This window comes from Bacteroidota bacterium (assembly GCA_016711505.1).
Taxonomy (GTDB): Bacteria; Bacteroidota; Bacteroidia; order AKYH767-A; family 2013-40CM-41-45; genus JADKIH01.
The window spans coordinates 1-230,686 of sequence record JADJSV010000020.1 but is presented as its reverse complement, the minus strand read 5'-3'; the positions used below and the strand labels follow the sequence as shown (position 1 = coordinate 230,686).

Here is a 230,686-nt window from a genome sequence, read left to right as displayed (position 1 = left end):
ATGTCTGTCTCACCTGCATCGACAATATGTATCGGACAAAATATACAGATCGGTGCAACAGTAACCGGCGGAAATTCTCCATACTTGTATAGCTGGTCGAATGGTGCTACTACAGATTCCATTTCAGTAAGCCCTGCTTCTACTACACTATATTCTGTTTCAGTAACTGATGCAAGTGGATGTACTGCAGCTACACAGAACATAAACATCAATGTTAATCCACCGTTGAGTATAAATGCAACTGCTCCGGCAACAATTTGCGAAGGGGATTCAGTGAATTTATCTTCGCTGGCTACAGGTGGAAATGGAAATTACTCTTATTCATGGAACAATGGCGAGTTCATTACATCGAATGCCATTGCATATCCGACTACGGATATGACATATACTGTAGTTGTAACTGACAATTGCGGAACACCTTCAGCAAGTGCGCAGGTAAATATTATTGTAAGTCCAACTCCTACGGTTGATTTTGGTCCGGGAAATCTTCGTGGATGTTCACCATTCACTGTAAACTTCGAAGATCTGTCAACCACTCTAGCAGGTTCAATGTACTTATGGAATTTTGGAGATGGCAATACATCTTTACTTGAAGACCCTGAACATGTCTTTACTGAAGCCGGAAATTACGATGTGTCACTGCTAGTAACCAATTCATTCGGTTGTACAAGCTCTCTCCTTATCGACAACATGATCAATGTTCATGAATCACCGATTGCATCATTTGTCTCACAACCTACTACTACAACTACACTTGAACCGGACATTCAGTTTACCAATAACTCCATTGGTGCAGATCAGTACATCTGGAATTTCGGAGACGGTTCACCACTTGGATATGATGAAGAGCCTTTACATACTTACTCCGATACAGGTATTTTTGAAATTACACTTATCACGATAAGTAATGCCGGTTGCGTAGATACAATTAAAGGATTTGTAGAAGTTGAAAGTGATTTTACTATTTATATACCAAATGCCTTTACTCCTAATGACGATGCAATCAATGATCATTTCAATGCATACGGTATCGGCTGGGCAGATTACAATCTCTACATCCTCGATCGTTGGGGACTGAACATTTATCATTCAACCAATCCTGATAAACCATGGGACGGTACTCATCAATCGAATGGTGGAGAATGCCAGGCCGATGTTTACGTTTACAAAATTCAGGTGCATGATACGAAAGGGAAATTGCATTCGTTTGTGGGGCATGTTTCGTTGGTGAGGTAGGATTGCAAACTTTTTAAAGGAATTTAAATTTGAAAGGAATTACAAGTAATTTTTTTCAACACAAGATCACTAAGTTTTTGTCACAAGAGCACATGGCTGATCCTTGATGGATGGAATGTGCAAACTGTACGACGCTAGGCGGAATGTTGAGCGGAAATTAAGAACACAATTTCATCCACGTAAATTGTCAAGCGACATTCCTGCCGGGGTATGTTGTACAACTGTTGTTTGATAACAATGATATTGGAATTGTTGACTTTCTAAACACATTATATGAAAATAAAAGCAGTAACATTTTTCCTCTCAACAACTGTATTTGCTTAACCCCGGCAGGAATGTCGCTTGACCGATTACTTAACTGAAAGATCTTCTAATTCCGCTCAACATTCCGCCTAGCGTGTTACATATTAATGACATATTATTATTACACTCAAATTAAATCCGCATAAAAACACCATCATATATTGGTTGTCAAAAATGATTTCAGGATTTAGTTTTGCTTCATGTCACATGCATTTCAAATTCACAAACAAGACGCAGCTTATTTTTTAACTTCTACGGCAGTTGAATGGGTAGATGCCTTTATGAGAAGTCAACATAAACAAATTTTATGCGACAGTCTTAATTACTGCGTTGATGTAAAAGGGTTAGAAATATTCTCTTACGTTATCATGTCAAGTCATATGCACATGATTGCAAGAGCAAAAGAAGGAAACTTGAGCGATATTATCCGCGATTTTAAAAAATTCACTGGTGCAATGTTGATAAGAGATTTTCGAACATCCAATGATAGTCGAAATGCATGGATGCTTGACTTGTTTAAAAAAGGCGGTGAAAAACAAAAGAAAAAATCCACAATGCAACTTTGGCAATATAATAATCATGCGAAGGAAGTTTACAGTCCGAAGTATACTTTGTCAAAAATACAGTACATTCATAATAATCCTGTTGAAGCAGGAATTGTAACAAGAGCTGAAGATTATTTGTGGAGCAGTGCGCAAGATTATTCAGGGCAAAAAGGGCCTGTGAAGGTTTCAGTTATTAATTTGCATAATTTGTTTTAGCATACATTTTGATTTCTTTTTGCAATTTACAAACTTTATACTTGATACCCCGGCAGGAATGTCGCTTGGGCAGTTACTAAATTAAAAGTGTGTTCTTAATTTCCGCTCAACATTCCGCCTAGCGTGTCATTGCTTTAAGGCGGTGTGTTTAGGTACCCGCTCAACATTCCGCCTAGCGTGTTGGACATTTACAAATTGTATAAGGCATCTCCGCTCCTATAAGCGAAATGTTCAATATAATTATAAATGCAAATCAAATTTCCAACTCCATCAAATTCACCCATTGACAATTGTAAATCGTATGACGCTAGGCGGAATGTTGAGCGGATGCTAGCGACACGATTTGATGTTAGTAATCACTCAAGCGACATTCCTGCCGGGCATGAAGTACTGCATTTGTTAGAATACCAATGCAATCACATTTGGTAAATTTCAAAGATCAAAATTTAAGTCGAAATTCAAATTTCATTTCCACTCTTAACAACTTATTTACTTTACCCCAGCAGGAATGTCGCTTGAGAATTTACTAAATTGAAAGTGTGTCCTTAATTTCCGCTCAACATTCCGCCTAGCATCTTCCAGTTTACAACTTTTGAATTTTTAGGGTTGACGACTAAACTAATTAATAATAATTCAGCTAAAAAATTGGTAAAAAAGAAGGGGTTTAATGTTCGAAAAACAAATTAAACCCCTTAAACATTTTTTAATCCTTTTCAGTAAATCAATTCCCCAACTCCGACATAAATTTGATTCGCATTAGGCGAATATCTTCAAGCGTATAATCGTTCTCACCCAAAGCTTTCAGTCCTACTTCGGCTGAATCTGTTTCGGCTGTCTTGAAGTAGTCGAACACTTCTGCCTGACGTTCTTCGTCGATGATCTCGTTGATGAAATAATTAATGTCGATGCGGGTGCCGGAACCGACGATGCTTTCGATCTCTGTTAAGAGTTCGGCCATCTTTAAGCCTTTGGCTTTGCAAATATCGTTAAGAGATATTTTTCTGTCGATGTTCTGGATGAGGTACACTTTCAATACGCTTTTGTTCACGATTGATTTTACTACCAGGTCCATCGGACGGTCGATATCGTTTTCTTCTACATACTTTTCAATCAACTCAAGAAAGGGCTTTCCGAATTTTACAGCTTTCCCTGTTCCTACTCCGGTGATGTTCTTCATCTCATCCATTGTGATTGGATACTGAATAGCCATCTCTTCCAATGAAGGATCCTGGAATACTACGAACGGTGGAACATTTCTTTGCTTGGCAATTTTTTTACGAAGGTCTTTCAGTGCCGCGAATAATTCAGGATCTGCAGCTGCTGTGCCGCCGCCACCGAATTCATCGTCATCATCACTTTCTGTGTTCTCATAGTCGTTGTCTTCAACAACCATGATCTTCGTCGGGTTCTTTAAAAATTCTTTACCCGCATCAGTTACTTTAAGTGTACCGTATGTTTCAATGTCTTTCGACAAAAATCCGGCAAGTATTGATTGACGGACAATTGCTGTCCAGAAACGTTTACTTTTTTCTTCACCATCACCAAAGATCTCAAGCTGATCATGCTGATGCAACTTAATTGCATTCTCTGCATTTCCAGTGATAAGATTTACGATGTGTTCCATTGCAAATTTTTCTTTCACAGCTAACACTGCTTCAAGAACCATTTCAACTTCTTCTTTTCCATCGAAACTTTTCTTCGGATTGTTGCAGTTATCACATTCGCCACAATTATCTTCAGTATAAAATTCTCCGAAATAACTTAACAAAACTCTCCGGCGACAAACAGAAGTTTCTGCATAACCGACAGTCTCAAGCAAAAGTTGTTTACCAACCTCCTGCTCTGCTACCGGTTTACCTTTCATGAATTTTTCCAGCTTCTCAATATCTTTGTAGCTGTAGAATGTCACACATCTTCCTTCACGACCATCTCTTCCGGCGCGACCGGTTTCCTGGTAATAGCCTTCAAGACTTTTCGGTATATCGTGATGAATTACAAAACGGACATCCGGTTTATCAATTCCCATTCCGAAAGCGATCGTTGCAACAATGACATCGATCTCTTCCATCAGAAATTTATCTTGTGTATCGGCACGAACTGAAGCTTCCAGTCCTGCGTGATAAGGCAAAGCACGAACACCATTCACTGCTAAAGTAGAAGCGATCTCTTCGACCTTCTTTCTGCTTAAGCAATAAACAATTCCTGATTTGCCCTGATGCTGACGAATGAATTTAATGATCTCTTTTGCTACATCAACCTTGGGACGAACTTCATAATTCAAATTGGGACGATTGAACGATGCTTTGTAAACATCTGCATCCATCATTCCAAGATTCTTTTGAATATCGAGCTGAACTTTCGGTGTAGCAGTTGCCGTCAATGCAATGATCGGAACTTTACCAATAGCTTCAATGATCGGACGAAGGCGACGATATTCAGGACGGAAGTCGTGACCCCATTCTGAAATACAATGCGCTTCATCGATTGCGAAAAAAGAAATATTCACTCCACGCATGAACTCTACGTTCTCATCCTTGGTAAGTGATTCAGGAGCTACGTATAATAACTTCGTTTTTCCTGATTTAAGATCTTTCTTAACTGTTGCTATCTCTGCTTTATTGAGAGATGAATTTAAAAAGTGAGCGACCCCTTCTTCGTTACTGAATCCACGCATTGCATCGACCTGATTTTTCATCAAGGCGATCAATGGAGACACAATAACAGCTGTCCCCTCCATAATTAACGCCGGCAACTGATAACACATCGACTTGCCACCACCGGTGGGCATGATAACGAATGTATCTTTGCCTGCTAATACTGATTGGATAATTGCTTCCTGCTCTCCCTTGAATTTGTCGAAGCCAAAGTACTTCTGCAAATAACTTTTCAAGGGTTTCTCTGCCACTAACATTACAATTGTTTGGTTTTTAAGGTAATATAATAAAATAAACTATTTATTTCCCGTGTTTATGGAATAAAAATAAATAATTTTGCCGAATAACTACCTGAAAAACGTCTTAATCTTAAAAAAAGTTTATTCTATTGAAAAAATCATCACATATTAAGAAGCTGGCTATGAGCACGCTGGACATAGAAGCAGAGTCAATTAGCCATCTTAAAAAATTTATCAACGACCAGTTTGTCGATACAGTACGGTTTCTCACGTCAATCAAGGGAAGAATTGTTGTAACTGGTATTGGCAAAAGCGCCATAATCGCTCAGAAGATCGTAGCGACTTTCAATTCTACCGGCTCCCCTTCTATCTTTATGCATGCTGCAGATGCCATTCATGGCGACCTGGGCATTATACAGAAGAATGATGCTATCATCTGCATCTCGAAATCGGGTGATACTCCGGAGATCAAAGTATTGGTTCCTTTATTAAGAAACTGGGGAAACAAACTGATAGCTATTGTTGGGAATACTGATTCTTATCTGGGGAAAAATTGCGACTATGTACTGAACACATTTGTTGCTAAAGAAGCCTGTCCGAATAATCTTGCTCCAACAAGTAGTTCAGCAGCACAACTTGCAATGGGCGATGCACTTGCAGTTTGTTTGCTCGATGAAAAAGGATTTACAAGTAAAGACTTTGCAAAATATCATCCGGGCGGTGCTTTAGGAAAAAAACTTTATCTGAAAGTTAAAGATATCTATCCCTCTAATGCTGCTCCGAAAGTCAATATCAACGAAGACATCAGAAAAGTGATCGTTGAAATTTCTTCCAATCGCTTAGGTGCTGTTGCTGTCCTGAACAAAAACAAACTAGTTGGAATTATTACCGATGGTGATATCAGAAGAATGTTGCTCGACAATAAAGAGATCACAGGCATCACTGCTAAATCGATCATGAATGCTAAACCAAAACTTACGCATAAAGATGAAATGGCTGTGAATGCACTCCAGTTAATGAAGCAGCATAACATTTCGCAATTGATTGTTGTTGAAAAAGAGAAATATGTGGGGATGATACATTTGCATGATTTGATACGGGAAGGAATACTTTAAAAAAGCTATCTTTACCGCCCAATGGCATTATTTTCTTCTTCAAACAGTCAAACCGGCGAGATGTCTTTTTTAGGACATCTTGAAGCCTTAAGGTGGCACATATTCAGATCTGCAGTTACAGTGATGGTGCTGGCCGTGGTCTTCTTTTTTTTCAAAGAGTTTCTTTTTGATGATGTGCTGCTGGCACCGAAGCATCCTGACTTTCTTACTTACAGAGTACTGTGTGCGCTTTCTCATCGTGTAGGTTTAGGTGAAGATCTTTGTATCACTGTACTTCCATTCTCATTAATAAGTACTGATCTTTCTGCACAATTCACTACACACATGTGGGTAGCATTCATTGCAGGCTTTGTAGTCAGCTTTCCTTATATCATCTGGGAACTCTGGCGCTTTATTAAGCCTGCGTTGACTACAACTGAAAGAAAATTTGCAAGTGGAATCGTATTTTACACTTCATTTCTTTTTTTAACAGGAATACTATTCGGCTATTATGTAATCACTCCAATGACTGTAAATTTTCTTGGAAGTTATCAGGTCAGTGCCGAGGTTAGCAATACGATCACTCTCGATTCATTCATCTCAACAGTCACAACGATGACACTGATCGCCGGAATTGTTTTCGAACTTCCTATGCTGGTTTATTTTCTTACGAGGATAGGAATATTGACGCCAAAATTCATGCGTGAATACAGACGACATGCAACAGTTGTCATTCTTATTCTAGCCGCTGTCATCACCCCGACTTCCGATGTTACCACTCTTATGCTGGTTGCAATACCTTTATATTTTCTCTATGAGATCAGTATATTTGTAAGTGCATATGTCATTCGTGGAAAAAAAACTACTGCTTAAATTAAACGTCAATGGAAAATCAAGTTCAGGAATTCAATAACTACCGTGAAAAAATGAATGAGCGGATATTATCGCAAGACAATCTTGTGCTGAAACGTTTATTCAATCTTGATACAAACACGTATGCTGATGGTGCGCTGAATGTAAAGACCAAAGAAATGCTGGGATTAGTTGCATCTATGGTTCTCCGTTGCGATGATTGTATAAAATATCATCTTGGAAAATGCAAGGATGAAGGAGTTTCTACTGAAGAAGTATTTGAAATATTTGCTGTAGCGAATATTGTTGGTGGGACGATTGTTATTCCCCATTTGCGGAGAGCGGTGGAGTATTGGGACTCTTTGTAACTAATAACTAATAATGAATAATGGATGATTTCGGAATGCGGAATGCGGATTTCGGATTGATGAGGCTGGTACGAATTACGAATCTCGAATTACGAATTACGAATTACGAAAAATTAAAAACGAAGATTGACCAATGAAGTTAAGGGCAGAACAACTTGTAAAACGATACAAACAACGGACGGTTGTGAACAATGTTTCTATTGAGGTTTCTCAGGGGGAAATTGTGGGGTTGTTGGGACCGAATGGTGCGGGAAAGACAACTTCTTTTTATATGATCGTGGGATTGATCAAACCGAATGAAGGTGAAATTTTTCTGGAGAATGAAAAGATCACTGATCTGCCAATGTATAAGCGGGCACAACGTGGAATCGGTTATCTGGCGCAGGAAGCTAGTGTATTCAGAAAACTTAGTGTAGAAGATAATATCAAAGCTGTTCTTGAACTTACAAACCTCAGTAAGGAAGAACAGGCAAAAAAATTAGAGTCATTGTTGAATGAATTCGGACTACAAAAGATCCGGGCAAGTCGTGGTGATCTTTTATCAGGTGGCGAAAGAAGAAGAACTGAAATTGCCAGAGCACTTGCAGTTGATCCGAAATTTATTTTGCTGGATGAACCATTTGCCGGAGTAGATCCTATCGCTGTTGAAGACATTCAGGCAATAGTCTCGCATCTGAAAGAAAGAAATATCGGAGTATTAATAACTGATCATAATGTTCATGAAACTTTAACCATTGTTGATCGCGCTTACCTCCTCTTCGAAGGAAAAATTCTCAAAGCCGGAACTGCTGAAGAGCTTGCAGGCGACGAGCAGGTTCGGAAGGTTTATCTGGGGCAGAATTTTGAACTTAGGAAGCCGTGAGTGTTGAGATGTAAGTAACCCGGCATGTTTAATTTAGGGGCAATACCTCAATCAAAAAGGTCAAAGGTCAAGGGTCAAAGGTCAGTACTGTCGTGCTAACCTTTGACCCTTGACCTTTGACCAAAAATTTATTTCTTGTAGTCTATTTGAAATTTGTAAGCTTTGCTAATCACTACTTAATCCGTGAATTTCTAACAACGGGTTACTTACTAATTACTGCTTACCAATTCATATGTAAAATTTTCCATAATCGGATTACTCAATAACTTTTTACATGCCTCTTCTACTTTCACATTTGCTTCTTCTTTAGTAGCTGCTTCAATCTCGAGGGTGATATGCTTTCCGATTCTTACGTTTTCTATTTCAGATAAGCCCATGTTTTTTAGTCCGTGTGAAACTGCTTTTCCTTGTGGATCTAACAATGCTTTCAATGGCATAACATTGATCTCTGCTGTAAATTTCATATCAATTAATTTTTTTCGGTTATTAAGTTTTTGATCAGCGACAAAAGTACATATAAGATAATAATTATTGGAATCGCTGCTAAATTAAATATAGCAATAAGTATGGCTGACAACAGGATCAAAATGTATTGAAACTGATTTGATTTCCAGTCAAGCTTTTTGAATTTTAATGAAAACAAAGGCAATTCTGCAACAAGCAAATATGAAAGTAATGCAGTCAAAACAAGAATGAAAGCATGATTGAGAATTAAGCTGTCAAACCTTCCCGGATATTGAATCAGGATCAGAGGAAGTGAAATAACTATCATTGTACATGCAGGAGTTGGAAGTCCGATGAAGGAAACTGATTGCCGCGTATCCAGATTGAATTTTGCCAGACGAATGGCAGAAAATACAGTAAGTATGAAGGGCAAAAACTGGACAACCCGCCGGATATTCGGATCACTAAAAGCTGAAGTGAGATCCGACATCTGTAGTAATTTAAAAAGAATTGCTCCGGGAATAAATCCGAAAGTCACCATATCAGCAAGCGAATCGATCTGTTTTCCGAAATCAGGATTTGATCCGACTCTTCTTGCAATCATTCCATCGAGCAGATCAAAAAAAGCGGCTAGTAATACAAAGTAGGCTGCCATGTCAAGCCTGTTTCGAAAGATCATTACGGCAGCGATGCAACCCGAAAACAGGTTCAGACAAGTAAGGAAATTGGGAATTTGTTTTTTCATTATTTTTCTCTTGCTGCAGCTTTGAACCTTTTGATTTTAGTGAAACCTGAATTAGCTTTTTACGAGATCATTCACCCATTAAATTCTGTCTTTCACAAATTAAAGATTTGAATCTGATCAGGCGAAGTCTCCTTACGTGATCATTCACAAAACAGGATCTGTAAGATTTGTTCCAAAAGTAGTTTTTCCTGATGAAATATCAACTTTTCTGCATTTGAAAGTTATCGAATTTAGCCGAATTTAAAGGTTTTTAGTTAACAATACAGTACCATTCGAAAGCAAAATGTCTGTATGAAAAGCATTGAAATGCCCGTCACTATTGGTGTTAATGACATTCGGGCAATAAACATTTCCTTCAATTCGGGAGTATAATCTATTGTTCAAAAAATAATAACCGTTCGCCAAAATGTCAAAGTCAGTAAGAGCGAAAATGCTAATTTTACCACTATAGTTCTCTCTGAATAATTACAATATAGAAATGGTTTCTACGTTTGTCGTGCTGAACCATAAATACCAACCTATGAAATTATTAAACCTTGTTTTTTCTGCTTCAATTCTCACATGCGTAGCATTTCCTGCCTTTTCACAGGCACCAAAATACAGCAACGAATTTCTTTCAATTGGCGTTGGCGGTCGCGGAATGGGAATGGCCGGAGCAGTTGCGGCAAGTTCTGATGATGCGACTTCAGCATACTGGAATCCCGCAGGACTGAATGGTTTTGAATCAGATCTGCAGATCTCTGCAATGCATTCTGAACTTTTCGCAGGTATTGCCAAATTTGATTACGCTACCCTTGCTACTCATATCGATGATAAACGGACAATTGGTTTTACAATTATTCGTTTTGGTACTGATGACATTCCAAATACATTAGACCTTGTCGACGCATCCGGATTTATCGACTATTCACGGATCACCAGTTTCTCAATTGCTGATTACAGCTTCATATTTTCTTATGCAAAAAAATCTTCCATCCCGGGTTTAAATTTTGGTGGAAATGCAAAGATCATTCATCGCAAGGTTGGTGATTTCGGAAAAGCATGGGGATTCGGATTCGATCTTGGCGCTCAGTACAAAAAAGACAAATGGTTGTTTGGTGTTCAGGCAAAAGATGTGACCTCAACTTTCAATGCATGGAGTTACAACACAGAATTACTCGAAGCAACTTATATTGCAACCGGTAACGAAATTCCTAAAAACACAACAGAAGTTACTTTACCTAAGTTGATCTTAGGTGCGGGTTATAAATGGGATCTTTCAAAAAAAATCTCTGCCTTAGTTGAACTGGATGCTGATCTTACTTTCGATGGAAAAAGAAACGTATTGATCGGTGCTGATCCGCTTAGTGTAGATCCACATTTCGGATTTGAATTAGGCTATAGTAATTTTATTTTCCTCAGAGGCGGTGTTCAGAATATTCAAAAGGTTAAAAATTTTGATGACACACAAAGCACGATCCTGCAACCTAACATTGGACTAGGAATCAAGATCGGAAAACTTACTATTGACTACGCTCTTGCAAATTTAACATCAACTGAATTTCTCCCATCTAATATTTTCTCACTTAAGTTAGATATCAATAAACACAATACTCCGAAATAAATAACTAATGAAAAAACTTTTACTACTATTAAACTTACTTTTCATTTCTATACTTGGCAATGCACAAGGGCCATATGAAAATGACTGGATAAGATATAATCAGGAGTACTATAAAATAAAAATTGCTCAGGAAGGTATTTACCGTATTGGATTAAGCACTTTAACTCAAGCAGGTTTTTCTGCAGCTTCACTTGATCCAAGGAAAATACAACTTTTTCATAACGGACAGGAAGTCGCTATTTATCTCGAAGGAGAAAACGACGGAAGTTTTGATGCCGCTGACTTTATAGAATTCTATGGAACAAAAAATGATGGTAGTCTGGACACTAAACTTTATGCTGATCCGCTTTCACAGCCTGCAATAGAGTTCAGTATTGCCAATGATACATCTGTTTATTTTTTAACCTACAATCCGACAGCAAATGGCTTACGCCTTTCGCTTGTAAATGATAATAATTATTCTTCCTATACTCCATCTGATTATTTTATCAGAGAAGTTTATAAAGGCGGAATTGACGTACCTAATTGGGGAACATATTTTGGATACAACCGCGGCCGAAATCAGGAATCTATTGAGTACACTGAAAGCGAAGGTTGGGGAGCTGTATTCGGTAACTTTTCAGCAGGAAATTATCCGATCACATTTTCTGTACCTACAGCAAACATCTATTCTTCCGGTCCAGACATTCATGTTACCACTACTGTAGGTGGTGTAAACAATCTCGAACATAACTTTACACTGACCTATCAGGGGAATAATTATGCTGATACAGTTTATTATGCTCAGACGCTTCGAAGGTTAGAATTTTCCCATCCTGCAACGACATTTACTTCGCCTACAACAGATTTTACATACAGTGTAAGTACAACACCTGCCACGGTTACTGATTACAGTATGATGTACAGTCTGTATGTCAAATATCCTCACACATGGAATCTTGAAGGAAGTTCGTCTTTTAAATTACAGATTCCGGACGCATCAGGTCAGGCAATGACAAGAGCAGACATAACCAATTTTAACGGTGGTACCTCTCCTATTCTTTATGATCTGACAAACAACAAAAGGATTTTAGTAAATCAGTCAGGCCCAACTTATCAGACTTTAATAGGTAACAATGGATCTTCAACTCCGAAAGTTTGTTATCTGACAAATTCAAGTCTTATTGGTTATCCTTCTGTTTCAAAAATATCATACATTCAGAATAATCTTGGATACTTCAATGATTATAATTCAATGGCTGTTGATTCAGCATTTCTGATCATCACTAACAGAGGTCTATGGAATCAGGCAAGAACTTATGAAGCACATCGTGACCTGACCGAAAACAACCGAGCGCTTTTAATTGATGTTGCAGAATTATATGATCAATTTGCTTATGGTATAAATAATCATCCGCTTGGAATAAAGAATTTTTCAAGATGGTTACTTGATACATGGACAGTTGCTCCACCGGCACACATGTTCATTTTGGGTAAATCAATATCTTCAGCTGACTTCAGAATGGATCAAGCACAGCAATCTCTGTGTCTTGTGGCTTCATATGGAGTTCCACCATCTGATATGTTATTTACTGCTGGAATAAATGGTTCGATCTGGGCTCCAAAAATTCCTATTGGAAGAATCAGTGCTGTTGATGGTACAGAGATCTTAAATTACCTCGACAAAGTTATTGAATACGAAGCTGCGCAAGCGGGACCTCCGCAGCCATGGATGAAAGAAATTTTACATTTTGGAGGTGGTAATAATATTCCGCAACAAAATCAATTGGCAGGTTATCTGAGCAGCTATGAGCAAATTATGGAAGACAGTGCGTATGGCGGTCACGTAACAACGTATTTAAAAGATTCTCCGGATCCGATAATTGTTAACTTATCTACGAGTCTTCAGCAACAGATTGACACCGGTGTTTCAATAATGACATTTTTTGGTCATGCTTCCGGTGCAGGATTTGATAACAGTACAGATGAACCTACTGCATATTCAAACCGTGGAAGATATCCTGTCATAATTGCTAACTCATGTTTCGCAGGAGATTTTCATACTTACAGAAAAAGTGTGAGTGAAAAATTTGTATTAGAACCACAAAAAGCTGCAATTGCATTTCTTGCCAGTGTTGGACAAGGAGTGCCAAATTTCCTTGACCCTTATTCACGTGCTCTATTTGAAAATACTTCTCACAGACATTACGGTTCAACTATTGGTCAGTTGGTAGTGCATACAATTAAAGATCTTGAACCATTCGGTAGCGAAGGCTACAAGATCGTATCGCAGGAAATGTCATTACAAGGTGATCCTTCATTACGATTTAATTCATTTCAAAAACCGGATTATTCAGTCATAGAACCGGACATTAATTTTACTCCATTAAATATTTCTACTGATATTGATTCTTTCGGAATAACCATTTCGACGAGAAATTTAGGAAAAGCTGTTGCTGATTCATTTATTGTAAAAGTGACAAGAACATTTCCTGACAATGTTGATTCGGTCTACACTTTCAATATTGGAAATTGTTATTACTCAAGTACGATCAATTTTAATGTTGCTACCGGCGGATTTGCTGCTGCAGGATTGAATCGGATTACAGTCCATATTGACCAACCTGATTCAGTTGATGAATACGACAATTTATTCAACAACACAGCAACGACACAATTCTTTATTACATCAAAAGATATTGTCCCGGTGTATCCACCGAAGTATGCAATTCATCCATTCAATACCGTTACATTAAAAGGAAGCACTTCTAACCCATTTGCTCCTATGAATGCATACAAATTTGAAATTGATACTATCGATCTTGATATTAAGGATGCAACACCAGGTGCGCAAACCAGTCCAATGTACCGATTCACTACTGTGACGGATAGTGGCGGTGTGATAGCATGGTCACCGCAAGGATATACACTGCAAGACAGTGCCGTATATTTCTGGCGTGTTGCAAATGATTCGATCCAATATGATACAGCTACTTTTAAATGGCAGCAAAGTTCGTTTCAATACATAAGTGGAAAAACAGGTTGGTCGCAATCCCATTTTGATCAGTTCAAAGAAGATAAATTTACAAATATCACTTACGACCATTCCTCGCGCACGATGGATTACGTGTTTAATAATTTCTCATTAAGAGTTACAACAGTCGGACAACCCAATGCCAGTAATTTTAATACTGTTGGTTACTACTTTAATAATTCTCCGCAAGAGTATGACGGATGCCAGGTAACTCCAGCTGTAATGGTTGCCATACTTGACTCAATCTCGCTTCAACCAATTACAACATGCGGAAATAATTTTGGTCAGGCCAATCAATTTATTCCGAATCCGATTACACCTTGTGGTTCAGGGAATGTTGTAGGTACGATTCCCGGTTGTAACAGAACCAGACCTGAAAATTATTTCATCTACAGATATAGTTCACCTTCTCAAATGGCTAGTTTCGATAGCCTGATGAATGCTGTGCCAAATGGAAATTACATTTTATTGTACTCGTGGTTCACAGATAATTACTCAGCGGTTGATCCTTTATTTTATAATGCCATAACCTCATTAGGATTCAATACAGGATCGCTTCCTGACAATACACCATATGCTTATTTTTTGCAAAAAGGATTTCCGTCAACGAAGATTGAAGTTCATTCAGGGAACCCAACTGATTCAATTGAACTTACTACAGTATTGACTTCACACTGGAACAGAGGTTCTATCACCTCCACTACACTCGGACCTTCTACTAATTGGGAAAGTCTTCACTGGAATCAACGTCCAAAAGAATCACAACCATTCGAAGATTCCATTTCTGTTTCAATCTACGGATTGAATGCAGGATTGAATGTATGGGATCTTTTAAAATCCGGAATTCAATATCAGTCCGGAAAAGACACAACATTAAACTGGATAGACGCAACGATTTATCCTTACATCAGACTGGAAACATTTACTCAGGATGATTCACTAAAAACTCCGGCCCAACTTACTTATTGGAGAGTCTATCATACAGAGGTTCCTGAATGTGCATTGAATGCGAATTACGTTTATGATTTTCATAATAACCCATTGACTGAAGGTGATACAATAAGGTTGTCATTTGGCATAGAAAATCTAAGCAACATCAGTATGGACAATCTGCCTGTCAAATTTTACATGTATGATAAAAGCAGAACTCTTCATTCTTTCCCTAATATATTTCTGGATTCTTTACGGTCGAATCAACAACTCGTTGCCAACTTAGTAATTGATACAACCTTTGGCTATTCAGGAAACAATAGTTTGTGGATCGATGTGAATCCATTTGGAACAGATCATTTACCGGAAAAATATCATTTCAATAATGTTGCTGAGATAAAGTTCAAAGTAGAGCGCGACAATATCAATCCGATCCTGGATATTACATTCGATGGTATTCATATTCTGAATGGAGATGTTGTTTCAGGTAAGCCTGAAATAGTCGTTCAACTCCACGATGAGAATAAATTTCTTGCATTGAATGATTCGACTAAATTCAAATTAAGCCTGACCACTCCTAATTCGAGTACGCCGCTTAATCTATCTTTCAGTTCGCCGATATATGGTGATGTACTTCGTTTTACTCCTGCTGTACTTCCAAAAAATAGTTGTAAAGTTAACTGGAGTCCAACTCTGGCTGATGATGGAATCTACACGATCGATGTTTCTGCAACAGATAAAAGTCTGAACGCTTCCGGAAAATATAATTACAAGATCCAGTTCGAAGTGATCAACAAATCAACGATCACAGAAGTATTGAATTATCCGAACCCATTCTCTACTGCTACCCGGTTTGTATTTACGCTTACAGGTAATGAAATTCCTACTCACATGAAAATTCAGATCATGACCATCTCCGGAAAAATTGTTCGCGAGATCATGCTGAATGAACTTGGAAATATTCACGTCGGAAGAAATATTACTGAATACGCATGGGACGGAAAAGATGAATTCGGAGATCAACTTGCAAACGGACTTTACCTCTATCGTGTTGTGACAAACCTCAACGGAATGTCAATCGAAAAACGCGAAACAGAAGCTGATAAGTACTTTAAAAAAGGCTGGGGAAAAATGTATTTGATGAGGTAATTGTTCAAAGTTCAAAGTTCAAGGTTCAAGGTTCAAAGTTCAAAGTTGGCTTCGTAGGTGACTACGAAGCCAACTTTGAACCTTGAACTTTGACCTTTGAACCCTTACTTAAGATTATGATACACCGCCTGCACATCATCATCCTCTTCAAACTTATCAATTAGTGCAAGGATCTCATCTTGTTGTGCTTCTTCTAATTCAACAGTGGTAGTTGGGATTCTTTCCAGAGCGGCTTTCTTTACGTTGATGTGTTTATCTTCCAGAGCTTTTGCCATTTTACCAAAATCTTCATAGGCAGTGTAGATCACAAATTCATCTTCGTCTTTTTCAAGACTATCAAGTCCGAAATCTATTAGCTCAAGTTCAAGGTCATCGGAATTCAATTTATCATCTTTCACAAGTCTGAAAACGCCTTTACGCTGGAACATGAAATCAAGAGAACCTGTTTTGCCCAGCTGACCGTTTCCGCGGTTAAAGTACATGCGCACGTTTGCAACGGTACGAGTCGTATTATCGGAGGCAGTTTCCACTAGAATTGCAACACCATGCGGGCCATATCCCTCATAAACGGTTTCATCATAATGCCCTTCGTCCTTTGAAGAAGCTCTTTTGATGGCACCATCGATCCGGTCCTTCGGCATATTTAAACCCTTGGCATTCAGGATGGCAGAACGTAAACGAGGATTATATTCCGGTTCAGGACCACCGGCCTTTACTGCTATAGCTATTTCGCGGCCTACTTTTGTGAAAGCTTTGGCCATTTTGTCGTATCGAGAAAACATCTTGTGCTTCCTCTTCTCAAATGCACGTCCCATAAGGTTGTTTTAGAAGAATGCAAACGTAAGAATTTTGTTCTAAAAGCCAAGTGGTTTAGGGTAAGAAACCGTTCAATTCAAAACACAATAAAACAGGTTAAAGGTCAAAGGTCAAGGGTCAAAAAAGATAAAGGGTCAAAAGTTACGCAGACACGCGTGACCTTTGACCCTTGACCTTTGACCTATTAAAAGCACTACACTCGTACTAAAAATAAAGCGGCATCAGTTCTTTTCATCCTCATCCATTTCCCGCTCGCTATTGGCCTTGGCCTGAACTTCACTTCCCGGTTTACCGATTACTTTGTAGATTCCATCACCGCGAAGGATTGAAGCGTAGAGATGAATTTGTAAATACCTCGATCGCTTTTTTCACTTCCTGGTCGTTTTTAAAGTTGGATTCAAGACGGCCTTTTTGGAAATAGTAGCGCGCTGAAATTTCTGATTCCAGAATTTGTTTGATCTCATCATCGTGATTCAACAGATCCTTGGATTTATAATCTTTCATTTTATTTTCAAGAGCAGTGAATTCACTTTTCATTACATCATAATGCTCTTCTTTGATCGCAGTTTTTTTTCAACTCTTCTATTCTTCTTTCTGTTTTATCTGTGTAGTCGTATTTTTTTTCACTCAGAAAAGAAACGAACTCCTGGTATTCAGTTGGAGAAAGAGTGAAATCTTTTGCAGCAGCAATTGAACTGTGCTCACGAGCATACTTATTTGCATAATCGAAGATCAGATAATTTGAAAATAATGCTATTGCCAGAGGACTATAGTAATCCGCATCTGTGTAGATGTCAGGGAAAATTCCGCTGCCATCAAAAACAGAACGACCATTTTTAGTTTTGAATTCCGTGATCAGTGAATCTGAAAATTTCGAAACACTTCCGTCATTGTTACGATGTGTATAATCAAGTGCCTGAATACATCTTCCGCTGGGAGTATAATATTTAGCAATAGTAACCTTTAGCAATGTATTGTAAGAAAGATTATACGTCTGCTGTACAAGTCCTTTTCCAAACGAACGTTGTCCGATTATGACACCTCTGTCCAATTCCTGAATAGAACCGGTTACGATCTCAGAAGCAGAAGCAGAACCGCGGTCAACCAATACTGCCAATGGAATTTCAGTATCGACTGCAGTCTTACTTGCAAAATAATCGATATTCATATCCTTCACTTTTCCCTTCTGAGAAACGATCTTTTGATTCTTATCTACAAAAAGATTTACAATGTCAACTGCTTCTCTGAGCAATCCTCCACCATTACCCCGCAGATCGAGGATAACGTTTGTCATTTTGGGATTCTGCTTGAGGGTTACTAATGCATCTCTAACCTCAGCAGCAGAATTTTCAAGAAACTGTGAAAGTTTTATGTAACCGGTATTCTCGCCTACCATTCCAAAATACGGAACGTTCTTGAACTTGATCTCATCGCGTACAATTGTTTTCTCAATTGGTTCGGCAACACCATCACGCTTAAAAACAATTTTTACAGAAGTCCCCTTCTGCCCTTTCATATATTCTGTTATATTATCAACTGTCCGGTTGGTAGCAGTATTTCCATTTACCGAAATAATTTTATCGCCTATACGAACATCATTTTTCTGCGCCGGAAATCCGTCATAAACTTCGCTGATCTCTATTTCTCCATTTCTCTGATGGACCAATGCACCAATTCCGCCATACTCTGCAGAGATGTGAGTCATCTTGTAATCTTCTATCTCACTTTCGGGAATGTAAACAGTATACGGATCCAATGTGCTTAGCATTGCATCGATGCCTTTCTTCATTAGTTCTCCGGGCTGAATGCTGTCGACATAATAAATATTTACATCACGAAAAAGTGTTGTGTAGATGTCGAGATTTTTTCCGACTTCAAAATAATAATCTTCTACAAAACTATATGACAGAAATGACCCGCCGGCAATGGCAGAAACGATCAGAAATTTTTTCCGGCGACCGATCCAGGCCTTTAATTTACTTAACATGTTTGTTTGATTTGAACCCGCTAACTTCCGGGATTGATTTATACATTAAATAACGCTAAAAAGTTATTCCTATTTTAACCTGCACTCCGTATTTTTTCAACTATGAAACAACAGTTATAAATACTATTTTCAAAGGTAATTCATCTTCATTTCCATACCAATTCAATTAACCATTCTATAACAAAAACAGCAACAATTACAGCCGCCAGTACAAGAATCAGCGGTCCGGAACTTAATTTAGGAGGTTTTTCTTCATTGTCCATGCTTACCGTAACATTGCCCCTTTTTGCGAATACCATGGATGGATGATATAACTCAATCTACCTGAACTGATAGCAGCATCTGTCTGAAGTAATTTTTCAACCTCCTCCTGAGTAGGAACATTGAATACAAAAACTCCACGCCAGTCGCCATCATCCATAAATGGCCCTGCCAGATCTAACTTACCTTCTTCATAGAGCTTGCCGATATTTTTCATATGAGCCGCCTGAATTTGACTGGCAGTAGTAGAATCCTGCGTTCGGTTTGGTCCTTTTGTCAGTATAACCAAAAAATACTGTTTCATTTTCGATTCAGCATCTTTCTCCTGAGCAAATGCCGGGAGACTTAAGCATAGAATTGCAAATAAGAGAAGTTTCTTCATCTTGCTTTAAACTGATTGTTAATTATTCTTAAATGTCCAAGGTGATGCTTTCCATGCCAGGCATACAATGCAGTAGCAGTATATAATTTGAATTCCTTCTGGCTTTCAGGATGAAAATATGTTCTTTCAAAATCATTAGATGAAGAACTCAATGTAATTCTTGATCTGATCTGATGTAGGTATTCCCGGATCAGCAAATTTACCTATCGGGTATTTCAATTCAATTAGATTGTCATGGATCATATATAGGGATTTATTTACTTACGAAGATATTATTTACTTTGCACTCAGAACAAATTAAACTATGAAAAATTTATCACTTTCGACGGCGCTTTTCTTGATTATTACCGTCCTGACATCCTGCCACATTGAAAAAAAAGCAGATACGATCCTTTATAATGGAAAAATTTATACTGTTGACAATGGATTTTCAGTTGTCGAAGCAATTGCTATTAAAAACGGGAAAATTGTTGCAATTGGCTCGACTGCTGATTTATTAGAAGAGTATACGACAAAAGAAAAAATAGACCTTGATGGCAAAGCGGTTTATCCGGGATTTATTGATGCACATTGTCATTTTTACGGTTACGGAACTGATCTTTTAAAATGCGATCTCTATGGAACAAATTCATTTGATGAAATTATTGTCAGGATGCAGGAATATTCTGCAACGAATAAATTTTCATGGGAATTAGGTCGTGGTTGGGATCAAAACGATTGGGAAGTAAAAGAATATCCGACAAATGAAAAGCTCGACAGTTTGTTTCCTGACAAACCTGTTTTTCTAATGCGCATTGATGGTCATGCTGCTCTTTGTAACTCAGCTGCATTAAAACTAGCCGGAATAACTATTGATTCAAAAGTAACAGGAGGTGAATATCTACAGGCTAACGGAAAACTTACCGGACTATTGATCGATAATGCCATTGAACAAGTGAGAAATAAAATTCCGCCTTTCTCAGATCAGCTCATTGAGGAATCAATTATGAAAGCTCAGGAGAATTGTTTTGCCGTAGGACTAACTACGGTTGACGATGCCGGTCTTGGAAAAGACACCATCATTGCATTGCACAATATGCAAAAATCAGGAAAGCTGAAAATGCGGATCTATGCAATGATCTCAAATGACCCTGCTTCCATCAAACATTTCATTGAGCATGGTCCATACAAAAGTGACAGAATGAATGTGAGGTCAATTAAAATATATGCAGATGGTGCACTTGGGTCTCGTGGAGCATGTATGAAGCAGGAATACTCAGATCAGAAAGGTCATTATGGTTTTATGCTTTATTCAGAAAAGTATATGTCTGATCTAGCTGATGAAGCTCTCGAAAATGGGTTTCAAATTTGCACACATGCAATTGGTGATTCAGCAAATAAAGTTGTACTGAATATTTACAAAGACCATCTGAGCCCTGAGAATAATAAAAGATGGCGGATAGAACATTGTCAGATCGTTGATGAGAAGGACAGAAAACTATTTGCTTCCAGTAATATCATTCCTTCTGTTCAGCCTACGCATGCAACAAGCGATATGTATTGGGTAGAAGAAAGAATTGGAAAAGAAAGAATGCCATATGCGTATGCTTACAAATCATTGAAAGATGAAGCGATGGGTATGATGGCCTTTGGTACAGACTTCCCTGTAGAAGCAATAAATCCATTGAATACATTTTATGCTGCCGTTTACAGACGCGATCTGAAAGATTTTCCTGACGGCGGATTTTTGTTTGAAGAAAGAATAAAAAGAAAAGATGCTCTCAGAGCCATGACGATCATGGCGGCCTACGCTAATTTCGAAGAAGAAGAAAAAGTATCACTTGAGGAAGGCAAATTTGCAGACCTTGTGATCCTTGATCAGGATATCATGAAGATTGATGAGAAAGAAATACCAAATACTAAAGTCGTTGCTACTTATTTAAACGGCGAAAAAGTATTTGGCAAATAATCAGTCTTTATTCGTTATGAGGTTTTTTACAACACTCCGGAAGTCGCTTGAAGGCTTTCGGATCGGCTTTAACTGAATCCGCATTGTAACCGATTTTCGCAACTTCGTTTCTGATCTTATCCGCATCAATTTTTTTTGAATCATATACAACCGAAAGCTGATGAGTTTTCAAATCAAGCGACGAGCTGATAATTCCTTTCACAAAAGATAGATCGCGCTCAATGGTCTCTTTACAAGTTTCACAAACGGCTGATGTTTTTATACTGAGAGAATCAGTTTGAGCTTTTACATTTGTCGAAATGATAAAAGCAAGTAGTATAAGGAGTTTTTTCATTTTTTATTCTATTTTTATTTTTCTTCAATTATTCTCCGCAGCCTTGACAATTATCCTGAATGCTGCCAAGCGCCACTTTTCACTTTTCACTTTTCACTTTTCACTTTTAAAAAACTATCGTATAGAAAACCTCAATCCTAAATAAACTCTTCTCCCTGCAATCGGTCCCCAGATATTTGTTGCATCAAATTTATCACCAAAAGGATCAGTTGAGTTTATAATTGGAACTTTCTGTCTAAAATCCAATAAATTCTCTGCACCACCATAGATCTCAAATCTTTTGAATTCTTTTGTTGCCTGGAAATTCATTGTAAAGAAATCCGGAGAGCGGGTATCTCTGTTTCCATTCTCAGGTAAGTAAACAAATTGTAATGCTTTCTGTCCTTCGTAAACAAGTGTGTAGTTAAACTTCCAATGGCGCTGTTTTAATTCATAAGACAAATTCATAAGGCCCCTGCTTCTGGTAACTAAAGGTACTTCACGTAATACACCTCTGTAAGTAGATCTGACATCATCAAATTTATATGCAAGACGAAGTTCAAGATTCTCTATTAATTCTGCTGTGAATGCTCCCTGAAGACTATTGCTATAAGATTCTCCTTCCAGATTATAAAAACTGATCTGTGTTGAATCCGAATAGACATCCATCACAAGTTGCTGTGAAAAGTCTGTCCGGTAAGCATCGAATGAAAACGAATAATCTTTTTCGTTCATTACAAACTTCTGTGTAAAATTTAAGCCATAATTCCATGCTCTTTCAGCTTTGGTTTTATCATTCAGGACAATGGTCCTGGAGGTTGCCAGAATTGAAATATGATCAGCAATAAAATATGGTCTACGGTAGCTGCTTCCTGCGCTGAGTCGTAGTACAGAATTATCAGTGAAATTATATTTCAAGTGGATACGGGGAGTAAGCACCCAGTCATCTTCAAAATGATAATCTTCCTTGCTCCAAGAATCATGGTGAATTTATTGAGAGTACTGTAAGTATACTCAAAGAAGACGCCCGGAATATTTTCTATGATCTCAAAATTATCACCCAAATAAAACTGATTCACTTCATTCATCTTATAGGTGAATCCAACTTTATACTGATGTTTTTCTTTTATAAAATAATTCTGAAATATTCCCTGATAAAAGAAAGACCGGTTAGTTGCATCGTAAGTCTTTAAACCAAAATTAGAATTCATGTCATGATAAACGAACTGGGCAATATTTCCAATGCTCATCTGAGGTCGCTTAGGATAAACAATTCCTAATTTTGCATAAGCCTCGCCCCGCTTGGTATCTACTTTAGTTAGGTACAGTTGTCCAGGATTTACAACATGAACATGACTTTCAGTTGCATCGAGTTGTCCACCGTTGAGATAATCTGCCAGGAATTTCACTCCTACTTGCATTTCAACTCTTCGTCCGACTTGCAATTGCCATCTGTTATACAAGTTGATCTGCTTGCCTTTTGGCATATCCATAAATCCATCGTCATTCATGTCATCAGCAGTATTCATATAGCGGCCATGTGCTAATAACATTGTGCTTACTTTTGAACTTACTTTTTTCTTGTAAAAAGTATTTATCTCCATTGCTGCTTTTTCATCGGAGAATAAATTGAGATAGAATTTCGGTGTGGATTTTTCTAAAGGTTTTTTGAATTCCACGTTTATCAATCCTGTTGTTGATTCATAGCCATTCAAAACTGAACCACTTCCTTTTGTAAGCTGAATGGATTCCATCCATGGACCGGGAATGAAAGTTAGTCCATATATTCCTGCTATACTTTGCATGTTTGGAATATTCTCAGTTAAAAGCTGGGAATAGATTCCGGATAAACCCAGGAGTTGTATTTCTTTTGCTCCTGTAACTGCGTCTTTATATGCAACATTGATAGTGGGATTGGTTTCAAATGCTTCAGACAAATTGCAACATGCTGCTTTGAGTAATTCACCTTCCGTTATTTTTTGAGTGTTGATCGGTTGCATTGTTGAGATCATCAAATCTTCCCGTTTTGCACTTATTTCAACTTCCTTTAATTCTTTATTCTTAGAAAGAGAAATCGTTTTAAAACTGATATCTGTAATTAACAGTGTATCCGGTTTAAATCCAATCATGCTCACAACCATTTTGAATGGAAGATTAGCATGCACGTCTATTACAAAATTTCCGGCTGAATCTGTAACAGTGCCTGCATTTAAGCCCGGAAAATAAATTCCTGCTCCGGCAACCGGAAGTTTCTTCTCTCCTGCTTCACTAACATTGCCTCGTATGAGGTTGTGGGCAGTCACATTATTTGCGTATGAAAACAGAAGAAAAACAAATACAATTATTTTGAATTTCATTTTTTTATAAATTAAATTTTATATAATCTGATTTCCTGAATGAAAACACGAAGTTTTTCAGTAAAATCATTAAACAATAAAAAATTAAAAAATGGACAATCTCAAATCAAGAGCTGACGAAATTCAATAGAAAAATCCTGTACTAATAAAGGCGGAGAATGATCAATTTGTTTTACTGAATGTTCATTCGTATTAAAACTAAAATTGATCAGCGATGTTTCGGATATGAAAAGATCCGGAGTTATTTGGTCATCCGCCGGAAGTGAAACTACACTTAACTTATGATACTGATAATCTACATTACAACACTTTCTTTCAATATTGCAGGAATTTACTGACTTCTTTTTTTTGCTACAACATTTATGATTATCAGAAAATGTAACTTCTGTTTTCTTAGAACCCATGCAAGTATGGATCATTACAAATACCCCACTGCATGAAACCAGCAACAGCATTGCAATAAATACCACGAAGGATTTTTTCAGAAATTTCATTTCACCAAAGTTACTACTAATTTCAGAAGAACTCCAAGAAAAATGGGAATGAACTTACACAGTTATGCAGTAAAAAGGTAATAAATTCAAGGAAAATCATATTAGCCTAAAAGCACAGGTACATTTTTCACTGAATAATCATCTTTCCAACCTTAAATCGGTTGTCCTTGGTTTGAATCCGATAGACATAGAATCCTTGAGGGAATTGGAGAACTTCATTCAAACTGTTCTCAAAGTCTTTACGGTAAATTAATTTCCCTGTCATATCATATAACCAGAAAGTATTTTCAGATCGGTCAGAATGAACACTGATAGTTTCTCCGGAATGTAAAATGGAAGGGTACAAATAAATATTTTCATCGGATATCACCTGATCAACACTAATGCAAATATCAAAGATTACCTGTGCAGTATCGCTGCTTGTGCATCCATTGGTATCGGTTACGAAAACAAAAACTTCCTGTGTATCTATACCGATGCCATGTGAAATTAAGAAGATCGATTGGGAAACAGTTCCCATACTCCATAAATAATTATTGAAACCCGGACCTGCATCGAGAACATAGATATCATCGTTACATACCGTTGTATCCGGACCTATCGTAACGAAAGGACTTGGCAGAATGGTTATAGAAATAGTATCTGTGTTCTTCTGACAACCATACTGATTAATATAGCTTACAAAATAATTTCCTGCTGTATTCACTGTTAACAATGAAGTTGTATCTCCAGTTGACCATAAGAAATTACTACCAGGTTCAGTTGAAAGCTCTACTTCGCCACCCTGACAAAAAGCCGGAGGTCCATTAGAATTGACCAAAGCAGGAATATTATCAAATGCAACAGGTTTAGGATCAGAATAATTTACACAACCATTTACATCAGTAACACTGACCAAAAAGACTCCATCGTAGGTAGCATAAAAAACTGAATCAACTTCGCCATTTATCACATACCAATTAAAATCATCGGCACCATACCATTGTAACAAAGTTGTTGAATCAACATCAACCGAAATTCTTAAACTATCACCCGCACAAACATAATCGATAGAAGGTGAAACAAGAATTGGAACAGGCGGATTAGAATAAATTGAATCTATAAAAACTATGTCAGTGTCAGCAGTACAATAGTTTGTTGCAATCAGCATATACTTTCCATTTCCGGTAGGTTTATAGTTTTCAGAAGTTGCTCCCGGAATAAGTGTATCATTCAAGTACCATTGATATTGTATTGTAAAATCAGCCTGGAATGAGTTCAAGAGTTCCGCTGACTCACATATACCCATGGTATCAGATCCGATAGAAACTTGTGGCGTTTCTGCAAAAAAACAAGAATAAATATTTGTTTCAGTAACATTTCCTGACGTATCGGTAAGAGTAGCAAAGAAACTTCCGGTAGTTCTTACTGAGATCTGAGGAAGAGTATCACCGCAAGACCAGCTAATACGCACAGACGGATCCGGTAATGGATTTATGGTAAGAGTAAGTGAATCTCCTTCACAAAAATATCTTCCTGTTCCGGAAATGGTATATTCAGATGGAGTATTTCCCAAAGAATCAACAATGGCAAAATAGATCCTGTTAGGTCCGTAACCTGTTGTTGTTCCAAGTATAGCAAAATTACTATCAGGCGTTTGTTCCAGATGTAAAGCAGTTTCATTAAGAGTGGATCCCATTTGTTTACTCGAAATACTATCGCCATTGGCATCGCAACGAATAAAAACAATATCATGCTGATTTAACAAGATCAGATCTGGCACTGTAGCTATAACAGCATAACCACCATCAACGGTCTGCATTGCCTGAACTGTGTTTTCATTCAAAGCAGAACCAAATTCACTCGTCCAGTTAACTTCACCATTTGCATCCAGTTTGATGAGAAAAATATCTGTTTGTCCGCTGTTGTCATGATTCCCTGCTACAATACACCCGCCGTCATTTGTCGGAGAAATTGATACTGTCTGTATTTGAAAATCATAAAGTGAATCTATTTGCAGATTTCCACTTGCATCAAATTTACGAATGTTTGATACCTGAAATTGTAACTGCGGACCATAAACGTACATGTCATAATACCCGAGTGAGAAAAAATCATCTGTCGCACTTTTTATCATGCTGTGATTATTTACCAGCGATCCATCATAACCAACGAATTCAGTCCATCGTGGAGAAAGATCCTGATTCAACCGGTAGATACTATAGTAATTTGTAGAGATAAAACCATCTGTGTAAATTGTAATTGCAGCAGACGAGTCATCAGTCTTCACAATGCCTACTCCACTTGTTCCCCATCCATCCAATGGTGGATAAGTCTGAGAACCCAGAAAATTACCCATTGAATCGAGCAGTAAAACTTCGGCAAGTGCAGTATAAAAAATACCTGCGTGTGTACCTACAATAGCAATGTTTCCATTATCAAGAACAGTAAGTCCATATGTATAGGCACTGAATGCATCTGAATATTGCTTCTCCCAAACCTTTTGACCTCTCTTATCAATCTTTAAGATATAATATCCACGGGTATTGTAAGTTGTATCAAGTGCAGTACCTGCAATAATATACCCATTTGAAACAGATTGGAAATACACACCTTCCCGGTCATTCCGTTCGCCGTATGCTTTCTCATAATATTGAGCGTGCAAAAAATCGCTACTGCTGCATGATATCAAAAAAAGTATAAATAGTAGTTTTTTCAGCACTTGTGGAGAAAGTTATTGGCAAAGTTAGTTCTTTTCAAGTAAAATCACATTAATTTTGGGTTGGAAAATCGTTAAGAAAAGGTCATTTTTACCGTGTTTTGAGAGTAAAAGTTAATTTTCTTTCCGGAAGAAGTGAAAAAGTGTGCCTCAGTATTCAAGGTTTTTCATAGTGGAAAGTGTGAATCAGGTCAAAGGTCAAGGGTCAAAGGTAATGGTGCTAATTCACCTTTTAACCTTTGACCCTTGACCTTTGACCTAATTTCGTCTGACAGCGGACAAATCAAAAACAGTATTTATTCTCCGTCAACAATTTTGCTGCTATTAATCTGCGGGAGTCGCGAACATTTAGTGGTGCTACTTTTGCAAATCGTTTTAATCCCATTAAGATCATTCTTTGCTCATCGCCTTCTGCGAAAGAAGCAATAGCATCTTTTCCTGATTTGTTGATCTTATCTGATGCATCGTTGATATAAACCCGCATCATTTCGATTTGTTCTTTGCAGGCATCTGCTCCTTTAATGCCTACTAATTTTTCAACGCGTAACTGGATCGATTCACAAACATATAATTCGATCATCATATCAGCGATATTCATGAGGACTTCCTGTTCTTTTGCAAGTTCCATCATAAGTTTCTGAACTGCTGCACCGGCAACAAGAAGAACGGCTTTTTTGAAATTAGCGATATATTTTTTTTCTTCTTCGAAAAGCTCTCCGGTACCTGAACCAAAATCAGGTATTGACATTAATTCATTCGCAACTGCTGTTGCAGGACCCAGCAGATCGAGCTCACCTTTCATTGCACGCTTGAGCATCATATCTACGATGAGCATTCTGTTGATCTCATTGGTTCCTTCAAAGATCCTGTTGATCCTTGAATCACGATACGAACGGTCCATAGGTCCTTCTGAACTGTAACCCATTCCTCCATAAACCTGAACACCTTCATCCACTACATAATCCAAAACTTCACTACCATGAACTTTTAAAATGGCGGCTTCAACAGCAAATTGTTCAACGCCTTTTAACTTGGCGCGACCTTCTTCCATACCACCTGCGATCAGATCATTAATTGCATCTTCGATATTTTGTGAGCATCGAAAAATTGCAGATTCACATGCAAAGATCCGGATTGCCTGCTCAGCCAGTTTAAAACGGATAGCTCCATACTTAGCAATTGGTCGCCCAAATTGCTGACGTTCGTTTGCATATCCGATTGCAAGGGTACTTACACGTTTTGATCCGCCTATAGCAGCACCGGCAAGTTTCACCCTTCCGAGATTCAGAATATTTACAGCGATCTTAAATCCATTTCCTCTCTCACTCAACATATTTTCAACAGGAACTACGCAATCATTGAAAAATACCTGACGAGTACTGCTCCCTTTGATTCCCATTTTATGTTCTTCAGGATTCAGGGTGATACCAGGGAATTTTTTCTCAACAATAAATGCAGAAAGATTTTCATCTGAATCAATTTTTGCAAAGACAATATACACATCTGCAAAACCACCATTGGTGATCCACATTTTTTGTCCGTTGATAATATAATTTTTTCCATCCGCAGATAACACAGCTTTCGTTTTTCCTGAATTGGCATCTGAACCACTACTTGGCTCTGTCAGACAATAAGCAGCCTTCCATTCTCCGCTGGATAACTTCGGAATGTATTTACTTTTTTGTGCTTCATTTCCATAATACAAAATTGGCAATGTGCCGATTCCGGTATGAGCAGCATAAGCAACAGAAAAAGAATGACCGGCACCTAAAACTTCTGTAGCCAACATTCCTGTTGTAAAATCTTTTCCGAATCCGCCATATTGCTCAGGGATAGAAATACCAAGCAAACCAAGTTCTCCTGCTTTGTCGAGAATAGATTGCATCAATCCTTCCTCCTGCGCATCAATTCGATCAAGATTAGGATAAACTTCCGCTTCCAAAAAATCCTGACAAGTTTGAGCAATCATCAATTGTTCTTCAGTCCACTGCTCAGGAATGAAAACATCACCCGCTAATGTTTCCTTGATAAGGAATTCTCCACCTTTTGTCGATTTTTTTGTATCTAACATTTGTATTCTTTTATAGATTTTTCAGTAATATTATAATAACTCGTAAATGCCTGCAGCACCCTGTCCGGTCCCAACACACATTGTGACCAAACCATATTTCTGCTTTCTACGTCGCATCTCATTAAAAAGTTGAACAGATAATTTCGCACCGCTGCATCCCAATGGATGTCCGAGGGCGATTGCTCCACCATTTACATTGACGATCGACTGGTCAATTTCCAGTGTACGCATTACTGCAAGCGATTGCGATGCAAATGCTTCATTCAATTCGATCAGCTGAATGTCTTTCAATTTCATTCCTGCGTGTTTAAGCACTTTAGGAATTGCCTCTATCGGTCCGATGCCCATTACCCGTGGCTCTACTCCTGCCACAGCATAATCTACAAGACGTGCAATTGGTTTAACATTCAATTGCTTCAACATTCTTTCACTGACGATTATGACAAATGCAGCTCCATCTGAAGTCTGCGAAGAATTCCCGGCTGTAACAGATCCCCTTGCATCAAACACAGGTTTAAGTGTTGCCATTTTTTCAAGAGTAGAATCTCCGCGTGGACCTTCATCAGTATCAACTATAAATTCACGGACTTTTCGTTTTTCTTTTTCATCAAGATAAATCTCCTGAACATTGAAGGGCACTATTTCATCTTTGAATTTTCCATCTTTGATAGCAGCAACTGCTTTCATATTAGATTCCAATCCGAACTTATCCTGATCTTCTCTTGAGACTTTATATTCTTTTGCAACTGCTTCAGCAGTCAGGCCCATTCCCCAATAATAATCCGGCTTCTCCTGAACATATTTTAGGTTAGGAACAATTTTCCATCCGCCAAAAGGTATAGGTGACATGCATTCAACACCGCCTGCAATAATACAATCAGCCATGCCGGCATGGATCTTTGCAGAAGCAATTGCAATTGTTTCTAATCCTGATGCACAATATCTGTTCACAGTCATTCCGGGAACCTTAACTGTATCAAGTCCCATCAATGAGATCATTCTTCCGATATTCAATCCTTGCTCAGCTTCCGGTGTTGCATTCCCTACGATCACATCATCAATTTGTTCTTTATCGAGTTGAGGTACGACTGTTAGCAGATGTTTAATAACTGCTACAGCCAGATCATCCGGTCTGGTATTTTTGAAAACGCCTTTAGGAGCTTTACCTACTGCTGTTCGATGAGCGGCAATTATATATGCATTCATTTCAAATTTCCTTTACAAATTTAATTACTTCTTCTTTGGATCAACCGGTTTAGGAGGTGTATTTCCCGGAGGTGGTGTACCCGGTTTAGCTCCGGGAATTCCGCCCTTCTTATCAGCAGCCTTCTTTTCCGCAGCCTTCTTTTCCTCATCAGCTTTCTTCTTTGCTGCTTCAAGTTCTTCTACATTCACCCCATCCTTATAAGTCGCTTGTCCGACGACAACACCTTTACGACTATAGGATTTCCACACACCATCCTTCTTTCCATTTTTATATGCACCATCCTGACGAATTGAACCGTCTTCAAAATATTTTGTCCATTTGCCATCTTTCTTTCCATCTTTATAAGCTCCTTCGAGCTGAACCTGTCCGGAGAAAAAATACTTTGTATAAACACCATCTTTTACACCCGCTAAATATTCTGTTTCTTCACGAGGCTTGTCGTAGCTGTAAAATTTTCTTTCAATGCCTTCTTTTACATCGTTGACGAAATCAATTTCTGCGATCTTATCTCCGAAAGTATTGAAGAACATCCATTGTCCTTGTTTGCGGCCGATCTCATCAGTTTTATTACGGTGTTTTTCTTTTCCCGGCGCATATTTTGGTTTCTCTTCCGAACCTTGTGAAAAGAGCAAAACCGGAAACAGCGCAAGCAGTAAAAACACTTGTGTCTTTCGGTTGATGAATAACTTATAAATTGCGTGTATCATATTATTGATGATTGTTAATTTCTTAATGGTTTACCGGAGGTTAATATACTTTGTATTCTCTCGAGTGTTTTCTTTTCTCCGCACAATGATAAAAATGCTTCCCGTTCCAGATCGAGGAGGTATTGTTCAGAAACATAACTGTAAGCAGACAGATCTCCGCCACACAAAACATATGCAAGTTTTCGTGAGATCTTCTGGTCGTGTTCCGAAATGAAATTTCCGGATTGCATTGAATTGGCACCTGCATAAAACATTGCAAGACCATTTTTACCAAGAACCTTTACATCTTTTCTTTGAACCGGTTTGGTGTAGCCGTCAACCGACATTTCTATTACAGCTCGTTTTGCTTCTGAAATTACACGCGATGGATTGAGTACAACCTCATCGTGTCCGGGCTTCAGGATCTTAAGATCGAAAGCTTCCCATGCACTGGTAGATACTTTTGCCATTGCAATGCTCATGTAGAAATCTTTCATCACCAACTCATCGATCGTACCTTCTACGTAAGCGTCACTAGCACGAACGGCAAATTCTTTACTTCCACCACCGCCGGGAATAAGTCCGACACCAAATTCAACCATTCCGATATAGGTTTCAGCTGAAGCCACTACCTTATCAGCATGTAACGACATTTCGCAACCCCCGCCTAAAGTGAGAGCATGTGGTGCAACCACAACAGGAATACTACTATAGCGAACACGCATGTTCATATTCTGAAATGCACGGATAGCCATATCGATTTCGTCAAACTCTTGTTCAACAGCAAGCATAAAAACCATTCCGAGATTAGCACCTGCAGAAAAATTCTGTCCTTCATTGGCAATCACTAATCCGCGGAAATCCTTTTCTGCAGTTTCAATTGCTGTGTTCATTCCCTGAATAATTTCACCACCGATCGTATTCATCTTTGTATGAAATTCAAGATTCAATACGCCATCACCAATATCCGTTAGTGTACTTCCTTGATTTTTCCATACTATCTTTTCACGATTCGCATCCAGCAAAATAAAATTCTCTGAACCCGGTTTTACTTTATAGGTTCCGTCAATTGAGTAATAATATTGTTGTCCGTTTTTATACTGATAGAAATTTTTATTTCCTTTTGATACAAACTCTTTCACCCAAGCTGCAGGTTTGTGACCTAACTGCTCCATTAATGTTACAACCTCTGCAACACCAAGAATATCCCAGATCTGAAACGGACCGGTTTCCCAGCCGAAGCCTGCACAAATTGCGTCATCAATTTTATAAAGTTCATCCGAAATTTCCGGAATTCTATTTGAGATGTATGCAAAGAGAGAACAAAAAGATTCACGATAAAACTCACCGGCTTTATCTTTTCCTTTAAATAAAATTTTAATTCTCTCTTTAAAACTATCTATCGTTTTCGTCTGCTCAAGTGTGGCAAACTTTACTTTTGATTTAGGGACATATTCAAACGTTTTAAGATCCAGTGTAAGAATCTCACTTTTACCGTTTGCTCCTTTAACTTTTTTATAAAAACCCTGATTAGTTTTATCTCCGAACCACTTTTGTTCAACCATTTTCTGGACAAACGCAGGTAATTTAAATGCAGCCCGTGCCTCATCATCAGGACAACGTTCATAAACATCATTGGCGACTTTCACCATCGTATCTAATCCAACAACATCCGTTGTCCGGAAAGTCGCAGATTTCGGTCGGCCCAGAACAGGTCCGGTAAGTTTGTCGATCTCATCTACTGTCAGTCCCATTTTTTCTACCAGATGCAATAGCGACAATATAGAGTAAACTCCTATCCTGTTTGCGATGAAAGCCGGTGTATCCTTACAGATCACAGTCGATTTACCAAGGAATACATCCCCGTAATTTTCAAGGAATGCAATTACTTCGGGATCTGTTTCTGCTGTTGGGATGATCTCCAATAATCTCAAATAGCGTGGCGGATTAAAAAAGTGTGTCCCGCAAAAATGCTTTCTGAAATCATCACTTCTTCCTTCAGCCATCAGATGAATTGGAATTCCTGATGTGTTTGAAGTGATCAGAGTTCCGGGCTTTCTGTATTTTTCAACTTCAGAAAAAACAGATTTTTTAATATCAATATTTTCAATCACCACTTCAATGATCCAGTCACTTGAGGCAATGTCTTTCATGTTATCTGTAAAATTTCCTGTGCGAATCCTTGAGGCAAAAGATTTTTTATAGATGGGAGATGGATTTGCTTTTAGAGTAGACTGAAGTGCCGTATTGACAATCCTGTTTTTTACAAGTGAAGAATCAAGAGCCAAACCTTTTTTCTTTTCTTCTTCATTCAATTCCTTTGGTGCGATATCGAGTAAAAGTACTTCTGTTCCAATGTTTGCAAAATGGCAAGCGATTCTGCTACCCATTATTCCACTTCCCAGAACTGTAACTTTTTTAATATTTCTTTTCATAAAGTTGTTGTCGGACAAATTATTTTACTCTGAGTACATTTTTTCAACCAAAGAAGAATACTTCTCATTAATTATCTTCCTCTTCAGTTTCAGGGTTGCAGTAAGTTCTCCACTATCTACTGTCCATTCGTTAGGTAGTAAAGAGAATTTTTTTATCTGTTCAGCCTGACCGAAATCTGCATTATAGATTTCGACTTCCTTTTGAATTCTTTCTATTACTTCGGGTTTCCGAATCAGATCCTGATTATCAGAATAAGAGATATTATGTATCTCGCACCATTTTTTCAAATGTGCGAAATCAGGAACGATCAATGCAGATGGAAATTTTCTATTTTCACCAAGTACCATGATCTGTTCAATGAATTGCGACTCTTTAAATTTATTTTCCAAAGCCTGCGGTGCAACATATTTTCCGCCTGATGTTTTGAAAATTTCTTTTTTACGATCTGTAATTTTTAAATAATGATCTTCAATGAAGCACCCGATATCACCGGTATGAAACCAACCATCGGCATCTATAACTTCTGCTGTCAGATCCGGACGATTAAAATATCCTTTCATCACATTCGGGCCTTTACATAGGATTTCACCGTCTTCTGCAATCATTACTTTTACACCTTTTATTACCGGACCAACAGTTCCGAAGGCACTACCTCTATGTTCAAGATTATTGACAGCAATTACCGGTGAAGTTTCTGTCAGACCGTATCCTTCTAAAACGTTTATTCCGGCTGACCAGAAAACTCTTGCCAGTCGTGGTTGCAAGGCGGCACCACCACTAACGATCACTCTTACATTTCCTCCAAGCGCTTCACGCCATTTTGAAAAAATCAATTTATTGGCAAGTTTCAGTTGCAGTTCATACCAGGCACCATTTTTTCCATCCTTCTCATATCTCAATCCAAGATCGAGTGCCCAGAAAAATAGTTTGTGTTTTATTCCTGTAAGTTCTTTTCCTTTGTTTACGATCTTATCAAAAACTTTTTCAAGCAATCGAGGAACCGTAGAAAATACATGTGGCTTCAATTCTTTCAGATTATCACCGATCTTTTCAATACTTTCTGCATAGTAGATCGACACACCGATATACATGTAGAGGTAAGTCAACATCCGTTCATAACTATGGCATAGAGGCAAGAAACTCAATGCGCGATCGCCGGGGCCAACGGGGCACAAGTGTTCGCTGGATAATATATTACTGACGATATTATCGTGCGTCAGCATTACACCTTTAGGAGTTCCTGTTGTGCCACTGGTATACAAAATAGTTGCAACATCACCTGGCTCTGCTACACTCATCATTTCATTCACATCAATTCCTGAACTTTTTCCTTTTGAAATAATATCGTTAATGTTAGGAATGTCTGGAATTGAATCGATGGTATAAATTTCAACCAACGTCGGAATTTTTGAACGGACAGCATTTACTTTATCGTATAAAGACCGGTCTCCTGCAATTACTAATCTCGCTTTACAATCGTTGAGTATGAATGCAATTTCAGGTTCAGATAATGTAGTATAGATCGGAACATTTACGATTCCTGCCTGAAGCATGCCAATGTCCATGATATTCCACTCAGGACGATTAGCAGAGATCATTGCAACAGCATCACCTCTCTTGATACCTAATTCAGTAAGACCTTTTGAAATCTGGTTTGCTTGTTCAATGAAGTCGTCTGTTGACCAGGCCTTCCAGGCACCATCTATTTTGCCTAATAAAGATTCACTTGTTGCGAACTTTTCTTTCTGACGTCGTGGAATGTCAAATATTCGGGTAACGTTGACCATGTGTTATAATCAATACAAAATCGGAGACCTTATTTTTGGGTCCCGATTGAGATGCTCTGATGTGTGCCAAAGTATAGTTTTTAGCCGTTCCTGAGCTAAAAATCTATTTTTTTTATTCAGCGTTTGTTAACAATTTCGACTGTAAAAGCTACATTTCAATCAGGACTTTTACCAACAAATAAACTTAGGTTTGTAAATTAAATTGTCTAAAAGAAATGAATTTCAAAAACAACCTTACAGAGGCACTAAATATCCGTTTTCCATTAGTGATGGCGCCTATGTTTTTAGTGACTACAGTACCAATGGTAAAAGAAGCGGTTTCAGCAGGAATTTTAGGTTGTTTCCCGTCATTGAATTTCAGAAATGAAGGTGAATTGGAAGGGGTACTAGACGATTTGAACAATTTCATGGCCGGCAGATCGGGGCAACAAGGAAATTATGGTGTAAATATCATAGTACAAAAAGCAAATCCATGGTCTCAAAAGCATCTGGCAATCTGCCTTTCGAAGAAAGTTCCCGTTTTCATCACCTCTCTTGGCAATCCGGAGGAAACAATTAAAGGTGCACATGCATATGGCGGAAAAGTCTTCTGTGATGTGACTAATCTGATCCATGCAAAAAAATGTGCTGATCTGGGATGCGATGGATTTGTTGCCGTCGGACAAGGAGCCGGAGGACATGCAGGACCTTATCCTGTTAGCATGCTAATCCAGGCTCTGCGAAAAGAATTTCCTAACGTACCAATTCTTGCAGCAGGAGGAATAGCAAATGGTTCAACTTTGTTCAGTGCAATTGCTGCAGGTGCTGCAGTAGGTTACAGTGGAACCCGTTTCATAGCTAGTACAGAAGCAACTGTTTCAAAAGAATACAAAGAGGCGATCATTAATTCACATATGGAAGACATTGTGCTCACGGAAAGAATCAGCGGGACACCTTGTACTATCATAAATACTGATTTCGCCAAAAAGCTTGGAACGAAACAAAACTGGTTTGAAAAATGGATGAGTAATAATCCACGGACCAAAAAGTTTTTTAAGATGATCATCCAGCGACGTGGATTTAACTGGCTTGAAGATGCCGTTAAGCCGGGTAATTACAATAATCTTTGGTGTGCAGGTCAAACGGTAGAACTTGTCAAGAAAATTCAGCCAATAAAAGAAATCGTGAGCGAGATCGAGAAAGAATTTTATGAAGCTTATTTAAAAGTTCAGAATCAAATTTCAAATTGACAATTAATCATCTGATATGAAAATTCAAAAGCTGATGTTAAAGGCTGAAAGCTCTGCTTTTAGCAGGAGAATTCTGCAGTTCGTTCTTAGTTATTCTATTCCTTTTAATCGCCCACATGGATTCAGAATACTTGAGGTTTTCAAAGATGGCTTTCACATTCAACTTCCCTATTGGAGAATCAACAGGAATCACATTAATGGAATTCATGCATGTGCACTTGCAACTTTATCCGAATTTGTTTCCGGATTGACTTTAATAAAAGTTATTGGAAGAGATGATCTGAGAATAATTATGAAAGAAATGAAGATGACATATCATTTTCAGGCAAAGAAAAATGTATCTGTTATCCTGCACCTTACTCCACAAATGCTGGAACAAAATGTTTTCACTCCATTAAAAACTCAGGACTCTGTATTTTATTTAATGAAAGTTGATGTTTACGACACAGACAAAAACCACATCTGTACCGGTGAGATCAACTGGCAGTTGAAGAAGTGGAATAAAGTACGGACGGCTTGAATGAAGAAGTGGAATGAAGTGGAATGAAGTGAAATGAAGTGAAGTGAAGTGAAATGAAGTAAAATGAAGTGAAATGAAGTGGAATGAAGTGGAATGAAGTGGAATGAAGTGAAAAGAAGAAAGTGAAAAGTGAAAAGTGAAAAGTGAAAAGTAAAAGTGAAAATAAATATGATCAAGCAACCCTTCTTTAAAAATAAAATATTTTTTCATTACTCACTATTAGTTATTAGTTATTAGTTATTAGTTATTAGTTATTAGTTAAAAAAGTGTTCAAAGGCTTCACATACAGTTTCACAATCTTACTTCTGCTGTTGCTGGTGATATTATCATTTAACGCGCGTTTTGCTGCGGATGATTATTATTTTTTGTTTCTGGAAAAATCGGCTGGGGCAATTGGTGGAATGATATTTCAGTATACTGATTTCAGTGGACGCTGGCTGAGTCATTTTGTAAGTCTGATGTTATTAAAACTCTCAGGTTTCAAATACTTTCTTGCGGGATTTTTCATTTTAACATTTGCTACATTGTATTTAATCCTCTCCTCTCTTTTTTACAAAATTTACAATTGGTATGATGTTGACGAAAATGATTTTAACAGCGACTTCCCACCATTACTCATTATCGCTTCGCTTGTCTTATGTGCATTTTCCGTCGGCGAAAACTGGTTTTGGTTTATAAGTGTCACGACATATGTGTGGAGTATTATCTTCGGATTGATCCTCGTCAACCTATATCTGAACAATAAAAAAAGATTTTACACACCTGCATTGCTTATCTTCTCTTCTCTGTATATCGGAAGTGCTTCCGAATCATTTGCTGTCCTGATGATTTTGTTTTCTCTTCTGTTTGTAACTTTCAAGATCCGTTCAGAGGGAATTGAAGTGTTCAAAGCCAGCTCAAAAAACAGAAGTTTGTTATTGATGATGATTCTGATCTTTGCCTCTTTTTTAATTTCTACCCTTTCACCGGGAACTTTTCATAGAAATGCACTATTACCATCCTTGTCACTTTTTCAAAAATGTGAAATTCTGTTTCGTTCTTTTGGAAAGATCTTAATTCAGTATATCCCTTCGAAAATACATTTATTTGTTATTTTTGGATTACCATGGATTGCCTTTGGATTCTACATTCAGGAAATGTTACAGAACAAGACATATGCCATCATTAGAAATATTTTCGTCATTCTTCTATTAACATTTGCTGCAATTTTTATCTGCCTGTTCCCAACAGTTTTCATACTTGGTGAGACTGGTCCGGCAAGAGCTTTGTTGATCATAACTTTAGTTCTAACGATCTCTTTTGCCATTTTATTCACTCTGACAGGTATGTTGTTCAAAAAGGAATCTCACATATTAAAAATTTCATCTATAGCTTTCTTCTTTTCAATAATCTATCTTTTTTATGAAAACATTAAGCAATACCGCGTTACAAAAGTGTTTGCAGAAACATACGATGAAAGGATTGCAAGAATCGTTGAACTGAATAATGAAAATTTCACCGGTATAGCTGAATTTTCTCCACTACCCGCTCCGGGCATGAACTATCATGCTGAATTTTCAACTGATACATTGTATTATGTAAATCAACATTGGAAAAAAGGTCTGCAATTAAAATATAATGTCGTACTTGCGCACTGATCAAATGAAAATTCAATATTAAAATCATGATCCGAATCTTAAAAGCGATCTGGGGTATTTATGGCCTGATCATATTTGTTATCACTCTGTTCATTGCTATAATTTGCTACTTCGCTATCTTCACTTTTGCAAACAAGTCAAAAGCAGCAGGAATCGCACATAAATATGTATCAAGAAACTGGGCAAGAACGCTTTTTATCTTTTTTGGTATCCGCCTGAAAATAAAAAACAAACATCTTCTGAAAAAGGAAGAAACTTATGTTTTTATTGCAAATCATTTATCGCAACTGGATATTCCGGCTGATGCTATTGCAACTGACCATGTGTTTAAATATCTTGCAAAAGAAGAATTGACGAAAATTCCGTTAATGGGATATATTATTCGAAATCTATATATTTCAGTTAACAGAAAAGATAAATATGCCCGCGCAAAAAGTATGGAGAATATGCAGAAAAATATCCGCGAAGGAATTTCAGTTTTTATTTTCCCTGAAGGAACGAGAAATAAAAGTTCCGAACCATTATTGGATTTCAGAGATGGCGCTTTTCGTCTTGCTATAGAATCGCAGGTTCCAATTGCTGCACTTACACTTTTGAATACAGGCAAATTACTTTCTCCAATGCGCCCAATTGAATTATCTCCTGGTGTTCTACATTGCGTATGGTCGGAGCCTATTTCAACAAAAGGAATGACACAGGATGATATACCGGCATTGAAAGAGAAAGTTATTTCAGAAATGAAAAAACATCTTAAAGGAAATATCTAAAGGTGATTCAACAATTCAATTTCGCAATTGATTTTTTCCTTTAGCTTCTTTTATAAGCTTGATATACTCCCGCACCTTCGGTTCACGACGTCTTTTCCATGTATCTAAAATTTTTAATGCATCATCGTATCGTTGCAATTTATAGAGGACAGCAACTTCGTTATAAATAGCATCATAAAAAAGCGGGTTGATAGCAAGAGCTTCTTCAAATAAATTAATTGCAGTTTCATTTTCATTTTTCATTGCAGTTGTAGTTGCAAGATTATTTATTACATGAAGATGGAATGGATTTTCGGCATACGCCAGTTTAAAATCTTTGTGTGCTGACTCCAGATCTCCCAGTGAATAATGAGCAATCCCACTATACCAGTTCATTGGTGTTGTAGTCGGATCTAAACTGTAATATTTACTCCTGCCTTTATTTATTTCACGAACTACCGTCCCCCATTGCTGATTTTCGCGTGCTTGTAAAGCTTTTGCCAGATGTTGTTCTGCCTGAAAGCGCTCAGTCCATGCCCAAAGATTATATGTGCTGATTAAAATTAAAACCAATGTAATACCTACGATTATTTTTCTTGAACCATATTCCTTTTTATCAGAATTACCAATCGAAGCAAATGCAAGTAAGAAACACATCATTATTGAAGGCTCTATCCTGTCTTTCGGAAAATTGAAAAAGGAAATTATTGCAAAGGTTATTAATGAAGTTAAGACTGCAAACTCAAAATAATCAACTTTGTCTTTACACAGAAACAATCTTTTTATCAGTAGAAAAATTCCGGCAACGATCATTCCTGCATATCCAATAAAGCCAAGCAATCCCGATTCACAATAGATTCCCAAATAATCGTTGAGTGGTTCAGTCGTAAAGATTTCGCCATTCTGATTAAATCCATATGATTCAAAATTTATCTTCCAGTTTCCGGCTCCCACTCCAAAAAAACCTGAGTCTTTGATCATTTGCCCTGAGATCTTCCATACTTTAATACGTCCGCCGGCGCTGCCTTTATCGAATTCGAACACTGACAATATTCGTTCCTTTATTGCTCCGTCAGATTGCCGGTTTAACTTGACGGCAATAGTTCCAATCAGAACTAAAGAAACCAGCAGAACAATTTTAGATTTTCCTGAAATTGCGATTTTAAATCCCTGGTTCAATTTCAATAAAAGAAACAAAAGACCTGAAAAGAACATTGCCGCAGAAGCAGCAACATATACAGATCTTGTAAATAGTAACATAATTGCTATAAGTGAAAAAAAGACTTAAAACGACAGCCAGGATTCTCCATGCATTCTTTAGCAACATACATCCACAAAAAACAAAAGGTAAACAAAGTCCAAGATACTCTGCAAACAAATTCCTGTTATTCATTAATGCCGATACTTTCGTCATTCCTCTGCTGGTCAGGCTACAATTATATTCATAGTATTGGTAGACACCGATCATCAACAACAAAGAGACCAGTGATAAAACTACTTTTAGAAACAATTCTTTCTCAAAGAGATTTTCTCTGCTTAAAAACACTGTGAACCCGATGTAAACAGAAAAGTATAAAAATACTTTCTGGACTTCAATCAAAAACTCAGTTTGATTGAGAGCATTCATTCCTGAAATAAGGGTTGAAACTAACCAGATCAGAAACAATATCGAGACAGGATTAACTATAGAAATTGCAAATTGACTTCCTCTTTTGACCTGGGCCAGAAACCATATTGCAGCCACAAGAAACCACAGTGTAGAAAATAAGAAGCGGGGAATAAGTGCACTATCGATGATCGAATCCGAATAGATCAATGCACAACCAAAAAGAGGAAGAATTAAAAATAAAATGTTGGGCAGAATCAACTTCTTCATTGGCCAAATATAATGGAATTGTATGTATATTCGAAGAATATTGCAACTGTCAGAATTTAAAGTATGACTTTTTATTAACAGCAAACATCTTACATCTTAATTATCCTGGCATTTTATATTTTGAATTCAGGATGCAATTCAAAAGATGAAAAATCAATTCTAAAACCTTCCGGAAGATTTGTTATTGCCAATGGACATAAATTATGGATAGAATCTTTTGGAAACGGAAAGCCTTTGTTTCTTATTATGGTGGACCGGGTTCATCGCATGCAGATATGCATAGTTATGATGGATTGAGTGATTCATCCACGCTGATCTTTATCGACTTTTTCGGAAGAGGAAAATCTGATACTGCATATTCACCAATTGAATATTCTATTGAAGGCGATGTTTGACATCTGGAAAGCTATCCGCAAAACGCTTGGATATGAAAAAATAAATGTGTTAGGTCATTCTTACGGAAGTCTGGTTGCACAATTATATGCAATAAAATTTCCGCAACATGTCGAACAACTTATTATCGTCAGCGGTTTATATAGCGGAAAAATGTGGCAGGAAACTAATGATGAATACAATTACATATTTTCAAATCAAATGCCTGAAGTCTGGGACGCTGTTCTGGCTTTAAGAGAAAAAGGATATCGTTCATCGGATAAAATACATTATGAATTATATGAAAAGTTTCCATTGAATTTTGTTCATGGTTATTGCACTGACAATACATTTGATCTTCCTGACAGTTGCCAAGTGAGCTTTAACCATCGAGTATATTATCAGATAGTTGGCGCAGATGGCGATTTCACACTTAGTGGTGATGCTGCAACTTATGATGTCACAAAAGAATTAATAAATCTTCCTATGCCAATATTGATAATGACGGGAAGGTATGACCGAATGTGCAATCCAAAATTAACTCTTGAATATAAAAAATTCTGCCCACAAGCAAAATTTATAATGTTTGAAAACTCCGGGCATAATCCGCAGATCGATGAAAGAAATTTACTACTGAGAGAAATTAATGCTTTCCTTGAAAATTAAATGAACTTGATTATTTTCAAGGTTGTAAAATTTTCTTACAGCAACTCAATTTCTATCATTTCATGCATATAAATATTCAGGTTTTAATCTTTTCCATATTTACTTCATAGAGATAACTCTTTTGGTTCTTACACCTGCATTATCAATCACAGAAATGAAATAAATTCCTGAAGGCAGATGTGCAGAATCAAAAATTAGTTCATGTATCCCTTGTACTTGTTGTCCTTCGAAAAGACACTGAATTACTTTGCCCTGATAATTTATCAGGTTCACTTTTACAGTTGTTGATTGATTCAGTTCGTAAGATATTTTTGTTTTTGAAGTAATTGGATTTGGATAAACTGAAATCGTTGGCTGGTCTGAGCTTAGTTCATCAACACCAACACCAATTGTAGTAATTGAAGTATTTGTAGCAATTGGTGCATTATGATCAAAATAAATATATGCTGTATTCAGAATTCTATCTTGAACAGTCAACGTAGTTAGTGCATTTATTGTGTAACTAATAAGTCCATGGCTGCCGGGTTCATTAGAATTACTATCCGGTAAATTTATATTATCGAACCGGAATTCTACTACTCGTCCGGGATAAATGATCATTCGGTAATTAGCACTTGCACCGATTATCTGAATTGAAGAGAGATCAACGTTTTGACTAATTGTGTCGAGAATGCTAATATTAAATGCAACATCATTTCCTGTATTTTGAAATTCAATAGTGTACTTCAAAGAAATTCCGTTTGGAATTAAGGCCGGTGATAAGTTTTCAGGTGAAACTGATTTTATATTCGGGTCAAAAGGACCTCTCACTTCTTGATTTGCAAAATCTACATTTCTACCCGGAGTATAATCAGGTCCGACACTACCGACTATCCATGCATTCAGATTTAAATTTGTTCCAATGGGCAAGCTTGGCGGAATTGAATAATAGAGTCTTATTTCATTGAATTGCAAAAAATTCAATCCCGTAAAATTCCAGATCATTGTATCGCCCGATAATGAGAATCCCGGATCAGAAACTGAATCCAAAACCATTCCCGGTGCAGGAAGAAATTTAACCTGTCCATCTTCAGAGATTGGACCATGATTGATATAGTTTATCCGAATGACATCACTTACACCCACACGTACAAAGTGATTTGCAGAAATGTTGATGTTCAGATCATGAAATAAGGAATCGATCTGGACAGCAAAGTCGCGATTTGTCAAGCTTGCACCAGTCCCTGGAAAATTGATTGTGTAATCTGCCGGAACCGAATTCAAGTATGGAAGAAGATTTTCTACACTTAAATTAAACGTACCACTAGGTAAATAACCGGAAAAATCTCCAGATGAGTCACTGATTTCATTATATGGACTAATATTCAATATTGCATTATTATAAGGAACGTCTGAACTATCAAATACTCCGTTGAAGTTTAAATCAAGAAATACTTTGCCAGAAAATGAATTACTACCATTAATGTTAACAGCATTATAATAAATTAATGTATCATCTATCTGATTATAGTAAACAAGGTCATATAATCCTATCGGTGCACTAACTGGAATATTAAAATGTTCCTTCAATATAAAATTACCATCAGGATTAGTTTTAAATGGATTAATAATAGTTGAAGATTGACGTAAAAAAGTTGATTCTGTTGGGGAGCCTTGTTCAAAATGAGTACTTGAACCTGAAATATTTAATTGAAAATTATTTTGACCCTGAAAAGTAGTATTCGGAAGAGCATTGCTTAACGAAGGTGAAGCATTGATTTCAAATGATTGGGTTGGGGAAAAAGCCGAACTGACCGATGTAACATAATTCCTACACTTAACATGCCCATAAGTTTTACCGCTTGGTAAATTTCCTTGTGTATCCCATTCAGTCCATCTATAATATTGGTTAGTGTAATAATAGATATTTGAAAAAATTGAGTCAGTACTAAGCTCAAAATAATAATCGACTGAGCCTGGAGATCCATCCCACTCTAGAGAGAAATTTGTATTTGTTATTACCTGATTGTCTAATGGAAAATTTAGAACAGGAATTTGAGGTATTGGCTGATATAATATCCAAAAAACATTTGGAAATGTTTGTAACACTCCTGCTGAATCAGTGAAGGATAATGTATAAGACCCGGGAGTTGTACTTACGGTTGTCTGGCCATTCATACGAATGACATCTGATGGATCACAATATGCCGAAACATTAATTGTTGATGGACCTGATAAGGTAATACTAAATGAATGATAATATCCCCAAAGACTTACGCCTGTAGTTGTAGCCAGAGTACTAAAATATGTTCCTCGATAAACAGTATCGGTTTCAAGTGTTATCGTTTGTGCCTCTGCTCCTTTACAATAAGTTACTAAAATCAGTAAAAACAGGTAAAATTTAAGCTTCATAAGAATGTGGGGTTAATTTCGATAAATCTATGAAATTCAGAATTAATAGCCAAAATATAAAATCGCAGACAAAAATCAATATCTAAACCATTCATCTACATTCTTGTTACCTTTGTAATTCTAATTGAATTTTATGTATCGCAATACCCAACACTGGATCAAAACACTTGAAGAAAAAGGTGAATTGGTTCGTATCAAAGAATTTGTAAACCCTGAACTGGAGATCACAGAAATTACAGACAGGATCTCTAAGCAATATGGTCCGGCGCTGTTATTTGAAAACAACGGAACAGATTTTCCTGTTCTCATTAATTCAATGGGAACTGAACAGAGGATGGCCTGGGCTTTAGGAGTTGAAAAACTTGATGATGTTGCTGCGGAAATCGAAACATTAATTAAACAACTTACTACTCCTAAAGATAGCATTTTAGATAAATTGAAAATGCTTCCAACTCTTGGATCAATTGCTTCATGGATGCCCAAAATTATAAGTGGTAAAGGCGAATGTCAGGAAGTGGTCATGAAAGATCCGGACATTACTAAATTTCCTGTTCTGAAATGCTGGCCTGAAGATGGTGGACCGTTCGTTACTCTTCCTGTTATTCATACTAAAGATCCATTAACGGGTTTGCGAAATGTCGGACTTTACAGAATGCAGGTTTTCGATCCGAAGATGACAGGAATGCACTGGCATCGTCACAAAGTAAGTGCCCGCCATTTTAATGAATACAAAAAGCTTGGCCAGAAAATGCCTGTTGCAATTGCACTGGGCGGAGATCCTGTTTATGCTTACTCTGCCACTGCCCCACTTCCTGATGGCGTTGATGAATATATGCTTGCCGGATTTATCCGCAAGAAAAAAGTTGAATTGGTTCAATGCCTGACTCAGGATGTACAGGTTCCTGCAGATGCCGACATTATTATCGAAGGCTATGTTGACCCAAGCGAAGATTATATTCTTGAAGGCCCGTTTGGAGATCATACAGGTTATTATTCTTTAGCCGATATGTATCCGCGCTTTCATATCACTTGTATCACTCACAGAAAGAATGCTGTTTATCCTGCGACAATTGTTGGTATACCACCACAGGAAGATGCATGGATAGGAAAAGCAACAGAACGGATATTTCTTGTGCCCATAAAAATGACAATGGTTCCGGAAATTGTTGATATGGTATTACCTGTTGAAGGTGTGTTTCATAATTTAGTTATTGTGAAGATCAATAAAGATTATCCGGGACAAGCAAGCAAAGTAATGCACAGTCTTTGGGGAGCCGGACAAATGATGTTCACAAAAATGATGGTTGTTGTTGATGGCGATGTAAATATTCACAACAGCAGTGAAGTTGCAAAATATGTAAGTGAGAATTTTGATCCTGCGCACGACATTCACTTTACTCAAGGACCTGTGGATGTTCTTGACCATAGCTGTTCTGTAATGGCCTTTGGGGGAAAAATCGGAATTGACGGTACCAAGAAAACTCATGAAGAACTTTCAGGACGAATTTCATTCGGTTCAGTTAGCAACAAGACCCCTGACCAATCAGAAATTCAAAATGAATTTCCTGAAATAAAAGCTATCAACTATCAGGTTCTTAAACTCGGGATTTCAATTCTCTTCTTATCGATTGAAAAGAACAGAAAGAATCATGTCAAAGAAATTTCTAAAAAATTGTTTGCCAGAAAAGATTTTTCGGAAATAAAAGTTATTGTTTTTCTCGAGCACACATTCGACATTTCAGATACTGCTGATGCCGTATGGAGATTTGCAAATAATGTTGATCCAAAACGCGATCACATTTTAGTTGAAGATGAATCCGGTGTTTCGCATTTATCAATGGATGGGACAAGAAAGACAAAAGAGTTCGATGGGTTTCAACGTGACTGGCCAAATATCCTGGCATCCGATGACCGAACAATTGAACGTATCGACGAGATCTGGGATAAACTCGGACTTGGAAAATTCATTGAGTCGCCTTCGAAAAAATACAGAGAACATCTTTACGAAGGTGGTGCTGTGGCAAAGTGAGTTATTTTTTATATGGATTATGTGAAGTTCTGACAACAAGTTTGAAATCGTCGATCCAGAATTTTTCACCGGCAGGGTTGTGAAAATAGGCAGTTAATTTATCTCCCTTCTTCGCGCTTCGTGGAAATTCACCACAAATTAAAATCGAATACCACTTACCCGGTTCATGGCAATAATCAGTTAAACCCGCACCATGGAATTGATATGAATGTGTTGAATCATCGAATGCTAAATTAATCGAAGCTTGTTCAGGCAATTTGTCAAAATATACTTTCGCAGAAAAAATTGCATACCGATCAGCGGACTCGGGAATTTCTTCAACAGGTGTTTTTACTGAAGTACTAAATGTTTTTGTACTATCCATCCATTCAGAATATTTTCCTGAGAATGCATGTTCATCTGTCTCATGGATTGGCATAAACGTATCGCCATCATAATCATTAATAAAAGTATAAATAACAGAGTCCGTTTTTATTTCCTCACCTGACTTTGAAAATAAATAGGAAGTAGCGTTGAAATAAATTTTCTTCTGAATAAGTTTTGGATATTTCGAACGAATGACCTCAAGGATCTCATACGGATGATAGCTGTTCGTCCAGGAATAACCAAATTCATCGGAAGTGCTGGAATCTACGATCTGAAATAACCGCCCATAATCTTTTGGACTTTCTAATTTGAAAATTATCTGCCGGGGTTTTGAGGCAAGTTTAGAATAATAATAATTGAAATATTGCGGATTGATCACATTAACGACAACAGGTACATCCGGCGGAAATGAATTTACATCTTCTGCAATTTCTTTGAAAACTCCGAAATGATTTTTTGAATAAAATCCGGAAGCTATAAGACTATACATTCCCGTAAATAGAAAAAATAAGATCACCGGTAACTGATACTTCAGTAAGAATCGCGGCGTAAATGAAAATATAAAAAAGAAAATGAATGGCAATACAAATAACAGTGTTGAAAACTGAATGACCGGATGTCCGAGCACTGAATACAGGTATGCAAGCAGGAAGACAAACATAAACCAGATCACAGATAATATTCTCCAGCGGGTTATGTTTGGCGAATGAATTGGGAAGATTGCTCCTAAGATCAACCAGACTACAACAACGACAATAAATAATTTTGAATTGTTGAATACAACATAGAAGAAATCCCACAAAAATGTTTTTTCAGGCGGAGCCAACCAGCCACCGATATCTCCCGTCTTCATCTGTTCTTTGAAAATTCCCAGCTCCGGAATGAAAGATAGTAAAGCAATTGTACCTCCTAAAAGATACAATTTCAAAAGATCCTTTTTCACAAAAAACATTCCACTTAAGCCAAGTATTGCAGCAAAAGCAAAACTGAAGTAATGATTATGAATACAAAGTATGGAACCAATCAACCAGATCCACCAAAATTTCATTTTCCCTTTACCACTTTCATTGAAAAGAAAAAATGTCCAGCCATAAGTTGCGAGCAGGCAAAAGAACATTCCTGTGCTATACATTCTTGCAATCTGAGTGTACTGAATGACAAGCGAACTGGTAGTGAAAGTGATAATTGTTAACAGTCCGATAAATTCATTCGCCCACTTTTTACAAATGAAATACAACAAAATTGTTGAACCAAATGCACACAAAACAAAAGGGATCCGCAATAAAAATGCATCATCACCAAATAACTTCATCCAGTAAAATATGTACGTTTGAATGCCGGCAGGATGATAGTCGATATACACGCCCTTTGTGATCATTTCGGAAAATGTATCATAGCGCGATCGTGTTATCGCACTCAATTCATCATTGGATAATGAAAGATCTTTCAGGTTAATGAAATGGAGTACAAAAGAAATTGCCAGAATAAATATCAGCAACCGATCATTTCTTTTTTTAATATCCATTTCCAGATCTCTTATTTTGCACGTTGACGGATGGCTTCATAAAGCATCACTCCACAAGCAACTGAAACATTTAACGACGAAATTGTTCCTGCCAATGGAATACGTGATAATTCTTCTGCAGATTTTATCAACTCATTGCTTACACCATCTTCTTCTGAACCCATAATGATCGCCAGTGGTCCGCTGAAATCTGATTTAAAATAATCTTCACTCCCTTTTTCACTTGCAGCGACAACACGAATTCCACTTTCCTGCAAATAGGCAACTGTTTGCTTTAAATGGTTCTCGCGACATACAGGAATTTTGCTCAATGCTCCTGCAGAGGTCTTGATGGCATCAGCAGTAACCTGAGCCGCTCCCCTACCGGGAATTACGATTGCATGTACTCCGGAACATTCTGCAGTACGCGCAATCGCTCCGAAATTCCGTACATCCGTTATCCTGTCGAGAATTAAAATTAATGGAACCTGACCTTTCTCAAAAACGAATGGAACGATGTCTGTTAATTTATGATAAGTGATCGAAGAAATGTAACATACAACATCCTGATGATTATTACGTGTGATGCGATGCAATTTTTCTATAGGAACTTCTGTATAGGTAATATTCTTTTCCTTTAAAAGTTCTTTCAACTCTCCCATCAACTCACCTTTTGCTCCACGGCAAATAAACATTCTGTCGATTTCTTTTCCGGCATGAATTGCTTCCATTACCGGACGAATTCCATAGATCAATTGCGTGTCTTCTTTTGGCTCTGGGCGACGGGAACGAAAACTACCTTTGTTATTGTTGTTGTACATACTTTTTTCTGATACTAATTAAAACTATTGAATGCCCTGCCTTGACGCCATGTTTCGACAGCGCGATACCAGTTACTTTCATATATCGGCGCTCTCGACAAGGTCATATCATTGGGTGTAAATGGATTATTCACTTTTGTAAAAAAGAAATTTAATGCTAATGCACTGTTTGGAGTTCCGTAGATCCATGTTTCTGATTCAGCACCCAGATAAAGAGTGGTAGGTGATCCAAAGATCACATAGATCATCCCTCTGTCTGTTCTCCAACCCTCAGTATAAGATGTAAAAAATTTGTTTGCATCTTGTACCCTGCCATAATATTTACGGATCAAAGCACGGGTTTTTTCTTCAGAACCTCCACGCGACAGCCAGAAATTATCAACCGCTGTTTTCATGTTCGTGGATTTTTGCATTTCCTCAAATTCTTTTTTAGATGTAAGATACCTCAGTGATTCTAAGAGTTGCTGTTGTTTTGAAACATTCGGATAACCTGATTCAAAGCGAAAGATTGTTCCGCCTTCTTTAATGGTTGTATCTGATTGCAAATGATAAAATCCTTCCTCAGGAAGATTTACTAAAGTCGAATCATTTACACTGATTTGAAATACACTGTCAGGTGTATAATCAAATTCAGTTTTTATGTCAAAAGAAAAAGGTGGCGCAGGAAGTAAGAATTGACGTTTATAATGCTTACACCATAAAGTCCGGATACCCGGATCTTTATAATGGATCATAAAACTATCTGATTGGTTAAAATAATTCTTCAGAATTATATTTCCCGCCTTATCAGTAAAAGCAAAGTCGTTTCTGGAAATTGTACTGTTAATTTCCAAAGGAACAAAGTAATCTTCATATGCTCCTTTATTGAGATCATAAATCACTATCCGAAGTTTTAATTCTCCATTTTGTTTAACAGGAACTTTCATCGATAAAACCTGCTGAATCGATTTATCAAGAATGTCGAAAGAAAACACTGAAGATATGCTGTCGAGCACTTTCGTATTGTCATACGAGCGCACAACTTCTGCTATGATCTTTACAAATGACTTATAGCCATTATCAGGTTGTCGCACATAAAGAAATTCTTCGGGAAGTACTTTCGTATAAAGGATCAACATAGAATCCTTCTGATTCCAGACTGAAAATTCAGGATGATAAACATTATCATTTGGCTTGTAAAAAGAAGCCAGATTGGTATTGCTTAAATCTCTCGTTGTAAAACAACCTGAGAACACTAATACAAGTATGAAAGCCGGTATAAGTCTGCCCATCGTTATTCTTCTTCTACACTTTCCTGTGCCTTTTCCAAAATAGAAGGTGGAAGATCCTTTGTTGATTTCGCCCCAAGTTTTTTCAGGTCTTCTACCCGCTTAACAAGATTTCCTGAGCCTGAAGATAATTTATTCATTGCATCTTCGTATGACTTCTTTGCACCATTCATCTTTGTACCGACTTCAATCAGATCGTCTACGAAGTTTTTAAACTTATCATACAATGCACCACCTTGTCTGGCAATTTCAATTGCGTTTCTTGTTTGTCGCTCCTGCTTCCAGATAGATGAAATTGTTTTCATCGTCGCAAGTAATGTCGATGGACTTACGATCACAATTTTTCTGTCCCATGCAAAAGTGAACAACTCATTATCTGCCTGAACTGCCAGACCAAATGAGGATTCTATTGGCATAAACAAAAGAACAAAATCAGGAGTGTTTATTCCAATTGATGTCTGATAATTTTTTTCACTCAGACCTTTAATATGCGAACGAACTGAAAGTATATGATCGCGTAAATATTTCTCACGGTCTTCATCTGTACTTGCATTTACCATTGCATCATAAGCAACCAGACTTACTTTTGAATCGATAACAATATGTTTGTTGTCGGGCAGATTAATAATTATATCGGGTTGAATGCGACGTCCTTCTTCGTTTGTAGTATTATACTGAACTTCGTATTCACAACCTTTAACCAATCCTGAGCGTTCCAGAATTCTTTCAAGAATTGCTTCACCCCAATTGCCTTGCGTTTTTGTGTCCCCTTTCAGTGCCCGCGCTAAATTATTTGCTTCATCAGAGATCTGCTTATTTAATTCAATCAGATTTTTGATCTCACCCTTTAATGTATGTCTTTCCGCAGATTCAATTTTATAAGACTGCTCTACTTTCTGTTCAAAGTCTTTTATTTTTTCTCTGAGTGGTGTCAGAATAACATCCAGATTTGTTCTGTTCTGCTCTACAAATTTGAGACTCTTTTCTTCAAGGATCTTAGAAGAAAGATTTTCAAATTCCATTGTAAATTTCTTCTGCAGGTTTTCAACATCTGCTTTCTGATTCTCCAGTTTATCGAGATAGTTGTTAACCATTTCTTGTTTTGTCGCCAGACTTGAACTCAAAGCAATGATTTGATCTCTTTCCTTTTTCAGGATATCGTCTGAATTTTTTTGCTGAAGAATCATTTGCTGAATTCTGTCAGTCAGCACACTCTTTTCTCTTTCAAGTTCAGTAATTTTGAATTGAAGCTCCTTCTCTACTGCATTTGGCTTGTTCTTCACAAAAAAGTAAGCAATGACTGCTCCAAGTAGCAATCCAACAATTAAAAATACAATCTCCATACAATGAGGCCTTTAAAATGGTATTGAAGCAGAACTTATCCGCTTGATGTTTGTAAATTTACAAATAAATTCTTGCCAAAAACGTTAGAATCCGGGTCTGCTAATGAAAAATTATTTCCTCGTCTGGATGTTCCTCCTGACCACTCCATTTCGCTTATTTTCTGCTGAATACATCTTAAACCTACATCCTGAATCCTGGAACATTAATCAGAAAGGTTATCATATCAGTGAGGTCCGGGACGGCCGAAATGATAAGTCAACAGGAACGGTAATGGTCACAGGAAAGATAATGACTGCCGGTTTTAAAAAATCACTGACAAGTGATCTATTGGATCTCGTTCAACACTCAGTAACCTTTGACTCAACCACAATTCCGGTCATATTGGAATTAAAGAAATTCAGATTAGATGTCAAAGGAAGTCCGGCAAAACATCAGGATGTGCTTGATTTCTCCATCCGTTTTTACAGAGAAATTGATGGTGATATTTTTGAATTGTTTCAACTCAACGGTAAACCCACAATGAATGTTCTGGGAAATATTCCGGAAGTAGCAGAAAAAAATATTCTTACTGCCATGAAGCAATCTTTACTGAATTTTGACCAATGGATGAAAGAGAATATCAATATTCCTCCTATGGCAAATAAAGTTGTGGTGGAATTTTTGCACAATATCAGATTAAAACCTGATATAGGTGACACGCTTATCTGGAGCGAAGGATATCAGTTAGCATGGACGGATTTTCTGGGACCTGTTAAAGCATCTGATTTTGCGGCTGAAAGTAATTGTATGTTTTATTACAAAGCCAGACCTGAAATTCAAAATGGAACTTTAACGCTCTACATAAATTTTGATGCTTGTTTTATAAAAAGAAGTTCATGGGTAAAAGAGGGTGGTGAGAGAGATTCGCTGTTGTTGCACGAACAATACCATTTCAACATCTGTGAAATGTACGCCCGAAGATTCCGGAAACAATTAATGCAAACAACTTTAAGTCCTATGAAAATCGAACAACAGGTAAAAGCACTTTTCGATGAAGTATGGGCTGCATATGTTCAGGCACAAAACGAATACGACGAACAAACCCAACATGGTTTAGTGAATACTGAACAGAATAGATGGATGCGGGAAGTGGATGCTGAATTGTTGCAGTAAGTAAAATAGTTTAAGGCTCAAAGTTCAAGGTTCAAAGTTGGCCTTGTAGTCACCTACGAAGCCAACTTTGAACTTTGAACTTTGAACTTTGAACTTTGAACTTTGAAACCTAGACTAAAATACAATCACCATATACCCCTTCTGCTCCAATGGCGCAGTTGGGACATTATTGAACAGCGCACTTTCAGCGGCTTGTTTGGCTTTTGTTTTCAGGTACTCACTGTTAGTAGTTGAACCTGGTGCACCCGGAATGGCTTTCATCACATGACCATATTTGTCAATAGTAACATCAACAACTACTGTTCCTTTTTCCTGAGTTAAATTGTCAACACGCGGAGCTTTTGAAACAATTCTGTCTGCAACTTTATAACGAACCATATACGAACCTGACATGATCTGTTTCTCTCCTATTTCTTTCTGGAGTGCAGCAGTTGATTCTCCACCGGCTGATTCACCGACTTCACCAAATGTGATCGAATAGATCTCGTCAGTTTTAATTTTCATTAAGTTTCCTTTGTATAGAAAGTTAACCACACCGTTTGCAAGGGATTCAACCTTGCCATTCATTTTCTCGCCAGACTTCATGGCAATTATCTGTTGTGCATTTACCTGAATTCCACAAGCAATCAAGGCAATCAAAATTATCTTTTTCATTTCTTTACGATGGTTTTATACAAAATTAGAAACCCTGAAGCATAATATGCGCTGGCATATCTGAATACCATCATACAATTTCAATACCTTTCAAAACCATTACAAATTCATAATGAAGCAAAAAAAATATCAGCTGCTGATTTTTATCTTCATACTGGCCACTAAATTCACCATTGCCACAAGTCTGCAGGAAATAATTCCGAACGGCTATGAAGTCAGAGATAGTGTTTCCGGTAATCTGAATAATGACCAATTTACAGACATGATTCTCGTTCTTAAACAAAAGAATGAAGACAGCCTCGCTGCAATCAGTGATACAACAATCAAACGTGAAACAATAATTCTCTACGGAACAGCAAGCGGCTATTCAGTTATTGCCAGAAGTATGAATGCTGTTTATTGTGTTATTTGTGGTGGAGTTATGGGTGATCCATTTGTTGGTATCAGCATTGATAATGAGAGTTTCAGTATTTCACATTATGGTGGCGCCGTAATGAGATGGGGACGCGTCTCTACATTTTCTAAAAACACAAATGGAACGTGGGTTCTTGCAAAAGATGAAAATGAAAATTTCAGCGCTGTGAATCCTGAATTACCAAACGATAGTACTATAACAACACCTGAAGATTTTGGTGTTATCACTTTTGAACAATTCGACATAAATAAAGAATGAAATCCAAGCAAACAACACTAGCAGTATTTTTCTTACTAATTTCAGCAACGCTTTTTGGACAAGGTGAGTTTTCTGTCAAAAAAGAATTCCGGGCTGATTGCAACGGTACAAACAAGGTATTGCAATCTACTGAAGAATACGATCAGGCTCAGAAAATAAAATCATCGACACAACCAAAAAGAAAAACTGAGTTTGTGTATGATTCGAATGGAAATTTAATTTCAAAAATTCATAGAGATCTCAGCGGAAAGTTACTTCGATACAATAAGATCTACTACAATGAAAACAATGAATATTCAATCGACACTCTTTTCAGCGGCGATAGTACAGCTTCAATGATCTTTAAAAGACGACATTCGAAGAAAGCGAACGAAGATATTATTACATGGGACAACCTTGTGCAAAAAGGGTCCACAGTTATACAGACTATTAAACTCGATGAGCAAAAAAATGAAATTGAAAATACTGTTTGTACATCTTCCTCAGAATGCACTATTTCAAAAAACACGTATTCAGAATCAAAGTTAATGAAATCTGAAATCTTCCGTCGCGAAGAAATGAACCGAAAGCCTGTTTTGATCGAAACACAGATTTTTGAATATGACTCGTCAAACAGACTTTCGAAAATTACTTTTACAAATGAAATAGATAGAATGTGTGACCATACACTTATTTACAATTACGAATAACATTTTAATTGATAAAAGGAATTCATCATATTGCAATTATTGTTTCCGACTATGAACGGTCGAAGAAGTTTTATACGGAAATTTTAGAATTAAAGATTGTATCTGAAAATTTCAGAAAGGAAAGAAATTCATATAAACTTGACCTCAGTGTGAATGGCGAATACAAGATTGAATTATTTTCCTTCCCTTCTCCTCCGCCAAGAGTCAGTCAGCCGGAGGCAACCGGACTAAGACATCTTGCATTTTCAGTGAACGACCTTGAAAGTACAATTACAAGATTGAATAAATTTGGAATCGTTACAGAACCTATCAGAACTGATGAATTTACGGGGAATCGGTTTACTTTTTTTGCCGATCCTGATGGGTTGCCGATTGAACTTTATGAATTAAAATGAAAAAGATCAATACAAGAACTCAATCTTCGAAGTAAAATGAAAAAGTTCAACACAAGAACACAAGATCACAATAAGAGCACGGAATTTAACACATTATAATTCCGTGCTCTTATTGTGATCTTATGATCTTGTGTTTTATTTTACGCTCTTCAACTTTCTGATTAGAAATTATTTAAGATTCTGGCAATAATTCCTGCTACAAATCGTCTCACAAATTGATACCTTTGCACGATCTATGAAATTATTACTTTCCTATCTTAAAAATTACAAGAAATTCGTCCTTTTAGCATTAGTTCTGGCGGCAATCAACCAGTGTTTTTCGTTAATGGACCCTGTTATTGCAGGAAAAATGATTGATAAATTCGGTGTTGGTTATAAAAATTATGCCAACGATTCAGACCGGTTTATACATGAGATCCTCTATTATCTTGCTGCCTTAGTTGGTGTAGCAATGGTTTCCAGAATAGCGAAAAACTTTCAGGACTACTTTGTAAATGTAGTTGTTCAGCGGACCGGAGCAGACATGTATAAAGATGGTATCAGTCATTCTCTTGAACTTCCATATCATGTTTTTGAAGATCAACGCAGTGGTGAAACACTGGGCAAACTTCAAAAAGTCAGGAGCGATTCTGAAAAATTTATTGTGTCTTTTATAAGTCTCGTGTTTCAGATCCTCGTCGGATTGGTATTCGTGATCACCTACTCTTTTACTGTGCATTGGTTAGTAGCTCCTGTATTTTTAGTTACAGTTCCTGTTCTTGCCATGATAAGTAGCGCCCTTAGTAAAAACATCAAGAAAGTCAGTAAAGAAATTTTAAAAGAGACTACCTCACTTGCAGGATCAACGACAGAATCATTACGGAATATTGAACTTGTAAAAAGTCTTGGCCTGGCCGGACAGGAAATTGAACGTCTCAACTCTACGACAGGAAAGATCCTGAAACTTGAATTAAAAAAAGTGCGTTTCGTCCGGAGTCTATCATTCATTCAAGGTACGGCTGTTAATTTACTTCGAACTGCATTCGTGTTCTTATTGTATTGGCTTGTCTTCGGGGAAAATATCACTCTCGGACAATTAATGACTTTAACATTTTTCAGCTTTTTTATTTTTGGTCCGCTACAGGAATTGGGAAATGCAATTGCAATCTATCGCGAAGCGCAGGCATCTTTACAAAATTTCGAAGACATCTTAAATACGCCATTAGAACCTCGTCCGGAAAATCCTGTGAGTATTGGAAAACTGGAAGAACTGCGATTTGATAATGTTTCATTCAGACATCAGACCTCTAAACAATTTGCAGTGGAGAATATCAATTTCACTGTTCGTAAAGGTGAAAGCATTGCATTTGTTGGTCCATCCGGTTCAGGTAAAACGACTTTGGTAAAATTACTTGTTGGCTTATACCTTCCTGAAGACGGGACGATCTTTTATAATAATGTTGCCGGAACTTCAATCGAAAAAGATGAATTGCGTGAACAGATCGGATTGGTAACTCAGGATTCACAATTGTTCAGCGGATCGATTCGTGAGAACTTACTTTTCGTAAACCCGAAAGCAACTGATGAAGAATGTCTGGCCGTTTTGAATAAAGCAGCATGTCAGAGTTTAATGCAACGCGCAACCAATGGTCTCGACAGTGTGATCGGTGAAGGCGGTGTAAAAGTTTCCGGTGGAGAAAAGCAGCGATTATCCATCGCTCGCGCCCTGCTTCGTCAGCCGAACTTGCTGGTATTCGATGAAGCTACCTCCGCACTCGATTCTATTACTGAAGAAGAGATCACAGGAACGATTCGTCGGTTGTCAGATCACAACGATCATATAACGATAATGATCGCTCACCGTTTAAGTACGATAATGCATGCCAATAAAATTTTCGTTCTTGAAAAAGGATCGATCGTGGAATCGGGAAGTCATGACGAATTACTTTCTTCCAAAGGTCTTTACTATGCAATGTGGAGGCAACAAATCGGAGAAAGAAAGCGTACAGATACTGTATCTGCGAATGGCAATGGAAATGCCGTTCACGCTTAATTTCAAATGAAACTATGCTTGATGATTTAAGCCGGCAATTGCGTCAGCGACTTGTGCTCCCTTTACCCGGAACAGAAGCGCATTATAAAATGGCCAATGCTGAACGAAGAGTCAATAGCAGCCGGATCAAAATTCCGGATAACCATCGTAAAGGTGCTGTCCTCATTTTGCTTTATGAAGATGAAAACAAGATTTGTTTCCCGCTGATCATCCGTCCGGAATACAATGGCGTCCACAGCGGACAAGTTGCTTTGCCAGGAGGCGGATTCGATCTTGAAGATGAAACGCTTCAGAACACAGCTTTAAGAGAAGCCCAGGAAGAAATCGGTATTTTCAAAAATGATGTTGTCATACTCGGCGCACTTTCACCACTCTATATTCCCCCAAGTAATTTTTTAGTTCACCCTTATATCGGCATGCTCAGCTACCGTCCGCATTTCGTTCCCGACGAAACAGAAGTAGCCGGCATCATTGAAACTGACTTAGAGTCGGTGATGGATGAAACTCTCGTCGGTGAAAAGGTTATTAAACTGAGTAATGGAATGGAAATAACTACACCTTTTTTTGATATACAAAAGCAGACGGTCTGGGGCGCGACGGCGATGATCTTGAGTGAGGTGAAGTCGGTGCTTTATGAGATTGGGTATTGAAATTCGAGGTTCGTAATTCGAGGTTATTAATTAGTGCTTCGCCTTTGAAACCTGCTTATCGCTCAGCTACATCGCCAAAAATCCCAAATCGAATTCCGAAATCCGCAATCATTTCCCGCCCCTAAAGCATTCCGAAATATGATCATCCACCATCCCTGCAGCCTGCATATAAGAATAACAAATAGTTGAACCAACGAACTTAAAACCTCTGGCATAGAGGTCTTTACTCATTTCATCTGATTCGTTTGTTTTTGCGGGAACTTGTTTTGGGGAAGTGAATTTGTTCTTTATAGTTTTTCCCTTTGTGAACTGCCAGATGTATTTGTCAAAAGATCCAAACTCTTTTTGGATGGCCAGGAATGCCTTGGCATTTGAAACGGTTGCAACCACTTTCAGTCGGTTCCGGATAATTCCGGGATCAAGTAATAGCTTTTCGATCTTAGCCTCTTTGTATTTCGAGATCTTAATTGCATCAAAATTATCAAAGGCCTTACGAAAATTCTCGCGCTTGTTCAGGATCGTACTCCAACTCAGACCGGCCTGGAATGAATCCAGAACAATGTATTCGAAATGCAAAGCATCATCATGAACCGGTGTGCCCCATTCCTCATCATGATATTGCATCATCAAAGGCGATGACAAGCACCATGGACAACGAGTCAGTTCTTTTGCTTTAGCCATAAATTCCGGTTAAACAGGAGTCTGCGATGCTTTCAGGGCTTTGTCTTTCATTCCTTCATAAGTAACTGAACCCGGACGCTCCAATGGATGTCCAAGTGCACGATCCCAAAGTAATGATGCCATAACTCCAAGTGAACGACTAACTCCGAAAAGAACAGTATAGAAATCAAATTCTTCCATTCCGTAATGAATCAAAAGTGCTCCACTGTGAGCATCCACATTCGGCCAAGGATTCTTTATTTTCTTTATGCCTGATAAAATTTCAGGAACAACTTCATATACCATTTTCACGATCTGACAATTTTCATCATCAGGCATATATTTCTGTGCAAACTCCATTTGTGCAAGGAAGCGCGGATCAGTCTTACGAAGAACAGCGTGTCCATATCCCGGAACTACTTTACCTTCTTCGATGGTCTTCATTACATAATCTTTCAATTGCTCTCTGGTTGGTTTTGCACCATCGTAATAATTACGAAGATCCATTATCCACCGAACTACCTCCTGATTTGCCAGTCCATGTAAAGGACCTGCAAGACCATTCATACCTGCAGCAAATGCCAGGTAAGGATCACTTAAAGCCGATCCAACAAGGTGAGTTGCGTGAGCAGAAACGTTTCCGCCCTCATGATCGCAATGAAGCGTCAGATATAAACGCATCATACGTTTCATATCATAATCATCATAACCCAGCATGTGCGCAAAGTTTGCAGCCCAATCCAGTTTGTGATCCGGTTCTATGTGAACATTGTTTTTGTAAATCCGTCTGTAAATATAAGCTGCTACCCTTGGAAGACGAGCGATCAGATTCATTACATCTTCGTAACAAGCTTCCCAGTAATCCTTTTTATTTAAGCCTTTCCGGTATGCTGCAGCAAATACAGATTCTGTCTGAAGTGCCATGATAGCAATACTGAACTGTGTCATCGGATGAGTAGTCAAGGGAAGTGCATCCAAGGTATCGAAAACATGTTTAGGAACATTGCTCCGACGTGCCCAGGCATTACTGACATTTACCACATCATCATCTGTCGGCATTTCACCAATCAGCATCAGATAAAAAATTCCTTCAGGAAGTGGTTCTGTATCTCCGTGCGCTTTAGGAAGTTTCTCACGAAGTTCAGGAATACTGTATCCACGAAAACGAATTCCTTCATCCGGATCCAGCTTACTGGTTTCAGTAACCATTCCTATCATTCCTTTCATACCACTATACACTTGTTCAATAGAATATTGACCAATGATATAGTGACCATTGTTTTTAATGAAGTCTTTTGTTTCAACTGCCATAGGCAAAGCCACTCTGGCAAAAGCATCTTTTATTTTATCCGTTTTCACTTATGAATGATTATTGTATCTGTTTCTACTAAAGGCCCGACTAACGCCCGATTGCCTTTTCTAAATTCTCTTTTTTCTTTCCGCCTTCGATATTTATTTCAGGTAATACCAAAACGACACTGATGATAAATCCAAGAAGTAATAAGATCCAAACTAATGTTGTCAGCTTTTTCTTTGTCTCAGACCTTTGAAAAAAAGGCTTCTTCTTTTTTACTTTAACACGCTTTCTCAACCTGCCTGAACGAGGCGAGATCGAGTATTCTCCTGAAGCAATTTTATCTAAAGTATCCTGATCCATTTAACAACTCCCTGAAAAGAAGGTTTATTTGCTTACAAATTTAAAATCTTTTCCGCCAAATCTAGCATTTGACCCTAAAGCTTCCTCAATTCTTAATAATTGATTGTATTTAGCGATCCGGTCTGACCTACTGGCTGATCCCGTCTTGATCTGACCGGTATTCAGAGCAACTGCCAGGTCGGCTATGGTTACATCTTCCGTCTCTCCGCTCCTATGGCTCATTACAGCTGTATAACTGTTATTTTGAGCCATTGTAACTGCATTTATAGTTTCAGTCAAAGTTCCGATCTGGTTCACTTTTACTAATATTGAATTGGCTACTTTATCCTGAATTCCTTTGCTTAATCTTTTCACATTGGTCACGAAAAGATCGTCACCAACCAATTGAATTTTCGATCCGACTGCATCTGTCAGTCGCTTCCATCCATCCCAGTCATCTTCTGCTAATCCGTCTTCAATTGAAATGATCGGATATTTCTTCACCCAATCTGCCCAATAAGCTGCCATCTCTGCCGGAGTCAGTTTATCACCTGTAGATTTTTTGAAGATATACTTTCCTTCCTTGGCATCAAAGAATTCCGAAGCCGCTGCATCCATTGCAATGTAAATATCTTTTCCGGGTGTATAACCTGCTTCACCGATTGCATCAAGTACCGATTGAATTGCTTCTTCATTCGATTTCATATTCGGAGCAAAACCACCTTCATCGCCAACGTTTGTTGACAAACCTTTTTTCTTCAATACTGCTTTCAGGTGATGAAACACTTCCGTTCCCATTCTCAATGATTCGGAAAAAGAAGATGCACCCACAGGCATTACCATAAACTCCTGAAAGTCGATGCTATTGTCTGCATGCGAACCACCATTGAGAATATTCATCATAGGCACAGGAAGCATGTTTGCATTTACACCGCCAACATATCTGTATAGAGGTTGTCCGGTTTCAATTGCAGCAGCTTTTGCAGCAGCAAGACTAACTCCTAAGATTGCATTTGCACCTATGCTCGATTTGTTTTCAGTCCCGTCAAGCTCGATCATTCTTGCATCGATCACACCTTGTTCAGAAACAGGAAAACCTTTCAGCTCATCATTCAAAAGCTTGTTGACATTGTGAACAGCTTTCAACACTCCTTTTCCAAGATAGTTTTTCTTGTCGCCATCTCTTAATTCCACTGCTTCATGAATTCCGGTTGAAGCTCCACTTGGCACTGCAGCTCTGCCTACAACTCCGGCATCTGTAATGACATCAACTTCAATTGTCGGATTTCCTCTGGAATCCAGGATCTGACGGGCATGTATGTTTTCTATATAACTCATAAGGCTGTTCAAAAATGCATTGCAAAATTAAAAAAATACCTTACTAATGGAAATAAAAACGACCGTTATTTTAATGTCCTTTCATAGAAGGAGATTTGAAAATAGTGATCAGAGATCAGAAGGTGCTGAGTCAAGCGGATTTCTATTGAATGTCAGCTTTTTAAGGATAAAACTCACTTAGTTGTTTGCAATTATACTTCGTTTAATTATTTAAAAAAAAATCGTAAGAATAACTAAATTCGCCACGTGGATAAACTCTTCGCTGTAACTAATTTTTTGAAATACCGGATCAAAGGCGGTACTGCTCACGATATTCACTCGCCTTTCGTATTTGATCTGCTCAACAATGTTATTCGTGACCAGACTCCGTACTATTGTTTCGGACCAATTGAAGAATTACGACTTAAGCTTCTTGAAGACGACCGCTTAGTTTCAGTTACTGACTTGGGTGCCGGAAGCAGTAAAAGTTCATCAGCAAAAAGAGTCAGTGACATAGCGAAAAATTCCTTGCAGGAAAAAAAAATATTCTCAGCTTATTTTCCGGCTTGTCAATTTTTCAAATGCAAAAAACATTATTGAGCTCGGAACATCCTTAGGTATCACTACACTCTATATTTCAAACGCTGCGAAAAACGGAAAAGTTATTTCTCTTGAAGGCTCAACAGAAATTGCAGATCTTGCAAAAGTGAATTTCCAAAAAATGCGTAGTACGAATATTGAAATTGTAACCGGAAATTTCGATACGACCCTTTCCGGTGTTCTGAACAAAATGCAAAAGGTGGATCTGGTCTATTTCGATGGCAATCACCGGATGCAACCAACACTAGAGTATTTCAATTTGTGCCTTCAGAAAAAAACTCCTGATACAGTTTTCATTTTCGACGACATCTACTGGAGTCGTGAAATGAAATCTGCATGGGATACGATCATCCAAAACAAAGAAGTTACCATCAGCATCGATCTGTTCAAACTGGGAATTGTATTTTTCAGAAGCGGGATTCCGAAACAGCATTTTCAGTTGAAGTTTTAATGGTGTTAAACAAAGGGCAAACAGTTTATTTGGAGTTTTATCCCGTGATTGTTTTCCTTTGAACGCTAACCAACTTACACTAGTCAGAGATCGATCCAAAGCCTCAGCGAGACGACTTGCGAATTGTTGTAGGCGAATTACACAAAATTAAATTGAATAAAATTTTTATTCGAAATCTTTTTTATTTCATTTCAAAAGACCCGTCTTCATCCACAGGTCGCCCCGATGGGGCTAATCGTTTCTTTCATTCTGCGTCTACAAACATGTCGCCCCTCTGGGGCTTTCAGTATTTCAATTCAAATGGATTACAATGCTTGACCTTAATTAGATGGAGTGGGTATAAATATGGAAACGGCCTAAAGCCCCAGCGGGGCGACCTGTTTATAGCAACAAATTAGGAATAGACCCAAGCCCCAGCGGGGCGACCTGTTTGTAGCAACAAATTAGGAATAGACCCAAGCCCCAGCGGGGCGACCTGTGAATTGCTGTAACGTTGAATTACACATAATTAAAATGAATGAAATTTGTTCACCATTAAAAGGATATCGCACGTTGAAAGTAACAATATCGAAATTCTCTTCGTGCTCGTAAATACACGCTTGACCTTTGACAAAATAACATTTTTGTAACAATATACTTCTTACTTTAGCCTCACCATATCCACTCATTTATGACATCTAAAGCCCTTCTTGAACTTAAAGGCATTGCTAAAAAATATACGATCGGAACTGAAAATGTGAATGCCTTGCGGTCAATCGATCTGTCTATTTTCAAAGGCGAGTATGTAGCTTTGATGGGCCCTTCAGGTTCCGGGAAATCTACTTTGATGAATATAATCGGATGCCTCGATACACCGTCTGCCGGAACATATTACCTGAATGGCAATGAAGTCAGCACGATGTCGGATAACGATCTGGCAGAAATCAGAAATAAAGAAATTGGTTTCATCTTTCAGACTTTCAATCTTGTTCCAAGAAGCAATGCTTTGGATAATGTTGCACTTCCGCTTGTCTATGCCGGCATTTCTAAAGCCGACAGAAATGAAAGAGCAACCAAGGCATTAACGGATGTAGGTTTGCAGGACAGAATGACTCATAAACCAAATGAACTCAGTGGAGGTCAAAGACAACGTGTTGCAGTTGCCAGAGCGTTGGTAAATAATCCTTCTATCATCCTTGCCGATGAGCCAACCGGAAATCTTGATTCTAAGACTTCAGAAGAGATTATGAATTTGTTTGAAGATATTCACAAAAATGGAAATACAATTATTGTTGTAACTCACGAAGAAGATATTGCCCGACATGCTCATCGTATTGTCCGGATAAAAGACGGCATGATCGAATCAGATATGCAGAATGATGTTTTGTAAAAGAAGATGTAAAAATCAGCTAAGCCAATATGAAGATCTATACAAAAAAAGGTGATGAAGGAATGACTTCACTCATTGGCGGAACAAGAGTTTCAAAAGCTTCACTTCGTATCGATGCATATGGAACTGTCGACGAACTGAATTCATATATCGGATGGGTCAGAGATCTTTCCGGTGAAATTGCAGATAAGAATTTATTGATCGATATTCAGGACAGACTATTTACAATTGGCTCTCATCTGGCGGCTGATCCGGAAAAATCTAAAATGAAATTGCCGGAACTTCGCGAAGAAAATATTACAGAACTTGAAAAAGCAATGGATGAAATGGAAAGTCAGCTGCCGGAAATGAAATCATTTGTTCTTCCCGGCGGACATCAAGCTGTTTCCTGTACACATGTTGCCCGTTGTGTTTGCCGCCGGGCTGAGCGACTTACTGTTCTTTTAAATTCTGATGTTCCAGTTAATCCTCTTATTATAAAATATCTGAACCGTTTATCCGACTACCTATTTGTATTATCCCGCTTTCTGACCATGAAATTAGGGGCTGAAGAGACGCCCTGGAAGGCCAAAGTCTGAGGAGTCGGGATATTTAATTCCCAAATCCCGTTTATTCCGGAACTTCTATTCATGAACTCCTCTGAATCAAGCATTTCCGCATTTAAGTATGATTTTTTCTTACTTAAAATATTACTCTAGGATTTGAAGTATATTTTTATACTTTTGCCACCCAATAAAAAAAGATTAAACAAACTTATAATTTCATATGTACTGGACCCTTGAATTAGCACAACACCTGGAAGATGCTCCATGGCCTGCGACTAAAGACGAGTTAATTGATTACGGAATCCGTTCCGGCGCTCCTCTTGAAGTAATCGAGAACCTTCAGGAACTTGAAGACGAAGGCGAAGCCTATGAAAGTATCGAAGAGATCTGGCCGGATTATCCGACGAAAGATGATTTCTTTTTTAATGAAGACGAATATTGAATTCTAATTAGAAAATTAGAAGAAAAAATATGGGACTGCAAGTTGCAGTCCTTTTTTTATGCCGGAAACTTTAAAGAGACTTTAAAACTTTTTCAATATTCTTTAACACGACAAAACAATTTTCTTAATTTTAAATTCTCCCAAAATAAAATTCAAATGAAGTCCACTCTACTCTGCTTGCTTATAATTTTATTAAAACTGAATTCATACAGCCAATCCATTTTCCAGACTGCATACGGAAATAACGATATCGAAAAAATTATTTCCGTTGTTAAAGACAGCAATTACTACTATGTGGTTGCGCAATGTACTACACTTTCCAGTTTTGACAAGGACATTAGTTTCTTCTGTATCGATAATGATGGTGGATTGTTATGGTCGGTAATTCTTGGTACAAATAAAAATGACTATGCAAGTAGTCTGGTCAGAACTTCTGATGGTGGTTTTGCAATTTCAGGAGAAACATTCGGTGGATTTATTGATTCTACAACGAGCGACCTTTTTCTGATCAAGACAGACGATCAGGGATTTCCAATCCTGGCCGAAACTTATGGCGGACCTGGAAATGAAACCGGCGGTGGTTTGTTGGAAGATGTGAATGGAAACTTTTATATGTCAGGTACTACTACAAGTTACGGCAATGCTTTAGAATCTGCATTGATAATTAAAACAGATGCAATGGGAAATCAGCTCTGGACAAATGTAAATAGTTCGATGGAATCGAATTGGCTTCCCGATCTCTTGCAAAAACCAAATGGAGATCTGCTAGCATCGGGATTTTGTTTTAATACAAGTAACCCGCTTAATAAAAATTATGTTGTAAGTATTGACCACATGAACGGAAATCTTTTGCAAGCTTCACGTTCAGGAAATTCTAATAATTGTGTTATTGCGGGGATGACATTGACAAGTGATGGTGGTTATGCAACATGTGGACTCGAATTTTTCGATATGGGAACTTTCAATATGAATGTCTGCAAGTATGATTCTGCAGGAAACAGAATGTGGAACAATATCTATGGTACAAATCAGGATGATGCATATTCAATTACTGAAGCTGATAATGGTGACCTGATCATTGCCGGAAAAACAAATGTCGGTACAGTAGTGAGTCCGAGTTATAAAAGTACTTTATTAAGACTTGACAGCGCGGGAAATATTATCAGCGCTAAAACTTACGGTTATAGTGCAACTACTTCTGAAAGCAATTTTGTAATTAACGGAATAAATAATTCAATTCTATCTGCAGGAATAATTCACGAACCGGGTTTGGGTTCGAATGCTCACATCATTAAAACTGATGCTGCAGGAAATTCAGGATGTTTTGAAAATACATATTCACCGGCTTTAAGTGTTTTATCATTCAGCGATAGTGCCGGAGCCGACTGGCAATTAGTGAACATGACTCAGTTTTCTATCAACCCATTCTGGCAGTCATTATCAAATCAATTTACATTGTATTGCTACAGCACGGAACTCTCAGATATTTCAGTGAAATCACCTATGGTATTTCCAAATCCTGGTACAGGAATTTTCAGAATAGAAACTCAAATTTCAGGCAATCATTTCATTGAGATCTTTGATGCTATCGGACAAAAAGTCATGCAAAAATACTTTGGTGAGGACTTTGTTAATGTCGATCTGTCGAATTATTTGCCGGGGGTTTATTACTTCAGGGTTGATAATTCTGCAGGCGGAAAAATTATTTTGAATTATTGATAAATACCTACAAGATGTTACAAGTTTCAGGTTATAGGTTATAGGTTACAGGTTGTAGGTACCAACCTGAAACCTGTAACCTGAAACCAATAAAAAATTTATCATCCCAACTACCAATTTACCCTAATATAATAGACTAACTAACAGCAATTTAGAACTACTTCATAATCTCTTAAATTTACCGTACTTTTACGGGCTCATTATCTGAAAAAATATGATTGGAATACTTAATAAGGCGATTACCAGCATCTTCGGTAAGAAAAGCGACCGGGATCTGAAAGAAATAACTCCCCTGATCACCAAAATTTTAGCTGAATACGCACAACTTGAAAATCTTTCTCATGATGATTTGCGCGAAAAGTCTAACGAATTCCGCAAAATTATCGATGAACGTTTAGCCGAAAACCGCACGGAAATTTCTGATCTTGAAAAAGAAGCTGAAGGAAATCCGGATATGGAACTTTCTAAAAAAGAAGACATCTATCGTCAGGTTGATCAGCTGAAAAAAGAAGGAAAAAAAATTACTGAAGAAGTTCTTCTCGAACTTTTACCAAAAGCTTTTGCAGTAATGAAAGAAACGGCTCGCCGTTTTACTAATAACGAATCGATAACTGTAACTGCATTTCAACACGACAGAGATCTTGCTACTAAACGTGACAATGTAAAAATTGAAGGCGATAAAGCAATCTGGAAAAATACATGGACAGCTGCAGGTACACCCGTAACATGGAACATGATCCATTACGATGTACAGTTAATTGGTGGTAGTGTTCTTCATTCAGGAAAAATTTCTGAGATGGCTACCGGTGAAGGAAAAACACTCGTGGCAACATTACCGATCTATCTGAATGCATTGGCCGGACAAGGTGTACACGTTGTAACTGTCAACGATTATCTTGCGAAACGTGACTCTGAATGGAACGGACCGATCTTCGAATTTTTAGGACTTACAGTTGATTGTATCGATAAACATGATCCCAATTCTGATGAACGCCGTAAAGCATATTTAGCAGACATCACTTACGGAACCAATAATGAATTTGGTTTCGATTATCTGCGTGATAATATGGCACGGGCTGCAGAAGACATGGTTCAGCGCGGACATCATTATGCAATTGTCGATGAGGTCGATTCAGTTTTGATCGATGATGCCCGGACTCCGCTTATCATTTCCGGTCCGACTCCAAAAGGTGATCACCACGAATTTGATATTTATAAACCAAAAGTTGAATTGCTCGTTAAAGCTCAACGTGATTATGTGAATTCGATCATTTCGGATGCACGTAAATTAATTGCAGAGAAAAAAGACAAAGAAGCCGGACTTCCTCTCTTCCGTGCACATCGTGGTTTACCAAAAAATAAAGCGCTGATCAAATTACTCGGCGAACAAGGTGTTGCCGGTATGATGCGCAGCACTGAGAACTTTTATCTGCAGGATCAGCAAAAAGAAATGCATAAAGCAGATGAGCCATTGTTTTTTACTATTGATGAAAAAAATAACAGTATTGAACTTACAGAAAAAGGTGTTGAATTAATTTCATCTTCAAGCGAAGACAAAAATTTCTTCATCATGCCTGATGTCGGTTCTATGATGGCAGAAATTGAAAGAAACAGTGACACTCCGGAAGAAAGAATTGCGCGTAAAGATGAATTGTTGCGCGACTACTCTATAAAATCAGAACGGATTCATACCGTAAATCAATTATTAAAAGCTTATACTCTCTTTGATAAAGATGTTGAATACATTATCACAGATGGAAAAGTAAAGATCGTCGATGAACAGACAGGTCGTGTGATGGAAGGCCGCCGGTATTCTGACGGATTACATCAGGCTATTGAAGCGAAAGAAAATGTAAAGATCGAAGCTTCTACTCAAACGTATGCAACGATCACTTTGCAGAATTACTTCCGGATGTATCACAAGCTTGCCGGTATGACGGGTACAGCTGAAACCGAAGCACAGGAACTCTGGTCGATCTACAAACTTGAAGTTGTTTCTATTCCAACTAACAGAGCGATCGTAAGAAAAGATCACGAAGACAAGGTTTATAAAACAAAGCGTGAAAAATACAATGCTGTAATCGAAGAGATCGAAGCATTAGTGAAAGCAGGTCGTCCGGTATTGGTTGGTACGACTAGCGTTGAAACTTCGGAATTATTAAGCCGGATGTTGAAACTTCGTAACATCAAACACAACGTACTGAATGCAAAACTTCACCAGCGTGAAGCGCAGATCGTACAGGAAGCCGGTTATGCAGGAACCGTTACGATTGCCACTAACATGGCCGGTCGTGGTACCGATATCAAACTTGGTGAAGGTGTAAAAGAAGCCGGTGGACTTGCCATCGTCGGTACAGAGAAACATGAATCACGCCGTGTCGATCGTCAGTTAAGAGGTCGTGCCGGTCGTCAGGGTGATCCGGGATCTTCGCAATTTTATGTTTCACTGGAAGATGATCTGATGCGTATGTTCGGTTCTGAACGGATCATGAAACTCATGGACCGTATGGGAATTGAAGAAGGTGAAGTGATCCAGCATAGTATGATCACCTCTTCTATCGAAAGAGCACAACGTAAAGTTGAAGAAAACAATTTCGGAACACGTAAACGTTTGATCGAATACGATGATGTAATGAATTCTCAGCGTGAAGTGATCTATACAAAACGTCGTCACGCAATTTTCGGTGAACGTCTGAGTATTGACATCAACAACATGCTTTACGATACGGTTGAAAGTTTAGTTAACACTTATCATGAAGAACAGGATTACGATTCATTGAAGCTGGATCTGATCAGGATTCTATCCATTGAACTTCCGGTTACCAAAGAAGAATTCGCAGCTAAAAAACCGGATGATACAATAGAAAAAACATTTGCAGAAGCCCAACGTTTCTACAAACACAAATCGCAGGTGTTAATTGAAAGGATGTTGCCTTTCATTAACGAAGTAAATACAAACCAAGGCGAAACGATAAAGAATATTGTAATACCATTCAGCGATGGACTGCGTTCAATTCAGGTAATTGCCAATCTTAAAAAATCCTTTGAATCGAACGGTCGTGAAGTTGTTGCATCATTTGAAAAACTGATCATTGCAGCACTGATTGATGACGCATGGAAAGAACATCTTCGTGAAATGGATGATTTGAAACAATCCGTTCAGAACGCTGTGTACGAACAAAAAGATCCGTTACTCATTTACAAGTTTGAATCATTCAAACTGGTCAAAGAAATGATGGACCGCACGAATAAAGAGATTGTTGCCTTCCTATTCAAAGGAGTGATTCCGCAACAAGATCCAAATCAAGTGAAAGAAGCAAAACTTCCACCGAAACCGGATAACAGAAATCTAAGTGCCAACAAAGCAGACACTACAACATCAACAGCTCCTCGTCCAAGTGGAATGCCACCCGGTGCAATGCCACAAGGCGGACCACCGCCACCAAAAATTCAACCCGTTCGCGTAGAACAAAAGATCAATAGAAATGATCCTTGTCCTTGTGGTAGTGGTAAGAAGTATAAGAGTTGTCATGGGGCGAATGCTGTTTAGTTAATGAAAAATAAATAATGAATAATGAGCGGGTAACTTTCAAGTTGCCCGTTTTTTTTTGCCCTATTTTATCTGTTAAAAACCTGAAACCTACATCCAACCCACATGCTCTACAAACTCCCATTGTTCATTATTATCTATTAATTATTAATTTTTATACATTGCGTTATGGAAAAAACACTGACGCTCGACGAAATACAATCCTTCAAGGGAAAATATCCAAAGCAACTCTGGTATCTGTTCTTCTCGGAAATGTGGGAACGGTTTTGTTTTTATGGGATGCGGGGAATGCTTACCGTTTTTATGGTCAGCGAATTGTTCATGAAAGAAGATCAGGCGAATCTTCAATATGGTGCTACACAGGCTTTCGTTTATGCTTTTACTTTTGTCGGCGGATTATTTGCCGATAAAATTCTTGGCTTCAGGAAATCATTGTTCTGGGGTGGTTTACTGATGATCACCGGAAGTTGTATTCTTGCAACAGATCCGAAAGAGTTTTTCTTTATTGGATTAAGTTTTACAATTATCGGTACCGGATTTTTCAAACCAAACATTTCTACAATGGTTGGTGCACTTTATAAAACAAATGATAGCCGCCGCGATGCAGGATTTTCATTGTTCTATTCAGGTATAAATATAGGAGCTTTGCTTGGCGGATATGCATGCGTTACAATAGGTAAAACATATTCATGGAATCTGGCATTCGGTCTGGCAGCAATCGTGATGACCTTAAGTCTGATCACCTTTCTCTACACAAAAAACAGTTTAGGACCGATCGGTTTGTCACCACTCAAGCCTGCGGCAGATGGTAAAACCAAAAAATGGTATGAGTACCTGGTTTATATTGGTTCACTGGCTGTTATTCCTGTTATCATGATCATGGTGTCAAAGACACAGTACACTGACTGGTTCATGTACACAATCGGACCATTGACCTTATTTTATATTTTCTACGAAATGTCAAAACTGACTTCAGCAGAAAAAAAGAAAATGATGGCAGCTTTGGTATTTATTGTTTTCTCAATTTTCTTCTGGGCATTCTTCGAGCAAAGTGGCGGGTCATTGAATTTGTTTGCTACAAATAATCTTAAAGATAATATCGCCGGAATAAAGCTTGATCCGAATGGAGTGAACAATTCGGCTAACTCTCTTTTTGTGATAATCTTCGCTCCTATTCTTGGTCTGCTCTGGATCTGGTTAAGTAAACGAAATAAAGAACCCAACACAGTTGTAAAATTCGGACTGGGCTTCCTTTTCTTAGCACTTGCATTCTATACTTTCTATTCAACAAGATTTTTTGCCGATGAAAATGGAATGACTTCACTAGGTGTATTCACATTTGCATATTTCATAATTACATTTGGTGAATTATGTTTGTCACCGATCGGATTATCCATCATGACAAAACTTGCTCCTATAAAATTACAAGGTGTCATGATGGGAATGTGGTTTCTGGCAAGCGCCTATGGTCAATATGCTGCCGGAATACTCGGCGCAGGTATGACCAGCCCAAATGAAAATGCATCGCTCACAGATAAACTTATCTCCTATACAAACGGATATCAACAGTTGGCAATTTATGCACTTGATTGCTGGTGTTGTATTACTGGCGATTTCGCCGGGGGTTAGAAGTTGATGCAGGAAGTAAAATAACGAAAAGTGAAAAGTGAAAAGTGAAAAGTGAAAGTGAAAAGTGAAAGGTGAAAAGTGAAAAGTGAAAAACGGCGATCTAGAAAGTATGTACTTTCCAGATCGCCGTTTTTCACTTTTCACTTTTCGTTTTTCGTTTTATTTATGGTTTGCTTATTGAAATACCTGCAGAACGATTTTCCAGCAAACTGAAATCTGCCGACTCAACGCAACGGTCACCGGTAAGATCAGAAGAAATGTAACCAACCTGGACCGGATTCAGATTTGAATTGATGATCGTGAAATCGGTATTATTAATTACGTTATCCTGATTCACATCACCACTATAGAGTGCGGATTTTAGATCAGGGAATACAACCTGATTACTTCCATATGCTTTGTTCGCAGCAGTTGAAAAATCATAACTCCCGAAAGTACTTGTCAGACTTACAGGAGCAGCACTCCATGTTTGTAAAGCATTTCTGTGTTTCACTACAACGTAATAACTATTTCCGGCAACTGATAATGGAAATAAAAACGTTCCGACTCCTGAAATTGTCAACGTTCCTTTTACGGTGTGAGCAATTGCATAAGGCGCAGTTGAATTTGCAAGCTGCACTTCAATTGTATCGCACACGCCGGGAAAAGAAGTAGGATTCGCAACTGCACGCATTGTACTGCTGCCAATATAATATCCTTCGATGAATGCTTTAACCTGCAGACTGAAATTTGTAATCACAGTAAACTGTGAAGGAGAATTTACATTTCCACAATTTGTCGTGACATTTATAAATCCGTTTGTTGCTCCTACAGGAACAGTTGCTGTAATTTGAGTCGCTGAATTTACAGTATATGATACAGAATTGACTCCATTGAATTTTACTGAAGTTACGTTTACAAAATTAGTTCCTGTTATGACTACACTTGAACCCACGATTCCGGCTCCCGGTAAAAATGACGTTACGGTTGGCAATCCAACAACCAGCACTGCAGTTATTGAAGACGTGCTGCTACACGTTCCTGAAGTAACCTGAACTGTATAATTTCCGGTTGCATTCGCTGTAAATGTTGAAGCTGTTGCTCCTGCAATTGTACCACCATTCAATGACCATTGATAACCTGTTACTGCAATACTCGGATTTGCTGTCAGCAAAACATTTCCACCTGTACAGAAAGTAGTCGGACCACCGGCAGTTATTGTAACTGTCGGTGTTGTACATAACGTACTGAACAAAGTTGATGCGGTAAATGATGATGTTCCTGATGCGCATACAGTTTGTACCTGCCATTCATAATTGCTTAATGCAGTTAATCCTGTTGCAGGAAAAGAATTTGTTGCAGCCGTTCCTGTCGTCCATGTTGGTGCTCCTACAATCCTGTATTGTACATTATAACTTGTTGCACCCGATACAGCTGCCCAGTTGAATGTTGCAGTAGTATTTGTGATCAAAGATGTCGTTAATGTTCCCGGTGTTGCACAAGTTACAACCGGTGTTGTACCAACAAACAGGTTATAACAACTTGATGTATTGAACACACCTTGATATCCAAAGATTCTGAATACATACGTTCCTGCCGGCTGATTATTAAGCGTGATAGATTCACTAGTGGTTCCACCATTTGCACTTGAGCCTAATAATGTACCACCCGCATTGTACATTTGAATATCATAATCCAATGGCAGATTCGATAATGTAACAAGGAAATTGACAACACCTGTAGTTGTAACTTTGAAATAATCAATGTCGGTTGAAGTATTTATACCTGCAGATACTGTTGTATTCTCACTCACCGGAACAGCGGTTGCAAGTGTTTCATTAGGTTCGTATGCCGTAACACACGCCGGACTTGTTGTAAACTGCGCCTGAGTATATGCACTGTTACCTGAAGCACAATTGGAGCGGATCCGGTAATCATAAAGTAAACCAGCTGATCGATCCGCCATTCTCACTTAATCCAATTGAAGTTCCTGCAGGGTTGTACATTTCAAGATCATAATCGTCGGGCAAACTTGAAAGTGTTACAACGATATCAGATGTTACTGCAGTAGTCAATTTGTAATAGTCAAGATCACTCGCACTTCCGATAGTAGCAGAGATAACTGTATTCGCAGGGATTGTTGCACCGGTCAGACGGGTTTCATTTGGTTCATAGTTACTGTTACATGCAGCTGGTGTAATTGTTGTAAACTGTCCCTGAAAATATGTACTGCTTCCACCGCTGCAATTTGTTTTGATCCTGTAATCATATAAACTTGCACTTGTAAGTCCTGCCAGATAATATGAATTTGTATTACTGATCGTTGACGAAGCAACTATCCACGTACCTGAACTGTTCAATTTATATTCCAACGTATACGTCACTGCACCAACTACTGCTGTCCAGTTTATTGTTGCATAGGTTACACCGATTGAAGTTACGTTAACTCCTGTTGGTGTATTACAGGTAACAGGACATGTTGGACAAGATCCACCGCCACAATCAATTCCTGTTTCAGTACCATTCATAAATCCATCGGAACAACTTGTGAATCCGCAAACGTCAAGACAAGCTGCATTCAATACAGTGTTTCGAATTACATTTCCGGGTTGAGGTCCGAAGCCAAGACTGAAATTCATTCCTACTCCCTGAAGATGGCAATAGCTCATGATCGTTCCACCACCTGCCGGATTTCCCGGAAGGGCACAACCGCCTTCAGTAGCACCGGAACATCCATCGATTGCAGTACTGTTACCATTCCATACACAGGCATGTGTATGTCGTGATCCGATCAAGTGACCCATTTCATGAGTGACAACATTCACCGGCCATGAATAAGTTGGAACATTTGAATACGTAGAATAAATTTTACTTACACATTTACTCTCGTCAACATTGGAATTACAGATTCCTGAAAATCCTGCAGCTTGTCCTCCACCACCTTTGTAGGTAATAAGATGAGAAAGGTCGCCGTTAAAAGTTCCTGTGTTCGCCTGATATGCACTCAATAATGCAGATGTAGTAGTGATTGATGCATAAGGAGAAGTAGTTGTCCAGCAAAGTATCTGTGTAATTGCCATTGATAATGTTTCATTGGCATACAACACAAATGACTGATTGAATAAACCGGTAACATAATTTGTTGCATTCACTGCACCACCTTTATCTATGACAACATCGTTATCAATTTCAATATAAATGTTGATGCAATCTCCTAAGCTGGAAGTTGTATTACCACCGTTACGTTGTAATTGGTTTGGCGGATACGATCTTCCATCATCTTCCGTAGAACATTCAAATGGATTTGGTACCTGAAGATCGTTATCATTGTATAAGATATGGGTATCAGTATTATCGTCCTGAATTTTTCCGATAACTTTATTTCCATGTCTGTTTGAAATCATTGCGACAATTTCATTTTCAAAGAAACTAAATGCAACAATTGAACTCTGATCATTTTGAATTACTCCTTTATAATGTACTCCACCTTTGTATGAAATTGGAGAATTCGGTTCTTTATTTTCCGAAACAAAAAATCCTTCAGCAAAGATCTGATGTTTTAACAAGTCAACTTTAATATTGGAAGTCGGAGAAACAGGAATTATAAGCGTCACAAATTCCGGCTGATTTTGCAAGATGTCTGTCAGCGCCTTGGTATTTATTTTAAGCAAAATACCTTCCTGTAAAACTTCAGGATCTACTTTTTCAGTCCTGAGATCAGAAGAAAGAAATTTAAAAACTGAAATTTCCTTGAATTGCCTTCCATTTTCTTTTGCCTTTTTTACATCGTTGTAAACTGCCATTTGCGAGAAAACAGAAAATGGCAATAGCATTAGCAAAATCAGTAATTGCTTTAATTTCATAACTTTTGAATTGTGTATATAAATCCAGTTCATTACGAGAGTAAAAAACGGATTGTGTGGGTTTAATAAATTCAAAGATAAATTATTTCCCGGCATTCAGGAAAAAATGCTAGGCGTAAAATCCAAGAAAACAATGGATAGAATTGATATTAATTTTATATAATTAATTTCCTTTCCCTCTAAATTAAATTTTTAAGCATACATAATTAACCGAATTAATTACCATAGAAGGCAAAAATCCCATTATTTAAGAGATTCTTTAAATAATTGAAAGCAATATTTACCAACATAAAAGGCACATTGACATAAAATGACATTTCTAAGAATCAGAATATCTTATATTCGTTAGTTGGCAGCTTATCGAAGGCTGAGAGCGGTAATCCTGATAACTTAAATGAAAAACAGCCTGATTTTTATAATCACTTTTTACTTACTCGCATTTGGGTTTTCAGCAAATGCCCAAGTTTACAATATGACTGCCGGAACAATAAATTCCTGTAGTGGAAATTTTTATGATCCGGGCGGTTCAGGGGCAAATTATGGAAACAATGTGAACATCACAGAAACTTTTTGTTCAAATTCTTCTAATTGTATAATTGTAACATTTACAGCTTTCAATACACAGGCAGGAAATGATATCCTGACAATCTATGATGGACCATCAACAGCTTCACCCGTAATTGGAACATTTTCCGGCAATACATCTCCCGGCGCAATCATTTCTTCATCCGGTTGCATTACTTTTCGATTTGTATCAAATGGAAGTAATACTAAACCGGGATGGGCAGCGACTATTTCCTGCGGATCATGTGGATCTTCTTATTTGATGAATAATACATCAGTAGCAACTTGCTCAGGATTATTTTTTGATAGTGGTGGAAGTGCAAGTAATTACGGCAACAATGAAAACTTCACAAAAACATTTTGTTCTTCTGCAGGAAGTTGTTTGCAAATTCAATTTACTGCATTCAATATTAAATCAGGCGACAACCTGATAGTTTACGATGGGCCTACAGTTGCTTCGCCGCAGATAGGAACGTATTCAGGAACAACAATACCACCAACTATGTTATCAAGTACCGGTTGTTTAACAGTCAGATTTACTTCAAATGGCGCTTCAAACGGAGCGGGCTGGGAAGCAGTTGTCTCCTGTGAACAATGTCCATCAACTCCCGCCGGAACTGCTACATACACTCAACCCGTCCTTGGATTACAAAATACTTATGTGGGAACAAATATGGTTTCCACTTGCGGTGGTACTTTTACTGATGATGGTGGAGTTGGCGGAAATTATTCAAATAACATCAATGAAGTCTACCGAACTTTTTGTCCTGCAACTGCAGGAAATTGTCTGCGCGCAACATTTTGGTCGTTTGATGTTGAATCGGTTTTTGATTACCTGACTATCAGAAATGGCCCAACACAATTTAGTCCACAATTTGGTGCCGGCTCTACCTGGTATGGAACTGCTTCTACTTATCAGGCATGTCTCGCTTCAGGATTGGGTCCATATACTTCGACCGATCAAAGTGGATGTCTGACATTTGCATTCAATTCTGATGCATCGATTGCACAAGGTGGATGGGTTGTTACATTTGATTGCCTTCCTTGTTCAAATGGACCAAATGGAACTGATAACAGTGACTGTAAATCACCGACAGCAGTATGCGGAAATCAAAGTATAACAGATGCCAGTACAGGGCCCGGTATAATATCTGATGGTGGTGGTGGATGTGTCCTTGCAGAAAATTTTTCAAATTGGTACAAGATACTCATCAGTACTTCCGGAACATTAGGATTAACTATCGCTCCAAATGTAACTGCAGATGATTATGATTTTGCACTTTACTCAGCATCTGCATGTGCAAGTCTGGGAACCCCTGTTCGATGCTCTTATGCTGCAAATACCGGGAATACAGGAATGAACAATGCACTGAATCTTTCTACAAATTCACTAACCTGTGGCCTTCCGAATAATGGATCAGATCTTTCCGAAGATGTTTGTGGAAATGCCTGGGTAAATGAACTGCCGGTCCTTACAGGCCAGTCTTACTATCTTCTGGTAAACAAATGGTCGCCCGGTGGAAGTGGATTTACACTGAACTGGAATCTGACCGGTGGAGCATCATTGAATTGCTCGGTACTACCTGTGGAATTAATAAATTTCGAAGCTACTCCTATAAAAGATAACGTAGTAATCAGATGGAGTACTGCAAGTGAAACAAATAATAATTTTTTTACAGTTGAACGAAGTAGCGATGGAATTAAATTTGAAGTAATTCAGATTTTACAAGGTGCCGGTAGTAGTACTATCAGGAATGATTATACAACTGTTGACGATTCTCCTTATAAAGGAATTTCCTATTATCGTCTGAAGCAAATCGATTTCGACGGTACAATTTCTTATTCAAACATTGTCCCTGTAAAGATCGATGCTAATAATGTGTTTTATATTGTTCCAAATCCTGCAACAGAAAAAGCAGAATTGATTTTTGGCTCAAGTGATAATAGTCAAATGCAATTAAAGATCTTTAACATGCACGGAAATCAAGTAGCATTTGAAAATATTGATCCGGTTCAAGGACTAAATCATCACACTCTGAATCTGGAGAATCTGGATAAAGGGATATACTATCTGATCCTTGAAAATAAATTTACAAGTCTTAAAACACGACTTGTAAAATTATAATAGCCGATCAATTATCAAACTTGAATTAATTTCCATTTTCCTTTCCTGAAATAATACCAGGCTACCAATGCAATCAATGTTTCCGCAATAGGAACAGCCATAAATGCACCTGTTGTTTTGAGATCCAAAGTCTTTGCAAGAAAATATGCCAACGGAATCTGAAAAAGCCAGAAGCATACAAAGTTAATCAATGTAGGAGTCTTCGTATCTCCTGCCCCATTCAAAGCTTGCGTCATTACCATACTTATACCATAGAAAATATAAGCACTTCCAATTATTTGTAAAGCCTGAACACCATAAGCAATTACTGCTTCATCAGAAGTATAAAAACGAATGATCGGTCCTGAACAAAAAATAAAAAGTACCATAACAAAACTCATAAATACTGCATTATACTTCGCCGTAAGCATTACACTTTTCACTGCACGATCGACTTGCTTTGCGCCAAGGTTCTGTCCAACTAATGTAGCAGCAGCATTACTCAGTCCCCATGCAGGCAAAATAAAGAAAACTACATTCCGGATCGCTATCTGATATCCGGCAGATGCTGTTGTTCCGCCCGTTTCTGCAACCAATCTTGCCAGTATGATCCAGCTACCGCTTGCTATGATGAACTGAAATGTAGCCGGCCAGCCGATATTCACAATTGATTTTATTATTGGACTATCCAGAGTAAAATGACGTTTATAGAATTTCAGAATTCCACTTCCTTTGAATAAATGATAACACTGATAGACCACTCCTGAAAATCGTCCGATTACAGTTGCAATTGCTGCACCCTTCAGACCTAAATAGTGTATAAGAATCGGGCAAAGAATAATATTGATAACACTTGCCAGCCATAAGCTTTTCATTGCCATTGCAGCATCTCCTGCTCCACGGAATATTCCGTTTATCAGAAATAGAAAGATCACGCCCGCACTTCCTTCAAACATTATTCTTGTGAAGACCGTTCCTTCTTCTACAACTTCATTACTTGCTCCCATCAGCCGCAGGATGTCTGAAGCGAAAATTGCTCCGACAATACTTAAGATAACTGTAATTAACAATGCAATAATGATTGCCTGTGCTCCGGCATGTGCTGCAGCTTCCGGATTTTTCTCGCCTATCCTTCTCGCAACGATGGCAGTTGCTGCTGTACTTAATCCAATTGCTATTGAATATACAATTGTAATTACAGATTCAGTTAACCCAACAGTTGCAATAGCATTCTGTCCTAGCTTGCTTACAAAAAACATATCTACAATTGCAAATACACTTTCCAGACTCAATTCAAGAATCATTGGAATTGCCAGAAGAAAGACTGCTTTTGAAATACTGCCTTGTGTATAATCCTGTTGTTCTCCATTCAAAGACAACCGGATAATTTTAAATGCACGAACAAGAAAACTCTTCTTTATTAATTCTGTCATTCTGCCAAAATAAATGATATGTTTTTAAATTCCAATAAGATTACTGCATAAATCTGCGTCAAATCTGCGCGATTTGCGAGATCTGCGGGAAAAAATTTTAGCACTATTAATTTCCCGCAGATCTCGCAAATCGCGCAGATTTAGCGCAGATCTTTTCAATTCAAAAAACCTTGCTCAATAAAATCTTTTATCGCTCAATGTTGCACTGTTTTTAAATGAAACAATTTTATCAGGTAAAATTTCTGCTTTAAAATTATTGTAATTCATCATCTGAATTATTCTTTCAATTTGTATTTCATTAGAATCTGTTTCAACTCTCAAAATCCTGTCACAATCTTCCAGATCAAAATTTACAGAATACGCAGGGAAGAAATTTTCAATCTCTCTCACCAGCAATTCTGCATCCATCAGATAATTTACATTCGTTTTAAAAACCTCTACTTTCATTTTTATAATAAACATAACTCACAACAAAAATATTGCAAATGCTTAACTTAAAAAGCCTCAAAAACGACCAATTCAGGGGTTGATTACGACAATTCTGATGACTATATTTACAATCAAAACCAGCTCTGTTTAACAATGAAGCATATCTCTATTCTGGTACCGAAGGGTGCCATCCTTGGAAGTGTTGAAGGCCCACGTTTGCTTTTATCGCAGGTGAATAATCTTCTTTCTTCGAAAGGTATCTCACCCTTGTTTAAAATAGAATTAATTGGTCTGACAAAAGAAACGCCATTGAGCGGTGGATTATTCACTGCTCATAGTGATCATACCATAGATGAAATCCGTAAAACTGATCTGATCATTATTCCTGCAATTGATGGTGATCTGAAAAATGCTATCGAAGAGAATAAAGCATTTATTCCATGGATCACAGACAGGTACAAACAAGGGTCTGAAATAGCAAGTCTATGTCTTGGCGCTTTTCTTCTTGCTTCTACCGGACTACTCAACGGAAAAAAATGTGCGACACACTGGGCCTTCGAAAATCAATTCAGAGAAATGTTTCCCGATGTAAATCTTGTTCCTGAAAAAGTGATCATAGACGAGAAAGGCATTTACTCAAGTGGTGGTGCATATTCTTATCTGAACCTCATTTTATATTTAATTGAAAAATATGCCGGTCGGGAACTGGCAATTCTATGCTCTAAGATCTTTGCCATCGAAATAGAAAGAAACAGTCAATCTGCTTTTAATATTTTCCAGGGACAAAAAGAGCATGGCGACGAACCAATTAAAACTGCACAGGAATTCATTGAAAGTAATTTCAGTGAAAAGATTACAGTTGATCAACTCGCATCTCGTCTTGCCTTAGGCAGAAGAAACATGGAACGGCGATTTAAAAAAGCAACATCAAATACTGTTGTCGAATATATCCAACGCGTAAAAGTCGAAGCTGCTAAAAAAGGTTTTGAAACCAGCAGAAAAAATATTAATGAAGTGATGATGGACGTTGGCTATTCTGATATCAAAGCTTTCCGGACAGTGTTTAAAAGGATTACCGGGCTTTCGCCGGTGGAGTATAAAAACAAATACAACTATAAGTAAAAGTGAAAAGTGAAAAACGGGTATCATGAAAGTAATTGCTTTCCGGATACCCTTTTTTCACTTTTCACTTTTCACTTTTCACTTTTAGTTTTATTGCAGTTTCTCTTCTGCTCTGTAATGAACCCCGGACAATCATACATCTTCCTGAATACAAGTTTGTTTTTCATTCTTCCGGTCTTTGGGCGCCAGCCGAAAATGTTTGTGGTTCCTGTCGTTCCCTTTTGAATACTGAAACATTTTTCAACGATACCGGATTTTGTTTTGAATTTCACACCGATGATCGACCAGCCAGGATAGATCGCAATTTTCATCTGACATTTATCCTGAAAGGCATCTTCTACACATGGCAAACCTTTGAACCATTGTGTCAGACTTTCAACATTTTCGTCCATATGCGGTTCAGACAAATTTTTTTCGATGTAGTCTCGGGATTCAGGGATTTTCCGGATCATTCGTTTTATTTTCCGCTCAACTTTTCCGAATTTTTCATTCTGTACTGCATTACAAAAAGATGAATTATCCTGACCTAAAGCTGAGGTGGATGCAAAAACAAAAAGTAAAATCAAAAAATATTTCATTGTTTTGGTAAATGTTCCTTCCATTTTTTCATCACTGAGAGATAATTTGTTTCATTCTTATACCAGGTACCGACATATTTACCTAAAGTAAATTGTTCATTTGTCAACAGATCAATATTCCAAGCAATGTTTGAAATATAATTTCCGTGAATGGTTGAATTCTCGCTACCGGTAATAAATTTGGGATAGTACTCTAACAAATAAATTAAAAATCTAAGTGCAACTATATCGTCTTTCGTTATAGCACCACTAACATCATCACTCTTTCTCAATTTCAAGCGTTGATTCATTGACATCATCGTAAACGTTCTGATGTCAGGATTGCTGTGATTTGACATTGCAAGAAGAGCGAATGTGTAATTATTTCGCTCGAAATAATTCATCGAACTTTGATAGTCAATCTTGTGATTTACATTTGTCCAGCCCAATTTTTCAAAATAGAATTTAACAGAATCAGAAGATAATTCTCTTTTCAGTCCGGTTAAAATATCTTTTGTAAGAGGAGGACATTTCGGAAAATCAGTCCAACGACTTTCCGAACTTTTCAATACTGAATCTGCATAGATTTCAAAAGCCACTATTTCTGTGCTGACTGTCTGGCCGGAAACAATCTTCAGTAAAAGCAAAAATGTAAATGTAATTCCGGTAAAATACTTTATCATGCAGCTATTAAATTTTCTTTCTAAATATTATTGCCAGTATTCTCGGTATTTGATTCTGATCATCATCGTCAAAATACTCCTTCAATATTTCTAATTCTAATCCTGAACGATTCGCGCAATCAATAAACTCTGAAATATGATGATTAAAACATTCTACAACTTGTATGCCATGTTCTGTTTCAAATCTGGCTTTACTTCCTGTATATTGTTTGAATGGATGGAGTTCTCCAAGGTATATAATTCCATTTTCATTTAGCCGCTTTGAGGCTTGATTGAAAATATGATCGAGGTCGTTTATGTGCTCCAGCACCAGACTGAAGGTGATCAGATCAAATTGTTCAGTGGAAAAATTCCATTCAGAATTAATATCAGCCTGAACAAAACGTACATGACTTGACCGGATCTTTGTTTTTGCTTTCGCAAGCATTTCTTCCGAGAGATCAACTGCAGTAATTGAATTAGATCTACAAAGTAACCAGGGTGTATTTTTACCAGTCCCACATCCTATTTCCAGAACATTATCAAATTTTCTCTCAGACAAAAGTTCCTGTAACGCTTTTTCTTCAAGATCTCTCGTCCGGTTGATTACTTTATCATATGATTGCGACCATTTATTATAGGCGTTTTGTGTATTCGAAGAATTGCTTTTTTTCGTTTCAATCCAATCAGCCTTTGTCATTTGAAATTTAATTTCACGTCTTCCATGAATACCGATTTCCTTCCATCCTGCTCTTCTATAAAATTCCTCCGCTCTTGTTCCCGGATCTGTACTTAACCAAACCGGATGATCTGTTTCTGAAAAATACCATTCAATCATCAGATCATGAAGTTGTTTTCCTATTCCTTTTCGCTCATGTAACGGATCAATAAATAATGCCCAGATGTTATTCTCTTTCAGATCAGCTATAGCGAAGCCGGCAATCTTTGAATTGATCTCACATACCCAACCTTTACCTCTTACGGACAGATATTTTTCACAGTCATTGTCAGTTACCAATGACGGATCAGACAAGACATTTTCTTTTACAAGATGTCTTACGATCTGAATTTGCGGTACGTCGTTTACATTTGCTTCCCGGAAGATCATGTTCATTTTTACTCCACTGTATTTTCTAAATTCTACTTCTAAAGTAATAAAATGTACAACAAGTCAGTCAAAAAAAAAGTCCCGCCAACAGGCGGGACTTTTTAATATAATCAGAAAAATGTGATTAGAACTTCACCACTTTAGTCTGAGCCTGAGTTCCATTGAATTCAGCTTTGATCATGTATGTACCTGATGCAAGAGTTGCAACATTGATCATTTCATTGTTGGTACCTTTTGTAACGTAAATAGTTTGAGTATTTACAAGACGACCAGAAATATCAAACATTGTAACAGTAGCTTTACCTTGAGCAACAGCATTTAATGTAAGTGCAATTGTATTTGCATCATGTTGTCTTGAGAATAAAGCGATCTGAGGAATGTTTAAATTAGAAACACCTAAAACACATGAAGGATCAGTTCCATCATAAACAACAATAGGAATTGAAGTTCCTGTAAATGTACATGAAGGATCTAATGTAAGTTGATGAAGAGCTTCAACAGGATCCGGAGCAACTGCAGAAACTGCATTACCAAATACAACCGGAGTCCAGTAGTAAATTCCGTATGGATTTGAAGTACCATTGATCAATGTTCCATCATTTGAGAATCCAACTGTACTAGTTTGAGGTGCAGGGAAAGCGATTCCATAAGTAGCAAGTAAGCTTGGTTCAGCAACAGGATCAGCGCTACCAGAGATATCTGCAGAAGAAACAACCCAACTAACACCTGCAAAATCACCTACTGTAGGTGCATAAACTCCGGTAGATGAGATTTCAGCATTTTCTCCAGGACAAACTGAAAGTGCAGTTGTAGTTGCAGTTCCGGGATTGATTAGAGCATCGTTACAAACAATAGCAGGAACATATTTGAAAATCCCTTCTGATGTAGGAGATAAAGTAAATCCACCTGACCACATTGTTAATGAATCAGCAATTCCTAAAGCTGAACGTTGTGTTCCAAGATCGATATCTAACCAGTTTAAACCATTATCCGTAGAATAAGATGAACCTGTAAAACCGTTAGTAAAATCAACTCCTGTACTTACCATCATACCCGGTACACCCGGTACACGTTTAATGTCTGCACCGAATAAATTTCCAAGTGGAGTGATTGAAGTCCATGTATCACCACCATCAGAAGTACTGAAAGTAGTACTTACTCCGGTAGCTGCTGTATATAAACGACCAATTCCGTTAAGATGATCTGTCATACACTGATCCATCGCACCATTTGTAGGGATTGTTAAACCTGTTGCTGAAACAGTCCAGTTCAAACCTCTGTCGATTGATCTGTAAACACGACCTTTATTAGTATCGAACCATACAGTATCACCAATCACATTGTAATGAGCAACGATTCCATATTCTCCGGAAATAGCTGCCGGAATATTAAGTGCCGGAACTCTAGTCCATGTTGTTCCACCATCAACTGTTGTATAGATCTCATATTGAGTTCCAGGATTTGGATCACCCATTGAGAAACCTACGTTCTCATCCCAGAAATGTACAACATTCGGGAATGAACTTGCGTTGAAAATTGAACCTACAGCTTGTTGATTCCATGAAGCACCACCATCGGTAGTCTTCCAGATTCCACCGCCTGCACCTGCATCTGCATTGTAGAAACATGCCCATGCAGTAGAATCATTAAGTCCATAGATCATCGACCAGTCGTGAGAAGCAGGAGCCGGAATATTACCAGCTGTCCAGTTTGCACCGCCATCGATAGTCATAGAGAAATCCTGACGGTTTGCTGCGCCACCTGATCCATCATAAGAGCTGATCCAAACTACGTTTGTATCAACTACGGAAATGTTTCTGATTCCTGAAGAAGTAGGAATGAAACCGCTCGCCTGAGGCACCCATACTCCTGTCTGAGCAAATGTAGAAATGCTCGAAAGGACTATGGCAATAAATAGTAATTGCTTTTTCATATTATTTTGGTTAGAGATATTTTTTGTCAAAATTAAGAGATATTCTTATAAAAACAACGCTCAAACTTAATCCTTAGAGCTTAATCATCAGTGTATTGTAAAGGAATTTGGTTAAATTCATTTTACCTCTTCCATTTGATGGTACATCCTATTGCTTTTGTTTCCTGTACAGCGATTTTTCCATCTGCCATTAATTGATTTATGGCGTTTTCAACATACTTCTCCTTTACACTTCCCGGATCATCAGAATTATCATCAATTGCACCTATATATTTTACGATCAGATCCTTATTTTGAACACTTAAAAGATAAACATGAGGTGTGTTTGATGCTCCAAATGCCTTGGCAACCTCCTGTTTTTCATCATATAAATATGGGAACGGAAATCCTTTTTCGCTTGAACGCTCCTGCATTTTCTCATAAGAATCTTCAGGAGAACGAGTTGGATCATTTGGATTTATAGCGATTACCGGATAACCAACTCCTTTAAAGTTTTTGTCTAATGCAATAATTCTGTCTTCATACGCTTTTGAAAAAGGACAATGATTACAAGTAAAAACAATTATTGCACCTTTGCTTCCAACCAACTTTTGAAGTGATCCTTCACTTCCATCTACATTTTTAAGTGTAAAATCTTTGGCAGTATCTCCTATCATCAATGTTTGTGCGTTCACAGTAACAACTGAGAGCAAAAACAATGTTACAAGAGTAAAAATTCCAATCGCTTTTTTCATAATCATATTTAATTTTTATTTGATTTATTGATTTCAGATTTTAATTCATCATAGGTAATTTCACCTTCATGGAAAAATATTTTTTTTCCATTCTCGTAAATTATAGTTGCAGGAATTGCTCCTGTCCAGTTACTGTCAATTCTATTGATCCACTTGTTTGGATCTGTGTCGTTCAAATGAATGACTTTCGATTTTATATTTCTGTTCCTGACAAATTCAACTGCACTCGTTTTATATTTACTGTTAAAATCAAGATTCACCAGACATACCGAGAACTTTTCGCTCTTCATCTCTGCATTGATTTGTTCAAAATATGGTAATTCTGTTATACATGGTTTGCACCAGGTCGCCCAGAAGTTTACAATAACAATTCCTTTCGACTCGGTAATTTCTTCTTTATAAAAACTATTGAAGTCTTTATCAATCACTTCCTGACCCGATACAAGATTTCCTGTAAATAGCGCTATAAATAATAATGCCGTATGCATTTCTCAAAGGTAACAAAATCGTTCTTTTAATAAAACTTCGTTTAACATTATGAAACAAAAAAAGGGGATCTTCTTCTTCAGAAATCCCCTTTTTTCGAAAAAAAATAATTTTTTACCTGATCACACTCACCTTACCTACATAAGTATGTTTTTCATTTTTAAGATCATTCACTTTTATCTTATAAACGTAGATGTCGTTTTGAACTTCTTTGTGAACCTTTCCATCCCATGGAATGTCATAAGAATTCGATCTGAATACCTCAGTACCCCAACGGTCATAGATTGCAAGTTCATATTCTTTAATGAACGTTCCATAACCCTGGAAGTAATCATTTACTCCATCACCATTAGGTGTAAATGCAGAAGGAACAAAGAAACTGTAACCATATTCAATTCTGATCACCCCACGAGTTGTATCCATACAACCTTTGTCTGATTCAGTCATCAGTATAATTTCATACGCTCCGACAGCATTGTAAGTATGATATGGACTCGTTTGAGCAGTTCCGGTACTATCACCAAAAGACCATTGATATATTGCACCGTTTACTGTGGTATTCTGAAAATGAATTATCGGTTCGTAGATCGTTGCAATTTCAGGATCGGCCAAGAATGCTGCAACCGGAACAGGAAACACTTCAATTACTTTTAGTTGAGTAGATGTTGAGGAACATCCGCGAGCAGTCGTTGAAGTTAATGTTACTGTGTAAGATCCTGCTTCAGTAAACAAGTGACTAGGTGTCTCTGTTGCATCACCGGACCCGTCCGAATAACTCCATTGATAAGTAGAACTATTTGTACTGCTAAGATTGGTAAATGGAACTAACAAAGGTGCACAACCTTCTGTAACTTCAGGAAGGAAAGCAGCGACAGGCATTTCAAGAACTTCTATCTGATCTACGAAAGGCATTCCCGGACAACCATTATAAGTAGTATTCAAGGTTACAGTATGAAATCCTACTGCATTATAGGATACTGCAGGTGGAATCTTCGCAGTACTTGTTCCGATATCTGAGGCTGCACCAAAATCCCATGTGTAATTTATTCCGGCAAAAGTATTTCCGACAGGTATGAAAGTAAAACTGTTCCCATCAAGACATTGTGCAGTTGGTGTCGGATATTCAACATTCGGAATTGCATGTGCTCCTAATATAACTGTATCTTGATTTACACAGCCATACGAATTCGTCGCTGTTACGTAATACGTTGTCTGAACTGTTCCTGCGCCATTATTTTCCAATGTAATATTCGGATTACTGATTGCAGGATTATCAATTCCGGAAGTTGGACTCCACGAATAAACTGTACTTGCTTCTGCAGGTCCGCCAATTGGTAAAACAGTTCCTGAACATACTGCATTGTCTGACCCTGCCACTACAACAGGTATCGGAGCAATAATTATATTTTGAATTGTTGTTGGTGATACACAACCATTGTCATCTACCACTAAAGAAATAGCAGGACTACCTGCTGTATTGCTGACAACTGAATAAGGTCCGGCACCGCTACCTGAAAGAACTGTTGCTGTTCCAAAATCCCAGATAAAGCCTGCTCCCGTTCCTGATGTTCCCGTATAACTTACATTGAATGGAGAACCAACACAAATTGATGGTGGCAAACTAAAGAACGAAGTTGGAATTGCATTGACAACGACATTATACGTCGTATTATCAGAGCAACCATTTTGAGTTACAGTTAATGTCAACGTTTCATTCCCTGCAGCGGCCCATTGAACATTATATGGACCGGCTCCACTTCCTGAATTTACAGTTCCTGAACCGAAGCTCCAGTTATAAGTTGCAGACGGATCAGCAGTTCCTGTAAACGAAATATTGTTTTGTTCACCAATACATAATCCCGGCATTGCCGAGATCTGTGCATCAGGAATTGCATTGTTTACAACCTGATTGATCGTCTGAGTAGAAGTACAACCATTTTCACTTACAGTAAGTGAAACATTGTATGTACCCGGTGTATTCCAAACAACATTGAATGGACCTTGCGAACCACCTGATGACTGACCACCGTCAAGATTCCAGACATAACTTGCAGCTGAAGAAGCTGAACCAGTATATGCAAGCGTTACATTATCTCCAACACAAACTGAAGGAGTGATTGTAAATGGAGAATTCGGAATTGGATTAATGTTTACATTGAATGTAGTACTGTTTGAACAACCGGCGTCAGTAACGGTCAAAGTTACCTGTTCGTTTGCAGCAGCATTCCATTGTACAGAGTAAGGTCCTACTCCACTTCCTGAAACAACTGAACCCGTACCAAATCCCCAGTTATAAGTTGCGCCTGCACTTGCACTTCCATTGAATGAAATTGCATTTGCAGCTCCAACACAAAGTGAAGGGGTAGCAGCTATCGAAGCTGTCGGAATCGGATTGATCGTAACCGGTTGAAGTGTCTGAGTTGAACTACAACCATTTTCTGTTACTGTTAAAGAGAGTTGATATGCTCCTGCAGTATTCCATGTAAGTGCATAAGGGCCTTGTCCGCTTCCTGAAGAAACAGTAGCTCCATTAAAATCCCATGCATAATTTGCTCCGGCACTTGCTGTACCGGTGTAATTTACTGTAACAGGATCGCCTGCACAGACAGATGGTGTTGCAGTAAATAATGAATTCGGTATTGAGTTTACAGTAATATTGGCAGTGACAGTATCTGTACAACCGTTATTATCTGCTATCGTTTGTACAACATAATTTCCTGCAGTATTCCAGCTGACATTGAAAGGACCTTGTCCTGAACCTCCACCAGTACCTCCGGCAAAATCCCATGTCAGGATTGTAGTTCCGGGAAGAGTTCCGGTATATTGTATAACATCAGCCTGACCAAGACAAACTGAAGGTGTACTTGTTAAAGATGCAACAGGAAAATCATAGATCGTAACATTTTGTGATGCACTTGATGCAGAACATCCGGTAGAACTAATTGTCAGATCAACTGCATAAGTTCCCGGTGAATTCCACTGAACTGTATATGGTCCGGCTCCGCTTCCTGATAAAACAGTTGCTCCGGTAAAATTCCATGTATAATTTGCTGATGGAAGTGATACACCTGTAAAAGTTATTGTCGAAACTGCGCCCAGACAAGCATTACTCACTGACATTGCTGCAAGTGCGCAATTGTATACATCAATCTGCAGTGAATAAGTAATACTACATCCACCGGGATTAGTAACGGTTAAGAGTGGAAAATAAGTTCCGCCTGTTGCATAAGAATGAATAGGATCTCTGTCATTTGAGATTGGTGTTCCATCGCCGAAATCCCATGAGTAAGTTACACCATGTAATGTATCACCGGAAACTGTAGAAAAAGTTATTGGAATGCCAACACCGATTGTGCCTGTAGGAGAATATGTATACGATGCTGTTGGTTCATTGATTACGTTAACAACTATTGGCATACGAATCGATCGTACCGGTGTTCCATTATCTGTTCCAATCAAATCGAAACGATTCATACCTAGATTTGATGAAAGTCCAATGATCTGCACTATCCAATCCACTGTATTTCCAGGATTATTCTGTATAACCGATAAACCCGTCATCAATGAAGCTACCGTACAACTTGTAATCTGGTTTACTTCTGGTGATAAAAATGTTCCTGTGATCAAAAGTGTATCATTTTCACAAACTGTAAGTGTATCACATGTATGTGTTGACATCATGATCGGAGGTACATTTGGCATACCCGGACTGGAAATACATGCATTCAAAATAAAATTTTGATTATCTAAGAAATCTATACCATCAGCATTTCCATATGGACCATCAAATACACCACCCGGACTATCAAAGCGTCCGATTTGAATATAATCTGTTCCATTACCTTGATTGATTCCTACCGTTCCAGGATTTGGACCTCCAAAACCACCTGTGCCGGTTATATCTCCGCAAGCCCATTCCATTTCTTTATAACAGAATGAAACATTTGAATTTGGGGGGAGCAAATTATCAACTCCATCAGTCATGATCAATTGAAAGGTATTTTTCAAATCGGAATGACTGCTATAATATCCAACTTCTTCCCACTGAACAATCATATGTGTTGCTGTGATCTGATAGTAGACTAATCCACTTGCTGGGTCTTGAGTATCGACATCACTCCAGAAAGGTGCAATCATTGTGAAAGCAGAACTTGGAAATGAATCGGCACTATAAGTCCAATAAGGAAAGTCAATTGAAACATTTCCATTATTATTGATAAAAACGCTATCTACCATGCGACCATAAAAACAAAAATTGAATGGTAAAGCAATTACTGTTGTAGAACCATCATCGTTTCTATATTCAGGTGCTGATCCATTCGTGAACGGAGCAATATTCCAACTAGCATCTCTATCGATCCAACAGTTACAACCGGCTCCTGTTGCATTTACAGCATTTGGACTTTGTGTTCGCTGAGAATAGCTAGGTGTCGTTGGATTAGGTTTGTTTTTAATCATCTCCAATTTTGCTGCAGCTCTTTCAGACTCGTTCATTAATTCGAACGGCTTACTTAATTGAGCAAAAGAATTGCTGGAAATGATAATAACTAAACTAAAGATTAATGTAATTATTTTTTTCATCGATTCGGATTGTTCAACATCAGGAGGATGTTGAATGATTCTATAGGGTTAGAATATAGAGGCTGAAGTGGATTCAGCCTTACTCTCAAAGATACATCATAAATGATGGATTTCCAAATGAAAAAACGTCGTTTTTTAATGAAAAAGGCGTTTTATTTACTATTAACAGGCTTTTCAACTACGAAATTTGTGCATTCTTAAGGAGAAAATAATGGTTTGAAACAGCTAAATTTCAAAAAGAAATAACATTATGATAAACATTAATCGATGATTGAAATCTTTGAAAGTGATTTGTTATTTATCAAAATGAAATATATTCCTGCAGAATATTCTGAACAATCAATAACATCATTACCCGTAAAATCATTTCTGTGTAATATTTTCTGACCTGATGAAGAATAGAATTCAACTTCATACTTTATGGAACTTTCAAGACCGGTGATTGAAATAAATCCTTTTGCAGGATTGGGAAATACATGAAATTGTTCAGATTTATTTTCGTTTTGCGTAATTCCTGTTATACAACCTAAGGATGAAATTTCTGAAATCACAGCATTTCTTCTTTCCTGAATAAAAGACTTCAAACCAAAAAGTACTGCTCCACCGTTTACAGTTACATCCATAGACAAATTATCATCAAAATTCTGATTAGTATAAAACTTATTCGTATCGGCATAAACATGCGGCCGGATTCTATTGGCGATTGAATCAATTTTTGCATCCAATGCTGCATTGCTGAAATCATACTGCAACCATTGACATGCTTTGTTGATCAACTGTTGCTTATAAAAATTATTGACGACCATATTATTGATCAATGGTCTGCTGTTTGCCGGAGAAGGGACAAAAAACAAACTCAGATTCTTCAAAGCATTCACCGTAAGATTCATTCTGAAACTTCCGAATGACTCATTGAGGTCCCACCCTATCCATTCAAATTTGTCAAGATTTGTATCATGGTAAATAAAATAATTATGTCCACTCCCAAGATAAGAATCCAGATTCACGAATAAATTCAATGCACACCATTGTTCAATGAATGTCTCTGTATTCATAATTGATTCAATTGAATCCTGAAATGCACCGCCGCTATTATTAATTTTTGTGATCAATTCGACAAGATCACTCCAGTCGTTTATGGTTTCATTTGTATGTAACTCGTACTTCGGATAATAAGATGAAGCCTGATTTGAAATATATCTGAGATCACCATTGGGATCTCCTTTAAACATATTCCCATCGTGATAACTAAAATGTGCATTCAGATATTGTTTGGTATCTGCTTCTTCAATAAAATTGTACAAACCCCAGTAAATACCATTCAGATATACCTTTGCAAAAGTACATCTTGGAGCATTAAGCCCATGTTCATTATAAAAATCACAGGCAATTTTCTCTCTCAGAAACGAAGGATCTTTGAATCCATTATTGAGATTGAATTTCTTCAAACCATTTAATTCCTGTCCGGCAACAAATTCATTCAGATCAATTTTGAACGACTTCTTTCTGCTTTGATTGTTGTATGAAGAGTTTCCTTTAAACTTCACTCCAGCTGCTGAAATCAAATTTCCATCGAATACAATATCAGCCTGCATATATTTGTCTGTTGCGAAATAGCTTACAAGCGAATCCCAATAAGAAACCTGACTAAAGTTTATTTGAATCTCATGAATCTGATCCGAATAAAAAATGCTGTCACCTTCATTTTGAGCTTTGGCATTTGAAAAAAGAATAAAAGCAATAAAGAATGCAAAAACTGATCTCATAAATATGTGGTTAGGCAGATTAGATTGAAACAAGCAATGAAGGTTTAATCAAATAAGAAATTTTATCATTACCACTTTGCTCACACTATAAAACTGCGAAGAGGACATTGCAGAGAAAATGGATATCAAAATAGTTTCTTTTTTTAATTTCCCGGACGAAGTCTGTGCACGAAGTATTGAAGCTATTTTTTTAATATCAAGACTTCGTCCTGCAGCATGTTTCATTAATACTTGTTATTAAAATGATCAGATTATTCATTTACCTCAAACTTTTATTACATTAGGCCAAAATTAAACTGTATGAAACAAATTTTAGTGCTTATATTTTTAATCCAAGTTGCTTTAAGTGCAAATGCTCAAAGTTATATTGGTATTGGTGCAAGTGCTAATTCATCCGGTTATTCAATATCTTTTAAAGGTGGATCATTAGCATATAATAATGTACTAGGTTTGAGCATAGGTGTTCCTGTCGAAGTTTATTTATCTGAAAAATTCAATCTTTCTACGGGGCTGAAGTATGCAAGTAAGGGCAGCGTATTGATTTCTTTGACAATTGACAATACAGAATATGAACCAAAAATTCAAATCTATTATCTTGAAATTCCTTTTTTACTAAAAGGAAAATTTGGAGTAAATAAAATTCAATTCAATCCTATTGGAGGGTTTTCCTTGGGATATGGTATGTCAGGTTTTATAGAAAATTTATACAGCAATTCCGGAAATCGCTACATTCAGGAAGAAGAAATTGATTTTGGAAATGATGTAAAACGTTTTCTCTTTCAATTACATCTGGGAGCCGGAGTAACTTTCTTGCTGCCAAAAGGAGCATTGTCATTGGATTTGCAATACTTGAAAGGAATTAATAACCTTTTAACAACTTCGGCACTCCCGGATGACTATTCTCTTACAGCAAACGGGTTTGAATTCACTGCGGGTTATCTTTTTAAGATCGGAAAGGATAAAATTAAAGCCACTCCATCGAAATAATAAAAATTTTTCAGATGTAAAAATTAATTACTTAAAAAACCTTCTGAAATTAATCAGCCTTTATCAATGTAATATCCATAAAAAGCTCCCAGCTGCTATCCTTAGTTCTTTGTTCCCAGATTCCTGAAAATTCTTTGTCATCATTTTTAAATCCACCTCTAAACCTTAAATCATCTCCAATAAATTCCCAATCATCCTTCTTACATTCGGCAAGCATCAAGCCCGTGCTGCCTTTGCTATCATAATGTTGCATAGTAAATTTCCCGATCTTATTATCAAAACCAATTATTTCATAAGTCTGATTTTTTTCTTTACCTATATAGACATCTGCTTTATGAAGCAAAAAATATTCCCCCGGGAGCCATTCATAGGTGTCTGTTCCGGTAACAATTTCTCCGGGTGCTTTATCGGATGATCTTAATACACCATTTGTAATCCAATGCCCTACAAATTTTCTTAATTGCTTTAGTTCTTCCACTTTCAGCATTTTCATTGTTCAATTCGTTACAAATTTCAATCCAACAATAGATGCAATTAATGTTCCAATAAAAAACAATCGTAAAAACTCTGCAGGTTCTTTGAAGAATAAAATTCCAACAAGAGCTGTACCTACTGCTCCTATTCCTGTCCATACTGCATAGGCAGTTCCGAGTGGTAATGTTTGTGTAGCTTTATATAGCAGAAACATTGAAAGTGTCAGACAAATAAAAAATCCGATGAGCCAGTAGGTTGAAATTATTCCCGAGGTAGCTTTTGCTTTGCCCAGACAAGTAGTAAATCCTACTTCAAACAGACCGGCGATAATTAAGATGACCCAATTCATTTTCAGTATTTCAATTTTATTGGTTGTTCACGGAATAAAGTAAGTACTCTGTCATATGAAAAACCATAATGAAGCAATACCACAAATGCAAGATCCGCGCCTCTGCCGGGATGTCCGAGATCATACAATGCCATTATAGCTACCGCAAAAAAAACAAATTCAAGAACCAACCGGAACTTTCCGCTTACAGGAATCACAGGATTTCTTTTAGGATCATTCGGATATCTGAAAACAGCCCAACTAACAGCCATGATGACCGGCAGAAAAACTGCCATTGCATATTTAGAAAAATCCTCGCCCTGCGAAAATCCCCAGTAACCGACAACAAATAATGCAGTCAGTTCAAGGAGAAATCGGATGGTGAGGTTGAGCCAGTGGTTGGACATTTTATTTGGTTTCTTTTTAGGTCAGGTTTGATGTTCAAGGTTCAAAGTTCAAGGTTCAAAGTTGGCTTCGTAGGTGACCACGAAACCAACTTTGAACTTTGAACTTTGAACTTTGAACTCAAACTTAAGAAGGTTGTGGCGTAAATCTCAGATAAGGCTTTACTTCCTTAAACCCTTTCGGAAATTTCGCAGGAATGTCTTCCGACTTTATTGAAGTTGCAACAACAACATCTTCACCTTGCTTCCAGTTTGCAGGAGTTGAAACGCTGAACTTTGCTGTTAGCTGAAGTGAATCGATGACACGAAGGATCTCATCGAAATTTCTTCCCGTAGAAGCAGGATAAGTGATCAGAAGTTTTACTTTTTTATCCGGTCCGATAACAACTACGGAACGCACAGTAAATTTATCAGATGCATTCGGATGAACGAAATCAAACAATTTCGAAACAGCAAAATCCGGATCAGCGATGATGGGATAGTTTACTGTAGTGTTTTGAGTTTCATTGATATCATTGATCCAGCGTAAATGTGATTCCACCGGATCTACACTCAATGCAATGACCTTTACATTTCTTTTGTCAAACTCAGGTTTCAAATTAGCTACACATCCAAGTTCCGTCGTACAAACCGGTGTAAAGTCAGCAGGATGAGAAAACAGAACTCCCCAACTATCGCCGAGGTATTCGTAGAAGTTAATTTTGCCTTGTGATGTTTCTGCGGTGAAATCAGGGGCTGTGTCGTTGAGACGTAAAGACATGGTTATTCGATTCTATGTGTGCGAAATTACTAAATTAAAGCTTAAGAAAGTTCTACACTGTAAATCAAGCTAAATATTTTCTTTTAATCAGGATATAAAAATTATATCTTGGAGCGATAAAATTCTCCTTTATCAAAATTTAAAATCAACTTATCTTTTAAACTACTTTTTCTTCTGATCTTTCTTCATGTTGTGTGTTATGGCCAAATTATAACAAGTAAAATAATTGGTCCGGGAACAGGAAATGCAATTATTGAATCAGCAGACCATAATTTAATTTTCTGCGGAAGCAGATCAGGTAAATTATTGGTTTCCAAAATTGATTCCGGTGGTAATGAAAGCTGGAGTCAGCTGTTTGGCTTAACAACCGGACTTTCGCCTGACAACTCAGGTTATAATATTATAAAAGTTGAAGACAATTATTTAATCACAGGAAAATACGATCCCGGTATTGGAGGTTACACTAAAGTTTACGCTTTGCTAATTGATGAGACCGGCAATTTAATCTGGGAAAATAATTTTGGGAATAACAATTCATTCGCAAAATATTCTTGTTACGATAGTATTTCGAAAGTGATTTACATAACCGGCTCCATCCAAAACGGAACACCTGATATTTTTCTTCTTAAAATTGATACGCTAGGAAATACAATATGGGAAAATACCTATGATTTTGGAGGAAGTGAAATAGGAGAATCAATTTCCTTGAAAGACCCAAACAACATTTTCATTATCGGTAATACAACAAGTGGAACAACTAACAATATGTTCAATGGATATTTTCTAAAACTTGATTCAACCGGAGTGATAAGCGTTCAAAAGAGTTATGGCGGAATTCTTCAGGACAACATTTACAATTTTAAAATATTAACTGACGGTGGTTTCTTGATAGTTGGTACATCAAATTCATTCTCATCCGGAAATTCAGATGCATGGATACTAAGGTTGGATAGTCAAGGTGATACATTATGGACAATTACAATTGGAACACCATTAGTTGAATCTAGCTATAGTCTCTTTATCAATGATCACAATAGCATCTGGATCTGTGGGAAAGCAAATACTGGTACGAATAATGGAGATCAAGGTTGGCTTTTCGAAGTAGACTCAAACGGTGCGTTAAGAAATACTTTTTCCTTAGGAGGAACAATGCAGGAATTACTTTCAGGAATTGCAATCAGCAATAATAATTTATTTTCTATCGGAAGAAGCAGCATAAATTTAAATGATTCAATTTTTTTAGTAAAATTAGATTCACTATCACTAGGTTATGAACCAACTTATACTGAATTAAATTTTGAGCACACTATTTTTCCTAATCCAACAAATTCACACGTCTTTTTAAAATTCGACAAAACATTTCAAATGTTTCCAGAAAGTATTTCAGTGTACGATATGAATGGAACAGAATACCTATGTAACATCGAACAAGATGAACATTTGCTCAAAATAACTCTACCTGAATTTAAAGGAATTTATATTCTCCGTTTTAGAATTTCAAATACAAATTATTCATATAAAATAGTTAAGAATTAAAGTACAAGGATTGAAAGTGTGTAGATTTAATTTAAATTAAAAGTAATAATGCTCCTTTTAAATAATATCCCAAATCCCCCGTATCGCTTTATTTTTACAATTCGGCAATTTTTTAAACCATAATTCTTAAAAACCTCCTTTAATCCATTGAAAAATAATTATTTCTTTTTCCACTAAGTAAATGAAGTTTAAATTAATGAACTACCTGAAACCTTCCTTTAATAACAACTGAATTTTCATTTTTGCCAATTACAAAATACATCCCTGGTAACATTTCTGAAGTATTTATCTCAAAAGACTTACTGTTTATATTATTAAAATTTTTAATTATCCTTCCGGTTATATCGCATATATACACGCAAATAAAGGTGGAAGGACTGGTGATATTAACCTTTAGATTGGCAGGTTGAGGATAAATACTGAAATTTTCCTTGCTATCGAGATTAAATGTACTTAAAGGAATATCTAATGCTGAATCAATTCTGCATATAAAAGATTTCTGAACAGACGTATCGTTTTGTGCATATCCGCTCAACAAATAATCGCCACTGTATGACTTTGCATCATAAATCATAGAAGAAGTATATATACCATCTGAAATAAACTCTCGATAATTTAGACTATCTCCGTTTAGATTCATACGATAGAGGAAATTGTGACCAACATAATCAGAGGGAATTACATGATTAATTATCCCAGTAAAAAGAACATTTTGGGAATCCAAGGCTATTTGCCGTCCAAAAGCAAAGTCACCTACAATATATCTGTTCCAAAGTTGATGAAGGGAAGTATCAAATTTCATAACAGAGGTCGAATCAAAATTATAGTTGGTTAAGCTAAAATATATTGAACCTTGGTAATCTTTTTTTACATCAGATCTCGACCACCCGGATTTGAATATTTGTTCAAATGCTATTGAATCTAAATAACCAACATTAAGAGAATCAAAATTTGAATTATAATATTTAATAAATCTTCTAACATTTCCTGAAATTGTATCAGAAGAGAAAAAACCAAAACAATCTGGATTTATGTCTTTAAACGAAGGCGATAATGATAGAGAGTCAAAGGAGACCACGGTGTCTAATGAAGTGTTTAGTTTGACAAAATGTTCATTAGTTGTAATTACATATCCTGTATCCGATGTTGAATAAAGCTGAACTTGTGTGCTCGAAATAAAATTAATCAGTTTCAAGACATAGTTTTTATTGATAATGCTGTTGCCTGCTGTATCCAGCTTTATAATATTGAGATGATATTCAATGTCTGTTGGTGATGCAGAAGGTCGTTCAGTACTTCCAACTGAGCAAACAATATTACCATCTGCAGATAGCACCATATCAGGATACAGAAAATCAAATCCCGCTCCGTACAAAGAACTTCTAATTTCATTGCCTTGTGGATCTGAAATTCGAAAATAAAAAGTTGGCAAGCATGGAACGCATCCATCGTTTACTCCGATAGAAGCAAAATTACCATTTGATAATTGGATGGATCGAGTGCACGTTTCAGCGTCTATCCCCGAAGGAACTTCGAGGAAGACACGCTGAAATCCGTTTTGAGCTGACACTAAAACAGGAATAATAAATAGCAGAATAATAATTAATTTATGCATATATTTTTTTGGAAACTCAGTCGTTCTATCTGTAATATTATTCTCAACGACAGACATTTCAAGCGAAAGATAACATAACATTTTTGATTTTTTCAAAATCGTGAATGATGACGCTTAACTTCCCGTTTCAAACTCTTCACACTCAAACTGAATTCAACCAGCCCACCCATCCCTATCCAAACTCCGGTATTGTATCGCCTCAGCAAGATGTTCTGTTTTTATATCCGCCGAAGAATCGAGGTCGGCAATTGTACGGGAAACCTTTAAAATTCTATCATATGCCCTGGCAGAAAGCCCAAGTCGCTCCATGGCAGTTTTCAGAAGCGTGCGACCTTCTTCGGTTAATTCGCAGACAGAATGCAGAAGTTTGGAACCCATTTGCGCATTGGCATAGATTCCATTCATGCCGTTGAAACGAATGGCTTGAATATCGCGGGCACGGACAACTCTTTCTTACTACTTCACTTCGTTCGCCGTTGCGTTGTGAAGTCAGTTCTTTGAAAGGTACCGGAGTTACTTCCATGTGAATGTCGATGCGGTCGAGTAATGGACCGGAAACTTTGTTGAGATATTTCTGAACGACACCGGGTCCGCAGACACAATCTTTTTCGGGGTGATTGTAAAAGCCGCATGGACATGGATTCATTGATGCCACTAACATAAAACTCGCCGGATAATCGATTGAAAATTTTGCTCTTGATATTGTGACTGATCTTTCTTCTAAAGGCTGACGCATTACTTCTAAAACAGTCCGTTTGAATTCCGGTAATTCATCGAGAAATAAAACACCGTTATGCGCTAATGAAATTTCTCCGGGCTGAGGAAATCCGCCACCTCCTACTAATGCTACATCACTAATCGTATGATGTGGCGAACGAAATGGTCTGACAGAAACTATCGATGCTTCACGACCCAATTTACCTGCGACTGAATGAATCTTTGTCGTCTCTAATGCTTCACTCAATGTTAAAGGTGGCAATACTGTAGGAAGTCTTTTTGCCAGCATTGTTTTTCCTGCTCCGGGTGGACCGATGAGAATGATGTTATGTCCGCCGGCTGCGGCAACTTCCATTGCACGTTTGATATTTTCCTGTCCGCGTACATCAGAAAAATCAAATTCGGATTTTCCCTGATTAGCTTTGAACTCTTCTTCGGCATTTACAATTATTCGTTGCAATTCACCTTCGCCACTGAAGAACTTAACTACTTCTGTCAGATTTTCTACACCATAGACATCAAGACCTTCTACAATTCCGGCTTCTCTGGCGTTTTGCAAAGGCAGAATGAATCCTTTGAACCCTTCGATCTTTGCCTGGATGGCAATGGGCAAAACTCCTTTGATGGGTTGTAATCCACCATCGAGAGAAAGTTCACCCATAATAATGTACTTCTCCAGATTCGCCTGTTCGACCTGATTGGAAGCGGCAAGAATTCCCAATGCTATCGTGAGATCATAAGCTGAACCTTCTTTACGAATATCAGCCGGAGCCATGTTCACTGTCAGTTCCATTTTCGGATAATTGTATCCGCAATTCTTAACAGCAGCGACAATTCTCTTCTGACTTTCCTTTACTGCATTATCGGGCAGTCCGACAAGTATAAAATTAATTCCACTATTCAGATTTACTTCTATTGTAATCGTTGTAGCGCTGACACCAAAGACAGCACTTCCATATGTTTTTACGAGCATATTTCAAGTTATTATTTCATCATCTTCATTCTTCCGTTATCATTTTGAATGAGTGCTGAAAATTAAATTGAATATTCCGTTAATGCATCCCGATATATGTAGGATATTATTTGCAACAATTTTAGATTAAAAAATATTTCAATATTAACAATTCATGGTTAAGAGAAAAAAAGGCGAATACAATTCAGGGCAGTTGAAATTTTTATCTTGCTGATTCAATCAAACCTAAACTAAAATGAAAATCAAATTATTTTTTCCGATAGTTCTGTTATGTATTTTCAGTCTCACTGCAAATGCAACAGAAAAAGGAACTGCTCAAATTGCTTCAACAAATACTGAAAGATCAGGAAGCTCAAGTGTTGTAGCTAACGCATTAATTAGCCGTCTCCATGAAATTCAATCAATGACTAAAAAAGATCTGTCATCATCTGAACGATCAACACTAAAGAAAGAAGTCAATGGAATCAAAAAAGAATTAAAACAACTGGATGGCGGGGTTTATATTTCTACGGGGGTTTTGTTGCTTATTTTAATACTCATACTTATACTATAACGAAAAGTGAAACGTGAAAAGTGAAAAATGTTAATCTAGTAAGTACTTTCTGGATTGACAATATTCGCTTTTCGCTTTTCACTTTTCACTTTTCACTTTTCACTTTTCACTTTTCACTTTTCACTTTTCACTTTTCGTTATTCGTTAATTTTCTATGCACTGTATCAACGAATGAATCACCTTAATATGTATCTCCTGCGCCCTATCGGCGAAATCTGAATGAGGAGCTCTGATCTCTATATCACACAAATCGGCCATCTTGCCGCCGCCTTTGCCTGTTAATCCGATTACTTTCATGCCGGCTTCTTTTGCGGCGCGGATCGCTTCAAGAATATTTTTTGAATTTCCGCTGGTGCTGATGGCAAGAAGCACATCGCCTTTTTTCCCAATGGCTTCAATGTACCTGGAAAAAACAAAATCATAACCGTAGTCGTTTGCAACGCATGAAATATGTGACGGATCGGAAATACTCAATGCCGGCAAAGCTTTCCTGTCGTCGCGGAATCTTCCGCTAAGTTCTTCGGCAAAATGCATGGCATCGCACATGCTGCCGCCGTTTCCGCAACTAATGATTTTTCCACCATTTGCTATTGCAGACTTCATCAGACTTGCTGCCTTTTCAATAGAAATGAAGTTATTTTCATTTCCAATAAATTCTTCAAGTATGTTTTCTGCTTCAGTAAAATTGGCTTTGATCTGTTCTAGGTTTTGCATCGCTTCTGGATTTCGGAAGCGAAGATAAGAAACTGATCAGAAACTCTAGAATATAAATTAAATCGTAAAAAGCCAATCATTTAAGGTAACCTATATCAAATTTCAAAAACCTTACTTTCGATTTTCCCTTTTTCTAATTATATCCGATAGGATTTTAATACATAAGAATAATAACTCCCTAGTTAAGATATCGTCTAGAAACCAAAAAGATCCTTCCAGGATGACAAAGCGGTTTGCTTTATATGCACAAGGTGAAAAAAAGATGCGGGCCTTCGGCACGCATCTTTTTTTCACCTTGTGCATAAATTGTGACGAAAGTGGTCATCCAGGAAGGACCTTTTCGGTTATTTAGCTTTAATGCTTCATCCTTAAATTTACCAATTCGGAAATTAATAATTGTCAGAATTTATACGAGAAGCTCAAACCATAATTAGTTCCGGTCGTAATGGCACTGATCCTGCTGTCTTTATCTGCAACGTATTTTCCATCTTCATCCTGATCCTGATAGAAAATTGCAACATTATTCAGGACATCGTTGACAGAAAACTTAAGTTCTCCTGACTTGAATATTGTTTTACTGATCTGTAAGTCCAGCAAATTTCGTGGTGCTTCGTAGATGCTTTTATAGCCCTCATATCCTACCTGGAAGATGCGTCTGCCGATCTTGTTGTAAACTACATTTAATCCAAAACCACTTAAAGGGTCATTGAACATCAATCCACCATTTATAATGTAAGGGGATTGACCCTGCATCGGACGATCTTCTTTTGCACGTAAGTCATCGGATTTATCTACTTTGGATTTGATCAATGCTACGTTTCCAAAAATAGTAAACTTAGACCACGATTTCCACGAAGAAATTTTTTCCATAAATTCCAGTTTTCTGCGAAACTCTGCTTCTATTCCGAAATTAGTTGCACCTTTTGCATTTTCGTACGAAACTGATCTGCTTCCTGCTCCTGAGCTTTCAACAATTTGCTCTATCGGATTTGAAAACTGTTTGTAAAATAACGAAACGGAATACACCTCGCCTACTGTCGGATAACTTTCAAATCGCAGATCAACATTATTGATCGTGCAGATCACAAGTGAATCATTTCCCTGGATAGCAGTTGAAGTATTGAAATCATAGAATGAGAATGGCGCCAGCTCTCTGAATTCCGGTCTTGAAACACTCTGAAATGCAGATGCTCTGATATTCGTTTTTTCTGTCAAGCCGTAAGTGAAATTCATTGAAGGCAGTAGATTCAGGTAATTTCTGTTCACTTCGATTGTGTCGTTGCTATAGCCAAATGAATTCAACTTCTGAATAAAATTCTCCAGACGAACTCCATAAACTACACGCAACTTTCCGAAATTGTTATCCATCATAGCATAACCTGCATGCAAGTTTGAAGTAGCAGTATAACGATCAGATGGATTTGTAATATCATCCAGACGGAATCCTTTTGAGTTCATGTGATCTGCGCTGAAAATAGTATCGAGAGAAGAGAATAATAAATTGTAATTGAAAGTTCCTGCATTTGGAATAACATAACCCAAAACGCGGGCATCAAACGTTCTTTCCTTATACTGCTCCATTCCACCAAATTTTACAACTCCGTCCTTTTTGAACAACTTAATTGGAATGCTAATATCCGCACCGCCATTGTAAGTATTTTCATCTAAAGAAGAGTAAAATTTACCGGCATAATTTGGAGAGGCACTACCGAAAGGCACATATGCTCTGTAGATAGTATCTGAGGCATCACTTACTTCAAAATTTCTGTAGTACTGCATTCTTCTCAGATCAGGAATTTCTCTTGAAATAATTCCGGCACCACCATACCATTTTATATTAATTTTAGATTTCCCCAAAAGATGTTCGCCTGATAACTGCGAATTAAAAAGAGTACTCGATGTAAATTGAATTGCAGTTGCCTGCTTTTCCTGCTGAAGTTCTATGTCATCACCCGAGCGCATTACAGTAGTATTATCAGAGTTGACTGAAAAATAGTTTTTCAAAGAGATCTTACTATTATCGTTGAATTTCATTGTCATATTAAAAATTCCGCCGGCTAATACATTGTCAGAATATTGTTCATCGAAATAATTATACCGCTCCGAACCATCAAAATCAAAATCACCACGCTCTACTGTTTGATGTTTGTTAGAACGAGCGTAAGTCAATGCACCAATGAAACCAAACTTCTTTTCACCAATCGACATTTGATTTCCGAATGAAAGCTGAACATTTTTGTTTACAGGCATATTTGACTTCTCATCAACTGCCCAGTCATTTGATACTTGCTTTGACAGCTCATACTTCTGAGCTTGTGTCATTTTTTTAAATTCAGCAGAACCCGGGAAATTTTCAGGTAAAGAACGTGAACCGTCATCAATGCCAATCCAGTCTGACTTCCCTGTTGAACCACTGTAATAATCTTTAAAAGTAGAGTACGAATTCAGACCTGTACCAATTGTTAAACCAAGAAAACGTTTGTCAGGAATATCTTTGGTATTGAGCTGGATAATCCCGCCTGCAAATTCACCCGGAAGATCCGGTGATGCAGTTTTCAGAATAAATAAATTATCAAGCAATGATGACGGGAAGAGATCAAACGAAAATGATTTTCTGTCCGGCTCACTACTCGGCAACATAGTATTATTGATCATTGCCAGATTATATCTGTCACTAAGTCCGCGAACGATAACAAATTTACCTTCCTGCAGACTGGCCCCGCTTACTCTTTTTAAAACTTCAGCTGTATTTTTATCCGCAGTCTTTTTGATCGCCTCTGAAGAAATTCCATCCTGAACAACGGCACTTCTTTTTTGCATCAAAAGAATTGAACTTGCACTTTCACGACGCATTTCTGCGACTATTGTAACCTCATTGAGTTGTTGAACAGAAGGTTCAAGAATAACATTTAATGCTAAAGTCTCGTTGTCTTTGACTTCGACATTCTCCACAATTTTTGGATTATAGCCGATGTATTTGACAGATAAATTATAACTTCCAGGGCTTACGTTAAGATTGAATTTGCCATCAATATCGGTTGAAGTACCTATCGAACTTCCATCAATCCAAACCAGAACCCCTATCAGGGTCTCGCTGCTGGCCTTATCCAGTACTTGTCCGGTAATTGTTCCTGCTGCTGAAGCATAATTATTCAGCGCAAAATGCAGAATTAATAACAATAAGGGACTTTTCATTTTTTTCATCTTTCGAATGTTGATTCCTCAAATTTCGCTCTGCATTGTTAAGCTATCTTAAATCGAAGGTTAACTCCATATTAACCTTACGTTAGCTGAAAAAAATAAAACACTAAGCGCACTAAGTTCACAGCAAGACCACTAAGAATTCCGTGTTCTTATTGTGAACTTAGTGATCTTGCGTTAAAAATAAATCAACGAAAATATTCTAATCACAATCGATCACAAAAAAAAGTCCCTATAAATTACCGGGACTTTAGCGTAAAATCTAACCTTATTTTATCAATCTAACTGTTCTTTGTCCTGTAGAAGTTGAAAGTACCAGCATATAAATTCCTTTTGAAAGATCACTTGTATTGATCGTGAATTTATTTGAACCTGCACTGAAAGCTTTAGTAGACAATTCTGTTACAGCTCTACCTGTAAGATCGTTGATCACGAATGAAATTGATTCTGATTTCTCAAGATTCAAATTTACACTCACTTGTTCAGCGATTGGATTCGGGAATACTTCCAAAGAAGAAATACTGTTGATTGTATTTACCGAAAGGATATAATTATTCGTTTCCGGAGTCCAGTTTGCCCAACCGGTTGTCCAGTCTGTTGTACCGAATGCACCTCTGTAAGTAACTGCATCAAAGAATGAATTTGTTAAGCGTGTTGCTGTGAAATCTGCTCCAAAAAGCATTGATGTAGCAGCCTGTGGAAGGAAATCAGGTGCTGAGTAATTATGTGGAGCTGTTAACATTACATCACTTACATTAGTCAGTACTTCATTTGCGAATAAACCTGTACCATACCATCCTGCAAGATCCCATGCACTACCACTTGCTACTGCAAAGTTTGTAAGACAACCTGCAAGTACTGAATTCTTGATTTCAAGTCCACCTGCAATAGCACTCGTTTCACAATTTGTACCATCAATAAGCAAACCAACAGGATAACCTGTAATAATTGAATTATAAAGTGACTCTTCTGAGCTACGACGAATGTGTGCACCACGTTTATAATTGCTGTTAATTGCAGTTGAAGCATCCACCAGTGGTCCAACGATAGTTGCATTTGAAATTGTAGCATGAGTTAAAGGTGTATTTGTTGATCCGGTAGCATCATTATCACTTTCAAAACCGTTTGAACCTGAAACGTCAGCAACATTGCTATCACGAAGTGCTACTATAAACTGCAGATTTCCTGAAAAACCAAAGTCTGTATCAAAATCATCGTCAACTCCTCTGTATGCAATTAGGTTTTTTGCATTTACTGTACCACCAAAGAATTCATATGAATCATCACCACTGTAACTTACCTGAATGTGATTCAACACAGTTCCACTTCCTACTCCACCACATGTTAGTCCATTGATTTCATTATTCGGTTGAAAAGCGATACCCGGAAATTCAATGCGTACAAATTCAAGAATTCCTGAATTGTCAGCTGCATCTGTTCCACCGTAAAGTCCTTTTACAGCATCCAGACCACCTTCGATAACTTTTTCTCCAGCAGGATCATTGATCGGTGCATTTCCCAATAAAATCAATCCACCCCAGTCACCATAGGTTCTTGAACCCAATGGCTCTCCTGATGTAAAGATAATCGGCTGAGAAGCTGATCCTGTGCATTTATCTTCGATCCACGCGTGATGATCAAAGATCCTTTTGTAGTTTTGTCACCTTTAATAATAGTACCTTCCTGTATTGTCAATTCAGCACCTGAAGTAACATAAACAAAACCGGACAAAATATACTGATTGTTATTCGTCCAGTTAGTGTTCGTTGTTATATCTCCACTTACAGTAATAGTACTTTGCGCATTCGTTAAAAACGGCGCAATAAAGATTGCAATGATTAGTAATAATTTTTTCATGATTGTTTAGGTTTTTTTTTCTGCAAGCAAAAGTACCTGAGCGATGTTATGCTGAGGTTAACAGAGAATTAACTGTAGGTAAAATCAGTTGAATTTGAAGTGTGTAAGGGGTTCTACACTTTGCTCTTCAATCCTACACTTAAACTTAAACTCTACCTAAATTAATCGTTGATTAAATTGCTAAATTGGAACTGAGTGGTAAAATGTCCACACTTCACACACAAACTCAAACTATCTTTAATTAGTGTGAAGTTTGAGTTTGTAGTGTGAAGTTTGGCTTAACAGTTTGAAGTTAGAGGTGTGCAGTGGGATATGTAAAATGCCCACACTACAAACTTCAAACTCAACCTCAACCTATCTTTAATTAGTGTGAAGTTTGAGTTTGAAGTGTGGAGTGTGAGGACTATTTACTCACATCATTCTCAGACTGGGATGATAACTTTCGGGAGAGTTGTTTTAGTGTAAGAGTAAGTGTAGGTACCACTACAAAAAGAAACAGCGGCTCTCCCTGCCGCTGTTCAACTCGAATAAACACCTCCATGTTGTTTAACCAAAAACTAACCATGAGATGGGCACAATATACAGTGGTGTTCAGGCGAATTCAATTCAATTCGGCAATGACTCTTACAGTCTTGGTAAATAGTCATTTTTTGGGTGTGAGTAAATCGGTGAAAAACTTAGAACCGGAACTGCATTCAACTCATATTATGCTTTAATTTCGTTTCCAATGAAAATTCATGCAAATTATCCGCTGCAAAAGTTAAATACATTCGGACTAAATGTCCTTACCACTAACTATTGCAAGGTCACTTCTGTGGAAGATATTAAAGAACTGCTTGCTAAACCCGAGATATCTGGTCAAAATAAACTGATCTTAGGAGGTGGAAGCAATATGCTTTTCTCAAAAGATTATCAAGGGCTGATCATTCATAATTGTATTGAAGGTATTCGGATTGATAGCCAAGGTGAAGATCAGGTTTTAGTATCAGCAGGTGGTGGAGTCAACTGGCATTCTTTCGTGCTCTTTTGTGTGGATCATGGATTTGGCGGAATAGAAAATCTGTCGCTTATCCCCGGTTGCGTTGGCGCAGCACCGATTCAGAATATTGGGGCTTACGGTGTGGAAATAAAGGATACCTTCTTTGAATTGACCGCAGTTAATCTGACGGATGGAAGCATTCAGAAATTCAATGCTGCTCAGTGTCATTTTGGATACCGTGACAGCGTTTTTAAAAGGGAAGGAAAAAATAAATTCATCATTACGGAAGTTACATTCAGACTTTCTAAAAATCCTGTAATTAATGTTTCCTATGGCGCTATAAAAAGCCAACTGGAAAGTATGAATATCACAGCGCCTACTATAAAAGATGTAAGCGATGCCGTAATTGCCATCAGACAAAGTAAACTTCCGGATCCAAAAGTAATTGGTAATGCAGGGAGTTTCTTTAAAAATCCGGAGATCCCTACTGAACAATTCAATGAATTGCAAAAATCATTTCCAGATGTTGTAGGATATAAAACACACGATCAATTGACAAAAGTAGCTGCCGGATGGTTGATAGAAAATAGTGGCTGGAAAGGAAAGCGAATTGGTAATACAGGAATGCACGATAAACAAGCACTGGTATTGGTAAATTATGGCAATGCCACGGGAAATGAATTAATCGAACACGCTAAAAGAGTTCAGTCAAGTGTAAAAGATAAATTTGATATTGATCTTGAAATGGAAGTCAATATTATCTGAAAAAAACTTGTACTATCAATTTACAAAAATTTTTCAATCTCTGTCTTTGTCAATTCCAGCTCTAATTTCAATCTGTCTACAAGATCACTCATTCCATAGCTATCAAGTTCTTTACCTTTGATCTCAATCGTCCTGCACGTATCTGCAATTTTATTAGCACCCAGATTCAGCGCAGAGCCTTTTAACTTATGTGCGAGAGAAGCCATTTGTGGCAGATCCATGACCGGCAGCAATGCGGAGATCTGATTTACAATATCAGTGCTTTGATCAATGAACATTTTTATTACCTGATTAAAGAATGACGGATCAGCTCCTGAAGTCATTTCTTTTAATTTCATCAAAGTCGGCTCATACAGAATAGCATTCCCATTGCCGTTTGCGGTAGTTACTTTATTTGTCATGTCGTTTTGGGATTCACGGAATCTTCCACCCCATTTTTTAATTCGTTCTACAATCTCTTCTATGAGAAATGGCTTACTAATATAATCATCCATTCCTGCTTCCAGGCATTTTTCTTTATCACCTTCCAAAGCAAATGCTGTCATTGCAATAATAACAGGTTTTACTTTTGGTTTTAATTTTTCAATTATGAATTTTGTAGTTTCCAGACCATCCATTTCAGGCATCTGAACATCCATAAAGATCAGATCAAAGGTCTTTGCACGTAAATGATCAATCACCTGAAGTCCGTTTGAAGCCATTGTAGGCTTATATCCCAATCCTTCAAAGATGTTCTGCGCAAGTTTCTGATTGATCAGATTATCCTCAGCGATCATAATTTCAAGTGGAATTTCCTCCCCTAACTTTTTAGTCATTCCATCGAACGACTTTTCATGCTGAGTACGCTGGTGATTTTCAATACTGAAAACACCGATCAGAATATCCAGCACCTTTGATCGGTCAACATTCTTTGGTATGACTGCCGACACAACTTCATTGGTATAATCAAAGAAAATTTCATCTGCCTTGTCTACATTGAACATCACAACCGGTAATGTTTCTTTATTCCTGATAGTCCTGACTTCCTGAGCAACAACCAATGCTTTCGCTGTGATCAATTGTGCATCTATCAGAACAATGTTATAATCTGATTTTTCAGACACAAGTTTTAATCCTTCAGAAACATCATTTGCAACAATTGGTATCAGACCCCAACGCTTAAAGTAATTCGCATACAGATCAGCTTCTGTTTTATCGTCACTGATAATAAGCACCATTGAGTTTGAAAACTTACTGCTTCCGGTCTTTTGATATTTTGGAATATCTGACTTCTTAACTTCCTCTGCATGGATATTAAATATGAAATTAGACCCTACTCCTTCTATACTTTCAACTTTAATAGTACCACCCATTAATTCAACAAGGTTTCTGCTGATGGCAAGTCCCAATCCGGTTCCACCATAAGTTCTGGCTGTAGATGCATCTGCCTGTGAAAACGGAGTGAAAAGTTTTCCGATTCTGTCTTTTGGAATTCCAACACCGGTATCTTCAACTTCAAATTGAATATTCAGATCATTTTTTGCAAATGAAAACTTACTTACGCGAACTGTCACTTTTCCCTTTTGTGTAAACTTCAGCGCATTCGAAACAAGATTCAAAAGAATCTGTCTGAGTCTGGTAATATCACCATAAACAAACCCAGGAACATCTCTGGCAATAGTATAATGCAAAGAAATATTCTTCTCTAAAGCTTTTGATGCAAGAAGATCAAATGTTTCTTCAATACATCTCTTTAAAGCAAATGGCTTTCTTTCCAACTCCATTTTAGATGACTCTATTTTAGAGAAATCCAGAATGTCATTTATAACTGACAATAGAGCTTCACCACTTAATACAATGCTGTCAACAAATTCTTGTTGCTTGTTAGTAAGCGGAGTTTGATTTAACAACCTGCCCATACCAATTACTCCATTGAGTGGAGTTCTGATCTCGTGACTCATTGTTGCAAGAAATCCAGATTTCGCCTGAGTCGCTGCTTCAGCTTCTTCCTTTGCTTTCAATAATTTCAACTCAGCTATCTTTCTCTTAGAGATATCATGTCCGAATATCGAAACACTTTGTACAAATCCCTGATCATCTTTCACCGGAGTGAATATAATTTCCAGATGTATGGCTTTACCATTAACGGTGATGAGTTTTTCCAGAATAAATTCTTCTCCCTTGAAAGCCCGCTGATGAACTTCAAGATAATCTTTATGAAAATCTTCGGGAAGTATTTCAAGTAAATTAAACCCGGTTTCAACGATTACTCCGGTTTGTGCATACAGCTGATCGCACAATCTGGAATTTATTAATAGTATTGAATGTCTTTTGTCGATTGACAAGATCGAATATTCAGCATTCTCAACAAGGGAATTCAGTCGCCTTCTGTTATCATTAACGACTTGTTCTATTCTCTTCCGTTGAGTAATATTCTCTGTAAGCGAAATCACATATTTCGGATTACCATTTTCATTTTTAGAAACAGCCGATGAAGAGTTCACCCAGATGATCTCACTGTTTCTCCGGATCAATCGTTTCTCCTTTTTACTTGAAGGAAGTTCTCCACTGAAAAGAGCAGAAAGTAATTTTCGCTCAACAAGTTTATCTTCAACAGGAATGATATCCAGGATACCTATTGCAAGCATTTCATCCTCTGTATAACCTAAAAGGTTGGCAAAAGCCCTGTTTACTTTAATAAATTTATAATTTGTTCCTATAATCGCTACCGGCATGGATGACGATTCGAGTAATTGTACAGTATCGTTTTCAGATTCGCGCACAAAACTAGTTATCGGAGGCGGAGTATTTTCAACTAAAGTTGCACTCACAGGATTTGCTATTGTTCTTAACCGAACAGAGATTACCCGACGTTCACCGGATATCTTTTTCACAGCATCAACTTCAGCATGAAAAACATTTTTCTTCATCGTCCTGAAGATTCCATTGACCTTTACATTCTGATCCTTATCAAGCCCTTCTTTTATCTTGTTTCTTTCTTCAGGTTTCCAGGAAGGATCGAACAACGATGTCAGATCAATTCCTATCAGATCAGATGTCCTTGCTTCAAATAAATTTGCTGCTGAAGTGCTGCAATCAATTGTTAAGCCTGTGACAGGACTAACAACAATCACTGCATCATCAAATAAATTATTATCGACCAGCAGACCCGGCTCAGTGCCTTCAATTAAATTGTCAGTTTTGCTTTCTGATTCTTCCTGTTCCGGTGCTGATACATTGGAGATCTTCATCCACATGTAGATCAGCGTAACTATCACAAAACCGAAAAGACTCAGGAGCAGGAAAAAAGTGAAATGCAACTGGAGCATATAGTCCAGAATAAAAACAAGAACGTACACTACAGCAACTGCCAGAATCAACAGCCTGTAGAGGACTTTCTTACCTTCTTCGGTTTGGTTTTTATTTTGCGTTTTGGTACTCACTTTTGATCATGCACAACTATGCGAATCCTTATATGTAAAAGGAATACATAGGTTTTGATAATCAGCCGTTGTTTCAAAGTAATTCACTCGGCATTATTACATGGTGCGTATTGCAATTAACAACAATTGCAGAAAAATAATGTGCAGACTTACAGCAATCATTTCATTAAAAAAGTTTATGCCAGGATTGAAAAAAAGTTTGTTAAACGATTAAATCCCTTGAAACATTAGAATATTGCAACTATTACAAGTAAGAAATAGGTCAATAGTACCTTATAACTAAAAAAAAACTGTAATTACCTTACAGTTTTTTTATTTCAACACGTACAAAATCGACCAACTCCTTTATGTACTTTTCCGAGAAATCGAAATGAATTCCGGCAGTTTTATAAACTTCAGGGATGCTTTTGGTGTACCCTAAACGGAGCGCATTTTTATATTGTTCAATCGCTTTGGCAGGATCATTTTTGTAATTTCTCCAGACTGCTATTGCGCCAAGCTGAGCCATACCATATTCGATATAATAAAACGGAACTTCAAACAAATGCAATTGTTTCTGCCACATTTGTTCTAAAGCATTCTGATCACTGCTCCAGTCAACATGTACAGATGTGAATTCTAAAATCAATTTCTTCCATGCCTGAGTTCTTTCAGAAATTGTGTGTCCCGGATTAGTATATAACCAGTGTTGAAATGCATCAACACATGCTATCCATGGTAATGCTTCAATAACATTTTCAAGTTGTTCGAGTTTTGCTCTCTTTAGATCCTCATCATTATCAAAGAAATGATTCCAGTGTTCCATTGAGATCAATTCCATACTCATTGATGCAAGTTCTGCGATCTCCGAAGGCAATTCTTTAAACCCAATGAAATCAAGGTCGGCAGTTAACATTGAATGAATAGCATGTCCGCCTTCATGAACCATTGTTATCACATCGCGCAAAGAACCGGTTGCATTCATAAAAATAAATGGCACTCCGCTTTCATAGAGAGGGTAATTATATCCACCGGGAGCTTTACCGATTCTTGAATCAAGATCTGTATAACCTTTTACTTTTAATGTATTGAGTACACTTCCAAAATAAGGATCGATTTCACCGAAACATGAAATTGATTTTTCAAGCAACTCTGTACCAAGTTTGAATGGCTTCAGGTCTGCTTTACCTTCTGGATCAACTTCCAGATCCCATGGTTTCAGAGTATCTACTTTTAATCTTGATTTTCTGTCCTGCATAAAATCATTCAACACGGGCACAATACAAGTTTTCACCGAAGAATGAAAATTCAAACAATCATCAGACGTATAATCAAAACGGTCTAACTCAACGAATTTATAGTCCCGGAAATTATCAAAACCCGCATTCTTTGCCACAGTATTCCGAAGCGCAATCAACTCATTGAATAACTGATCCAGTCGATCACGATCCTCTGCACGTCTTGATACAATTTTGTGATACACTTCATCACGCAATTTTCTGTCAGGTTCCTTTAAAAAATTTGAAGCTTGCTGTAACGTTATTGTTTTACCATTAACGTCGACAGTCATCGATCCGGAAATTTCACCGTACTGTTGTTCTTTTACAGACAACTGTGCATGTAATGGAATATTTTCTTCTCTGAAGAGACGGATTGAATTCTGTACACTCTTGATGTGATTTTTATACCTTTCATCAAGTGAATTTATAGCAGGCTCAACGATAAATTTTTTATTCAATTGATCCATGTATGGAGCAATCTTTGGATTTATCTCTTCAACAAAATAAGTATAGGCTTCTGTTAAAATTTTATTCTGAGTATCACATGTCATTCTGATATATAACCAGCCTGCATGCTCTTCGATAACTGCTTCCAGTTCACTCAGATTATACAACCACTCCAGCAATTCGTCAATCGTCTCATTTTTTCTATTCACTAATGACTGAAAAAATGGTTCAAGTTCCTGCCAGTTATTGACGTCAAGATCTTTTGGAATAAACTTTCTGGTAATTTTGTCAGCAGAAGTTAATTCAGTTGCATTATTCATCTATTAAACTTTTTTTCTTGTGCGTGCAGTTGCCTTCTTTGCTGATTCTACTTTGGGACCATGTGCTTCGTGATGCGCTTTCACCGGAACTTTTCCGTCTTTGTCGCCAATAACAGATTTTTCATCACCTTCCTTTTCTTCAACTTTTGAAAAATCAATTTTATCGCTAAGCAATTCATACCATGTCAGCATCTTTTTAATATCAGAAGTATAAACTCGTTCTTCATCAAAATCCGGTACCAGCTTTTTGAAATACTCGCGTAATTTAGTTTGATCGCCCTTCACATCGGCTTTCAATTTATTTCCTTCGGCAGACTGAATCTTTTTGTAGATCTCACGCAATGGAACTTCACCATCGGCAGTGTAAACGGCAATATCAACCAATGTCATTATTCGTTGATTTGAATTGATAATGGTGCGCTTACTATCAGCGAGTGACTCAACTATGAAGCCCGCACGGTTATTAGCTACCACTTTGTATAATCCGCCCATTCCGGGTACGGAAATTATTTCTTTGAATTCCATAATTATAATTCTTTAAACTGACGACAAATGTAACGGGAAAAGAGGAGAAAATATTGATTTTAACCGAAATTTATTAACCTCTTTTTCAGTCACATTTCAGGAAAGTAGTAGGTCAAGAAAAACAAGGTTAAAGGTCAAGGGTCAAAGGTCATAGTCATCTACTGACCTTTGACCCTTGACCCTTGACCTATTATCTTTAAAACACAAACGTGATTATCCGTCAGATCATTCCACTACATTAAGCGGCAGTGTCGATACTGCAGCACCACTTTCCAGCCTGCAGAAATAACTTCCTGAAGAAAGATCTGAGACATCAATTATCAGTGAATAAGTTCCTGCTGAAAGATTTTCCGATATCACATCCTTCACTTTCTCTCCAAGCAAATTGTAAATTCCAATTGTTGTTTTTCCACTTGATGCAAGTGAAAATTCTATGTGAGTTTGTTTGTTTGCCGGATTTGGATAGATCTCTTTAATTTGAGTAGATGATGAAATGATATTCAGGTTCTCAACTGAAAGCGCATTATCATATTTTATCTGAGCTGCTTCAGCTGATGCTTGAATCATTGCAAGATCATCTCCTGCAATCAATGCAAATGTGACTTCCACAGAATCACCGGGTGCCAGTGTAATTCCATTTGCAGATACGACACTGAGTACATCATTACCGGTTGCAGGGTTCAATGTAAGTCCTGCATCGGCTCTGCCTGTCGTCATAGAAGAATATTTTTCTGTACCTGAAAAACCATCAGACAGATCCAATCCACCATTAGCTGCATAATTATCGATTGCGTAATGATTGAAAGTTCCTGTATGACTTAATAATTTCATTCCTGCCCAGATACCATCTACATCTGTACACCAAACAATTCCCATTCTGCGGGAAGCATCTGTCTGTGCCTTGTTATTATTAAAGTCCGGAATATCCCAGTCTGCAGCCAAACCTGCTGCAAAATTATTAAGTGTCGATGATCCAACATTCTTGATTGAATACTGAAGCATCACATATTTATTGTCCGGTGCAGCCGACCACGCATATGCGTGATGAGTGATCAGTACATTAATCGGACTTGTCGATGTAGGACCATCATCATCAAACTGCCCTACAGCATCGAAATCAGATACCAATGCAGGAACCTGACGAGCAACTGTTTGAACTTTACTAAAGTCCTCATCACTTGTTGCTCCATCACCTCTGAAATAATCTGAAACCTGTGTTCCTGAAGCGCCAACCATCAGTGACATTTCATACAAAATAGTCGGGCTACCCTGATATCTAAATCCCAGTCCCTGTACCTGCCCGCTTTGATTGTAACCGGTAAGACCTTTACTGGTAATAGATGTTGCAATGTCGTTTACATTTATATTAATATAATCTTCGTTAATAATAACCTTGAATGAAAATACGTCAGACCATGAACCATCATTGATAGTAATCCTTAATACCACTTCGAGATTCAGAGGTGTTCCTGGCAATACTACAATTCTGTATGGTGCTGCAAAATTTGATAAGGTATCATTTGTACTTAGTACACCAACGGTATGCGTATTATTCAGGATCTGAACAAATGGAGTTGTTGGTGCCGCAATAGTACATGTAAGGTTTGTTGTAGGGCGAAGTAAATTCCAAAGCAGGTTACTAACGTTTAAAGTATCGCCAATAACAAATACTCCGTCGTTACCATCTGTCACATTTATTTTCTTTACAACTACTCCCGGAGATATTGAATCTGTTACTGCACGGAATAAGTTCACGCGGCCTTTTCCTAGTTTACTTATATAAGGTGAATTTCCCGGTACCGAGTAAATATTGTCAGCAGTTGATCTTAATTGTTCTGCAACCTGCAATGCATTCATGGAAGGAAATTTAGACTTGATCATTGCGGCACAACCTGCTGCAATTGGAGAGGCCATGGAAGTTCCACTTTGAGTTGAGTAAGTATCATCAAAATCCGTCGCAAGAATATTACTTCCGGGAGCGCTTACATCTACATTAAAACCAAAACTTGAAAAACTGGACCGTGAATCTGTTGAAGTTGTAGAAGCAACAGAAACACAATTTTCATACGATGAAGGATAATGATCTTCATCAATGCCGCCATTGCCTGCTGCGGCTACCAATACAACATCATTATCAAGTACTGCATAGTTTACGATATCCTGCTCGAACTGACTTGGTCCACCCGAACGACCCCATGAACAATTTACAATATTTGCTCCATGATCTGCGGCATAAACAATTCCATCATAGCCATTATCAATATTTGTTGTACTTGAATTTAAAGATGCTTTAATGGGCAGTATTCTGCAATTAAATGCCGGTCCTGCAACACCAACATTATTATCAGTTACCGCTGCTGCACAACCGGTAACGTGTGCTCCGTGTGTACTGTTTACATTCACCGGATTATTATCATTTTCACTTACGTCCCATCCATGAAAGTTGTCAATGAAGCCGTCATTATCATTGTCAGTACCATCAATCGGATCTGCATAATTCAATTTCAAATTTGCCTGAATATCCGGATGATCCCAATCTGTACCGCTGTCAACAATTCCGATCACAGTATTTGTATCACCTTTCCAAACATCCCATGCTGTGAAAGCGCTGATCTTTGTAAATTGGTATTGCGACCCTACACTCGGATCATTTGGAGTGAAATCCATTTTGTTGATGAAAAGTGGTTCGGCATATTCAACAACTCCGGTTGCGTTCAACTGTTGAAGCAACTTGTAAATGTTAGTAGCAGCTGAAACTTTTATCTGGTAGATCAAAGATAAGTCAACTGCATTTTTACCATGTCTATTTTTCGCATTGACAGGAGCGACAGCTAATGGAAATTTTTTGTTTACCGATGCTGCATTTTGTCGGGAAAGTATCGTCTTTACTTTGGGTTCATTAATGGAAGTTGGAGAACATAAAGACCGGAATTCGGGTTTCATTTTTAAAACCAAAACACCCGCCTGAATCTCGCTATTCAGAACCTGTTTGTTTGTTGTAGAATTATTTGCATTCTTATCAGCTGCTTCAGTATTTATTGTAAACAAGGAGATAATGAGCAACATTAAAGCTGCTGTAATTTTTTTCATGATGAGTTTAAGTTACTGATGTAGGGCACAATGTAGTACCATTTTTAACACGAACAAAGTAGGGATAGTCAAGGGAGTGTCATTTGAATTGGAGGGGGTGTGTGGTTAACAGGTTAACAGGTTGGCAGGTTAACAGGTTGGCAACCTGTAACCTGAAACCTGAAACCTGTAAACCTGAAAACGTGTAACCTAAAACCTGTATCAATTCATCAATTACGAATGAGACAACTTAAGCTCCTCATAACTAGGAATATCCTTCAAAAACGCATATGACTGAGTCGAATGATCGATTTTGCAGATGAACGACTCCAGTCCGTTTGTTATTAAAAAGTATGCAACATTCAGGGTCATATTGTACCTGGCAGCTTGATCGAATACGGCCTGAGTCAATGCAATTTTGGGAGCCTTACATTCTGCAAGTAATATGGGTTTCAGTGAGGATGAATAGATTACGACGTCAGTTCGTTTTTCCAGTGAGTTTATTAGCAACTTTTTTTCAACACTGACCAAAGATTGAGGAAACTTCCGTTCATTCACAAGAAAATGTAGAAGATGTTGTCGCACCCACTCTTCCGGAGTCAGACTAACATATTTTTTACGGATTATGTCAAAAATTTTTAAACTTTGCCGTTCATCGGATGACCGCTGGAGTTTAAAGGAATAATCAGGAAAATTTAATCGGGGTAGCTGCAAGATTTTTTTTACAAATATAAATTTATGAATAATAAAAAAGACATAGTCGACAATTGGCTTCCAAGATATACCGGAACGGCATTAAACGATTTTGGTGATTACATTTTATTGACCAATTTCCATCATTATGTAAAACTGTTTTCTGAATGGAATAATGTGCCAATCAACGGTTTAGACAAGCCTATGCCGAATGCAACCTGTAATGGAATCACAATTATCAATTTCGGAATCGGTAGTCCGAATGCCGCATTGATCATGGATCTGTTATCAGCAATTAATCCGAAGGCTGCTTTATTTCTTGGGAAATGCGGTGGATTAAAAAAGAAAAATGCAGTGGGTGACCTCATTCTCCCAATCGCTGCTATCCGCGGCGAAGGAACATCCAACGATTACTTCCCACCTGAAGTTCCGGCGCTACCGGCCTTTAACCTGCAAAAAGCTGTATCCACTACCATCAGGAATCATGACATGGATTACTGGACAGGAACAGTTTTTACTACGAATCGCAGGGTGTGGGAACATGACAAAGAATTCAAAAAATACCTTGAAAGTACCCGCTCGATGGCAATTGATATGGAAACAGCGACTATTTTCGTTGCAGGATTTCATAATAAAATTCCAACCGGTGCTTTGCTTCTTGTTTCTGATCAACCAATGATTTCTACCGGTGTAAAAACCGCAGACAGCGACAAGAAAGTGACAGAATCGTATGTTAACAATCATCTTGTGATTGGCATCGACTCTTTGAATGAATTAAAGAATAACGGCTTAACTGTAAAGCACCTCCGCTTTTAACCCGACTTAAGTAGAAAGGATCAATGAGTACCGATCAAATCATCAATGAACTAAAGAAAAAAATCTTTCGTCCTGTTTATTTTTTGCAGGGTGAAGAACCTTTTTACATTGATCAGATCTCTGACTATATCGAAAAAAATATTCTGAGCGAAAGCGAAAAAGAATTCAATCAGACTGTTCTTTATGGAAAAGATGTTGATGTACCGACGCTGATCTCTTATGCAAAGCGTTATCCAATGATGTCGACTCATCAGGTCGTAATTGTGAAGGAAGCGCAGGATATGAAAAGTCTGATCAGCAAAGAAAAAGAAAAGGATAAAGGCAAAGATAAAGATGCAAAAGATCCTTTGCTGGAGTATATTCTTAAACCTACGCAGTCTACAATACTGGTTTTTTGTTTTAAGTATAAAACACTTGACAAGCGAACAAAACTTGCAAAAACAATTGACAAGAATGCTCTGCTTTTCGAATCTAAAAAACTTTACGATAATCAATTACCGGACTGGATCAATGGCTATGTGCTTTCTCAAGGCTATAGAATTGGTCCGGCTGCTACGAAAATGATGGCTGAGTATCTTGGCAATGATCTTTCCAAAATTGCGAATGAAATCAGCAAACTGATTTTAAGTCTTAAAGCCGGTGATGAGATAACGGCTGCTATGGTCGAAGACAATATTGGCATCAGTAAAGAATTCAACATTTTCGAATTGCAAAGTGCATTGGGAAAAAGAAATATTTTTAAAGCAAATCAGATCGTAAATTATTTCGCCGCTAATACAAAAAGCAATCCTACTGTTCTAACGACATCACAACTGTATAATTACTTTCTGAAGGTTTTACAATTTCATCAGGTCGATCACCGCTCAGGTGAAACCCCGGCTGCAGCCTTAGGTGTTCATCCCTATTTTATCAAAGACTACGAATCAGCTGCGCGAGCGTATACCCTTGATACCTGCATCAGAAACATCAGTTTCATCCGCGAATTTGATACCCGTACAAAAGGAATCAGCAGTGCTCAGACGAATGATGGGGAATTATTGAAGGAATTGGTTTATAAGATACTTCACTAAGTACAATATTAGTTATCAGAGATTCGTAATCAGAATCGAGCTTCGAATTACGAATTACGACCTACAATTGACAAAATACAACCCATATGCCCTGGCTTATAAAATCTGATCCTGAAGAATACGGATGGAATGAATTGATCAAAGATAAATCTGTAAGCTGGGATGGTGTACGGAATTACGCAGCACGAAATCATCTGAGATCAATGAAAAAAGGTGACGATGTACTTTTTTATCATAGCGGAAAAGAACCTGCAGTTGTTGGAATTGCAAAGGTCGGTAAGGAATTTTATAAGGATCCTACTGCTGAAGATGATACTTGGTCAAGTGTAGAAATTGTAGCCGTAAGTCCACTTAAAAAGTACATCAGTCTATCAATGATCAAAGCAGAAAAAAAACTGAAAGACATGTTGCTTATCAAAATAAGCCGGCTTTCTGTTATGCCTGTTACGAAAGAAGAATTTGATCTGATCTTACAAATGGGTAGCTGACATTGTATTAACAAATCATTAACCATTTTTTTTCATTTTCCCGGAGTGTTTTAACAATTCTTATGTTGCAATGTTCTACATTCGAATCCGATTTTACATACATTTATCGACCAAAATTATTTTATGAAAAACAGATATTCCCTGACCTTGTTTGTCATCCTGCTTTGTGCATTTAATGTAAGCGCACAGTTTGGTGAGATCCGTGGATTTGTTTATGACAAGGACAATTCTGAACCTTTAATTTACACAAGTGTATTCTTAAGTGGTACAACATATGGCGGGCAAACAAATCTTGATGGATTCTTTAATATTTCAAAAGTTCCTCCGGGCAAATATTTGTTAATGGTAACTTCTATAGGTTATGATACATTAAGAACTGATATTGAAATAACATCCGGCGCAATCATCACAAAAAAACTTTATATCAATCAGTCGGCGATTGAAATGAAAGAAGTTGTGATCAGTGCTGAAACAGAAGCCAAGAAATCTGATGTACGTGTTTCAGTAAATAAGATCACACCGAAAGAAATTAAACAGGTGCCGACAATTGGCGGAGAGCCCGATCTTGCACAATATCTGCAGGTTGTTCCGGGAGTGGTCTTTTCCGGTGATCAAGGTGGACAATTATATATCAGAGGTGGCACACCTATTCAGAATAAATTGCTTCTGGACGGCATGGTCATTTATAATCCATTTCATTCTATTGGTCTGTATTCTGTTCTTGATGCAGATATTATCCGCGGAGCTGATATTTACACCGGCGGATTTAATGCTGAATATGGTGACAGGATCTCATCGATCATGGATATTACAACCCGCGATGGAAACAAAAACAGATTGAGCGGAAAGATCGCCGCTAATCCTTTTACATCGAAGATCCTTCTTGAAGGTCCATTAAAGAAAGAAACGGAAGGCGCTGAAGGTAGTTCTTCATTCATCGTTTCCGGAAAAACTTCTTATCTCGATAAAACTTCAAAATCACTTTATCCTTATGCTGATTCATTAGGATTGCCTTACACCTTTACTGACCTGTACGGTAAGATCTCTATGAACAGTTCCAGTGGAAGTAAATTCAATGTCTTTGGATTTCATTATCTGGATGACGTAGATTATTTTCATGTTGCCAAGCTTGGTTGGAAATCTACAGGAATCGGATCAAATTTTGTTCTTCTGCCGGGTGGCTCATCAACTTTGATAGATGGGAATTTTGCATATTCGAATTACAATGTAAACCTGAAGCAAAGCGATGGTCTGAACCGTTCCAGTACAATCAGTGGTTTTAATCTTGGTTTGAATTTCAATTATTTTCTTGGTAAAAATGAATTCAAATATGGAATTGAAATGCTAGGGTTTAAAACTAATTTTGAATACAATAATGCTATCGGAACAAAATTTGAACAGACAGAAAACACAACTGAATTTGCTGCTTATTTGAAATATAAAAAAGTATGGTCAAAAGTTGTTATTGAACCGGGACTGCGGTTGAATTATTATTCATCATTAAGTGAATTCTCACTTGAGCCACGTATCGGAGCAAAATATAATATAACAGAAAAACTTCGATTCAAATTAGCTGCAGGAATGTATTCTCAAAATTTAGTTGCAGCTGCTTCTGACAGAGATGTTGTGAATTTGTTTTACGGATTTCTTTCCGGTTCGGATAATTTACCGAAAGAATTCAAAGGAGAACCTGTCGATTCCAGACTTCAGACAGCAGAACATTTAATAGCAGGATTTGAGATTGATCTCCCTTTTCATCTTACGATGAACATTGAAGGGTATTTCAAAAACTTTTCCCAGCTTGAAAATTTAAACCGCGATAAGATCTTTGCTGATGATGAACTACATTCAAACAAACCGGATATTCAGAAGAAAGATTTCATTGTTGAAGTTGGCGAAGCGAAAGGTGTTGACTTAACACTTAAATATGAACATAAAAAAATCTACCTCTGGGTCGTTTACGGATTAGGATATGTAACCAGAGATGATGGTGTAAGAGAATACGAACCAAATTTTGACAGAAGACACAATGTCAATATTGTCGGATCATATAAATTTGGAAACAAAGATTCATGGCAGGCAAATGTTCGTTGGAATTTCGGATCGCCATTTCCATTCACTCAATCGCAAGGATACTATGAGATACCTCAAATTTCCGGAGGTATTGGATCCAATATCAATTCTCAGAATTCTCAGATCGGAACATATTACGGCGACCTGAATAAAGGACGTCTCTCCTATTTCCACCGACTGGATATTTCTATTCAGAAAACATTTCAGTTTACGAAAAGAAGTTCCCTTGAAATTACTGCCGGAGCATCTAATGTTTATGACAGAGAAAATATTTTCTACGTAGATCGTTTGTCAGGAAATAAGGTTTATCAGTTACCTGTAATTCCAACTTTAGCTGCGAGTTTCAATTTCTAATTCGGAACAAAACGGATCGTGAGTTGCGGAACCTGATCGAAAGTAGGAAATACATTCAATGCACCTGTAGATTTTCCCATTCTGATCTGTTTATCATATTTGAAAACCTGATCAGCGCAAAGATAACCTATCGCTGCGCCGGGTAAAAGATCTGATGCCCAGTGATCATGCTGAACCAATCGGGAAACTGCAACTAATCCTGCAAGAGTGTATAGAATTGGCGGGACAGCCTTGTATTCACTATATTCTTTAGCAAAAATTGTTGCCATTGCAAAGGCAGCCGCTGTATGTCCGGAAGGAAATGCATCAAATGCCGGTACTCCTCTCACCTGATTGTACTTTGGATTAAATTGTGCGAATGGCCCAAACCAATGATCGGTATTGTAGTTCGGATCATTATAAGTTGCACCGGGCCGCATTCTGGATGAAAGAATTTTTCCTGCACGAACCCAGATCCCTGCTGTTAATGCTGCCTGTGCTGCCAGTATCGAGGTGTGAAACGGACGATATTCGTGAGCAATGAAAGATACTCCTGCGATTCCTGCTACTAATGCATAACCATAATAATCTCCAAGTTCAGTAAATTCAGGTGTAAAGTCTGCCAGAAATTTATTCTTTTCCTTTAATGGTTTAAAGACCTTGTCAATTTCCATATCAAAATGAATCAATGCAGCAGTAAATGCAAGTACACCGGCTGTTCTCAGGATCTGTTTACCATTAATGTGAAACGGAGCAGTTGCCTGAGCACCCATACTATGAAAGAAAAAAGGAATTACACCGCTTTTTGCTTTGAAAGAAAAAAGTGAATCAGCTTTCAATCTAACACAAAATTCACTTTTCGTTTTTGTGGAAATTGTATCAACCGGATCAGCACAAAGTTTCCCGCAAAAGAAAAACAATACTAAAATGAAATATCTTATCATGTGCTGCAAGAATAATGAATTAATCCATGGATTTTTGATTTTCAAAAGCGATTTTAAACCAATTTAATCACACAAACTTAATTTAAGAAAGAATTTTTTAACTCACTTAAAATAGTACTTTTGTACCCCGTGTTGACGAAATTGAATTAAATTTCTTTGACATTTTTCATTAAACAGCATAATAATCAGCACGGTGGCTTCAGCAAAATACATATTCGTAACCGGTGGTGTAACTTCTTCTCTTGGAAAAGGCATCATTTCGGCATCATTGGCAAAATTACTTCAGGGAAGAGGGTATAGAGTAACGATCCAAAAGCTGGATCCATACATAAATGTGGATCCGGGAACTTTAAATCCATATGAACATGGAGAATGCTTTGTAACGAATGATGGAGCAGAAACAGATCTTGACCTTGGACATTACGAGCGATTTCTGAACACTCCTACTTCACAGGCCAATAATGTTACTACGGGAAGAATTTATCAGACAGTTATCAATAAAGAACGTGAAGGTGCATTTTTGGGAAAAACTGTTCAGATCATTCCGCATATAACTGATGAGATCAAAAGAAGAATTCAGCTTCTTGGCGATACAGGTGAATTTGATGTTGTAATAACAGAGATTGGCGGAACGGTTGGTGATATCGAATCGCTCCCTTATGTTGAAAGTGTCCGTCAGTTGAAATGGGAACTTGGAAGTTCTGCATTATCAATTCACCTTACGTTAGTTCCTTACCTGGCAGCTGCAGGTGAATTAAAGACTAAACCAACACAACACTCCGTAAAAGCATTGCTGGAATTAGGAGTTCAACCGGATATCCTGGTTTGCCGGACTGAAAAGCCGATCTCTATGGAGATCCGCAGAAAGATCGCTTTATTTTGCAACGTAAATGTAAATGCAGTGATCGAATCTATTGACGCAGATACAATTTATGACGTTCCGCTTCTGATGTATAAAGAGCAACTCGACAAAGTTGTTTGCAATAAATTGAAAATGCCTTTACAACATGAACCGGAACTAACACAATGGAAAATCTTTTTAGGTAAATTAGAAAAGCCTGTGAGTGAAGTCCGGATCGGACTCGTTGGAAAATATATTGAATTAAAAGATGCTTATAAATCTATTGCTGAATCATTCATTCATGCAGGTGTTGCAAATGAATGTAAAGTAAAACTTGACTGGATCCATTCTGAAAAAATTGATGAAGGAAATGTTGCCTCTAAACTCGATGGACTAAGTGGAATTTTAGTCGCGCCCGGTTTTGGGGATCGTGGTATTGAAGGAAAAATTACCGCTATTCAATACGCACGTGAACATAACATTCCATTTTTGGGAATTTGTCTGGGAATGCAATGTGCGGTGATCGAATTTGCAAGAAATGTGATTGGGTGGAAAGATGCCCACTCCACTGAAATGAATCCGACCACCAAACATGCTGTGATCGACATCATGGAAGAACAAAAGAAAGTCACCAAGAAAGGCGGTACGATGCGTTTAGGAGAATATCCATGTATTCTTCAAAAAGGTTCCAAGTCGTATGCAAGTTATGGTAAACAAAAGATCGGTGAACGTCATCGTCACCGTTATGAATTCAACAACAAATTTGTAAAATCATTTGAAGATGCAGGAATGATTCCGGTTGGAATTAATCCGGACAACAACCTGGTTGAAGTGGTTGAGTTAAAAAATCATCCGTGGTTTGTAGGTGTACAATTTCACCCGGAATATAAAAGTACTGTCGAAAGTCCGCATCCGCTTTTTGTACGTTTCGTACGCGCAGCAATGGACCAAACGAAACAATCCTCCTGATAAAATACCGGGAGGATTGTCTTGTTGAGTAAGAATAAATTTTTTGCTTATTCTGCGATCACTATTTGTTCTTCGCGAACAGTGGCTCCGCCTTTTATTGATAAAATGTAAATGCCTTTAGGAAGATTACTTACATCCATAGATAAATGGTGAGTGCCTTTTGTATAATACGTTTTCTCAGTCATGACAACTTTTCCGGCAATATCCATTAAGCGAATAGCCATATCAGCATTCTGATCGATCGTAATATCAATCTCAGCAGTATCACCTACAGGATTTGGAAACACTGAAAAACTTAATGTTGGTTTTGAAAGTTCATCAACTCCTACTGTAACGTTTGCTACCAAAGTAAATTTCTGACTAATAGTAGCAATATCTCCAGTTGCATCATAGTTCATAATCTGCATATATGGTGCACGAAGACCTTGTTTATACCATGCGTATTTCACAAAACTGATTGTTTCGGATAATCCTCCGCCAAAATCCTCCACTATTGCATACTCAGTTCTAACTCTTAAAACATTTGTTGTTGTAATTCCACCAACTGTGATCGTACCATGAGCATCAGCAACAACAGAGACTGTTCCTGAAATTGTTGATCCGGAAAAACCTGTTCCGGTAACTGCTGCATTTGACGATGAATTTCCATAGGCAAAAGGTGCAACTAAAACATTTTGAGCATTCGAAATATGTACTTCATTTGCTGTACTATAATATCCAAGATACTGAAGCGTATTAGTAGCAGCATTTTTATAATAATATTCAGTGATTCCAAAACAGAAGAACATTTCAGGTTAGCCGTAGGAAAAGTTAGGTCGATTGCAGTTCCGGTAGGGGTAGTGTATTGTTCTGAAATAGTATTTGGTGTTACAAAGTGAACACTGAAATCCCATATTTGATTGGGACCATATCCACCTTCTTGTACATTATCTGTAATAATTTTATTCACCCATAAATCACCTGATCCAGGTAAATTAGTAGACTGTATCACATACTGCGCATTTACATTTGCCGATAGTGATATCAGAAGTAGTAAAGACAAAGCGATTTTTGTAGTTGATTTTATCATAATAGTTGTTGAAGATTTTGCATTTCTTTTAGAACTACAATAATAATATTTCTCACTGAATTTCTATATATTTTCTAAAAAAATAGAAGTCTTAACATATTGAATCTGGACCTTGAATGAATATTTACACACCCCTCACCCATTGTCAGGAATAGTTTACCTTCAAAATGGAGTTGTTCACGAATTAAATGGCTTTAAGGTCAATTAAATGTTGCATTTCCGTTAAATATTTCGCATATTTGAGGTTGAATTGTATTACTCCAAGGAGTGTTCAAGTCAGAAAATAAAACTCGAATATCCCTAATCCGAAACAAAAAAAATCTCCAAAAAAATCAACATGAAAAGATTATACAACAAATCTTCGCTACTTCTGGTTTTTCTAACTCTTTTCATTTCGTCTGGAGTTTTTTCCCAGGCTAGTTTGTACACACCGTATAGCTTTACCACTGGAGGAGCTACTGCTTTTCCTGCTGGGACAAGTGTAAGTTTTGGAGCTGTTGCTCTACAAGATGAAAATGTAATTGTACTTACACCTGGATTTAATTTTCAATGTGGTGGTGCAGTTTATAGTAATTTTCTTGTATCAACCAATGGTTGGGTTGCCTGTATTCCTTCCCCAGCTATTCCAGCTTATTTCGCCACTGCACTTCCTGCCAATAGTTTATCCGGCTATGCGGGTGGAACTCCTCTTATTGCGCCTATGTGGGATGATATTGCATCAACTACTTTTGTTTGGTCAGTTGTAGGAACAGATCTTTATATTCGTTGGAATTCAAAAATGCCAAAAACCGGTGCTGGTGGATATAGTTTCGGTGTCAAACTTTCTGCTGCCGGAGCCATTACATTTATCTATCCTACTTCCGTTTATAACATGAGTGGAGCCGGTGCTAACAGTGCTTCGATCGGTTATTCTTCCGGATGTGGAGAATTTTATTCATTTACACCTACTACTGCTACCACTGCAACTGTCAGTGATGCAACAGAATTCTCAAATGCTCTTTCACAAATAGTAACAACTATTTCAGGTACAGCAGGAAACCCAACAGTCAATGTAGGATCTTCTGCAGGTATTGTGAATGGATTATTCATTGGCGGTATAGGTATTGCTGCGGGAGGTGCAACAGTTGCAAATGTGGTTGGTAATGTGGTAACTGCATCTGCTAATAATACAGCTGCACTTTCAGGAAATGGATACTTCTACATGCGTCCGAATAACATTCAATATGTTTTGAATCCAACAATGAATGCAAATGATCTTTGTGCAAATGCAACTTCACTTGGAACAATTACTGCTGCCTGTACATATATCACTTCTTCTAATGCACACAATACTCAAACTTCAGCAAGTGGTCCTTCATGTGCAGTTACAGATACCGGAGATGTATGGTTCTCTTTTATAAAACCTCTTGGCGTTACTGCTGTTACTGTAACGACTGCTCCCTTAGCTTGTCCGTTAGCAATGACAGGTACAAGTGTTGAATTATATGCTTCATGTGGTGGTGCAGCTTTAGCTTGCGCTACTACAAGTATTGCTAATCCAACATATGGTGAAGTTAGCGCAAGTCGTCCTTGTGCTGCAGAAACATTATATGTTCGGGTTACAGGTGATAATAATAAATATGGTAAATTTCAGATATGTGCAAAGATCGGATCGGTAAGCAATTTAGGTTTTACCTGTAGTTCTGCCCAAGCCCTTTGTTCATTGCCTATTTCAATTCCGGGAAATACAGCCGGTGCAGGAAATGAATATGACAGTACGAATGCAGTGTGTCACACAATTTCAATGAATGGTGAAGATTTCGTTTACACGTATACACCAACTGCAAACGAATGTGTAACGATCAATGCGACTACAGCCGGTCCTTCAATCGGAATTTCTGTTTATAACGGATGTCCTGATTCAACAGGTGGTGCTGCAACTTATTGTCTTCGAACTGCTGAATCAATTACCGGATCAGCGACAATTACTTCTGTAACAATGACTGCCGGAGTGACCTATTATATCGTAATTGATAGCCAGTCAGGAAGCGTTTCATATACTTTAAACATGTCAAGTGGAGCCGGAACTCCGCCCAATGACCTTTGTGGTAGCGCAACTAATTTAGGTACTATTGCCAGTGGCGTTACTTGTTCTTATACAACTTACACGACTGCTTGTGCGACTCCTTCACCTGCTGTTCCAAATCCTGCAGGTGTTCCTGCTCCAACATGCGTGCCTAATCAGGTCCCAAGAGCATTCATCGATGGAGTAACCGGTGATGTATGGATCCGTTTTGCTGCAGGTTATACCGGTACGCTTCAGATTGCTACAGTACAAAGCGCAGTTAACCCTACAGCAAATGCCGCAATGGCTGTCTATACAGGAGCATGTGCCGCACTTACATTAGTTGCATGTGACTACAACTCCGGTGTGAATGGTATGCCATTGCTGAGTATTCCTGTAAATAACGCTGTGACTTATTATATTCGAATATGGTCTGAAAATCCTGAAGATGCTGGTCAATTTGATATTTGTTTTTCAAGTAACTGTGCTCCTCCAAATGATTTACCATGTGCAGCAGTAAACGTTCCTTTAGGAAGTACTACTTCAGGTTACAATACTTGTGCAGGTATTACCGGAGAGCCTTTAAATGCTGCTCAATGTGTAACGGGTGGTACAATCAATACTGTATGGTATAGTGCAGTTGTTCCGGCAAGTGGCCAGATCCACGTTCGTACACATCCACTGACATTAACTGATACTCAAATTCAAGGTTTTACTTTTGCTTCAGGTTGCGCAAATGCAGCTACAACTTCTGTTTCCCGCGGTTGTAATGATGACGGTCCAAATTGTTCTGGTGGATTCCAGGATTTTTCTGATCAGAATTTTACAGGCTTAACTCCCGGTGACATCTTATACATTGCTGTGGATGGAACAAATTCGTTAACAGGATCATTCGAGATCACATTTATTGATGGTACAGCCCCCTCTTTTCCTCCTGTCCCACAACAAGATTGTTTAGGTGCACAAGTAATTTGTAGTACCTCCAATGTAACAGTAGCAGATCCCGGATTTAGAAATTATGGAAATATTTGCGACTTGGCTACAGGAACAAATACTTGTTGGGCAGTAGGTGAACGAAATTCAGTTTGGTACACATTTACAACTTCTGGTACCGGCAAAGTTAAATTCGATATCACAACACCTTCTAGTACTGATATAGATTTTATTATTTGGGATGTAACTGGGGTGTCTAACCCTTGCGGATTAATTCAATCCTCTAGTCTTTCAAATGCGGGATGTAGTTTTGCAGGCGCACTTTCATCTACAGGACTTATGGACCCACCACTAAGCGGAGGTTATGCCAATTCAATTAATGTTACCGGAACCAGGACTTTTATTCTATTGTTAAATTCATATCAAAATACAATTAATGCCGGATTTGGAATTAACTGGCAAGGAACACCTATTGCTGCTGCCGGTACTGTTGCAATATGGAGCGGAGGAACAGTTGCCGCTGATACACTTTTCTCTTGTAATACATGTTGGGGTGATTGTGGTTCTGCACCTACTTGTGGTGTTGATGCTACAGTGAATCCGGTTTCCAATTTAAGACAACCTTGCGTTACTGTTAACTCAAGTGTACGAGATATTACAATCAATGCCGGTGCTACATTAAGAATTAAAGCCGGTGTCACTCTGAGTGTTTGTGGAAACTTTACAAACAACGGTACTTTAATCTGTGAGCCGGGATCAACAGTTCAATTCCAACTTGGTTCTGCCATACAAACTATTTCCGGTAATTTCACAGGAGCAAATTCTTTTGCAAACCTGACAATCAATAAAAGTGCAGGATATGTGATTCTGAATAATAACATTGATGTCTTAGAAAACTTCACTACTTCTACTAATACCAGTCAATTCAATATTAACGGTAAATACATGAAAGTTGGTGGTAACTTCACTAATGCAAATGGTACAGCAACATTCCTGATAGCGAATCTTGGTAATAGCCGTGTTGAATTCAATGGTACTGCAAATCAGAATTTCACAAATACTGCAGGAACATTTAATTTAAACAGAATGATCATGAATAAGCCATCAGGCGTTCTTTATCTGATGGGTGCAAATAGCTCTATTAACATTGATACTACACTTACACTTACCAGTGGTGTTGTAAATACAAGAAACGTTGCTGCTAATTATATCTTTCTGAAATGGATCAATGCAGGAGCTGTTACCGGTTACAATGCGACTAGTTATGTAGATGGTAAACTGAGAAGACAGATCTACAACTTCGGTTATGATGCGAGAGGTATGTTACTGGACTGGCCGGTTGGTGATGTTGTAAAAGGTTATCAACTTGCAAACATTTTATTTGCTCCGGGTGGTCCAACTCCTGGTGTCAGTTATCTGACCGGTAGTTTCGATTCATGGCCAGGCTTTCCTCCTGCCTCCGGTCCTGTAGCATCTGAATGTTTGTTTGCAACATATGATATTCTTAATCTTTCTGATAACGGTTACTGGACGTTTACAAGAGCAGCAACAGCTAATTACAACGGTACTTATACAATGTCCCTGAACAATAACAACTTTACACCTCAAGGACAGGGTTGGACAGTCGTTGTTTCAGATCTTGCTAATAGTCCATCTAATCCTGCTTCATGGAGACTGGCAGGTAGTTGCATAACAACCAGTACTCAAAATCTTACAAGAAGATCAGGTATCAATGCCGTTCCTGCTGCAGCAGATTTCTTTGACCTATACTTTTCAACAGCTATCTCTGATCAACCATTACCAATCGAATTGCTTTATTTCGATGCAACTAAAACTGACAAGTTTGTAGTTTGTAAATGGGAAACAGCAACGGAAATCAACAACGATTACTTTGTTGTTGAAAGAAGTGATGACGGTACAATATTTGAAAACATTGGAGAAGTAAAAGGCTTTGGTGCAGGAACAACAACTACAAACCGTTCATATTCTTTCACTGACGATGATGTTTGTAATACAATTAGATATTACAGATTGAAACAAGTAGATATAGACAGGAAGTTCACTTACTCAAATATCGTTGCCGTAAATTGTAAAGCTACAGGAGATGGAATTATCGTTTATCCGAATCCTGCAGTTCAGAATATCACTTGTGAATTCTATCAGGCTAAAGAGGATGTATTGGAAATTTCAATCCTTGATGTAACCGGAAGAGTTATCAAGAGTGAAACTTATAATGCACAGAAAGGAAAGAATGCTTCTATCATTCAGATCGATGATCTTTCTAAAGGAGCTTATTATCTTCAGATCCGTGGAGTAAACGATCTTGATAATGTGGCAAAAAGACAACAGCAATTCTTTAAAAACTAAAAAAAGTTCAATAAAACAAAAAGAGGTTTTCGAACCTCTTTTTTGTTTTGTAGCACTTTTATGAAGGTGACATATGTATTAAAAATTATCCTATTTTTAACACAGGAAAACTATTTACAAAAACGAACAGCATGAGAATAAAATCTACCGGTATTTTTTTGTTTTTTTTCATTGCTTTAAGTTTAACTGCTTTTTCACAAGCGAGTCTTTATACGCCATATGCTTTTTCGACAGGAACGCCTGCAACATTTCCAGCTGGAACAACTGTTAGTTTTGGTGCAGGAGTTGATGACAATGCATTAGTTATTACACCCGGCTTCAATTTCCAATGTGGTGGTGCAGTCTACAGCAACTTTCTTGTTTCAACGAATGGATGGGTAGCTTGTCTACCTTCTGCTGCAATTCCTGCTTACTTTGCATCTTTTCTGCCTGCAAACAGCTTATCTGGCTACGCTGGTGGAACACCTTTGATCGCTCCTATGTGGGATGATATTGCTGCCAATCAATTCGTATGGTCAATTTCCGGAACGGATCTGTTTATTCGCTGGAATGCGAAAATGCCAAAGAACAGTGTAGCATATGGTTATACTTTTGGTGTAAGACTTTCTGCTGCCGGAGCAATATCTTTCATCTACCCTACTTCAGTTTATAATATGAATGGTGCAGGTGCAAACAGTGCATCGATTGGTTATGCATCTGGATGCGGTGAATATTATTCAATTACTCCAACTACTGTAATTCTGCAACAGCATGTGATGCAGCTGAATTCACTACTGCACTTTCACAAGTAGTAACAACTATTTACTGGAACCGCAGGTAACACAACAATTAATGTTGGTTCTTCTGCGGGTATAGTTACCGGACTTTATATCGGCGGAATTGGTGTAGGTCCAGGTGCAACTGTTTCCGCTGTAGCAGGAAATGTTGTAACATCTTCTGCAAACAACACCGGAGCACTTTCCGGAAATGGATATTTTTATCTTCGACCGAATAATGTTCAGTATGTATTGAATCCAACTATGGTTGCAAATGACCTCTGTGCAAATGCTACTTCACTTGGAACAATATCAGGTACCTGTAATTATATTACTGCTTCCAATGCTCACAATACTAAGACTGCTGCAACCGGTCCAACTTGTGCTGTAGCTGATACAGGAGATGTATGGTTCTCATTCATTAAACCTGCAGGAGTAAATGGTGTTACAATAACTACAGCTCCTGTTACTTGCCCGCCGGCTATGACAGGCACTACAGTTGAATTGTATACTTCATGCGGAGGTACACCCGTAGCCTGTAGTACAACAGGAACAACTTTTCCAACTTACGGACAACTTACAGCGGGTCGTTCTTGTCTGGTGGAAACACTTTATGTAAGAGTAACAGGTGACAATAATAAATATGGAAAATTTCAGATCTGTGCTACTACTTCTTCCGGTCCTTTTACTTCTCTGGGAACAACTTGTTCAGATGCACAATACATTTGCTCTCTTCCATTCACTCAGAATGGTATGACTACTGCAGGAGCAGGGAATGAATATGATAGTTTAAATGCACAATGTCATGATCCGTATCTCAATGGTGAAGATTATGTTTTTGCATATTCAACCGGTGCATCTCCAATATGTATTCAGGTTGAAGTGAACAGTTCCGGAACTAATCCAAGTATTTTTGTTTATGATGGATGTCCTAATTCAGGTACAACACATTGTATTGCTTCTACTGCCGGCGTCACAGGAATCATTCAGATCAATTCGATTTCATTAGTGCCAAATACTACATATTACATTCTCGTTGACAACAATCCTTTAAATGCAACATCCAACATTCCTTTCGATATATCCATTACTTCATTAGGAACAACAGTTGCTTATGACCCATGCAGTGCTGCACAAAACCTTGGCAGTATTGCGAATAATACTCCGTGTGCTTTTTCAACCTTCAATACTGAATGCGCACAGGCAACTGCAGCCGGAACAATCACTGTTCCGCCTTGTGGAAATTTCGTTGACGGTCTTACTCCTGATGTATGGTTACGATTCACTCCAACTTTCACAGGAAGTTTACTTGTAAAAACTCAGGTTGCAGCTGCTAATCCAACATCAGATGCAGCAATGGCAATTTATTCCGGAGCAAATTGTGGTGCACTTACACTCATTGCCTGCGATGATAACTCTGCAGGAAGTAGTATGCCTTTGCTTTCAATTCCGGTTACAAATGGTGTTACCTATTTCATAAGAATGTGGACTGTAAGTCCGGCCAACACAGGAAACTTCGATCTGTGTCTTTCCAGCGCCTGCGGCCCACCTAACGATGTTCCTTGTACAGCGGTCTATGTCCCTCTTGGCGGAACAGCTTCAGGTTATAATACTTGTTCAGGCGCATTGAATGAACCACCAAATTCGGCTCAATGTGTTGTTGGTGGTATTGTAAATACTGTCTGGTATAAAGCAGTTGTTCCCGCAAATGGAACAATGAAAATCCGGACTCATCCGCTTACTCTTACTGATACACAAATACAAGCCTTCACATTCAGTGGCGGTTGCGCAAATTCTGCAACTACTTACACCAGCAGAGGATGTAATGATGATGGTCCGGATTGCGGCGTTCAAAGCAATCAATCGTATCATGATTATTCAGAATTAGTTCTTACGGGACTAACCGTTAATGATACTGTGTTCATTGCTGTCGATGGATTCAACAGTCAGACAGGAACTTTTGAGATCACAGTTATCGACGGTACTGTCGGCGCGCTCGCTCCGGTTTATCTTCAGGATTGCGAATACCCATATGAAGTATGTGGTTCAACTAGTATTGTTGTACCTGATCCGGGTCCATTGAATTTCGGTAATGTCTGTGACTTTACAACAAGTTATGATTGCTGGGCCAATGGGGAAAGAAATTCCGTCTGGTATAAAGTGACTGTCAATCCCGGAACACTACAGTTCTCCATTAACTCTGTGACAGATTATGATTTTATTATGTGGGATATTACTGGAGTTTCGAATCCGTGCGCTTTAATTCAGACTCACTCTCTTGCTTCTACACGATGTAACTGGACAACTTCAACCGGACAGACAGGAATTTCCAATACTGCCCCATCATTCAACTGGGAAAATTCAATTACGAGTGCAACACAAAGATCTTATCTTATCTTAATTGATAACTGGAATCCACCAAGTTTTGTTACCGGCTTTACTCTTGACTGGATGGGATCGCCTATTGCTTCCAATCCATCTTCAGTGAACTGGTCAGATTCGGTTGATACCAACTTTACGTCTGTTTCAAATTGGGGAACAGCGCCTTGTAATGCTTCACCATCGTGTACAGTTGATGCTTACATTAATGCTTCAACATTTAACAGGAATCCGACGATCAATTCAACAGTATCGGTCCGGAATGTTGTGATCAATTCAGGTGCAACCCTGCGATTGAAAGCAAATGCTGTGTTAGAAGTTTGTGGTGATTTTACAAACAACGGTACACTTATAGCAGAACCCGGTTCAGTTGTAAAATTCATTGGAACAGTTAATCAATTTATCAATGGAAGCGTTACTGGCGCAAATGCTTTTTATCATCTTACTGTTGACAAAACAGCAGGAACAGTTTTATTAAATGCAAACACAGATATTGCCGGGAATTTTACGACAGTTACTAATACGTCTAAGTTCAACATCAATAATAAAGTAATGAAGATTGGTGGGAATTTCACAAATGCAAATGGTGTAACTACATTCCTCAATACTAATTACGCCAACAGCAGAGTTGAATTTAACGGTTTAAACAATCAATATTTTACTAATTCCGCAGGTGCGATCAATTTAAATCGTGTCACGATGAACAAGCCTTCAGGAAAACTCTATCTGATGGGGGCAAACAGTAGTATTGCAGTTGATTCGGTGTTGACGTTGACCAGCGGAATAATTGATACCAGAAATTTACCTGCACTTGAAATTTATTTGAAGTGGATCAATGCAGGTGCTATTGTTGGTTATAATGCCGGTTCATATATCGATGGAAATCTGAAGCGACAGATCTACAACTTCGGCTATGATGTTCGTGGAATGTTACTGGACTGGCCGGTAGGTGATTCGATCAGCGGGTATCAGCTTGCAAATATTCTTTTCTCTCCTGCAGGACCAACTCCGGGAGTTAGTTATCTGATCGGAAGCTTTAATTCATGGACCGGATTTCCACCTGCTGTCGGACCAACAGCCAGCGAATGTGTTTTTGCAACGTATGATGCAATTCCAATTTTTGACCATGGTTACTGGACATTCAGAAGAGCAACTACTGCAAACTATAATGGTAATTACAAAATGACTTTGTATAATAACAATTATACGAACAACACAGGGGTTGGCTGGACAATTGCAGTCGCAGACCTACCGTCGAATGTAAATGCTCCTGCCTCTTGGCGATTAACCGGAAGTTGTGTTACTACCAGTCTTGCAAACAATACTCAAAGAATTGCAATCAATGCAACAGCTTCTGCAACCAATTTCTTTGACCTTTATTTTGCAACTGTACAATCTCTTACTCCGCTTCCTATCGAATTACTTTCATTTACTGCAGAACCTTATGAAGATAATGTATTGTGCAAATGGGTAACAGCAAGCGAAACGAATAACGATTACTTTGAAGTTTTAAGAAGTACTGATGGTGTTGACTTCAAAAAAATTGGAATCGTTTACGGTTATGGTGCAGGAACATCGACTACTAACCGCAGTTATCAGTTTATAGATGACGAAGAATGTAATTCGATCCGTTACTACCAACTTAGACAGGTAGACACAGATCTTAAATTTACTTTCTCAGATATCGTTGCAGTTAACTGTAATAATAAAGACAATGTAATCCAGCTTTATCCAAACCCGGCTACAGATCAACTCAATATTACTTTCTATCAATTCAATAAAGAAGAAATATTGATTGAGTATGTTGACATGCTTGGTAAAATCGTTGCTTCAGAAAATTATTCAACGACCAAAGGATTTAATAAAATTGAATCTTCTATCCTTAATCTGCCGAATGGAATTTATTATCTGAAAATAAAATCAGGTAATCCAAAACAGGAAGACAGACAGATCAGATTTGTAAAAGAATAAACAGAATTAATTGAATGTGGAGTATGCAGGCATGTCCGGTATACTCCACTTTTTTTTCCACAACTTTCCAACTTTTTCTTCCTGAGAACTGCCGCTTTTATCATTAAGTCTTATTGCGCTAATATTCAGTAACATAGTGAAGAGGCTTTCGAGAAGTCCGGTCATGAATCCCTTAACAAACATTAAAGAAATTTCTATCTTTGCGCTCCCTTTTTAAGCCAATTCATGGACAAAAATTCAATAATGGGCCTGTCGATCATAGGCCTTATCATCATTGCTTATTCCATTTACACTCAACCTTCTGTTGAAGAAGTGAATGCTGCTAAAATGCGCAGAGACTCAATTGAAAGAGTTCAGACTTTAGCCAAAGAAGCTGCAATAGTTGCAGAACAAAAAACCAGATCGTAATTCCGGATTCTACGACAGAAATTTCTGATTCTGTAAAAGTTGAATTAGAAAAACAAAAATTCGGAGATTTCGCTTCTGCATCTCAGGGTGTTGAACAAATTCTCACTCTTGAAAATAATCTTGTAAAAGTTTCTCTTTCTTCAAAAGGTGGAAAGATCAAAAGTGTACAGTTAAAGGATTACAAGACCTGGGATGGTCGTCCACTTTATCTGATGAATAACGATTCAAATGTTTTTAATCTGAGTTTATCAGCACAAAACAGAATCATTAATACAGAAGAACTTTACTTTACAGCATCAGGTACTGCAGGTTCAAAAAATTCTGTGAATCTTCGTCTTCCTGCAGGCGATAAAAAATACATTGAGTTCGCATATTCTCTTCCTGAGAATTCTTACATGGTAAATTACCAGGTAAATGTTGTAGGGCTTGAAGATGTGATCGCTCAGAACTCTTCATTTATTAATGTTGACTGGAAAGACATCGTTACACAGCAGGAAAAAAGTATAACTAACGAACGTGCTGCAACTTCAATACATTATCGTTTCACTGATGAAGAAGTAGATTATATTTCCGAAACAAAGAATGAAAAAAAGGATCTTAAAACTAGAGTTCAGTGGATAGCTTTTAAACAGCAATTCTTTTCTGCAGTTCTGATCTCTGATCAGAGTGGATTTGAATCGCCTACCGTTGAAACAAAATCGGATGAAAATTCAAAACAGATCGTAAAGGAAATGACGGCTGCTTTTTCGCTTCCGTATGACAGAAAACCTGTTCAGACGTATAACATGCAATTTTACTTCGGACCGAATAATTATCAGGACCTGAAGAAAATTGATAATTTACATCTGGAGAAACTTATTCCATTAGGCTGGGGAATTTTTGGATGGGTGAATAGATTTCTTGTTATTCCTACCTTCCATTTTCTTGACGGCTTTAATATGAATTACGGATTAATCATCCTGATTCTGACAATACTGGTGAGAATTATAATTCTTCCTCTAACCTATGGCTCATTCAAGTCGCAGGCGAAAATGAAAGTGCTCTCTCCTGAAATGGCTGAGATCAATGAAAAGTTCGGAAGTGATCCAATGAAGAAACAACAAGAGACAATGGCTCTTTACAGAAAGGCCGGCGTGAATCCTCTTGGTGGTTGTATTCCCGGGCTTTTACAATTACCGATCCTTATCGCTATGTTCCGGTTCTTCCCTTCTTCGATTGAACTACGACAGCAGAGTTTCCTTTGGGCCCATGACCTTTCAACATACGATTCAATTCTTGATCTGCCATTCCACATTCCTGCCTACGGTAGTCATGTGAGTTTGTTTACTCTGTTAATGACTGTCTCAACGATCATCTACACAAAGATGAACATGCAGATGACAGCAGCAACAAACCCGCAGATGAAATGGATGATGTATCTGATGCCGATCTTATTCCTGGGCTTCTTTAATAATTATTCTGCCGGATTGAGTTACTATTATTTCCTGAGTAACGTAATTGGGTTTGGTCAGCAATATCTTTTCAAGGCTTTCCTTGATGAAGATAAGATCCATGCACAGATTCAGGAGAATAAGAAAAAACCGGTAAAAAAATCAGGTTTCCAGGCCAGACTGGAGCAAATGGCTAAAGAGCGAAATGCACAGGTTGGAAAACGGAAGTAATTAAGAAGTTACTGGTTTCAGGTTATAGGTTTCAGGTTGGCTTCCATCTTCCAACGAAGCCAACCTGAAACCTGTAACCTGAAACCTGAAAACCTTTTAAAAGAGACAAAAATCAGGAAATTCAAAGTATAGACTGATTTGTTTTTTCATAAGTATTCACGACTTTTGTAGTGCGTAAAACAATTCATTCTTAAGCATTCAACTAAACAAATACCATGTCACAAGACTTTCTACCACTATTAGGAACCGATCATATTGAATTCTGGGTTGGCAATGCAAAACAAGCAGCCTTCTTTTATCAGAAAGCATTTGGATTTACTCTGGTAGCCTATGCCGGGCCTGAGACCGGTGTAAAAGAAAAGGCATCTTATGTACTTCAGCAAGGTAAGATCAGGCTTGTACTTACGACTTCTTTTAATCCTGATTCAGAAATCAGTCAGCATGTTTTAAAACATAGTGATGGAGTTAAAGTTCTTGCTCTCGGAGTTGACAAGCATTTTACGAAACGATGTCACGTGGCGCAAAAGCTCACTCACAACCAAAAACTATTTCTGACGAATTTGGTGAAATCAAAATAGCTTCTATTCATACCTATGGAGAAACGATTCACACTTTTGTTGAACGGAAGAATTACAAAGGTCCGTTTATGCCCGGCTATATAGCTGCCAAACCTAATTTCGAAACTGAGAGTGTTGGTCTTGATTATATAGATCATTGCGTTGGTAACGTTGAGTTGGGTAAGATGAATGACTGGGTTAAATTTTATGAAGAAGTAATGGGATTCAAAATGATCATCACTTTTGATGACAGTGATATCTCAACAGAATATTCTGCTTTAATGAGCAAAGTTGTTTCCAATGGAAATGGCTTTGTAAAATTCCCTATCAACGAGCCCGCAGAAGGAAAGAAAAAATCTCAGATCGATGAGTATCTGGAATTTTATCGTGGTGCAGGTGTACAACATATTGCTGTCATTACGCACGATGTTGTAAAGACTGTTACAGAATTACAACGTCGCGGTGTTGATTTTTTGAAAGTACCTTCAAACTATTATGATGATCTGCTTGCGCGAGTTGGTAAGATCGATGAAGACCTTGAATCACTAAAAAAACTGGGCATTCTGGTTGACCGTGATGATGAAGGTTATTTGTTGCAGATCTTTACAAAACCTGTAGAAGACAGACCTACTGTATTCTTTGAGATCATCCAGAGAAAGGGTGCAAAATCGTTTGGAAAAGGAAATTTCAAAGCACTTTTTGAAGCGATTGAAAGAGAACAGGCTTTGCGTGGAAACCTGTAATTGATTCCAAAACAAGGCTATTTATACTATTGAATGCAAAAATCAGGGACTTGGTCCCTTTTTTGCTGTTTAGACGGCTCTGAAATTGAATTTATTTACCATTACTTCATGCAACTCTGTTAAATTTGCGAAACCAAAGACAAAATTTCGGAGTTCAAATCAAACAATTGAGAACAATTTATATGAAAAAACCAATCTGGATTGCAGCGCTTTTTGCAGCTATTTGCATACTTACTTCTTCTCTTTCAGTATTAGGAAGTGGCTATGAAATCAAAGTCCAAATTCATGGCCTGAGAGATTCCTCTTTATATCTGGGAAATCATTATGGCGATAAACAATATGTCCGAGATACAATAAAACTTGATCAGACCGGAACGGGAACTTTCAAAGGTCCGGATTCACTTCCCGGTGGAATTTATTTAGTGATTCTTCCCAACAAAACTTATTTCGAAATCCTTGTCAACGAACAGAAATTTGAAATCGAAACTGACACGCTTGATTATGTTGAGCACATGAAAATAAAAGGTTCTGTTGAGAATACACTTTTCAATGATCATCAAAAATATATAATTGCCAAATCAAAAGAGACTCAGCAAGTCAAAGCAAGATTAGATTCAAATAAAGATAACAAAGATTCGGTCGAAATACTTAAAGCTAAACTTACCAATGCCGACAAAGAAGTAAAAGCATACTGGATGAAAATTGTTACTGATCATCCGAACACATTCATGGCAAAGGTGATCAAGACTATGTCAGAACCGGAAGTGCCGGAACCACCAAGAGATGCTAATGGTGTAATTACCGATTCATCTTTTCAATTCAAGTATTTCAAATCACATTTCTTCGATAATGTTGACTTCAGTGATGAGCGTTTGTTGCGCAGTCCAATTCTTCAAAGTAAGATCAAAACATATACTCAGCAGCTTACTGTACCTCTGCCTGATTCACTTATTCAGGCGATAGATACAATCATAATCAAAGCGCGCGCTAACAAGGAAGTATTTAAATACTGCGTTGCCACACTTGCAAATTTTTACGAGACTTCCAACATCATGGGTTACGATAAAATTTTCGTACACATAGCAGAAAAATATTATCTGACGAAAGAAGCATTCTGGGCTGACTCAGCGTTACAGGCAAAGATCCTTGAACGTGTAATGAAAATAAAACCTAACATTCTCGGAGTGCCTGCATATGACATTCACATGCCTGACACAGCTTTGAAAATTCACAAGCTTTATGATGTGAAAGCAAAATATACAATTCTCGTTTTCTGGGATCCTACTTGCAGCCATTGCAAGACTGAAATCCCTAAACTTTCACATTATTATGACAGCGTTAAAGTTTCAAAAAATATTGAAGTATTTTCAGTAGGGATAGAATCAGATATTGAATTATGGAAAAAGTTCATTCGCGACAATAAACTAAAATGGATAAATGTTTCCGATCTTTACAACAATACGAATTTCAGAAACTACTACGACATCTACTCTACTCCTGTAATTTATTTACTTGATGAGAAAAAGAACATCATAGCAAAAAGGCTCGATACTGATAAAGTCCGCGACTTCATTGAAAATGAAGAGAAGAAAGAAAAGGCGAAAAAATAATTTTTTGAATACTAAAAAGGCTGCAATCATGCAGCCTTTTTTAGTTATAGAAATTTACGAATTTTGAACGGTGATAAAACTGGAGACAATTTTAAACTCTATCATTGCTTTATATTAAAATTTCAGAAACAAAATGTCCTAATGAATTTTTCATTGTGCTTTGATTTTAAAACGAGTTCTAAAATGACAGAACAAACTATTCCACCAATACAACAAAAAGAAACAGCTTTATCTTTGAAGTCAAGATTTGGAAATTCAGCTTTATATTTTGTGAATTCTTTTTTAGTTTGAAAGGCCGGTCCGATAAAGCGTAAAGTATTATCTTTTTTTAATGGAGTCTTTCTGACAAAATAAAATGAATAACCATTCTCATTATATTTTCGATCGGTAATATTTGTGTTTGAAAACGTATAGTCAGCATTTAAAAACCTGACAGAAAATCCGGCATCCACCACTGCCTGGGCAATTTTAAAAATATCAACTTCCTGGCCTTTTTTGAATTTCAATATTCCATCAGTATTTTCAAGATTCATTTCAACATTTTCGATGAAAGGAAGTTTTCTGATACTCATTTCCACGCTTCTTGTACAGGCAGAGCAGGTCAGGCCATTCACCCCAATTCTTGCAGAAGTATATTGAGCAGTGATTGCTTTTGGTAAAAACAGGCATTGTAATATTAGAAGAAGGGCCAAAATGTATTTCAAATGAGTCGTTTTTTAATTTAATTTAAAGATAGCATTGGAGTTGCACAATAGCAATACAAAATTACATTATTTCACTTAGTTCCCGTTCCAGAAAGTTTCCATATTTAGAATAAATGCACTTTTATGATTCAGGTCATTTAAAAAAGTAATTAAGTTTTACTGAATTCATCTTAGAGATTGAAACAAGATTCGGTTTCAAAATTTTAAATATAATTCCTACCTTGGACTTCAATAAATAACTAACAAAAAATGAAAAAAATCACCACACTAGTAGTATTGCTTCTTGTAGGAACCATAGGATTTGCACAAGACAAAGCAATTGAACAACCTAAAAAGAAATCACCATTTGAAACATGGCCGGAACTGAAAGAATTTCATGGCGTGATGTCACAAACCTTTCATCCAAGTGAAGAAGGTAATCTGGAGCCTATAAAATCAAGAGCAACAGAAATGAAAGAGAAAGCAGCTAAACTTGCGGATTCAAAAATTCCTGCTGATCTTAATAATGAAAAAGTAGTTGCTGCAGTTACAAAGTTGAAAGACAACTCTGTTGTTATGGAAAAAATGGTTGCAGATAAAAAAACCGATAAAGAAATTTCTGATTATCTTATTGTCATGCATGATACTTTCCATGAAATTGTCGGTCTATGCCGTGAGGAAAAACATTAATTTATTCTAACCAATAAACACACGCTATTATGAAAACGAAAATTACTTTTTTTTTTGATAGCCTGTGCATTCACTCTGAATTCTAATGCACAACTATTGAATGGTGGATTCGAAAACTGGACTAATAACGGCTCTTATTCGGATCCTGATAATTGGTATAGTTTGAATTACCTGACATCACAATTTGGTACTTTGATCTGTGAAGAAGGAACGCCGGGCAATCCGGGTTCGAAATATGTAAAACTCACTTCCAGAATGGTAACCGGTATCGGAGTAATGTCGGGCACGATCACAAGCGGAACCTTTGATATTATTTCCGGTGACTATGTTCAGGGATTTGCCTTCACACAACGTCCTGCCAGTCTCACCGGCAGTTGGCAGTACTCACCTGGTTTGAATGATCAGGGTTTTGCTTATGTGATGCTGACAAAGTGGAATCCGGGAACCCAGACTGCAGATTTAATTGCAATAAATTCTACCGGAATACCTCCCGGAAGTGTGACAAGCTGGACAAATTTTGATTTGCCTTTGGGATATATTTCAAACGAAACCCCTGATACTGTAATAATTTCTTTCTCATCAAGTGGAAGTGCATCTACACCGGTTGATGGCAGCTATTTGTATCTTGACAATCTTGCATTTGTCGGATCTGTTTCAGGAATAAATACTATATCGCCTCAGCTCATGGTTGAATTGTATCCAAATCCTGCTTCAGAGTATATTTACATTGTAAAAAACTCAAATGAAAAGGAAACAAAATTTGAGATCAGTTCTGTTGAAGGCAAACTAGTTCAATCCGGAATTCTGAAGAATGCAAAAACAAAAATAGAATTGAACAACCTTTCGAAGGGGGTTTATTTTGTAAATGTTTTTAGCGAAAGTTCAAAAACTACCAGAAGACTTGTTGTTAACTAATAACGAATAACGAATAACGAATAACGAAAAGTGAAAAGTGAAAAGTGGTGGTAACCTGAAAGGTTGTCGCCACTTTTCACTCTTCACTTTTCACTTTTCACTTTTCATTTTTTTCGCAAGTGCATTATCATAAAGCTCCTTCGCCTCTGCAATACTTCCGAACGATTCTTCATCGATAAGGATCTCGCCTTCGGTTACCATTCCAAGATTTGAGAATTCAATATCGGCTGAGGCAAGGAAGTCTACGAAATTATCCATTTTGTCTGGATGTACTGACACCACTACTCTGCTTTGTGCTTCACCAAATAAGAAAGCATCGGCACGGACATCGAAATCAGTTTCGATGGAAAAACCTAAACCGCGTGGCATTCCGGATTCAGTAAGCGTAATATACAGACCACCATCAGAAACATCATGCGCAGATTCGATCAGATCTTTTTTGATCAAATGCTTTATGACACTCTGCAATTTATATTCTACATCCAGATCAAAAAACGGAGCCGGTGATTTTTTAATATTGTGAAACGAATACAGATATTCTGAACTGTTGACATCATTCTTTGATTCACCGATCATGAAAATATAATCTCCGGCATATTTAAAATCAAGTGTCATCCGGTTTCTTTTATCTTCAAGGATACCAAGCATTCCAATAGTCGGTGTCGGGAATACAGGACCTTCATCAGATGACTGATTGTAAAAGCTGACATTTCCTCCTGTAACAGGTGTATGAAATTTACGACAAGCTTTTCCCATACCTTTGATTGCCTGTACAAATTGCCAGTACACTTCTTTGTTGTAAGGATTTCCGAAATTCAGACAGTTGGTTATTGCTGATGGCTCACCCCCGCTGCAAACTATATTTCTTGCCGATTCTGCTACAGCAATTGAAGTACCGATTTCAGGATCTGCATAAACATAACGTGAGTTACAATCAACCGTAAGTGCAATTGCTTTTTCTGTGCCGCGTACATTTACAATTGCAGCATCGCTTGGTGCATTTGTACTCATGTTCACAGTTCCAACCATTGAATCATATTGTGTGGATACCCACTTTTTAGAAGCAATATTTGGATGCGACAAAAGGAAAGTTGCTACCTGACGCAGATCTTCCGGCTCTTCAAGCGAATCGATATTGAAACGTTTATTTTCATAGTAATATGCAGGTACAGAATATTCCCTTTCATAAACCGGTGCTCCACCTCCTAAAACAAGTGAATCTGCAGGAACATTTGCAATCAATTCTGTATTCATATAAAACTTCAACTGAGTTCCTGAAGTTACTTCACCGATCTGAACACAATTCAGGTCCCATTTATCAAAAACACTGAGAACTTCTTTTTCTCTTCCTTTCTTTACCACAACAAGCATTCTTTCCTGTGATTCGCTCAAGAGGATTTCCCACGACTGCATATTCTTCTGACGCGTTGGAACTTTGTCAAGATGAATATTCATACCATGTTTTCCTTTTGCAGACATTTCAGAAGTGGAGCAAATAATTCCTGCTGCACCCATATCCTGCATACCGATGACTGCACCGGTTTTTATAACTTCCAGTGATGCTTCCAACAATAATTTCTCTGTGAATGGATCACCAACCTGAACAGAAGGCAGATCATCAGCTGAATCTTCGTGGAGATCACCGCTTGCAAATGTAGCACCATGAATTCCATCTTTACCTGTAGCAGAACCTACTATGAAAACAGGATTGCCAATTCCGTAGGATGTAGCAGAAACAGTCTTGCCTTCTTCTACGATTCCGGCAGACATTGCATTGACTAATGGATTTACATTATAACATTCATCAAAAAATAATTCTCCACCAACTGTAGGAACACCAAAGGCATTTCCATAATCGCCAATTCCTTTTACTACACCACGCAGTAACCACTTTGTTTTTTCAAGATCAATATTTCCGAAACGCAGAGAATTCAACTGTGCAATCGGGCGCGCACCCATTGTAAAAATATCGCGATTGATACCACCAACTCCGGTTGCAGCACCTTGATAAGGTTCAATTGCTGAAGGATGATTGTGTGACTCTATCTTGAAACAGCATGCAAGTCCATCGCCAATTGAAACCAAGCCTGCATTTTCTGCACCTGCTGCTGCGAGCATATGCGGACCATCTTTCGGCAGTGTTTTTAACCAGGTAATTGAATTTTTATACGAACAATGTTCGCTCCACATTACACTGTATATACTCAGTTCAGTGAAGTTTGGAGTGCGGCCTAAAAATTCTTTTATCTTCTCAAATTCTTCAGGCAAAAGTCCTAATTCCTTTGCAGATTCAACAGTTACGGCTTGTTCAAGTACGTCAGACATGGGTGTTTTTTTGATTGCACAAATGTAAGATTCTTTTTTCAAGTAAGCAGTAAGTAAAAATTCAGGAATAGCTGATTTTGGAATTTTAACTGCGAACTTTTTCTGCTTCAATCTGAACCAGATAGAAGAATCCTGCAAGCAGTTATCAACAATCCACTTTCCACCTGCCACTTACTCCTTACTAAATTTTTTTTAACAGAAAAAATTCTCTTTCTTTCAAGTAAAATAAGACTAAAAACGAGAATGCACATCCTGTTGACTTGTGCTTACATTGCTGCTTTTGTATTTATCATTCGAAAATGGAGTTTTTTCAAATCGGATGGAATACCTGCTTCCTGGCCTACTTATTTGTTTCTCCTGAAAATTGTCGCCGGAATTATCCTGGGACTGATCTACACGTACCACTACACTGACATAAAGACGACAGATACTTTCAAGTTTTTCAATGATAGTGCAATACTTTACCAATCATTCCAATCGCATCCGTATGATTTCTTCAGAATGTTTACAGGAATTGATGCAGATGCAGAAGAATTGAGATCCTATTATGTACAGATGAATGCATGGCTCAATACGAACCTGCTTTTTAATGACAACAGAACGATCATCAGGTTAAATGCATTCTTCCATTTTTTCTCACTCGGATTTTATTACATTCATGTTGTGTTTCTTAATTTTCTTTCATTCATTGGCTTGTTTTGTTTATATAAAGTTTTTGAAAAGGAATGTCCGGAAAGAAAAAGAACTTTTGATCTATACTTTTTATTGCCATCAACACTCTTCTGGGGCTCGGGACTTTTAAAAGATGGTCTTCTGCTTTTTGGGATGGGAGTTTTTGTTTATCATTATTACAATTACGTTAAGAATCCTGATCAGCACAGAAGATTAATTCCTCTCATCTTATCAATAGGACTTTTAAGTATCACAAAATTCTATATTATCATTTTGCTTGCACCCGGCTTATTGACATGGTGGATAATCAGAAAATTCAAACTGCCCAGACCTGCACTTTGCATCATCAGCGCCTACCTTCTGTTTTTTACTGTTGCCTTTAACTTTTACAGAATTTTACCGGAGTACAATCTTGCTGCAATGCTTTACTGGAAGCAGTTCAATTTCTTCGGATATGCCAATGCAGTAGAAAGCAAAAGTCTGATTGAGATCCCAAGACTCGGACTTGATACCTGGAGTGTTTTAAAAAATGCACCGCAGGCCTTTTGCACTACTTACTTCCGCCCATTCTTCAATGACATAAAAGGAAATCCATTGGTGCTACTGTCAGTTCTTGAAAATTGCATTCTCTTTTTTATAACAATACTTACGATAATCAATTTTAAAAAACCTGTTTTGAAAGATAAAGGTATTATCTGGGCAGCAGTACTTTTCATTCTAACCTTATATATTCTCATCGGATTAACGACACCTGTACTGGGCGCCATTGTCAGATATAAGATTCCTGCACTTCCTTTCATCGGTTTTGTTCTGATCAGCTTTTCCGGTAAATCCAAAATATTCACTAATATTGAAAAATGAATCTATTCAGAAAAAAATCTGTTTCCAAAATCCTTGAACAATCTGCTGCAGGAGAAAACGAACATGGTTCTTTATCCAGGCATCTTGGAGTGAAGGATCTAACAGCGCTTGGAATTGCAGCAATAGTCGGTGCCGGAATATTCAGCACAATTGGTAATGCCAGTGCTGCCGGGGGACCGGGTGTTGTATTACTTTTCATCTTTACAGCAGTGGCTTGTGGCTTTGCAGCCTTTGCATATGCAGAGTTTGCATCAATGGTTCCTGTTTCAGGAAGTGCATATACTTACAGCTATGTAGCATTTGGTGAGTTGATCGCCTGGATCATCGGTTGGGCATTGATCATGGAATATGGAATCGGGAATATAACAGTGGCTATATCGTGGTCAGATTATTTTACCGGTTTACTCTCCAGTGCAGGCATCCATTTACCGGAATGGATGACAATGGATTTCTTATCAGCATCCAAAGGACATCGTGTAGCAGAATCTTTAATGGCCAGTGGAAAATCCTTTGAGAATCTGGATGCACCTGTTAAGGAAGCCTTTCTTGCATGGCAAAATTCTCCAACGCTTTTTGGTCTGCATATCGTTGCAGATCTTCCTGCACTCCTGATAATAGTTCTGATCACTGCCTTAGTTTATCGAGGAATGAAAGAATCGCGCAACGCCGGAAATGCAATGGTGATCGTAAAAGTGCTCGTAGTATTATTTGTGATCACAATCGGTGCTTTCTATATTAACACAGACAACTGGCATCCGTTTTTACCAAATGGAATTGGTGGAGTGCTTAAAGGAGTATCTGCGGTATTTTTCGCTTACATTGGATTTGATGCAATCAGTACAACGGCAGAAGAATGCAAAAACCCGCAACGTGACCTTCCTCGCGGCATGATGTGGGCGATTATAATCTGTACAATTTTATATGTAGCAATTGCACTTGTATTAACTGGAATGGTCAACTATAGCGAACTGGCAGTTGGCGATCCGCTTGCATTTGTTTTTCAGCGTCTGGACATGAAATGGATCTCTGCAGTCATTGGTGTGAGTGCAATTGTAGCTATGGCCAGTGTGTTATTGGTTTTTCAATTAGGACAACCAAGAATCTGGATGAGTATGAGTCGTGACGGATTGTTGCCAAAAAAATTCGCAACCATTCATCCAAAATATAAAACACCTTCATTCGCAACGATCGTAACAGGATTTGTAGTTGCTATTCCTGCACTGTTTATGAACCTTACTTGGGTTACAGATCTTTGCAGGATAGGAACACTTTTCGCATTTGTTCTGGTTTGTGCCGGTGTTCTCAGACTCGACATGATCAAAGATTCACCGCGGGGAAAATTCAAAACACCTTATGTGAATGCAAAATTTATATTTCCAATACTGATTATATCTGCCATTATACTTTCACTTCAATTCAATAAAGAGAACACACTCAATTTTTTCAGAAATGAACCTGTTGCAGTCGGAGTTGATGACTTGATGACACGTCTGACAACTTCAGAAGCAAGTATGATCCGTCAACAAATGCTTGAAACAAATTCAGAAAAATTCATTGCATCAGGATCAGAATTGGATACATATTTGAATTCACTTGATGAAACAACTTATCTTGCTACACTTGGAAATCTGCCTATCGCAGAAGAAAAGAAATTCGATAAAGGCTGGGATGTTTTCAAGCACAAAATTCCGACATGGATCTTTCTGATCAGCTGTCTCTATCTTGCATTCCTTGCATTCAAACATAATATGTCACTCATTCCTGTTCTTGGATTAATAAGTTGCCTCTACATGATGAGCGAACTGGGTCTGAGAAACTGGATAGGCTTTACGATCTGGCTTGCTGTGGGACTGGTGATTTATTTTGGGTTTAGTTATAAGAATAGTAAGCTCAATTTAGTGAGTAGTAAGTAGTAAGTGGTGAATAGCACAACTTACTTAATTAGCAAATATAAATTCTGATCCAACAACAACTGTTACAAAATATACTACACTGTGCTACTCACCAATTACTACTTACCACTTACTAAGAAAAAATGAAAACCATCCTCATTACCGGCGCGACTTCCGGATTTGGAAAGGCAATTGCTTTCAAATTTGCACAGCATGGCTATCAGTTGATTTTGAATGGCCGAAGAGAAGAAAGATTGAGACATATTGAAATCGAATTGAATGAACAATTCGGCGCAAAGGTCATTACACTTCCCTTTGATATTAAGGACAAAGAAGCTGCAAAAAATGCAATTCAATCGCTTCCACATGATTTTAAAAAAATAGATGTCCTAGTCAATAACGCAGGACTGGCAGCCGGACTATCAACTATTCAGGAAGGGAATACTGATGACTGGGATCTGATGATCGATACAAATGTTAAGGGATTACTTTATGTTTCGAGGTTGATCATGCCTTTGATGATAGCAAACGGTAGTGGACATATTATAAACATTAGTTCGATAGCCGGTAAGGAAGTTTATCCAAAGGGCAATGTGTATTGTGCAACCAAATTTGCAGTCGATGCAATCACCAAAAGTATGCGGATCGACATGCTAGAACATGGTATTAAAGTGACTTCAATAGATCCAGGCGCTGCTGAGACAGAATTTTCTCTGGTCAGGTTCCAGGGAGATGCAGAAAGAGCACAAAAGACTTATCAGGGTTACGAACCGTTGAAAGGCGAAGACATTGCAGACATTGCTTTCTTTGCAGCTACCCGACCGGCACATGTAGTTTTGAATGATATTGTAGTGACATGTCTTGCGCAGGCGAATACTCAGAATTTTTATAAAAAATAATTGCCTGTTAGATTTTTATTAATTGAAAAAATCATTCTGATATCCGGCATGGCATGAACATTTTAACGGAAAACTAATTTTGAAATTCAACTTTTTTGCACATATTGCACATTAGAATATGTCGAAATATAGAAACTCTTTTTTGCTTTCGGGCGTTGCTGCACTTTCAGGGATCTTGTTATGGCTGGCATGGCCTGATCACGGATTTACTCCATTAATTTTCATTGCTTTCGTTCCATTACTTTTTTGTGAGCATGTTTATTCCCGTTCAAAGGAGAAAAATAATGGCCGCAAACTATTCGGAAAATTTTTCATCGGAATGTTGTTATGGAATATACTGACAACCTGGTGGATCTATTTTTCGAGTGATGTTGGCAGCTTTGTTGCCATCGGATTGAATAGTTTATTTATGGCTGTGGTGTGGTATTTATTTTACCGCGTTAAAAAAAGTCAGGGCCCGGCAATCGGGTATTCTTCCTTCGTACTTTTCTGGATAGCATTCGAATATCTGCACCTTAACTGGGAGATCAGCTGGCCGTGGTTAACTCTGGGAAATGCTTTTGCAACACATCCTGAATGGATCCAATGGTATGAATATACAGGTGCATTGGGCGGTTCGTTGTGGATCCTGATAATAAATCTGCTGGTATTTCAACTTGCAAAAAATTTCTGGTACAGAGATCTGCTGTTACGCTTGAGGAAAATCAACATCCTTCTGCTTTCGTTGCTGATCTTTATTTTACTTGCAGGGCCGACAATATTTTCACTCTACATTTATTATGAGCATAAAGACAAAGGCATCGAAACTGAAGTTGCAATCGTTCAGCCGAATATTGATCCTTACAATGAAAAATTCAGTGGCACGGGTGACGAACAATTAAATAAAATTCTTCGGCTCTCATCAACTGTACTTGATACAAATACCGAATATTTACTTGCTCCTGAAACAGCAATGCCTGACGGGATCTGGGAAGACCGGATTGAAGTAGATAAATCTGTTTTATCGCTTAGAAGATATGTCGACCATTTTCCGAAACTCAATGTGATCATTGGACTAACTTCCTTCAAACAGTATAATGATTCTTCAAAAAGAACTGTTACATCAAGGAAAATGAATGGAAGTGAAAATTATTTTGATGTCTTCAATGCTGCAATGCTCATGGGCGATGCATTGCCAATTCAACTGTATCATAAAAGTAAACTTGTTCCAGGTGTTGAAAAAATGCCGTATCCGAAAATTTTCGGCTTTCTGGAAAATTATGCAATTGAATTAGGTGGCACTTCCGGAAGTCTGGGAACACAACCTTACCGTACAAATTTTGTTGCAACTGATGGAAGTAAAGTAGCCCCTGCAATATGTTATGAATCCATTTATGGCGATTTCATGAGTGGTTACATGCGCGACAGTGCACAGTTCATCGCAGTAATTACCAACGATGGATGGTGGGAAAATACTCCCGGTTACAGACAACACATGAACTACGCGAGAATACTTGCAATCGAATTCAGAAAAAGTATTGCTCGTTCTGCAAATACAGGAATCAGTTGCTTCATCAATCAACGCGGCGATGTTTCACAACCTACTCAATGGTGGGTGGAAGATGCTATTCACGGAAAAGTTTATAGAAACAAGACCGTCACTTTTTATGCCCGCAATGGAGATTTTATCGGTTTTATTTGCGCTTTTCTGACTTGTTCGATCTTGCTTTATTTTGGGTTTAAGAGGATCTTGCATTTGTTTTAAGCAAGAAAATTTTTTCCCCCGCAGATCTCGCGGATCACGCAGATTTAGCGCAGAGTTATGTGTTTTTTCTCTGTAATCTGTGAGAGATAATTTTAGCTGTATTTTTTCCAGCAGATTTCGGAGTAAGCAGATTTTTTCTGAAAATTCTTCATTTGATCTGCGAGATTTGCGAGATCTGCGGGAAATATTTTATTACGAATTTTTTCAACCGGATCACGCAGAGATCTGCCGGAGAAAAATCACTACTAAAAACCTTCCGGTTTCTCCCTAAATCTCACTAACTTCGCCATTCAAATCTCCCGACTTTTGGGAAAGTAATTTTTACAAAAGATTCTATGTCTTCATATGATGTTACTGTAATTGGCTCCGGTCCAGGAGGTTATGTGGCAGCAATCCGTTGCGCTCAACTTGGACTGAAAACTGCCATAATTGAGAAATATAATTCATTAGGTGGAACTTGCCTGAATGTTGGTTGTATTCCTTCCAAAGCTTTACTGGATTCTTCCGAGCACTATCATAATGCTGCTCACACTTTTTCTATTCATGGAATTCAATTAAAAGATCTGAAAGTCGATCTTCCAAAAATGATCGCAAGAAAAAATGATGTCGTCAAACAAAATGTAGATGGCATAAATTATCTGTTGAAAAAAAATAAGATCGATGTTTTTTATGGCGTTGGAAGCTTTGAATCTGCAAATAAGATTTCAGTGAAAGCTGAAGGAAAAGATGTTGTAATCCTTGAAACAAAAAAAACAATCATTGCAACCGGATCAAAACCTGCATCACTGAAAGGAATTGAGACCGATAAAAAAGAATTATAACTTCTACCGAAGCATTGAATCTTTCTGAAATTCCAAAACATCTTGTCATCATCGGCGGCGGAGTCATTGGACTTGAACTTGGTTCCGTTTATGCACGTATGGGGTCAAAAGTTTCTGTTGTTGAATTCACCGATTCTATCATTGGAACAATGGATCGTTCTCTTGGAAAAGAATTACAAAAGTCATTACAAAAGATCGGATTTGAATTTTATCTCAATCATAAAGTTACCGGTGTTACTTCAGATGGAAAAAATGTTTCTGTGAAAGCTGATGCTCCGGGAGATAAAAAACTCGAGCTTGAAGGTGATTATTGTCTGGTTAGCGTTGGAAGAAAACCATACACCGACGGACTACAACTTGACAAAGCCGGGGTAAAAACAGACGACCGTGGCCGTGTTGAAGTCAATGAGCATTTACAAACAAACATTGCAGGGATTTATGCAATTGGTGATGTGGTGAAAGGTGCTATGCTTGCTCATAAAGCAGAAGAAGAAGGAATAATGGTTGCAGAAAGTATTGCTGGACAAAAACCACATATAAACTATTTGCTGATTCCGGGTGTTGTATATACATGGCCGGAAGTTGCAGCAGTTGGCTATACTGAAGAAGAACTTAAAACACAAAAGCGTGAATATAAAACCGGAAATTTTCCTTTCAAAGCAAGTGGTCGTGCACGTGCGAGTATGGACATGGATGGTTTTGTAAAAGTTTTAGCAGACAAGAATACAGATGAAATACTGGGCGTTCACATGATCGGTCCACGTGTTGCTGATATGATCGCTGAAGCTGTTGTTGCAATGGAATACAGAGCTTCTGCAGAAGATATTGCACGTATGAGTCATGCGCATCCTACCTACACGGAAGTATTTAAAGAAGCTTGTCTGGCAGCTACTGACAACAGAGCTATTCACATTTAATCATTGCATAGAATTAATTTATGAAGACTGGAGTACTCATCGTAAACCTTGGAACCCCTGATAGTCCGGCAACTTCTGATGTCAGAAAATATCTGAGTGAATTTTTAAATGATCCAAGGGTGATCGACATTCACCCAATCGCAAGAATGTTCCTTGTCAATCTGATAATTGTTCCATTCAGAAGTTCAAAATCAGCGAAACTATATAAGGAGATCTGGCGGAAAGATGGAAAATCTCCTCTGCTCCACTATAGCGAACGTCAACATGAACTTCTTTCAAAATCATTGGGAGAAAGATATGACGTGCAAATGGCAATGCGTTATCAAAGTCCATCATTAGACAGTGCATTAGAACATTATAAAAAACAATTTTACAAGAAAATAATTGTACTTCCTCTTTTTCCGCAATACGCTTCTGCTTCGACAGGTTCAGTTCAGGAAAAAATTATGAGTATTATTTCTAAATGGGAGATCGTTCCTGAAATAGAATTCATCAATAGTTTCTGTGACCATCCTGATTTCATTCAGGCCTTTGCAGAGTTGGGTAACAAACATAATCCTTCAAATTATGATCATGTTCTGATGAGCTTTCATGGTTTGCCTGAACGACAGATTAAAAAAGGTGACAACTTTGATCATTGTCTGAATGACGGATGCTGCGATACGCTGAATGATAAAAACGCATTTTGTTATCGTGCGCAATGTCATCAGACTGCACGAAAAATGGCAGAAGCCATGAACATTCCAAAAGAAAAATATACGATCTGCTTTCAGTCACGTCTTGGAAAAGATCCATGGATAAAACCTTATTCGGATATGATCATTAAAGAACGTGCAGCAAAAGGTGATAAAAAATTACTCGTCTTTGCCCCTGCCTTTGTTAGTGATTGCCTTGAAACAGTTTACGAAATCAGCGTGGAGTATGGTGATTTGTTCAAGGAACATGGCGGTGAAAAAGTACAGCTCGTTGAAAGTTTAAATGATTCACCAAAATGGATCGAGGCTATGAAGAATATCATTCGTCAATAACCAATGAATAGAGTTACGATCACTTTTCCGGTTGAAAACATTTCAGTTGAAAAATTATTGAATTGGGCCAAGCGGTATGATGTGTTCACTCTTTTAAACAGCAATTCACATTCCAATAATCAGACTGACAATTACAGCAATTTTGATGTCCTACTTGCTGTTGATCCTGTTGAAATCTTCATGTATGAAGATCTTTTTCATGCACTAAAATTTATTTCTGATTCCAATGACTGGTACATTTTGCATTTGTCATACGATCTGAAAAATAAAATTGAAACGCTCTCCTCCACTAACCCTGATAAAATAAATTTTCCGGAATTCATAATTTACCGACCTGCTGTTGTTTTTGAGATCAGAGAAAAAAAGCTTTTTGTTCATTACATTCAGGAAAAATATTCTCCTGAAGAGATCAATTTATTTATTGAACAGATCAAAGTTCAGGAACCTGATCAATCTACTAAAGGAACAGAGATCAGAATTGACCAACGTTTAAGTCGTGATGAATATATTTCTGAGATCAACGAAATTAAAAACAACACATTCAACGTGGAGATATTTATGAAATGAATTATTGCCAGGAATTTTATTCTGAACATGCAACGATAGATCCTTTTCAAACCTATTTAGATCTGAATGAAATATCTCCAATGCCATTCAGCGTTTTCTCAAAATACAATGAGCATTTCTTAATGTGTGCAAGTCCGGAAAGATATCTGGCGAAGCGCGGACAAAAAATAATTTCGCAACCAATAAAAGGCACAGCACGACGAGATAGCAATCCGGAAGAAGATAAATTAATAGCGGAAAGACTTTTTCACGACGAAAAAGAACGGTCTGAAAATGTAATGATCGTTGATCTGGTAAGAAACGACCTATCAAGAACTGCTAAGAAAGGTTCCGTTAAGGTCGAAGAACTTTTCGGCATAAAGACATTCGTCCAATTACATCAAATGATCTCTACAGTAACTTCCGAGCTTGCTGAAGGGAACAACATCTCTGATCTGATCCGAACCACCTTTCCCATGGGCAGTATGACCGGAGCTCCGAAGATCAGGGCAATGGAAATAATTGAAGTTACTGAAAAAACAAAAAGAGGCCTTTATTCGGGAACAGTTGGCTATCTTTCACCAAACGGAGACTTTGATCTCAATGTGGTGATCAGAAGCATTCTTTATAATTCCGAAAAAAAATATCTTTCCTTTACAGTCGGGAGTGCAATTACGATTGGAGCTGCTGCAGAAAAAGAATATGATGAATGTTTACTGAAAGCTGAGGCAATGAAAAAAGTACTTTTGAAAAAATAGTAATATGCTGCTGACCGAGTTCAACAACTTTTTAATTGAAAAAGATCTACTCAAGCAAGGACAGAATGTTCTTGTTGCAGTAAGTGGCGGACTTGATTCAATTGTTCTCTGCAGACTTTTAAGAGAAAGTAAGATTGATTTCGTAATTGCTCACTGTAATTTTAAACTCCGTGGAAAGGAATCTGACGGCGATGAAGAATTTGTAAAAAAAATTGCGGCTGCTTATAATGTTCCGTTTTATAGTATTCAATTTAAGACAAAGTCATATGCAAAAGAGAATAAACTTTCAATACAGGAAGCAGCACGTGAACTGAGATACAGATGGTTCGAAAAGATCAGGGCAGAGAATGAAATTGACAAGATCGCAGTAGCACATCATTTGAATGATTCAATTGAGACATTTTTCATCAATACAATTCGTGGAACAGGTTTGTCAGGAATGAAAGGCATTTCTGCACTCAATGGACATATAATCCGGCCACTTCTTTTTGCTACAAGAGAAGAATTAGAGCATTTTGCAAGGAAGAAAAAATTGAAATGGCGTGAAGACAGTTCAAATGCCGGCGACGACTACCTCCGCAACCGCATCCGACATACAGTAATACCGGAATTAAAAACAAAGAATCAGGAATTTGAAAAAGCATGCAACGCTCCCTTGATTTTTTTGATTTTGCTAATCACATACAGAAAACATTTATTGAAGACTGGAAAAAGAAAAATACTTCAGTAACGCCTGACGGCTCTGTTACAATCAGGTTAAAACCTGTAATGGATTTTCAATTCAGTGCGGCTTTATTATCTGCCGTTCTGCATTCTTATGGAATCACAAATCTGGAACCGGGAAAAATTCTGAACGCATCGCCGGGAAAGATCTTTCAAAGTCAGTCTGCCCGCATCCTCTACGATAGAAACTCTTTAGTACTTCAACCAAAAAAATCAGAGCCAACGCAGGAATTCTTAATTTCCCATACACCGGATCAGTTGGAAATCGGTGATCACAAATTCAGTTTTGAAACTATCAGTTCAAACCGCCTGACAGCTATCCCAAGGGAAGAAAATATCCAGGCTGTTGATGCCGGTAAAATAAGTTATCCACTACAAGTAAGAAAATGGCAGGCCGGCGATTCCTTTTATCCCCTTGGGATGACTAAAAGAAAGAAAATCAGCGACTTTTTGATCGATAAAAAAGTGAATAGATTTGAGAAAGAAATGACCTATGTGCTCTTGTCGGGTAAAGACATTGTATGTATCTTGGGACATCGTATAGACGACCGTTTTAAAATCACGGAAGAGACGGTTTCTGTACTGTACGTTGAACGAATTTATGGCTAACGAATCAACACCGCTTTATGTAGAAAAACAGTACCTCGGTTATAACCAACTGAGTATGCTGCGACGTCTGTCACTTGCTTTATTCTGCTTCGGTTTGTATTGGTGGAAAGTGACTAACAACCACAATGGTGATCTTTTCTTTCTTCTGGGAGTTGTCATAATCGTTATCAGCATCATTCTGCTTTTTGTTTTGCATTTAAAGATCCGGGTTTTTAAAACTTATATTGAATTAGATGGTTTATGGACTACAAAGAAAGTCAGTATTGAATTGAAAGATATTGTAAAAGTAGAGCGTAAAAAATACAGTCAATATAACCTGAACAACGCTGTTTTCAATCTGCATCTGAAGGGTCTGATCCGTTTTTATACCGGCGGCAATGAAGCAGTAGAGATCACAGACAAAGACGGTAACCCGTACCGTATTGGAACTCAACGTCCGGTTGAGCTGGAAAAAGTGCTGAAAGAATTGATTGCAGCGTAAAATTTTCCGTTGAGTTTTTCGTCATTAACACTAACCACTTAAAATAAACAATAAACAATGAAAAAGTACCTAATTTGGATCATCCTCGGAGTTCTGGTTTTGTTTTCGATCACTTCTTACAACGGTTTAGTTGGATCAAGAGAATCAGTCAACAAGGCATGGGCGAATGTTGAAACACAGTATCAACGTCGTGCAGATCTTATTCCTAATCTGGTAAACACTGTAAAAGGTGCTGCTGATTTTGAAAAATCTACACTTACTGCTGTAATGGAAGCACGTGCGCAGGCAACGAGCATCAGAATCGATCCGAACAATATTACTCCTGAAAAACTTCGTGAATTCCAGGCTGCTCAAGCGCAGGTTGGTGGAGCATTGGGAAGATTGCTTGCAGTAGCAGAAAACTATCCGCAGTTGAAAGCTGTTGAAAGTTTCAATCAGCTTCAAGCGCAATTAGAAGGAACGGAAAACCGTATCACTGAATCACGTCGTCAATACAATGAAGCTGCTCAGGAATATAATGCTTCACGTACAAAATTCCCGAGAGTGATTTTTGCAAGCTTATTCGGATTCCCTATGAAACCATATTTTGAATCAGACAAAGGCAGCGAAAAAGCTCCTGAAGTAAAATTCTAATGGCAGCAGAAGATAAATTATCTGAAAAGGAACGTCAGCAGATCTTAGCTACAATAGCTGCTGCTGAAAAAAACACATCAGGTGAAATACGCCTTTTTGTTGAAGATGTATGTGGAGAAAACGTGCTCGACAGAGCAGCATACATCTTCGACAAATTAGGAATGAAAAATACGAAAGACAGAAACGGAGTTTTATTCTATCTTGCTTTCGAATCCCGTCAGTTTGCTATTTTAGGTGATGCCGGTATACATGCAATTGTCAAAGATGACTTCTGGCATGAGATCAAAGCAAAGATGACCAACTATTTCACAGAAGGCGAATTTGTAAAAGGCCTGACCATTGGAATTGAAATGTCCGGCAAAGCACTAAAGACTCATTTTCCATATCAGTCGAATGACAAAAATGAATTGTCAGACGACATCGTTTTCAAAGTATAATTTACAACCAATAAATTACCGGAGTGATCACATTCACAAAAATTCTTTCTCCACAATTCTACCGCTCATTACTTGCGGTTTGTCTTGTGCTATTTTCTTTCGCAGGAATTGCAGCTGATGATTTCCCGGAAAAACCAAACCGACTTGTCACCGATTTCACCGGAACTTTGCGTCCTGATGAACTTCAATCAATCGAAAACAAACTTGTTGCTTTTGATGATACCACATCAATGCAGATTGCAGTTGTCGTAATGGCATCAGTTGGTAATTATGATATTTCTGATTACGCAGTTCAGCTTTTCAACAAATGGAAGATCGGCGATAAATCAAATAACAGTGGCGTTCTTTTGCTGGTTGCTAAAGACGACAGAAAAGTCTGGATCACGACCGGGTATGGAATGGAAGGTGTTTTTCCGGATGCCTTAGTAAAGCAGGTCATCGATCGTGAAATTGTTCCCAAATTCAGAAGCGGTGATTATTTTGGTGGTATTGATGCAGGAACTTCTGCAATCACAGGAATTGTAACCGGAGAATATAAAGCATCAGGAAAAAAATCAAAAGGTGATAAAGGTGGAATATTTCCTTTCCTTATGGTTGCATTCATTTTCTTTGTCATTATAATTTCTCAGGTAGGAAGAGCAAAAAGATACGGCCGCAAAAATAATTTAGGATTCTGGGCAGCATGGGCACTACTCAATGCAGCTTCCAGCAGAAGTCATGGCTCGTGGGGTGGATTCACCGGCGGTGGTGGTGGATTCGGCGGCGGCGGCGGCTTCGGAGGATTTGGTGGCGGTAGTTCCGGTGGCGGCGGTGCCGGAGGCAGTTGGTAATTTTCTACCTTGATATAGTCCCGATTGCTTTCAAATCACGCATACAGTCTACAAGTAGTGACATTCCACACTCAAACTCAAACTGACACTCCCATTGGGCTTGAGAGTAAGTACGATTGTGATGCTCATCAACATATCGATGCTGAAAGAAAGCACCATACCAGAACCGGGTTTCGGTAGACACACACAAAATTTATGAAATATCTATTCTACTCATTCCTTCTTCTATTCATATCCTGTACTTCTCCCAAATCAAACAAGCCTATCATCGGCTTCATCGATCAACTTCAGGATGAAACATTAGAAAAAGCAAAAACAGGTTTCTTCGATGCACTGAAGCAAAATGGTTTTGATTCTTCGAGCATTGAAGTCATTTATCGCAATGCACAAAATGATCAGCCAACGATGTTGCAATCGCTTGACTATATCATCAGCAAGAATCCTACTCTGATTGCTACCAACCCTACTCTGCCTACTATCTCTGCTGTTCAGAAAACGAAAACGATTCCGATCTTTATGATGGTTTCACCGCGACCTGATCTGGCAAAGCTTACTGATGCAGCAGGGAAATCACCTGCTAATTTATTTGGCACTTATGAAACACTCGATTACCTTGATACTGCATTACTATTAATAAAAAATGTTTTGCCTAATGCAAAAAAAGTCGGCACCATTTATAATCAGAGCGAACCACAATCAGTTGATGCACTGGCACGAATTGAAAAAACATGTACAGATGCTGGATTGGTACTTATAAAAATGCCTGTAAATAATTCAAGTGAAACGCAATTGGTTGTAGCTTCACTTCTTTCAGAAAATATTGATGCATTTTTTGCCTTGCCTGACAATACTGTTTTTTCTTCGATGGAAATAATCGTAAAAAGTTGCGACGACAAAAATGTTCCTGTTTTTACAAGTGAAGAAGGTTTAGTCAGTCGTGGTGCTGTAGCAGCATTCGGCGCTGATATGTATCAATGGGGTTTTCAGAGTGGGACACAAGCAGCAGCTTTTCTCAAATCGAAATCAACTTCGGGTTTAGCTCCGGAAATAGTCACTGTTCGCAGACGTGTTTATAACCAAATGAAAGCTGAGCAGTTTGGTTTAGCATTCGATAGTACCTTCACGTCAGTAAAATAAAACTGATGAGCTTTTATTTAAGCGCAATTATTCTGGGACTTGGATTTGCTTCGCTTGCTATGGGCATTTTTATTTCTATGCGCATTTTTAATATTCCGGATATTACGACTGACGGAAGTTTTACTTTAGGCGGCGTTGTAGCAGCTGTTCTTATTTCAGATGGCTATACTCCCCTCTTTGCTTTACCGATCGCATTTTTTGCAGGTGCAGCTGCGGGAGCAATTACAGGATTTATTCACACCCGGTTAAAAGTCAATGCACTTTTAGCAGGTATACTTGTTATGACTGCATTATATTCTATCAACCTTGCTATTATGGGGAGATCGAATCTTCCACTGATAAATTATCCTTCAATTTTTTCCTCAAGTTCATTTTCAGATTCATTGGCAATACAACAGTTTATTATACTTACTCTGATCATTCTCGTAATTTTCTCCGCTCTGATCTGGTTATTGAAAACAGATTTCGGTCTGGCAATGCGGGCAACAGGGAACAATGAAAAAATGATCCGTGCATTAGGAGTCAATACTGATGCAATGAAAATATTTGGGATCGCACTGGCAAATGGCTTGACTGCAATCAGCGGATATCTCATCACACAGATCCAGGGCTTTGCTGATATAAATATGGGAATTGGTGTTGTGATCATTGGACTAGGGTCAGTCATGATCGGACAAATTCTTTTTTCCCGAAAAGGAAATGAAAGACTGCTGATCCAGCTTACAGGAGTGATCATAGGGAGTATTGTTTTCAGAATGATCCTGGCATTTGCATTGAGCATTGGAATCGATGCAATTTATCTGAAACTTGTTGTTGCAGTTTTTGTACTTATCGTTGTGAGTATTCCTAACTTAAAAAGTAAAGCATGATAGAACTGCAGGGAATCTCCAAAACATTTAATAAAGGTTCTGCAAATGAAAACCATTTGCTTCATGATTTTCATTTATCAGTAAAACAAAATGAATTCACACTGATAGTAGGAAGTAATGGTTCCGGCAAATCAACATTATTGAATTTACTTGCCGGAAACATATTCCCGGAAACAGGAAAAATTCTGTTGGATGGAATAGATGTTACCGGACTAAAAGATTACCAAAGAAGCAAGTGGATAGCCAGGATCTTTCAGGACCCGCTGGCCGGAACTGCGCCGGATTTGAGCATTTTAGAAAACTTCAGAATGGCTTCATTGCGAACTCATGGTAAAAGCCTTAAATTAGGGATTGATCGAAAATTCATCGATTCGATTCAGGAAAAGGTTTCCGGACTGGGCCTCGGATTAGAAACAAAACTAAACCAGAATATGGGTTCATTATCAGGCGGACAACGCCAGGCATTAACTCTGCTAATGGCAACTTCTGATGAAACTAAGCTGTTATTGATGGACGAACCTGTTGCTGCGCTGGATCCAAAAACTGCCGGAGTTATTATGAAACTTGCAAATGATATCATCAAACAATCGAACCTCACTGCCATTATGGTAACTCATTCAATGAGAGATGTAATGGAATATGGCGACCGATTAATTATGCTTAAAAACGGTAAAATCGACAGAGATCTGTCAGAAACAACTAAAAAGAACATCCAATTAAATGAGCTATATGATTGGTTCGGCAGGTGAAATTATCTAAATTCGTCCGAATAAAATCGCAAACCCCTTTTTGCGTTAGTGGCTCTACTCCTTATATGAAAAAAGCAACCTTTCTCCTGTTCTTTTTAATGCTTGTTGGAAATGTTTTCGGACAAATTATCCAACCCGGAAAATGGACATTTTCAAAAGAAGATAATAAAAATGGAGAATATACTCTCATCTTCAAATTGAAGATTGATCCGGAATGGCACGCCTATGCACAGTCGCAACCGGATGGAGGTCCCGACAAAATGATTTACACTTTTAAAAAATCAGATTGTTATCAAAGAATAGGAAAAGTAATTGAACCTAAACCACACATTAAATTTGACTCGATCTTTATGATCGATGAACATAGTTTTGATGGTGAAGTTATTTTCAAACAAAAAGTGAAGGTCAATTCAAATTGCAAGATCACCGGTTCTGTATATGCTCAATATTGCAAAGATTTATGTGTACAGTATGATACTGATTTTGAATTTACATTCGGCGATATAAAATCTGAAGCTACCCCATTAGATACGAATACTCTTGTTCAGAATCCTGAAATTAATGATACGTCTCAAATTGTAAATGCTGTAATCACACCGGGACAACTTGAAGAAGGCTGTGGTGGCGATGGACAGCCGATCTCAAACGCTGATAAATCACTGATCGCAATTTTCATTGCCGGATTACTTGGTGGATTTGTTGCTTTACTTACACCTTGTGTGTTTCCAATGATACCGATGACTGTCAGCTTTTTTACTAAGCGCAGTGGCAGCCGGAGAAAAGGAATTATGAATGCTATTATTTATGCATTATCAATAATTATCATTTACGTCTCACTCGGACTTTTTGTAACAGTAACATTTGGTTCCGATGCATTGAATGAATTATCGAGCAATGCATTTTTCAATCTCTCCTTCTTTATCATATTCGTCATCTTTGCCATCTCATTCTTCGGTGCCTTTGAAATAACGTTGCCCAGCTGGATGATCAACAAAGCAGATTCTGCCAGTGATAAAGGTGGGTTGCTTGGAATTTTCTTTATGGCATTTACTCTGTCATTAGTTTCTTTCTCTTGTACAGGTCCGATCATCGGAACATTATTAGTTGAAGCTGCACATGGACAAAGTTATCTCGGACCATTGGTGGGGATGTTCGGATTCTCCTTTGCACTCGCTGTTCCGTTTGCAATCTTTGCATTATTTCCGGGCTGGCTGAATTCATTACCGAAATCAGGTGGTTGGTTGAATACAGTAAAAGTCACCTTAGGATTTATTGAACTTGCACTTGCATTCAAATTCTTATCAAACGTTGACCTTGCTTATCACTGGGGATTTTTGAAAAGAGAAATGTTCATCGCTATCTGGGTTGTTATCTCATTGATGCTTGGACTTTATCTCATAGGCAAAATAAAACTTTCACATGATTCTGATGTCCCTTACATTTCTGTGGGAAGACTGATCGTATCCATCATCGTTTTTACATTCGCATTGTATCTTATTCCGGGAATGTGGGGCGCACCACTTCGTCTGATCAGCGGATTTCCTCCGCCTGATTTCTATAAAGAATGGCAGACCGGAAAAGAAAATGAATGTCCCCACGACCTGAGTTGTTTCCATGATTATGAAGAAGGAATGGCGTATGCAAAAATTCACAATAAGCCTGTGATGGTAGACTTTACAGGTTGGGCTTGTGTTAATTGCAGAAAAATGGAAGACAATGTCTGGAGTGATCCGAAGGTGATGAAGAAAATCCGTGAGGAATATGTCCTGATTTCACTTTATGTTGATGATAAAAAAGCACTTCCTCAAACAGAACAATATATTTCGACATTGAGTGGAAAAAATATTAAAACTACAGGCAATAAATGGAGCGATTTTCAGGCATCTAAATACAATACAAATTCGCAACCTTATTATGTTCTGCTCGACAATAAAGGAAATATTTTAGCGCAGCCGCGCGGTTATACTCCTGACATTCAGACGTATGCAAACTTCCTTGATGAAGGCTTGTGCAGATACCAGAAGCGACAGGAATAAGCTTTAGTTACTAAGGCTATTTTTTCAAAAAAGGAAAAATAGCCTTTTTTTATACCCTTTCCTTTGAATTTGATGTCCCAAAACAACTCTATTTTTCCAAACAACAGATTTAGAATTCATTATGAGTGGAAATCAATTTTTAAAGGACTATTTATTAAATTACATTTGCGCACCTTTTAAAGAAAATGCAAAAAAAGTTTGTTACCAACCTGGGGTTAGTTCTTTTATTGAATCTCCTCATCAAGCCATACTGGATCTTCGGTATTGACCGGAATGTTCAGTTGATTGTCGGTACCGAACAATATGGATTCTATTATGCCATTTTCAGTTTTTCTTTTCTCTTGAATATTTTACTTGATTTTGGAATTACCAATTTCAACAATAAAAATATCAGTCAGAATAATCATCTGCTCAGCAAACATCTTTCGAGTATCATCGTCTTGCGGATCATGCTTGCACTGGTCTTTGCTATAATAACTTTTTTAGCCGGATTAATTGTTCAATACAATTCCGACATGTTGAAAATGCTGATAGCAGTAATTTTCAACCAGATTCTTCTAGGATTTATTCTTTATCTGAGATCTAATCTGGCAGGAATGCATTTGTTCAAGACTGACAGCATTGTTTCAGTACTTGACAGACTGATCATGATTGCCATCTGTAGTTACCTGATCTACCTCCATAATCACGGCGGTGAATTCAGCATTACCTGGTTTGTTTACTCGCAGACTATTGCATATGTCATAACAGTATTCATTACACTGACAGTAGTATTAAAAAAGGCAAAGATCCGACGACTACAATGGCGATGGCCATTTTTCGTAATGATCATGAAAAAATCTTATCCGTATGCTGTACTTGTTTTGCTGATGACTTTTTACAACTGGAGCAATGGTCCTATGCTTGAACGACTTTTGCCATTCAGAGTTGGTGCACATCAAGCCGGAATATTCGCTTCTGCAAACCGTCTACTGGATGCAGCCAATATGATTCCGGTTTTGTTCGCAGGATTGCTGTTACCAATATTTGCACGGATGATCAAATTAAAACAAAATGTTGAAGAGATGGTCAGACTATCATTTTCACTTCTCGTAATTCCGGCAATAGTTGTTGCAGTTTGTTGTTCTTGTTTTAGTCTGGAATTAATGGATTATCTGAACAAAGGTAATCACGTTCAGGAATCATCGGATGTTTTCAAGATCATAATTTTCTGCTTTGTGCCTGTCTCTGCAACTTATATTTTCGGAACATTACTCACAGCAAATGGGAGCCTGAAACAACTGAATATTATGGCCGGTCCCGGTATGATCATTTATATTATTATGAATGTGATTTTAATCCCGAAATTTTCAGCAGTAGGTGCAGCCATTTCATCTATCACTACACAATCATTCACTGCCCTTGTTCAGATTTTCATGGCAAACAAAGCTTTTAATTTCAGAAAAAATTTCAGACTCATTACTTCACTTGCAGTTTTCATAGCAGCTTGCTTTTTCATTAACAACTTTGCTTACCACCTGAATTTATTCTGGATGATCCGCTTCGCAATTGGCGCCGGAGCATGCTTTATTGTGGCGTTGGCGTTGAACTTGATCAGCGTGAAGAATATTTATTATATTTTGAAGTATGGAGAGGAGTAATTACTCTCAATAAATTGTTCAAAGTTCAAAGTTCAAAGTTGGCTTCGTAGTCACCTACAAAGCCAACTTTGAACTTTGAACTTTGAACTTAAATTACTTTTATTCGAAGCCGCCATCGCAATTCCCGCAACAACTAAAACACCGCCAACGATCGGCGACCAGCGGATGGGAGTTTTTTCTTCTTTGTTAATTTCAAGTGGACCAAGGTCTACAACTTTTTCTTTAGTGATGAGGTTAAATCCTGTAAAGATCACCATCAATGCTCCGATCACGATCAGAACGATACCTGCTTTTTTCATAGTTTTTATTTTGTGTTTAGTGCACCGATCTCACCTTTTTCGGCAGCTTTTTTAAGTTTCTTATTTGCAAAGATGGCAACATCTACTCTGCGGTTTTGTGTACGACCTGCTTCAGAAGTGTTCTCAGCCATTGGCTGTTTTTCTCCATATCCATTCGTAGAAATTCTTCCGCCGCTAATAGCATTTGCTTTCAGATAATTACTCACAGCATCAGCACGTTTCTCTGAAAGTGTCTGATTGTGTTCGTCGGTACCTGTATCATCGGTATGTCCTTCAATGAGAATATTTGTATCATCATATTTATTTAATGTCTTAGCAAGGTCATTTAGATTTGTTTTACTTGCTTCAGACAAAGTATAAGAATCAACTCCGAATAATAATCCTGAATCAAATGTAATTTTGATCCCTTCTCCTACTCTTTCAACTTTTGCACCTTGCAGATCACGTTGCAATTCTTCTGCTTGTTTATCCATGTAATTTCCAATCAGAGCACCTGTAGTTCCTCCTACTGCTGCTCCTATAATGGCACCCATAATAGTATGATTTGATTTGCTACCGATTGCAGCTCCTGCTGCAGCACCAACACCGGTTCCTACTGCTGCTCCTCGCTGAGTTTTATTCCAGTTGCAGGCTGAAAAAATAAATACACTTTGCGCAACGATTAATACGATTGCGATCTTGAATTTTGACTGTTTCATATATGATTGATTTTAGAATCCAAATGTTACTCCGGCATAAGCCGAATATGTTTTAATGTGAGTTTTGTCAAGAATGAAATATTCATTCGTAGTCATTGATGTATTGTTATCACTTATGTCGACAAGTCCATAAACTCCCCTGAAGCCAATACCAAATCGGACAAGTTGCCCTAAGCCAAAATCAAATCCAGCACCATAAGCAATTCCGAAATCTGATTTTTTTACTGCAAGTCGTGCCTGTAAAGAATCGTTACCACTTCCTGCAAGTTCAAGTTTTGATCCTACGTTAAAACCCCATTGTGGACCAACAACAAAATTTAAATTTACCGGACTACTTGATCCCGTATTAAATGATAAAAGAACAGGAACATTGATATAGCTTAACTTGATCTCATTCTCAAATTCCTGAGTTTTGTATTTCTGTGCATATCTAGAATAGATCAACTCACCTTGAACTCCAATATGACTTGTAAAATGAATTCCTAAAAGTGCACCAACACCGTAATTTAATTTAGCAGTTGTCTGAACCGTAGAATTATTGATCTTATTGAAATTAAATGAAGTGATGGTAGGCATTATCCGGGCACCGATAAAAATTGACGGTCCTCCGAGAAGGTTCATAGATTGAACCGAAGTTTCTTTTTCTACAATGTTCGTTTCCTTTAATGCATAGAAATCATTTTCACCAAGAATTATGATTTGATTTGAACTTTGCCCTAAAGCAATCGCACCTGTTATCAATTGCAGAAGCAGCTGAACAATTATAATTTTTGCTTTCATAAGTGATGCAGTTAGTCATCATCACAGTTAAAAAAAATGAACCTTTAACATTTACCTGCTTAAACAGCCATTTCATTCAGAATTTACCACACTTTGTGTATTTTTTTGCACAAACACAATTTAAGAGCTTTTATCTTGTTTAAAGTCCACTAAGTGCGATCTATTGGCTTTTAATAGTGCTGATAATGCAATTCGCACAGAAAAACGAAAGACAAATGGCGAGAAACGAAAGACAAATGGAAACCATCAACAGTTTTCTCAACTTCAAATGACATATTTAATTACAATTCAACAACTTAAACCCTTCGGAAAGGTTTTTTCTTTTGATTTCCTTTTTTACCTTTGAGGCCCTCAATTTCCATATAACAAATGTTTCAAAAAGCACGGGATACAGCCTATCTGGAATCCACCAGTTTACTTATCCTGCTCATCCGGTGGAAAAAGCCCCTGATCATTACTGTAATGATAGCGGCTATTGCGTCTGCTGTTTTTTCAGGGCCATGGTTTGTTACGCCAAAATTTAAATCATCAGTTGTATTCTTTCCTTCTTCAACAAATTCAATCAGCAAAGCGTTACTTGAAGAATCGAGTTCAGAAAAACAGGACATCCTTGCTTATGGTGAAGAAGAACAGGCTGAACAAATGCTACAGATCTTAAACTCGGATGAGATCCGGGAAACTATCATTAAAAAATATAATCTGATTCAACATTATAAAATCCAGGCTGACGACCCTTACCCCCAGTCCAGATTGTATGAAGAATTCAAAAGCAATATTACTTTTTCAAGAACAGAATTTTTATCAGTAAGAATAGAAGTACTGGATACTGATCCACAAATGGCAGCAGACATAGCGAATGATATTTCTTCTTTGCTTGACTCCATGAAAACAAAAATTCAACATGAACGTGCGCAAGAAGCATTAAACATAATTGAAACTTCTTATAATAGCAAGTTATCGGACCTGAAGCAAAAAGAAGATTCTCTTCAACAATTAAGGACAATGGGAATCATCGATTATGGTTCACAGGCTGAAATATTATCTGAAGCTTATACGTCAGCTGCTTCTGTTTTTGAAAATGAAAGTGCAATGCTAACTGTACTTGATAAGTATCATGAGCAAAATGATTCTATCATCGTCAATACAAAAGCAAGAATAAAAGGAGCAGAAGCTAAAATGAAAGGTTTGCAAACACAGATCAATAAAATAACGCAGTTTGGGGGAGCAAGCATTTCTCTCAACTCTCAGATTGGTTATGACAGAGCAGAAATTTCGAAACTAAAAGATAAGTATGAAAAACTTAAGCTAGATGCCAACCAGTCGTTAACACATCAGTTCATTGTAAATAAAGCTGTAAAGTCAGAGCGGAAATCATATCCTGTCCGCTGGCTGATCATACTTGCAACTTCAGCAGGAGCATTTTTTATTGCCCTTCTTACTATTATGAGCATACAGCGTTATCAGGAAATCAAGAATTAACAAACAATAAAGTATCCCATAAAGAAATGAACAATCCATTCTTCAATTCGATTGAATTAGTAAATTTAATAGTACGTTGGAAAAAACAATTGTTGATCGTTGGTATCGCCAGTCTGGTCCTTTCAGTAATTTTCTCCTCTCCTTTCTTTATCAAACCGAAGTTTAAATCGACAGCAGTTGTCTACCCGTCTAATCTTATTGCCTACTCTACCGAGAGTGCAACTGAGCAGATGCTTCAGATCACACAATCAACTGATATTCGTGATAAAGTAATCCGTTCATTTAATTTGTTTGAGCATTACGATATAGATACGATCTCTGATATCTCTTTCCGGACAAATGTTTTCAAAGCATATGAAGAAAACGTAATTATCAAGAAAACAGAATATGAATCAATGGAAATTACTGTTTACGATACTGATCCATTGAAAGCATCTCAGATGGCGGATTCAATCATCGTATACTTCAATCAGAAAGCAAGAGAGTTGCAATCAGAAAAATCGAAAGAAGTAGTTATCATTTCTAAAAATCAAATGGACGCTAAACAAGCAGAAATGGATTCTATGGAAGCTGCTTTGCACGACCTGCAGATAAAGTACAATATTCTCGACTACAAAACGCAAGCTAAAGAAGCTTCAAGAGCGTATCTGAGAAGCTTAAATCAGCCAAACTCAAAAGCAGCTATTGAATCAAAAGCAATTCTTGAATCATTAAAAGAAAAAGGATCAGAGGTTAATGCATACAATGAGCATCTCTGGAGAGTCAGAGGAACATACAATGACCTGAAACTTGTTTATGAAAATGCTTTACGCGATGTGACAAAAAATTTAACCTATGCAAATGTTGTGACTCCACCTCAGCCTTCAGACAAAAAAGCTTATCCTATCAGATGGCTTATCGTTTTGGTTTCTGTTGGTTCATCTTTGTTAATGGCATTTATCATCATTCTTGTATTTTACTCAAACCGGGAATTTAATAAAGCTGCATAGATCGTGTTGAACAAAATTGAATTGCGTGGGTTTTATGCACTGATCATCCTTTTTCTTGGAGTAACTTGTTACTTCATTGCAAAAGAAATGTATTGGTTTGCTGCTGCGCCATTAGTTTTAGGACTTGCATACCTGGCTATTTTTTCTCTAGACACAATACTTTATGTTATTGCATTTGCTACACCTTTTGCAATTACCTTAAATGACAAAAGCCACGGACCGGCATTAAGTATGCCTACTGAACCGCTGATGTTTGGAGTATTGCTGCTTTTTATTTTCAAATTTATTTTTGAAGGTAAATTCGACAAGCGCGTATTAAATCATCCTGTTTCCATTGCATTGTATTTTGTTCTTGGATGGATGTTCATCACTACCATCACCAGCTCTTATCCTTTGGTAAGTTTAAAGCACATGATCTCACAGTTATGGTTTATTGTGCCTTTCTATTTTCTGGGAACACAACTTTTCAGAGACAAAAAGAATATTAAAAGATTCATCTGGGTTTATCTGTTCTCCTTATGTTGTGTAGTGATCTATACTATCATCAGACATGGAGAAAATGAATGGACACAAAAAGCAGCGCATTGGGTAATGATCCCTTTTTACAATGACCATACTGCCTATGCAGCTGTACTTGCGCTATTCATTCCACCGGTAATATTTCTCTGGCGCGACAAAACAAGTCTGCTCCGCGAACGGGTTCTTTCTTCAATGGCTTTCTGGGTGCTCTTCATAGGTGTAATTTTAAGTTATACCCGCGCAGCATGGTTGAGTCTTGTTCTGGTAATTATCTTATATTTCATTTTTGTTTTCCGGATCAAATTCAAGAACGTTCTTATTGCAGGTGTAGCAGCATTGGTGGTTTTCTTCAGTGTGAAGGACGACCTTTTTATGAAACTTGAAAAAAATCGTCAGGACTCTGCAACTGATTTTAACAAACACATAAAATCAATTTCAAATATCTCCACAGATGCATCGAACCTGGAAAGGATAAACCGATGGAACAGCGCTTTACGAATGTGGGAAGAAAGACCGGTCATGGGCTGGGGACCGGGAACTTATCAATTTAACTACGCACCATTCCAGAAATCTGATGAGATGACAATTATCTCCACAAACGCCGGTGATATGGGAAATGCGCATAGTGAGTATATCGGTCCGTTGGCTGAACAGGGAGTTCCGGGACTTACTTTCATTCTTATTCTTGTCGGGACGATCATTTATACCGGTACAATAATCTATTCAAAAGCAAAAAATACTCATACAAGAAAATTTGCACTTGCAATATTGATAGGTCTTCTTACTTATTTCATTCATGGAACATTGAATAATTTTCTTGATACCGATAAACTAGCCGTCCCTGTCTGGGCATTTGTGGCGATGATTGTTGCTTTGGATGTTTATCACTCGAAGGAAGATCCTGAGAAGATTGTTTAAAAAAAAATTAACACTAAGTTCACTAAATTTGTCACAAGAGCACTTATGAAAAAGCATCACTTGTGCACTTGTGCTAAAAACTGAGTGATCTTAGTGTTTTATTTTAATTGATATCGTCTGATTACGTACTCAGGTTCTTGAACCAGCAACTCAGCAATGTAATATCATCCGTATAATTTTTGCTTTGACGAAAAGATGAAAGTGACGCTATAAGCTGTCTGTGCAATTCTTCCATATCATGCAACTGATTTTTGGAAGTCAAAAAACCCCTTAACCGATCCATTCCGAATTCCATTCCTGCATCGTTCTCAACATCCGTTACACCATCGGTATAACAATGGAGCATAGCATTGGGTGGAATAAAAACTTTTCCGGAGTTAATAAAAGGTAAACTTTCAAACATACCCAATCCGGTGCTACCTTCATTGAGCATGTACACTACTTTTTCATGGATAAGAAATGGCGGATTATGGCCGGCATTCACATAATGCAATTCACTTGTGAGCGCATGATAACGACCGATAAAAAACGTAATGAACTTCTCGCCTTTTGCACTTTGAAAAACTTTTGCATTCAAGAGACTCACTAATTCCGACAACGAATCCATGTGTGGAAGTAATGCATGAAGATTCGCCTGGAAATTCGACATCAGCAATGCAGCAGGAATACCTTTACCGCTTACATCGGCCATGCAAAAAATAAATTCATTTTCAGAGACCGGAATAAAATCATAGTAATCACCACCAACTTCCTGATGCGGAAGATAGGTAGCATGAACTTCATACTCTTTTACCCGTGGTAATTTTGTAGGGAAAAGTAATGATTGCATCTGAGCCGCAAGTTCCAGTTCTTTCCTGATTCCGGCCTGACGTATTTTTTCATTTGCTATTGTATTGTTTTCAATTGCTACGACGATCAGATTTGTAATCGTATGTATGAATGGAATCAATTCATTCCTTTTCGGAATCACACTATTTCCCAATCCACCAACGAGTGCATAAGCAATTAACTGATCTTTATGATAAACAGGCAGTATGGTCTCAAATGTACTGATCCATAACTCCTGCTCCATTTCCAGATTATGCAGCTTGTTTAATTCCCCAATGATCTTGGTAAGATCGATATCCTCGAAATTTTTATCTGTCCCATATAACAACGAACACCTCCAATGCTGATCATGAATCAGCAGTGCAAGTTTTTCCACTTTCAACTGACTTCTCAATACATGTTCGTATACATCGAATAATTGCTTTGTAGAAAAATTGTAATTGATCGCTTTAGTAATTTGTAAAAGCCAGTGCAATTGCAATTTCTTAGCCTGTAATTCGGCGTTTACGTCCTGGACTGAAGGCACAGCAGAGATATTTTTTTCAACAGACAACTAATTATTTTTTAAGTTTTTCAATTAACTCCGGCAGTTGTTTTACAAAAGCGAGTTCACGCATTTTTTCCCGCGCTTCCTGCGTTGGACTGCCGAAATATGTTTTTCCACCTTCCAGCGATTTAGGTATTCCGGACTGACCTAATACAACAGCACCTTTTCCGATCGTCAGGTCTTTCTGAACACCAACCTGGCCCCAGAGAATAACATCATCTTCAATAGTGACTACACCGGCAATTCCAACCTGAGCAGCGAATAAACAATTCTTTCCTATAACAGTATCATGACCAACATGAACCTGATTGTCCATCTTTGTACCTTCTCCGATTATCGTATCACCGGATACTCCTTTGTCGATCGTACATGATGCACCGATCTCAACTTTATTTCCAATGATCACCCTCCCGCAAGAAACCATTTTATCATATCCTTCCGGACGACGCTTGAAATAGAATGCATCGGACCCGATAACAGAGCCGGAATGAATTATGACATCATCCCCGATTACTGTATGATCATAAATACAAACGTTTGCATGGATCAGACAGTTTTTTCCGATCTTGACATGATGTCCGATGAAAACTCCGGGTTGAATTATAGTTCCTAATCCAACTTCTGAAGTGGTGCTTATAGATGAAGTTGACTGTTCAAAGGTCCTGAATTTCTTTACAATAGTTACATAGGCAGAAAAAGGGTCTTCTGCATAAAGCAAACCTTTTCCTTCAGGGATATTTACTTCCTTGTTTATGATCACAAATGAAGCAGCAGATTGCAACGCTTTATCATAATATTTGGGATGATCCACAAAGGTGATATCACCTGATTCAACTTTATGAATTTCATTAATACCACTTACGAGAAGTTGGCTTTCGCCAAGAACACGGCTACCGGTCAGTTTTGCCAGCACCTCTAATTTTACAGGAACGTCGAATTTCATTGTTTACAAAAATAGTCTTTTTGCCTCCAAAATGCCCGATAATACTCAAAAGTAAAACACATTTATTAACATGAAATTTTAATTCTCTTCCTACCATGAAAAAAAGCTATTTTCGCCCCTGAAAATGAGAATCGCTGTCAATACCAGAATGCTTCTGAAAGGAAAAATGGAAGGAATAGGTTATTTTACCTATGAAACTATGAAGAGAATGGTTAAAAACCATCCAGAGCATCAATTCATATTTATGTTCGACAGGCCTTTCGACGAATCATTTGTTTTCTCAGAAAATGTTGAGCCTGTTGTAGTGTCACCCCCTGCCCGGCATCCTCTCTTATGGTATTGGTGGTATGAGCATTCGCTACCCTCTGCTTTTAAAAAGTCGAAAGCAGATCTGTTCATTGGCACTGACGGATACCTTTCGGTATCGTCAAAAGTGAAAACCCTTTCGGTATTTCATGATATAAATTTTGAACATTATCCTGAAGACCTTCCTGTTTTTAACAGACTGTTTTACAAACATTATTTTCCTATTTATGCCCGGAACGCTGCAAGGATCGCTGCTGTCTCAGGTTTTACAAAAAATGATGTTATTGAAAAATACAATATTGATCCGGGAAAGATTGACATCGTTTATAATGGAGTGTCGGATCAATTCAAACAACTATCAGATACAGAAATTCTGGATATCAGAAATAAATTCACACAAGGTCAGCCTTATTTTCTATTTGTTGGTTCATTGCATCAAAGGAAAAATATTTCGAACATGCTGAATGCCTTTGATGAATTTAAAAAGTCAAAGTCGTTGCCGGTAAAAATGGTTTTAGCAGGAGCGAAACGTTGGTGGACCGATGAAATGGAAACAACACTGCAGAAGATGGAGAATAAACCGGATGTAATCTTTACAGGCAGGGTTTCTTTTGAAGAACTTTGCAGGATCACTGCCGGTGCGTTGGCAATGACGTACGTATCCACCTTTGAAGGATTTGGGATTCCAATTGTAGAAGCGATGCGATCAGGAGTTCCTGTTATCACTTCCAATGTTACATCCATGCCTGAAATTGCAGGAAATGCGGCTTTACTCTGCGACCCTTTTTCGGTTAAATCAATTTCTGGTGCAATGATCAGGATCGCATCCGATGACCAGTTGAGAATAAAACTGATCGATGCCGGATTGAAAAGACAAGCTGATTTTTCATGGGATAAAACAGCAAAACAGCTTTGGGATTCTGTTGAAAAAACTATTGACTCGCTGTGAAAATCGGATAAAAGAATGAGTACTTTAGATTCGAATAATTTCACATGTTAAAACAATTCCACCAGAAACATTTACTTGAAACAGGCTGCGATGAAGCAGGTCGTGGATGTCTGGCGGGACCTGTTTATGCAGCAGCAGTTATACTTCCTATTGATTTTTATCATCCGCTACTGAATGATTCGAAACAATTGACTGAATCACAAAGAAATTTATTACGTCCAATTATTGAAAAAGAAGCGATTGATTTTGCATATGCTTTTGCAACTCATGAGGAAGTAGACAGGATCAACATTCTCAATGCATCTTTTCTGGCCATGCACCGGGCAGTATCAAAATTGAAACATCCCCCTGAATTTCTACTGATTGATGGAAACAGGTTTAAGAAATATCCCAACACCGAGCATGCGTGTATTATAGGCGGTGACGGGATCTATGCTTCTATTGCTGCTGCTTCCATCTTAGCCAAGACTTATAGGGATGATTACATGAATGAATTGCATTTGAGTTATCCACACTACAGCTGGAATACAAATAAAGGTTATGGCACATTGACTCACAGGACTGCCATCTCAGAATATGGATTGTCCCCTTTTCACAGATTAACTTTCAGGATGCTCCCAACACAACTATCACTTGAATTCAACAATGAATCGTTATAAGATCATTGCTACCTCTCTAAAACCACCCGTTCTTAGTTGTAATTTGCAGTTCTTATGAAGAGAATTGTTATTAGTTCGATTATTGCGCTTGTCGTACTGATTCTGGCAGCTACGGGATACTATTATTCACAGAAATATGCTGTATTACATAGTAATCCGATTGATGCCATCCCAACTGACGCAGCCTGGTTTTTGGAATTAAAAAATCCTAAATCAGGAGTTGACCAAATCTCAAAGACTGATTTCTTTAAAACATTAAGTAATGATTCTTCATTTGGAGTAATAAAAAAAAGTATTCATTGGCTCGATTCAGTTTCAAAAACAGATGAACTTTCTGCAACGATCTGGAACGAACAAAAGTTGTTTATTTCTGCTCATCCGGTAAAGGCTACAGATTTTGATCTCTTATATACCTGCAATTTACCCAGGGGAAAATCTGCAAACAATCTGAATACGATCATCGAAGATCTGACAGACAAGATTTACACCAAAGAGGAACGTGTATATGAAGATGTAAGAATTCACGAACTGACAAAGAATAATGAAAGCTACTTCACATATGCAATATCAAAAGGTGTATTTATTTTCAGCAGGACTTCTTTTTTAGTTGAAGATGCGATCAGACAATTGAAATCAGGAGTTTCATTCAATAAAACTAAAACATTCACTAAAACCGGAACAAAGTTCGGTGCCGATGAATCCATATTACTTTTTGTAAATCATTTCGGATTACACGATATGCTCACCGGGTATATTAATTCTGATCGTTCAGGATTTATGGATGCCATAAATAACATTGGCCGATGGACACGATTTTCTTTTAAACCTGAAAGCAATTCCATTTCATTTAAAGGTCTTAGTTCATCGTATGATACAACTGACCTTTTTTCTTCATTGCAAAATCAATCTGCATCAAATTCTATCTGCGCTTCTGTTCTGCCTGCAAGAACTGCAGTGCTTATTGACTTCTGTGTTCCGAATATAGAACAAACATTAAATAAACTCCGTGCGAATGGACATTTCTTTATTAACCAAAGCAGTGCATCGAATTATATTGACAGTCTGAATAAAAAGTACAATTTTAATCTTGGAAAGTTAATGACGAGCTGGAACAAGAAAGAAATTGCACTAGCCATTACAGAACCGGGAAGTATGGACCTGGTTAATAATACGTATGCACTGATCAGAACTGAGAATACCGGCGATGCAATACAATCGCTTGAAAAGATTCAAATTGCTGTGGGTAAAAACAAGGGCAATGAAAAATACCGTTCACATACGATCAGCAACTTCAGCCTGAATTCAATTGTTCCATTATTTTACGGAAATATATTTATCGATATTGAGCAATCGTACTACACAACTGTCAGAGATTTTGTTGTCTTTGCAAATAATCCATCAATATTAAAAAGTCTGATCGATGATTTTGAGGACAAAAAACTTCTGGAGAATGAATCTGATTTTATTTCGCATAAAAACAATTCTATTCTGAATGGTCAATTGAATGTTTATTTTAATTTTCAAAGAGGCACCAATATTCTGAGATCAATTTCGAATGAAGATATTTCCATGAAACTTATCAATGATGGAATTATTAAAAAAAGTGTACAGTCGCTTGCCATTTCGGCTTCGGCAAAAAACGGCATGACAAGTTCAACAGGGCGGATCGACTTCTCAGGAAAAATAAAAAAAGAAATTCATTTACTTTGGTCGTCTCAACTTGACACTACACCTGCTACTCCACCATTTGTAATAGTAAACGGAGAAAATAAATTTATTGCCATTCAGGATAATGAACTTAATTTGAATTTCTATAATGATGCCGGACGACTACTTTGGAAAAAACGTATCGGTGAAAAAATATTGAGCACCATCTATTTTATGGACCAATATAATAATGGCGAATGCCAGATGGTCTTCAATACAATAAATAAATTATATCTGATCGACACAAACGGTGATTCAATAAGTAATTTCCCAATCCGGCTTCCTGCAGCAGCAACTAATGGTTGTTTGCTGAAAGATTTCGACGGACACAAAAAGTATGAAATCTATGTAGCCTGTCAAAATGGTTCGATATACGCATATGAGATCAGTGGAAAACCTTTACCACAATGGAATACCAGACAAGCAACATACGGTATAGACAGAGATTTTATTCCATTCCGATTTAACAACAATGATTTCATTTATGCTTACGGGAATAATTCACAATATATCATCGACAGAAAAGGCAAAATTGTACGATTAAAATCATTAGACAATCCAATTGCAAAATCTGTCGTAGCGTATTCTGATTCAGGAAAAAAATCCACAATATTTACAACTGACATTTCCGGCAAAGTATATAGTATCAATCCGGCAAACACAACTGATTTGATCTCCCTGAACTTATCAGAAAACATCTCAGACATAATTGTAATCGGAAACAAATTGGATGACGAAATTGCTTTTCTGATCTCCAACAAACTATATTCTTATGAAAGTGGTGATTTAAAATTCACTTCAGAAATTAATGGCGCAAAAGATCTGAAATTTGTCGATCAAATTAACTTTCCGGGAAGAGCCGGAATTATTGACAGATCAAAGAATAAATTTTACCTGTTATCTACCGAAGCCTCTATTGCAGAAGGATACCCGATCTGGGGAAATTCAGATTTCAGTCTGATGACAAGCGATGATAACACAGCTAAATCATACATAGTGATCTCAGATTCGAATGGTGTACTTTATGTATATAGCGAATAGATCCAATCCTAAAATATAAAAATCAAACAAAATGACCACGCAAAAAAAACTATTACTATTCACCTTGCTAATTGTATCGCTGACGATACAATCATGTATTAAGGACAATGATTTTGATTACGACAAAATAGCGGCCAGCACCTGGAATCCTGATGTTGCAGCGCCATTGATACATTCGTCGTTAACGATCCAGGACATTATTGCTTCCGGTGATTCAAGTATTGTTTCCATTGATTCCAATCACCTGGTGTCGCTTATCTATCGCGGAAAAATTTATTCTATTTCAGGAAATGATCTGTTTCAATTTGCAGATCAGAATGACAACACTCCGTTTACTTTCAATTCAGGTGACAGCACAACTTTATATACGACGAATAGTTTGTCTAAAACAATTCCGAAGACTACAAATTTCACTTTTCCGGGAGCTGAGCAGATTGATTCAATGAATATCAAATCAGGCTCTTTAGAAATTGAAATTCGGTCAACAATACCTCATTCGGGATCTATTAACATATCAATTCCTCCACTATCATTAAATGGCGTACCGCTTAGTTTTACAGTTCCTTTTACAGCAAGTACCGGTTCACAAATTATAAAAATTGACAGTACTCTACTGGCAGGTTATTTGTTTGACTTTTCGTCTTCGGGTACTGCAAATAATTTCGGGTTAACGTATGTAGCGAGTCTGACAAACTCAGGTACATCTCTTTCGATAACAAACAAAAATCTTGACGTGATCGCAAGATTTAAAAACATCGATTTTTCCAGCATCTTCGGATATCTGGGTGTACATACAATTGATCTGATCGAGGATTCATCACGGATAACATTGTTTGATAATTTCCAGAGTGGATCATTGTATTTTGAAGATCCAAAAATGACATTTACAATGTCCAATTCTTTTGGCTTGCCGATTGACGCACATGTATCATCCTTTGCTGCGTTAAGACCTGATGGTACTTCAGTCCCTATCACAGGATCAATTCCTGATCCATTGCCAATCGGATATCCTCTTGTAGCCGGACAAACTTCGACAAGCAATTTCGTATTAGACAAAACAAACAGCAACATTCAATATGTGATCAGTCAGGCACCAAGATATATTGTGTATACTCTAAATGCGTCCAGTAACATTCCCAGCGTCCCTGTAAATTTCCTTACTGATAGCAGCAGATTAAATGCAGACATACAAATTGATTTCCCTTTACGTGGCTATGCAAGTAATTTCACAGTTATGGATACTGCAAATTTCAGTCTGGAAAGAATTGACGAAATTGAATCAGCAGTATTCAGAATTAATATTGATAATGGATTTCCGGCACGGGCTTATACTCAGATCTATTTCACAGATTCCAATTATGTTGTTTTGGATTCTATGTTACTTGATCCGAATAACATTTTAGTTGAATCAGCAGAAATAGATGCTAACGGAAGGGTAACTCAGTCTACCCACAGAACAGGTGATGAACCATTCAACAAAACCAGAATTGAACATCTGTACAATGCTAAAAAATTACTTATTGTTTCAGTTATTGATACTAAAGACTCACCGACAAGGAATATTGAGATCTACGACTCGTACAAACTTGATGTCAAGATCGGTGTACGTGCTCAATTAAATGTAAAATTTCAATAACCTAAAGCAATCTGAAAACAATGAAAAAACTTATATCACTACTATACTTGTTCTTTCTGGTCTCCATATGTTCAGCGCAACAAGATCTCACATTATATAACATGAATACTGTTGGCGAATCAATTGAAATTAATCCTTCATTGATGCCTGCCAACAAATATTACGTCGGTTTACCGGGAATCAGTTCAAACTATTTTCTATTCAGTAACAATAGTTTTACATACAGGGATTTCCATTATGTAAGAGCAGACGACTCAACTGTTATCGATATTGACAAAGCATTGGGCAAACTTGATAAATCCAATTTCCTGACATCTCAGGTGAGAATAAATCTTTTGGGCTTTGGTTTCAAAATTGATAAAAATTATTTCTCTGCAAATATTACAGAGCGGGTGAATTTCCTGTTTACTTTTCCTGAAGAACTGTTTAATTTAATTGATAAAGGAAATGGCCCCTTCATTGGACAGACTCTTGATTTTAGCAAAATAGGATTTGATGCAACCCACTTCCGTGAATATGGGTTGGGCTGGGCAAGAGAAATGAACGAAAAATTGACTCTGGGAATCAGGTTGAAGTATTTATACGGAATGGAAAATTTCAGTTCAACGTTTGGCGATCTGAGTATGACAACAAGTGCATCTGATTACGCTCTTGAGTTGAATACGAATATTACTGTGAATACTTCTTCACCTGTGAATAATTCAGATGGCTATGATCAATTTGAAGGCATCGGCTGGGGCACTTATGTAAATAAACTCAAGAACCGGGGATTCGGAGCTGATCTTGGAGCTACTTATAAATTAAACGATAAGTGGGCATTGAATACCAGTATACTTGACCTTGGATACATAAAATGGAAAAGCGATGTTAAAAATTTCGTGACTGATGCCGGCCGATACTTCTTTGACGGAGTTGATATTTCAGATTTCATAAATGATACAACAAGCAATGTAGAAGGTGTTCTCGACTCACTTGGAAATGCATACAAAGCAAAAGAAAACAGTAATTCATATTCTACGAATCTGCCTACGCATGTTTACTTAGGAACGAATTATACCATTGGTGAAAAAGTTCTGCTTCTGCATTACTCCATGCAACTTTTTTCAAAAAACTATTCAACCAACATTTACTTTAGGATATAATCTGAAAGTCGGAAATCATCTTAGTCTTGCTGCTAACTATTCCATAATAAATAAAAATTTCGACAACATCGGACTGGGAATGTCAACAAATGCAGGTCCGGTTCAATTGTATGTTACGACTGATAATATCATTGGAACGATTGATCCATTATCAAATCATACTGCGCATGTTCACTTCGGAATCAACTTAATTTTCGGAAGACCACTTCGCGACAGAGATAAAGATAAAGTAGCAGACAAACATGACCGTTGTCCTGATGTTCCTGGCCTGATTGCTTTGCAAGGTTGTCCTGACCGTGATATGGACAGCATTCCTGACATAGATGACAAATGTCCTGATGTAAAAGGTCTGGCGAAATTTGCCGGCTGTCCTGATACAGATAATGATGGCATTACTGATGTGGAAGATCGTTGTCCGTTAGATTCAGGTTTACTTGCATTCCAAGGTTGTCCTGATCTTGATGGTGATAGTATACCTGATCTTGAAGACAGTTGCGCAACTGAAAAAGGTCCGGTCGACTTTCATGGTTGTCCTGATACAGATGGTGATTTGATCATAAACAAACTTGATAGTTGTCCATTTGCAAAAGGTCCTGCATCGAATAATGGTTGTCCAGTAATTGAAAAAGTGGAGATCAAAGCGGAACCTATCAAAAATATTCCTACTCAGGAAGAACAGGAGATCATCAACAAGGTGTTCAAGAATCTTGAATTTGAAACCGGAAAATCCGTAATCAGAACTTCCAGTTATGAATCGCTAGATGAATTGGTAAAATTGTTGCAGAAAAAACCGGTGTATAAATTATTGATTGAAGGCCATACAGACAATGTTGGTGCTGCTGCTTACAATATGAAATTATCTAAGAACAGAGCGGAATCTGTTAAGAAATATATCACTGACAAAGGTGTTGACGGAGTCAGGATTACTGCAATTGGTTTTGGCTTAACCAAGCCTGTAGTTTCAAACAAAACTGCTGAAGGTCGTCAGAGAAACCGGAGGGTGGAGTTTACGATACAGTAAGTACAGTTGGTTAAAAGGTCAAGGTCAAGGGTCAAAGGTTAATTAGGATAGTGATAACCTTTGACCTTTGACCTTTTATCTTTATCGTTTCAAAATTTCCGTAGAAACTCCAAAACACTCCTTGCCTCTTCTTCTGTCAGATTATTATCCAGCATCTGAGAATAATAAATTGCAAGTAATTCTTTTGCGAGGGAATCTTTTTGCGTCATTTCCATCGGATTCAACATCATGTTCATGATCCATTCCGGTCGGCGGCGTTCAGTGATACCGGCAAGTCCGGGTCCGATTCCTTTTTCTGCACTTAGCTTATGACAACTTGTACATTTTGAATTATAAATTTGCTCTCCTGATTTTATGAGTGTTTCATCAGGGACATCACCTAAGGTCAGTTCTTTTATTGGACCGATTCCTTTTCCGTCGTAGTATTTATTTTCAGGTCTGTTTTCCGGAGACTGTTTATTGCCGGAATGTCCGCTTTTATCTCCGCTACAGGCTGTGAAAAAAGTCACAGAAAGTATGACCATTAAGGCTTGCAATTTCATCATATTTAATTAAATTTACCCTTATTGATTTGATTGACAAAAGTATCAGAATAACGACATTTTCCTTTCTGTGGATTAAAATTATTTCATCTTATAAATCAAGAGTATTGCTGTATATATGAAAGTTTTCAAGATACACTTAAAAGTACTTATAGGTTTTGCAATTGCAATCGCCGGTATCGGATTCTTTCTCTATACAACCTATACCAATTCACAATTAAGTATCACTGATAGTCAGAATATCACTCATCATTTAAAAGTGATGAAGATTTCCGAAAAATTATTGGATGATGTGCAGGATATGGAGACCGGATACAGGGGCTTCCTGATCACCGGCAATCATGATTATCTGACTCCAACTGACTCAGCATTCAGATCATTGCCTTCACATCTTGATGAATTGACTGCTGTAACTGCCGGTTATGAAAGCGAGGAACCTGCAGCGAAGGAACTTTCTAAGCATATCAGTTCAATGATGATATATGCGAAGAAAATCATTGAATTGCGAAAAGAAAACAGAAATGAAGAGGCTGTTTCAGAAATCAAAACCAATGAAGGTATCAGATTGATGGATAAAATCCGTAGTAACATTGCCATACTTGAAGAAAACGGAAGGACTGCTCTTAATGAATCAAATAGAAAAAAAGAGGAAATCGCACATGAAACAAAACAAAATTTCATCATCCTTGCATTAGTGATCTTTTTTAAACTTATTCTCGTTTACCTTATCATTGCAGGTGATCTTAAAAAAGAATGATTCGAATAAACAACAACTTTTAATAGCCAATAAAAAGATTCTCGATCTATTTGATGAGGCACCATGCGGTTATCTTTCTCTCAATAAAGATGGAGTGATCATTGAAATAAATAAAACTGCTTTATCATGGCTGGGATTTGATATCGAGGAAATTAAAGATAAAAAGAAATTTTCAGAGCTAACTCCAAATAATTACAGACTTTCAATTGAAAGTCTGATAACCAAAGCATCATTAGTCAATCACGAGATTGAACTTACAACTGCTAACGGAAAGATCATTCCTTTCTTAATTGATTCGAGGATCAATTATAATAAAGAAGGTGAAATAATTTATATAAGAACAGTTTTAACGGATATAAAAGAGCGAAAGAAAGCCGAAGCAAAAGCCAGCTATCTTGCAACTTTGATTGAGAATACAAATGACTCCATCATTTCGGTTGACAAGAGTTTAATTATCAAGAGTTGGAATAAAGGCGCTGAAAAATTGTTTTGCAAAACTGCTTTTGAAGCTGTAGGAAATTCACTTTTTGAATTTCTAAAAATACCAACATCACACGATCTGGAAAATGAAATGTGGAATGACCTGATCTCTCGTGGAAAATGGGTCATTGAATCTACGCACGATCTGGGAAAAACAAAACCTGTATATATTCAAAATTCAGTTTCAATATTTAATCAGAATAATGACTCAAATTTTATATTGATTTTTATTAGTCAGGACATATCAACTCAAAAAGAATATGAAAATACTTTAAAAGATTTCAATCAGAAACTTCAGTCCAAAGTCATAGAACAAACAGAAGAGATCTCAAGTATCTTCAATAGAATTTCAGAAGGATTTGTTTCATTCGACAATAACTTCAATGTTATTTTTGCCAATCCATATACAGAAAAGCTGATTGGAATTTCACGTGAGAAGATAATTGGCATGAATTTTCTTTCATTCTTCAAGGGCGCAAAAAATCCAAATATTCTGAATAAGATCAAAAAGTCGAAGGAAGAAAATAAAAATGCACAGTTCGAAGAATATTCAGAATATTTCAAAAAATGGATCCATGTTAAAGTATACCCATCTCCGGGCGGTACAACGATTTTCTTCCAGGATATTACAGACAGAAAATTATCCGAAACAAAATTGATTGAAAATGAAAAAAAATACCGATTGCTCTTTCAGAACAATCCAATCCCAATGTGGATCATTGAACTTTCAAATTTTACGATATTAGATGTCAACAAAGCTGCAATCGATCATTATGGATATTCACTTGAAGAATTTATTGGCAAAGATGTAACTGAACTTAGACCGCCGGAAGAAATTGATAAATTTAAAAATTTATCAAGAATACATAGTGAATCAAATTTTAATGCAGGTAACCTGGACCCACCTTAAAAAAAATGGAGAAAGAATAAAAGTTGAGATTCTGGCTTACTCCATGGTCTATGACGAAAAAAAATGCCGACTGATCCTTAGTAATGACATTACAGAGAAACTAAAATCACGGGAAGAACTTGAGGCCTCACGCGATCAGTTACGTAATTTGTCGAGCTACCTTGAAAAGGTGCGTGAAGCTGAACGAACAAATATTGCCAGAGAAATTCACGATGAACTGGGGCAACAACTTACAGGACTTAAAATGGATGTTTCATGGATCTCCAAAAAGATTAAATCCGATGATGCTGCTGTAAATGAAAAAATTCAGGGAATGACAAAATTGATCGACGACACAGTCAAAACTGTCAGAAAGATCGCATCAGAACTCAGACCGGGAATTCTTGATGATCTTGGACTCGTTGCTGCATTAGACTGGCAGAGTAAAGAATTTGAAAAACGAACGGGAATAAAATGTTACTTTACATCTGACAATATTGAATACCACTTCAATAAAAACATTTCAACCGGAATTTTCCGGATCTATCAGGAAGCATTGACCAATGTTGCCCGGCATTCCAAAGCAAGTCGGGTTGAATCATCTATCGTAATTAACAATGATGAGATGATTGATATCACGATCAAGGACAATGGAATAGGAATGAGTAATGAAAACTCAGGCCGTTCTACTCTTGGCTTAGTAGGAATGAAAGAAAGAGCATTCATGATGGATGGTCAGTTGATCATCGATTCACAGGAAGGTAATGGCACAAGAATTAATTTGAAAATTCCATATCATAATTAAAACTTTAATATCATGAATATTCTACTAGCAGATGACCACTCTATTGTAAGAAGAGGATTAAAAGAAATCTTATTGGAAGAATTCCCGGATGCAAATTTTCAGGAAGCATCTGATGGCCAGGAGTTGATCAGAAAAATGCGAGCCGACAAGTTTGATGTTATCATCAGTGACGTTTCTATGCCCGGCAAAAACGGTTTAGAAGCCTTGAAAGTAATCAAGTCGGAAGCACCAACAATCCCAGTCCTTGTTCTCAGCATTCATCCTGAAGAGCTTTATGCGATTCGTGTGCTGAAAGCAGGAGCTTCCGGATATCTGACTAAAGAGAGCGCGCCTGAAGAATTAGTCAAAGCAGTCAGAATGGTTATGATGGGCCGAAAATATATTACACCATCGCTAGCAGAAAAAATGGCTTCTAATCTCGACAGCGATTTCAGCAAACTTCCGCATGAACTTTTATCAGACCGCGAACTTGATGTACTGAAATTAATTGCAGGTGGAAAAACAGTTTCAGAAATTGCTGTAGATCTTTCTTTAAGTGTGAATACCATTTCCACATACCGTTCAAGAGTGCTTGAGAAAATGAATCTGAAATCAAATTCAGAGTTGACTTTTTATGCGATTTCAAACAACCTTCTTTAAATTAATCAAGAGTATGATTATTTTCATTTCTAAGTAATTTCTTGAATTCGTTCCGATAAATTCAATTTGTCTTTTTTTGTTTGGCCATAATCCCGATAGCTATCGCAAAGTCGTCAATTTAATTATAATAATATCTATTGAAATTAAGTGAGTTCTCGTCTACTATTTTGCCATGAGCTTTAGATCAAATTCAAATGGCTATACTCTACAATTCATAATAAGGATAAGTATTTAAAATCGACAGGCCCGTTAGGGCCATACTTTTGGTAATAAAAGAATATACGAGAAAGTCAAGCCCCTTTAGGGGCGCACTCTTTCTACAATGCATGTGTCCATTAATTAACTGCATAAAAGTTCCAGCACATTGTAGTTCATACGGCATGTTCCTGATATCCAATTGTGCTTTCGTTTTCAAAAAAAAGCGATGTGTTAAAGAGTACGCCCCTAAAGGGGCTGAGCGCTCTTGTATGGTCTTGTATTACCAAAGGTACGGCCCTAACGGGCCTTATAATCTATAAAGAACAACGAATATTTCATTCGTCTAATCAAATGACATTAAGCTTCAGCTGATGGCAATAGAGGCTAACTTGCATAATACTTTTTTATAAATAATCTCACGCCAACAGATCGAAATACTTTTCATTTGTTTTTTTCTTTTAAGTTGACGTCTATGCGATATCTATCGGGATTCATTATTCATTTTAAACATTCAAAATTGTAACCTTCCAAACCATCCTTCTGCATTCATTATAAATTATTTTGTAGTACAAACCATGACACCCAAAACACAGTTTACATGGCAAAAATCGCTGAACATATAGCTTTAATTTACTGTATAAATAGGCGTTAGGAAAATTAAAATGAACCCGGGTAAAAAAGGACTTAAGATTTTGATAGTTGAGGACTCTCTTCTGATCGTAAAAAGATTATGGTCCTTATTATCTGATATGGAAGGTGTCGCTACGCTTGCTCATGCAAAAGACGGGAATGAAGCTATTCTCCTGGCAAAGGAGATCAATCCGGATGTCATTATTTTAGACATTAAGATCCCAGGCAAAAGTGGTGTCGAGGTTCTTCCTGAGTTAAAACTCAAATCGTATGCTAAAGTGATCATGTTAACCAATTATTCAGATGTTTATTATAAGAATTTATGTCTGAAACTTGGCGCTGAATATTTCCTGGACAAGTCGAATGAGTTCGAAAAAATCTACGAAATTCTACTTAGTATTGAGCCGGTTAGCTGATCTTGTCATTGTTTATACGACAAGCCCTGACAGTGATTAGTGACAACAAATTGATTCAAAGTTCTATTTTTACCGCAACCATTCTTCGCATCTTTGTAAAAGCAATGGTTAGTTGTTAAGAAATTATAATAGTGTTAGGCGATTGCGGGGTGTGTGTGCCGCGAGTGTGTGGGTCGCTTAACCAGTGTTAGAGTGAAAGCGGGTATGTGTGTGCCTGCGTGTGCGTGTGAAGGCTCAAAGTCCCTGTCGAAAGGCGGGGACAAGAGCTTTTTTTTTGCGGTAAATTTTAATTCAAAACGTTCGCCCTTCGACTTCGCTCAGGGACCTCCTTCGACTTCGCTCAGGGACCGTGGGTTTTGGGCAGATATGTGTGAATTTTTTTCGCAAAAAATTCACACATTACCACTTATAAGACGATTCCCGAGCGAAGTCGAGGGGCAATAATTTCGAACAACGGGTTAGTTATTAGATCTTTTTTGAAAATAAGGAACAGTATCATCTGACTTTTCTTCCTTTTGTTGCCAATAGGCCATTGTAACTACACTACCTTCTTTTGTCTTGAGTAATCTTCCAAAAATTGCATTGGTGACATTGAAACGAACATCAGTTACGCCTACTGTAAATGTTGTTGGTAAAACGGGTTCAACTGTTTCTCCTTCCACTGGAGCGGGAGCACCTTTTGGTGGCGGACTGTTCACTATAATTACTTTGTAACCGTTGAATTCAAGTATGGTCTTTAAGAAATCAGCTCTGGACTTATCTGCATTCTTTTCTACAACGGCACATTTTATTCCATCGAGATCTTCAAATAAATGATTCTGATTAATTGCCATATTCTAAATTCCTTTACTTAGTGATAATATGTATTCGTAAACCGGCCCGAAAAATCCTGTAAATAAAATCCCGGCAAGACAAATTACTAAAGCAAATTTAAGAGATAAACCGGAATGCATTTTTGGAATTGACTCCTCACTTTCATCCATGAACATTGCTCGGATCACACGTAAATAATAATACAGGGCAATGATCATATTTAATGCAGCAATAGTTATTAAAAACACATCACCTTTTGAAGCGCCTGCTTTCAATAAAAATATTTTTCCGAAAAATCCGGCAGTTGGCGGAATTCCGGCTAAAGAAAACAACGCAATTGCCAATGTCCATGCTAAAAATGGATTTTGTTTTGCCAGTCCCTTATATGAAGTGATCGTCTCCCGCCCACTCTTTTCGGCAATTTGAGAGATCACTCCAAATGCAGCTATGTTGGAAAAGAGATAGACAACAATAAAGTAAACCGAAGAAGTAACACCTTCCGCTGAACTCCCTGAAATACCAACAAGTATATAGCCGACTTGGGTGATGGAAGAGAATGCAAGAAATCGTTTCAGATTCTCTTGTCTGATCGCAAAAATATTTCCTGTTATCATCGTCACAATACTGAGTATATACAACAACAGATACCATGTATGCGATAAAGACCCAAATACGTGATACAACAAGAATGTAAATACTATGATCATTGCACCTTTACTGATGACAGAAAGAAAAGCCGTAACAGGAATCGGTGAACCTTCATAAACATCCGCAGTCCATAAATGAAATGGCACAACAGATAATTTAAATGCGACTCCTACAAACAAGAGTACAAATCCCATGATGTATAATGGCGTTTCCTGTACAACAATTGTCAATGCATCAAAACTTAAAGTCCCTGATGCCCCATACAGAAAGGAAATACCCATGAGCATGATACAGCTTGAAAAAGCAGACGACATGATCATTTTCATCGCTGCTTCTCCTGACTTTCTTTCTGCTAATCCGAAATTACATAAAGCTGCAAGCGGAATAGACGACAATTCAAGAGCGAGATAGAAGATCAGCAAATTACCTGATGAAATCATAAAGAACATACCGAGTAACGTGGACAACATCAGCAAATAAAATTCAGCAATGTGCTCACAACGTTTTAACCAATCGACTGAAAACAATGAAATCAATAAGACGCCGGTACTCAATAAATTTTTACCGAAGTTTCCAAGATCATACGACTTAAACACGCCTCCAAAAAGTTCACCTTCTCTAACCGGTAACCAATCGACAATACAATTGACGATAAGTAAAACATTGATCACACCAATCCACATGGAATTACTCTTGCCATTATCTGCCACTTTCATGATCAAAAGGATCACGATGATTGCGACCAGCATCAATTCATTCTTCATCATTAAAATCAAATCCATAGTTCCGGTTAGTTTAATGTGAATACTCTGTTTACATTTTTCATTATCTCTTCTGTTCCCGGAGCAATCAGGTCATTCAACAAGAATGGACTTAATCCGATGACCAGTATTCCTGCTAAAAGCAGCACTGATGCAGCTTTTTCATTCCAATTAGCGTCAGTAAGACTTTCAAATTCTTTATTCCTGATTATTCCCATTAATGACATTCCTGAAGCACGCAGAATATACACAGCAGTAACTACAATTGACATACATGCAACAATTGTAGAAACCCTGTAAAACATCTCTACTCTTTCCCATGATCCGACAAACACTGTCATCTCCGCGACAAATCCACTTAATCCCGGCAACCCAAGCGAACATAAACCGGCAAGAATAAAAACTGTACTGATAAATGGCATTACTTTCAACAAGCCACCAAGTTCGTTTATCATTCTGGTGTGAGTTCGCTCATAGATCATTCCGATAGCAGCGAAGAAAAGGGCCGTCATTAATCCATGCGACACCATTTGTAGTACTGCCCCATTTATTGCTGAAGGTGTCAGCATTCCAATACCTAACAAAACAAACCCGCAATGACTTACAGAAGAATATGCGTTCATGTATTTCAGATCCTTTTGCATCATGGTTGCAAATGCTCCATAGATAATTGCAATTGCCGCTAATCCTACTATATATGCTGAATAATAATGCGCTGCTTCAGGCATTAAATATGCTGCAACCCTTAAACATCCATATCCGCCTAGTTTCATAGAGATTCCGGCAAGGAACATTGATGCAGCCGTGGGTGCAGATGAGTGACCGTCAGGTACCCATGTATGAAAAGGAAAAATTGCTGTAAAAATTCCAAAGCCGATAAATAAGAAAGGGAAAAAGATAAGTTGTGTCTGCACCGGAATGATCTGTGTACGGAGCGACATCAGATTGAATCCTGTCGCTTCTGAAGTTGCATTTAAATATGTACCCAATAAACCGACTAACACTAATGCAGAACCGCCCATTAACATAAGCGCAAGTTTGTTTGCGCTGTATTCTTTTTTACCACTTCCCCAGATTCCGATCAGTAAATATTTTGGGATTACAGCAACTTCAAGAAAGAAGAACATACAGAATAAATCCAGTGAGATAAAGAAGCCATATGCGCCTGCGCTTAAAAGAGTAAGCAGAAAGAAAAACTCTTTGGTCATTTTTTCAACTTTCCAGGAGACGAGTATTCCGGCCAGCACAACTACTGCTGTAAGCATTATCATGGCTATTGAAATACCATCAACTCCAATATGATAATTTATATTCAGCGAAGCGAACCATGGAACACTTGATTCGAAGAGCATCTGACCATTGATAACTCCCGCACTTAATTCGTTGAAGCGAATAAGTAACAGACAACAAACTAACAATTGTACTACAGCTCCTGTCAAGGCAAAGACGCGGATGGCATTTTTGCTTCCGGCCAATAATATTGCCAGACAAGTTAACAGTGGAAGTATGATCAATAAATTCAGATTCATCCTATAGTAATTGTAAGTAGTAAAGTGCAATTATCAATAATGCCAATGTTCCGGCAAGAAACCAGGCAGAATAACTTTGTATGCGGCCTGATTGCCATCCTGATGTTGTGAAGGAAAATACTTGCGTTGCTTTTCCAATTGTATTTATAAATCCATCTACTATGTGCTTATCGAACCAGCTTGCAGGTTGAGCAATGAGATTGAATATAATCCGCTTTGTTACGAAATTATAGATTTCATCAATATATAATTTTCGCTTCAATGAAGTATAAATTGAACCAAACCTTGCTGCAAGAACAACCGCTTTATCATCATCCTTCATGAAAAAGTAAATTGCAAACAAAATTCCAATTGATGACATAGCAATTGGCAATAATGAAAAACTCCAGTTTGTATGTGTCTCTAAAGAAACACCATCTGATGTAACTAAATTACTGAATGGAATAAATCCCGCGAGCACTGATCCGAATGCAAGTACGATCTGCGGACCTAACATTGACGATGTGCCTTCGCCATGATGACTATGATGATGTGCTCTTTCTTCCCCTCTGTAAAAAATGGAAAAGAATAAACGGAACATATAGAATGAAGTCAACCCGGCTGTTACTACTGCCACCCAAAAGATCATTTTATCGTGATGATATGCAGCGAGTAGAATTTCTTCCTTACTATAAAATCCTGCAAAAGGCGGAATACCGGCGATTGCAAGACAAGCAAGTAAAAATGCAATGTGAGTAATTGGAAGGGATTTTTTCAAACCACCCATATCTTTCATTTCATTACTATGTACAAAATGGATCACTGTTCCGGCACATAAGAATAGCAATGCTTTAAAAATTGCATGGGTAAATAAATGGAACATTGATGCCATATAACCAAGTCCGGCCTCACCACCGTATCCGGAAACTCCAAGTGCAAACATCATGAAACCGATCTGCGACATTGTTGAATAGGCAAGTACACGTTTAATATCAGTCTGAGTACATGCTATCAATGCAGCAAATGCAGATGAAAATATACCAATCACTGCTACAACATGTAAGGCTGCAGGACAACTGATAGCGTAAACCGGAAATAATCTGGCTACTAAATAAACTCCGGCAACAACCATTGTTGCAGCATGTATCAATGCAGAAACAGGAGTCGGGCCTTCCATTGCATCAGGTAACCAGACATGTAATGGGAACATCGCCGATTTACCAGCTCCACCGACAAATACAAGAACAAGTCCCCACGTTAGCGCGCTCACTCCTAAAAAAGAAGAACTGATACCAGCTTGTAATTGCGGAGATGTACTTTCTGTATACCTTGAAATAATATCTTTAAATTCCAGAGATCCGGAATAATAAGACAGAATAAGTATCCCGGCTAAAAAACCCAGATCAGCAAAACGAGTGACTATGAATGCTTTTTTAGATGCCGCAACAGCAGAAGGTTTGTTGTAATAAAATCCAATCAGAAGAAAGCTGCTTACACCTACTAATTCCCAGAAAATATATGTCTGGAAAATATTTGTAGCAACAACAAGCCCCAGCATGGAGAAAGTAAACAATGACAAGAAGGAATAATAAGTTGCATACCGCTCCTCCCCTTTCATATATCCTAATGAATAAATATGAACCATCAGAGAAATGAAGGTTACAACAAGGAGCATCATTACTGATATCGGATCGACAAGTATCCCAAGATGAATACTCAGATCCGGAGTAAATTCCAGCCACTTGAAATCGATCGGATACTGTGCGAGATATTTTCCATTTACCTTTCCTTCAACTATGAAATACTTGTAAGCTACAGAACATGAGATCATAAATGCCGCAAGCACTGTTGTGGTGCTTAACATTCCCGCCATGTTCTTAAGGTATTTTCTTCCCCATAATCCGGAGATCACGAAAGAAAGAAATGGCAGAAATAATATTAGTAATAATGGCGACATGCTTTTTCTTTAATTGATCACAACTTCATTTCATTGGCATCTTCAACATCAATAGTTGAATGAGTCCGGTATAGATTTATAATTATCGCAATGGCAACAGCCGCTTCAGCAGCAGCTATGGCAATAATGAACAGGCTGAAGAACAATCCGTCATTACTTTCAGGGTGCAGATATTTATTGAACACCACAAAATTGATATTCACACTATTTAATATCAGTTCAATAGACATGAGCATCGTAATCATATTTCTCCTTGTGAAGAAACCATAAACACCGATGAAGAACAAAGCAGTGCTGACGATCAGAAAGTGTATGATTGGAATACTAGTCATGATTTTTCAGGGACTTTTTTAACTGCTATTACTATACAACCTATCATAGCAGCAAGAAGTAAAACACTTACCAATTCGAAAGGCAAAGCATATCCATCGCCGCCGAGTGACAACATTTTCTTACCGATCGTTTTCATATCAACATCCATTGGTGTTAAAGTTTCAACAAACAACGTTTTTGAAAGTATTCCGGCTATGACTCCAAACCCAAGTAGACTTAAAAATCCGGCTGCAATTTTTCTGCTTCGAAGTGCTTTCGGCAGATCTGCTCCGCTATGTTGGGTCAGGAAGATTGAGAATATAATTAATACCACAATTCCTCCGATATAAACTATGATCTGAACAGCGGCAAGAAACTGAAGATCCATCCAGAAATACAGCGAAGCAATTCCGATCAATGAAAACAAAAGCCAGATCGCACTTCTGAAGATCTTCCGTGCAGTAACTGCCATGAATCCGAAGACCAGCAGAAATGCCGAGATCGCATAGAAAGATATTACTGATGCATCCATCATTCTACACCCTCCATCAATTTAGAATCCGGATTGTTCAAAGTCTTTGTCAAGTCAGCTCTGTTGTAAACACTATGCTCAAAGGTCTGAGCCATTTTTATTGCATCTGTTGGACAAGCCTGAATACATAAATTACACATTGTACATAATTCAAGGTGGTAAATAAATGTATCGAGTGCTTTTTTCTTTTTCCCTTCAGGAGAAATATCAAATTTTGTTATGATCTTGATCGTCGCATTCGGACAAGCAAGTTCACATGCAGTACAGCCGGTACAACGATGTTCATTGTTCTCTGTATGCGGCATAACTACTTCTCCTTTGAAACGTTCAGGGAGATTAAGTTCATCTCTGTTCTCAGGATAATTCTGAGTAATGATCTCTTTATGATGTGTAAAATAATATCCCGTACGTCGCATTCCCTTCAGTAAAGAAGTGACTGCTTTGTAAACCGTAGAGATATAATTTCCTATAAAACTCATTTTCTTTATTTAATCAGAAATGCCAGCCCATGATTGCGATGATAGTCATCAGGAGCAAATTAAACATTCCTATTGGAAGCAAATATTTCCATTCTAAATTCAACAATTGATCGATACGTAATCTTGGGAACGTCCACCGAAACCACATGATCACAAAGATCAGAAAGAAGGTTTTGCCAAAAAACCAGATTGACGATGGAATGAAATCCATCAGATGATTGAATCCTGTCCAGTTCCCAATATGAAATGGCATCCATCCTCCTAAGAATAATGTTGCACCAATTGCACAAACAATAAATATATTCACATATTCCGCAAGAAAGAATAAAGCGAATTTCATCCCTGAATACTCAGTGTGAAATCCTGCCGTAAGTTCCGACTCCGCTTCTGCCATATCGAAAGGTGCTCTGTTCGTTTCTGCAGTTACTGCAATGATGAATATAACAAATGAGATCAATGCAGGAATGTGTCCTTTGAATAACCACCATCCGGTTTCCTGACTGGCGATAATATCAGAGATCTTCAAACTTCCCGTCAGAATTACAATACTGATAATGGCAAGTCCTGCAGAAAGTTCATAACTCACGATCTGAGCACCACTCCGCATGGCGCCAAGCAAGGAATACTTATTGTTACTCGACCATCCGGCCATCAGAATTCCAATAACTGAAATAGAAGATACTGCCGTGATATATAACACACCAATATTCAAATCCCAGATCTGTGAATTTTTTGCAAATGGAATCGGAGCCATCAGTAGCATTGCTCCTATCATGACAATGAATGGCGCCAGATTAAATAAGAATTTATCAGCACCATCAGGAGTCAGACCTTCTTTTACCAGCAATTTTATTGTATCAGCTAAGGTCTGCGCCATTCCTTTGTATCCGACTCTATTCGGACCTAAACGAATTTGCATATAAGCAGAAACTTTTCTTTCCATAAAAACCAGAACAAGTCCCAGTACAGCAAACAATGTCAGAACAAAAATTCCAACTATCGTCAGTTCGACCAATGACGTTAACATCGGCGACAAATTATTGCTCAACGTCCGATGAATACTTGCTGATATGTTTTCTATGCTTATCACTCTATCTGTCTATATCCGGTATTACAAGATCCAACGAACCCATTATCGCTACCAGATCACCGATTTTATTTCCTCTTGCCATATGATCCAATGCTGAGAGATTACAAAATCCCGGAGAACGGAATTTAATTCTGTACGGTGTTGTCCCACCTTCGCTAATTATATAAACACCAAAATCACCTCTGGCAGTTTCTACATTACTGTAAAAATCTCCTTTAGGTAATTTCAATACTGCTTTAGTCTTTGCCTGAAATTCACCTTCAGGAATATTGTCGATCAATTGCTCAATGATACGCATTGATTCATTCATTTCCTTCATCCGGACTTTGTAACGAGCAAAACAATCCCCTTCTTTTTCTATGGCCTCGGTAAACTCTACCTGAGAGTACACATCATAAGGCGATAATTTTCTTACATCACAAACCACTCCGGCAGCTCTTGCAACCGGTCCACTGCAACCATAAGAGATTGCATTCTCTTTTGTGATCGATCCGACATTTTGCATTCTCGCCTGAAAAATCGGATTGTTAGTAACCATTTCATCGTATTCACTCAACTTACTTTTGAAGAAAATGATAAAGTCTTTTACACTTTTTACAAAATCAGGATGGAGATCATACATACAACCGCCGGGAACAATGAAGTTCATAGTTAGCCGGGCACCGCATGTTTGTTCCATGATATCATTTATGATCTCACGCTCCCTGAAAGCATGAAAGAAAGGAGTGATCGCTCCCACATCCATAGCCATTGCTCCCCACCAGAGCTGATGTGAAGCCAGTCGTGTCAATTCATCCAGTATGACTCTTATGTATTGAGCACGTTGCGGAACTTCTATCTGCAGGCCTTTCTCAACAACCAATGCGCATGCATGGTTATTAATGTGTGACGACAGATAATCCATTCTTGAAGTAACATAAATGAACTGACGATAAGTCAAACTCTCGCACATCTTTTCAATACTCCTGTGAATGTATCCAAGATGCGGTTCAACTTTTTTCACAGTCTCTCCATTCAATGTAATGACCAAATGCAAAACTCCATGCGTTGATGGATGCTGCGGACCTACATTGATGATCAGATCACCCATTTCCGTTGTTCCTACTTCTTCAAACATACAGGATCAGAGTTTTATCATATTGATTGGATCTTCATAATCTTTGCGAAGCGGGTATCCTACCCAGTCGTCTGTTAAAAATAATCTGCGCAGATCCGGATGATTAGTAAAATTAATTCCGAAAAGATCGTACGCTTCTCTTTCATTCAGTTCTGCTGTTGCCCAGATATTATATACGCTTTCTATTGCAGCATTATTTCTGTCAGAAATCTTTGCCTTCACTACGATGGTATGACGATGGATCGTCGATGATAAATGGTACACCATCGATAAATGTGTTTTCCAATCGACTCCGGTAATACAAAACAAATAATCAAATGCTAATTCAGGATCATTCTTCAGATGTTCAGCAAGTCTGCGCCACTCTGTGCTCTCAATATTAATAGTTGGCCACTGCGTATTCTCTTCGAATGTAGCAGTGGGACAAATTGACAAGAGTTTTTCCTGAAGCATATTTATTTTCCGGCTTTGACTTTGGCTTGTAAGGAAATTAAAGCATGCAATAATGCTTCGGGACGGGGCGGACAACCGGCTACATAAACATCAACAGGAATAATATGATCTGCGCCTTTGACAACTGAATAAGTATTGTAAAAAAACGGTCCGCCGGAAGTTGCACATGCTCCCATAGCAACAACATATTTCGGATCCGGCATCTGGTCATATAGTCTTTTAAGTACAGGCGCCATTTTATTTACGATTGTTCCGGCAATGATGATCACATCTGCTTGTCTTGGAGTTGCACGTGCAACTTCAAAACCAAATCGTGACCAATCGTATTTTGCAGAAGCTGTTGACATCATTTCAATCGCACAACAACTTGTTCCAAATACAAGAGGCCATAATGAATTTGAACGCGCCCAGTTTATAACGTCATCGAGTTTACTCACAAGTATTCCACCACCGGGAGTCGGATGAACTTCGCCGGGAAAAGTAGCTCTTGGGTCTTGTTCTTTTACATCCATTTCAAAGCGCCCTTTTTGTGAGCATATAAAAATCCGAGGAATAAAATAAACAGAAATATTACGATCTCGACTAATGCAGGTAATCCTACTTCCTTAACAACTACTGCCCAGGGATATAAGAACACAAGCTCTACATCAAAGATCAGAAATAACAATGCGAACAAATAGTATCCTACATTGAACTGCACCCACGATTTTCCGACCGTTGGTACACCACACTCATAAGCCTGACCTTTTTGTAAGTTCGTTGACTTTCGGGAAAGCACATTCGACAAAACGATACCACCGCCAGCAAATGCCAATCCGCAAATGATCAACATTAATAAAGAACCTAATCCCATTGGAAATTCGCAATATTTAAGCAATCAAACATAAACGATTGTTTTTGAAAAATCAATGGGTTGGGGGTTGGGTTATTAACAAATTTGAAGAAAAATTTATATGTCAAAAGTCAATTTTATTTGCGCAAAATCTGCGCTAAATCTGCGAGTTCTGCGAGATCTGCGGGAACAATTTTGAGCACTATTTTTTTCTCCCGCAGATCTCACAGAACTCGCAGATTTAGCACAGATATCTGTATCTCTTTGCCCCAATGGAAAAATCCATCATTCTTTTCGACGGTGTCTGTAATCTTTGTAATGGCTTCGTTCAATTTGCAGTCAATCGTAATCGCAAAAAGAATCTTTTCTTCAGTTCGCTGCAATCAGAATTTTCGCAAAAAACTCTACAGGATTTTGGATTGAAAAGTGACTACATTGAATCATTGGTGTTTTATAAAAACGGAAAGTTGTATACTAAATCAGGTGCAGCACTTCGGATTGCAAAAGAACTGGATGGACTCTGGCCGCTGACATATGCTTTCATTATTATCCCTTTTCCAATTCGTGATTTTGTATATAACATCATAGCTAAATATCGCTATAAGTGGTTTGGAAAGAAGGACCAGTGTATGGTGCCATCACCGGAATTGAAAAGTAGATTCCTGTAACTATCAGATAAAAAACTATCTGGTTAACACAATATAATCATTGATCAGCTTCTGCAAAAATTCGCGGTCGGTTTTTCATGGTTGTGAATATGAAGGCGTTCCTGCATGATCGTAGACAACAATTCAAGCGCTTCTGCATGTGCACGATTAGGATTTTGCTTCGCTAGATCAAGAGCGGACTTTAATACCAGCATTTCCTTTTCATTCATATGCATAACCTCTTTGTATTGGACTATGTGCGTTGTCTTATTTTTCAGACTTTCAATATTTGCCAAAGTCACTCTTCTTTCCGGTTTAATTTTAACAACTGCTGTGTTGGCAAGCATATCGCCTAATCGCTGCGACTTAACAGTTGAATTGATCATAATTATACCGAGAGTCGTAAGTGTCAGGTAAATATCAACTGACCTGAATGCCCAGCGAATCAGATAATCCGATAAACGGGCTTCTGTCCCATTGATCTTTACCACTTTTAATCCGGTAAGCTTTTTACCCCAGGACTGTCCATTCATTAGTATTTCAGATAAAAGAGTATAAAAAGAAATGACAATGAATGATGTCGAATAGTTAACCACATTCATATATTGGTAAGGGACAATAAAGCTTTCAACAATTGACAATATAAAAATTATTACTCCGATAAAGATGACATCCATTATGAAAGCAACGCCACGTTCACCAATATTCGCCAGATTATAGTCTATGGCAACATTTTGTGAGGTAACAATTTCTAATGTCCGCATTTGGTTTTACTATTATTATTACATTTATCCACACCGATTATTTTCTAAATGAAAGAAACACATTTCATCGATCAAAATAAAAAGAAATGGAAGGAACTTGAAGAACTTTTGCAGGAAGAGCGAAAAGATCCTGACAAACTTAGCAATTTATTTATTCAAGTTACTGACGATCTTTCCTATGCACGTACTTTTTATCCAAACAGATACGTCAGACTATATCTTAACAATATAGCACAACAATTATTTTATTTCATCTATAAAAACAAAAGTTCCAGCAGATCCGGCTTTGTCAGATTCTGGAAAGAAGAGCTACCTGACCTGGTCTATTCTGCACGGAAGGAACTTTTTTTCAGCCTCTGCTTTTTTCTTGTATCTGTAGCAATTGGAGTATTCTCTTCACGACATGATCCGGGCTTTGCAAACCTGATCCTGGGTGAAAACTATGTTCAGTCAACGATAGAGAACATCAAAAAAGGTGATCCAATGGCTGTCTATAAAAAAATGAATAGCGTTGATATGTTCCTTGGCATCAGTATAAATAACCTTAGAGTGTCATTCATGGTCTTTATCTTCGGTCTGCTGTATTGTGTTGGAACACTTGGAATGCTCCTATTCAATGGTATTATGCTTGGAGTGTTTCAATATTTCTTTATCAGTTATGGCTTATTTAAAGAATCTTTTCTCACCATATGGCTACATGGAACTTTGGAAATCTCCTGTATAATTATTGCCGGAGGTGCAGGGATCACTTTAGGAAAGGGACTTGTATTTCCGGGTACTTATACCCGCTCACAATCCTTTTTTATCGGAGCAAGAAAAAGTATAAAGATCCTGATCGGAATTGCTCCTATAATTGTAATGGCTGCAATCATTGAAAGTTTTATGACCAGATATACCGATGCACCGGATATCGTTAAACTTTCAATTATTATTCTTTCTGCAGCGTTTATACTTTTTTATTTCGTCCTCTACCCGATTCACCGGCATCGTTCCGGAAAATCAGCTTACATTCCTGAAAGTAGTTTACAACCGGAAACGGACGAAGTGTTTGACTACGACGCCATTCAACCTACCGGAAATATATTCATGGAAGTATTTCACATCTTCAAACTCTACGGTGGGAAAATTGTTAAATGGAGCTTACTTACTGCTGCTATCATTGCCACTTATCTGGTTCTTATTTCCGACAATCTGGATCTTGAATTCAGAACTTCATTTTTTCTACCCAATGTATTTAAGATCTTTAATTACGAAGAAAACATGCGCTTGTTTTTTATAAATGTAATCGCATTTGGTCTTCTATCTTTCTATTTTCTTAAACTTATTTCCAGACATGCGAATAAAACATTCAGACCACAAATATCTTCACTTGCATTCACACTTTTATTTTCACTTATCATAAACATAATAATAAAGTATGGAAATCTCCCTTCCATGCTTATTCTGATATTTCTGGGTCCACCGTTAATGACCTGGCTTTCTCTGACATATTACCGAGGTCAACTTTTTACCAAATCAATAAAGCCTGCGTACCGGTACTTCAGAGCTACAAGAGGTAAATCATACAGGATCTTCCTAGTCGTTAGCTTTACTTCTATGATATTATTTCTGATCTTACAAACTCCAATGCTGGGATTTTATTTATCAGTAACCAAATGGAATATATATGTCTCCGGTGAACAATTAAGTATCATAACCAATATATTCAATACACTTTCTTCCTATTTCAGCTTCTTTATCATCCTTCCATTTTTCATCTATGGAAATTTTCTGGGCTTCTTTTCCATCTATCAGATTGTAACAGCAGAAGATTTGAAGAAAAGAATCTTATCATTGAAATCCATTAAGAATACCAGCAACTCTTAATGAAAAGAACAATTCTACTCCTGTTAAGTTTTACATTGATTCTGATCAATTCTCAATCAGGCATGTCTGAGAAAAATCAAATTGATTTTTTCAACAGACAACATTACCGCAAATCAGTCAAAGAATTCACCTACAAAGATCCATTGCCATATATTAAACAGGGAGAAAAAACTGCCTCAAAAACTGACTGGGAATGGCTGAAATATATCAGCTATGCAATTGTGATCGCAGTTATTGTGTTTTTTATTTATCGTCTGATACTTTATGCATATGCTCCGGATAACCGAAAAGTTAAAAACAATCAGGTTCAATTAAATGAAATCGAAGACGAACCAACTATAGAATCAGACCTTGATGGATTACTTGAGATCGCCTTGAAAGAAAAAAACTTTAAAGAAGCTATCCGGATCCACTATCTGTTGTCAATCCGAAAACTAAACGAAGGTAAAATTATTGTTTACACCATTGACAAAACTAATTTTGATTATGTCGCTGAAGTTGGTGGACATCCTGTGTTTTCTACTTTCAGGGATCTGACTCTTACTTTTGAAAGAATCTGGTTCGGTGATGCACCGGTTAACGAAAAGAACTTTAATCAGTATCAACTCAATTATACAAAACTGACAAGCGCTATTTCTTCTAACAGATCTAAACCGACTGTTCTATGAAAAACAGCCTTGTAAAATATTCTGTTATCATTTTATCTCTGGCTGCAGTCCTGGTGATACTTTACTATTTTTTCAATAAACAATCGTGGGAAAGGACTTATAAATCTGAAGAAAAAAATCCATATGATACTTTTCTGATCCATGAATTACTTTTTGAAAAATTCGATAAAAAATTTAACCGTGACTATAAATTAATTTCTGATTCATCGATAAAAGAATTTAACCGGGGAAACCTTAACTATGTATTTATTGGAAAGCAACTTTTTCAGGATTCAACAGAACAATCCAATCTGATGGCATTTGTTGCAGAAGGCAATACTGCTTTCATATCGGTAAACTATATTCCACCTATCTTTTATGAATTTCAGTACACCAAAGATTCCACATACGTTGACAGCATTGACGGAGAAATGTATATAGATCAATATCAAAGTGACTTTTTTACCACTGTTAATATAAAATTAGACGGTCAAAATGATTCATTAAGGTTTCCAAATGTTTACAATGATAAAATTATCCCTGAAGCATTTCCCTACTTCGAATCGAATTATGAGTTTAATGAACGCGCCAGGGTTTTAGGAACCTTCAATGACAGTCTTGTTAACTTTGTATCATACGAATATGGAAAAGGGAAATTTTTAATTCACACTACTCCACACACTTTAACTAATTATGCATTAAGCAAAGAAAAGAATCTGGCATACGCCGATTTTATCTTTTCACATCTTGATCCTGAAAAAGGAATTTTCTGGGATGAATACAATAAGACTTATCATTTCAATTACAAAAAAAGAACTTACCAGGAAGAAGAAGAGAGCCCTTTGCGGTATATACTTTCTCAACCGGGTTTACGCTTTGCCTGGTATCTGGCATTACTGTTACTCTTACTTTACATGATATTTGTCGGAAAGAGGCGTCAACGACCAATTCCGGTATTAGAGAAAATACAGAATACTTCTCTGGAATTCATCAAAACAGTTGGAAAGTTATACTACACTGAAAGAGACCATCGCGGCATCAGCATGCACAAAATGAAACTTTTTAATAACTTTCTCCGGTCAAGATATTCCATCAATGCCAATACGATCACTGACGAGTTAAAAGAGCGGATTGCATTGGTTTCAGGTGTAGGAATGGAAAACGTAAATAAAATTTATACAGGATATTTCTGGATAGAAAAGCAAATTGAAATCGACGATAATGATCTGATCGATTTTACAACTGCGATAAATAACTTTTACAAACATTGCAAATAAGATATGGAAAATTCAACAGAAGAAAATTCAAACCAGGAAATCAACCCTGAATCTAATTTACCATCAACAGATCCTATCGATTCTGAACTAATTCAATTCAGCAATTCAATTATGAATCTGAAAAGTGAGATCCGGAAAGTAATTGTTGGACAGGATAAAGTTATAGATCTGATGCTCGCAGGATTATTAAGCAGCGGACATGTACTGATAGAAGGAGTTCCGGGAATTGCCAAAACATTGATCGCAAAATTGCTGGCAAAAACCTTATCGGTTGACTTTTCGAGAATTCAGTTTACTCCTGATCTCATGCCGACAGATGTAACCGGTACTACAGTGTACAACATGCAAAAATCGGAATTTACTTTCAACAAAGGACCGATCTTCTCCAACTTTGTACTCATCGATGAGATCAATCGTGCTCCTGCAAAAACGCAGGCTGCCTTGTTTGAGGTAATGGAAGAAAGACAGATCTCTGTGGATGGCACAACTCATCTGCTTGAATTTCCTTTTTTCGTTATTGCAACTCAAAATCCAATCGAACAGGAAGGAACATACAAATTACCGGAAGCACAATTAGATCGCTTTATCTTCAGAATCAAAATGGAATATCCTTCTCTTGAAAATGAGATCGATATCCTGAAAAGATTCAGCGAAGATTTTTCAATGGCATCGATTGAAAAAGTTAAACCTGTTCTTTCTGCAGCTGATCTTGCGGGATTCAAATCAATTATTGAAAAGATTCACATTAAAGACGAGCTTATCAATTACATTGCAAAGATCTCGCATGCTACAAGAAATCATGGCAGTATATTTCTTGGTGCTTCGCCACGCGCGTCTCTTGCCATTCTCAGAAGTTCAAAAGCACTGGCAGCATTGAGCGGCAGAAATTTTGTAACTCCTGATGATATCCGCAGAGTTGCAAATCCGGTAATGAATCACAGAGTCATTCTTACACCGGAAAAAGAAATGGAAGGAATTACAACTGACGATATCATTGCAGAAATAACTCAAAACATTGAAGTTCCAAGGTGAAAAATATTTTCAGCAACACCTTTTTACCGATCCGGTTCTTTCTTTGGGGAAGTGCTTTGGTAATGCTGTTTATCAGCAGCTATGCATTTCCGGCAATACTTTTACCTGCAAAAATTATTGTAGCCATATTTTTCGTTTTAGTTCTGGTAGATATTTTATTGCTTAACCGGATCAAAAATAATTTTTCGTGTTCACGCAAAACTGCAAGACTTTTCAATCTTGGCGATACAAACTCTATTGAAGTTTTCATTCAGAATAATTCGCAACTTAAAATAAAAGTTGTTGTGATCGATGAGATTCCAATTCAGTTTCAGAGAAGAGATTTTGAATTCAGGATTTCATTGAAACCAAATGAAAAACAGATTGTAAAATATGAATTACGTCCGGTTAAGAGAGGCGCTTATCATTTCGGGAAAATTCATTTGTATATTTCTTCGTTCATGGGACTTGTTCAGAGAAGAGTAAGCTTTAATGAAGCAACGACAGTTCCTGTGTATCCGTCGATTTTGCAAATGAAAAACATGGAAATGCGGGCTATGTCGAAGATCTCATTGTTTAAAGGAATAAAAAAACTTCGCCGCATCGGACATAGTTATGAGTTTGAACAGATCAAAAATTATGTTGCCGGAGACGATTACAGAAGTATCAACTGGAAAGCAACCGGTCGCCGTTCAGAATTGATGGTCAATCAGTATGAAGATGAACGCTCACAACAGATCTATTTCCTGCTTGATAAAAGCCGAAGTATGCGCCTTCCTTTTCACGAAATGAGTCTTTTAGATTATGCAATCAATACCAGTCTGGTGATGGCAAATATTGCTCTGAAAAAACAAGACAGAGCCGGATTGATCTCTTTCTCTTCAACAATGGAGACGATGATAAAAGCGGAAAAAACACCCTCTCAACTCAGTAAGATCCTGAATAGTTTGTACAGAGAAAAAGAAAGTAAAACGGAAGCAAATTACGAACTGCTTTATAGTAGCTTACGAAATGCGATCCGGGTACGAAGTCTGCTGATTCTTTTTACCAACTTCGAGAGTATGTATTCAATGGAAAGAGTTTTGCCGATCCTGAGAAAGCTAAGTCGGTTTCACTTATTGGTCGTTGTCTTTTTTGAAAATACTGAATTGAAAACATTCTCTACTGAAGATCCGAAGAATATCAGTGACATTTATCTTCAAACGATTGCAGGAAAATTTGTAAATGAAAAAGAACAAATAGTAAATCAACTGAAACTTTATGGAATTCAATCTATCCAAACTGATCCGGAACATCTTTCTGTGAATGTTTTGAATAAGTATCTTGAGTTGAAGTCCAGGGGGATGATTTGATAGGATGAAGAAAAAAAAATAAACACTAAGATCACTGAGTTCACTATAAGACCACTAAGTATTCCGTGTTCTTATTGTGAACTAAGTGATCTTGTGTTAAAAAAAAATACTTGTTACCCTTTCCACACTAAAAACGCATGCTCACTTTTCACGATTTTACAACATACGTTGACGCAATCATATCATGTAACGCTTGCTTTTTTTCTGTCCATCCGGCCATAAAGTAACCGATTCCTAAAATTAATGCTGACGGAATTTTAGCTAAATATCTCCCAAGAGCATTTCCCAATGTCAAACGTTCAAAATTCTTGTCTACTACTTTTAATCCAAGAGCTCGTTTACCAAAAGTTGCCTGGTAAGAACTACTTTCCATCACTGCAAAATAAACCAGATTAAGTCCAAGAATTATAATATAATAGCCGGCTAAAGAACCCATACCGGCTGATTGCATGGCTTCAGGACTCAAAGCGAAGCCACCAAAAAATGCAAGTGTAATTGCCGTTTGAATAACATACATTATCAATCCATCAATAAAAGCAGCCCCAAAGCGGATCCAGAATCCGGCATAAGTAACAGGTTGCGACTCCATTTGTGTTGCATCTAAAATAGGTTCCATAGTTATTTGTGGTTAGTGTTTGAACAAATATATAAAAATTCCCGAATTACTGTTGGCGTGGAAAAATTTTACAAATAAATTGCTTAAGGGATAAAATGATTAAGGTGTTTAAAGTGTTTCGAAACACATTAAACACCTTAAATAATTTAACCATTTAAAAATTTCTATTCGGCTTTAAACTTCATCGAAACTGAATTCACACAGTATCTCATTCCCGTTTCACTTGGACCATCATCAAAAATATGCCCGAGATGAGAACCGCAATTTGCACATAAGATCTCTGTCCGAATCATACCATGTGTCGTATCCCGTTTTTGAATGATCTTTCCGCCTTCAATTTCTTTATCGAACGAAGGCCAGCCACATCCGGAATCAAATTTCATTTCCGAAGTGAACAGATCATTTCCACATGCTGCACATTGATAAATTCCTTTATCTTTATTCAAATACAATTGCCCGGTAAAAGGAGCTTCAGTCCCTTTCTGGCGCAACACTCGGTATTGCTCAGGAGTCAACTCCTTCTTCCATTCTTCCTCTGATTTCTGCATGTTATATTTTTTTTACAAAGGTAAAGAATAAGAACTATCTAATTTTCTTCCGCACTTCTTTACATCGCTTTTCGTAATCAGGTTTTTTCATGACCCGACTTAAAAGCGACCAGAATCCGCGCCCATAATCAACATAGATCTCTGTTCCTTTGTGGATCTTTCTTGTCGAAGCAATATAAACACGTTTACCAACAACAATGTATTCACAATTATTACGCATGCCTTCAGCCCTGGCAAATCCGCGGGCATCATTTGCATACCGCCCGATTACCGACTTGTCATGCAAAGCGTCAACGGCCCAGCGGGAGCTGATCTTAAAGATATACGGGTTGTAGCCATCATCGTCTTTTACATCCTTCCATTTAACCAATTTGCCCTTATATTCTACTATTATCGCCTTTGCAGGAATGTCTTCAGTAGTGAAAATCCCCTTTCCTGCACCCGGAATAATTGATTTTCGTATTCTTAATTGTTTTTCCAATAATGCCATATTATTTCTTTCGGCCGGCAAAATGGTGATTTTTTTGGTATAGGGCAAGAGAAGTGAGTTGATGCTTGGAGGAAAGCTTGTTTAAGGGGTTTAAGGGTTTAAATTGGTACAACCCGTTTTTAATGAACTTAAGACAGATTAAAAACCCTTAAACACTATAAACCCATTAAACTTTTTAAAACGATTTAAGTCCTTTGAATTAAATAAACCTTTAAATAACCAAACCATTTAATTAAAATAGACTCTCACAAAAGCACAGACAATTCCATGACACATAGTATTCACTTACCGCCAAAATGAATATCTTCGCCTCCTAATTTTAACGCAAAAATAATATTTGATTAACTCTGCATTTGAATTCACCTAACCTAAATTTATCTAAACCGTATTCATCTATGTCAAAATTATCAATTCAAAAAATAACGATGGTAGCATTGTTATTCTTTCTTTCTTCATTAAGTTATGCTCAGCAATGGGGAAATTACACACTTTATAGTGTTACAAATAGCACAAATGCTTATCTGATCGATACAACCAGCGCAGTTTTTAATACATGGACTTTCCCTTCTAATTCAAGAACCGGTTATTCATCATACTTATTACCCGGAGGTGATATTGTAAGATCAGTGAGTCGCTCAGGAAATAGTTTTATGGGGGGAGGAATGACAGGACAATTACAAAAATATGATTTTGCAGGAAATCTTACATGGGATTTTGTTTATTCAACTTCTACATATTGTATGCACCATGATATCTGTCCACTTCCAAATGGAAATGTATTGCTGATCGTTTATGAAACTAAGACTTCTGCAGAAGCTACTGCTGCAGGAAGTGCCTTGGCAATTACAATCTGGTCAGAAAAAATTGTTGAAGTACAACAAACCGGGCCTACAACAGGAAACATCGTTTGGGAATGGCATTTATGGGATCACCTTGTGCAAAACCATGATCCGACAAAGGCTAACTACCAAACTTCAATCGTTGACCACCCGGAACTTCTTGATATAAATTATGCAACTCAAAAAGACTGGATTCACATGAATGGTATTGATTACAATCCAATGCTTGAACAAATTGTAGTGAGTTCGCATAACCTTGATCAATGGTTCGTAATCGATCATAGTACAACAACAGCAGAAGCAACTTCACATAGCGGTGGCAATTCAGGTAAAGGTGGTGACTTCTTATATCGTTATGGTAATCCTGATTCATATGGTGCTACCGGTTCTACAGTATTAAACGTTACTCATGATTCACATTGGATACCAGAAAATTGTCCGAATGCAGGTTCGATAGTAGGTTTTAATAACAGAGGAATTTCAAATAACCAATCATCTGTTGATCGTATCGTTCCACCATTAAATGGTTACAACTACGATATCACTGCAGGACAAGCATACCTTCCGCTAAATTATGACGAACGCCATGCATGTAATGGATATAGTAGCAACATGGGAAATTCACAACCTCTTCCTAATGGTAATCTTTTAGTATGCGTAGCAACCTCAGGACTTATCTATGAAGTTGACCCCGCAGGAACATTACTATGGTCAAAAACGGCTACGGGAAATGTTGCTCAGGCATTCCGGTATGATGAGTGTTATGTAAATAATGCTGCACCGGCAATTCCGGTTATCTCTCAGGTTGTAGATACACTTTTATCAACAACTGCTACAACCTATCAATGGTATCTTAACGGACAAGCTATTCCCGGTGCGACTGAACAAACATATCTTCCAACCCAGGAAGGAAGATATGTTGTGAGAATAACTGATGCAAATGGTTGCGTCTATCAATATGCGACAGGATTTAATTTCGAATTCACTTCCACAAATATTTCACAAAATAATCTGGACTCAAAAGTTTCATTATATCCAAATCCTACAACCGGAATCATCCGAATAAACAATTCTGCATTTAAAGGAAATAATTATCAGTCATTTTTGTATGACAGATTTGGCAAACTAATTTATAGTTCAATAAATAATTCTGAACTGGATCTTTCACCTTATGAAAATGGTGTATATTTCGTTACTCTTGTTTCTGAAACAGGAACTGTATCCAAAAAAATCTCATTAATAAGATAATCTCAACATAAAACTACAATGAAAAATATAATCAGCATAGCTGCTTTCGTTTTATTAATCGCATTTCATTCAGCTGCTAAAAAAGTTAAATTCGCTGTTGACATGACAGGCCAGACGGTAAATACTACAGGTGTTCATGTCAGCGGGGATTTTCAGACAATTGCCGGATTTCCCGGAGGCGACTGGAATTCAGGTACGACAACAATGACTCAGGAAGGAGCTACACAGATCTACAGTGTTGTGGTCGATCTTCCGGCTTTTTCCAAATACGAATACAAATTCATCAATGGCGATCAATTTTATGAAGCGGAATTTGTACCTGTGGAGTCACGTGTCGGCTATAACTTCAGCGATAGCAGATGGATCTACGTTGATTCAATTGCAAACGACACAAGTTTTGTTGGCGCAATTCTTTTTGCTGCCAATGCACCGGCAGGGAATTATCTGGTAAGATTCATTGTTGACACGCAAACATTACCTTCTGTAGATGGAACTGGAATGCATGTTGCCGGTAGTTTTCAGAACTGGGATCCGACAACAAACTTTCTTTTCAGCTTCACTTCCAATGTTCATGAAAAGATAGAATATGTGCCGGCCGGAACTTATGAATATAAATTCTTCAATGGAAATTCAATTGGTGGAGCTGAAACTCTTCCGGCTATATGCTCTGTCAATTCTAACCGCGAATTGACTGTTACAAGAGATACTATCCTCACTTCATTCTGCTTTGCAAGTTGCACTTCTTGCCTTACTTCAATAAATGAAAGTGAAATGTTAAACGGCGTTGTATTTTATCCAAATCCGGCTAAGAATTTTACTACAATCTCCTTTACTGATCTAAGCTTGTCTTATAAAATTTCAATCTTCGATCTTACCGGAAGAAATATTTCTGAATATCATTCGGAAAATAATTCTTCAGTGAAAATTGAAACATCAGAATTGAACAAAGGAATCTATTTTGTAAATGTTATTGCTAACAACTACAAATCTTTTTCAGGAAAACTTATTGTAAATTAAAATATGAAATTTAAACTAAAAGTAACATTGTTACTAATAATAAGTTTTATCATAGAAAAGTCTGCCGGAGCCCAGCAGACTTTTTATGATTTAAACGCTATCCAGACGATTGAAGTTTTCTTTTCTCAGTCTAATTGGGATTATCAGCTTGATACTGCTAAATATGGTGCAGAAGATTTTGTTCTTGCTGATATAGTGATTGTGAATGGAATCAGTTATGATAGTGTCGGAGTGAAATATAAAGGAAACAGTTCCTATGATTCTACTTACATCAAGAATCCTATGCACATTGAACTTGATGCTTTCAAAAAACAATCCTATGAAGGTTATGAAGACATCAAGCTAAGTAATGGTTATAGCGACCCAAGTATGATCAGAGAACCGCTGGCCTACTCTATTCTTTCAAATTACATGGATTGCCCGAAAGCAAATTTCGCAAAACTATTTATCAATGGAAATTATATTGGAATATACAGTAATGCAGAAAGTATCAACAAAGACTTTTGTTCAAATCATTTTTACTCGTCAAAGAACACTCTGCTAAAATGTAATCCAATAGGCAATCCAGGGCCCACAACAAAAAGTAATTTGAAATATATCAACGGTGCAGATAGTTCCGGTTACATTAATTACTACGAATTAAAATCCGATTATGGCTGGAATGATCTTGTAGATTTATGTGACTCTGTTACAAATAATCCATCATCATTCGCAAATGTTATGGATGTTGACCGTATTCTCTGGATGCTGGCTTTTAATAATTCACTTGTGAATCTGGATTCATATTCCGGAGTCTTTGCCCAGAACTATTATTTGTATAAAGATCATACGGGACATTTCAATCCGGTCGTATGGGATCTGAACATGTGTTTTGGCGGATTTCCATTCGCAGGAGCCGGGGCAACCGGACTTGCAGGACTGACGATTGCCGACATGCAACAAATGGCACTTGACCTGCATTCAACAGATCCATTCTGGCCGGTGATCAATACTGTTTTCAATGATCCAATGTACAAGCGAATGTATATTGCACACATGCGAACGATCATGAGTGATTTTATTTATTCAGGGTCTTATGAGACACTGTCAGCTCAAATGCAATCGCTGATCTCAGCTGATGTTACAGCAGATACAAATAAATTTTACAGTGATATCGAATTTCAAAACGGACTGACTACTGATGTTTCAGTTGGAAGTTATTCCGTCCCCGGAATAAAAAATTTAATGGATGCAAGAGGAGTTTACCTTTCCAACACTGCAGAATTTACTGCTATGCCACCTTCGATCTCAAATGTAATTGCAAGCAATATTTCTCCTTCGATTAATTCAAGTGTTTCCATCACTACAGATGTGGCAGGTTCTTCTAATGGAAACGTCTACTTAGGCTTTAGAAATCTGAACAGCGACAAGTTTACAAGAACTATAATGTTTGATGATGGCTTGCACAATGATGGTGCTGCAGGTGATAATAATTTCGGCGCATCAATAACTATCACTTCAGCATTAACTCAATATTACATTTATGCAGAGAATAATGATGCCGGAATTTTTTCACCTGAACGTGCCGAACATGAATTCTACACTATTGTAACCGATCTTCCCACAGCACAACCGGGCGAAATTGTTATCAATGAATTATTACCGTTAAATCAAGCTGATACAGTCGATGAGAACGGTAAGAATGAAGACTGGATTGAATTCTACAACACTACTTCTACTCCACTGAGTATGTTTGGCCTTTATCTCACTGACGACTTAGTGAATCCTACAAAATTTTCATTCCCTGAAAACAGTTTCATACCTGCCAACGGTTACTTAGTTGTCTTTGCTGATGAAGATGCTACAACTACACAGTACATCCATTGTAACTTTAAGCTATCAGCAAATGGTGAAACGATCATGTTGAGCAATCAATCCGGTGCAGTCCTTGACAGCATTACATTCGGTGTACCTGTAATCGATGTTGCTTATGGCCGTTGTCCAAATGGTTCCGGACCATTTCAAACACTTGTTTCCTCCACTTTCAATTCTGAAAATTGTCCGGTTAGTGTCAATGAAATGAGTTTGATAGAAACCAATCTATCCATTTTCCCAAATCCGGCGTCCGGCATTGTTTATCTTAATATCAAATTTAAATCACCGGAGGAAATAATTTTTTCTGTGAAAGATCTTCAAGGGAAAATAATTCATACCGGCAAAATAAAAGATGCTGTTGAATTGAATACCTCTGAATGGAATGCAGGAATTTATTTTGTGGAATGTGGAAATGCTGCTAAGAAATTATCGGTTGTTAAGTAAATATAGAATCCAAAAGTTATAAAACTTAGTTGAGAGCGACGGTTTCATTGTCGGCGATATTTGTGACTTGCAAAAATTAAACACAAGTCCACTAAGTTTTTGTCACAAGTACACAAATGTTATTTGAAAAGTATCAACTTAGTGTTCTTGTGACAAAAACTTAGTGATCTTGTGTTAAAAAAACACTTGCAGACATTGTCAAATTGAGTAAAAAACCAATCAAAAAAAAATGCAGCCAAAAGAATATCTTCCAGCTGCATTCAAACAAAAATAGAATAGTTTATTACTTTATAAACGACATCGATTTCAATTCACCTCCGGAATTCAATTGAACTACATACATTCCGGTTGCAAAAGAACTGATATCAATTTTTTTGAAGTTTGATCTTTCATTTTTTATTCCTTCGAAAACAAGTTCGCCAAAGGAATTGAAGATTTTAATATTTACAACTTTGTCAAAAGACGATTCTGCTACAATAGATATTTCATTGGTTGCAGGATTCGGGAAAAGATAATTTCCGCGACTGCGGGTTCCTGTAGCAAAGGAAGATGGCGGGATCTGGCAACTGATCGTATCGACCATGATTGCATCAAAATTTTCACAACCATTCGAATCTGAAACCAATACTGAATAAATACCTTCTGCAGATACTGTCAATTCACTTAAGGTAGAATTATCTGACCACAGATAAGAATCAAATCCGGCACCGGCTTGCAATGTTATACTCGAGCCAATACAGATCGTTGTATCAGTTCCCAGATCTACAACTGGTGCAGGGAAATCATAGCCTATTATTACTGTAACGTAATCCGGACAGCCAACATAGTCTGCAACTTCAACAATATATTCTCCGGGACTTAAATTTGTAACAACTGCAGTTGTTGCACCTCCCGGTTGCCAATTATAAAAATATGGTGCAGTTCCTCCTGAACCGGAAACTTCTGCTGTTCCATCTTCGCCGTTTTCACATGTAGCATTGGAAGTTGAAACGACTGTTCCAACAATTCCTGCTGTATTATGGACAATATCAGATAAGTTCACAATGCATCCGCTGAAATTATCAGTGATCGAAACATCATACATTCCTGCAGCAAGACCAGTTGCAATACTATCGGTACTGACCGAAGGATTCCACACAAAGCTGAAATCACCACTTCCACCGGATGTACTCACACTTGCTGTTCCATCGCTTGCACTGCATGTTGCCGGAGTTGTAACCATTTCTGCTGTGAAACCACTTCCACCGTTTATAACAAAGTCAGTTTCTACGGAACACTGATTGTCGTCCGTTAAAGTCAATGAATAGGTTCCGGCAATTAATCCGGAAACTGACGATCCACCTGTTGGCGGTGTTGTATTCCATGTGTAAGTATATGCAGGTGTTCCGCCTGTCACAACTGCACTGGCACTCCCTGCCACTCCTGAACATGTAGCATCAACGGTACTAACTGTTACATTTAATGGCGGTGGCTCACTGATAGTGAAAGAATATGCACCACTGCATCCATTTGCATTTGTTGCAAGGACAGTATAATTTCCGGCTGACAGGTGACTGATACTTGGTGTTACAAATTCACCGGGTGTCCACATGTATTCATAAACTCCGGGAACCTGCATTCCAATTGATGCACCACCATTATGTCCACCATTACAGGACACATCATGAGTAGAAACTGTTGCATTAAGACTTGAAAGAAATATGGCGTACGAAAATGATTGCACTCCGTTTGAAGGACAAGCATTATCACGAACTGTAACTGAGAAAATATATGGCAGTGTGCGAACATCACTTATAGTTGGTGACCAGCAGAAAGTACCAACCGGATGCTGAGCTGTAGTTGATGTTAATGTTGCACCCGGAATTCCATTGTTCCATGTCATTGTCAAGGAATCCGGAGTATCAAGATCGGATGATAAAATATCAAAACAGATCGGGCCATTCAGACAAACATTCATTGTGTAGTTTGCAGTACCATTAATTCCGGAAGCAAGCGGTAGTTCATTATTACATTGTACTGTGTATACTTGTATATCTCTGATTATGGTTCCGATCAATACACCATTTCTATACTCTTCAACCAACACAGCAAATACTGAAACTTCTGCTGCAGTTGGATGAATAAATACATCACCAGTTCCGGGATTAATTGATACAGGCGGAGTTGAGCTCAATGGATTTGCAATTGAATAACCGGGCAAATAATTTACAGGAGCATTTGGTCCGTCTCTTGGTGCAATAAATGAATAGACAAGCGAATCACCTTCTGCATCTATAGCACCATGATTGTAATAATTATTTTGTCCTATACACTCGAATGCAATTGGGATATTTGAAAAGACAGGTGAGTTGTTATTTGAAATAGTATTGTTCAGATTTGCTTCAATGAACATATCATAACCGTCGGGATTTGTCAATGTGGTAATGGCTGCATTCCGGCAACAAGCCGTTGCATTAAAATTCCAGTCTGGGCAACCTTGATTTAATGTTACAATTCCGGTGTATTCCCATTTCTGGATTCCTGTAGCCAGACCACCATCACATGTCGTCAAGGTACCCGGGCAAACAAATGTAATTTGTTGTCCGGTGCCGGGAACAGGTAGTAAGGTTATATTATCGTCGAACCCACAACTATCAGAACCGTAGTTAAGATTGATTGATGTTTGTGCATCTATACCTATACAATCTCTGTAAAAAGTATAAGTGATCAGATATTGATTATTTCCAATATAAGTATATGTTAGATCCGCACCGGCCATGTGAGTGGCTTGCGTCCTTTCTGCTGACAAGAATATTGAAAAGAAAAAAATTAAAGAAATAACAAAATAATTCCGGTAAGGGTTAGTAGAATTTTTTTTTCATAAGTTGAATTATAAGAATGACAATTATTATTAGGGTCTAATTATTTCTTCTCGATAAATATTCAAGCGAATTATGAAACCAAGTTGCCAAACTTTCGAAATCAATTCACTCAAAGCAATTTAAAAATGTCTGGTCAGCGCGAAACCAGCAAATAAATCTATAACTTTTTTTGAATTTAAAAGCAATTTTGGACAAATTTCTCCAATGATGTCAACATTTTAACAAATTTGCCTGAAAATTCTATTGAGAAGCAATATCAGATCCGGAAAATGAATAAAAAATTAATGCCAAATTAAAAGTTCAGAATTCCAAAATCATTTAAAATGTGATCACACCCACATTTGACTGAGTATTTATATCTACGACTACATTCTGAATACAAGTCAGCGGATAAATTGTATCCGGCAATATACATACTGTATAAGTTCCGGCAGGGATTCCACCAATTAAAAAATCACCATTAGCGTTTACAGGGGACGTGAACGTATCTGTGCCAAAATAAGCATAAGCGATTGCCGGAACTACGGGAGAAATTGAGCCACTGATACTTCCATCAATACCAATAGCATTAGCCCTGATAACAGGCTTGAGATGAAAAACTCCATTCCCCTGCTCCACTATTGAACGGCCCGCATCAAAATCAAGCAGAATAATATTTGTAACACCGCCAATAATTTCTTTGTGGATCTGTAACTTCAGTCCGCTTTGCGAACCACTTGGAATTACCAACGGATACGTAACCCCATTTTTTGTAACAGAATTATTTGCACCTAAGATCAAGCGGATTTGAGAAACATTGCCTGCAGGTAAATTCGCAGAAGCGATCAGCGTATCCAGGCCATTTGCATATTGAAGCAAATTGTATTGTCCGGGAAATGGAACGGCCATATTGATCCACCCGTTTGTACGATCCGAATGTACTTCTACTCCTACTATTTCAATCAATACTGAATCATAAACAGCCGGAGCATCCGTTAGTCTTATCTGAAGATCACCGGAAACATAAGTTTCCTCAGAGGCGTCCTTTTTACATGCAATAAATATTAGAATTAAAACAGTCGTTGTGAGATAGAGGATCTTATTCATCTTCCAAAATTAACGTATTTTTAAACAAGAAATGACCTGTAAACCAAATCTCATTACTTAAATTTAGTACAGAGTCCAAAATTCATTTTCAACACCAAAAGATTTTGTGATAAATAATTCCGAGAACAAATAAACCTCCGGATTCCCATTAAAGATTATCCGGAGGAGAGACCAATTATTATTGTTTAATAATTCGTTGACTTCTTGCTGACTGTCCATCACAAAAACGAACAATGTAAATTCCATTTGGAAGATCCGCTACCGGAAAAACTTCTGTTCTACCGGTTTCGGTTACAAGAGAAAATTCTTTCACCATTGCACCGGTAAGACTACGTAATTCCACTTGCCAGTTTTTACCGGAATGGAATTTAACTGCAAGATCACGCTCAACAAGATTGTTTACAATACTAAACTGTGTTGCAGAAACTGAAGGCAAACCCGATGTACCTAACACTGTAATGTGAGCAACCATACCCATTGACGAATGGATGGAGCAAATAAAATCATATTCACCTTCAACTGTGACCTGATACATGAACATTGGATTTGATGCATCAATTGGAGCATCCCATGGAGTAGCGCCTACAGGAATAGCTATTGAAGTTGTAGTATGGAAGCCTGCACTCCAAACCCACATGATCGTATCACCAACGTTAACAATAATATTTGCAGGATTAAAAACAATGTTCTCTACTGATACCGGAATTACTGCAGATTGAGAAATTTTACTCATCGACATGAGTACAAATAATAATAAAATAGTAATTTTTTTCATGATGTTAATTTTAGAGATTAATTATTGGTTGTGTGCCACCAAGCACATTTAAACTATACTTCAAATTTTCACATTTTATTGCTTTAAGAAAAGTGATTATTGCTGAACAGGGAAAAGTGGGTCCTGAAACGGGTAATTTGCAGTTACGTTCACCCAACTAATAGCCAGGTTCACTAGTATATTAAATTCACTTACAGAAAAAAGGCTTAAAGCGCATTCCGGTGTGAGAAATCTTGGTAATTTAACATACTCTCTAAACTAATGCTATGAAAAAAATAATTACTCCCCTACTCATTTTACTTTGTGCTCTATTGCTTGCCATCAGTTTACAGGCTTAGTGAACGAAGAATTTAAAACTCTTGCGCAATGAGCTTTTTGCATTCAGAATGGCAGCAATATACTCTCCTGAGGTAAATTGATTCATGTCGATTCGTGTTGAAATCTCTGAAATGTTTTTCTGCAAAACCATTTGCCCATTTACAGAGTAAACCAATAGTATAGAATTTTCCGGATTTATAGTTTTTGAATTAATATTCAAAATGTTTTCAAAGTAAATTATATCAAAATCATCTCCTGGATTATCCAACAAGTTTATATTGCTTGAAAGATCTATCTGCCCGAGGCTATCTGTTTTTACTACATATGCAAGTACGGAACTATAACGCGCTTCACAAACAAATGCATAACCCGAATCATTTGTGACGACCAGATCATTTGAATAAGATAATGCAAAAGATCTGAAATTATTTTTCCATAACTGATTTCCATTTTCGTCTAAAGACATTAAGACAGTAGTATCTTGTGTTGTCCCAAGACATACTATTCCACCGGAATTATTTTTAACACACTTTCCAAAAATACCTTCATTATACTTTTTTGACCATAATAGATTTCCATTGAAATCAAATTTCATTACAAGTTGTTTATCTGTTAAGACTCCTGCCGAATCAATGTGTTCAAATCCGGCAACAATTATTCCTGAGTCAGTTACTCTTGTTGAATTTGCAAATAATTTCACACTTCCATATAGGATAGAATCAGTAACTACCTTTTGCCAGATGACTGAATCATTGAAGAAATCGTAACAGGTAATTTTAAGAACTGAATCAAAATTAGCTCCGCCTGTATTAGAAACAGAGTATATTAATGAGTCCCGAAAATCACAGCTGAAGGAAGATGCCAATGGAGATTCTTCATGAGGTGATTGCCACAAAATATTTCCTTCTCTATCCAAATGATAAATTGAGCCCATGAAATGTGTAGGAAATCCAAAAGGTGCTTCTCCTGATAATATCAATGTTGAATCCTGCATTTCGTACATTTCAAAATTGTAATAAAAAAATCTGTAGACAAGGATCTTGTCCAGATAGTATCCAACGAACTATTCAACCGGATAAGTTTTATTCCGTTAGAAGTTTTTCCTACCATTAAATATTCCTGATTATATGATTTTAGTATTTTACCCACCGTGAAATCCTGAAAAGAATAATATTGCAGCGAATCTCCAATTCGGTTCAAGGTTAATATTCCCGGATCGTTCAGAAAATTTTCCGCATGGTAACCGACCAGAAAAGTACTGTCATGAGATTCAACAATTGTCATGCTAGCAGGAAATGCTGTAAACATCTTCTCGAAGGTTTGAGCTAAGAGTGATTGAGCGATAAAAAAGTGTAGAATAAGTATTGCAAATTTTCTCATTTGATAAATATATTGAATTTAAATATGTGGGCGGTATAGAATGTACTTATGAAAACTGTTTCAGATTAAGAATTTACACCAATTTAAGGCCTTTTTCTACCATCCTTCTTCAAAATCCTTCATATTCAATTTACTACATATTTGATAAATATTCCTTGTTTTCTTTGATTTTCTGAAAAAAATCTACCTTTGCCGTCCCCAAAGATGGCCCGTTCGTCTAGGGGTTAGGACATCTCCCTTTCACGGAGGAAACGCGGGTTCGATTCCCGCACGGGCTACATAAACCATTGATTATCTAATAGATAGTCAATGGTTTTTTTTCTTTTAGTGTTCGTCGGAGGGAAAATGTTGGAATTAGGATTTGTAGGATTTTAAGATTTTAGGAATTATTGAGTGATATGATTTCAGGATTTACTGAGTGATGCGATTTTAAAAATTTAATGCATGATAAGATTTTCGGATTATAATAATGAATGACTTCAATAACCAAATGATTGAATAAAATGCAAAAATAGTTTAGTATATGCGGGGAATTGAACTCACTTAAAATCTATTTGATAAAGATAGGCTGAATAAATTTTATTTTTATCAGCATGAAACATGAAGACATAACACATAAAATAATTGGATGTGCAATGAAGGTTCATTCAACGTTGGGAAATGGATTTCAGGAAGTAATTTATCAGCGAGCGTTGGCAATTGAACTTTTAAAAAGGATCTTCGCTACAAAAGAGAAATGGAAATGCAAATTTTCTATGACGGCAGAATTTTAGGAACAAGACGAGTAGATTTTTTTGTTGAAGATGGTATAATGGTAGAAATTAAAGCAGTTATAAAACTTGAAGATGTTCATCTTGCACAAGCAATGAATTATTGCCAGGCATACAATCTACCCATTGGCCTACTGATAAATTTCGGAGCAAAAAGCCTTGAATTCAAAAGAGTTTACAATGTAAATCATCCTGAAAACCTGGAATATATAAACAAGAAAAAAGATTCTAGTAACAAAGTAAATACAAAACCAGAATTTTTCGACTAGAACTTGAATAAACCTGGCACCAATAAAATCCTTTAATCCAAATATCCTACAAATCCTAATTCTGACATTTTCCTCTACTATTCCACCACAAACTTAAACACCCTTCTCTCACTCCCACTCCCCACCAAACAAAAATATATCCCTGCACTTAACTGATTCAACTCAACTGCAATTTTATTATATCCGGGATCAAGATCTGTTGTCATGGAAATTCTTTCTCTGCCAGACAAATCTGAAATAACTATAGGTATGTTTTTGGTTTCAGAAAACTGTGAATTGTATTCGATATTTATGAAACTATGTGCCGGATTAGGATAGAGCTTCACCTCTGCTGATTCTGTTTCGCTTTCTGTTTCATGATTACTCAAGCGCGCAGAAATCACCCCAACGGTGACAGGCAAAGATGTTGCAAAACAAAATCCTGCACGGTATGATCTTACAGTATAAACTCCTGAAGAGTTTACTACAATTGAACGTGTGGTTGGATCGGTCGACCACAAATATCCGTTTGAAACAGTTGAAGTAAGTGTAACAGTCTGGCGGGATTAAGAATTGTCGGTCCACTCGCCGTGACGACCGGTACAGGCGGCGGTGTGCAGCCATTTGCAATGACAGCAACAGGCGCTGATGTTGCAGTACAACCGTTTGTACCGGTAATACTCACGATAAATTCCCTGCGTTGAAACCGTGATGCTTCGAGTCGTTGCATTAGTTGACCAGCGATATTGGTTCGCTGTGCGAGGTAAGTGATACTGATGTATGACTGCTGGTAAGAGTTGTCGAACTGTTTGGTGTTATGACCGGTGCTGCAGGAGCAGCAAGCATTGAAAACAACTTTTGGTGTAGAGACTGCTGAACAATTTGCACTTCCGTACATGCGGACAGTATAGGATCCGGCTGCTGACACAATGATCGAACGTGTTGTTGCTCCATTGGACCATGCATACGAAGTTCCGGGGGTTGAAGTGAGCGTTAGTAAAGTTCCCGGACATATGCTTAAGGAGCCACTTGCTGTGATAACAGGGACAACGGGTGCTGCCATTGCACTTACAACTATTGCTGCTGAAGTTGCAGAGCAACCGGTGTTGATACCTGTTACAGAATAATTTCCGGACGTTGTCACGACGATCGATTGAGTTGTCGCACCATTTGACCATAAGTAGGAATTTGCCGGGCTGGATGTGAGCATCACAGATCCGCCAGCACAAAATGATGTTGGACCACTGGCAGTGATGGTCGGTGTTACGCCAGATGCTGAAACAGCTATTGTCATCGGTCGTGATAAAGCGACCACTCCTGTTGAATCAGTAACTTTCACTGTAAATGATCCCGAGCTGTTCACTGTGATGGAACGTGTAGTTTGTCCTCCCGGTGTCCAGAAATATGATGAACCCTGATTTGCAGTTAACGTTACACTTCCGCCATTACAAAAATGCGTCGGTCCGCTGGGAGAAATTGTTGCAGTTTGGTTTGCAGGCTTAGGCATTGCAGCGTAACTGAACCATGTATAACCATCCGTTCTTATAAAATTTTTAATATTGATATCCGGTTCAACACCCAGAAAACCTGTATATGTAACATATGGTTTAGTAGTTGGATTTGTACTTAGCCAGTTGTACATATATGATTGTTCACTGGAGAAAATAGGAAGGACGGTCGTTACTTTTCCCCCACTTGCAATATCTAAAAGCCGGTTTCTGGTATACTGATAAATATCTGCATCCGTTGTTCTGTATGAATGAAGTAGTATCCTGTCGGCTTTCGATGCCAACTGTTGCATTTGTCCCCTGTTCGGCCAGCCCAGATAAATTTCAGAAATAAGTCCATTAGCACTTGTAAGCGAATCTATTTTCTGAAACTCCCGCCATGCAAATGCAAACGCTCCCGAAGTATCTGCTGTATATCCATTCGGAGTCAGATACAGCATTGAGTAGAATGCATTGATGCTTGGATGTTAGCCAGAATTCAAATTCAAAATTGAAAACATTAAATCTTTCTATAGGAGAGACCCGGTTATTATAATTCATAATCCGCGTAGCAATGAATTATACGTTTCACCGGGAAGCTCCTACCTGCACGATCCTGTAGTTGGTTTTAGCTTTTGAAATGAATACTGCAAGTTTTGCAATATTGGTACTTGTCCAACTGAGTTGTTCAGATCATACAATGTCATATAATTCAGATCATGCAACTGCATACCGAGTATCTGATTTTCAAGGGAACTATCTCCCCAACCATGACGAAGTACTGTTCACGTACATTCCACGGATGTTCGACTGGCCTTTTGCCGGCAGTGAATAAAACATAATGAACAGGAGTAAATACTTTGCTCCTCTCTTTACCATTGCGAGAGTCATGATCATGCGGGGATGATTTTAAGTTAGTACAAACACACTCAATGAGTGTATAAGTGAATTAGCAGAAGATTTTTTCAGCGAATTCTGAGTTGCTCAATACGCAGGGTTTATAAACTTGTTCGGAAATTTTACTTTCTCTTTAGTTAAAACAGCGCGATACCAATGGGAACAACTAAAATGTTAAATGGTCAGGCAAACAGAAAACTTTATCCGGGTGCGCAAATTTTATGATAAAGAAGGTGAATTGTAAGTTTTGCGAATCTTTTTTAACACAGAGTTCATAAAAAAAAAAGGGAAAAAAGAGTAGTCATGAATAATGTCAACAGTTATTACTCCCTCTTATCCAATTCCATCTTTTCCGAAAAAATAAATTCAACATCTGATTCCTCTATAAAAGAAACATAAAACAATTCCGATTCATCGGTACTCAATGTCAATTCATAATAATAACCTGCCATCAGATATAGTGCTCGACAACAATCTTCAAGCGGTATTTGGCGAATAAAAATTCCTTCTTTCAATATTGTAGTCGCTCTGTTATGCAAGGGTGAGGCTGAAATATAGTATCTCTGGTCGCATTAATAAGTTGATTGAATGATTAATTATTCGGATTTTGAAAATTAATTAATTAGTGTGCCGCCCAGATTGCGACAGGCAATTTCTTGAATGAGGGAGTATTTTTCTCATTATCAAACTTACAGTGACTTCAATCTTAATCAGGCCGGAGTTCAGAAAAAGCATAATAGTTCAAAGCCTGCAATTAAGTTTCGAAAACCTGGACACAAAAACTCTTTTTTTTCGGGACATTTACCCGGAAATAACAAACAGCCCTTTGATAATTTAAATTTCAAATGAAAGATATGTAGCTCTTTAGACAATAAGTTACAACTCTTACTGCATATAAACACATATGAGAAACTTCTTTTGGCATTTCTTCTTTTAATTGTCTTTCTTCAAAGACAGGATGCATTCTAGAAATATTATAGTTATAGATTGGGTTTCAACTATTGTAGCAGAACTATCTGATGGTTCGATCCTCATGTTCTCAGACCCCGCAGTATGGTTAAAACAAATAAAGATGGCACTTCTTCATGTGCTAAATCAGCCTATCACCTTCAACTCCCGGTGATAATTTTGGAACTTCGTTTAGAATTATCTGACGGCGATTTCATTATGGCGCACTTACCTAATAACCTACATTGTTCCCGTATAAGACTGGATCGGTTCAGGGAAATATCAGATGGATCAAAACATGAAAACAAGAGGTTGCACTTACTTCCTTTGAGTTGAAACATCGATCACGGTTTATTATTGGATTACATTTACCAGATACTATTGTAGGAAATTCGTCATGCAATAGGATGATGCTGAAAACAGATAGTGTGGGAAACACTTCCTAGATAATTTAATTCCCTTGATACAATATTCATTCCAATGATTTTAATGAATTCCAAACAGACGATGATGGATCTTATACCAAAAATGGGTTGAATAGCTGGAAATTGACAACTCAGAGTTTCCTGTCAGAAATTTTAGTTGTCTTTTTGTTCGTCTTTCCCAATATCGGACTTTACTACCTAATTACATCAGATAAGTCCAAATAAGTATCTTATGATTGGGGATCAAATTCATGAGATATTGATTCTACAAGGGTAATACTCATTTGGGAAAAATTGCCACTTGTAGATATATACTGATGTTTTAAAACTGAACGATGACAATACTTCCTCATTGGTCAGTTTGATTGTCTGGCAAGGGATCTTTATTAGAAAAAATAGTTGATCTTAGTAATCAAATAGGGAGGCTCCTTATACCGAATAAATGCTAATGTATATGGGGGTATGCAGTAGATCTGGTTTCGAAAATAAAATTGAATTATTTGGCTGCCGGCTTGTACTGATTCTTGGCAAATTCAAGATCGCATTCTCTTCTTGATGAAAATCTGGATGGAGGTTACTACCTGTGGAATTGATCAATCAATTCAATATCATGACTCCAGTTATTAGTCATTACACAATTACTAATCCGCGATTTTTATTCTCGGAAACATTACCGGTTTCGACTCCAATTGCAATCGTGCTATACAACGATAATGGCACTGCGGTTATCGGGGGCAATTTATTTATCATACCTGCACCCAATTCAATTAAGGGCCGCTAATAAATTTTTCTAAATGTTTGATTTCACTTGTTCAACTTCAGGAAGTTTTACTGTCTGAAATTTCCAGTGTTCTAATTCAGGTACTGAAATTACAGGAACCGAGTTTCTCGGACAAATGATTTACAAGTCAAATTCGACTAAGGAGGAAACATAAAAAATTGGTCTGGCAATATCTGGCCCAAGGAATGTAGTTTGCAAAAGTTTCAGCTGATACAGACTTATGTATTGCAAGAATTGTATCAAGAGCGTAACAAAAATATTTCAAATATCCATTTATCTCACTGTAATTAAGCGCATCATTAATCCGGGAAATCCATTAGATCAGCAAAAATCTTAATCAATATTGGAAGTTTCACGACGTTTCTCTCATCAATGTTGATTTAGCTAGCTTCTTCAATATCTCTTACCTGTTGCGCACGCCACAGCATAATACAAACCTTTCGGTTTACAACGATTGATCGTGAGAACCGGACTTTCAATGATCTTTCCTGCTTCCCAACCCAAAATAGGACCTGCATGCAGCGATCGTTTGAAACCGATGGGCAATCGGGATCGATTGTTGCTTTCCGTGAAAATGAAATCGTTGTTGGTGATGAAATCTGTTATATCTTCCTCTGCATAAGTGAATCCGGATTTGCTGATGTTGCCCTCGTCAAGGGCGGTGAAATGGATGACGAAGTAAGAGACATTCTGTTTCCATGTAGGAGAATCCTCTGCTTCTCCCCTCCATGACAAGTTTCATTCCACCTTCTCCCATTACCCAATTAGTGAGTCGCTTTTTCGAAGATTTTTCACTAAATGATCGCATTGATGCCGTGATAAGTACGCCAGTGACTACACCTAACAAGTTTTGCGTCTGATTTTACAAATAAAAGAATTCTCTTTGATTGTTCCTACTAAGCAAAAGAAATGACTCTTTGCAGGTTACAAATCCAACCTCATCTTCGGCATTTCATTATTATCAGAAATTCTCTCGGAAGACTTCTCCATTGAATAAAATGACATTCCCTCAACAGGGTTTACACAAACCAGCTAATAATTTAACTAATGCTTGGACTTGCCGGCACTGGCCGGACCCAGCAAAACAATTGTCACTGTCCACGGTTTGAACTCGGGGGAAAGATACTTCCATCTAGAGAAATTATATCCTGCAGACTTACTTTGACTGCAGAAATGGCGTCGTCAAGCTCAATACTTTCAACTCACCTGTTTTACTAACACGGGTTTCGGGGCGTTTCTCGAGTTCTTCATGGGCTGATCAAGTGACGATGCTTCCGCTCGAAAATAACTCAAAATAATATTTCAGATCTTGTAAGGATGAAGATTGAAATTCGATCTCAGAATTTGCATTGCAATCAAGTTCACCTGTCGAAAAGCATGCTTTTTCTAAAGTCCCACCAAACAGAATAATCTAAAGGTGATTGTTTTAATATCGATAGAGTCAGTTTTCCTGTAAGAAGAGTAAGGTTGCGCACCGCTTGCTATAGCTGTTTCGAACTGAAGATCCAAGGGTTTGCCTTTAATCTTTTTTATCTCAAGGGAATGTTAAACCCAGACTTTTACCAATTCAATATTTCGCAGAGACTCAATTGAGTCACCACTGCCGGTCGTTTGTTTCTCTATGTTTTTGCCCAGAACGTTGAGTGCCCATTTTTTTTTGCCAACAATCCCATGAGATGATCCGAACGGAACTAATACCAATCACAAAGACAGGAATCAGCAACTGGTTTTTCGAAATCGAATGCCACACAAAGAATCAGCACGCCAATGACGGTAAATCTAAAATTGTAATGAAAGCTATTTACGAATTACAAGCGGTATCAGTCCTCACCTTTTCTTTACAATCGAGCGGGTTTCTCCTCCGATTCTCCTCGGATTCCGGAATGAAAGTGTAAGGTTCTGGCGGCAGCTATTTCATGTTTGAAGATCTGCGTTCCGAATTTCTGCACCGCCTTGATTACTGTACAAATGTTAACCAAGAATGAAACGGACAATCCTTGCAAGTAAGGCAATGCCGACAGCAATGCTCCGCCAACTAACTTGCACGCAATTCATTAACTCATGACTTCGGTATACGGCTATCTAATGCGATTGGCATATTGAATTCAATTATCTTCCCGAAAATTTGTTGGATCAAGTTGGCAAAAGCATTTGATTAAACAAGCGAAATTAATTAAACCTCTTTTAACGAGGATACAGATACTTGTAAAGGATTTTCATAATTACAAAGGAAGCAAAAATCAATCCTTGAAGGCTAATAAATAATCACATAATAATTCATTTCATTTATGTTTCCAAGACTTATTCTGTTTTCAATCAGAGAAACCTCACAATTTGGCACTTTTAAACTATCGATCAGACTCTGTTATTTTATAACTCCTCGTGTAACGTTTAAAGTGAGAGGGTGTTTAACTATACATATTCATTGATTGTGGATGATCAAAATGTTGATTTTGAACGTGGTTGAAGTACGGAGGTTTGTGGACTCCGTTAGTGTGTGTAAGCCCAGGGCCTTTTTTTCTTCGGAATAGGGCTTTGGGCTTTGAATTGTTACGTTTTGAATGAACTCAGATTTTTGAGTCACAACATGGAAACAGTTATACTTACGGGATTACGTTGGCTGGAAAGAGTACAGTTGACTATCGGATAAGTTATATTCCAATCCTCTGCAATTTACCCGCAGGTAAGGAGTTGTCGTCGCAACCACGCCCAATAACTGAAATGGCGTATCCTATTGTCCACACTTGCATTTATAAGTTCCAGTTACATGGATAACTTTGTCCATTCTCATGAATGAATTAATCTTTTGGGATTGTCACAAGGTAAGTGTAACATTTATAAAATTTTACATTGAGATCATTATTGTCATAACAAAGAACTTACTTTCTCCATGCCCCAAATCGGACAGGTGAATTTGAATTTACAGATGGAGTTCTATCATCTTTTTTTTAGCCATGACGGTGAATGCAATTATCATTGTATGATAGTAACTTTAAAGGGTTAGTTTTTCATGAATTCAGATAGCATTATTAATGTATTAGAGACAAGAAAAGTTCCAACAATTCAAGAGATGCAGATGTGATCACTGTCATGGTGAAGATCTTATGATAGCACCTCACGGGAGTTTGCTGGAATAGCAATCTTTAAAATCAATACGTTGATTTTGGCATACTGCCAAAGCCAACAAAAAACATCATGACAGAAATACTCAAAGAAAAAAGAGGCAGAAGAAAAAGGTCAACACCGGAAGTGATACAAGAATTCAAGGACGGCGAACAAAAATCAGGGAAAGATGGTA

176 protein-coding genes, 1 tRNA gene and 8 pseudogenes (1 of these 185 cut by a window edge) are annotated in these 230,686 nt (G+C 37.6%); 93 read left to right on the top strand and 92 right to left on the bottom strand.

Annotation, left to right across the window (positions count from 1 at the left end; genetic code table 11):
• On the top strand, positions 1–1,236 hold the 3' portion of the coding sequence (locus IPL24_19430; protein MBK8365753.1) for a gliding motility-associated C-terminal domain-containing protein. 6,669 nt of this gene lie to the left of the window's left edge; the window shows 1,236 of its 7,905 coding nt (coding positions 6,670–7,905); the start codon falls outside the window, past its left edge; the stop codon is at positions 1,234–1,236.
• Positions 1,237–1,739: 503 nt separating this feature from the next.
• Positions 1,740–2,300 carry a transposase gene (locus tag IPL24_19425; GenBank protein ID MBK8365752.1) on the top strand — a complete coding sequence of 187 codons (561 nt, stop codon included), beginning with the start codon at positions 1,740–1,742 and terminating at the stop codon, positions 2,298–2,300.
• Between the two features lie 721 nt (positions 2,301–3,021).
• On the opposite strand, the gene recQ is transcribed toward IPL24_19425, so the two are convergent.
• On the bottom strand, positions 3,022–5,211 hold the full coding sequence (gene recQ / locus IPL24_19420; GenBank protein ID MBK8365751.1) for a DNA helicase RecQ: 2,190 nt from the start codon (positions 5,209–5,211) through the stop codon (positions 3,022–3,024).
• A 164-nt stretch (positions 5,212–5,375) separates the two neighbouring features.
• Between recQ and IPL24_19415 the strand changes: the two genes are divergently transcribed.
• From IPL24_19415 to lptB, 4 genes are all read left to right on the top strand, one after another.
• Entirely contained in the window at positions 5,376–6,308 is a 933-nt protein-coding gene (locus IPL24_19415) for a KpsF/GutQ family sugar-phosphate isomerase (protein MBK8365750.1), read from the top strand.
• 21 nt (positions 6,309–6,329) lie between these two features.
• Entirely contained in the window at positions 6,330–7,160 is an 831-nt protein-coding gene (gene tatC / locus IPL24_19410) for a twin-arginine translocase subunit TatC (GenBank protein ID MBK8365749.1), read from the top strand.
• Positions 7,161–7,171: 11 nt separating this feature from the next.
• Entirely contained in the window at positions 7,172–7,507 is a 336-nt protein-coding gene (locus tag IPL24_19405) for a carboxymuconolactone decarboxylase family protein (protein ID MBK8365748.1), read from the top strand.
• Between the two features lie 133 nt (positions 7,508–7,640).
• Complete coding sequence (gene lptB / locus IPL24_19400; protein ID MBK8365747.1) at positions 7,641–8,369, top strand: LPS export ABC transporter ATP-binding protein; 729 nt, start codon at positions 7,641–7,643, stop codon at positions 8,367–8,369.
• A gap of 209 nt (positions 8,370–8,578) precedes the next feature.
• Here lptB and purS read toward each other — a convergent pair whose 3' ends face one another.
• Both purS and IPL24_19390 read right to left on the bottom strand, forming a co-directional pair.
• Positions 8,579–8,833 (bottom strand): phosphoribosylformylglycinamidine synthase subunit PurS, encoded by a 255-nt coding sequence (gene purS / locus IPL24_19395; GenBank protein MBK8365746.1) that lies wholly within the window; start codon positions 8,831–8,833, stop codon positions 8,579–8,581.
• 5 nt (positions 8,834–8,838) lie between these two features.
• Positions 8,839–9,558: a CDP-alcohol phosphatidyltransferase family protein gene (locus IPL24_19390; protein MBK8365745.1), complete on the bottom strand. Its 720-nt coding sequence runs from the start codon at positions 9,556–9,558 to the stop codon at positions 8,839–8,841.
• Positions 9,559–10,078: 520 nt separating this feature from the next.
• Here IPL24_19390 and IPL24_19385 point away from each other — a divergent pair.
• Positions 10,079–11,161: a PorV/PorQ family protein gene (locus tag IPL24_19385; GenBank protein ID MBK8365744.1), complete on the top strand. Its 1,083-nt coding sequence runs from the start codon at positions 10,079–10,081 to the stop codon at positions 11,159–11,161.
• A 7-nt stretch (positions 11,162–11,168) separates the two neighbouring features.
• On the top strand, positions 11,169–16,253 hold the full coding sequence (locus tag IPL24_19380; protein ID MBK8365743.1) for a hypothetical protein: 5,085 nt from the start codon (positions 11,169–11,171) through the stop codon (positions 16,251–16,253).
• 104 nt (positions 16,254–16,357) lie between these two features.
• On the opposite strand, the gene IPL24_19375 is transcribed toward IPL24_19380, so the two are convergent.
• The 4 genes and pseudogenes from IPL24_19375 to IPL24_19360 all read right to left on the bottom strand — a co-directional run bounded on the left by IPL24_19375 (position 16,358) and on the right by IPL24_19360 (position 19,851).
• On the bottom strand, positions 16,358–17,068 hold the full coding sequence (locus tag IPL24_19375; GenBank protein MBK8365742.1) for a YebC/PmpR family DNA-binding transcriptional regulator: 711 nt from the start codon (positions 17,066–17,068) through the stop codon (positions 16,358–16,360).
• A gap of 313 nt (positions 17,069–17,381) precedes the next feature.
• Positions 17,382–19,056 (bottom strand): annotated as a pseudogene (locus tag IPL24_19370) (S41 family peptidase).
• Between the two features lie 265 nt (positions 19,057–19,321).
• Positions 19,322–19,699 carry a hypothetical protein gene (locus tag IPL24_19365; GenBank protein ID MBK8365741.1) on the bottom strand — a complete coding sequence of 126 codons (378 nt, stop codon included), beginning with the start codon at positions 19,697–19,699 and terminating at the stop codon, positions 19,322–19,324.
• Complete coding sequence (locus IPL24_19360) at positions 19,696–19,851, bottom strand: hypothetical protein (GenBank protein ID MBK8365740.1); 156 nt, start codon at positions 19,849–19,851, stop codon at positions 19,696–19,698. Before IPL24_19360 ends, IPL24_19365 begins: the two co-directional genes overlap by 4 nt.
• 152 nt (positions 19,852–20,003) lie before the next feature.
• Between IPL24_19360 and IPL24_19355 the strand changes: the two genes are divergently transcribed.
• Positions 20,004–21,647 (top strand): amidohydrolase, encoded by a 1,644-nt coding sequence (locus tag IPL24_19355; GenBank protein MBK8365739.1) that lies wholly within the window; start codon positions 20,004–20,006, stop codon positions 21,645–21,647.
• Between the two features lie 7 nt (positions 21,648–21,654).
• On the opposite strand, the gene IPL24_19350 is transcribed toward IPL24_19355, so the two are convergent.
• From IPL24_19350 to IPL24_19305, 10 genes are all read right to left on the bottom strand, one after another.
• A complete protein-coding gene (locus IPL24_19350) occupies positions 21,655–21,981 on the bottom strand; it encodes a heavy-metal-associated domain-containing protein (protein ID MBK8365738.1) in 327 nt (108 codons plus the stop codon).
• Positions 21,982–22,095: 114 nt separating this feature from the next.
• Complete coding sequence (locus IPL24_19345; GenBank protein ID MBK8365737.1) at positions 22,096–22,878, bottom strand: TonB-dependent receptor; 783 nt, start codon at positions 22,876–22,878, stop codon at positions 22,096–22,098.
• Entirely contained in the window at positions 22,875–24,317 is a 1,443-nt protein-coding gene (locus tag IPL24_19340; GenBank protein MBK8365736.1) for a carboxypeptidase-like regulatory domain-containing protein, read from the bottom strand. The genes IPL24_19345 and IPL24_19340 overlap by 4 nt, the downstream gene beginning before the upstream one ends.
• Before the next feature lie 101 nt (positions 24,318–24,418).
• A complete protein-coding gene (locus IPL24_19335) occupies positions 24,419–24,811 on the bottom strand; it encodes a hypothetical protein (GenBank protein MBK8365735.1) in 393 nt (130 codons plus the stop codon).
• Between the two features lie 127 nt (positions 24,812–24,938).
• Positions 24,939–27,512 carry a T9SS type A sorting domain-containing protein gene (locus tag IPL24_19330; GenBank protein ID MBK8365734.1) on the bottom strand — a complete coding sequence of 858 codons (2,574 nt, stop codon included), beginning with the start codon at positions 27,510–27,512 and terminating at the stop codon, positions 24,939–24,941.
• A gap of 280 nt (positions 27,513–27,792) precedes the next feature.
• Positions 27,793–29,580 (bottom strand): acyl-CoA dehydrogenase family protein, encoded by a 1,788-nt coding sequence (locus tag IPL24_19325; GenBank protein ID MBK8365733.1) that lies wholly within the window; start codon positions 29,578–29,580, stop codon positions 27,793–27,795.
• Between the two features lie 30 nt (positions 29,581–29,610).
• Positions 29,611–30,786 carry an acetyl-CoA C-acyltransferase gene (locus IPL24_19320; GenBank protein MBK8365732.1) on the bottom strand — a complete coding sequence of 392 codons (1,176 nt, stop codon included), beginning with the start codon at positions 30,784–30,786 and terminating at the stop codon, positions 29,611–29,613.
• Positions 30,787–30,810: 24 nt separating this feature from the next.
• Positions 30,811–31,494: a toxin-antitoxin system YwqK family antitoxin gene (locus IPL24_19315; protein ID MBK8365731.1), complete on the bottom strand. Its 684-nt coding sequence runs from the start codon at positions 31,492–31,494 to the stop codon at positions 30,811–30,813.
• Positions 31,495–31,508: 14 nt separating this feature from the next.
• Complete coding sequence (locus IPL24_19310) at positions 31,509–33,908, bottom strand: 3-hydroxyacyl-CoA dehydrogenase/enoyl-CoA hydratase family protein (protein MBK8365730.1); 2,400 nt, start codon at positions 33,906–33,908, stop codon at positions 31,509–31,511.
• Positions 33,909–33,932: 24 nt separating this feature from the next.
• On the bottom strand, positions 33,933–35,696 hold the full coding sequence (locus IPL24_19305) for a long-chain fatty acid--CoA ligase (GenBank protein MBK8365729.1): 1,764 nt from the start codon (positions 35,694–35,696) through the stop codon (positions 33,933–33,935).
• A gap of 215 nt (positions 35,697–35,911) precedes the next feature.
• Here IPL24_19305 and IPL24_19300 point away from each other — a divergent pair, with 215 nt between their 5' ends.
• The 4 genes from IPL24_19300 (at position 35,912) to IPL24_19285 (ending at position 39,849) form a co-directional block, all read left to right on the top strand.
• Positions 35,912–36,925, top strand: a complete 1,014-nt coding sequence (locus IPL24_19300) for a nitronate monooxygenase (protein ID MBK8365728.1) — start codon at positions 35,912–35,914, stop codon at positions 36,923–36,925.
• Between the two features lie 16 nt (positions 36,926–36,941).
• A complete protein-coding gene (locus IPL24_19295) occupies positions 36,942–37,445 on the top strand; it encodes a DUF4442 domain-containing protein (GenBank protein MBK8365727.1) in 504 nt (167 codons plus the stop codon).
• A gap of 266 nt (positions 37,446–37,711) precedes the next feature.
• Positions 37,712–39,082 carry a hypothetical protein gene (locus tag IPL24_19290; GenBank protein MBK8365726.1) on the top strand — a complete coding sequence of 457 codons (1,371 nt, stop codon included), beginning with the start codon at positions 37,712–37,714 and terminating at the stop codon, positions 39,080–39,082.
• A 26-nt stretch (positions 39,083–39,108) separates the two neighbouring features.
• Positions 39,109–39,849, top strand: coding sequence for a 1-acyl-sn-glycerol-3-phosphate acyltransferase (locus tag IPL24_19285; GenBank protein MBK8365725.1), 741 nt, complete (start codon positions 39,109–39,111; stop codon positions 39,847–39,849).
• Between the two features lie 15 nt (positions 39,850–39,864).
• Here IPL24_19285 and IPL24_19280 read toward each other — a convergent pair whose 3' ends face one another.
• The gene (locus IPL24_19280; GenBank protein ID MBK8365724.1) at positions 39,865–41,088 is read right to left on the bottom strand and encodes an O-antigen ligase family protein; all 1,224 of its coding nucleotides are present in this window, start codon (positions 41,086–41,088) and stop codon (positions 39,865–39,867) included.
• Positions 40,991–41,704, bottom strand: a complete 714-nt coding sequence (locus IPL24_19275) for a hypothetical protein (GenBank protein MBK8365723.1) — start codon at positions 41,702–41,704, stop codon at positions 40,991–40,993. Before IPL24_19275 ends, IPL24_19280 begins: the two co-directional genes overlap by 98 nt.
• A gap of 203 nt (positions 41,705–41,907) precedes the next feature.
• Between IPL24_19275 and IPL24_19270 the strand changes: the two genes are divergently transcribed.
• Positions 41,908–42,099: a hypothetical protein gene (locus IPL24_19270; protein MBK8365722.1), complete on the top strand. Its 192-nt coding sequence runs from the start codon at positions 41,908–41,910 to the stop codon at positions 42,097–42,099.
• Positions 42,071–42,742, top strand: coding sequence for an alpha/beta fold hydrolase (locus IPL24_19265; GenBank protein ID MBK8365721.1), 672 nt, complete (start codon positions 42,071–42,073; stop codon positions 42,740–42,742). Before IPL24_19270 ends, IPL24_19265 begins: the two co-directional genes overlap by 29 nt.
• A gap of 99 nt (positions 42,743–42,841) precedes the next feature.
• On the opposite strand, the gene IPL24_19260 is transcribed toward IPL24_19265, so the two are convergent.
• Positions 42,842–45,133, bottom strand: coding sequence for a T9SS type A sorting domain-containing protein (locus tag IPL24_19260; GenBank protein ID MBK8365720.1), 2,292 nt, complete (start codon positions 45,131–45,133; stop codon positions 42,842–42,844).
• 133 nt (positions 45,134–45,266) lie between these two features.
• Here IPL24_19260 and IPL24_19255 point away from each other — a divergent pair, with 133 nt between their 5' ends.
• A complete protein-coding gene (locus IPL24_19255) occupies positions 45,267–47,162 on the top strand; it encodes a menaquinone biosynthesis decarboxylase (GenBank protein MBK8365719.1) in 1,896 nt (631 codons plus the stop codon).
• Position 47,163: 1 nt separating this feature from the next.
• On the opposite strand, the gene IPL24_19250 is transcribed toward IPL24_19255, so the two are convergent.
• The 4 genes from IPL24_19250 to rmuC are packed head-to-tail and all read right to left on the bottom strand — an operon-like array spanning position 47,164 to position 52,464.
• Positions 47,164–49,053 carry a glycosyltransferase family 39 protein gene (locus tag IPL24_19250; GenBank protein MBK8365718.1) on the bottom strand — a complete coding sequence of 630 codons (1,890 nt, stop codon included), beginning with the start codon at positions 49,051–49,053 and terminating at the stop codon, positions 47,164–47,166.
• A gap of 11 nt (positions 49,054–49,064) precedes the next feature.
• Entirely contained in the window at positions 49,065–49,853 is a 789-nt protein-coding gene (gene rlmB / locus IPL24_19245) for a 23S rRNA (guanosine(2251)-2'-O)-methyltransferase RlmB (protein ID MBK8365717.1), read from the bottom strand.
• Between the two features lie 14 nt (positions 49,854–49,867).
• Positions 49,868–51,124, bottom strand: a complete 1,257-nt coding sequence (locus tag IPL24_19240; protein MBK8365716.1) for a GWxTD domain-containing protein — start codon at positions 51,122–51,124, stop codon at positions 49,868–49,870.
• A gap of 2 nt (positions 51,125–51,126) precedes the next feature.
• Complete coding sequence (gene rmuC, locus IPL24_19235; protein ID MBK8365715.1) at positions 51,127–52,464, bottom strand: DNA recombination protein RmuC; 1,338 nt, start codon at positions 52,462–52,464, stop codon at positions 51,127–51,129.
• Between the two features lie 103 nt (positions 52,465–52,567).
• Here rmuC and IPL24_19230 point away from each other — a divergent pair, with 103 nt between their 5' ends.
• Positions 52,568–53,617, top strand: coding sequence for a DUF922 domain-containing protein (locus tag IPL24_19230; protein ID MBK8365714.1), 1,050 nt, complete (start codon positions 52,568–52,570; stop codon positions 53,615–53,617).
• Between the two features lie 114 nt (positions 53,618–53,731).
• On the opposite strand, the gene IPL24_19225 is transcribed toward IPL24_19230, so the two are convergent.
• Positions 53,732–54,271 carry a hypothetical protein gene (locus tag IPL24_19225; protein ID MBK8365713.1) on the bottom strand — a complete coding sequence of 180 codons (540 nt, stop codon included), beginning with the start codon at positions 54,269–54,271 and terminating at the stop codon, positions 53,732–53,734.
• A 112-nt stretch (positions 54,272–54,383) separates the two neighbouring features.
• Here IPL24_19225 and IPL24_19220 point away from each other — a divergent pair, with 112 nt between their 5' ends.
• The 5 genes from IPL24_19220 to IPL24_19200 all read left to right on the top strand — a co-directional run bounded on the left by IPL24_19220 (position 54,384) and on the right by IPL24_19200 (position 58,710).
• A complete protein-coding gene (locus IPL24_19220) occupies positions 54,384–54,944 on the top strand; it encodes a hypothetical protein (protein MBK8365712.1) in 561 nt (186 codons plus the stop codon).
• Positions 54,941–55,633 (top strand): hypothetical protein, encoded by a 693-nt coding sequence (locus tag IPL24_19215; protein MBK8365711.1) that lies wholly within the window; start codon positions 54,941–54,943, stop codon positions 55,631–55,633. Before IPL24_19220 ends, IPL24_19215 begins: the two co-directional genes overlap by 4 nt.
• 8 nt (positions 55,634–55,641) lie before the next feature.
• Positions 55,642–56,028 carry a VOC family protein gene (locus IPL24_19210; protein ID MBK8365710.1) on the top strand — a complete coding sequence of 129 codons (387 nt, stop codon included), beginning with the start codon at positions 55,642–55,644 and terminating at the stop codon, positions 56,026–56,028.
• A gap of 235 nt (positions 56,029–56,263) precedes the next feature.
• A complete protein-coding gene (locus IPL24_19205; GenBank protein MBK8365709.1) occupies positions 56,264–58,060 on the top strand; it encodes an ABC transporter ATP-binding protein in 1,797 nt (598 codons plus the stop codon).
• A 14-nt stretch (positions 58,061–58,074) separates the two neighbouring features.
• Entirely contained in the window at positions 58,075–58,710 is a 636-nt protein-coding gene (locus tag IPL24_19200; GenBank protein MBK8365708.1) for a CoA pyrophosphatase, read from the top strand.
• Between the two features lie 108 nt (positions 58,711–58,818).
• Here the strand turns inward: IPL24_19200 and IPL24_19195 are convergent, their stop codons facing one another.
• From IPL24_19195 to eno, 4 genes are all read right to left on the bottom strand, one after another.
• Positions 58,819–59,391, bottom strand: a complete 573-nt coding sequence (locus IPL24_19195; protein ID MBK8365707.1) for a DNA-3-methyladenine glycosylase I — start codon at positions 59,389–59,391, stop codon at positions 58,819–58,821.
• 9 nt (positions 59,392–59,400) lie between these two features.
• Entirely contained in the window at positions 59,401–60,681 is a 1,281-nt protein-coding gene (locus IPL24_19190) for a citrate (Si)-synthase (protein MBK8365706.1), read from the bottom strand.
• Between the two features lie 88 nt (positions 60,682–60,769).
• Complete coding sequence (locus tag IPL24_19185) at positions 60,770–61,027, bottom strand: hypothetical protein (GenBank protein ID MBK8365705.1); 258 nt, start codon at positions 61,025–61,027, stop codon at positions 60,770–60,772.
• Between the two features lie 24 nt (positions 61,028–61,051).
• Positions 61,052–62,344, bottom strand: a complete 1,293-nt coding sequence (eno, locus tag IPL24_19180) for a phosphopyruvate hydratase (GenBank protein MBK8365704.1) — start codon at positions 62,342–62,344, stop codon at positions 61,052–61,054.
• Between the two features lie 246 nt (positions 62,345–62,590).
• Between eno and IPL24_19175 the strand changes: the two genes are divergently transcribed.
• The 8 genes and pseudogenes from IPL24_19175 (at position 62,591) to IPL24_19140 (ending at position 72,652) form a co-directional block, all read left to right on the top strand.
• Entirely contained in the window at positions 62,591–62,923 is a 333-nt protein-coding gene (locus IPL24_19175; protein ID MBK8365703.1) for a hypothetical protein, read from the top strand.
• Positions 62,847–63,374 (top strand): class I SAM-dependent methyltransferase, encoded by a 528-nt coding sequence (locus IPL24_19170; GenBank protein ID MBK8365702.1) that lies wholly within the window; start codon positions 62,847–62,849, stop codon positions 63,372–63,374. Before IPL24_19175 ends, IPL24_19170 begins: the two co-directional genes overlap by 77 nt.
• Positions 63,375–64,044: 670 nt before the next feature.
• Positions 64,045–64,743, top strand: a complete 699-nt coding sequence (locus IPL24_19165) for an ABC transporter ATP-binding protein (protein ID MBK8365701.1) — start codon at positions 64,045–64,047, stop codon at positions 64,741–64,743.
• A gap of 29 nt (positions 64,744–64,772) precedes the next feature.
• Positions 64,773–65,321, top strand: coding sequence for a cob(I)yrinic acid a,c-diamide adenosyltransferase (locus tag IPL24_19160; GenBank protein ID MBK8365700.1), 549 nt, complete (start codon positions 64,773–64,775; stop codon positions 65,319–65,321).
• Positions 65,322–65,508: 187 nt separating this feature from the next.
• Complete coding sequence (locus tag IPL24_19155) at positions 65,509–65,730, top strand: DUF2795 domain-containing protein (GenBank protein ID MBK8365699.1); 222 nt, start codon at positions 65,509–65,511, stop codon at positions 65,728–65,730.
• A 156-nt stretch (positions 65,731–65,886) separates the two neighbouring features.
• Positions 65,887–67,449, top strand: coding sequence for a T9SS type A sorting domain-containing protein (locus IPL24_19150; protein MBK8365698.1), 1,563 nt, complete (start codon positions 65,887–65,889; stop codon positions 67,447–67,449).
• A gap of 214 nt (positions 67,450–67,663) precedes the next feature.
• The gene (gene secA / locus IPL24_19145) at positions 67,664–70,999 is read left to right on the top strand and encodes a preprotein translocase subunit SecA (GenBank protein MBK8365697.1); all 3,336 of its coding nucleotides are present in this window, start codon (positions 67,664–67,666) and stop codon (positions 70,997–70,999) included.
• Positions 71,000–71,167: 168 nt separating this feature from the next.
• A pseudogene (locus IPL24_19140) lies at positions 71,168–72,652 on the top strand (peptide MFS transporter).
• A 139-nt stretch (positions 72,653–72,791) separates the two neighbouring features.
• On the opposite strand, the gene IPL24_19135 reads toward IPL24_19140, so the two are convergent.
• Together IPL24_19135 and IPL24_19130 are read right to left on the bottom strand one after the other, a co-directional pair.
• The gene (locus IPL24_19135; GenBank protein ID MBK8365696.1) at positions 72,792–74,573 is read right to left on the bottom strand and encodes a hypothetical protein; all 1,782 of its coding nucleotides are present in this window, start codon (positions 74,571–74,573) and stop codon (positions 72,792–72,794) included.
• A complete protein-coding gene (locus IPL24_19130) occupies positions 74,542–76,470 on the bottom strand; it encodes a hypothetical protein (GenBank protein MBK8365695.1) in 1,929 nt (642 codons plus the stop codon). Before IPL24_19130 ends, IPL24_19135 begins: the two co-directional genes overlap by 32 nt.
• Before the next feature lie 394 nt (positions 76,471–76,864).
• On the opposite strand from IPL24_19130, the gene IPL24_19125 reads away from it, so the two are divergent.
• Positions 76,865–79,159, top strand: coding sequence for a T9SS type A sorting domain-containing protein (locus tag IPL24_19125; protein MBK8365694.1), 2,295 nt, complete (start codon positions 76,865–76,867; stop codon positions 79,157–79,159).
• A gap of 14 nt (positions 79,160–79,173) precedes the next feature.
• On the opposite strand, the gene IPL24_19120 is transcribed toward IPL24_19125, so the two are convergent.
• The gene (locus IPL24_19120; GenBank protein ID MBK8365693.1) at positions 79,174–80,571 is read right to left on the bottom strand and encodes an MATE family efflux transporter; all 1,398 of its coding nucleotides are present in this window, start codon (positions 80,569–80,571) and stop codon (positions 79,174–79,176) included.
• A 174-nt stretch (positions 80,572–80,745) separates the two neighbouring features.
• Positions 80,746–81,018: a hypothetical protein gene (locus tag IPL24_19115; GenBank protein MBK8365692.1), complete on the bottom strand. Its 273-nt coding sequence runs from the start codon at positions 81,016–81,018 to the stop codon at positions 80,746–80,748.
• A gap of 135 nt (positions 81,019–81,153) precedes the next feature.
• On the opposite strand from IPL24_19115, the gene IPL24_19110 reads away from it, so the two are divergent.
• Complete coding sequence (locus IPL24_19110; GenBank protein MBK8365691.1) at positions 81,154–82,122, top strand: helix-turn-helix domain-containing protein; 969 nt, start codon at positions 81,154–81,156, stop codon at positions 82,120–82,122.
• 71 nt (positions 82,123–82,193) lie between these two features.
• On the opposite strand, the gene IPL24_19105 is transcribed toward IPL24_19110, so the two are convergent.
• From IPL24_19105 to IPL24_19065, 9 genes and pseudogenes are all read right to left on the bottom strand, one after another.
• A complete protein-coding gene (locus IPL24_19105; protein MBK8365690.1) occupies positions 82,194–82,700 on the bottom strand; it encodes a hypothetical protein in 507 nt (168 codons plus the stop codon).
• Positions 82,697–83,362, bottom strand: coding sequence for a hypothetical protein (locus IPL24_19100; GenBank protein MBK8365689.1), 666 nt, complete (start codon positions 83,360–83,362; stop codon positions 82,697–82,699). Before IPL24_19100 ends, IPL24_19105 begins: the two co-directional genes overlap by 4 nt.
• 7 nt (positions 83,363–83,369) lie before the next feature.
• A complete protein-coding gene (locus tag IPL24_19095; protein MBK8365688.1) occupies positions 83,370–84,041 on the bottom strand; it encodes a methyltransferase domain-containing protein in 672 nt (223 codons plus the stop codon).
• A pseudogene (locus tag IPL24_19090) lies at positions 84,024–84,449 on the bottom strand (GNAT family N-acetyltransferase). The gene IPL24_19095 and the pseudogene IPL24_19090 overlap by 18 nt, the downstream one beginning before the upstream one ends.
• A gap of 124 nt (positions 84,450–84,573) precedes the next feature.
• Complete coding sequence (locus IPL24_19085) at positions 84,574–86,382, bottom strand: T9SS type A sorting domain-containing protein (GenBank protein ID MBK8365687.1); 1,809 nt, start codon at positions 86,380–86,382, stop codon at positions 84,574–84,576.
• Between the two features lie 122 nt (positions 86,383–86,504).
• The gene (locus tag IPL24_19080) at positions 86,505–87,116 is read right to left on the bottom strand and encodes a thioredoxin family protein (GenBank protein ID MBK8365686.1); all 612 of its coding nucleotides are present in this window, start codon (positions 87,114–87,116) and stop codon (positions 86,505–86,507) included.
• Positions 87,117–87,124: 8 nt separating this feature from the next.
• On the bottom strand, positions 87,125–87,604 hold the full coding sequence (locus tag IPL24_19075) for a TlpA family protein disulfide reductase (protein MBK8365685.1): 480 nt from the start codon (positions 87,602–87,604) through the stop codon (positions 87,125–87,127).
• Positions 87,605–87,716: 112 nt separating this feature from the next.
• A complete protein-coding gene (locus IPL24_19070; GenBank protein ID MBK8365684.1) occupies positions 87,717–92,183 on the bottom strand; it encodes a PKD domain-containing protein in 4,467 nt (1,488 codons plus the stop codon).
• Between the two features lie 260 nt (positions 92,184–92,443).
• Complete coding sequence (locus IPL24_19065) at positions 92,444–93,949, bottom strand: CotH kinase family protein (GenBank protein MBK8365683.1); 1,506 nt, start codon at positions 93,947–93,949, stop codon at positions 92,444–92,446.
• Positions 93,950–94,249: 300 nt separating this feature from the next.
• Here IPL24_19065 and IPL24_19060 point away from each other — a divergent pair, with 300 nt between their 5' ends.
• Positions 94,250–94,936 carry a PorT family protein gene (locus tag IPL24_19060; protein ID MBK8365682.1) on the top strand — a complete coding sequence of 229 codons (687 nt, stop codon included), beginning with the start codon at positions 94,250–94,252 and terminating at the stop codon, positions 94,934–94,936.
• A gap of 49 nt (positions 94,937–94,985) precedes the next feature.
• Here IPL24_19060 and IPL24_19055 read toward each other — a convergent pair whose 3' ends face one another.
• The 4 genes from IPL24_19055 to IPL24_19040 form a co-directional block, all read right to left on the bottom strand.
• Positions 94,986–95,429 carry a DUF1579 family protein gene (locus IPL24_19055; GenBank protein ID MBK8365681.1) on the bottom strand — a complete coding sequence of 148 codons (444 nt, stop codon included), beginning with the start codon at positions 95,427–95,429 and terminating at the stop codon, positions 94,986–94,988.
• Positions 95,430–95,432: 3 nt separating this feature from the next.
• The gene (locus IPL24_19050; GenBank protein ID MBK8365680.1) at positions 95,433–95,759 is read right to left on the bottom strand and encodes a multidrug efflux SMR transporter; all 327 of its coding nucleotides are present in this window, start codon (positions 95,757–95,759) and stop codon (positions 95,433–95,435) included.
• Between the two features lie 2 nt (positions 95,760–95,761).
• The gene (locus tag IPL24_19045; GenBank protein MBK8365679.1) at positions 95,762–96,145 is read right to left on the bottom strand and encodes a YrdB family protein; all 384 of its coding nucleotides are present in this window, start codon (positions 96,143–96,145) and stop codon (positions 95,762–95,764) included.
• Positions 96,146–96,269: 124 nt separating this feature from the next.
• The gene (locus tag IPL24_19040; GenBank protein ID MBK8365678.1) at positions 96,270–96,902 is read right to left on the bottom strand and encodes a peroxiredoxin; all 633 of its coding nucleotides are present in this window, start codon (positions 96,900–96,902) and stop codon (positions 96,270–96,272) included.
• A gap of 192 nt (positions 96,903–97,094) precedes the next feature.
• Here IPL24_19040 and IPL24_19035 point away from each other — a divergent pair, with 192 nt between their 5' ends.
• Positions 97,095–98,438: a T9SS type A sorting domain-containing protein gene (locus tag IPL24_19035; protein MBK8365677.1), complete on the top strand. Its 1,344-nt coding sequence runs from the start codon at positions 97,095–97,097 to the stop codon at positions 98,436–98,438.
• Positions 98,439–98,631: 193 nt separating this feature from the next.
• Here IPL24_19035 and IPL24_19030 read toward each other — a convergent pair whose 3' ends face one another.
• Both IPL24_19030 and IPL24_19025 read right to left on the bottom strand, forming a co-directional pair.
• Positions 98,632–100,149: a T9SS type A sorting domain-containing protein gene (locus tag IPL24_19030; GenBank protein ID MBK8365676.1), complete on the bottom strand. Its 1,518-nt coding sequence runs from the start codon at positions 100,147–100,149 to the stop codon at positions 98,632–98,634.
• 57 nt (positions 100,150–100,206) lie between these two features.
• Positions 100,207–101,743: pseudogene (locus tag IPL24_19025) on the bottom strand (YifB family Mg chelatase-like AAA ATPase).
• Positions 101,744–101,978: 235 nt separating this feature from the next.
• Between IPL24_19025 and IPL24_19020 the strand changes: the two are divergent.
• Positions 101,979–102,296: a hypothetical protein gene (locus IPL24_19020; GenBank protein MBK8365675.1), complete on the top strand. Its 318-nt coding sequence runs from the start codon at positions 101,979–101,981 to the stop codon at positions 102,294–102,296.
• 144 nt (positions 102,297–102,440) lie between these two features.
• Here IPL24_19020 and lpcA read toward each other — a convergent pair whose 3' ends face one another.
• The 4 genes from lpcA to IPL24_19000 all read right to left on the bottom strand — a co-directional run bounded on the left by lpcA (position 102,441) and on the right by IPL24_19000 (position 108,068).
• Positions 102,441–103,010: a D-sedoheptulose 7-phosphate isomerase gene (gene lpcA / locus IPL24_19015; GenBank protein MBK8365674.1), complete on the bottom strand. Its 570-nt coding sequence runs from the start codon at positions 103,008–103,010 to the stop codon at positions 102,441–102,443.
• 399 nt (positions 103,011–103,409) lie between these two features.
• Positions 103,410–106,205: an outer membrane beta-barrel protein gene (locus IPL24_19010; GenBank protein ID MBK8365673.1), complete on the bottom strand. Its 2,796-nt coding sequence runs from the start codon at positions 106,203–106,205 to the stop codon at positions 103,410–103,412.
• A 274-nt stretch (positions 106,206–106,479) separates the two neighbouring features.
• Positions 106,480–107,775, bottom strand: a complete 1,296-nt coding sequence (locus IPL24_19005; GenBank protein ID MBK8365672.1) for a T9SS type A sorting domain-containing protein — start codon at positions 107,773–107,775, stop codon at positions 106,480–106,482.
• Positions 107,739–108,068 (bottom strand): hypothetical protein, encoded by a 330-nt coding sequence (locus IPL24_19000; protein MBK8365671.1) that lies wholly within the window; start codon positions 108,066–108,068, stop codon positions 107,739–107,741. The genes IPL24_19005 and IPL24_19000 overlap by 37 nt, the downstream gene beginning before the upstream one ends.
• Before the next feature lie 727 nt (positions 108,069–108,795).
• On the opposite strand from IPL24_19000, the gene murB reads away from it, so the two are divergent.
• Positions 108,796–109,812 (top strand): UDP-N-acetylmuramate dehydrogenase, encoded by a 1,017-nt coding sequence (gene murB, locus IPL24_18995; protein ID MBK8365670.1) that lies wholly within the window; start codon positions 108,796–108,798, stop codon positions 109,810–109,812.
• 20 nt (positions 109,813–109,832) lie between these two features.
• Here murB and IPL24_18990 read toward each other — a convergent pair whose 3' ends face one another.
• From IPL24_18990 to IPL24_18970, 5 genes are all read right to left on the bottom strand, one after another.
• Positions 109,833–113,234 (bottom strand): response regulator, encoded by a 3,402-nt coding sequence (locus IPL24_18990; protein MBK8365669.1) that lies wholly within the window; start codon positions 113,232–113,234, stop codon positions 109,833–109,835.
• A gap of 301 nt (positions 113,235–113,535) precedes the next feature.
• A complete protein-coding gene (locus IPL24_18985) occupies positions 113,536–115,260 on the bottom strand; it encodes a M3 family oligoendopeptidase (protein MBK8365668.1) in 1,725 nt (574 codons plus the stop codon).
• 3 nt (positions 115,261–115,263) lie between these two features.
• A complete protein-coding gene (locus tag IPL24_18980; protein ID MBK8365667.1) occupies positions 115,264–115,785 on the bottom strand; it encodes a DUF5606 domain-containing protein in 522 nt (173 codons plus the stop codon).
• Between the two features lie 225 nt (positions 115,786–116,010).
• Complete coding sequence (locus IPL24_18975) at positions 116,011–118,875, bottom strand: S8 family peptidase (protein MBK8365666.1); 2,865 nt, start codon at positions 118,873–118,875, stop codon at positions 116,011–116,013.
• Between the two features lie 213 nt (positions 118,876–119,088).
• Complete coding sequence (locus IPL24_18970) at positions 119,089–119,568, bottom strand: type I restriction enzyme HsdR N-terminal domain-containing protein (GenBank protein MBK8365665.1); 480 nt, start codon at positions 119,566–119,568, stop codon at positions 119,089–119,091.
• A gap of 24 nt (positions 119,569–119,592) precedes the next feature.
• On the opposite strand from IPL24_18970, the gene IPL24_18965 reads away from it, so the two are divergent.
• The 4 genes from IPL24_18965 to IPL24_18950 all read left to right on the top strand — a co-directional run bounded on the left by IPL24_18965 (position 119,593) and on the right by IPL24_18950 (position 124,348).
• Positions 119,593–120,363: an AMP nucleosidase gene (locus IPL24_18965; protein MBK8365664.1), complete on the top strand. Its 771-nt coding sequence runs from the start codon at positions 119,593–119,595 to the stop codon at positions 120,361–120,363.
• Between the two features lie 23 nt (positions 120,364–120,386).
• On the top strand, positions 120,387–121,433 hold the full coding sequence (gene holA, locus IPL24_18960; GenBank protein ID MBK8365663.1) for a DNA polymerase III subunit delta: 1,047 nt from the start codon (positions 120,387–120,389) through the stop codon (positions 121,431–121,433).
• Between the two features lie 86 nt (positions 121,434–121,519).
• Positions 121,520–121,921: an EVE domain-containing protein gene (locus tag IPL24_18955; protein ID MBK8365662.1), complete on the top strand. Its 402-nt coding sequence runs from the start codon at positions 121,520–121,522 to the stop codon at positions 121,919–121,921.
• A 123-nt stretch (positions 121,922–122,044) separates the two neighbouring features.
• Positions 122,045–124,348, top strand: coding sequence for a TonB-dependent receptor (locus IPL24_18950; protein MBK8365661.1), 2,304 nt, complete (start codon positions 122,045–122,047; stop codon positions 124,346–124,348).
• On the opposite strand, the gene IPL24_18945 is transcribed toward IPL24_18950, so the two are convergent.
• On the bottom strand, positions 124,345–125,271 hold the full coding sequence (locus IPL24_18945; protein ID MBK8365660.1) for a phosphatase PAP2 family protein: 927 nt from the start codon (positions 125,269–125,271) through the stop codon (positions 124,345–124,347). The two genes, IPL24_18950 and IPL24_18945, sit on opposite strands and share 4 nt — an antisense overlap.
• 193 nt (positions 125,272–125,464) lie before the next feature.
• On the opposite strand from IPL24_18945, the gene IPL24_18940 reads away from it, so the two are divergent.
• Positions 125,465–127,081, top strand: coding sequence for a CTP synthase (locus IPL24_18940; GenBank protein MBK8365659.1), 1,617 nt, complete (start codon positions 125,465–125,467; stop codon positions 127,079–127,081).
• Positions 127,082–127,128: 47 nt separating this feature from the next.
• Here the strand turns inward: IPL24_18940 and IPL24_18935 are convergent, their stop codons facing one another.
• Positions 127,129–127,869 carry a T9SS type A sorting domain-containing protein gene (locus tag IPL24_18935; GenBank protein ID MBK8365658.1) on the bottom strand — a complete coding sequence of 247 codons (741 nt, stop codon included), beginning with the start codon at positions 127,867–127,869 and terminating at the stop codon, positions 127,129–127,131.
• 618 nt (positions 127,870–128,487) lie between these two features.
• Here IPL24_18935 and IPL24_18930 point away from each other — a divergent pair.
• The 7 genes and pseudogenes from IPL24_18930 (at position 128,488) to IPL24_18900 (ending at position 143,578) form a co-directional block, all read left to right on the top strand.
• Entirely contained in the window at positions 128,488–133,494 is a 5,007-nt protein-coding gene (locus IPL24_18930) for a T9SS type A sorting domain-containing protein (protein MBK8365657.1), read from the top strand.
• A gap of 131 nt (positions 133,495–133,625) precedes the next feature.
• Entirely contained in the window at positions 133,626–134,285 is a 660-nt protein-coding gene (locus tag IPL24_18925) for a hypothetical protein (protein ID MBK8365656.1), read from the top strand.
• A 228-nt stretch (positions 134,286–134,513) separates the two neighbouring features.
• Positions 134,514–138,599 carry a T9SS type A sorting domain-containing protein gene (locus IPL24_18920; protein MBK8365655.1) on the top strand — a complete coding sequence of 1,362 codons (4,086 nt, stop codon included), beginning with the start codon at positions 134,514–134,516 and terminating at the stop codon, positions 138,597–138,599.
• Between the two features lie 225 nt (positions 138,600–138,824).
• Positions 138,825–139,007: a hypothetical protein gene (locus tag IPL24_18915; GenBank protein ID MBK8365654.1), complete on the top strand. Its 183-nt coding sequence runs from the start codon at positions 138,825–138,827 to the stop codon at positions 139,005–139,007.
• Entirely contained in the window at positions 139,001–140,668 is a 1,668-nt protein-coding gene (gene yidC / locus IPL24_18910; GenBank protein MBK8365653.1) for a membrane protein insertase YidC, read from the top strand. The genes IPL24_18915 and yidC overlap by 7 nt, the downstream gene beginning before the upstream one ends.
• A 215-nt stretch (positions 140,669–140,883) precedes the next feature.
• Positions 140,884–141,968 (top strand): annotated as a pseudogene (gene hppD / locus IPL24_18905) (4-hydroxyphenylpyruvate dioxygenase).
• Positions 141,969–142,150: 182 nt separating this feature from the next.
• The gene (locus IPL24_18900; protein MBK8365652.1) at positions 142,151–143,578 is read left to right on the top strand and encodes a DUF5106 domain-containing protein; all 1,428 of its coding nucleotides are present in this window, start codon (positions 142,151–142,153) and stop codon (positions 143,576–143,578) included.
• Positions 143,579–143,700: 122 nt separating this feature from the next.
• Here the strand turns inward: IPL24_18900 and IPL24_18895 are convergent, their stop codons facing one another.
• Complete coding sequence (locus tag IPL24_18895; protein MBK8365651.1) at positions 143,701–144,270, bottom strand: heavy-metal-associated domain-containing protein; 570 nt, start codon at positions 144,268–144,270, stop codon at positions 143,701–143,703.
• A gap of 261 nt (positions 144,271–144,531) precedes the next feature.
• Here IPL24_18895 and IPL24_18890 point away from each other — a divergent pair, with 261 nt between their 5' ends.
• On the top strand, positions 144,532–144,951 hold the full coding sequence (locus IPL24_18890) for a hypothetical protein (GenBank protein MBK8365650.1): 420 nt from the start codon (positions 144,532–144,534) through the stop codon (positions 144,949–144,951).
• 54 nt (positions 144,952–145,005) lie between these two features.
• Positions 145,006–145,866 (top strand): T9SS type A sorting domain-containing protein, encoded by an 861-nt coding sequence (locus IPL24_18885; GenBank protein ID MBK8365649.1) that lies wholly within the window; start codon positions 145,006–145,008, stop codon positions 145,864–145,866.
• 90 nt (positions 145,867–145,956) lie between these two features.
• Here the strand turns inward: IPL24_18885 and purL are convergent, their stop codons facing one another.
• Positions 145,957–148,191 (bottom strand): phosphoribosylformylglycinamidine synthase subunit PurL, encoded by a 2,235-nt coding sequence (gene purL / locus IPL24_18880; GenBank protein MBK8365648.1) that lies wholly within the window; start codon positions 148,189–148,191, stop codon positions 145,957–145,959.
• A gap of 243 nt (positions 148,192–148,434) precedes the next feature.
• Between purL and IPL24_18875 the strand changes: the two genes are divergently transcribed.
• From IPL24_18875 to IPL24_18790, 18 genes and pseudogenes are all read left to right on the top strand, one after another.
• A complete protein-coding gene (locus IPL24_18875; protein MBK8365647.1) occupies positions 148,435–149,724 on the top strand; it encodes a hypothetical protein in 1,290 nt (429 codons plus the stop codon).
• Complete coding sequence (locus IPL24_18870) at positions 149,721–151,637, top strand: amino acid permease (protein ID MBK8365646.1); 1,917 nt, start codon at positions 149,721–149,723, stop codon at positions 151,635–151,637. The genes IPL24_18875 and IPL24_18870 overlap by 4 nt, the downstream gene beginning before the upstream one ends.
• Positions 151,638–151,759: 122 nt before the next feature.
• Positions 151,760–152,515 (top strand): SDR family NAD(P)-dependent oxidoreductase, encoded by a 756-nt coding sequence (locus IPL24_18865; protein ID MBK8365645.1) that lies wholly within the window; start codon positions 151,760–151,762, stop codon positions 152,513–152,515.
• A gap of 118 nt (positions 152,516–152,633) precedes the next feature.
• On the top strand, positions 152,634–154,259 hold the full coding sequence (gene lnt, locus IPL24_18860; protein ID MBK8365644.1) for an apolipoprotein N-acyltransferase: 1,626 nt from the start codon (positions 152,634–152,636) through the stop codon (positions 154,257–154,259).
• Positions 154,260–154,594: 335 nt separating this feature from the next.
• Positions 154,595–155,997, top strand: a pseudogene (gene lpdA, locus IPL24_18855) (dihydrolipoyl dehydrogenase).
• Between the two features lie 20 nt (positions 155,998–156,017).
• The gene (hemH, locus tag IPL24_18850) at positions 156,018–157,025 is read left to right on the top strand and encodes a ferrochelatase (protein ID MBK8365643.1); all 1,008 of its coding nucleotides are present in this window, start codon (positions 156,018–156,020) and stop codon (positions 157,023–157,025) included.
• 3 nt (positions 157,026–157,028) lie between these two features.
• Positions 157,029–158,329 (top strand): annotated as a pseudogene (locus IPL24_18845) (anthranilate synthase component I family protein).
• A gap of 4 nt (positions 158,330–158,333) precedes the next feature.
• Positions 158,334–159,059, top strand: coding sequence for a tRNA lysidine(34) synthetase TilS (tilS, locus tag IPL24_18840; protein MBK8365642.1), 726 nt, complete (start codon positions 158,334–158,336; stop codon positions 159,057–159,059).
• 38 nt (positions 159,060–159,097) lie between these two features.
• The gene (gene tilS / locus IPL24_18835) at positions 159,098–159,661 is read left to right on the top strand and encodes a tRNA lysidine(34) synthetase TilS (protein ID MBK8365641.1); all 564 of its coding nucleotides are present in this window, start codon (positions 159,098–159,100) and stop codon (positions 159,659–159,661) included.
• A 67-nt stretch (positions 159,662–159,728) separates the two neighbouring features.
• Positions 159,729–160,142 (top strand): hypothetical protein, encoded by a 414-nt coding sequence (locus tag IPL24_18830; GenBank protein ID MBK8365640.1) that lies wholly within the window; start codon positions 159,729–159,731, stop codon positions 160,140–160,142.
• Between the two features lie 57 nt (positions 160,143–160,199).
• Positions 160,200–160,775 carry a LemA family protein gene (locus tag IPL24_18825; GenBank protein ID MBK8365639.1) on the top strand — a complete coding sequence of 192 codons (576 nt, stop codon included), beginning with the start codon at positions 160,200–160,202 and terminating at the stop codon, positions 160,773–160,775.
• Entirely contained in the window at positions 160,775–161,212 is a 438-nt protein-coding gene (locus IPL24_18820) for a TPM domain-containing protein (protein MBK8365638.1), read from the top strand. Before IPL24_18825 ends, IPL24_18820 begins: the two co-directional genes overlap by 1 nt.
• A gap of 41 nt (positions 161,213–161,253) precedes the next feature.
• Positions 161,254–162,042: a TPM domain-containing protein gene (locus IPL24_18815; GenBank protein ID MBK8365637.1), complete on the top strand. Its 789-nt coding sequence runs from the start codon at positions 161,254–161,256 to the stop codon at positions 162,040–162,042.
• A gap of 195 nt (positions 162,043–162,237) precedes the next feature.
• On the top strand, positions 162,238–163,179 hold the full coding sequence (locus IPL24_18810) for an ABC transporter substrate-binding protein (GenBank protein ID MBK8365636.1): 942 nt from the start codon (positions 162,238–162,240) through the stop codon (positions 163,177–163,179).
• 5 nt (positions 163,180–163,184) lie between these two features.
• Positions 163,185–164,048, top strand: coding sequence for an ABC transporter permease (locus tag IPL24_18805; protein ID MBK8365635.1), 864 nt, complete (start codon positions 163,185–163,187; stop codon positions 164,046–164,048).
• The gene (locus tag IPL24_18800; protein MBK8365634.1) at positions 164,045–164,797 is read left to right on the top strand and encodes an ATP-binding cassette domain-containing protein; all 753 of its coding nucleotides are present in this window, start codon (positions 164,045–164,047) and stop codon (positions 164,795–164,797) included. The genes IPL24_18805 and IPL24_18800 overlap by 4 nt, the downstream gene beginning before the upstream one ends.
• Before the next feature lie 65 nt (positions 164,798–164,862).
• The gene (locus tag IPL24_18795; protein MBK8365633.1) at positions 164,863–166,833 is read left to right on the top strand and encodes a thioredoxin family protein; all 1,971 of its coding nucleotides are present in this window, start codon (positions 164,863–164,865) and stop codon (positions 166,831–166,833) included.
• A 185-nt stretch (positions 166,834–167,018) separates the two neighbouring features.
• Entirely contained in the window at positions 167,019–168,473 is a 1,455-nt protein-coding gene (locus IPL24_18790; GenBank protein MBK8365632.1) for an oligosaccharide flippase family protein, read from the top strand.
• Positions 168,474–168,523: 50 nt separating this feature from the next.
• Here the strand turns inward: IPL24_18790 and IPL24_18785 are convergent, their stop codons facing one another.
• The 3 genes from IPL24_18785 to IPL24_18775 are packed head-to-tail and all read right to left on the bottom strand — an operon-like array spanning position 168,524 to position 170,250.
• Complete coding sequence (locus tag IPL24_18785) at positions 168,524–168,772, bottom strand: hypothetical protein (protein ID MBK8365631.1); 249 nt, start codon at positions 168,770–168,772, stop codon at positions 168,524–168,526.
• Between the two features lie 5 nt (positions 168,773–168,777).
• A complete protein-coding gene (locus IPL24_18780; GenBank protein MBK8365630.1) occupies positions 168,778–169,470 on the bottom strand; it encodes an OmpA family protein in 693 nt (230 codons plus the stop codon).
• Positions 169,471–169,482: 12 nt separating this feature from the next.
• Positions 169,483–170,250: a PorT family protein gene (locus tag IPL24_18775; GenBank protein ID MBK8365629.1), complete on the bottom strand. Its 768-nt coding sequence runs from the start codon at positions 170,248–170,250 to the stop codon at positions 169,483–169,485.
• Between the two features lie 369 nt (positions 170,251–170,619).
• Here IPL24_18775 and IPL24_18770 point away from each other — a divergent pair, with 369 nt between their 5' ends.
• Genes IPL24_18770 through IPL24_18760 form a run of 3 tightly spaced genes read left to right on the top strand, consistent with a single transcriptional unit; the run spans position 170,620 to position 174,155 of the window.
• A complete protein-coding gene (locus tag IPL24_18770; protein MBK8365628.1) occupies positions 170,620–171,729 on the top strand; it encodes a hypothetical protein in 1,110 nt (369 codons plus the stop codon).
• A gap of 26 nt (positions 171,730–171,755) precedes the next feature.
• On the top strand, positions 171,756–172,718 hold the full coding sequence (locus tag IPL24_18765) for a hypothetical protein (GenBank protein ID MBK8365627.1): 963 nt from the start codon (positions 171,756–171,758) through the stop codon (positions 172,716–172,718).
• 3 nt (positions 172,719–172,721) lie between these two features.
• Complete coding sequence (locus IPL24_18760) at positions 172,722–174,155, top strand: O-antigen ligase family protein (protein ID MBK8365626.1); 1,434 nt, start codon at positions 172,722–172,724, stop codon at positions 174,153–174,155.
• 121 nt (positions 174,156–174,276) lie between these two features.
• Here IPL24_18760 and IPL24_18755 read toward each other — a convergent pair whose 3' ends face one another.
• Both IPL24_18755 and IPL24_18750 read right to left on the bottom strand, forming a co-directional pair.
• A complete protein-coding gene (locus IPL24_18755; GenBank protein MBK8365625.1) occupies positions 174,277–175,536 on the bottom strand; it encodes a PP2C family protein-serine/threonine phosphatase in 1,260 nt (419 codons plus the stop codon).
• Between the two features lie 4 nt (positions 175,537–175,540).
• Positions 175,541–176,473, bottom strand: a complete 933-nt coding sequence (locus tag IPL24_18750; protein ID MBK8365624.1) for a UDP-3-O-(3-hydroxymyristoyl)glucosamine N-acyltransferase — start codon at positions 176,471–176,473, stop codon at positions 175,541–175,543.
• Between the two features lie 124 nt (positions 176,474–176,597).
• On the opposite strand from IPL24_18750, the gene IPL24_18745 reads away from it, so the two are divergent.
• From IPL24_18745 to IPL24_18720, 6 genes are read left to right on the top strand one after another with little or no spacing between them, the layout of a single operon-like run.
• The gene (locus tag IPL24_18745) at positions 176,598–177,728 is read left to right on the top strand and encodes a glycosyltransferase family 4 protein (GenBank protein ID MBK8365623.1); all 1,131 of its coding nucleotides are present in this window, start codon (positions 176,598–176,600) and stop codon (positions 177,726–177,728) included.
• Positions 177,729–177,772: 44 nt separating this feature from the next.
• A complete protein-coding gene (locus tag IPL24_18740; protein ID MBK8365622.1) occupies positions 177,773–178,387 on the top strand; it encodes a ribonuclease HII in 615 nt (204 codons plus the stop codon).
• Positions 178,388–178,441: 54 nt separating this feature from the next.
• A complete protein-coding gene (locus IPL24_18735) occupies positions 178,442–181,135 on the top strand; it encodes a DUF3352 domain-containing protein (GenBank protein MBK8365621.1) in 2,694 nt (897 codons plus the stop codon).
• A gap of 31 nt (positions 181,136–181,166) precedes the next feature.
• Positions 181,167–182,771, top strand: coding sequence for a hypothetical protein (locus IPL24_18730; protein MBK8365620.1), 1,605 nt, complete (start codon positions 181,167–181,169; stop codon positions 182,769–182,771).
• 20 nt (positions 182,772–182,791) lie between these two features.
• Positions 182,792–183,913 carry a hypothetical protein gene (locus IPL24_18725; GenBank protein ID MBK8365619.1) on the top strand — a complete coding sequence of 374 codons (1,122 nt, stop codon included), beginning with the start codon at positions 182,792–182,794 and terminating at the stop codon, positions 183,911–183,913.
• On the top strand, positions 183,834–184,934 hold the full coding sequence (locus IPL24_18720; GenBank protein MBK8365618.1) for an OmpA family protein: 1,101 nt from the start codon (positions 183,834–183,836) through the stop codon (positions 184,932–184,934). The genes IPL24_18725 and IPL24_18720 overlap by 80 nt, the downstream gene beginning before the upstream one ends.
• Before the next feature lie 89 nt (positions 184,935–185,023).
• Here the strand turns inward: IPL24_18720 and IPL24_18715 are convergent, their stop codons facing one another.
• The gene (locus IPL24_18715) at positions 185,024–185,476 is read right to left on the bottom strand and encodes a cytochrome c (GenBank protein MBK8365617.1); all 453 of its coding nucleotides are present in this window, start codon (positions 185,474–185,476) and stop codon (positions 185,024–185,026) included.
• A gap of 118 nt (positions 185,477–185,594) precedes the next feature.
• Here IPL24_18715 and IPL24_18710 point away from each other — a divergent pair, with 118 nt between their 5' ends.
• From IPL24_18710 to IPL24_18690, 5 genes are all read left to right on the top strand, one after another.
• Positions 185,595–186,233: a CHASE3 domain-containing protein gene (locus IPL24_18710; protein MBK8365616.1), complete on the top strand. Its 639-nt coding sequence runs from the start codon at positions 185,595–185,597 to the stop codon at positions 186,231–186,233.
• On the top strand, positions 186,214–187,623 hold the full coding sequence (locus tag IPL24_18705) for a PAS domain S-box protein (protein MBK8365615.1): 1,410 nt from the start codon (positions 186,214–186,216) through the stop codon (positions 187,621–187,623). The genes IPL24_18710 and IPL24_18705 overlap by 20 nt, the downstream gene beginning before the upstream one ends.
• The gene (locus IPL24_18700; protein MBK8365614.1) at positions 187,583–188,407 is read left to right on the top strand and encodes a sensor histidine kinase; all 825 of its coding nucleotides are present in this window, start codon (positions 187,583–187,585) and stop codon (positions 188,405–188,407) included. Before IPL24_18705 ends, IPL24_18700 begins: the two co-directional genes overlap by 41 nt.
• 9 nt (positions 188,408–188,416) lie before the next feature.
• Entirely contained in the window at positions 188,417–189,046 is a 630-nt protein-coding gene (locus IPL24_18695) for a response regulator transcription factor (GenBank protein ID MBK8365613.1), read from the top strand.
• Between the two features lie 860 nt (positions 189,047–189,906).
• Positions 189,907–190,290, top strand: coding sequence for a response regulator transcription factor (locus tag IPL24_18690; protein ID MBK8365612.1), 384 nt, complete (start codon positions 189,907–189,909; stop codon positions 190,288–190,290).
• A 458-nt stretch (positions 190,291–190,748) separates the two neighbouring features.
• On the opposite strand, the gene IPL24_18685 is transcribed toward IPL24_18690, so the two are convergent.
• From IPL24_18685 to IPL24_18630, 12 genes are all read right to left on the bottom strand, one after another.
• The gene (locus IPL24_18685) at positions 190,749–191,123 is read right to left on the bottom strand and encodes a hypothetical protein (GenBank protein MBK8365611.1); all 375 of its coding nucleotides are present in this window, start codon (positions 191,121–191,123) and stop codon (positions 190,749–190,751) included.
• Between the two features lie 3 nt (positions 191,124–191,126).
• Positions 191,127–192,533, bottom strand: coding sequence for an NADH-quinone oxidoreductase subunit N (locus IPL24_18680; GenBank protein ID MBK8365610.1), 1,407 nt, complete (start codon positions 192,531–192,533; stop codon positions 191,127–191,129).
• A gap of 8 nt (positions 192,534–192,541) precedes the next feature.
• Positions 192,542–194,041: an NADH-quinone oxidoreductase subunit M gene (locus tag IPL24_18675; GenBank protein MBK8365609.1), complete on the bottom strand. Its 1,500-nt coding sequence runs from the start codon at positions 194,039–194,041 to the stop codon at positions 192,542–192,544.
• Between the two features lies 1 nt (position 194,042).
• A complete protein-coding gene (gene nuoL / locus IPL24_18670) occupies positions 194,043–195,977 on the bottom strand; it encodes an NADH-quinone oxidoreductase subunit L (GenBank protein ID MBK8365608.1) in 1,935 nt (644 codons plus the stop codon).
• Between the two features lie 17 nt (positions 195,978–195,994).
• Positions 195,995–196,309 carry an NADH-quinone oxidoreductase subunit NuoK gene (gene nuoK, locus IPL24_18665; protein ID MBK8365607.1) on the bottom strand — a complete coding sequence of 105 codons (315 nt, stop codon included), beginning with the start codon at positions 196,307–196,309 and terminating at the stop codon, positions 195,995–195,997.
• Positions 196,306–196,821 (bottom strand): NADH-quinone oxidoreductase subunit J, encoded by a 516-nt coding sequence (locus IPL24_18660; GenBank protein MBK8365606.1) that lies wholly within the window; start codon positions 196,819–196,821, stop codon positions 196,306–196,308. The genes nuoK and IPL24_18660 overlap by 4 nt, the downstream gene beginning before the upstream one ends.
• On the bottom strand, positions 196,821–197,300 hold the full coding sequence (locus IPL24_18655) for a 4Fe-4S binding protein (protein ID MBK8365605.1): 480 nt from the start codon (positions 197,298–197,300) through the stop codon (positions 196,821–196,823). The genes IPL24_18660 and IPL24_18655 overlap by 1 nt, the downstream gene beginning before the upstream one ends.
• 13 nt (positions 197,301–197,313) lie before the next feature.
• Complete coding sequence (nuoH, locus tag IPL24_18650) at positions 197,314–198,327, bottom strand: NADH-quinone oxidoreductase subunit NuoH (GenBank protein ID MBK8365604.1); 1,014 nt, start codon at positions 198,325–198,327, stop codon at positions 197,314–197,316.
• Between the two features lie 64 nt (positions 198,328–198,391).
• On the bottom strand, positions 198,392–199,507 hold the full coding sequence (locus IPL24_18645) for an NADH-quinone oxidoreductase subunit D (protein MBK8365603.1): 1,116 nt from the start codon (positions 199,505–199,507) through the stop codon (positions 198,392–198,394).
• 6 nt (positions 199,508–199,513) lie between these two features.
• The gene (locus IPL24_18640) at positions 199,514–199,960 is read right to left on the bottom strand and encodes an NADH-quinone oxidoreductase subunit C (GenBank protein MBK8365602.1); all 447 of its coding nucleotides are present in this window, start codon (positions 199,958–199,960) and stop codon (positions 199,514–199,516) included.
• Positions 199,961–199,962: 2 nt separating this feature from the next.
• On the bottom strand, positions 199,963–200,472 hold the full coding sequence (locus tag IPL24_18635; GenBank protein MBK8365601.1) for an NADH-quinone oxidoreductase subunit B: 510 nt from the start codon (positions 200,470–200,472) through the stop codon (positions 199,963–199,965).
• Positions 200,463–200,813, bottom strand: a complete 351-nt coding sequence (locus tag IPL24_18630; protein ID MBK8365600.1) for an NADH-quinone oxidoreductase subunit A — start codon at positions 200,811–200,813, stop codon at positions 200,463–200,465. The genes IPL24_18635 and IPL24_18630 overlap by 10 nt, the downstream gene beginning before the upstream one ends.
• 251 nt (positions 200,814–201,064) lie before the next feature.
• On the opposite strand from IPL24_18630, the gene IPL24_18625 reads away from it, so the two are divergent.
• Positions 201,065–201,460, top strand: coding sequence for a thiol-disulfide oxidoreductase DCC family protein (locus IPL24_18625; GenBank protein ID MBK8365599.1), 396 nt, complete (start codon positions 201,065–201,067; stop codon positions 201,458–201,460).
• A 44-nt stretch (positions 201,461–201,504) separates the two neighbouring features.
• Here the strand turns inward: IPL24_18625 and IPL24_18620 are convergent, their stop codons facing one another.
• On the bottom strand, positions 201,505–202,203 hold the full coding sequence (locus IPL24_18620) for an RDD family protein (GenBank protein ID MBK8365598.1): 699 nt from the start codon (positions 202,201–202,203) through the stop codon (positions 201,505–201,507).
• A gap of 48 nt (positions 202,204–202,251) precedes the next feature.
• Here IPL24_18620 and IPL24_18615 point away from each other — a divergent pair, with 48 nt between their 5' ends.
• The 5 genes from IPL24_18615 to IPL24_18595 are packed head-to-tail and all read left to right on the top strand — an operon-like array spanning position 202,252 to position 208,356.
• Positions 202,252–204,069: a stage II sporulation protein M gene (locus IPL24_18615; protein ID MBK8365597.1), complete on the top strand. Its 1,818-nt coding sequence runs from the start codon at positions 202,252–202,254 to the stop codon at positions 204,067–204,069.
• Positions 204,069–204,737, top strand: a complete 669-nt coding sequence (locus tag IPL24_18610) for a DUF4129 domain-containing protein (protein ID MBK8365596.1) — start codon at positions 204,069–204,071, stop codon at positions 204,735–204,737. Before IPL24_18615 ends, IPL24_18610 begins: the two co-directional genes overlap by 1 nt.
• A complete protein-coding gene (locus IPL24_18605; GenBank protein ID MBK8365595.1) occupies positions 204,734–205,993 on the top strand; it encodes a hypothetical protein in 1,260 nt (419 codons plus the stop codon). The genes IPL24_18610 and IPL24_18605 overlap by 4 nt, the downstream gene beginning before the upstream one ends.
• Positions 205,994–205,996: 3 nt before the next feature.
• Positions 205,997–207,025, top strand: a complete 1,029-nt coding sequence (locus tag IPL24_18600; GenBank protein ID MBK8365594.1) for a MoxR family ATPase — start codon at positions 205,997–205,999, stop codon at positions 207,023–207,025.
• Entirely contained in the window at positions 207,022–208,356 is a 1,335-nt protein-coding gene (locus IPL24_18595; protein MBK8365593.1) for a DUF58 domain-containing protein, read from the top strand. The genes IPL24_18600 and IPL24_18595 overlap by 4 nt, the downstream gene beginning before the upstream one ends.
• A gap of 148 nt (positions 208,357–208,504) precedes the next feature.
• Here the strand turns inward: IPL24_18595 and IPL24_18590 are convergent, their stop codons facing one another.
• The 3 genes from IPL24_18590 to IPL24_18580 form a co-directional block, all read right to left on the bottom strand.
• Positions 208,505–208,972: an RDD family protein gene (locus IPL24_18590; protein MBK8365592.1), complete on the bottom strand. Its 468-nt coding sequence runs from the start codon at positions 208,970–208,972 to the stop codon at positions 208,505–208,507.
• 164 nt (positions 208,973–209,136) lie between these two features.
• Positions 209,137–209,520, bottom strand: a complete 384-nt coding sequence (gene msrB, locus IPL24_18585) for a peptide-methionine (R)-S-oxide reductase MsrB (protein MBK8365591.1) — start codon at positions 209,518–209,520, stop codon at positions 209,137–209,139.
• Between the two features lie 34 nt (positions 209,521–209,554).
• Positions 209,555–210,010, bottom strand: coding sequence for an SET domain-containing protein (locus IPL24_18580; protein MBK8365590.1), 456 nt, complete (start codon positions 210,008–210,010; stop codon positions 209,555–209,557).
• Between the two features lie 395 nt (positions 210,011–210,405).
• On the opposite strand from IPL24_18580, the gene IPL24_18575 reads away from it, so the two are divergent.
• From IPL24_18575 to IPL24_18565, 3 genes are read left to right on the top strand one after another with little or no spacing between them, the layout of a single operon-like run.
• Positions 210,406–212,097 carry an aryl-sulfate sulfotransferase gene (locus IPL24_18575; GenBank protein MBK8365589.1) on the top strand — a complete coding sequence of 564 codons (1,692 nt, stop codon included), beginning with the start codon at positions 210,406–210,408 and terminating at the stop codon, positions 212,095–212,097.
• Positions 212,098–212,115: 18 nt separating this feature from the next.
• A complete protein-coding gene (locus tag IPL24_18570; protein MBK8365588.1) occupies positions 212,116–213,114 on the top strand; it encodes a T9SS type A sorting domain-containing protein in 999 nt (332 codons plus the stop codon).
• A 3-nt stretch (positions 213,115–213,117) separates the two neighbouring features.
• The gene (locus IPL24_18565) at positions 213,118–215,412 is read left to right on the top strand and encodes a CotH kinase family protein (protein ID MBK8365587.1); all 2,295 of its coding nucleotides are present in this window, start codon (positions 213,118–213,120) and stop codon (positions 215,410–215,412) included.
• A gap of 283 nt (positions 215,413–215,695) precedes the next feature.
• Here the strand turns inward: IPL24_18565 and IPL24_18560 are convergent, their stop codons facing one another.
• The 5 genes from IPL24_18560 to IPL24_18540 form a co-directional block, all read right to left on the bottom strand.
• On the bottom strand, positions 215,696–218,200 hold the full coding sequence (locus tag IPL24_18560; GenBank protein ID MBK8365586.1) for a T9SS type A sorting domain-containing protein: 2,505 nt from the start codon (positions 218,198–218,200) through the stop codon (positions 215,696–215,698).
• Between the two features lie 391 nt (positions 218,201–218,591).
• Positions 218,592–219,359 carry a DUF4382 domain-containing protein gene (locus IPL24_18555; protein ID MBK8365585.1) on the bottom strand — a complete coding sequence of 256 codons (768 nt, stop codon included), beginning with the start codon at positions 219,357–219,359 and terminating at the stop codon, positions 218,592–218,594.
• Positions 219,360–219,537: 178 nt separating this feature from the next.
• Entirely contained in the window at positions 219,538–220,134 is a 597-nt protein-coding gene (locus IPL24_18550) for a T9SS type A sorting domain-containing protein (protein ID MBK8365584.1), read from the bottom strand.
• A 334-nt stretch (positions 220,135–220,468) separates the two neighbouring features.
• A complete protein-coding gene (locus IPL24_18545; protein ID MBK8365583.1) occupies positions 220,469–221,446 on the bottom strand; it encodes a hypothetical protein in 978 nt (325 codons plus the stop codon).
• Positions 221,428–221,832 carry a hypothetical protein gene (locus tag IPL24_18540; GenBank protein MBK8365582.1) on the bottom strand — a complete coding sequence of 135 codons (405 nt, stop codon included), beginning with the start codon at positions 221,830–221,832 and terminating at the stop codon, positions 221,428–221,430. Before IPL24_18540 ends, IPL24_18545 begins: the two co-directional genes overlap by 19 nt.
• 206 nt (positions 221,833–222,038) lie before the next feature.
• On the opposite strand from IPL24_18540, the gene IPL24_18535 reads away from it, so the two are divergent.
• Together IPL24_18535 and IPL24_18530 are read left to right on the top strand one after the other, a co-directional pair.
• A tRNA-Glu gene (locus tag IPL24_18535) sits at positions 222,039–222,110 on the top strand.
• Between the two features lie 315 nt (positions 222,111–222,425).
• A pseudogene (locus IPL24_18530) lies at positions 222,426–222,871 on the top strand (GxxExxY protein).
• A 77-nt stretch (positions 222,872–222,948) separates the two neighbouring features.
• Here IPL24_18530 and IPL24_18525 read toward each other — a convergent pair.
• The 4 genes from IPL24_18525 to IPL24_18510 all read right to left on the bottom strand — a co-directional run bounded on the left by IPL24_18525 (position 222,949) and on the right by IPL24_18510 (position 228,123).
• Positions 222,949–223,371, bottom strand: a complete 423-nt coding sequence (locus tag IPL24_18525; protein ID MBK8365581.1) for a T9SS type A sorting domain-containing protein — start codon at positions 223,369–223,371, stop codon at positions 222,949–222,951.
• Positions 223,335–224,798, bottom strand: coding sequence for a hypothetical protein (locus tag IPL24_18520; GenBank protein ID MBK8365580.1), 1,464 nt, complete (start codon positions 224,796–224,798; stop codon positions 223,335–223,337). The genes IPL24_18525 and IPL24_18520 overlap by 37 nt, the downstream gene beginning before the upstream one ends.
• Before the next feature lie 295 nt (positions 224,799–225,093).
• A complete protein-coding gene (locus tag IPL24_18515) occupies positions 225,094–225,234 on the bottom strand; it encodes a hypothetical protein (GenBank protein MBK8365579.1) in 141 nt (46 codons plus the stop codon).
• Positions 225,235–227,781: 2,547 nt separating this feature from the next.
• Positions 227,782–228,123: a hypothetical protein gene (locus IPL24_18510; GenBank protein ID MBK8365578.1), complete on the bottom strand. Its 342-nt coding sequence runs from the start codon at positions 228,121–228,123 to the stop codon at positions 227,782–227,784.
• Positions 228,124–230,686: the final 2,563 nt, after the last annotated feature.

Bases quoted from the DNA above. Each gene is read 5' to 3' on its own strand.
- IPL24_19100 (MBK8365689.1), bottom strand. From the start codon at position 83,362: ATGATAAAGTATTTTACCGGAATTACATTTACATTTTTGCTTTTACTG.
- IPL24_18540 (MBK8365582.1), bottom strand. From the start codon at position 221,832: ATGAGAAAATTTGCAATACTTATTCTACACTTTTTTATCGCTCAATCA.
- recQ (MBK8365751.1), bottom strand. From the start codon at position 5,211: ATGTTAGTGGCAGAGAAACCCTTGAAAAGTTATTTGCAGAAGTACTTT.
- IPL24_18555 (MBK8365585.1), bottom strand. From the start codon at position 219,359: ATGAATAAGATCCTCTATCTCACAACGACTGTTTTAATTCTAATATTT.
- IPL24_18615 (MBK8365597.1), top strand. From the start codon at position 202,252: ATGAAAGAAACACATTTCATCGATCAAAATAAAAAGAAATGGAAGGAA.
- IPL24_18710 (MBK8365616.1), top strand. From the start codon at position 185,595: ATGAAAGTTTTCAAGATACACTTAAAAGTACTTATAGGTTTTGCAATT.
- IPL24_19325 (MBK8365733.1), bottom strand. From the start codon at position 29,580: ATGTTAGATACAAAAAAATCGACAAAAGGTGGAGAATTCCTTATCAAG.
- tilS (MBK8365641.1), top strand. From the start codon at position 159,098: ATGGATTTTCAATTCAGTGCGGCTTTATTATCTGCCGTTCTGCATTCT.
- IPL24_18750 (MBK8365624.1), bottom strand. From the start codon at position 176,473: ATGAAATTCGACGTTCCTGTAAAATTAGAGGTGCTGGCAAAACTGACC.
- IPL24_19080 (MBK8365686.1), bottom strand. From the start codon at position 87,116: ATGAAAAAAGCGATTGGAATTTTTACTCTTGTAACATTGTTTTTGCTC.
- IPL24_18955 (MBK8365662.1), top strand. From the start codon at position 121,520: ATGCCCTGGCTTATAAAATCTGATCCTGAAGAATACGGATGGAATGAA.
- IPL24_18985 (MBK8365668.1), bottom strand. From the start codon at position 115,260: ATGAATAATGCAACTGAATTAACTTCTGCTGACAAAATTACCAGAAAG.
- IPL24_18765 (MBK8365627.1), top strand. From the start codon at position 171,756: ATGAACAATCCATTCTTCAATTCGATTGAATTAGTAAATTTAATAGTA.
- IPL24_18870 (MBK8365646.1), top strand. From the start codon at position 149,721: ATGAATCTATTCAGAAAAAAATCTGTTTCCAAAATCCTTGAACAATCT.
- IPL24_18580 (MBK8365590.1), bottom strand. From the start codon at position 210,010: ATGGCATTATTGGAAAAACAATTAAGAATACGAAAATCAATTATTCCG.
- IPL24_19160 (MBK8365700.1), top strand. From the start codon at position 64,773: ATGAAGATCTATACAAAAAAAGGTGATGAAGGAATGACTTCACTCATT.
- IPL24_19380 (MBK8365743.1), top strand. From the start codon at position 11,169: ATGAAAAAACTTTTACTACTATTAAACTTACTTTTCATTTCTATACTT.
- IPL24_19225 (MBK8365713.1), bottom strand. From the start codon at position 54,271: ATGAAAAAGATAATTTTGATTGCCTTGATTGCTTGTGGAATTCAGGTA.
- IPL24_19065 (MBK8365683.1), bottom strand. From the start codon at position 93,949: ATGAGATCAGTTTTTGCATTCTTTATTGCTTTTATTCTTTTTTCAAAT.
- IPL24_18935 (MBK8365658.1), bottom strand. From the start codon at position 127,869: ATGTTCTTCTGTTTTGGAATCACTGAATATTATTATAAAAATGCTGCT.
- IPL24_18625 (MBK8365599.1), top strand. From the start codon at position 201,065: ATGGAAAAATCCATCATTCTTTTCGACGGTGTCTGTAATCTTTGTAAT.
- IPL24_18900 (MBK8365652.1), top strand. From the start codon at position 142,151: ATGAAAAAACCAATCTGGATTGCAGCGCTTTTTGCAGCTATTTGCATA.
- IPL24_18735 (MBK8365621.1), top strand. From the start codon at position 178,442: ATGAAGAGAATTGTTATTAGTTCGATTATTGCGCTTGTCGTACTGATT.
- IPL24_19055 (MBK8365681.1), bottom strand. From the start codon at position 95,429: ATGAAAATGCTGAAAGTGGAAGAACTAAAGCAATTAAGAAAATTTGTA.
- IPL24_19155 (MBK8365699.1), top strand. From the start codon at position 65,509: ATGTACTGGACCCTTGAATTAGCACAACACCTGGAAGATGCTCCATGG.
- IPL24_19120 (MBK8365693.1), bottom strand. From the start codon at position 80,571: ATGACAGAATTAATAAAGAAGAGTTTTCTTGTTCGTGCATTTAAAATT.
- IPL24_19010 (MBK8365673.1), bottom strand. From the start codon at position 106,205: ATGAAAAGTCCCTTATTGTTATTAATTCTGCATTTTGCGCTGAATAAT.
- IPL24_18920 (MBK8365655.1), top strand. From the start codon at position 134,514: ATGGTTGCAAATGACCTCTGTGCAAATGCTACTTCACTTGGAACAATA.
- IPL24_19125 (MBK8365694.1), top strand. From the start codon at position 76,865: ATGAAAAACAGCCTGATTTTTATAATCACTTTTTACTTACTCGCATTT.
- IPL24_18620 (MBK8365598.1), bottom strand. From the start codon at position 202,203: ATGCGGACATTAGAAATTGTTACCTCACAAAATGTTGCCATAGACTAT.
- IPL24_19095 (MBK8365688.1), bottom strand. From the start codon at position 84,041: ATGACAAAGGCTGATTGGATTGAAACGAAAAAAAGCAATTCTTCGAAT.
- IPL24_18515 (MBK8365579.1), bottom strand. From the start codon at position 225,234: ATGATCATGACTCTCGCAATGGTAAAGAGAGGAGCAAAGTATTTACTC.
- IPL24_19075 (MBK8365685.1), bottom strand. From the start codon at position 87,604: ATGCATACGGCATTATTATTTATAGCGCTATTTACAGGAAATCTTGTA.
- IPL24_19255 (MBK8365719.1), top strand. From the start codon at position 45,267: ATGTATCGCAATACCCAACACTGGATCAAAACACTTGAAGAAAAAGGT.
- IPL24_19000 (MBK8365671.1), bottom strand. From the start codon at position 108,068: ATGAAAAAATTATTACTAATCATTGCAATCTTTATTGCGCCGTTTTTA.
- IPL24_19200 (MBK8365708.1), top strand. From the start codon at position 58,075: ATGCTTGATGATTTAAGCCGGCAATTGCGTCAGCGACTTGTGCTCCCT.
- IPL24_18875 (MBK8365647.1), top strand. From the start codon at position 148,435: ATGCACATCCTGTTGACTTGTGCTTACATTGCTGCTTTTGTATTTATC.
- IPL24_18915 (MBK8365654.1), top strand. From the start codon at position 138,825: ATGGACAAAAATTCAATAATGGGCCTGTCGATCATAGGCCTTATCATC.
- IPL24_19415 (MBK8365750.1), top strand. From the start codon at position 5,376: ATGAGCACGCTGGACATAGAAGCAGAGTCAATTAGCCATCTTAAAAAA.
- IPL24_19340 (MBK8365736.1), bottom strand. From the start codon at position 24,317: ATGAAATTCAAAATAATTGTATTTGTTTTTCTTCTGTTTTCATACGCA.
- IPL24_19050 (MBK8365680.1), bottom strand. From the start codon at position 95,759: ATGAATTGGGTCATCTTAATTATCGCCGGTCTGTTTGAAGTAGGATTT.
- lpcA (MBK8365674.1), bottom strand. From the start codon at position 103,010: ATGCAAAACCTAGAACAGATCAAAGCCAATTTTACTGAAGCAGAAAAC.
- IPL24_18825 (MBK8365639.1), top strand. From the start codon at position 160,200: ATGAAAAAGTACCTAATTTGGATCATCCTCGGAGTTCTGGTTTTGTTT.
- IPL24_19190 (MBK8365706.1), bottom strand. From the start codon at position 60,681: ATGGCAGTTGAAACAAAAGACTTCATTAAAAACAATGGTCACTATATC.
- lptB (MBK8365747.1), top strand. From the start codon at position 7,641: ATGAAGTTAAGGGCAGAACAACTTGTAAAACGATACAAACAACGGACG.
- IPL24_19260 (MBK8365720.1), bottom strand. From the start codon at position 45,133: ATGAAGCTTAAATTTTACCTGTTTTTACTGATTTTAGTAACTTATTGT.
- IPL24_18630 (MBK8365600.1), bottom strand. From the start codon at position 200,813: ATGGGATTAGGTTCTTTATTAATGTTGATCATTTGCGGATTGGCATTT.
- nuoH (MBK8365604.1), bottom strand. From the start codon at position 198,327: ATGTTAACGTCATTGGTCGAACTGACGATAGTTGGAATTTTTGTTCTG.
- purL (MBK8365648.1), bottom strand. From the start codon at position 148,191: ATGTCTGACGTACTTGAACAAGCCGTAACTGTTGAATCTGCAAAGGAA.
- IPL24_19070 (MBK8365684.1), bottom strand. From the start codon at position 92,183: ATGAAAAAAATAATTACATTAATCTTTAGTTTAGTTATTATCATTTCC.
- IPL24_18975 (MBK8365666.1), bottom strand. From the start codon at position 118,875: ATGAAAAAAATTACAGCAGCTTTAATGTTGCTCATTATCTCCTTGTTT.
- IPL24_19045 (MBK8365679.1), bottom strand. From the start codon at position 96,145: ATGTCCAACCACTGGCTCAACCTCACCATCCGATTTCTCCTTGAACTG.
- eno (MBK8365704.1), bottom strand. From the start codon at position 62,344: ATGAGTTATATAGAAAACATACATGCCCGTCAGATCCTGGATTCCAGA.
- IPL24_19320 (MBK8365732.1), bottom strand. From the start codon at position 30,786: ATGAATGCATATATAATTGCCGCTCATCGAACAGCAGTAGGTAAAGCT.
- rlmB (MBK8365717.1), bottom strand. From the start codon at position 49,853: ATGTACAACAACAATAACAAAGGTAGTTTTCGTTCCCGTCGCCCAGAG.
- IPL24_18890 (MBK8365650.1), top strand. From the start codon at position 144,532: ATGAAAAAAATCACCACACTAGTAGTATTGCTTCTTGTAGGAACCATA.
- IPL24_18780 (MBK8365630.1), bottom strand. From the start codon at position 169,470: ATGAAACAGTCAAAATTCAAGATCGCAATCGTATTAATCGTTGCGCAA.
- IPL24_19165 (MBK8365701.1), top strand. From the start codon at position 64,045: ATGACATCTAAAGCCCTTCTTGAACTTAAAGGCATTGCTAAAAAATAT.
- tatC (MBK8365749.1), top strand. From the start codon at position 6,330: ATGGCATTATTTTCTTCTTCAAACAGTCAAACCGGCGAGATGTCTTTT.
- IPL24_18575 (MBK8365589.1), top strand. From the start codon at position 210,406: ATGTCAAAATTATCAATTCAAAAAATAACGATGGTAGCATTGTTATTC.
- IPL24_18690 (MBK8365612.1), top strand. From the start codon at position 189,907: ATGAACCCGGGTAAAAAAGGACTTAAGATTTTGATAGTTGAGGACTCT.
- IPL24_18730 (MBK8365620.1), top strand. From the start codon at position 181,167: ATGACCACGCAAAAAAAACTATTACTATTCACCTTGCTAATTGTATCG.
- IPL24_18590 (MBK8365592.1), bottom strand. From the start codon at position 208,972: ATGGAACCTATTTTAGATGCAACACAAATGGAGTCGCAACCTGTTACT.
- IPL24_19405 (MBK8365748.1), top strand. From the start codon at position 7,172: ATGGAAAATCAAGTTCAGGAATTCAATAACTACCGTGAAAAAATGAAT.
- IPL24_18610 (MBK8365596.1), top strand. From the start codon at position 204,069: ATGAAAAGAACAATTCTACTCCTGTTAAGTTTTACATTGATTCTGATC.
- IPL24_19130 (MBK8365695.1), bottom strand. From the start codon at position 76,470: ATGAAATTAAAGCAATTACTGATTTTGCTAATGCTATTGCCATTTTCT.
- IPL24_19110 (MBK8365691.1), top strand. From the start codon at position 81,154: ATGAAGCATATCTCTATTCTGGTACCGAAGGGTGCCATCCTTGGAAGT.
- IPL24_18925 (MBK8365656.1), top strand. From the start codon at position 133,626: ATGAGAATAAAATCTACCGGTATTTTTTTGTTTTTTTTCATTGCTTTA.
- IPL24_19105 (MBK8365690.1), bottom strand. From the start codon at position 82,700: ATGAAATATTTTTTGATTTTACTTTTTGTTTTTGCATCCACCTCAGCT.
- nuoK (MBK8365607.1), bottom strand. From the start codon at position 196,309: ATGACTAGTATTCCAATCATACACTTTCTGATCGTCAGCACTGCTTTG.
- IPL24_19425 (MBK8365752.1), top strand. From the start codon at position 1,740: ATGTCACATGCATTTCAAATTCACAAACAAGACGCAGCTTATTTTTTA.
- IPL24_18565 (MBK8365587.1), top strand. From the start codon at position 213,118: ATGAAATTTAAACTAAAAGTAACATTGTTACTAATAATAAGTTTTATC.
- rmuC (MBK8365715.1), bottom strand. From the start codon at position 52,464: ATGGAGATTGTATTTTTAATTGTTGGATTGCTACTTGGAGCAGTCATT.
- IPL24_18865 (MBK8365645.1), top strand. From the start codon at position 151,760: ATGAAAACCATCCTCATTACCGGCGCGACTTCCGGATTTGGAAAGGCA.
- IPL24_19280 (MBK8365724.1), bottom strand. From the start codon at position 41,088: ATGTTACTATTTACAAGATCTGTATATGTTGCTGCTTCTGCGGCAATG.
- IPL24_18740 (MBK8365622.1), top strand. From the start codon at position 177,773: ATGTTAAAACAATTCCACCAGAAACATTTACTTGAAACAGGCTGCGAT.
- IPL24_18800 (MBK8365634.1), top strand. From the start codon at position 164,045: ATGATAGAACTGCAGGGAATCTCCAAAACATTTAATAAAGGTTCTGCA.
- IPL24_18545 (MBK8365583.1), bottom strand. From the start codon at position 221,446: ATGCAGGATTCAACATTGATATTATCAGGAGAAGCACCTTTTGGATTT.
- IPL24_19250 (MBK8365718.1), bottom strand. From the start codon at position 49,053: ATGGATATTAAAAAAAGAAATGATCGGTTGCTGATATTTATTCTGGCA.
- murB (MBK8365670.1), top strand. From the start codon at position 108,796: ATGAAAATTCATGCAAATTATCCGCTGCAAAAGTTAAATACATTCGGA.
- lnt (MBK8365644.1), top strand. From the start codon at position 152,634: ATGTCGAAATATAGAAACTCTTTTTTGCTTTCGGGCGTTGCTGCACTT.
- IPL24_19185 (MBK8365705.1), bottom strand. From the start codon at position 61,027: ATGGATCAGGATACTTTAGATAAAATTGCTTCAGGAGAATACTCGATC.
- IPL24_19300 (MBK8365728.1), top strand. From the start codon at position 35,912: ATGAATTTCAAAAACAACCTTACAGAGGCACTAAATATCCGTTTTCCA.
- IPL24_18965 (MBK8365664.1), top strand. From the start codon at position 119,593: ATGAATAATAAAAAAGACATAGTCGACAATTGGCTTCCAAGATATACC.
- IPL24_18980 (MBK8365667.1), bottom strand. From the start codon at position 115,785: ATGGAATTCAAAGAAATAATTTCCGTACCCGGAATGGGCGGATTATAC.
- purS (MBK8365746.1), bottom strand. From the start codon at position 8,833: ATGAAATTTACAGCAGAGATCAATGTTATGCCATTGAAAGCATTGTTA.
- IPL24_18550 (MBK8365584.1), bottom strand. From the start codon at position 220,134: ATGAAAAAAATTACTATTTTATTATTATTTGTACTCATGTCGATGAGT.
- IPL24_18715 (MBK8365617.1), bottom strand. From the start codon at position 185,476: ATGAAATTGCAAGCCTTAATGGTCATACTTTCTGTGACTTTTTTCACA.
- IPL24_19230 (MBK8365714.1), top strand. From the start codon at position 52,568: ATGAAAAATTATTTCCTCGTCTGGATGTTCCTCCTGACCACTCCATTT.
- IPL24_19115 (MBK8365692.1), bottom strand. From the start codon at position 81,018: ATGAAAGTAGAGGTTTTTAAAACGAATGTAAATTATCTGATGGATGCA.
- IPL24_18660 (MBK8365606.1), bottom strand. From the start codon at position 196,821: ATGGATGCATCAGTAATATCTTTCTATGCGATCTCGGCATTTCTGCTG.
- IPL24_19020 (MBK8365675.1), top strand. From the start codon at position 101,979: ATGAAAATCAAATTATTTTTTCCGATAGTTCTGTTATGTATTTTCAGT.
- IPL24_18820 (MBK8365638.1), top strand. From the start codon at position 160,775: ATGGCAGCAGAAGATAAATTATCTGAAAAGGAACGTCAGCAGATCTTA.
- IPL24_18930 (MBK8365657.1), top strand. From the start codon at position 128,488: ATGAAAAGATTATACAACAAATCTTCGCTACTTCTGGTTTTTCTAACT.
- IPL24_18770 (MBK8365628.1), top strand. From the start codon at position 170,620: ATGTTTCAAAAAGCACGGGATACAGCCTATCTGGAATCCACCAGTTTA.
- IPL24_19310 (MBK8365730.1), bottom strand. From the start codon at position 33,908: ATGAAAAGAAATATTAAAAAAGTTACAGTTCTGGGAAGTGGAATAATG.
- IPL24_18810 (MBK8365636.1), top strand. From the start codon at position 162,238: ATGAAATATCTATTCTACTCATTCCTTCTTCTATTCATATCCTGTACT.
- IPL24_18635 (MBK8365601.1), bottom strand. From the start codon at position 200,472: ATGGATGTAAAAGAACAAGACCCAAGAGCTACTTTTCCCGGCGAAGTT.
- IPL24_19285 (MBK8365725.1), top strand. From the start codon at position 39,109: ATGATCCGAATCTTAAAAGCGATCTGGGGTATTTATGGCCTGATCATA.
- IPL24_18745 (MBK8365623.1), top strand. From the start codon at position 176,598: ATGAGAATCGCTGTCAATACCAGAATGCTTCTGAAAGGAAAAATGGAA.
- IPL24_18640 (MBK8365602.1), bottom strand. From the start codon at position 199,960: ATGCTTCAGGAAAAACTCTTGTCAATTTGTCCCACTGCTACATTCGAA.
- IPL24_19335 (MBK8365735.1), bottom strand. From the start codon at position 24,811: ATGAAATTTCTGAAAAAATCCTTCGTGGTATTTATTGCAATGCTGTTG.
- tilS (MBK8365642.1), top strand. From the start codon at position 158,334: ATGCTGCTGACCGAGTTCAACAACTTTTTAATTGAAAAAGATCTACTC.
- IPL24_19195 (MBK8365707.1), bottom strand. From the start codon at position 59,391: ATGGCTAAAGCAAAAGAACTGACTCGTTGTCCATGGTGCTTGTCATCG.
- IPL24_19385 (MBK8365744.1), top strand. From the start codon at position 10,079: ATGAAATTATTAAACCTTGTTTTTTCTGCTTCAATTCTCACATGCGTA.
- IPL24_19375 (MBK8365742.1), bottom strand. From the start codon at position 17,068: ATGGGACGTGCATTTGAGAAGAGGAAGCACAAGATGTTTTCTCGATAC.
- hemH (MBK8365643.1), top strand. From the start codon at position 156,018: ATGAAGACTGGAGTACTCATCGTAAACCTTGGAACCCCTGATAGTCCG.
- msrB (MBK8365591.1), bottom strand. From the start codon at position 209,520: ATGCAGAAATCAGAGGAAGAATGGAAGAAGGAGTTGACTCCTGAGCAA.
- IPL24_19355 (MBK8365739.1), top strand. From the start codon at position 20,004: ATGAAAAATTTATCACTTTCGACGGCGCTTTTCTTGATTATTACCGTC.
- IPL24_19215 (MBK8365711.1), top strand. From the start codon at position 54,941: ATGAAATCCAAGCAAACAACACTAGCAGTATTTTTCTTACTAATTTCA.
- IPL24_18805 (MBK8365635.1), top strand. From the start codon at position 163,185: ATGAGCTTTTATTTAAGCGCAATTATTCTGGGACTTGGATTTGCTTCG.
- IPL24_18685 (MBK8365611.1), bottom strand. From the start codon at position 191,123: ATGGCAATTAATCAGAATCATTTATTTGAAGATCTCGATGGAATAAAA.
- IPL24_19150 (MBK8365698.1), top strand. From the start codon at position 65,887: ATGAAGTCCACTCTACTCTGCTTGCTTATAATTTTATTAAAACTGAAT.
- IPL24_18655 (MBK8365605.1), bottom strand. From the start codon at position 197,300: ATGAGTTTTATAGGAAATTATATCTCTACGGTTTACAAAGCAGTCACT.
- IPL24_18645 (MBK8365603.1), bottom strand. From the start codon at position 199,507: ATGTTTGAAGAAGTAGGAACAACGGAAATGGGTGATCTGATCATCAAT.
- IPL24_19390 (MBK8365745.1), bottom strand. From the start codon at position 9,558: ATGAAAAAACAAATTCCCAATTTCCTTACTTGTCTGAACCTGTTTTCG.
- IPL24_19220 (MBK8365712.1), top strand. From the start codon at position 54,384: ATGAAGCAAAAAAAATATCAGCTGCTGATTTTTATCTTCATACTGGCC.
- IPL24_19315 (MBK8365731.1), bottom strand. From the start codon at position 31,494: ATGATACACGCAATTTATAAGTTATTCATCAACCGAAAGACACAAGTG.
- IPL24_18605 (MBK8365595.1), top strand. From the start codon at position 204,734: ATGAAAAACAGCCTTGTAAAATATTCTGTTATCATTTTATCTCTGGCT.
- nuoL (MBK8365608.1), bottom strand. From the start codon at position 195,977: ATGTCGCCATTATTACTAATATTATTTCTGCCATTTCTTTCTTTCGTG.
- holA (MBK8365663.1), top strand. From the start codon at position 120,387: ATGAGTACCGATCAAATCATCAATGAACTAAAGAAAAAAATCTTTCGT.
- IPL24_18725 (MBK8365619.1), top strand. From the start codon at position 182,792: ATGAAAAAACTTATATCACTACTATACTTGTTCTTTCTGGTCTCCATA.
- IPL24_19275 (MBK8365723.1), bottom strand. From the start codon at position 41,704: ATGAAGAAGTTGATTCTGCCCAACATTTTATTTTTAATTCTTCCTCTT.
- IPL24_19295 (MBK8365727.1), top strand. From the start codon at position 36,942: ATGAAAATTCAAAAGCTGATGTTAAAGGCTGAAAGCTCTGCTTTTAGC.
- IPL24_18680 (MBK8365610.1), bottom strand. From the start codon at position 192,533: ATGGATTTGATTTTAATGATGAAGAATGAATTGATGCTGGTCGCAATC.
- IPL24_19270 (MBK8365722.1), top strand. From the start codon at position 41,908: ATGGATAGAATCTTTTGGAAACGGAAAGCCTTTGTTTCTTATTATGGT.
- IPL24_19060 (MBK8365682.1), top strand. From the start codon at position 94,250: ATGAAACAAATTTTAGTGCTTATATTTTTAATCCAAGTTGCTTTAAGT.
- IPL24_18570 (MBK8365588.1), top strand. From the start codon at position 212,116: ATGAAAAATATAATCAGCATAGCTGCTTTCGTTTTATTAATCGCATTT.
- IPL24_18600 (MBK8365594.1), top strand. From the start codon at position 205,997: ATGGAAAATTCAACAGAAGAAAATTCAAACCAGGAAATCAACCCTGAA.
- IPL24_18675 (MBK8365609.1), bottom strand. From the start codon at position 194,041: ATGAATCTGAATTTATTGATCATACTTCCACTGTTAACTTGTCTGGCA.
- IPL24_18775 (MBK8365629.1), bottom strand. From the start codon at position 170,250: ATGAAAGCAAAAATTATAATTGTTCAGCTGCTTCTGCAATTGATAACA.
- IPL24_19365 (MBK8365741.1), bottom strand. From the start codon at position 19,699: ATGAAGAAACTTCTCTTATTTGCAATTCTATGCTTAAGTCTCCCGGCA.
- IPL24_18795 (MBK8365633.1), top strand. From the start codon at position 164,863: ATGAAAAAAGCAACCTTTCTCCTGTTCTTTTTAATGCTTGTTGGAAAT.
- IPL24_18520 (MBK8365580.1), bottom strand. From the start codon at position 224,798: ATGCTGTATCTGACTCCGAATGGATATACAGCAGATACTTCGGGAGCG.
- IPL24_19040 (MBK8365678.1), bottom strand. From the start codon at position 96,902: ATGTCTTTACGTCTCAACGACACAGCCCCTGATTTCACCGCAGAAACA.
- IPL24_19205 (MBK8365709.1), top strand. From the start codon at position 56,264: ATGAAATTATTACTTTCCTATCTTAAAAATTACAAGAAATTCGTCCTT.
- IPL24_18790 (MBK8365632.1), top strand. From the start codon at position 167,019: ATGCAAAAAAAGTTTGTTACCAACCTGGGGTTAGTTCTTTTATTGAAT.
- IPL24_19135 (MBK8365696.1), bottom strand. From the start codon at position 74,573: ATGGCGGATCGATCAGCTGGTTTACTTTATGATTACCGGATCCGCTCC.
- IPL24_19305 (MBK8365729.1), bottom strand. From the start codon at position 35,696: ATGGTCAACGTTACCCGAATATTTGACATTCCACGACGTCAGAAAGAA.
- IPL24_18950 (MBK8365661.1), top strand. From the start codon at position 122,045: ATGAAAAACAGATATTCCCTGACCTTGTTTGTCATCCTGCTTTGTGCA.
- secA (MBK8365697.1), top strand. From the start codon at position 67,664: ATGATTGGAATACTTAATAAGGCGATTACCAGCATCTTCGGTAAGAAA.
- IPL24_19350 (MBK8365738.1), bottom strand. From the start codon at position 21,981: ATGAAAAAACTCCTTATACTACTTGCTTTTATCATTTCGACAAATGTA.
- IPL24_19240 (MBK8365716.1), bottom strand. From the start codon at position 51,124: ATGGGCAGACTTATACCGGCTTTCATACTTGTATTAGTGTTCTCAGGT.
- IPL24_19085 (MBK8365687.1), bottom strand. From the start codon at position 86,382: ATGAAAAAGCAATTACTATTTATTGCCATAGTCCTTTCGAGCATTTCT.
- IPL24_18785 (MBK8365631.1), bottom strand. From the start codon at position 168,772: ATGAAAAAAGCAGGTATCGTTCTGATCGTGATCGGAGCATTGATGGTG.
- IPL24_18945 (MBK8365660.1), bottom strand. From the start codon at position 125,271: ATGATAAGATATTTCATTTTAGTATTGTTTTTCTTTTGCGGGAAACTT.